The organism is Pseudomonas viridiflava, from assembly GCF_003702045.1.
Lineage (GTDB): Bacteria > Pseudomonadota > Gammaproteobacteria > Pseudomonadales > Pseudomonadaceae > Aquipseudomonas > Aquipseudomonas viridiflava_C.
Window position 1 is genome coordinate 1 of sequence record NZ_RBTP01000031.1, and the last position, 229,916, is coordinate 229,916.

The 229,916-nt window shown below is 59.0% G+C and carries 212 protein-coding genes, 4 pseudogenes and 1 riboswitch (1 of these 217 running past the window's edge); of the genes and pseudogenes, 113 read left to right on the forward strand and 103 right to left on the reverse strand.

The window, feature by feature from the left end; all coding sequences use genetic code 11:
* Positions 1–384: pseudogene (locus ALP40_RS09910) on the forward strand (hypothetical protein); the annotation flags it as partial.
* A 28-nt stretch (positions 385–412) separates the two neighbouring features.
* On the forward strand, positions 413–1,009 hold the full coding sequence (locus tag ALP40_RS25815) for a hypothetical protein (RefSeq protein ID WP_259640694.1): 597 nt from the start codon (positions 413–415) through the stop codon (positions 1,007–1,009).
* Positions 1,010–1,124: 115 nt separating this feature from the next.
* Here ALP40_RS25815 and ALP40_RS09920 read toward each other — a convergent pair whose 3' ends face one another.
* The 3 genes and pseudogenes from ALP40_RS09920 to ALP40_RS09930 all read right to left on the reverse strand — a co-directional run.
* Positions 1,125–1,805, reverse strand: coding sequence for a hypothetical protein (locus ALP40_RS09920; protein ID WP_024643718.1), 681 nt, complete (start codon positions 1,803–1,805; stop codon positions 1,125–1,127).
* 121 nt (positions 1,806–1,926) lie between these two features.
* The gene (locus tag ALP40_RS09925; RefSeq protein WP_122208112.1) at positions 1,927–2,376 is read right to left on the reverse strand and encodes a hypothetical protein; all 450 of its coding nucleotides are present in this window, start codon (positions 2,374–2,376) and stop codon (positions 1,927–1,929) included.
* Between the two features lie 418 nt (positions 2,377–2,794).
* Positions 2,795–3,097: pseudogene (locus ALP40_RS09930) on the reverse strand (hypothetical protein); the annotation flags it as partial.
* Between ALP40_RS09930 and ALP40_RS09935 the strand changes: the two are divergent.
* Both ALP40_RS09935 and ALP40_RS09940 read left to right on the forward strand, forming a co-directional pair.
* Positions 3,095–3,208 (forward strand): annotated as a pseudogene (locus ALP40_RS09935) (transposase domain-containing protein); the annotation flags it as partial. The pseudogenes ALP40_RS09930 and ALP40_RS09935 sit on opposite strands and share 3 nt — an antisense overlap.
* Positions 3,209–3,287: 79 nt before the next feature.
* A complete protein-coding gene (locus ALP40_RS09940; RefSeq protein WP_122208308.1) occupies positions 3,288–4,010 on the forward strand; it encodes a DUF4225 domain-containing protein in 723 nt (240 codons plus the stop codon).
* 828 nt (positions 4,011–4,838) lie between these two features.
* On the opposite strand, the gene ALP40_RS09945 is transcribed toward ALP40_RS09940, so the two are convergent.
* Positions 4,839–5,870, reverse strand: a complete 1,032-nt coding sequence (locus ALP40_RS09945; RefSeq protein ID WP_409077514.1) for a methyl-accepting chemotaxis protein — start codon at positions 5,868–5,870, stop codon at positions 4,839–4,841.
* A gap of 252 nt (positions 5,871–6,122) precedes the next feature.
* Positions 6,123–6,404 (reverse strand): annotated as a pseudogene (locus tag ALP40_RS26130) (PAS domain-containing protein); the annotation flags it as partial.
* A 213-nt stretch (positions 6,405–6,617) separates the two neighbouring features.
* Here ALP40_RS26130 and ALP40_RS09950 point away from each other — a divergent pair.
* Both ALP40_RS09950 and ALP40_RS09955 read left to right on the forward strand, forming a co-directional pair.
* Positions 6,618–6,983, forward strand: coding sequence for a topoisomerase DNA-binding C4 zinc finger domain-containing protein (locus tag ALP40_RS09950; RefSeq protein WP_122208114.1), 366 nt, complete (start codon positions 6,618–6,620; stop codon positions 6,981–6,983).
* Positions 6,984–7,152: 169 nt separating this feature from the next.
* Entirely contained in the window at positions 7,153–7,737 is a 585-nt protein-coding gene (locus ALP40_RS09955; protein WP_122208115.1) for a polyribonucleotide nucleotidyltransferase, read from the forward strand.
* 26 nt (positions 7,738–7,763) lie between these two features.
* Here ALP40_RS09955 and ALP40_RS09960 read toward each other — a convergent pair whose 3' ends face one another.
* A complete protein-coding gene (locus tag ALP40_RS09960; RefSeq protein WP_122208116.1) occupies positions 7,764–8,672 on the reverse strand; it encodes a LysR family transcriptional regulator in 909 nt (302 codons plus the stop codon).
* A 110-nt stretch (positions 8,673–8,782) separates the two neighbouring features.
* On the opposite strand from ALP40_RS09960, the gene ALP40_RS09965 reads away from it, so the two are divergent.
* Together ALP40_RS09965 and ALP40_RS09970 are read left to right on the forward strand one after the other, a co-directional pair.
* Positions 8,783–9,997 carry an MFS transporter gene (locus ALP40_RS09965; protein ID WP_122208117.1) on the forward strand — a complete coding sequence of 405 codons (1,215 nt, stop codon included), beginning with the start codon at positions 8,783–8,785 and terminating at the stop codon, positions 9,995–9,997.
* Between the two features lie 253 nt (positions 9,998–10,250).
* Positions 10,251–11,327, forward strand: coding sequence for a diguanylate cyclase (locus ALP40_RS09970; protein WP_122208118.1), 1,077 nt, complete (start codon positions 10,251–10,253; stop codon positions 11,325–11,327).
* Between the two features lie 338 nt (positions 11,328–11,665).
* Here the strand turns inward: ALP40_RS09970 and ALP40_RS09980 are convergent, their stop codons facing one another.
* The 4 genes from ALP40_RS09980 to ALP40_RS09995 form a co-directional block, all read right to left on the reverse strand.
* The gene (locus tag ALP40_RS09980; RefSeq protein WP_122208120.1) at positions 11,666–12,385 is read right to left on the reverse strand and encodes a hypothetical protein; all 720 of its coding nucleotides are present in this window, start codon (positions 12,383–12,385) and stop codon (positions 11,666–11,668) included.
* A 217-nt stretch (positions 12,386–12,602) separates the two neighbouring features.
* Positions 12,603–12,857 (reverse strand): LuxR C-terminal-related transcriptional regulator, encoded by a 255-nt coding sequence (locus ALP40_RS09985; protein WP_122208121.1) that lies wholly within the window; start codon positions 12,855–12,857, stop codon positions 12,603–12,605.
* Between the two features lie 336 nt (positions 12,858–13,193).
* On the reverse strand, positions 13,194–14,510 hold the full coding sequence (locus ALP40_RS09990; RefSeq protein ID WP_122208122.1) for an MFS transporter: 1,317 nt from the start codon (positions 14,508–14,510) through the stop codon (positions 13,194–13,196).
* 279 nt (positions 14,511–14,789) lie between these two features.
* Positions 14,790–16,961, reverse strand: coding sequence for a TonB-dependent siderophore receptor (locus tag ALP40_RS09995; RefSeq protein ID WP_122208123.1), 2,172 nt, complete (start codon positions 16,959–16,961; stop codon positions 14,790–14,792).
* Positions 16,962–17,246: 285 nt separating this feature from the next.
* Here ALP40_RS09995 and ALP40_RS10000 point away from each other — a divergent pair, with 285 nt between their 5' ends.
* Entirely contained in the window at positions 17,247–17,555 is a 309-nt protein-coding gene (locus ALP40_RS10000; protein WP_122208124.1) for a PepSY domain-containing protein, read from the forward strand.
* A gap of 75 nt (positions 17,556–17,630) precedes the next feature.
* Here the strand turns inward: ALP40_RS10000 and ALP40_RS10005 are convergent, their stop codons facing one another.
* The 5 genes from ALP40_RS10005 to ALP40_RS10025 all read right to left on the reverse strand — a co-directional run bounded on the left by ALP40_RS10005 (position 17,631) and on the right by ALP40_RS10025 (position 22,778).
* The gene (locus ALP40_RS10005) at positions 17,631–18,797 is read right to left on the reverse strand and encodes a PQQ-dependent sugar dehydrogenase (RefSeq protein ID WP_122208125.1); all 1,167 of its coding nucleotides are present in this window, start codon (positions 18,795–18,797) and stop codon (positions 17,631–17,633) included.
* 62 nt (positions 18,798–18,859) lie between these two features.
* Positions 18,860–19,180, reverse strand: coding sequence for a hypothetical protein (locus ALP40_RS10010; protein WP_122208126.1), 321 nt, complete (start codon positions 19,178–19,180; stop codon positions 18,860–18,862).
* A gap of 170 nt (positions 19,181–19,350) precedes the next feature.
* Positions 19,351–20,562 (reverse strand): ATP-binding protein, encoded by a 1,212-nt coding sequence (locus ALP40_RS10015; protein ID WP_122208127.1) that lies wholly within the window; start codon positions 20,560–20,562, stop codon positions 19,351–19,353.
* A gap of 229 nt (positions 20,563–20,791) precedes the next feature.
* A complete protein-coding gene (locus tag ALP40_RS10020) occupies positions 20,792–21,967 on the reverse strand; it encodes a PAS domain-containing sensor histidine kinase (protein WP_122208128.1) in 1,176 nt (391 codons plus the stop codon).
* On the reverse strand, positions 21,957–22,778 hold the full coding sequence (locus tag ALP40_RS10025) for an alpha/beta fold hydrolase (protein WP_122208309.1): 822 nt from the start codon (positions 22,776–22,778) through the stop codon (positions 21,957–21,959). The genes ALP40_RS10020 and ALP40_RS10025 overlap by 11 nt, the downstream gene beginning before the upstream one ends.
* Before the next feature lie 147 nt (positions 22,779–22,925).
* Here ALP40_RS10025 and ALP40_RS10030 point away from each other — a divergent pair, with 147 nt between their 5' ends.
* A complete protein-coding gene (locus ALP40_RS10030; protein WP_122208129.1) occupies positions 22,926–24,005 on the forward strand; it encodes a diaminopimelate epimerase in 1,080 nt (359 codons plus the stop codon).
* Positions 24,006–24,131: 126 nt separating this feature from the next.
* Here ALP40_RS10030 and ALP40_RS10035 read toward each other — a convergent pair whose 3' ends face one another.
* The 4 genes from ALP40_RS10035 to ALP40_RS10050 all read right to left on the reverse strand — a co-directional run bounded on the left by ALP40_RS10035 (position 24,132) and on the right by ALP40_RS10050 (position 26,747).
* Positions 24,132–24,569 (reverse strand): nucleoside deaminase, encoded by a 438-nt coding sequence (locus ALP40_RS10035; RefSeq protein WP_122208310.1) that lies wholly within the window; start codon positions 24,567–24,569, stop codon positions 24,132–24,134.
* A 30-nt stretch (positions 24,570–24,599) separates the two neighbouring features.
* Complete coding sequence (locus tag ALP40_RS10040; RefSeq protein ID WP_122208130.1) at positions 24,600–25,100, reverse strand: hypothetical protein; 501 nt, start codon at positions 25,098–25,100, stop codon at positions 24,600–24,602.
* Between the two features lie 98 nt (positions 25,101–25,198).
* Complete coding sequence (locus tag ALP40_RS10045; protein ID WP_122208131.1) at positions 25,199–25,726, reverse strand: GNAT family N-acetyltransferase; 528 nt, start codon at positions 25,724–25,726, stop codon at positions 25,199–25,201.
* A gap of 7 nt (positions 25,727–25,733) precedes the next feature.
* Positions 25,734–26,747: an ABC transporter substrate-binding protein gene (locus tag ALP40_RS10050; RefSeq protein ID WP_122208132.1), complete on the reverse strand. Its 1,014-nt coding sequence runs from the start codon at positions 26,745–26,747 to the stop codon at positions 25,734–25,736.
* A gap of 155 nt (positions 26,748–26,902) precedes the next feature.
* Between ALP40_RS10050 and ALP40_RS10055 the strand changes: the two genes are divergently transcribed.
* A complete protein-coding gene (locus ALP40_RS10055; RefSeq protein WP_122208133.1) occupies positions 26,903–27,322 on the forward strand; it encodes a GNAT family N-acetyltransferase in 420 nt (139 codons plus the stop codon).
* Here ALP40_RS10055 and def read toward each other — a convergent pair whose 3' ends face one another.
* From def to ALP40_RS10070, 3 genes are all read right to left on the reverse strand, one after another.
* Positions 27,323–27,862, reverse strand: coding sequence for a peptide deformylase (gene def / locus ALP40_RS10060; protein ID WP_122208134.1), 540 nt, complete (start codon positions 27,860–27,862; stop codon positions 27,323–27,325).
* A gap of 27 nt (positions 27,863–27,889) precedes the next feature.
* On the reverse strand, positions 27,890–28,879 hold the full coding sequence (locus tag ALP40_RS10065; protein ID WP_122208135.1) for a YihY/virulence factor BrkB family protein: 990 nt from the start codon (positions 28,877–28,879) through the stop codon (positions 27,890–27,892).
* A 223-nt stretch (positions 28,880–29,102) separates the two neighbouring features.
* Positions 29,103–29,294: a CsbD family protein gene (locus tag ALP40_RS10070; RefSeq protein WP_122208136.1), complete on the reverse strand. Its 192-nt coding sequence runs from the start codon at positions 29,292–29,294 to the stop codon at positions 29,103–29,105.
* 246 nt (positions 29,295–29,540) lie between these two features.
* On the opposite strand from ALP40_RS10070, the gene ALP40_RS10075 reads away from it, so the two are divergent.
* A complete protein-coding gene (locus ALP40_RS10075) occupies positions 29,541–29,921 on the forward strand; it encodes a hypothetical protein (RefSeq protein ID WP_122208137.1) in 381 nt (126 codons plus the stop codon).
* Between the two features lie 107 nt (positions 29,922–30,028).
* Here the strand turns inward: ALP40_RS10075 and ALP40_RS10080 are convergent, their stop codons facing one another.
* A complete protein-coding gene (locus ALP40_RS10080; protein WP_122208311.1) occupies positions 30,029–30,430 on the reverse strand; it encodes a DUF2177 family protein in 402 nt (133 codons plus the stop codon).
* 154 nt (positions 30,431–30,584) lie between these two features.
* Between ALP40_RS10080 and ALP40_RS10085 the strand changes: the two genes are divergently transcribed.
* Positions 30,585–31,217, forward strand: a complete 633-nt coding sequence (locus ALP40_RS10085; RefSeq protein ID WP_122208138.1) for a DsbA family protein — start codon at positions 30,585–30,587, stop codon at positions 31,215–31,217.
* Positions 31,218–31,261: 44 nt separating this feature from the next.
* On the opposite strand, the gene ALP40_RS10090 is transcribed toward ALP40_RS10085, so the two are convergent.
* The gene (locus ALP40_RS10090) at positions 31,262–32,098 is read right to left on the reverse strand and encodes a S1 RNA-binding domain-containing protein (RefSeq protein ID WP_099226026.1); all 837 of its coding nucleotides are present in this window, start codon (positions 32,096–32,098) and stop codon (positions 31,262–31,264) included.
* Positions 32,099–32,441: 343 nt separating this feature from the next.
* Between ALP40_RS10090 and ALP40_RS10095 the strand changes: the two genes are divergently transcribed.
* The 4 genes from ALP40_RS10095 (at position 32,442) to ALP40_RS10115 (ending at position 35,146) form a co-directional block, all read left to right on the forward strand.
* Complete coding sequence (locus ALP40_RS10095; RefSeq protein WP_025994762.1) at positions 32,442–32,630, forward strand: hypothetical protein; 189 nt, start codon at positions 32,442–32,444, stop codon at positions 32,628–32,630.
* Positions 32,631–32,799: 169 nt separating this feature from the next.
* A complete protein-coding gene (locus ALP40_RS10100) occupies positions 32,800–33,312 on the forward strand; it encodes a hypothetical protein (protein ID WP_122208139.1) in 513 nt (170 codons plus the stop codon).
* 149 nt (positions 33,313–33,461) lie between these two features.
* Entirely contained in the window at positions 33,462–34,190 is a 729-nt protein-coding gene (locus ALP40_RS10110; RefSeq protein ID WP_122208140.1) for a TorF family putative porin, read from the forward strand.
* A gap of 83 nt (positions 34,191–34,273) precedes the next feature.
* Entirely contained in the window at positions 34,274–35,146 is an 873-nt protein-coding gene (locus ALP40_RS10115) for a DUF6279 family lipoprotein (RefSeq protein WP_122208141.1), read from the forward strand.
* Positions 35,147–35,204: 58 nt separating this feature from the next.
* On the opposite strand, the gene ALP40_RS10120 is transcribed toward ALP40_RS10115, so the two are convergent.
* On the reverse strand, positions 35,205–35,579 hold the full coding sequence (locus tag ALP40_RS10120) for a transcriptional regulator (protein ID WP_122208142.1): 375 nt from the start codon (positions 35,577–35,579) through the stop codon (positions 35,205–35,207).
* Positions 35,580–35,989: 410 nt separating this feature from the next.
* Positions 35,990–37,327 (reverse strand): DEAD/DEAH box helicase, encoded by a 1,338-nt coding sequence (locus tag ALP40_RS10125; RefSeq protein ID WP_122208143.1) that lies wholly within the window; start codon positions 37,325–37,327, stop codon positions 35,990–35,992.
* Positions 37,328–37,672: 345 nt separating this feature from the next.
* Between ALP40_RS10125 and ALP40_RS10135 the strand changes: the two genes are divergently transcribed.
* Complete coding sequence (locus tag ALP40_RS10135) at positions 37,673–38,320, forward strand: tetratricopeptide repeat protein (protein ID WP_122208144.1); 648 nt, start codon at positions 37,673–37,675, stop codon at positions 38,318–38,320.
* A gap of 163 nt (positions 38,321–38,483) precedes the next feature.
* Here the strand turns inward: ALP40_RS10135 and ALP40_RS10140 are convergent, their stop codons facing one another.
* Positions 38,484–39,359 (reverse strand): carboxylate/amino acid/amine transporter, encoded by an 876-nt coding sequence (locus ALP40_RS10140; RefSeq protein WP_122208145.1) that lies wholly within the window; start codon positions 39,357–39,359, stop codon positions 38,484–38,486.
* 522 nt (positions 39,360–39,881) lie between these two features.
* On the opposite strand from ALP40_RS10140, the gene ALP40_RS10145 reads away from it, so the two are divergent.
* Positions 39,882–40,235 carry a cyclophilin-like fold protein gene (locus ALP40_RS10145; protein ID WP_183136025.1) on the forward strand — a complete coding sequence of 118 codons (354 nt, stop codon included), beginning with the start codon at positions 39,882–39,884 and terminating at the stop codon, positions 40,233–40,235.
* 47 nt (positions 40,236–40,282) lie between these two features.
* On the opposite strand, the gene ALP40_RS10150 is transcribed toward ALP40_RS10145, so the two are convergent.
* Together ALP40_RS10150 and ALP40_RS10155 are read right to left on the reverse strand one after the other, a co-directional pair.
* The gene (locus tag ALP40_RS10150) at positions 40,283–41,311 is read right to left on the reverse strand and encodes an alpha/beta hydrolase (protein WP_122208147.1); all 1,029 of its coding nucleotides are present in this window, start codon (positions 41,309–41,311) and stop codon (positions 40,283–40,285) included.
* A gap of 45 nt (positions 41,312–41,356) precedes the next feature.
* A complete protein-coding gene (locus ALP40_RS10155) occupies positions 41,357–42,556 on the reverse strand; it encodes an MFS transporter (RefSeq protein ID WP_183136026.1) in 1,200 nt (399 codons plus the stop codon).
* Positions 42,557–42,714: 158 nt separating this feature from the next.
* Here ALP40_RS10155 and ALP40_RS10160 point away from each other — a divergent pair, with 158 nt between their 5' ends.
* Complete coding sequence (locus tag ALP40_RS10160) at positions 42,715–43,608, forward strand: LysR family transcriptional regulator (RefSeq protein ID WP_122208148.1); 894 nt, start codon at positions 42,715–42,717, stop codon at positions 43,606–43,608.
* 4 nt (positions 43,609–43,612) lie between these two features.
* Here the strand turns inward: ALP40_RS10160 and ALP40_RS10165 are convergent, their stop codons facing one another.
* The gene (locus ALP40_RS10165; protein ID WP_409077512.1) at positions 43,613–44,728 is read right to left on the reverse strand and encodes an XAC2610-related protein; all 1,116 of its coding nucleotides are present in this window, start codon (positions 44,726–44,728) and stop codon (positions 43,613–43,615) included.
* A 373-nt stretch (positions 44,729–45,101) separates the two neighbouring features.
* On the opposite strand from ALP40_RS10165, the gene ALP40_RS10170 reads away from it, so the two are divergent.
* From ALP40_RS10170 to ALP40_RS10180, 3 genes are all read left to right on the forward strand, one after another.
* Positions 45,102–46,364 (forward strand): mechanosensitive ion channel family protein, encoded by a 1,263-nt coding sequence (locus ALP40_RS10170; protein ID WP_122208149.1) that lies wholly within the window; start codon positions 45,102–45,104, stop codon positions 46,362–46,364.
* A gap of 110 nt (positions 46,365–46,474) precedes the next feature.
* A complete protein-coding gene (locus tag ALP40_RS10175) occupies positions 46,475–46,711 on the forward strand; it encodes a hypothetical protein (protein ID WP_122208150.1) in 237 nt (78 codons plus the stop codon).
* A 16-nt stretch (positions 46,712–46,727) separates the two neighbouring features.
* Entirely contained in the window at positions 46,728–47,042 is a 315-nt protein-coding gene (locus ALP40_RS10180; RefSeq protein ID WP_122208151.1) for a hypothetical protein, read from the forward strand.
* Positions 47,043–47,068: 26 nt separating this feature from the next.
* Here the strand turns inward: ALP40_RS10180 and ALP40_RS10185 are convergent, their stop codons facing one another.
* Positions 47,069–47,641, reverse strand: a complete 573-nt coding sequence (locus ALP40_RS10185; RefSeq protein ID WP_122208152.1) for a DUF1349 domain-containing protein — start codon at positions 47,639–47,641, stop codon at positions 47,069–47,071.
* 227 nt (positions 47,642–47,868) lie between these two features.
* Here ALP40_RS10185 and ALP40_RS10190 point away from each other — a divergent pair, with 227 nt between their 5' ends.
* Both ALP40_RS10190 and ALP40_RS10195 read left to right on the forward strand, forming a co-directional pair.
* Entirely contained in the window at positions 47,869–48,603 is a 735-nt protein-coding gene (locus ALP40_RS10190) for an SDR family NAD(P)-dependent oxidoreductase (protein WP_122208153.1), read from the forward strand.
* Positions 48,604–48,941: 338 nt separating this feature from the next.
* Positions 48,942–53,774, forward strand: coding sequence for a M10 family metallopeptidase C-terminal domain-containing protein (locus tag ALP40_RS10195; protein WP_122208154.1), 4,833 nt, complete (start codon positions 48,942–48,944; stop codon positions 53,772–53,774).
* Between the two features lie 216 nt (positions 53,775–53,990).
* Here the strand turns inward: ALP40_RS10195 and ALP40_RS10200 are convergent, their stop codons facing one another.
* Together ALP40_RS10200 and ALP40_RS10205 are read right to left on the reverse strand one after the other, a co-directional pair.
* Positions 53,991–54,590 (reverse strand): FMN-dependent NADH-azoreductase, encoded by a 600-nt coding sequence (locus ALP40_RS10200; RefSeq protein ID WP_122208155.1) that lies wholly within the window; start codon positions 54,588–54,590, stop codon positions 53,991–53,993.
* Between the two features lie 142 nt (positions 54,591–54,732).
* On the reverse strand, positions 54,733–55,047 hold the full coding sequence (locus tag ALP40_RS10205; RefSeq protein WP_122208156.1) for a 3-phosphoglycerate kinase: 315 nt from the start codon (positions 55,045–55,047) through the stop codon (positions 54,733–54,735).
* A gap of 67 nt (positions 55,048–55,114) precedes the next feature.
* Between ALP40_RS10205 and ALP40_RS10210 the strand changes: the two genes are divergently transcribed.
* The 4 genes from ALP40_RS10210 (at position 55,115) to ALP40_RS10225 (ending at position 59,452) form a co-directional block, all read left to right on the forward strand.
* A complete protein-coding gene (locus ALP40_RS10210; protein WP_122208157.1) occupies positions 55,115–56,038 on the forward strand; it encodes a LysR family transcriptional regulator in 924 nt (307 codons plus the stop codon).
* A gap of 14 nt (positions 56,039–56,052) precedes the next feature.
* A complete protein-coding gene (locus ALP40_RS10215) occupies positions 56,053–56,841 on the forward strand; it encodes an alpha/beta fold hydrolase (protein WP_122208158.1) in 789 nt (262 codons plus the stop codon).
* A gap of 115 nt (positions 56,842–56,956) precedes the next feature.
* Positions 56,957–57,520: a peptidylprolyl isomerase gene (locus tag ALP40_RS10220; protein WP_122208159.1), complete on the forward strand. Its 564-nt coding sequence runs from the start codon at positions 56,957–56,959 to the stop codon at positions 57,518–57,520.
* A 99-nt stretch (positions 57,521–57,619) separates the two neighbouring features.
* On the forward strand, positions 57,620–59,452 hold the full coding sequence (locus tag ALP40_RS10225; RefSeq protein ID WP_122208160.1) for an ABC transporter ATP-binding protein: 1,833 nt from the start codon (positions 57,620–57,622) through the stop codon (positions 59,450–59,452).
* A 188-nt stretch (positions 59,453–59,640) separates the two neighbouring features.
* On the opposite strand, the gene ALP40_RS10230 is transcribed toward ALP40_RS10225, so the two are convergent.
* The 5 genes from ALP40_RS10230 to fadD2 form a co-directional block, all read right to left on the reverse strand.
* On the reverse strand, positions 59,641–60,765 hold the full coding sequence (locus ALP40_RS10230; RefSeq protein ID WP_122208161.1) for a GNAT family N-acetyltransferase: 1,125 nt from the start codon (positions 60,763–60,765) through the stop codon (positions 59,641–59,643).
* A 146-nt stretch (positions 60,766–60,911) separates the two neighbouring features.
* Positions 60,912–62,033: a beta-ketoacyl-ACP synthase III gene (locus ALP40_RS10235; RefSeq protein WP_122208162.1), complete on the reverse strand. Its 1,122-nt coding sequence runs from the start codon at positions 62,031–62,033 to the stop codon at positions 60,912–60,914.
* A gap of 292 nt (positions 62,034–62,325) precedes the next feature.
* Positions 62,326–66,237 (reverse strand): ATP-dependent RNA helicase HrpA, encoded by a 3,912-nt coding sequence (hrpA, locus tag ALP40_RS10240; RefSeq protein WP_122208163.1) that lies wholly within the window; start codon positions 66,235–66,237, stop codon positions 62,326–62,328.
* Between the two features lie 391 nt (positions 66,238–66,628).
* Positions 66,629–68,320 (reverse strand): long-chain-fatty-acid--CoA ligase FadD1, encoded by a 1,692-nt coding sequence (fadD1, locus tag ALP40_RS10245; RefSeq protein ID WP_122208164.1) that lies wholly within the window; start codon positions 68,318–68,320, stop codon positions 66,629–66,631.
* A gap of 354 nt (positions 68,321–68,674) precedes the next feature.
* Positions 68,675–70,363 (reverse strand): long-chain-fatty-acid--CoA ligase FadD2, encoded by a 1,689-nt coding sequence (fadD2, locus tag ALP40_RS10255; RefSeq protein ID WP_122208166.1) that lies wholly within the window; start codon positions 70,361–70,363, stop codon positions 68,675–68,677.
* A gap of 204 nt (positions 70,364–70,567) precedes the next feature.
* On the opposite strand from fadD2, the gene ALP40_RS10260 reads away from it, so the two are divergent.
* The 3 genes from ALP40_RS10260 (at position 70,568) to ALP40_RS10270 (ending at position 73,887) form a co-directional block, all read left to right on the forward strand.
* Positions 70,568–71,512, forward strand: a complete 945-nt coding sequence (locus ALP40_RS10260) for an alpha/beta hydrolase (RefSeq protein WP_122208167.1) — start codon at positions 70,568–70,570, stop codon at positions 71,510–71,512.
* A gap of 42 nt (positions 71,513–71,554) precedes the next feature.
* Positions 71,555–72,025, forward strand: a complete 471-nt coding sequence (locus ALP40_RS10265) for a MaoC family dehydratase (RefSeq protein WP_122208168.1) — start codon at positions 71,555–71,557, stop codon at positions 72,023–72,025.
* 233 nt (positions 72,026–72,258) lie between these two features.
* Positions 72,259–73,887, forward strand: coding sequence for a type III helper protein HopAK1 (locus ALP40_RS10270; protein ID WP_122208169.1), 1,629 nt, complete (start codon positions 72,259–72,261; stop codon positions 73,885–73,887).
* Between the two features lie 238 nt (positions 73,888–74,125).
* Here the strand turns inward: ALP40_RS10270 and ALP40_RS10275 are convergent, their stop codons facing one another.
* Positions 74,126–74,284: a hypothetical protein gene (locus ALP40_RS10275; protein ID WP_147478313.1), complete on the reverse strand. Its 159-nt coding sequence runs from the start codon at positions 74,282–74,284 to the stop codon at positions 74,126–74,128.
* Between the two features lie 131 nt (positions 74,285–74,415).
* Positions 74,416–74,754 (reverse strand): aspartate-semialdehyde dehydrogenase, encoded by a 339-nt coding sequence (locus tag ALP40_RS10280; protein WP_122208171.1) that lies wholly within the window; start codon positions 74,752–74,754, stop codon positions 74,416–74,418.
* 234 nt (positions 74,755–74,988) lie between these two features.
* On the opposite strand from ALP40_RS10280, the gene rapA reads away from it, so the two are divergent.
* Positions 74,989–77,835: an RNA polymerase-associated protein RapA gene (gene rapA / locus ALP40_RS10285; RefSeq protein ID WP_122208172.1), complete on the forward strand. Its 2,847-nt coding sequence runs from the start codon at positions 74,989–74,991 to the stop codon at positions 77,833–77,835.
* Between the two features lie 73 nt (positions 77,836–77,908).
* Here rapA and ALP40_RS10290 read toward each other — a convergent pair whose 3' ends face one another.
* Positions 77,909–79,279: an MFS transporter gene (locus tag ALP40_RS10290; protein WP_122208173.1), complete on the reverse strand. Its 1,371-nt coding sequence runs from the start codon at positions 79,277–79,279 to the stop codon at positions 77,909–77,911.
* A gap of 232 nt (positions 79,280–79,511) precedes the next feature.
* Between ALP40_RS10290 and ALP40_RS10295 the strand changes: the two genes are divergently transcribed.
* Positions 79,512–81,827, forward strand: coding sequence for a bifunctional diguanylate cyclase/phosphodiesterase (locus tag ALP40_RS10295; protein WP_122208174.1), 2,316 nt, complete (start codon positions 79,512–79,514; stop codon positions 81,825–81,827).
* A gap of 122 nt (positions 81,828–81,949) precedes the next feature.
* Here ALP40_RS10295 and ALP40_RS10300 read toward each other — a convergent pair whose 3' ends face one another.
* On the reverse strand, positions 81,950–82,255 hold the full coding sequence (locus tag ALP40_RS10300) for a DUF2288 domain-containing protein (protein WP_122208175.1): 306 nt from the start codon (positions 82,253–82,255) through the stop codon (positions 81,950–81,952).
* A 350-nt stretch (positions 82,256–82,605) separates the two neighbouring features.
* On the opposite strand from ALP40_RS10300, the gene ALP40_RS10310 reads away from it, so the two are divergent.
* The 5 genes from ALP40_RS10310 to ALP40_RS10330 all read left to right on the forward strand — a co-directional run bounded on the left by ALP40_RS10310 (position 82,606) and on the right by ALP40_RS10330 (position 87,595).
* Positions 82,606–83,730 carry a branched-chain amino acid ABC transporter substrate-binding protein gene (locus ALP40_RS10310; protein WP_122208176.1) on the forward strand — a complete coding sequence of 375 codons (1,125 nt, stop codon included), beginning with the start codon at positions 82,606–82,608 and terminating at the stop codon, positions 83,728–83,730.
* A 213-nt stretch (positions 83,731–83,943) separates the two neighbouring features.
* A complete protein-coding gene (livH, locus tag ALP40_RS10315; protein ID WP_122208177.1) occupies positions 83,944–84,867 on the forward strand; it encodes a high-affinity branched-chain amino acid ABC transporter permease LivH in 924 nt (307 codons plus the stop codon).
* A complete protein-coding gene (locus ALP40_RS10320) occupies positions 84,864–86,129 on the forward strand; it encodes a high-affinity branched-chain amino acid ABC transporter permease LivM (RefSeq protein ID WP_122208178.1) in 1,266 nt (421 codons plus the stop codon). The genes livH and ALP40_RS10320 overlap by 4 nt, the downstream gene beginning before the upstream one ends.
* Positions 86,126–86,893 (forward strand): high-affinity branched-chain amino acid ABC transporter ATP-binding protein LivG, encoded by a 768-nt coding sequence (gene livG / locus ALP40_RS10325; protein WP_004887846.1) that lies wholly within the window; start codon positions 86,126–86,128, stop codon positions 86,891–86,893. The genes ALP40_RS10320 and livG overlap by 4 nt, the downstream gene beginning before the upstream one ends.
* Positions 86,894–87,595 carry an ABC transporter ATP-binding protein gene (locus ALP40_RS10330; RefSeq protein WP_122208179.1) on the forward strand — a complete coding sequence of 234 codons (702 nt, stop codon included), beginning with the start codon at positions 86,894–86,896 and terminating at the stop codon, positions 87,593–87,595. It begins immediately after the preceding gene.
* Between the two features lie 60 nt (positions 87,596–87,655).
* Here ALP40_RS10330 and ALP40_RS10335 read toward each other — a convergent pair whose 3' ends face one another.
* A complete protein-coding gene (locus ALP40_RS10335) occupies positions 87,656–88,567 on the reverse strand; it encodes a LysR family transcriptional regulator (protein ID WP_122208180.1) in 912 nt (303 codons plus the stop codon).
* Positions 88,568–88,671: 104 nt separating this feature from the next.
* Between ALP40_RS10335 and ALP40_RS10340 the strand changes: the two genes are divergently transcribed.
* The 3 genes from ALP40_RS10340 to ALP40_RS10350 all read left to right on the forward strand — a co-directional run bounded on the left by ALP40_RS10340 (position 88,672) and on the right by ALP40_RS10350 (position 91,769).
* Positions 88,672–89,271 (forward strand): short chain dehydrogenase, encoded by a 600-nt coding sequence (locus ALP40_RS10340; protein ID WP_122208181.1) that lies wholly within the window; start codon positions 88,672–88,674, stop codon positions 89,269–89,271.
* A gap of 51 nt (positions 89,272–89,322) precedes the next feature.
* On the forward strand, positions 89,323–90,003 hold the full coding sequence (locus ALP40_RS10345; protein ID WP_122208182.1) for a COG3650 family protein: 681 nt from the start codon (positions 89,323–89,325) through the stop codon (positions 90,001–90,003).
* Positions 90,004–90,155: 152 nt separating this feature from the next.
* Positions 90,156–91,769, forward strand: coding sequence for an NAD(P)/FAD-dependent oxidoreductase (locus ALP40_RS10350; protein ID WP_122208183.1), 1,614 nt, complete (start codon positions 90,156–90,158; stop codon positions 91,767–91,769).
* 83 nt (positions 91,770–91,852) lie between these two features.
* Here the strand turns inward: ALP40_RS10350 and ALP40_RS10355 are convergent, their stop codons facing one another.
* The 5 genes from ALP40_RS10355 to dinG all read right to left on the reverse strand — a co-directional run bounded on the left by ALP40_RS10355 (position 91,853) and on the right by dinG (position 97,948).
* A complete protein-coding gene (locus ALP40_RS10355) occupies positions 91,853–92,317 on the reverse strand; it encodes a glycine zipper 2TM domain-containing protein (RefSeq protein ID WP_122208184.1) in 465 nt (154 codons plus the stop codon).
* Positions 92,318–92,464: 147 nt separating this feature from the next.
* On the reverse strand, positions 92,465–93,112 hold the full coding sequence (gene pdxH, locus ALP40_RS10360; RefSeq protein ID WP_122208185.1) for a pyridoxamine 5'-phosphate oxidase: 648 nt from the start codon (positions 93,110–93,112) through the stop codon (positions 92,465–92,467).
* Between the two features lie 133 nt (positions 93,113–93,245).
* On the reverse strand, positions 93,246–94,382 hold the full coding sequence (locus ALP40_RS10365; RefSeq protein WP_122208186.1) for an OmpA family protein: 1,137 nt from the start codon (positions 94,380–94,382) through the stop codon (positions 93,246–93,248).
* Between the two features lie 154 nt (positions 94,383–94,536).
* Positions 94,537–95,685, reverse strand: coding sequence for a serine hydrolase domain-containing protein (locus ALP40_RS10370; protein ID WP_122208187.1), 1,149 nt, complete (start codon positions 95,683–95,685; stop codon positions 94,537–94,539).
* A gap of 118 nt (positions 95,686–95,803) precedes the next feature.
* Positions 95,804–97,948, reverse strand: coding sequence for an ATP-dependent DNA helicase DinG (gene dinG, locus ALP40_RS10375; RefSeq protein WP_122208188.1), 2,145 nt, complete (start codon positions 97,946–97,948; stop codon positions 95,804–95,806).
* 107 nt (positions 97,949–98,055) lie between these two features.
* On the opposite strand from dinG, the gene ALP40_RS10380 reads away from it, so the two are divergent.
* From ALP40_RS10380 to ALP40_RS10390, 3 genes are all read left to right on the forward strand, one after another.
* Entirely contained in the window at positions 98,056–98,520 is a 465-nt protein-coding gene (locus ALP40_RS10380) for a CopD family protein (RefSeq protein WP_122208189.1), read from the forward strand.
* 198 nt (positions 98,521–98,718) lie between these two features.
* Positions 98,719–99,678, forward strand: a complete 960-nt coding sequence (locus tag ALP40_RS10385) for a nucleoside-specific channel-forming protein Tsx (protein ID WP_375140037.1) — start codon at positions 98,719–98,721, stop codon at positions 99,676–99,678.
* Positions 99,679–99,704: 26 nt separating this feature from the next.
* Entirely contained in the window at positions 99,705–100,727 is a 1,023-nt protein-coding gene (locus ALP40_RS10390; RefSeq protein ID WP_122208190.1) for a purine nucleoside permease, read from the forward strand.
* 52 nt (positions 100,728–100,779) lie between these two features.
* Here ALP40_RS10390 and ALP40_RS10395 read toward each other — a convergent pair whose 3' ends face one another.
* The gene (locus tag ALP40_RS10395) at positions 100,780–101,538 is read right to left on the reverse strand and encodes a collagen-like protein (protein WP_122208191.1); all 759 of its coding nucleotides are present in this window, start codon (positions 101,536–101,538) and stop codon (positions 100,780–100,782) included.
* Positions 101,531–101,806 (reverse strand): DUF1145 domain-containing protein, encoded by a 276-nt coding sequence (locus ALP40_RS10400; protein WP_122208192.1) that lies wholly within the window; start codon positions 101,804–101,806, stop codon positions 101,531–101,533. The genes ALP40_RS10395 and ALP40_RS10400 overlap by 8 nt, the downstream gene beginning before the upstream one ends.
* A gap of 252 nt (positions 101,807–102,058) precedes the next feature.
* On the opposite strand from ALP40_RS10400, the gene ALP40_RS10405 reads away from it, so the two are divergent.
* Together ALP40_RS10405 and ALP40_RS10410 are read left to right on the forward strand one after the other, a co-directional pair.
* Positions 102,059–102,556, forward strand: coding sequence for a DUF6231 family protein (locus tag ALP40_RS10405; protein WP_122208193.1), 498 nt, complete (start codon positions 102,059–102,061; stop codon positions 102,554–102,556).
* Between the two features lie 3 nt (positions 102,557–102,559).
* Complete coding sequence (locus tag ALP40_RS10410) at positions 102,560–103,033, forward strand: YchJ family protein (protein WP_122208194.1); 474 nt, start codon at positions 102,560–102,562, stop codon at positions 103,031–103,033.
* 222 nt (positions 103,034–103,255) lie between these two features.
* Here the strand turns inward: ALP40_RS10410 and ALP40_RS10415 are convergent, their stop codons facing one another.
* Positions 103,256–105,694, reverse strand: a complete 2,439-nt coding sequence (locus ALP40_RS10415; protein ID WP_122208195.1) for a TonB-dependent receptor — start codon at positions 105,692–105,694, stop codon at positions 103,256–103,258.
* Positions 105,695–105,828: 134 nt separating this feature from the next.
* Entirely contained in the window at positions 105,829–106,416 is a 588-nt protein-coding gene (locus tag ALP40_RS10420) for a hypothetical protein (protein WP_122208196.1), read from the reverse strand.
* 114 nt (positions 106,417–106,530) lie between these two features.
* Between ALP40_RS10420 and ALP40_RS10425 the strand changes: the two genes are divergently transcribed.
* A complete protein-coding gene (locus ALP40_RS10425; protein ID WP_122208197.1) occupies positions 106,531–107,022 on the forward strand; it encodes an LEA type 2 family protein in 492 nt (163 codons plus the stop codon).
* An 11-nt stretch (positions 107,023–107,033) separates the two neighbouring features.
* On the opposite strand, the gene ALP40_RS10430 is transcribed toward ALP40_RS10425, so the two are convergent.
* From ALP40_RS10430 to ALP40_RS10440, 3 genes are all read right to left on the reverse strand, one after another.
* On the reverse strand, positions 107,034–107,363 hold the full coding sequence (locus tag ALP40_RS10430) for an MFS transporter (protein ID WP_122208198.1): 330 nt from the start codon (positions 107,361–107,363) through the stop codon (positions 107,034–107,036).
* A gap of 327 nt (positions 107,364–107,690) precedes the next feature.
* On the reverse strand, positions 107,691–107,942 hold the full coding sequence (locus ALP40_RS10435) for a DUF1654 domain-containing protein (protein WP_122208199.1): 252 nt from the start codon (positions 107,940–107,942) through the stop codon (positions 107,691–107,693).
* A gap of 127 nt (positions 107,943–108,069) precedes the next feature.
* On the reverse strand, positions 108,070–108,726 hold the full coding sequence (locus ALP40_RS10440) for a LexA family transcriptional regulator (protein WP_122208200.1): 657 nt from the start codon (positions 108,724–108,726) through the stop codon (positions 108,070–108,072).
* Between the two features lie 146 nt (positions 108,727–108,872).
* Here ALP40_RS10440 and ALP40_RS10445 point away from each other — a divergent pair, with 146 nt between their 5' ends.
* The 11 genes from ALP40_RS10445 (at position 108,873) to pdeM (ending at position 122,731) form a co-directional block, all read left to right on the forward strand.
* On the forward strand, positions 108,873–109,073 hold the full coding sequence (locus ALP40_RS10445; RefSeq protein ID WP_122208201.1) for an SEC-C metal-binding domain-containing protein: 201 nt from the start codon (positions 108,873–108,875) through the stop codon (positions 109,071–109,073).
* A gap of 224 nt (positions 109,074–109,297) precedes the next feature.
* The gene (locus ALP40_RS10450) at positions 109,298–111,772 is read left to right on the forward strand and encodes a penicillin acylase family protein (protein WP_122208202.1); all 2,475 of its coding nucleotides are present in this window, start codon (positions 109,298–109,300) and stop codon (positions 111,770–111,772) included.
* A 158-nt stretch (positions 111,773–111,930) separates the two neighbouring features.
* Positions 111,931–112,977, forward strand: a complete 1,047-nt coding sequence (locus ALP40_RS10455) for a ligase-associated DNA damage response exonuclease (protein WP_122208203.1) — start codon at positions 111,931–111,933, stop codon at positions 112,975–112,977.
* Positions 112,974–114,677 (forward strand): ATP-dependent DNA ligase, encoded by a 1,704-nt coding sequence (locus ALP40_RS10460; protein ID WP_122208204.1) that lies wholly within the window; start codon positions 112,974–112,976, stop codon positions 114,675–114,677. Before ALP40_RS10455 ends, ALP40_RS10460 begins: the two co-directional genes overlap by 4 nt.
* A 332-nt stretch (positions 114,678–115,009) precedes the next feature.
* On the forward strand, positions 115,010–115,792 hold the full coding sequence (locus tag ALP40_RS10465) for a transporter substrate-binding domain-containing protein (RefSeq protein WP_122208205.1): 783 nt from the start codon (positions 115,010–115,012) through the stop codon (positions 115,790–115,792).
* An 84-nt stretch (positions 115,793–115,876) separates the two neighbouring features.
* Positions 115,877–116,605, forward strand: a complete 729-nt coding sequence (locus ALP40_RS10470; protein WP_122208206.1) for an ABC transporter permease — start codon at positions 115,877–115,879, stop codon at positions 116,603–116,605.
* The gene (locus ALP40_RS10475; RefSeq protein ID WP_122208207.1) at positions 116,602–117,312 is read left to right on the forward strand and encodes an ABC transporter permease; all 711 of its coding nucleotides are present in this window, start codon (positions 116,602–116,604) and stop codon (positions 117,310–117,312) included. Before ALP40_RS10470 ends, ALP40_RS10475 begins: the two co-directional genes overlap by 4 nt.
* A 14-nt stretch (positions 117,313–117,326) precedes the next feature.
* The gene (locus tag ALP40_RS10480; protein ID WP_122208208.1) at positions 117,327–118,445 is read left to right on the forward strand and encodes a succinylglutamate desuccinylase/aspartoacylase family protein; all 1,119 of its coding nucleotides are present in this window, start codon (positions 117,327–117,329) and stop codon (positions 118,443–118,445) included.
* A gap of 9 nt (positions 118,446–118,454) precedes the next feature.
* Complete coding sequence (locus tag ALP40_RS10485; protein ID WP_122208209.1) at positions 118,455–119,219, forward strand: ABC transporter ATP-binding protein; 765 nt, start codon at positions 118,455–118,457, stop codon at positions 119,217–119,219.
* 369 nt (positions 119,220–119,588) lie between these two features.
* Positions 119,589–122,078: a ligase-associated DNA damage response DEXH box helicase gene (locus tag ALP40_RS10490; RefSeq protein ID WP_122208210.1), complete on the forward strand. Its 2,490-nt coding sequence runs from the start codon at positions 119,589–119,591 to the stop codon at positions 122,076–122,078.
* Positions 122,075–122,731 carry a ligase-associated DNA damage response endonuclease PdeM gene (gene pdeM / locus ALP40_RS10495; RefSeq protein ID WP_122208211.1) on the forward strand — a complete coding sequence of 219 codons (657 nt, stop codon included), beginning with the start codon at positions 122,075–122,077 and terminating at the stop codon, positions 122,729–122,731. Before ALP40_RS10490 ends, pdeM begins: the two co-directional genes overlap by 4 nt.
* A 62-nt stretch (positions 122,732–122,793) precedes the next feature.
* Here the strand turns inward: pdeM and ALP40_RS10500 are convergent, their stop codons facing one another.
* Positions 122,794–123,006, reverse strand: coding sequence for a hypothetical protein (locus tag ALP40_RS10500; protein ID WP_122208212.1), 213 nt, complete (start codon positions 123,004–123,006; stop codon positions 122,794–122,796).
* Between the two features lie 111 nt (positions 123,007–123,117).
* Positions 123,118–123,684, reverse strand: a complete 567-nt coding sequence (dcd, locus tag ALP40_RS10505; protein ID WP_122208213.1) for a dCTP deaminase — start codon at positions 123,682–123,684, stop codon at positions 123,118–123,120.
* Between the two features lie 319 nt (positions 123,685–124,003).
* Between dcd and ALP40_RS10510 the strand changes: the two genes are divergently transcribed.
* Positions 124,004–124,213, forward strand: a complete 210-nt coding sequence (locus ALP40_RS10510; protein WP_002554837.1) for a cold-shock protein — start codon at positions 124,004–124,006, stop codon at positions 124,211–124,213.
* Between the two features lie 130 nt (positions 124,214–124,343).
* Here ALP40_RS10510 and apbC read toward each other — a convergent pair whose 3' ends face one another.
* Positions 124,344–125,438 carry an iron-sulfur cluster carrier protein ApbC gene (gene apbC / locus ALP40_RS10515; protein WP_122208214.1) on the reverse strand — a complete coding sequence of 365 codons (1,095 nt, stop codon included), beginning with the start codon at positions 125,436–125,438 and terminating at the stop codon, positions 124,344–124,346.
* A 175-nt stretch (positions 125,439–125,613) separates the two neighbouring features.
* Here apbC and metG point away from each other — a divergent pair, with 175 nt between their 5' ends.
* The 4 genes from metG to ALP40_RS10535 all read left to right on the forward strand — a co-directional run bounded on the left by metG (position 125,614) and on the right by ALP40_RS10535 (position 129,832).
* Positions 125,614–127,656, forward strand: a complete 2,043-nt coding sequence (gene metG / locus ALP40_RS10520) for a methionine--tRNA ligase (RefSeq protein ID WP_122208215.1) — start codon at positions 125,614–125,616, stop codon at positions 127,654–127,656.
* Positions 127,657–127,770: 114 nt separating this feature from the next.
* Complete coding sequence (gene rsxB / locus ALP40_RS10525; RefSeq protein WP_122208216.1) at positions 127,771–128,817, forward strand: electron transport complex subunit RsxB; 1,047 nt, start codon at positions 127,771–127,773, stop codon at positions 128,815–128,817.
* Positions 128,818–128,904: 87 nt separating this feature from the next.
* Positions 128,905–129,543 carry an endonuclease III gene (gene nth / locus ALP40_RS10530; RefSeq protein WP_122208217.1) on the forward strand — a complete coding sequence of 213 codons (639 nt, stop codon included), beginning with the start codon at positions 128,905–128,907 and terminating at the stop codon, positions 129,541–129,543.
* A gap of 106 nt (positions 129,544–129,649) precedes the next feature.
* On the forward strand, positions 129,650–129,832 hold the full coding sequence (locus ALP40_RS10535) for a PA3496 family putative envelope integrity protein (protein ID WP_122208218.1): 183 nt from the start codon (positions 129,650–129,652) through the stop codon (positions 129,830–129,832).
* 149 nt (positions 129,833–129,981) lie between these two features.
* On the opposite strand, the gene ALP40_RS10540 is transcribed toward ALP40_RS10535, so the two are convergent.
* Positions 129,982–130,608: a response regulator transcription factor gene (locus ALP40_RS10540; protein WP_004881876.1), complete on the reverse strand. Its 627-nt coding sequence runs from the start codon at positions 130,606–130,608 to the stop codon at positions 129,982–129,984.
* Positions 130,609–131,811: 1,203 nt separating this feature from the next.
* Between ALP40_RS10540 and ALP40_RS10545 the strand changes: the two genes are divergently transcribed.
* Together ALP40_RS10545 and ALP40_RS10550 are read left to right on the forward strand one after the other, a co-directional pair.
* Positions 131,812–132,339 (forward strand): hypothetical protein, encoded by a 528-nt coding sequence (locus ALP40_RS10545; RefSeq protein WP_183136027.1) that lies wholly within the window; start codon positions 131,812–131,814, stop codon positions 132,337–132,339.
* A gap of 649 nt (positions 132,340–132,988) precedes the next feature.
* Positions 132,989–133,279, forward strand: a complete 291-nt coding sequence (locus ALP40_RS10550; protein WP_122208220.1) for a hypothetical protein — start codon at positions 132,989–132,991, stop codon at positions 133,277–133,279.
* A gap of 63 nt (positions 133,280–133,342) precedes the next feature.
* Here ALP40_RS10550 and ALP40_RS10555 read toward each other — a convergent pair whose 3' ends face one another.
* A complete protein-coding gene (locus tag ALP40_RS10555) occupies positions 133,343–134,560 on the reverse strand; it encodes an argininosuccinate synthase (protein ID WP_004881872.1) in 1,218 nt (405 codons plus the stop codon).
* A gap of 132 nt (positions 134,561–134,692) precedes the next feature.
* The gene (locus ALP40_RS10560) at positions 134,693–135,595 is read right to left on the reverse strand and encodes an OmpA family protein (RefSeq protein WP_122208221.1); all 903 of its coding nucleotides are present in this window, start codon (positions 135,593–135,595) and stop codon (positions 134,693–134,695) included.
* A gap of 146 nt (positions 135,596–135,741) precedes the next feature.
* Here ALP40_RS10560 and pyrC point away from each other — a divergent pair, with 146 nt between their 5' ends.
* The 4 genes from pyrC (at position 135,742) to bfr (ending at position 138,544) form a co-directional block, all read left to right on the forward strand.
* Entirely contained in the window at positions 135,742–136,785 is a 1,044-nt protein-coding gene (gene pyrC / locus ALP40_RS10565) for a dihydroorotase (RefSeq protein ID WP_122208222.1), read from the forward strand.
* Positions 136,782–137,459, forward strand: coding sequence for a ribonuclease T (rnt, locus tag ALP40_RS10570; protein WP_122208223.1), 678 nt, complete (start codon positions 136,782–136,784; stop codon positions 137,457–137,459). Before pyrC ends, rnt begins: the two co-directional genes overlap by 4 nt.
* Positions 137,460–137,653: 194 nt before the next feature.
* Positions 137,654–137,872, forward strand: coding sequence for a bacterioferritin-associated ferredoxin (locus ALP40_RS10575; protein WP_122208224.1), 219 nt, complete (start codon positions 137,654–137,656; stop codon positions 137,870–137,872).
* A 201-nt stretch (positions 137,873–138,073) separates the two neighbouring features.
* Positions 138,074–138,544 carry a bacterioferritin gene (gene bfr / locus ALP40_RS10580; protein WP_122208225.1) on the forward strand — a complete coding sequence of 157 codons (471 nt, stop codon included), beginning with the start codon at positions 138,074–138,076 and terminating at the stop codon, positions 138,542–138,544.
* A 112-nt stretch (positions 138,545–138,656) separates the two neighbouring features.
* On the opposite strand, the gene grxD is transcribed toward bfr, so the two are convergent.
* The 3 genes from grxD to ALP40_RS10595 form a co-directional block, all read right to left on the reverse strand.
* The gene (gene grxD, locus ALP40_RS10585) at positions 138,657–138,983 is read right to left on the reverse strand and encodes a Grx4 family monothiol glutaredoxin (RefSeq protein ID WP_122208226.1); all 327 of its coding nucleotides are present in this window, start codon (positions 138,981–138,983) and stop codon (positions 138,657–138,659) included.
* A gap of 87 nt (positions 138,984–139,070) precedes the next feature.
* The gene (locus ALP40_RS10590) at positions 139,071–141,179 is read right to left on the reverse strand and encodes a molybdopterin oxidoreductase family protein (protein ID WP_122208227.1); all 2,109 of its coding nucleotides are present in this window, start codon (positions 141,177–141,179) and stop codon (positions 139,071–139,073) included.
* Between the two features lie 133 nt (positions 141,180–141,312).
* A complete protein-coding gene (locus tag ALP40_RS10595) occupies positions 141,313–141,606 on the reverse strand; it encodes a hypothetical protein (protein WP_122208228.1) in 294 nt (97 codons plus the stop codon).
* 436 nt (positions 141,607–142,042) lie between these two features.
* Between ALP40_RS10595 and argF the strand changes: the two genes are divergently transcribed.
* Together argF and ALP40_RS10605 are read left to right on the forward strand one after the other, a co-directional pair.
* Positions 142,043–142,963 carry an ornithine carbamoyltransferase gene (gene argF / locus ALP40_RS10600; protein ID WP_122208229.1) on the forward strand — a complete coding sequence of 307 codons (921 nt, stop codon included), beginning with the start codon at positions 142,043–142,045 and terminating at the stop codon, positions 142,961–142,963.
* Positions 142,960–144,036 (forward strand): ABC transporter ATP-binding protein, encoded by a 1,077-nt coding sequence (locus ALP40_RS10605; RefSeq protein WP_122208230.1) that lies wholly within the window; start codon positions 142,960–142,962, stop codon positions 144,034–144,036. Before argF ends, ALP40_RS10605 begins: the two co-directional genes overlap by 4 nt.
* A gap of 9 nt (positions 144,037–144,045) precedes the next feature.
* Here the strand turns inward: ALP40_RS10605 and ybaK are convergent, their stop codons facing one another.
* The gene (gene ybaK / locus ALP40_RS10610) at positions 144,046–144,516 is read right to left on the reverse strand and encodes a Cys-tRNA(Pro) deacylase (protein ID WP_122208231.1); all 471 of its coding nucleotides are present in this window, start codon (positions 144,514–144,516) and stop codon (positions 144,046–144,048) included.
* A 351-nt stretch (positions 144,517–144,867) separates the two neighbouring features.
* Between ybaK and ALP40_RS10615 the strand changes: the two genes are divergently transcribed.
* The 11 genes from ALP40_RS10615 (at position 144,868) to ALP40_RS10665 (ending at position 157,503) form a co-directional block, all read left to right on the forward strand.
* The gene (locus ALP40_RS10615; RefSeq protein WP_122208232.1) at positions 144,868–145,737 is read left to right on the forward strand and encodes an MIP/aquaporin family protein; all 870 of its coding nucleotides are present in this window, start codon (positions 144,868–144,870) and stop codon (positions 145,735–145,737) included.
* Positions 145,738–145,766: 29 nt separating this feature from the next.
* The gene (gene glpK / locus ALP40_RS10620; protein ID WP_122208233.1) at positions 145,767–147,272 is read left to right on the forward strand and encodes a glycerol kinase GlpK; all 1,506 of its coding nucleotides are present in this window, start codon (positions 145,767–145,769) and stop codon (positions 147,270–147,272) included.
* Positions 147,273–147,370: 98 nt separating this feature from the next.
* Positions 147,371–148,126: a DeoR/GlpR family transcriptional regulator gene (locus ALP40_RS10625; protein WP_122208234.1), complete on the forward strand. Its 756-nt coding sequence runs from the start codon at positions 147,371–147,373 to the stop codon at positions 148,124–148,126.
* A gap of 468 nt (positions 148,127–148,594) precedes the next feature.
* A complete protein-coding gene (glpD, locus tag ALP40_RS10630; protein ID WP_122208235.1) occupies positions 148,595–150,136 on the forward strand; it encodes a glycerol-3-phosphate dehydrogenase in 1,542 nt (513 codons plus the stop codon).
* Between the two features lie 476 nt (positions 150,137–150,612).
* Positions 150,613–151,545, forward strand: coding sequence for a glutamate/aspartate ABC transporter substrate-binding protein (locus ALP40_RS10635; RefSeq protein WP_122208236.1), 933 nt, complete (start codon positions 150,613–150,615; stop codon positions 151,543–151,545).
* 113 nt (positions 151,546–151,658) lie between these two features.
* Positions 151,659–152,405: an amino acid ABC transporter permease gene (locus tag ALP40_RS10640; protein ID WP_122208237.1), complete on the forward strand. Its 747-nt coding sequence runs from the start codon at positions 151,659–151,661 to the stop codon at positions 152,403–152,405.
* A complete protein-coding gene (locus ALP40_RS10645; RefSeq protein ID WP_181115974.1) occupies positions 152,402–153,070 on the forward strand; it encodes an amino acid ABC transporter permease in 669 nt (222 codons plus the stop codon). Before ALP40_RS10640 ends, ALP40_RS10645 begins: the two co-directional genes overlap by 4 nt.
* Positions 153,067–153,801 (forward strand): amino acid ABC transporter ATP-binding protein, encoded by a 735-nt coding sequence (locus ALP40_RS10650; protein WP_122208239.1) that lies wholly within the window; start codon positions 153,067–153,069, stop codon positions 153,799–153,801. Before ALP40_RS10645 ends, ALP40_RS10650 begins: the two co-directional genes overlap by 4 nt.
* Positions 153,802–153,860: 59 nt before the next feature.
* Positions 153,861–155,777, forward strand: a complete 1,917-nt coding sequence (locus tag ALP40_RS10655) for an ATP-binding protein (RefSeq protein ID WP_122208240.1) — start codon at positions 153,861–153,863, stop codon at positions 155,775–155,777.
* A gap of 10 nt (positions 155,778–155,787) precedes the next feature.
* Entirely contained in the window at positions 155,788–157,116 is a 1,329-nt protein-coding gene (locus ALP40_RS10660; RefSeq protein WP_122208241.1) for a sigma-54 dependent transcriptional regulator, read from the forward strand.
* Positions 157,117–157,164: 48 nt separating this feature from the next.
* Positions 157,165–157,503, forward strand: coding sequence for a GlpM family protein (locus ALP40_RS10665; protein ID WP_122208242.1), 339 nt, complete (start codon positions 157,165–157,167; stop codon positions 157,501–157,503).
* 214 nt (positions 157,504–157,717) lie between these two features.
* Here the strand turns inward: ALP40_RS10665 and ALP40_RS10670 are convergent, their stop codons facing one another.
* The 3 genes from ALP40_RS10670 to ALP40_RS10680 all read right to left on the reverse strand — a co-directional run bounded on the left by ALP40_RS10670 (position 157,718) and on the right by ALP40_RS10680 (position 160,283).
* Positions 157,718–158,365 carry a DsbA family oxidoreductase gene (locus tag ALP40_RS10670; protein ID WP_122208243.1) on the reverse strand — a complete coding sequence of 216 codons (648 nt, stop codon included), beginning with the start codon at positions 158,363–158,365 and terminating at the stop codon, positions 157,718–157,720.
* An 82-nt stretch (positions 158,366–158,447) separates the two neighbouring features.
* The gene (locus ALP40_RS10675; protein ID WP_122208315.1) at positions 158,448–159,440 is read right to left on the reverse strand and encodes an alpha/beta fold hydrolase; all 993 of its coding nucleotides are present in this window, start codon (positions 159,438–159,440) and stop codon (positions 158,448–158,450) included.
* A gap of 138 nt (positions 159,441–159,578) precedes the next feature.
* Positions 159,579–160,283 (reverse strand): 5-methyltetrahydropteroyltriglutamate--homocysteine methyltransferase, encoded by a 705-nt coding sequence (locus tag ALP40_RS10680; protein ID WP_181115919.1) that lies wholly within the window; start codon positions 160,281–160,283, stop codon positions 159,579–159,581.
* Between the two features lie 106 nt (positions 160,284–160,389).
* Here ALP40_RS10680 and metR point away from each other — a divergent pair, with 106 nt between their 5' ends.
* Entirely contained in the window at positions 160,390–161,307 is a 918-nt protein-coding gene (gene metR / locus ALP40_RS10685; protein ID WP_122208244.1) for a transcriptional regulator MetR, read from the forward strand.
* 51 nt (positions 161,308–161,358) lie between these two features.
* Here the strand turns inward: metR and ALP40_RS10690 are convergent, their stop codons facing one another.
* From ALP40_RS10690 to ALP40_RS10700, 3 genes are all read right to left on the reverse strand, one after another.
* Positions 161,359–161,769, reverse strand: a complete 411-nt coding sequence (locus ALP40_RS10690; protein WP_122208245.1) for an NUDIX domain-containing protein — start codon at positions 161,767–161,769, stop codon at positions 161,359–161,361.
* Positions 161,766–162,857 (reverse strand): D-alanine--D-alanine ligase, encoded by a 1,092-nt coding sequence (gene ddlA, locus ALP40_RS10695; protein ID WP_122208246.1) that lies wholly within the window; start codon positions 162,855–162,857, stop codon positions 161,766–161,768. Before ddlA ends, ALP40_RS10690 begins: the two co-directional genes overlap by 4 nt.
* Before the next feature lie 150 nt (positions 162,858–163,007).
* Positions 163,008–163,289, reverse strand: coding sequence for a type B 50S ribosomal protein L31 (locus ALP40_RS10700; protein WP_122208247.1), 282 nt, complete (start codon positions 163,287–163,289; stop codon positions 163,008–163,010).
* A 208-nt stretch (positions 163,290–163,497) separates the two neighbouring features.
* On the opposite strand from ALP40_RS10700, the gene ALP40_RS10705 reads away from it, so the two are divergent.
* From ALP40_RS10705 to ALP40_RS10720, 4 genes are all read left to right on the forward strand, one after another.
* Positions 163,498–163,863, forward strand: a complete 366-nt coding sequence (locus ALP40_RS10705) for a hypothetical protein (protein WP_122208248.1) — start codon at positions 163,498–163,500, stop codon at positions 163,861–163,863.
* Positions 163,864–164,084: 221 nt separating this feature from the next.
* A complete protein-coding gene (locus ALP40_RS10710) occupies positions 164,085–165,698 on the forward strand; it encodes an FMN-binding glutamate synthase family protein (protein WP_122208249.1) in 1,614 nt (537 codons plus the stop codon).
* 154 nt (positions 165,699–165,852) lie between these two features.
* Positions 165,853–166,983, forward strand: a complete 1,131-nt coding sequence (locus ALP40_RS10715) for an OpgC domain-containing protein (RefSeq protein ID WP_122208250.1) — start codon at positions 165,853–165,855, stop codon at positions 166,981–166,983.
* A gap of 110 nt (positions 166,984–167,093) precedes the next feature.
* Positions 167,094–167,762 (forward strand): hypothetical protein, encoded by a 669-nt coding sequence (locus tag ALP40_RS10720; RefSeq protein ID WP_183136028.1) that lies wholly within the window; start codon positions 167,094–167,096, stop codon positions 167,760–167,762.
* 44 nt (positions 167,763–167,806) lie between these two features.
* On the opposite strand, the gene ALP40_RS10725 is transcribed toward ALP40_RS10720, so the two are convergent.
* On the reverse strand, positions 167,807–168,583 hold the full coding sequence (locus ALP40_RS10725; RefSeq protein ID WP_122208318.1) for a hypothetical protein: 777 nt from the start codon (positions 168,581–168,583) through the stop codon (positions 167,807–167,809).
* A 373-nt stretch (positions 168,584–168,956) separates the two neighbouring features.
* Here ALP40_RS10725 and ALP40_RS10730 point away from each other — a divergent pair, with 373 nt between their 5' ends.
* The 4 genes from ALP40_RS10730 to ALP40_RS10745 all read left to right on the forward strand — a co-directional run bounded on the left by ALP40_RS10730 (position 168,957) and on the right by ALP40_RS10745 (position 174,463).
* Positions 168,957–169,667 (forward strand): hypothetical protein, encoded by a 711-nt coding sequence (locus ALP40_RS10730; protein ID WP_183136029.1) that lies wholly within the window; start codon positions 168,957–168,959, stop codon positions 169,665–169,667.
* A 225-nt stretch (positions 169,668–169,892) separates the two neighbouring features.
* Entirely contained in the window at positions 169,893–173,012 is a 3,120-nt protein-coding gene (locus ALP40_RS10735; protein WP_122208252.1) for a transglycosylase domain-containing protein, read from the forward strand.
* Positions 173,013–173,099: 87 nt separating this feature from the next.
* Positions 173,100–173,681, forward strand: coding sequence for a PadR family transcriptional regulator (locus tag ALP40_RS10740; protein WP_122208253.1), 582 nt, complete (start codon positions 173,100–173,102; stop codon positions 173,679–173,681).
* Between the two features lie 11 nt (positions 173,682–173,692).
* Positions 173,693–174,463: a siderophore-interacting protein gene (locus tag ALP40_RS10745; protein ID WP_122208254.1), complete on the forward strand. Its 771-nt coding sequence runs from the start codon at positions 173,693–173,695 to the stop codon at positions 174,461–174,463.
* 43 nt (positions 174,464–174,506) lie between these two features.
* Here ALP40_RS10745 and ALP40_RS10750 read toward each other — a convergent pair whose 3' ends face one another.
* Positions 174,507–175,166 (reverse strand): Pr6Pr family membrane protein, encoded by a 660-nt coding sequence (locus ALP40_RS10750; RefSeq protein ID WP_122208255.1) that lies wholly within the window; start codon positions 175,164–175,166, stop codon positions 174,507–174,509.
* A gap of 42 nt (positions 175,167–175,208) precedes the next feature.
* Positions 175,209–175,436: a VF530 family DNA-binding protein gene (locus ALP40_RS10755; RefSeq protein ID WP_122208256.1), complete on the reverse strand. Its 228-nt coding sequence runs from the start codon at positions 175,434–175,436 to the stop codon at positions 175,209–175,211.
* 313 nt (positions 175,437–175,749) lie between these two features.
* Between ALP40_RS10755 and ALP40_RS10760 the strand changes: the two genes are divergently transcribed.
* Both ALP40_RS10760 and ALP40_RS10765 read left to right on the forward strand, forming a co-directional pair.
* Positions 175,750–177,111 (forward strand): carbohydrate porin, encoded by a 1,362-nt coding sequence (locus tag ALP40_RS10760; RefSeq protein WP_259640696.1) that lies wholly within the window; start codon positions 175,750–175,752, stop codon positions 177,109–177,111.
* A 124-nt stretch (positions 177,112–177,235) separates the two neighbouring features.
* Positions 177,236–179,662 carry a glucose/quinate/shikimate family membrane-bound PQQ-dependent dehydrogenase gene (locus ALP40_RS10765; protein ID WP_122208258.1) on the forward strand — a complete coding sequence of 809 codons (2,427 nt, stop codon included), beginning with the start codon at positions 177,236–177,238 and terminating at the stop codon, positions 179,660–179,662.
* Between the two features lie 151 nt (positions 179,663–179,813).
* Here ALP40_RS10765 and ALP40_RS10770 read toward each other — a convergent pair whose 3' ends face one another.
* The 8 genes from ALP40_RS10770 to ALP40_RS10805 all read right to left on the reverse strand — a co-directional run bounded on the left by ALP40_RS10770 (position 179,814) and on the right by ALP40_RS10805 (position 187,804).
* Positions 179,814–181,010 (reverse strand): PotD/PotF family extracellular solute-binding protein, encoded by a 1,197-nt coding sequence (locus ALP40_RS10770; protein WP_122208259.1) that lies wholly within the window; start codon positions 181,008–181,010, stop codon positions 179,814–179,816.
* Positions 181,007–182,026: a GTP-binding protein gene (locus ALP40_RS10775; RefSeq protein ID WP_122208260.1), complete on the reverse strand. Its 1,020-nt coding sequence runs from the start codon at positions 182,024–182,026 to the stop codon at positions 181,007–181,009. Before ALP40_RS10775 ends, ALP40_RS10770 begins: the two co-directional genes overlap by 4 nt.
* Positions 182,023–182,322, reverse strand: coding sequence for a hypothetical protein (locus ALP40_RS10780; RefSeq protein ID WP_122208261.1), 300 nt, complete (start codon positions 182,320–182,322; stop codon positions 182,023–182,025). Before ALP40_RS10780 ends, ALP40_RS10775 begins: the two co-directional genes overlap by 4 nt.
* A 23-nt stretch (positions 182,323–182,345) precedes the next feature.
* Complete coding sequence (locus tag ALP40_RS10785) at positions 182,346–183,095, reverse strand: SDR family NAD(P)-dependent oxidoreductase (RefSeq protein ID WP_122208262.1); 750 nt, start codon at positions 183,093–183,095, stop codon at positions 182,346–182,348.
* A 220-nt stretch (positions 183,096–183,315) separates the two neighbouring features.
* Entirely contained in the window at positions 183,316–184,077 is a 762-nt protein-coding gene (locus tag ALP40_RS10790; protein WP_122208263.1) for an SDR family NAD(P)-dependent oxidoreductase, read from the reverse strand.
* A gap of 10 nt (positions 184,078–184,087) precedes the next feature.
* Positions 184,088–185,428 carry an MFS transporter gene (locus ALP40_RS10795; protein ID WP_122208264.1) on the reverse strand — a complete coding sequence of 447 codons (1,341 nt, stop codon included), beginning with the start codon at positions 185,426–185,428 and terminating at the stop codon, positions 184,088–184,090.
* A gap of 27 nt (positions 185,429–185,455) precedes the next feature.
* Positions 185,456–186,337, reverse strand: a complete 882-nt coding sequence (locus tag ALP40_RS10800; RefSeq protein WP_122208265.1) for a polysaccharide deacetylase — start codon at positions 186,335–186,337, stop codon at positions 185,456–185,458.
* 87 nt (positions 186,338–186,424) lie between these two features.
* Positions 186,425–187,804, reverse strand: a complete 1,380-nt coding sequence (locus ALP40_RS10805; RefSeq protein ID WP_409077513.1) for an amidase — start codon at positions 187,802–187,804, stop codon at positions 186,425–186,427.
* A 344-nt stretch (positions 187,805–188,148) separates the two neighbouring features.
* On the opposite strand from ALP40_RS10805, the gene ALP40_RS10810 reads away from it, so the two are divergent.
* On the forward strand, positions 188,149–189,141 hold the full coding sequence (locus ALP40_RS10810; protein ID WP_181115944.1) for a GntR family transcriptional regulator: 993 nt from the start codon (positions 188,149–188,151) through the stop codon (positions 189,139–189,141).
* A 217-nt stretch (positions 189,142–189,358) separates the two neighbouring features.
* On the opposite strand, the gene ALP40_RS10815 is transcribed toward ALP40_RS10810, so the two are convergent.
* Genes ALP40_RS10815 through ALP40_RS10830 form a run of 4 tightly spaced genes read right to left on the reverse strand, consistent with a single transcriptional unit; the run spans position 189,359 to position 193,676 of the window.
* Positions 189,359–189,781: a group 1 truncated hemoglobin gene (locus ALP40_RS10815; RefSeq protein ID WP_122208267.1), complete on the reverse strand. Its 423-nt coding sequence runs from the start codon at positions 189,779–189,781 to the stop codon at positions 189,359–189,361.
* Positions 189,781–190,644: a DUF3034 family protein gene (locus ALP40_RS10820; protein WP_122208268.1), complete on the reverse strand. Its 864-nt coding sequence runs from the start codon at positions 190,642–190,644 to the stop codon at positions 189,781–189,783. Before ALP40_RS10820 ends, ALP40_RS10815 begins: the two co-directional genes overlap by 1 nt.
* Before the next feature lie 3 nt (positions 190,645–190,647).
* On the reverse strand, positions 190,648–193,002 hold the full coding sequence (locus tag ALP40_RS10825) for an EAL domain-containing protein (RefSeq protein WP_122208269.1): 2,355 nt from the start codon (positions 193,000–193,002) through the stop codon (positions 190,648–190,650).
* Complete coding sequence (locus ALP40_RS10830) at positions 192,999–193,676, reverse strand: methylamine utilization protein (protein WP_122208270.1); 678 nt, start codon at positions 193,674–193,676, stop codon at positions 192,999–193,001. The genes ALP40_RS10825 and ALP40_RS10830 overlap by 4 nt, the downstream gene beginning before the upstream one ends.
* Before the next feature lie 183 nt (positions 193,677–193,859).
* Here ALP40_RS10830 and lon point away from each other — a divergent pair, with 183 nt between their 5' ends.
* The 4 genes from lon to cmoB all read left to right on the forward strand — a co-directional run bounded on the left by lon (position 193,860) and on the right by cmoB (position 198,750).
* Positions 193,860–196,277, forward strand: a complete 2,418-nt coding sequence (gene lon, locus ALP40_RS10835; protein ID WP_122208271.1) for an endopeptidase La — start codon at positions 193,860–193,862, stop codon at positions 196,275–196,277.
* A 269-nt stretch (positions 196,278–196,546) separates the two neighbouring features.
* Complete coding sequence (locus ALP40_RS10840; RefSeq protein ID WP_122208272.1) at positions 196,547–196,939, forward strand: protease inhibitor I42 family protein; 393 nt, start codon at positions 196,547–196,549, stop codon at positions 196,937–196,939.
* A gap of 111 nt (positions 196,940–197,050) precedes the next feature.
* Positions 197,051–197,794 carry a carboxy-S-adenosyl-L-methionine synthase CmoA gene (gene cmoA, locus ALP40_RS10845; RefSeq protein WP_122208273.1) on the forward strand — a complete coding sequence of 248 codons (744 nt, stop codon included), beginning with the start codon at positions 197,051–197,053 and terminating at the stop codon, positions 197,792–197,794.
* Positions 197,791–198,750: a tRNA 5-methoxyuridine(34)/uridine 5-oxyacetic acid(34) synthase CmoB gene (gene cmoB / locus ALP40_RS10850; RefSeq protein ID WP_122208274.1), complete on the forward strand. Its 960-nt coding sequence runs from the start codon at positions 197,791–197,793 to the stop codon at positions 198,748–198,750. The genes cmoA and cmoB overlap by 4 nt, the downstream gene beginning before the upstream one ends.
* Before the next feature lie 357 nt (positions 198,751–199,107).
* On the opposite strand, the gene pdxJ is transcribed toward cmoB, so the two are convergent.
* From pdxJ to rpoE, 11 genes are all read right to left on the reverse strand, one after another.
* Complete coding sequence (gene pdxJ / locus ALP40_RS10855; RefSeq protein WP_122208275.1) at positions 199,108–199,848, reverse strand: pyridoxine 5'-phosphate synthase; 741 nt, start codon at positions 199,846–199,848, stop codon at positions 199,108–199,110.
* A 51-nt stretch (positions 199,849–199,899) separates the two neighbouring features.
* Positions 199,900–200,583 carry a DNA repair protein RecO gene (gene recO, locus ALP40_RS10860; protein ID WP_122208276.1) on the reverse strand — a complete coding sequence of 228 codons (684 nt, stop codon included), beginning with the start codon at positions 200,581–200,583 and terminating at the stop codon, positions 199,900–199,902.
* Between the two features lie 56 nt (positions 200,584–200,639).
* Positions 200,640–201,542: a GTPase Era gene (era, locus tag ALP40_RS10865; RefSeq protein ID WP_122208277.1), complete on the reverse strand. Its 903-nt coding sequence runs from the start codon at positions 201,540–201,542 to the stop codon at positions 200,640–200,642.
* Positions 201,535–202,224, reverse strand: coding sequence for a ribonuclease III (gene rnc / locus ALP40_RS10870; protein ID WP_122208278.1), 690 nt, complete (start codon positions 202,222–202,224; stop codon positions 201,535–201,537). Before rnc ends, era begins: the two co-directional genes overlap by 8 nt.
* Positions 202,221–202,598, reverse strand: coding sequence for a DUF4845 domain-containing protein (locus ALP40_RS10875; protein WP_122208320.1), 378 nt, complete (start codon positions 202,596–202,598; stop codon positions 202,221–202,223). The genes rnc and ALP40_RS10875 overlap by 4 nt, the downstream gene beginning before the upstream one ends.
* Before the next feature lie 118 nt (positions 202,599–202,716).
* Positions 202,717–203,571 carry a signal peptidase I gene (gene lepB / locus ALP40_RS10880; RefSeq protein WP_122208279.1) on the reverse strand — a complete coding sequence of 285 codons (855 nt, stop codon included), beginning with the start codon at positions 203,569–203,571 and terminating at the stop codon, positions 202,717–202,719.
* Between the two features lie 9 nt (positions 203,572–203,580).
* Complete coding sequence (lepA, locus tag ALP40_RS10885) at positions 203,581–205,377, reverse strand: translation elongation factor 4 (RefSeq protein ID WP_122208280.1); 1,797 nt, start codon at positions 205,375–205,377, stop codon at positions 203,581–203,583.
* Between the two features lie 171 nt (positions 205,378–205,548).
* A complete protein-coding gene (locus ALP40_RS10890) occupies positions 205,549–206,931 on the reverse strand; it encodes a DegQ family serine endoprotease (RefSeq protein WP_375140038.1) in 1,383 nt (460 codons plus the stop codon).
* Positions 206,932–207,265: 334 nt separating this feature from the next.
* Entirely contained in the window at positions 207,266–208,228 is a 963-nt protein-coding gene (locus ALP40_RS10895; RefSeq protein WP_122208282.1) for a MucB/RseB C-terminal domain-containing protein, read from the reverse strand.
* 8 nt (positions 208,229–208,236) lie between these two features.
* On the reverse strand, positions 208,237–208,827 hold the full coding sequence (locus tag ALP40_RS10900) for an anti sigma-E factor RseA C-terminal domain-containing protein (RefSeq protein ID WP_122208283.1): 591 nt from the start codon (positions 208,825–208,827) through the stop codon (positions 208,237–208,239).
* A 33-nt stretch (positions 208,828–208,860) separates the two neighbouring features.
* Positions 208,861–209,442, reverse strand: a complete 582-nt coding sequence (gene rpoE / locus ALP40_RS10905) for an RNA polymerase sigma factor RpoE (RefSeq protein ID WP_002554912.1) — start codon at positions 209,440–209,442, stop codon at positions 208,861–208,863.
* Between the two features lie 489 nt (positions 209,443–209,931).
* Between rpoE and nadB the strand changes: the two genes are divergently transcribed.
* Positions 209,932–211,548 carry an L-aspartate oxidase gene (nadB, locus tag ALP40_RS10910; RefSeq protein WP_122208284.1) on the forward strand — a complete coding sequence of 539 codons (1,617 nt, stop codon included), beginning with the start codon at positions 209,932–209,934 and terminating at the stop codon, positions 211,546–211,548.
* On the opposite strand, the gene ALP40_RS10915 is transcribed toward nadB, so the two are convergent.
* The gene (locus ALP40_RS10915) at positions 211,517–211,981 is read right to left on the reverse strand and encodes a protein YgfX (RefSeq protein ID WP_122208285.1); all 465 of its coding nucleotides are present in this window, start codon (positions 211,979–211,981) and stop codon (positions 211,517–211,519) included. The two genes, nadB and ALP40_RS10915, sit on opposite strands and share 32 nt — an antisense overlap.
* On the reverse strand, positions 211,965–212,219 hold the full coding sequence (locus ALP40_RS10920; protein ID WP_004881759.1) for a succinate dehydrogenase assembly factor 2: 255 nt from the start codon (positions 212,217–212,219) through the stop codon (positions 211,965–211,967). Before ALP40_RS10920 ends, ALP40_RS10915 begins: the two co-directional genes overlap by 17 nt.
* Positions 212,220–212,367: 148 nt before the next feature.
* Here ALP40_RS10920 and ALP40_RS10925 point away from each other — a divergent pair, with 148 nt between their 5' ends.
* Positions 212,368–213,309 carry a folate-binding protein YgfZ gene (locus ALP40_RS10925; protein ID WP_181115958.1) on the forward strand — a complete coding sequence of 314 codons (942 nt, stop codon included), beginning with the start codon at positions 212,368–212,370 and terminating at the stop codon, positions 213,307–213,309.
* Positions 213,310–213,417: 108 nt separating this feature from the next.
* Complete coding sequence (locus ALP40_RS10930) at positions 213,418–214,239, forward strand: HDOD domain-containing protein (protein ID WP_122208287.1); 822 nt, start codon at positions 213,418–213,420, stop codon at positions 214,237–214,239.
* Positions 214,240–214,242: 3 nt separating this feature from the next.
* Here ALP40_RS10930 and ALP40_RS10935 read toward each other — a convergent pair whose 3' ends face one another.
* Both ALP40_RS10935 and ALP40_RS10940 read right to left on the reverse strand, forming a co-directional pair.
* Positions 214,243–215,631, reverse strand: a complete 1,389-nt coding sequence (locus tag ALP40_RS10935) for a sensor histidine kinase (protein WP_122208288.1) — start codon at positions 215,629–215,631, stop codon at positions 214,243–214,245.
* Entirely contained in the window at positions 215,624–216,295 is a 672-nt protein-coding gene (locus ALP40_RS10940) for a response regulator (RefSeq protein ID WP_122208289.1), read from the reverse strand. Before ALP40_RS10940 ends, ALP40_RS10935 begins: the two co-directional genes overlap by 8 nt.
* Before the next feature lie 500 nt (positions 216,296–216,795).
* On the opposite strand from ALP40_RS10940, the gene ALP40_RS10945 reads away from it, so the two are divergent.
* From ALP40_RS10945 to ALP40_RS10960, 4 genes are all read left to right on the forward strand, one after another.
* A complete protein-coding gene (locus tag ALP40_RS10945) occupies positions 216,796–217,779 on the forward strand; it encodes a tripartite tricarboxylate transporter substrate binding protein (protein ID WP_181115988.1) in 984 nt (327 codons plus the stop codon).
* A 62-nt stretch (positions 217,780–217,841) separates the two neighbouring features.
* Entirely contained in the window at positions 217,842–218,300 is a 459-nt protein-coding gene (locus tag ALP40_RS10950) for a tripartite tricarboxylate transporter TctB family protein (RefSeq protein ID WP_122208291.1), read from the forward strand.
* Between the two features lie 2 nt (positions 218,301–218,302).
* Positions 218,303–219,817: a tripartite tricarboxylate transporter permease gene (locus tag ALP40_RS10955; RefSeq protein WP_122208292.1), complete on the forward strand. Its 1,515-nt coding sequence runs from the start codon at positions 218,303–218,305 to the stop codon at positions 219,815–219,817.
* Positions 219,810–220,844, forward strand: coding sequence for an AbrB family transcriptional regulator (locus ALP40_RS10960; RefSeq protein ID WP_122208293.1), 1,035 nt, complete (start codon positions 219,810–219,812; stop codon positions 220,842–220,844). Before ALP40_RS10955 ends, ALP40_RS10960 begins: the two co-directional genes overlap by 8 nt.
* A 4-nt stretch (positions 220,845–220,848) precedes the next feature.
* Here ALP40_RS10960 and ung read toward each other — a convergent pair whose 3' ends face one another.
* On the reverse strand, positions 220,849–221,541 hold the full coding sequence (gene ung / locus ALP40_RS10965; protein ID WP_122208294.1) for a uracil-DNA glycosylase: 693 nt from the start codon (positions 221,539–221,541) through the stop codon (positions 220,849–220,851).
* A 168-nt stretch (positions 221,542–221,709) separates the two neighbouring features.
* Between ung and ALP40_RS10970 the strand changes: the two genes are divergently transcribed.
* Positions 221,710–222,822 carry an enoyl-CoA hydratase/isomerase family protein gene (locus tag ALP40_RS10970; RefSeq protein WP_122208295.1) on the forward strand — a complete coding sequence of 371 codons (1,113 nt, stop codon included), beginning with the start codon at positions 221,710–221,712 and terminating at the stop codon, positions 222,820–222,822.
* A gap of 241 nt (positions 222,823–223,063) precedes the next feature.
* Here the strand turns inward: ALP40_RS10970 and ALP40_RS10975 are convergent, their stop codons facing one another.
* Positions 223,064–223,423, reverse strand: a complete 360-nt coding sequence (locus tag ALP40_RS10975; protein WP_183136031.1) for a hypothetical protein — start codon at positions 223,421–223,423, stop codon at positions 223,064–223,066.
* Between the two features lie 476 nt (positions 223,424–223,899).
* A riboswitch (guanidine-I (ykkC/yxkD leader) is annotated at positions 223,900–224,002 on the forward strand.
* Positions 224,003–224,061: 59 nt separating this feature from the next.
* On the opposite strand from ALP40_RS10975, the gene ALP40_RS10985 reads away from it, so the two are divergent.
* The 6 genes from ALP40_RS10985 to uca all read left to right on the forward strand — a co-directional run.
* On the forward strand, positions 224,062–225,135 hold the full coding sequence (locus ALP40_RS10985; protein ID WP_122208297.1) for a putative urea ABC transporter substrate-binding protein: 1,074 nt from the start codon (positions 224,062–224,064) through the stop codon (positions 225,133–225,135).
* Positions 225,136–225,162: 27 nt separating this feature from the next.
* Positions 225,163–225,978 carry an ABC transporter permease gene (locus ALP40_RS10990; RefSeq protein ID WP_122208298.1) on the forward strand — a complete coding sequence of 272 codons (816 nt, stop codon included), beginning with the start codon at positions 225,163–225,165 and terminating at the stop codon, positions 225,976–225,978.
* Positions 225,975–226,757 carry an ABC transporter ATP-binding protein gene (locus ALP40_RS10995; protein WP_122208299.1) on the forward strand — a complete coding sequence of 261 codons (783 nt, stop codon included), beginning with the start codon at positions 225,975–225,977 and terminating at the stop codon, positions 226,755–226,757. The genes ALP40_RS10990 and ALP40_RS10995 overlap by 4 nt, the downstream gene beginning before the upstream one ends.
* Positions 226,754–227,479, forward strand: a complete 726-nt coding sequence (locus tag ALP40_RS11000) for an urea amidolyase associated protein UAAP1 (RefSeq protein ID WP_122208300.1) — start codon at positions 226,754–226,756, stop codon at positions 227,477–227,479. Before ALP40_RS10995 ends, ALP40_RS11000 begins: the two co-directional genes overlap by 4 nt.
* A 12-nt stretch (positions 227,480–227,491) precedes the next feature.
* On the forward strand, positions 227,492–228,112 hold the full coding sequence (locus ALP40_RS11005) for an urea amidolyase associated protein UAAP2 (protein ID WP_122208301.1): 621 nt from the start codon (positions 227,492–227,494) through the stop codon (positions 228,110–228,112).
* A gap of 117 nt (positions 228,113–228,229) precedes the next feature.
* Positions 228,230–229,916, forward strand: the 5' end (the start) of a protein-coding gene (gene uca, locus ALP40_RS11010; RefSeq protein ID WP_122208321.1) for an urea carboxylase. The gene runs 1,943 nt beyond the window's last position; 1,687 of the gene's 3,630 nt are visible here — the first part of the coding sequence; the start codon lies at positions 228,230–228,232; its stop codon lies beyond the right edge, outside the window.

The following is a 229,916-nucleotide window of genomic DNA, read 5'->3' on the forward strand; positions in this document are numbered from 1 at the left end:
GGTATTCGCCCCGCCCCACCCCGGAACCGATTCCCCCCCTCGCCACTAAGCGGTATCAATCCCTGGGGACGCGCGATAATCAATCTCTCCAACATGGCGTCTTCATTGGCGCGGGTAGCATTCAGAGAGACGAACAAGCCAAAGCTGGATCGGGCCTTTAACGTGGCGAGCCATGTCGCTGGCAAGGTGGCGTTGCGGATGACGGACTCGTTGCTGAAACAGGCAAGCCAGCTTAGCGAGCGTCAGCGCAAAGGGCTTTCCGTGATTGTGGATGCTTTGCTTGGCAAGGAAGCGGTTAATCATGTGGAGACGCACGTCAAGGGCGGACGGTTTAACTTGGCACGGGCCGCTTTTGACGTAGCCAGCGTGGTCTGGGGAGCGTGAAGCATCAAAGCCTGAAGTGATAAGCTTTTTGAAGGCTTGTGACAGCACGGGCAAAGCGCTGTTTTCTCTGGGCAAGACCGTTGCCGATGCGCTGGCCGCACCCGGTTCCGGGCACGATAAATACAACGCGGTCGCGGCGAGCCTGCGCAATGCCTACCTCTCCAGCGGTTTGAGCCTGAGCAAGGTAATGCACAACATCGCGGAGCAAGTGTTGAACGAGCTCCATCAGTCGAGTGCCGATAGCGCACAACAACCTGAGCCACAAACGGCGCAGCGTCCGAACAACAAACCCGAAAATGCGCCACAGCAAGAAGCGCATCAGCAGACGCCTCCACCCCGTCCAGACAAGACGCCGCCTCAGCCCAATCAAAAGCCCGACACGAAGACATCCACGAATGCGTCCGCCAAAGTGAGCAGCGACCACAAAGCCGAGCCCACTGTGAAACCCCTTTATGAGCTGTTAGACATCAAGGATAAACGGAGGAGTCAGCGACACCGACTGAATTGGGAGCGTATGACTGCGCTGGCAAGGCTGTTCATCCCGTATCCGCGTGAGCTAACAATGCATCCTTATCCCATAACCCGCTTCGGCGTCAAAACCCAAGGCAGGAACCGTATGCGGTAATTCTGCACGTACGGATCTGTGCGGGGGGTGGCAGGTGGCTGCCATTCCTACCGCGACCTTTCTAAGCGCAGAGGGATTCGTTTGTATTTTTACCCAGTACTTGAACTGGTCGAAACTAGGATATGAGGGCTTCCAGCACTGAGCTGTCGCCTGATGCAAGGTTGGCTGCGTAATTAGCGGGATACTGCGCTTTTTCTATCGGTGGAAGTTCATTGTAGTGAGCCAGCATCATGAACAGTGATTGGGTACTCTTGCCGGTTTCGTTGTATTCGTCGACATAGCGCTTCGTCACGTCTCTTTTCCACGCCTGTTCAATATCGTAATTTTCTGAATAGGCCGCATTTCTTTCATTTACAGTGTAGTCACCCCTTTCGTCGTATATCACCAGGCGTAGCTGATCTTGAGACAGGCCCGCGAACGGGTTTTTTCCTGTTCCGTTTGCAAATTGAGTAGCCTGCCTGGCTCGCTCGATAAGTGCGGGATCGTCTGTGTCAGGGACCTCGGCGTCATGCAGTTTTCGGTTGGCGTAGTAGCTGGGGCCTGCAACCTTGTCGATGATATCTTTCGCCAGAGTTCCCAAGTCTTTGAAACCGAGGGTGCTATCACGCGAGTCAGCACGCGCAGCACTGTCATTCAATTGCTTCGCGAGCGTTGAAAGTGTTGCGGTGTCCGAGCGATCTGTCGTTGAGACCAGCTCTTTGACAGCAGTATTCTCGGTTGCCACGGAGGCGGTTTTAGCGACCGTCTTGATCGTATTGTTGGCAAGAAAGCTTGAGATAGAGTTGCTGTCGATCATATTTGCGTCCTGGCGGCGTGGGCCACGTCCATGGCACTGGTGTTAGAACTATCGGCGCGGAGCGAAAAGTCTTGAGTTTTTATCAGCGCGTGCGCATCGGGAAGACGCGCACGCAAGAAGCCTACTTCATCGTAAATTCGGCGGCCCAGGCATAGGTTGAAAGGTTAGTCACGCCGGAGGTTGCGGTACAGATCGCGCCACCGCTTGGCGTGGCCGTGCGCGTCCATTTAGGTACCTTGACGCCACCCGCCCCGGGGAGGTTGACGAAAGTGGTCGAAAATACGCACACCTTAGAGCCGATTGCATATCGAACGCTGGCGTAATTAGTATCTGGGGAGATGTTGCTCTGCACCGCGTAGACATCGCTCTTTCCAGCCTGGACTGACGCAGCGATTGACGGTTTTGCGTTCAGCTTTGTCGAGGCCTCATTGCTCGTGACGACCTGATATACCGCAGCCTCAGCGCTCAGATTCTTGAAAGTTACTGTGACGGGAGGACCTGCCTGAACCGTTGCAGCCGCAGTCATTGCAGCCAGCGCAAGGGAGGACAGTAAGAGTTTTGGGGATTTCATGGGTGACGCTCCTTGGGTTTGACGATCAACTTCATGTTGGGTACAGCGTGAAGACATAGAGAGCGACGGCGGTATTTTCCGACGCTGGAAAACCGGGCAGGCAGGCGCAAAGGTACTGATAAAACCGGCACGCCAACTAATCGGAAAGTCGAATCAGTGGCTCGTCGTCTGGGCAGTGTAGAGAGGGCAATGAGGGGGATATTTACGCATTCTTACTTCCATGTTATTAAAACCTGATCAAGGCCTGGCTTCAGTAAAATCCGTCGTGGCGTTTTGTATCATGTTGGATACGGTGGCGGTAGTGCATTCAGTAGTTTTTCAGAAAAATAAAATAATAAGCGGCGGCCTCGTATTGTCGTCTGATAGTGCCGTTCGTGCTGAGGTTCTGGGTGCCCTCGTCGAGCTGGCCGTGGGGCGCTCAGCCCAACGGACTAAACCCGCTCGCTTTACTGCAATAGCGTTGGCGGGCGCCTGATTCGGGGAGGCGCTTGCACTGTTCTTTGAAATACACCTTGGCGCCCTTGCGGCATTCCCGGTATTCGATCGAGCCTCTGCGCCAGTTACGGCATACGCTGGTGTCGTCAATTTGATTGCCTGCCACGCTCCATTCAGCGATATAGGTGCGCTTCCGGTCCCACTGCCACACGACGGCGGATTCAACGAATTGCGCTGTTGCGAGTCGTGGCTGTTGCGACTGCTGGTGTGCTTTGTATTGGCTCAGGAGCCCTATGCGTGGCTGCGCCACGCACTTGAACGCTTGCCAACGGCGACATCGGTAGAGGATTACGAAGCCTTGCTGCTGTGGAACTGCGAACCTCGACTTCACAGCTAAGCGCTTTACCTATCTTTAGCCAAGTGAGGTTTATGGAGCGCTTACATACCACGGGCTGTGCCTCTTGGCTTACCGAGCAATGAGCCTGCTGGACAGGCGCCAAGCGTCAGCGGGCCACGACCTGTGGCGGGTCAGCGAGGCCGCAGGTCATCTCGCCGGGCAGGCCTGTACGGTATCTGCCCGTCACATCCGCGACGGAACGCTCAGGCTGCAGTTCAATCGGGACGTAGCTTATTACGCGCAAGGGATCGTTCGGGATGTGGAGGCCAGCAGGAAGAGTGTTGATGAGGGGCTGGAGGCGATTGAGGCGGAACATGAGCGACTGATAAGACAGTCATCCGCAATTGCACAGAGAAGCATTGGTGCCGTCGCCGGAGCGTTACAACTGGTGGGTGGCGCAGGAATTTGTTACGCGTCACCTGGAACACTCTGCGTATTTTTCGGAGCGCCATTGATGCTTCATGGCGGTAACAACCTTTATGAAAATGGTAGAGGTCTGCTTGAGGACCGCTCAGATGTTGAAGGGCCGGTAAGAACGACTTACCAAGAAATTGCCAAGGCAGGCGGGCTCAGCTCCTGCGCGGGAAATATCGCCTATGGCACAGCTGATCTCGGGATGTCGTTGTATGGCGCGATCAGACTTGTTGTAAAGCCTGACGCCTGGAAACTTTTTGATTACGTGAGAGCAGATCGTGTAATGGCCTATAAAACCATGCCAGTTACAGTTCTTTCTTTGGAGGGAATGAGCGACCTGATCACAATTGGAGCAGTTTTGGGTCAGGTGGAATGTGCATGTGAATGATTTATTGAGTCACAGCGCATTCGTCGGCATAACACTATTGCTGCTCGCCCCTTCAGTTTGGGCAACATGCGTTTTCTCAGCAAAAAACTTCTCCACACCCATACGCTTACTTACATTCCCTACAACGTATTCTGCGGCCACCTGTATTTGAAATTTGCGACCTATGGAATACTGCCTTTCGATATACCGCTGAGAAGCATACCGCTGAGATGGCTAGCGCTATTCATCCCGTTAGCGTTCGCACTTCTGCTACCTACGCCACGGATAAAGACAGCCGCCGAATAGGGACAACGAAAAACTTACAACACTTCCTCTTTTCACCGGACAGCCATCGATGAATGAAATAATATACATTATATTTCTGGGTTGCGGGATAGCATTTACATTCCCGCCCTATGGACACGCTATAGATGGTCCGGATCAAATTTTACAGCTGTCAAATCAGGGATTAACACTACATACAACATCTTCTTTGGTTATCTTCACATGCGCTTTATCGAAAAGAACAGCCTCCCTTTCTATGGAGAGCAAGACAGCTCAATTCTAGGATGGTTTTCGTTGGTGATGATTGTTGCCCATGCTTGCGCTCACACTGTCACGTACGAGATCAAGCCTTGGTACTCAAAAAAGAAACGCTCTATGTTCTAGCCCACCGATACCCAGTAGTACCTGAACCACTGCATCTATGTGTAGAAGCGCTTGCTCCAGTCGGCAGATCTTTATGGCCATATCCAGCGGCTGGGCTGAGGTGATCGCGGGCAAGCGCGCTCCTACGCAACCGTTTTTGCTGCTCGACGGCGCTGTCAGCAACACAACAGCTGACACCGTTTACCGACTAAACCGCTCCGCCAGACTGTGCAGGTACTCCGCCATCTGTTCCAGTTCGCTGCTGATTTGCGAACCCTGTTGAGCCTGGCCAGCGCTTTGGTCGCAGAGTTGAGCGATGCGGGTGATCTGCTGGCTGATGTTTTCTGCGACGTGGCTCTGCTCTTCGGAGGCGGACGCCATTTGCTGGCTCATGCCGGTGATGCGGGTGACGGACTGGCTGATGCCGTCCAGTGCCTTTTGCACCGCTTCGACGCTGGCGACGCTTTCCTGAGAAATCTGCTCGCCTTTGCTGGCAGTCTGCACAGCGCGGTCGGCACCGTCGCGCAGGGAGGTGATGATCTGTTGGATCTGCTCGGTCGAGGACTGTGTGCGCGAGGCGAGCGAACGCACTTCGTCGGCGACGACGGCAAAGCCACGGCCCTGCTCGCCGGCACGGGCGGCCTCAATGGCGGCGTTAAGCGCCAGCAGGTTGGTTTGCTGGGCGATGGAAGTAATGACGTCCACGACGCTGCCGATCGATTGCGTGGCGCTGGCCAGGTCCCCCACTGCCTGGCCGATCTCAGTCACGGAGTTGGCCATGTGACGGATCGCCAGCAGGCTTTCATCTGCCAGCCCCCTGCCTTGCTGGGCGAGCTTGTCGGCTTCTTCGGCAGCGTGCGCGGTGTTCTGCACATTGTGGGTGACTTCCTGGATGGTTGCCGCCATCTGGTTGATCGCGGTGGCCGACTGATCGGCTTCGCTGCGTTGCTGGTCAAGGGATTCGGCCTGCCGGATCGACAACTGCGCCGATTGCCCGGCGTGCTGCCGGACACTTTCACCGGTATCGACCAGGCGAGTCAGGGCGGCTTGCAAGCGGGCTTCCTCGCTGAGCATCGCCAGATCCAGCTGGGCTTGCGGGCCGCGATTGTCACTGTAAGTCAGCGCCACCAACGCGCTGTTAAACGATTTGGGGTGTTCGGCAAGCGTCTTGCGCAGGCTGCTGCGATGGCGTATTTCCAGAAAACCACCCAGAGCGATCAGCGTGACCAGAATCAGGCCGAACGATGCTTCATCGCCCAGCAGATAAACACCCGTGATCAAGGCCAGCGCACACAGAATTATCGGCAATTGGCGAATGAGGTGATAGGCCGCCGTATTGGCTGGTGACACCGCTGACTTGCCGGCCCTCAGGCGAGCATAGAGCGCTTCGGCCCGACGAACCTGATCACGGGTCGGCAGCGAACGGACGGACTCGTAACCGACGATGCGACCGTTTTCATACACGGCAGTCACGTAGGCGCTAACCCAGTAATAGTCACCCTGCTTGGAGCGGTTCTTGACCACTCCCATCCACGGTTTACCCTGCTTGATGGTTTCCCACATGTGGGCAAACACCGAAGCGGGCATGTCGGGGTGGCGGACCAGATTGTGTGGCTGCCCGATCAGTTCTTCGCGCGTGAACCCGCTGAGCGCAACGAAGGCATCGTTGCAGTAGGTGATGTGGCTGTTGAGGTCGGTCGTGGAGATAAGACGCTCAGACGCGGGAAAGGTCCGCTCGGTCTGAGTAATCGGCATGTTCACACGCATTGAAAATCCACTCCCTGGCAACTTCGAAATATCCTGGGCACGCCATGAAGGTGTAGCACACCCCCGCAAAGGCACAACCGACGATCCAACGCTTCTTGTATCGTCCAACAGGCGAGGGTCTTTAATGGGGAGCGATACGGATGCGCTTTACTTCACAGTTGTGCGCTATGCACCATGCCGCCTTTGAACGATTCATCATTTACTGAGGCTCTGATGACGCGCAAGACTCAACCGCCTCTGCAAGCCTTTATTGAGGCGATCCGTAAGCCTTTAAGGGCGGCCGTGGACAGGATCATGAGGCGTCGAAAAGCGGACGCGGACCGTGATTACACTGATCTGCCTGTCATTGACGCACCTGCCAAAGCTGCACCTGCGAGAACCAGAACCAAACCGCGAAAGAAGCGATCGAAGTCCGCGCTTCCGGCAGCCGTGGTCAAGCCTGCGGTTCCTGACTGTCCGCATTGCAGGAAGCCGATGGTGATCAAGGTGGCACGTACCGGAAAGAATGCCGGGGAGTTCTGGGGGTGTGAGGCCTATCCGAAATGCCGAGGCATTCGACCGATTTTTCGCACGCCATGAGTTTAAACTGGATTCCGCGCGGTTTGACGTGCGTATAACGCTGAGCGCAAAGCATGGGCACAATCACCGCTAGAAGGTTGCCAGCGTCATGGCACTTTTTTCCATCTGCCTGCTCACATTCACTCAGGCACACTGCTGTCGATCCGTTATCAACCATCAGGGAGTTTCAATGAAGTCGTTCAGTCTCAAGGCAATCGTGATGTGCATGGCGCTGGTCGGCGTGCAAGGAATGGTCAGCGCTCAGGCCGCCACCAAAACGCAGGCAACGGCACCTGCCACGACCGCTCAGAAAGCATCGCTACTGGACGACAAGCTGGCGTTCACGCTGCCCGCAGGTTTCGTGCAGGGTGAAATGCCCGAGATCGATGACAAGGCCAAAGCGGCCGGGGTAACGGGGGCGCTTTACACGGATTCGACTCAAAAGCGCGTGGTGATCGCGACACAAACGCCGCTGCCTATGGGTGTAGAAGTCGGCGACAACGACAGCGTGGTACTCGATGGCCTAGTGACCGGCACGATGGCCCAGCAGAGCGCAGGCAAGGATTTCAAGAAACTGAGTGAAAAGACCATCCTTAAAAAGAATGGTTTGGGCATTCGTCAAGTCGACACGTCAGCGACCATGAGCGACACGAAAGTATTGAGCACCACCCTCGTCGCGGCTTCAGGTAAACGCGCCGCCGTGCTGAACGTGGTGTCCAACGCGAAAGATCCAAAGGCACACGCTGCGTTGATCAAGCAAATCATCGGTCAGTAACCCACTGTCGATCAGTACACAGGCAGTCAATCCACGCGTAAGGCCCCTGACAGCAACGTCAGCAGGCCTTGCACCTTGGGCAGTGACTCACGGCTGCGTGGCCAGGCCAGGTGCAGCGAAAGACCGTCGGTGGCCAGGTGGGGAAGAATTTCCACAAGTTCGCCACGCTGCAACTGGTCCTTGATCAACCAGGTCGCCAACTGCGCGATGCCACAGCCTGACGTCACAGCGCCGACCTGGGCTTCCCCATTACCCACCACGATGCGTGGCTCGACCGCTCGGGTTTCGGGCTGGCCCTGCGCATCGACGAACAGCCAGGGGCTGACGCTGCCATCGCCTCGACCGAACAGAATGCAGGCGTGATCCCTCAGCTCGTCGAACGTGCGAGGCATGCCATACCGTTGCAAGTAGGCAGGCGCTGCGCAAAAAATAACGCGCTCGGTCCCCAGACAACGATGGGCCACCCCAGCCGGCCAGATCGACGGGCCGCCAATGCGGACCGCAACATCAATGCCCTCCTCCAGAATATCGACGAAGCGATCCGTAAACGTGACGTGCGGGCGCAGTTTGGGATAGTTGCTGGCGAACGTCAGAATCTGCGGCAGCACATGCAATCGACCGAACGTCGCCGGCAGATCGATGCGCAGTTGTCCGGCAGGCTCGGAGCGCTGCGCCGCCAGGGCCGTCTCGGCCTCCTCCAGCTCGGCAAGCATCCGCGTGCAAACGGCGTGGTAGGCCGCACCCTCCTCGGTCAGCGCCAGGCTTCGGGTGGTACGGGCAAACAGACGCATGCCCAATCGGTGTTCCAGGCGCGCCACGCTTTTGCTGACAGCAGAATTGGTCAGACTAAGGCGCTCGGCCGCCGCCGTGAAGCTGCCCGCGTTAGCCACTGCCACAAACGTTTCGATACCTTTAAGGCGATCGGTAGAAAGCACGGCTCATTACCACTGATGAATTTATTTCCTTAATGTAAGGAATATTCGCCAACGATAGGAAATGGTTTCTGCAATATGCTGGCACACTAATTTTCTACTGGATTTGTGTCATGCCGTCTCAGGAAACATCTTCCACCGCCGCGAGCGAACGCTCGACCGGCGCAGGTCTGTCGATTGCCATTCTGGCGCTGGCAGGCTTTGTCATCGTTACGACTGAATTTCTCATCATCGGCCTGTTGCCTGCACTGGCCAGGGACTTGGGCATTTCGATTTCCAGCGCCGGGTTGCTGGTTACTCTGTTCGCCTTTACGGTGATGCTGTTCGGCCCGCCACTGACGGCGATGCTCTCGCACCTGGACCGCAAACGGACATTCATCGTCATTTTGCTGATCTTCGCCGCGTCCAATGCGCTGGCGGCCCTGTCGAGCAACATCTGGATTCTGGCGCTGGCGCGTTTCATACCCGCCCTGGCGCTGCCGGTGTTCTGGGGCACCGCCAGCGAAACAGCCGGCCTCATGGCAGGCCCCAATCAGGCAGGTAAAGCGGTAGCGCAGGTGTATCTGGGCATCTCAGCGGCCATGCTTTTTGGTATTCCGCTGGGCACTGTGTTTGCCGACGCCGTGGGCTGGCGCGGCGCGTTCTGGGCGCTGACCGTATTGTCCGCACTGATGGCGTTGCTGTTAGCCATTTCGATGCCGACGCTGGCACCCACGGCCAAGGTGGGGCTGGCTCAGCAGGCCAGAATCCTGCGCGACCCGCACTTCATCGCCAATCTGCTGCTGTCGATTCTGTTGTTCACTGCCATGTTCGGCGCTTACACCTACCTGGCCGATACCCTGGAACGCATCGCTGGCATCGAGTCCGCTCAAGTGGGCTGGTGGTTAATGGGCTTCGGCGCGGTTGGCCTGATCGGTAACGCGTTAGGCGGCCGCTTCGTTGATCGCAGCCCGCTGGGCTCGACAATGGTATTTGCACTGGTGCTGGCTCTGGGGATGACCGCCAGCGTTCCGGCCGCAGGATCCCTGCCGTTGCTGGCGGTGGTATTGGCCGTATGGGGCATTGCGCACACGGCCCTGTTTCCGGTCTGCCAGATTCGGGTCATGAAGGCCGCTCCGCAGGCTCAGGCGCTGGCGGGCACGCTGAACGTTTCAGCCGCCAACGCAGGGATCGGGTTGGGTTCGATCATTGGCGGTGTGACCATTGAGTACATGGGCCTGGAAGCAGTGGGTTACGTGGCCGCTGTCGTTGCCCTGCTGGCCATCGCGCTGGCGTGGCTGACGATGTCGCGCAAAGACCAGACCGCAGCGACAGCCGCTGCGGTCTGACCCTTCTGGCTGGTGGGGCTGTCCTGAGCATCTATCGACAGCCCCGCTGACGGGTCATACGTCTTTGGAGGCCTGCCAGGTTTTCATCCATCCAAACGTATACCTTTCACAGCACATCACTGGGCCTTACGAACAGTTCTGTATGAATAATGGCAAAATGATCTTCCCTTGGCATTTGTGACGCGCCAAACTCTTACCTTTCGGTCAAGGATGAGGGTTTCTGACCGGTTCAAGTCAGATTCCGGTAAGCGTTATGAATCGCTATCAAGGTAAAGGGTTGGCATTTGCCAAGCGCATCTACGCGCCAAGAACTGTTGGCGTCAGCGTAGGTTTAATCACCGTCGCAGTATCCCTGCTCCATGTGAACGCCCCGCTCTGGTTATGGCCCGTAGCGCTTTTCAACGCGCTGGTGTGGCCGCACGTCGCCTATCAACTGGCTAGAACGTCCAGACAGCCTTACCAGGCCGAATGGCGCAACCTGCTGACCGACTCTTTTGCCGGAGGTTTCTGGATCGGCGCGATGGGCTTCAGTGTGCTGCCCGGCATCACCGTGGTCGCGATGATGGCCATGCACAACATCGCGGCTGCTGGCCCCCGCTTGATGCTCAGAGGCTTTGTCGCGCAAGCGCTGGGCGTGATGGCGTCTGTGCTGATACTTAATCCGACCGTCAACCTGGAAAGCACCGCCCTGCAGATGTATGCCTGCCTTCCGGTTCTGGTGATCTACCCAATTTTCATCGGCTGGATGAGCCATCAGGTCACGCTCAAACTGCGCGAACACCGAAACATACTTCACCGGCTCAGCCGCACCGACAGCCTGACCGGCCTGCTCAATCACGGTGCCTGGAAAGAATTGCTCGATATCGAATTTGCAAAAAGCAGAAGTTTGAATCAGGAATGTGTGATTGCACTGATCGATATCGATTTTTTCAAAACCATCAATGACACCTACGGCCATCTGGTGGGCGATACCGTCCTGCAAAGCATTAGCCAGGCGCTGGTCGATAACCTGCGCAAAACCGACCTGACCGGGCGCTGCGGCGGTGACGAATTTTGCGTGATCCTGCCGGGTGTAACCACCGCTCAAGCCAACAGAGTGCTTGAAAAGCTACGCAGGGCCATCGACGAACTCAGCTATTCGTTGCATGAAGATCTCAAAGTCAGCCTCAGCATTGGCGTCGCGGCTTACAACCACTCATTGAGCGATACCTCTGCCTGGCTGCACGAAGCGGACAAGGCGCTGTACCTCGCCAAAAGTACCGGCCGCAATCGTGTGGTGATTGCCGACGACATCCGGGCGGACTGCTCGTCCATGCGCACCCAGACCTGAAGGATCAACGCTTATCCTTGAACCACAACGAAAACAGCGATGAAAAGCTCTTCACGCCCATCTTCTGAAAGAAAGCGTTGCGTATGTCGGCGCGCAGGGATTGGAGGGTAATTTCTTTAGGTTCGACTGCTTTCTTCGTCGGTGAGACCGTCAGCCTTTGACGCCAACTCACGACTGGATGCGTTTCTTCTGTCGAGCTGCATGATTGCCACGCGTGTAGCACTGCCTGGATGTGTGATTCGCATGAACGACTTCCTTGCTAAAAAGCGGCAGCACGACACCGCCGCGACGACAACGCGTCACAGTGTTTTTTTACCCGTTGACGTAGCGTGCGCGGATCAGTTGATAACGCGTTGGCGTCCATGCAATTGATCGAGTAGCCACTCAGGTTCACGCGTTTCAAAGATCACGCTAATGGGCAGATCAAGTTCTAACGGGCCATACAATTTTTCTTCGTGATCCAGATGCGCTTGCTGAACGCAGCGGTAGTCCAACGGATAGATGCTTTTTTCGATGGGCAGTAGACGGTCGAAATGTTCCAGCAAGCCACGGAAAACGATCCGGCGCTCCACGGTATTTTGTGTGGTGGCGATGAGTTTGGCGAAGTACTCGCTGTCGCTGCGTTTCAAGGCATCGCTTGCGGCGAAGCGTTCCACGAGGGTGTAGTGCGAAGTGTCGTCGAACAAGACGCAGCACAGTCGCTCTCGGGGCATCTTGTAAAAGGGGTTGTCCGATGGAGGCCGTCGGCAAAGCGCGCCCAGCACGAACAGCGCGGCCTGCTCGGCGAACGTCTTGCGCGTACGGTCATGAAGGTTCGCCAGGTCCTTGAGAACGGGTGCCTGCCTTCCCTGCTCCCTGACCTGTCGGGAAAGTTTCGCAAACGGGCCCGATGGGCCTAGCAGCGCGGCTTGCTGCTGGACCAGGGTCGCTCGCGAAAGCATCGACTGCCGTGCCGCCAGCTCTTGAAAATCTGTCGTCCGATTGATGTCGGCAGTGTGCGAATCCAGCCGCGAAGACTGATCGGGATGAGACTGTGGGCCGATAAGACAAACCGCCATAAGTTGCTCCTTTTATTTTTTTCGTGTGGTGGTGCAAACAATCAGGCCCAGCAAACGCCGCGCCAGATTCTGCCTCCGTCAAGGAACGCCAGCCCCTTAAAATCTGACACATCGAAGCACCGATTTAACGCTGAATCGAATAAGCCCACATCATTGAATGGCGCTAAAGAAAAAGATCACCCGACCTGTGTACAGTACAGACTACTAACTGACGCCCCTATTGTGACGAGATGATTTCGGTACACAATCCGACAGATGTAGGGGGTCGCAGTTTTATACCTGGCGACATCAGGAATGATACGCAACGAGCCATCAGTTCAGTGCGACTTTTGACCTGATTCTTTCGAAGTAACGATGACACATGATCACGCACGGTGTAGTCACTGATGCAGAGCTGGCGCGCGATCTGCTTATTGGTGTACCCCTGCAGCAATAGCCCCAAGACCTCTTGTTCTCGACTTGTTGCCCACATGAAGCGGCCTCCCTGTTATGGCTGTTCATCCATTGAAGAAGTAGGATACCTCTTACAAACCTTATTCACGACCTCAAGATTAAATCGACTTCGGCACTACTTTATTGAGGGTTATTTTATGACTAGCGAAATAAAAGAATTATCCTACGAATACACATGACGCATTCGTATGCGAGACATAGAACTCAACTACAAGCAAACGGCCAACCACTTCTAAAATTGTAAATAATCTACTGAATGGCAGACGCATACTATCAGCCATTACCTGGGCGCTCGCGCATGTGAAGGTACCCGAAACGCTCGACGTGTATGTAGAACGCTTCGGCTGCCGTTTTGCTAGCTGGCGCGCCGCAGCGCTCTGTCATCGACTTCAACGCCTCTGCGGATGCCGAACACCACAGCGGTCAGAAGGCCTATGGCGCCCATGACCAGGCCGTAAAGCACACAGACCCAGACATTCCAGGGCATTAGCGCAATCAGCAGCAACGGCGTGGTACTGGCCCAGAACGCGTAGGCAATGTTGTACGTAAACGAGATCCCCGACACGCGGATGCTGGCCGGGAACAGGCCCACCATGACCGACGGCACCACGCCCACGATGCCGCAGGCCAGGCCCGCAATGGCGTAGGCAAGGCCCATTGGCAACCATTGCTCGATCAAGCTGGCATACAGCACGCCAATGCCCAGCGGCAACAGTGCGCTGTAGAGCATAACGCCGCGCCAGGCACCGATCCGATCGACCAGCATGCCGGCCAGCACACAACCGATGTTGAGAAATACGATACCTACCGCGCTCAGGGCAAAGGTGTGGCTGGCATTGATGCCGAAGCGCTGCTGCATGACGGTCGGCGTGATCACCACCAGCACGACCACCGCCGATGTCAGTACGAAGGTCAGCAGCGCGGCTGGCAGCAACGATGCGCGATGGTCTTTGAGGACCTGTTTCAGGGGGAGCGCTTGCAGCCCTTCGCGCTGGGCATGCAGGGCCATGAACACCGGGGTTTCGCTCAGCCAGCGGCGCAACCATACGCCCACGACACCGAATATACCGCCCAGCAGGAAGGGAATGCGCCACGCCCAGTCGAGTATTTCAGCGGGGCTGAACACACGCGCCAGCCAGGTTGCAGTGAGCGCGCCCAGCAGGTAGCCAAAAGTCAGACCCGCCTGCAATACACCCAAGGCATAGCCACGATGACCGCTTGGCGCATGCTCGGCGACGAACACCCAGGCGCTTGGCACCTCGCCCCCAACGGCTGCGCCCTGAAGAATGCGCAAGGCCAGCAGCACCAAAGGTGCCCAATAACCGATCTGGGCGTAGGTGGGCATGATGCCGATCAGCAGGCACGGCAGCGCCATCATCAGGATGCTGAGGCTGAACACTCGCTTGCGCCCCAGACGATCGGCGAAATGCGCCATCAGAATTCCGCCCAGCGGCCGCGCCAGATAGCCGGTCACGAAAATGCCGAAGCTCTGGAGCAGACGCAGCCACTCAGGCATTTCAGGTGGAAAGAACAGTTGGCTGAGGGTCAGCGCGAAGAAGACGAAGATAATGAAATCGTAGATTTCCAGTGCCCCGCCCAGCGCTGCAAGACTCAGGGTCTTGTAGTCGCCACGGCTGAAAGGCTGTGCAGGTGGTCGAACGATGGCTGTCATGAAGCCCCCGATACATGGCTGAAAAGCGCGTCCCGCGCTCGCTGGGCGCGAAGAATAGCAAAGCTTGGATCCGGCTGTGGGGTTTGCAAGCGGTGTTCAAGTGCCGCGCGACGGCCGATCCCCGCCCACTGCGCTGCCCTCTGATGTGACGCGCAGCGTCACGGGATATATGTCCACGCAGAGCGTGGGCCCGATCAGCGTTAGGGAGGTCATTGATCGCTCCCCACGCTCCCGCGGGATTGCCTCTCAGGACGCTCTGCGTCCGCTTCAACGGTTGACTCAGAAATTGACCGAGGCGGAGAGCCTGGCAGTTCGCGGAGCGCCCATGAACAGGTAGTCATCGCCCAAGTACTCGCCAGCGTCACGCCAGTAGCGTTTGTCGAACAGGTTGTCGATCGTCAGGCGCAGGACGGTGTCGTAGCCTCCAAGCCTGGTGCTGTAGCGGCTGCCGATGTTGAACAGTGCGTAGTCATTGACCTGCACCGTGCCTTGCCGGTCGGCCATTTTGCTGGCGCTGTACTGCACGCCGCCGAGCAGGGCCAAACCGCGAACCGGCAGGCTGTAATCAGCTTGCAGGCTGCCACGGTATTTCGGCACGTTTAGCGCCTGATGGCCCTCGTACGCCTCGGTGCCGCTGCCTTCGACCCGCGCACGAATCGCTGCGGCGCTGGCGGACATCTGCAGACGATCGGTCACCCAGCCATTGGCACCCAACTCCAGACCGGTGTTTTTCTGTTCGCCCTGCTGCACGTAGGTGAAGGTGCCGTCATCGTTGGGCCTGGAATATTGATAAGCCTGACGCGCCTGGAACACCGCAGCCGTGAAGCTCATGCGCTGCCAGTCATACTTGACCCCGGCCTCCAGTTGGCGCGACACGGTCGGAGCCAGAATCTCGCTGGCGTTGCGGGTGAACCAAGCCGCCGTCCCGCCCAGCGAAAGCCCTTTGCTGTAGCTGGTGTAGAGCGACACATTGTCAACCGGCTTATAAATCAATGCGGCCTGGGGCAGAAACACCCAGCGCTGGGTATGGCGCGCATCGCTGCCGTCCTCGGCGTAAGCCTGCTCGTCGAGACGCACCTGCCGCCCGCCCAGCACGGTCTGCCAGTGTTTGTTGAAGCTGATGCGGTCGGTCACGAACAGCCCGTATTGACGACTGTCCAGGCGGCGCTCGGTATGCGGCAGCGGCAGGTCGGATGGGGCGACGGCTTCGGGTGACGCGTTGATGTTGCCGGAGCCGACGAACTCGTTGAAGGTGCCCCGCGTGTCCACCGTGCGGCGATAGGCGCTGGTGCCGAAGGTCAGCTCATGCCAGAGCGGGCCGGTGGTAAAGGTGCCGGACATGGCCGCCTCGACTTCATCGTTACGGCGCGTGTCGTCCGGGCTACGGAAGTCATAGATGTCGTAGTCGCCCTCGGCGCTGAAGTGATTGGGCACCGCTTCTGCCGCGCAACTGGCCGAGCCGTAGCAGCCCCACGCAAACGCGCTGTAATCGTCAATGACCACGCGGCTTCGCGACGCACTGACGCTGCCTTTCCAGCTGTCGTTGAAGCGGTATTCGAAGCGCCCGTTCATGTTCAAAGAATCAATGCCGACGGGGTTGGACCAGCGCTGATAGCCCAGTAATTTACGCGGCGAGGCATCGTGAGGCAGTGCCGTGCCGCCGAGCAACTGATAACCGGGCACGGAACGCTGCTCTTTGGTTTGATACTCGACGTCCAGTTGCAACAAGGCGCGGTCACTGATGCTCCAGTCAAACGCCAGGGAGGCGAAGTCTCGCTGACCATCGGCATGTTCGACGTAGGAACGAATGTCTTCATGGGCCAGATTGGCGCGCAGACCGAATTGTTTTTCACTGCCGAACCAGCCCCCGATATCGGTGGCGATGTAGCGTTCGCCCTGCTGGTTGGTCGACACGGTGACCGAGCGCACATCGGCCGCGCGTTTGGTCTGGTAGTTGAGGACGCCACCGGGCTCTGAAACGCCGCTTTGCAGACCTGACAGGCCCTTGAGCAGTTCGACCTGCTGTTTGTTTTCTAGCGCCACGTTCTGCTCGCCAGTGACGCTGCGGCCATTAATGCGGTAGCTGTTGGCGGCATTGAGCGAGAACCCGCGCACCACGAAGTTTTCGTAGTAACCCACCGGCGCGTAACTTTCCCCCACGGAAGCATCATTGCGCAACACTTCGCTCAGCAGCCTGGCCTGACGATCCTGAATCAACGCCTCGGTGAATACCGACACTGAAGCCGGCGTGTCGAGCAAGGAAGCTGGATCGTAACCGGTGACAAAAGCCTGCGCAGCCTTGTAGTCGCCGACGCGTTCTTCGCGACTGCCCGAAACGTTCACCGCGTCCAGAGTCAACGGTTCGACCGCCAGCACCGGCGAGGCGACAGCCATGCCCAATGGCAGCAGGCGCGATGCAAAACGCACGGCAGGTCGGTATGGCGAACTCATTTGAACGGACTCCAGAGGATCGAGCGCCCGGACAGATGCGAAGCACCTTCAGGCAGGGGGCAACCTTTTACGTTTACCCACTGTTTTTTTCAACCTCCTCGTGCGCCTCGTTGCATGGGCCAGTGGGGCAGATAACTGTGTGTTGGCAGCCCCATGCAACAAAACGACACGATCGTTAATTAAGCGTGAGTTAAGTCAGCCTGGATAATCTGAATTCAACAAAGCCGCTGAACGAATCAGCGAGCCAGCAATCCATTAGAACAGATCAATCAGAAGGAACATCTTATGAAACTTATGTCTGCCCTCTTCGCCGCTGTTGCCCTGACCGCCGCTGCCGGTGCTGCCCAAGCTGATATCGGCCCTGACGAAGTTATCCGTCTACAGAAAGCCGGCACCGTCGGTGACTTCGAGCAGTTCAACAAACAAGCGCTGGCCAAGCACTCCGGCTTCCAGATCCACGACACCGAACTTGAGAAGGACGCTGGCGGCAATTACATCTACCAGATCGAACTCAAAGATCCCAAAGGCGTGGAGTGGAACTACGACGTCAACGCCAAGACCGGTGCAGTCGTTCGTGACGAACAAGATCGTTAATGCCTAATAAAGAGCATTAATGGTGTAGGAAAAATTCCCACTTAACGTGGGAATTTTTTTGTCCTGAACACGTGTTTACTGTGCCAGCCCAACTTTCAGCAGTTGCCCTTTACTGTCGTCGGTCAGCAGATACAAATAACCATCCGGTCCTTGGCGTACATCGCGAATGCGCTGTTTCATGTCCTTGAGCAAACGCTCCTCATGGACAATCTTGTCGCCCTCGAACTGCAATCGAATCAACTCTTCAGTGGCCAGCGCACCGATGAACAGGTTGTGATCCCATGCCTTGAAACGGCCATCGTCATAAAACGCCATACCGCTGATGCCGGGTGACTGCTCCCAAACCTGAAACGGCACCTTGGTGCCTTCGACGAACTTGCCCTTGGCTTCCGGGATTGGCTCGCCGGAGTAGTTGATGCCGTGGGTTGCGAGCGGCCAGCCGTAATTCTGGCCACGCTCGATGATGTTTACTTCGTCGCCCCCTTTGGGGCCATGTTCGTTGGTCCAGAGCGTCCCCGACCAAGGGTTCAGGGCTGCACCCTGCTGATTGCGATGGCCGTAGGACCAGATTTCCGGGCGCACGTTTTTCTGGCCGACGAAGGGGTTATCTTTGGGAACGTTGCCGTCCGGGAAGATCCGCACGATCTTGCCTTGCAGCTTGTCCAGATCCTGTGCCGTTGCCCGCTCGTTGTTTTCACCCAGGGCGATGAACAGGTAGCCGTCGCGGTCGAAGACCATCCGCGAGCCGAAGTGGTTGCCCACCGACAGCTTGGGCTCCTGACGGAAAATCACCTCGAAGTCTTCCAGTTTGGTCATGTCAGCCGACAGACGTCCACGCCCTGCCGCCGTGCCTGCCGTGTCACCCTCGGCGGCGGTCTTGCCGCTACCCTCGGAATAGGTGAGGTACACCATCCGGTCTTTGGCAAAATCAGGCGAAAGCACGACGTCCAGTAAACCGCCCTGCTTTTGAGCCCAGACCTGCGGCACGCCGGAGATCGGCGCAGACAGCTTGCCGTCTGCAGACACCAGCCTCAGATTGCCCGAGCGTTCGGTGACCAGAATGCCTTTCCTGTCCGGCAGAAACGCCAGCGCCCACGGGTAGTTCAAGCCCTCGGCGACCGGCGTTACGGTCACGGTGCCGAGCTCACTCTTGTACTGCTCGGCAGGCGCAGCACCCGCAGACAGCGGCAGGCTCAGTACGGCAGTGGCACACAGCGTCGCAAACAGGGTTTTTCTGAACATGGGCGATTCCTTATGCATGGATTGGATGTCCCGCCTCAGGGCAGGAGCGTGACGTCGAGGGATCAATTGGATCGTTGCCGGTCAGGGTTCTGCGTGGAAGGACGCGAAGGTGTCTGCCGAGTGGGATAGCCATTACCAATGCCACCGTTTTCCAGCGTCGGTTTGCGCACGGGAGGTGCAATGTTGGGCACACGCGATGGCGGCACGCTCGACTCGGTGCCTTGGCGGCTATTGGGATTGGCGCGATGAATCGGGCTGTTGTAAGGGTTACTGCTGGCACCGTTGTTTTGGGTGCTATTGGGCAGATTTTGCGCTTGAACGGCACTCATGGTCGATAACACGCACAGCGCGCCCCAGACCAGCTTGCGCACAAAAGTGTTCATCACGTACCTCTCAGGATTGGCGTCGGAAACAGTGAAGACTCAGGCCTTTGATGGCGATGCGGGCTTCAGGTTCGACTTGGTGGTGGCGTTGGGCAAGTAAAGCGCCTGGAGAGTTTGTAACAAGGATGGTCAGACACGCCGTAAGCGCCAGGGCTGGCGGCGCTTAATCGTTACTGTGAACTGACCTGTGAAGGCAACTCAGCCAACACCAGCGGCATGCTGAACGTGAACGTGGTGCCCTGTTCGCGAGTGGAACAGACCTCAAGCGTACCGCCATGCGCGACGGCGATCTGGCTGGCAATGTACAAGCCAAGCCCCAGACCCGCCTGCGGTTGGTCGGTGACCGGCCGAGAGTAGGGCTGGAACAACCGGGACAGCACCGGCTCTGGAATAGGCTCGCCCTGGTTGGTCACGCTGAGCACGAACGAGCCGCCGCTGACCACCGCTTCAACATCCACCGGGCTGGCCGAGTCGCCATGACTGATCGCGTTGGATACCAGGTTGGACAACAACTGCGCGATCCGCTCGTGATCGCAACGAATGTGTTCCAGCGTGCCGACCTGGGAACGAATCTGCCGGGTGGGGTGCACGCGCTGAATCTCGGACACCACATGTTCAAGGGTTGCATCCAGTCCGGCCGCATCGTGGATGCTCAACGGAATGCCATGCCCAAGACGCCCGCGCGCGAAGTCCAGCACATCGTCGACCAGTTGCGAGGCGCGTTTGCCGGAGGTCAGGATGTGGTGGACGATCTGTTGGGATTTGTCATCCAGCGGCCGTCGCAACAGCAACTCTGCGCTGGCATTGATGGCAAACAACGGATTGCGCAGATCATGCCCCAGCACGGCGATGAACTGCTCACGCAATTCAGACACTTCGCGTTCGGCCAGCAGGTCAGCCTGCACCTGCTGCATGTCATTCTCGGCTTCCAGCTGCAACGCCAGCAGACGCGCGAACGAGTCCATCATCGCCAGAATCGGGGTGCCGGTCAGCTTTGCAGGCTTGGGGTCGAGCGCGCAGATGGTGCCGAAGAACGAACCATCGGTGAGGAAGACCGGAACGGAGATGTAGCTCTGAAAGTTGTACAGCCGCGGCGTGTGATGTGCGCAGAACTTGGCATCTTCGGCCACATGATCGATCACCACGGGCTGATGCGACGCGCTGATTTCATGGCAGATGGTGCTGGTCAACTCCAGCTCGCCGCCCGCCTTCAAGCCGAAGTCCAGCTTGTCCAAAACGGCGCAAGCCGTCCACGACGTATCGGTCACCCGCGCAACTGCCGCAAAGCCAAGACCGGTGGATTCGGACACGACTTGCAGGATGGCAGGGACCGCGCTGATGCGACTGATTGTGGCTACATCATTTGCAATGGATTGCCGCATGTCCGTCCTGTGACGAAGCTGTTGAGTGTTGTGCATGACGAGACATTTTAGACGCACAGGCTGTTTTGTATATCACCGTTTGTGAAACCCTGTCGTTTCGTTCAACGGTTACATGAAGAATCCAGACAGATTGCGACTCATTGTAAAACCAATCCACTCGTACGAATACAAACACTCTTCATTCGAGTGACACCCTGCCCAGTGGGCAACTTTTTAAGTGGCCTCACATTCACGCAGCCGGGCGCGGAAAAGTTGCCGTGAAGGTGGTTCCCTCATCAGCCGATGAGCGAACGGTAATCTCGCCCAAGTGTGCCCGCACGATCTCACGAACGATGAACAACCCCAGCCCCACCGTTCGAGTTTCATCACTGTCGCTGACCACACGTACGACAGGCTCGTACAGGCTGTCGACTTTCTCCATTGCGATCGGCTCGCCTTGGTTGTGCACCGAGAGTCTGATCAGATTCGTGTCGAAGGCCGAGGTGACGACAACCTCGCTGTCCGGGGCGCCGTACGTGATTGCGTTGCTGACCAGATGCCCCAGCAATTGCAGCAGACGGTCGGCGTCAGCAACGCACGCCCCCTCGCCTTCCACGCGATGAATCAGCGAGCGACCCACAAAAGTCAGGCGCAACTCCTCGACGCCTTTGGCGATCGTGGCGTGCAGATCGATAGGTTGGGTTGCCAGGTTGATCCCACGCCCGACGCGGGCCTGAGTGAAATCCAGCAGGTCGACGATCATACGATCGGCGCGGTCGGTTGAATGATTGATGTGGCCCAGGATTCGCTCTTGGCGAGACTCCAGGTGGGTGCGTTCAAGCAGGCCGGTCGCCATCTTGATGGCCGTCAGGGGATTGCGCAGATCATGGCTGACGATGCCGATCATCTGTTCGGCGAAAATCGCACGAATCTCCGCTTCGGCGTGTGCCAGCCGCAGGCGATTGCGCGCCGAGGTCAGCTCACTCTGAACAGACATCTGGTGTTGCAACAACTCCTCGGCCATTTTGCGGGCCGCCAACAGTTCACGCTCGTATTTGTTGCGTTCCTCAGCCAGGAACACCGCCAACTCATGCAGCACACCCGATGGCTGCTCGCGCCGTACGGCGTTGAGCATCATGGGAATACAGCGTCCGTCGGCATGAACCATCTCGACTTTGACTTCGGCAATCGAGCCTTGTGTCTGCAACAGAGGTGCCCAGTGCGTTTGCAGAAAAACCCTGCCCGCAACGTTCAGCAAGTCCTGGAAACGACGCCCCAGCACCGCGTCACGCTCCATACCCAGCCACCGGCAGAACGTCTGATTGACGCGTTCGATGTTGCCATTGGGCTGCGTCACCAGCAGGCCGCAGGGTGCCTGTTCGTAAAGCAGCTCAGTGCCGGAAAGGCTCGTGTGTTCACCGGCCATGCAGTGCGCTTCCAAAGGAATCGAAAAACTGATTCATCGCATCGATACACGCTTGCGGCGCGCTCATGTGCGGGTAGTGGCCTACGTTGTGGATCATGTGCAGTGTGCTGTCAGGAATGGCGGCATGCAGGTACTCGCCCACTTGAACCGGCACGACCAGGTCGTCACTGCTTTGCAAGATGAGCGCTTTGGCGTTGAACAGGGCCACATCTGCACGGTGGTCCGAAAGGAACGTTACACGGGCGAACTGCTTGGCCATGTCGGCGTTGGTACGGCAGAAGCTGTCCATCAGTTCTTCACCCAGCTCCGGCCGGTCGGATGCGCCCATGAGCGTCGGCGCCATTGTGCTGGACCAGCCCAGGTAATTGCTTTCCAGGGTTTCAAGCAACGAATCGACATCGGCACGGGTGAAACCGCCGTGGTAATCACCATCGTTCAGGTAGTGCGGCGAAGGGCCAACCATGACGTGGCCCAGAAAACGCCCCGGGGACTGCAGTTCGGCCAGTACGGCGATCATGCAACTGACCGAGTGCCCGACATGAATGATTGGCCCGGACCCGCCAAACTCATCGACCAGCTCAAGCAGGTCGGTCGCGTAGCCTGTGAGCGACGAATATTTGTGCGGGTAATAGGCCGAGGTATCGGATTGTCCGCTGCCGACCAGATCGAACAGCACCACCCTGAAATGCTCGGCAAAATGGGGTGACATGAAGCGCCACATGTTCTGGTCGCAACCAAAACCGTGAGCAAAAATCAGAGTGGTCGGTCCTTCGCCCATGACATTGACATTATTACGCAGTTGGACCGACATGACGGGCTCCAGAAACGGCTGCGCATCCTTCATGACGCGCATGCAGCCAAATGATGAGCGAAGATTATCACCGTTACAGGCAATCTAGTGGCACAAACCACACTTATCATGAACCGTTGATGCTACGGACAAGAAAGGCGAACCCGCATGACGCGAATTTATGATGCACGCGGCAATATTTACGCCGTCGTCACGCCGCAGGCATTGCGTGCACTTGGCGTAGACATTCCTGATACGGCGAAGTCTGCGGCCGCATCGCGCCGGTCATGGACGGAAAAGGCGGTACAGGCGTCAGGCGTATCTGGAAGCGATGTTTCAGGGGGCAACGTGGGGTACGAGGCACACGTAGTTTGCCCTTCGCGAGCGAGCTCGCGCCAACACACCCAAAACCGCTCAGCAGAACCTTCGCGGCAGGCAAGCACCGACGGCCTGCTAATAGGCCCGTTTCAGGATGCGGCCCCGTACGATCTGCTGATCGTCAATACGGATGGCACACTGGCAGAACGCAGCGGCAATGGCTTGACGATCTTTTCCCAGGCACTGACCGACTCAGGTCACGTCAGCAGGGATCAGACTTTCACGCTCATGGTGCATCATGACAAGGCTGACTCCCCCTCACCGGTCAGAACCTCGGTACAGCCGACCACGCTCAATGGCTCGGCAGGTTTCTGGCTGGATCTGGGCGCTCCGCATTTCGGTCCTGAAGCGGTCAGCGCGCGAAGCGCAGGCATGGCATGTGTGACTTTTAACGGCGCTCCAGCTTCCTGTGTCGAGCGATTGAAAGATGTCGATCCACATTGGGCGCACAGTGTCTTCGTGCGTATCGGCAATCCGCATTGCGTAACGCTGGTATCGAACGCCGAGCACCTACCCTCCTTCATCGAACTGCATGCACCGGCTCTGCACGAGCCCCTGGCACGTATCGCGTTTTCCGATGATGACGTGGGCCTCGGCGATCCCTGCCCTGCTGGGGTGAACCTGCAATGGGCGTGCGTCAGCGCACCGAACCGAATCGAAGCCCGGGTGTTCGAACGCGGAGAAGGCGTCACAGCATCTTCAGGCACCAGCGCCAGCGCCGTGGCCTGTGCCGCCTGGAGAACCCGATTGGTTCAGGCGGGTCTCGTAGAGGTGGAAATGCCGGGGGGAACTGCACCGGTCAGGCTGACCGAAGATAAACACGTGCTGAGCAACGTTGCGCTGTTCGGGGTGGCGCACCTGAAAGCATAGCCCTCACGTGGAGGGCGGCTTGCCAACAGTGGCGTCCGGTCAGGCAATCATGTTGTCTGGCGCGTTGCATTATCAGCAATGCTGCCTTCCACGGCGCGGTGTCTGCTCGAAGATGGGCTGCGCCAGTTACTCGCCGATATCCTCGTTCCACAACTCAGGCTTGTGGCCGATGAAGCGACGCATCATATGCTCGCACCCCTCATCATTGAGCACATCGACCTGCACGCCGCGCGAGCGCAGCAGTTCTTCTTCGCCCATGAACGTGCGGTTTTCACCCACGATCACTGTGCGAATGCCGTATAGCAGAATCGCACCGCTGCACATCGCGCAGGGGGATAATGTGGTGTAGAGCACGGCGTCGCGGTAGACGCTGGCGGGCTGGCGGCCGGCGTTTTCCAGTGCGTCCATTTCGCCGTGTTTGATCGCACTGCTTTCCTGAACGCGACGGTTATGACCACGGCCAATGATCTTGCCGTCATGCACGATGACCGAACCGATAGGGATACCGCCCTCTTCAAGTCCTTGCATGGCTTCGTCGATGGCTGCCTGCATGAATGAGTCGATGTCCATGATGTTGCCTCGCTTGGTTGAGTTTCACTGTTTCAAAGTATGCAGGGCGTTGTCCAGCGCTTGACTCACATAACGCTCCAACAATGCCGAAGAATTGGCTTTCATCTCGGCGCCGACCTGGACGTTTCTGGCTCTGAATGTGTTCACGACCGACGAAGATCCATCCCCTTGGCTGAGCGCACGCAGTTCTTCTGCTGTGAAGGCATGCGCATAAGCATTCGCCAGATTGCGATTCCACTCGGCCTGGTAATCCGGTTGCAGACGCTGCAATTCACGCTGCACCAGCTCCTGAGCTTTTGTCTTGCCGACCGTCTCCACGATGCTGGCAAACGCGGCCGTTCGCGATGCTTCCTGATAAACCAGCCACGCCAGCCCATCACCCAATTTACGTTCCTGCACGAAGGCCAAGGCCGTCTCATCCGTCTCATCGGCACTGACCGGTGTCGGTATTTCAAACATCACGCAGGCCATCAAGACCAGACCGGACATGAGCGCACCACGCAATACCGGCCTGCTCCCGGTCATTGATCCCTCCCCCGTCTGGAAACTCTTCAGGCTGGACGTTAACAGTTCAAGGCGCCCTTGCCACAGACCACGTCGCATACCGCACCATTTTGCCGCTTTCAGCAATGCAGGGTCTGCCACTGCGCTGACGCGAAGCGGTAGATTCGCACCCCCAGTCGGTGGTACTGGCTGTGGACATAGTCCTTGAAACCGATCTTTTGCAGCACCCTGACGGAGGCGACGTTTTCCGGCTGGACGATGGCGATGACGGACGTCAGGCGCAAGGTTTCGAAGGCATGTTTCAACGTCGCCCGTGCAGCCTCGCTGGCCAGCCCTCGTCCCCAGAACGAAGGCGCCAGCCGATAGCCGATCTCCACTTCCATCACGCCATCCACCGTTTCGCTGTTAAGCCCGCAAAATCCGATCAGTTGTCCGGTAGCAGCGTCGATGACCGCCTGCGTACCGACCCCATCGACGCTGTAGGCTTGCTTGCAGTTGCGCACAAACTCGCCTGTAGCGTGCTCGCTGAGCACGCCGCGCACCGAATAACGCATCACTTGCGGGTCACCCAGTATCGCCGCCAAGGCGGGCACATCGGCGACCTCGAAGTCGCGCAACACCAGCCGGTCCGTGTGTATCGTGGTCATGGCTGGGTCACAATGCGCTGCTGACTTTTGAAGCGACGTCCTCAGGCAGCCAGGCTTTCCAGACGTCTGGATGCTGTTTGAGGAAAGCCTGCGCGGCAACGCTCGGATCGGTACGCTTTTCACTCATGTCCGCCAGGGTCTTGTTGAGCAGATCGATGGGCAAATCGACTTTCTTGAAGAAGGTCACCAGCTCCGGATGGCTCTCACTGAACGGCGCTGACACGCCGATGGACAGTTTGGCAGCCAGCGATGCAGAGCCTTGGGGATTGGCGTTGCTGGCATCGGTCAGGGTTTTCCAGGCATCCGCGTTGAATGGCGGCTCTTGCAGCTTGATCAGCTTGTACTTGCCCAGCAATGGGGTCGGTGACCAGTAGTAGAACAACACGGGTTTGTGTCGGCGTATGGACGAATCGATTTCGGCGTCCAGCGCAGCGCCCGAGCCGGTGCGGAAGTTGACGAAGCTATCATTCAGGCCATAAGCCTTGAGCTTCTGCGTGTTGACGATTTCGGACGTCCAGCCGCTCGGGCTGTTGAGAAACCGGCCCTTGTCCGGCGATTCGGGATCTTTGAAAACCTCCTTGTAGCGCGCCAGATCCTGAACGGTCTTAAGGTCCGGGGCCAGCGGCTTGATGCCCTTGGCAGCGTCGCCCTTGATGACGTACTCAGGCACCCACCAGCCCTCGGTGGCACCTTTGACGGTATCGCCCAGCCCAAGCACTTTGCCTTCAGCCTCGGCTTTGACCCATACAGGGCTGCGCCCCGTCCATTCCTCGGCAATCACCTGAATGTCATTCTTGGCCAGCGCGGTTTCAAGGCTCACGGTGCTGCCGGGCAAGGTATCTGTCGAATAGCCATAGCCCTTCTCCACCAGAGTGCGCAGGACTTCGGTGATCAAGCTGCCGCTTTCCCAGGTCAGCGCGCCGAATTTGATGGGTTCGGCCTTGTCGGCCGCCAGCACGGACTGTCCCAGCAGCCCAAGCGCCAGCAGCGAACTGCCCACGAGTTTTGTTATGGATTTCATGATCACCTCAAAGAGTGGGCGTGGACGCCATGCCTGAAAGCTATCGACACCGTCTTGGCACGATAAGTTGTAACGGTGTTCGCAACTGTCGGGGAAGAATAGCTGCCGAGCGGTATGATGCCGACCCGCTGCTGTGCCCTTATGAGACACCTGTCATGCCTGACACCTATTTCATGCCTTTGCCTGACGAATGCCGCCCACTGCTGGGCAAATTTTATCGGCAGCATCAATCGTCGATGCGGGCGACTGGAAAAGGGCAGGCCTGGGTGGCAAAGCGACAAGAGATCATCGGCGCACTGTCCCTTACGCCGATTGCAGACGGGCACTGGTTGACGGGCTTGTTCGTGGCACCCGAACACCGGGGACAGGCGGTGGCGAAACGTTTGATCGACGCCGCCCTGCACCTGCGCAGCGGCCCGGTCTGGCTGTTCTGCCATCCCGAGTTGGCCGGTTTTTATCAGCCGATGGGTTTTGAAACGGCGCAACGGCTGCCCCAGTCGCTGGGCGAGCGCTTCATGCGTTACAGCCGCAGCAAGGCGCTGGTGGCCTTGTGTCGGGAAGACTGTCGGCCCTGATCATTCGTCAGCGTTGGGGTCCAGGTCGGGGAACATGACCTCCATGAAACCGAACTTACTGAAATCGGTAATGCGCGAAGGGTACAAACGGCCAATCAGGTGGTCACATTCATGCTGCACGACGCGTGCGTGAAAGCCGAACGCATCGCGCTGAATCGGCTGTCCGTCCGGGTCGAAGCCTTCGTAACGAATGCTTTGAAAACGATTGACCATGCCCCGCAGTCCGGGCACAGACAGACAGCCTTCCCAGCCCTCTTCCACCGCCGGGTACAACGGCGTGATAACCGGGTTGATCAGAATCGTCTGAGGCACGGCTTCTGCCTGCGGGTAGCGCTCGTTACGCTCGAAGCCAAAAATCACCAGTTGCAGGTCCACGCCAATCTGCGGCGCTGCCAGCCCAACGCCACCGACGCTTTCCATCGTCTCGAACATGTCGGCGATGAGCGTCTTCAACTCTTCGCTGCCAAACATGGCCGGCGGTACAGGCGGGGCGATACGCAACAGACGCTCGTCGCCCATCTTCAGAATTTTGTGAATCACGACGTCAGTCCTTTCAAAGGTCCAGCCCTAGCGTTGCGTGGTCATGCGGTTATCTGAATCAGGTTCATCAGCTTTGGCCAATGGCACGGAATGGTCGCGGCCAAGGCCGGAAACATGCTGTTTGCCAACGCCTTCACCACCGCCGTCACCGGCTTCCTTTTCTCCCTCTTCCTTGCCTTCTGCAGACATATGCTCGATCACCGCATTCATCTCGGCGCCCAGCAACAGAACGGCCGCGGAGATGTAGAAATACAAGAGCAGCACGATGATCGCGCCGATGCTGCCGTACATCGCGTTGTAGTCTGCGAAGGTTTTGACGTAGAAACCGAAGGCCAGGGACGCAACGATCCACACCACCACTGCCAGCACGGAACCTGGGGTGATGAAGCGAAACTCCTGCTTCACGTCAGGCATCACGTAATAAATCAACGCCACGGCGACCATCAATAGCAGGATGATGGCGGGCCAGCGCAGGATGGTCCACAGCGTCACAATGAAATCTTCCATGCCGATCTGCGCGGCAATCCAGTTCATCACCTGCGGCCCTAGCACCATGAACGCAGCGGCGGCGAGCAGCATGCCAGCGATACCGACCGTGTAGAAGATCGACAGCGGGAAGCGTTTCCAGATGGGCCGGCCTTCCACTACATCGTAGGCCGCGTTCATCGCGCTCATCATCAGCCGCACACCGGCCGAGGCGGTCCACAGCGCAATGAAGATACCGATGGACAGCAGGCCGCCCTTGGATTGCTGCAACTGGTCGATCACCGGATTGACCTGCTCCAGCGCCTGTGGTGGCAGTACCAATTCCGATTGCAGACGAAGCCAAGAGAAGAAGTCAGGCAGGTGCAGGAAGCCGATCAGGGCGATCAGAAACAGTAAAAACGGAAAAAGGGAGAACAGCATCTGATAAGCCAGTGCCGACGCATAGGTGGACATCTCGTCGTCGAGAAACTCATTGACGGTGCGTACCAGCACTTTGCCAACTGACAGTTGACGCAAATGGGGGAAAATCATGGCGTTTCCTCTCGCTCCCTTACTGGAACACCTTACATCGTCAAGATCGGACTGCGTTGCAATTATCTGCCAATTCAATGACAAACCTGCGCAACCACCGATGTCACATTGACTTGACGGGATGTAAAAGGTTTCAGCTGCGTAGAGCAGAATGCATAACGGTCATCCTGGGATGACCGTTATCTGCCTCTCGCTTTCCCGTTTCAGCACGGAAAAGGTGGGCTTACACCTTGTCGACGCCCTTCTTGATGGCGTCTTTGGCTTCGCCTTTTGCCTGCTGGCCTTCGCCCTTGATTTCCTGCGCCTTGCCTTCAGCCCTCAGCTTGGTGTTGTCAGTCGCCTTGCCAACAGCCTGCTTGACGTTACCAGCTGCTTCATTGGCCATGCCTTTGATTTTATCGCCAGTGCTGCTCATGGGTGTTTCTCCCGGGTCTGAAGACCACATTGAAATCGGATGTCGATTCTCGACATAAGGTCTGACCGTGGTTTTTCGCCGGGAGTTTCACGTATTTTGCGGGTTTCAACGCCCGTTCGTCTGCCGCTGCGCCTGTCGGCATTTTCTGCGCCGGGCGCGAGCGCAAGGCGGTGTTTGTGCGAGAATGCGCGGCACCGTTGCCAGGCGCGATCCGGCACGCTGAACAAACCGATTCACAGGAACGTTATGAAACTCGATAAAAAGCTGGCCATCGCACGCAGAAACCAGGATCTGGGCGGTGCAGTGCTCGGCGTCAACAACACCCATTTCGCCGTGCTCGACCCGAAGCGCAACATCTGGTGGTTCGATCTGCCGGTCCCGCGTCTGCAAGTCGGTCAGTACGAGTGGCTGCACCTGCTGATGTACACGCCTGAAACCGATCAGCTTCTGCACCTGAAAGTGACCACCGTATTCATGCGCGATCACATCGAAGGCCTGGAAGTACGTAACGCCGACAAGCGCAAGCCCACCGTCAGCCTGGAGCTGAGCGCCGACAAGGACTCATTCCTCAAGGACATGCGCCCCAAAGGCAGCAACCTGAGTTTTGCGGGCTTTTTGCAGGACTGATTGCGCAGCGGACACCGGCCTACCCCCAGAAAAAACCACTTCTACTCTGCGACTTACGCGTTTTTTGAAAAGAAGCGCCTTGCCGGCGATGCAGTCGGTGAGGCCTTTCAGGCGAACCGACGCGCCGCCAGATAACCCGCCGTGCCCGCCAATGCCGACACCACTGTGCCCCACGCCAGGTCCACCAACGCCAGTTGCGCAGGCCAGCCTTGCAGCGTGGCCCAGTTGGTCAGGTCGTACGTGCCGTAGGCGATCAGCCCCAGCAGGCCGCTGCACACCGTTGCGCGACCCAAGCGCTGTTCTTTGAGGGCAGGCATCACCCCAAAGATCACCACACCTGCGCCATACAGCAGATAGAACGCCACAGCTGGTCCCAGGACCGGCGTATCCAGCATCAACGACCCCAACCACTCTCGATAGGTCGGCCCCATCAGCAAGCCCAGCCAGATGCCATCGAGTATCAGAAACGCCAATAGCGTCCCCAGGTAAGCCGTGATGATCGTTTTCATGGGCACTTTCATGGGACGTCCTTGGTGGTGATCGACGGCAGAAAGCCCTCGTACGAGGGTATGACCCCTACAAATCGAAAAATGATCCTCCAAACGGCCGGACTTTTACCGAGTTACGGCAGTCAGTGTTAATTAGCGTTATGGAGTTTGGCGAATGAACACTGCGGGTCCTTTCAAAATCGATGTGTGGGGCGACTACGTCTGTCCCTTCTGTTATCTGCAACTGTCGGTGCTTGAACAGCTTCAGCAAAGCTATGGCGAGCAGCTTGAATTCAGCTGGCACGCCTTCGAACTGCGCCCTGATCCCATCGCGATGCCTGACCCCAATGCCGATTACTTGCGTGCTGCCTGGTCGCGCTCAGTGCTGCCAATGGCGGAAAAACGCCAGGTCGTGATGAAAATGCCCAAGGTGCAACCACGCAGCCGCAAGGTACTTCAGGCAGCGGCCTTCGCCAGAACCGCAGGGCGATTTTCGGACTTCCACAAAGGCGCCTTCAAAGCGTTTTTCGAGGACGGCCTGGACATCGGCGAGACGCCGACGCTGCTGGAGTTGGGCAACACCATCGGCTTGGATCGGCAGGCGCTGGAGCAGGCACTGATCGCCAGCGAGTACGAAAAAATCGTTCTGGACGATCAGGCGCTGGCGCAAAAACTGGGGTTGAGGGCAGTGCCGGTCGTGCTGCTGCGGCACAACGAGGAATCGCTGGAACAGGCAAGGGTTTTCAACGGCACGCTGCCGTTCAACCGCTTGAAGCAGGAAATCGACAAGCTGTCCGCTCGGGCCTGACTGATATCACTTTATAGGCGGTGCAGTCAGACCCGGATCAACGATCAGACCAGATCGATTCGATCGGCGTGAATGACGATTTGGCCCTGCTTGTACAGCGCACCAATGGCCTTCTTGAAATTGCCTTTGCTGACGCCGAACAGCCCGCTGATGACTTGCGGATCGCTCTTGTCGCTGACTGGCAAGGTGCCGTTGTTCTCACGCAGCTTGGCCAGAATTTTGGAGTTCAGGCTGCTTGCCGCTTCAGCGCCGACTGGTTGAAGGCTCAGGCTGATATTGCCGTCTGCACGGATTTCCTTGATGAAACCCTTCTCCTGCTTGCCAGCGCGCATGAACTTGAACACTTCGTTCTTGTGGATCAGGCCCCAGTGCTTATTGTTGATGATGGCCTTGAAGCCCATGTCGGTCGCTTCGGCCACCAACAGGTCTACTTCCTGCCCAACGCTGTAGTTGGCTGGCGTTTTGTCCAGGTATCGATCCAGACGCGCGGTGGCGGTGATGCGGCGGGTGTGCTTGTCGAGATAGACATGCACAACGCAATAGTCGCCAGCTTGCAGCGTGCGCTTCTCTTCCGAATAAGGCAGCAGCAGGTCCTTGGGCAGGCCCCAATCCAGGAACACGCCGATGCTATTGACTTCGACCACCTTGAGGCTGGCGAACTCACCCACCTGAACCTTGGGCTTTTCAGTGGTAGCAATCAGCTTGTCTTCACTGTCCAGATAAATGAAAACGTTGAGCCAGTCTTCATCTTCGCTGGGCACGTCCTTGGGGATGTATCGATTGGGCAGAAGGATTTCTCCATCCTGCGCACCGTCCAGGTACAGACCGAAATTAGTGTGCTTGACCACTTGCAAGCTGTTGTAGCGCCCGATTAAAGCCATGTGCAGTTACCCTCATTGCGTGGGGCGCATTCTACCCGACTTTGTGTCGGCATTCGCGTGGCAAGGCAGGTGTTGGGGCTGTCCAGAGCCTGGAATGAGGACCGGTTCTGCCGAATTGACTCTCCGCTCGTCAGTTGGACGCACCGAACTGGCGCACGAGACATCACAACGGCAGCCCGAGCAAGCCGAAACTAAACCATTCAAAACAGGTGCTTGGATGCCCTAGAGCCTGAATAACGGCCTTTTTGACGCACCTGTGCGCTGCAGGTGAATGCCATATTCGCCAAGCAATAATCAAGGGTTTCCTGTACGATGGCTGGCCGTATTACGTTTATGAAGGTAAATGGCAGCCATGCGTATCAAAGCATCCCACTCGAAAGCCAAACCCGCACCAGCCGTTGAAACGAGCGACTCGATCAACGCACAGATTGCGGCTTTCCTGAAATCCGGCGGCGAAATCCAACAAATCGCCAAAGGCGTGAGTGGCCAGACTTTCACACCGTCCAAGCAGATCAACCTCGGCAAGAAGTAACACCCCCCGCCTTGCTCGTCGATCTCTATGCGCCTTCGTGCCGAAGGCGCTAGATTGACCATCCTTCGCTGGATATTCCTCCTGTCACGCTGCTACTCTCTTGCTTGATATCACTATGACCACGAGCAGGATCACGCTCGGGTAGTTGTCTCATTTGCGGAATGCTCGAATGAAGAACTGGATGCTTTTCGGCGCACTTGTGTACCTGGGTGGCTGCACCTCGCATCACTGCGATAACGGCCCCAATGACAGTCAGCTCACCGACAGCCCCTGCCGGGCCGGGCACCTGCTGTATCAGAACGACATGCTGCAGGCCAAGCTGCTGATCAGTGAAGACAATCGCGAAAACTATGAACTGGCCGAAGCCATGCTACGCCGTGCCGCGCTGGATGATGCATCTGGTGAAGCCGAGTTCTACCAGGCCGTTCTGCTGATCCGCCAACAGGCCGACCATAAACGGATCGTTGACCTGCTACAGACTGCCGCCAAACACAAGCACCCGCTGGCCATCGCCCTGCTTTCTCAACAACTGAGCATCAGCGATCCGGAACTGTCCCAGCGCTATCAGAAAGAGTACGCCGAACTGGACGTCGCCAAGAGCGGCTACCCCTCTTTCGAACAGGCGCTGGTGGTGATTCGCGGGCTGGTGATTCCGCCTGCACAGGCCACCGCAGCCAATTGATACAGCGCAGATCGACGAACGGTCTGCATCGCGGCGAATTCATCGGTATCCTTGCAAGGCTCTAGCACGCGGCTTGTGTCGGGCTCCTGAGCCGTTTTTTCGATACGCCACTCCTGACCACACTCCTCTCGACACATTAGGAGTGAGCCATGCTCAGCCATCGCTTACACGCGCTGACTTTCAGCGCCTTGCTCATCAGCCAGTACGCTTCTGCCCAAATCATGGAGCGGGACCTGGGTGATTTCGACCTCAAACTGGCCACCACCCCCACGCGCAGCATGGCGCAGGGCCTGGTAACGCCCAGTGGCGGTTCAGGCTCCTTTCACGGCGGCATGGACCTGACCCACGACAGCGGTTTCTATTTCGGCCAATGGGCGCCCAACATGGGTTTCACGCCGGACAGTGCGCTGGAAGTCGACTCCTACATGGGTTTCAAGAAACCCTTCGACAACACGCTGGGCTATGAACTGGGCATGATTCGCTACAGCTATCCCGACACCAGCCAGATCGACAGCCACGAATTCTATGCCGGACTGCGAATGCTCGACAGCCGTGTAGGCGCAGCCTTCAGCAACGATGTGGGTTCACGTGACAGCACGGTGTTCATCGATCTGGGTGCCATCGAGCGGCTGGGCATAGGCGTACGCATGCAATACGCCAATCATCAGTTCGACACGCCTCAGACCTCGGACAGTGGCGGGCAGATCAGCGGATTCAATGACTGGTCACTGAATCTGTCGCGCCCCTGGCTAGGCATTGACATGAACCTGATCTACAGCGGATCGAGCCTCAGTGGCGGCGATTGCAGCGTCTACAGCGGTCACAACACACGTTGCGACGGCACGTTTACCCTCAAAGCCGTGCGTTCGTTTTTCTGACAGAACAACCCGGTTGAACCCCTGAGCGCTACACTCCTCTACTGCACAGAATTTGTGCAGGTCAGTGCCCCCGAGGAGTGTTCATGCAGTCTCTGTTCAAAGCCTTCATTACGATGTTGATGGCCGTGTCACTGCTTGCCGGGTGCAATCAGGTGGGGCTCGCCTATCGCAATCTGGACGTGATCATTCCGTGGACGCTCAGCGACTACCTGGACATGAACTCCGAACAGAAAGGCTGGCTCGACGTGCGCCTCAAGCAACACTTGAGCTGGCATTGCAGCACGCAATTGCCGCAATACCTGGCCTGGCTCGACAAACTGGAAGACATGGTGAAAACCGATCAGGTGACCTATGAGGGCCTGGAGGCGCGCACCCGTGAAGCCAAGGACGCCATCGGCAAGATCTCTCGCGAAATCACGCCGTCAGCGGTCGAGCTGCTGGCCCGCTTCGACGACAAGCAGGTCGAGGAAATGCAGAATGCGTTTGCCAAGGATCAACGCAAACGTGAGAACAAGTACATCGATCAGCCGCTGGACCGCCAGATCGCGGAACGCGCCGACCGCATGGAAAAGCGCCTGACACCGTGGATAGGCAAGCTGAATCAGCCTCAGAAAGACCGGATTCAGGCATGGTCGGCCTCATTGGGGGAACAGAACAAGGCCTGGATCGAAAACCGCACACGTTGGCAGAATCTGTTCCTCGCGACCGTGCAGCAACGTCAATCCAGCGATTTCCCACAGCGTATTGCCGCACTGTTGCAGGATCGGGAGACATTCTGGACGCCTGAATATCGCAAGGCCTACGACCAGACGGAAAAGGCGGCGATATCACTGATCGTGGACATCACTGCGCAAAGCACTCCGGAACAGCGCACCCGCTTGCTCAGCCGTATCGCGGACATGCGCAAAGACTTTACCGATCTCAATTGCCTGAAGTCGGCGGGTGCAGCCCAATAGCAATAGCGGGCGAGGCACAAACACGCGCTGCACACTGGCAGCGCGTGCAGTCAGCGAGTCAGGCGACCTGAGCCTTGGACGCCACGTCATCGAACGTGGCCGGGTCCAGTCCATCCTCTTGCCTATCCAATACCTCACGCGGATGGTCGTTGCCGGGGATACTGCTGTCTATCAGCGCCAGTAGGCTTGAACCTCGCGGCGTGAGGATGAGCTTCGAACGCCCGCCGTCTTCCTCAGGCGGGCGCGACTGAATATAGCCACGGTTGGTCAACAGCTCTTTGAGCTGTGCGGCCTCGGCTTGAAGATTTCCAGAGTCAGCCACCGTCTCACCTTCAGAAGCCTTGGCTGTGGTGTATTCCTGCGGGTCAAACGAACCGCCACTGTTCTGCACGTCATGAAGCAGACGTTCGATAAGGTCCCAGTTATAAGTCATTGTATAAACCCTCCGTCCAGCATGGATAAACGGCTCATGACATCCGGTCACAAGCATGTGTCTCAACGTTGTGACCTGCGGGGCGTGCAGCCGTTCAGCACGAGGGGGCGGGGTAGTGGTTCAGGAGCCTGGGGAGTGGCCTGGCATGATCGTGCCACGCTTTGCGTGGACTGCAACCCGGGACGCTCCGCGTCCCGATTGGCGTGATCACACAGGGAGTACGGGGACGTAGACCCGGACGCAGAGCCTCCTGAGCGGCATCCCCACGCGGAGCGTGAGGAACGATCGGTGTGAGGCTGTAATCGATCATGCCCGCGCTCTGCTTGGGCATGCAGCCCGGGACGCTCCGCATCCCATTGGGTCAGCTCACGCAGGTCTTGCGGGCGCGCAAGCCGGGACGCGCTTATGGATCACTCAGCCGCTGGTGCCGGAGTGCTGCGCTTTTTCAAAGGCGCCATGCCGTCCTGGCTGACCAGGTCGGACTTGGGACGGTTGGCGGTCTTGCGCTTGGTCGGGCCTTTGGCGGCGACTTTTTTCTTGTCGCCTTTGGCGTCGGTCTTTTTCTTTTTCACGCCAACGGCCTTGCCTGATGCCTTGACCTTTTTCGGCCCGCCGTAGGTGCCTTTGACTTCCTTGATGACGCGACGCTCAAAGCTCTGCTTGAGGTAGCGCTCGATGCTCGACATCAGGTTCCAGTCACCGTGGCAGATCAGCGAGATCGCCAGACCTTCGCTCCCGGCACGACCGGTACGACCTACACGGTGCACGTAATCGTCGCCACTGCGTGGCATGTCGAAGTTGATGACCATGTCCAGGCCTTCAACGTCCAGACCACGAGCCGCCACGTCCGTTGCGACCATGACCTTGGCACCGCCCTGCTTCAGACGGTCGATGGCCGCCTTGCGGTCCTTCTGGTCCTTGTCGCCGTGCAGCACGAACGCTTTGTACTCCAATGCAACCAGACGACCGTACAGACGGTCGGCCATCGCCTTGGTGTTGGTGAAGATGATGGCTTTCTGGTAGGTCTCGTTGGTCAACAACCAGTTCAAGACCTGCTCTTTATGCACATTGTGGTCAGCGGTGATGATCTGGTGACGCGTGCCGGAAGCCAGTTCACTGACGTTGTTCACTTGCAGATGCTGAGGATCCTTCAGCACCTTGCCGATCATTTCGCGCAGGCCCGCACCACCTGTGGTGGCGGAAAACAGCATGGTCTGCTCACGACCTGCGCACTCGCCGGCCAGACGCTCGACGTCTTCGGAGAAGCCCATATCCAGCATGCGGTCGGCTTCGTCCAGCACCAGCACCTCGACGTGCTTGAGGTCCAGGTTGCCCGCGTTCAATTGTTCCAGCAGACGGCCCGGCGTACCGATCAGGATGTCCGGCACCTTGCGCAACATGGCAGCCTGGGCCTTGAAGTCTTCACCGCCGGTGACCAGACCTGCCTTGATGAAGGTGAACTGCGAGAAACGCTCGACTTCTTTCAACGTTTGCTGAGCCAGCTCACGGGTTGGCAGCAGGATCACGGCGCGGATGTCCACGCGAACCTTGGCCGGGCCAATCATGCGGTTGAGGATTGGCAGCACGAACGCTGCTGTCTTGCCGCTACCGGTTTGCGCAGTCACCCGCAGGTCGCGCCCTTGCAATGCCAGCGGAATGGCCGCTGCCTGCACGGGCGTAGGCTCGACAAATTTAAGCTCGGCCACAGCTTTAAGCAGGCGTTCGTGCAGGGCGAATTCGGAAAACACGGGTGCTACCTCGACGAAAAACAAAAATACAGCTGCATAGCCTAACGGTTTCGAGCGCCGGGGCCGAGTTTCTTTACCACTAACGGCTGATTTTGTTTGACGCTGCAGGCGAGCAACACAGGCGCCGAGCTGCAACAAACGCTGGCGGCACGAGGCATGCGGACGGTTTCAGGGCCTATGTCCAACACTTTCCCAGTGATCGACGAACGCTGCAACGAGCTGGACGACGCGCCTCTTTGTGAGCCTGGGCAGCCTTTTGCCCACGCTGGTAGACCGCAGCCTGCGTAAACGCCTACCCTTGATTTGTCGTCTGAGCAGTACTCACCCGGAAGAGAAACAGACCTTATGAAAAAAATCGTGTTGGCGTTCGCAGGCCTGATCAGTCTGCCTGTATGGGCAGCGTTGGATGCCCCCGACCAGCGACGCCTGGACACCATCCAGCAGGACTGGCGGCGCATCCAATACGACCTGCCCGAGGAGCAGCGTGTGGCCGCCTTCGAAAAGCTCGCGACGCAATCCACCGCTTTCGTGAAGGACCGTCCAACAGCCGCCGAAGCCTGGATCTTGTCAGGGATCGTCAACAGCAGTTGGGCCAACGCTCTCGGCCCGGGCCTCGGTGCTCTTGAAAAAGCCAAACAGGCCAAGGCCGATCTGGAAAAAGCCCTGAGCATTGACCCCACCGCACAGCAAGGCTCGGCCTATACCAGCCTTGCTGTGCTATACGACCGCGTACCGGGCTGGCCGCTGGGCTTCGGCGACTCGGATAAAGCCGGTGAATTACTCAAGCAAGCGCTGAAGATCGACCCGAACGGCATCGATCCGCTCTACTTCTGGGGCGACCACCAGTACCGTCAGAGCAAGTACGCTGAAGCCCGCGACGCCCTCAACAAGGCCTTGAAGGCCCCGCCCCGTCCTGGCCAAGAACTGGCAGACACCGCTCGCAGAAAAGACATCCAGACCCTGCTGGGCAAGGTGAACAAGAAGCTGGACTGACGAAGTTGCCATGCGACCGCTGCTCATTGAAGTGCGGTCTTGGGCGCTGGGACCGCATCCATCAGGCAATCAACCGCAAGGCGCTGATGCAGTTGCTCTACGTAAGGCCGCGGGGTTAAGAGGCGACGTGGAGACGGACGGGGCCCAGAACTTTTCCAGATTGCTAATGACCTGCAACGGCCACTGAATCTCGCTTCCCGCCCAGCCGACTGATCCACAGCGACACCAGAATCAGCACCCCTCCGATCAACAACCGGCTCAGCGGCTCATGCTGATTCCAGATCAGCAGGTTGATCAACAACCCGACCGGCACATGCAAGACGTTGAACACCGCCAGCGTGGCGCCGGAAACCATACAGGCCCCCTTGTTCCACCAATACATGCCCAGCGCAGTCGAGCACAGCCCGAGGAACAGCAGCACGCTCCACTGGGTCGGGTCTTCGGGCAGACGTTGCGGGTTGCCGAAGGCCAGAAACGCAGGCAACACCACCGCCAGCGCGCCCAGATAGAAATAGCCGAAGCGGCGGTAGTGCGGCAGGTCACTGGGGTAGCGCACCACCAGACGCCGGTACAGCACTTGCCCCGCCGCGTAGGTGAAGTTGGCCAGTTGCAGCAACAGGAAACCACCCAGGAAGTCGCCGTCCAGTCCGTCGTAACGAATGACGCCGGCGCCCAGCACTGCCACCAGCGCGGCCAGCAGTGCCCACGGGTTGAAGCGTCGGTTCAGGGCGTCTTCGATCAACGTCACGTGCAGGGGCGTGAGGATGGTGAACAGCAACACTTCCGGCACGGTCAGCACCTTGAAGCTCAGGTACAGGCAGACGTACGTGATGCCGAACTGCAGCGCGCCGATCACCAGCATGCCCCGCATGAAGCCCGGCTCGACCTGACGCCAGCGGGTCAGCGGAATGAACACCAGTCCGGCCAGCACGACGCGGATCAGCACCGCGAAGTAGCTGTCGACGTGGCCAGCCAGATAGACACCGATCAGGCTGAAGGAAAATGCCTGGATCAACGTCACGAAAAGTAGATAGCCCATGCTCGCCTCTTTTTTTGAAGGGCGCGACCATAGCGGGTTGCGGACGGGGCTGTCCACAGGGAGAACGGCAGGTCGGGCCCCTGCCACGTCTATGACGTAGCGCTGTCGCGCTGCAAACCTGGTGAGAGCGGACTTGTCCGCGAAGGCAGTATTTCAACCGCTGGACATTCGTCAGAGGTACCGGTCTTTTCGCGGACAAGTCCGCTCCCATACGATCGCATTTATCCAGCAAGTCACAGGTTGTTTGATATGAGGCCGGCCGCGGGTCGATTACTGAGCAACGCTCACATCCACATGCAAGCCCAGCCAGGTAATGAACGGCAACAAGTGACCTATGCTTGGCGCCACCCCGTTGCTCGCGCCTCAGTCGCTATAGGCCTAAACCCGATGCTTCTAAAAACCCTGCTCACTCGTAGCTCTGAAAAACGGCTGACCGCCCTGCTGTGTGTCAGTGCGCTGCCTGCATTGATGTCGCTTCCGGCCCTTGCTGAAACGAACCAGAACGCCTCCCGAGAACACCCTATGCGTATCGCACTGCTCGCCAATGGCAAGACCCTGACGTTCAAACTCGAAGACAATCAGACCTCCCGAGACTTCGTCGCCCTGTTGCCGCTCGACGTGGCTCTGGAAGACTATGCCTCGACCGAAAAGATCAGCACGCTGTCACGCAAGCTGACCACCGAAGGCGCACCGTCCGGCTACACCCCAGCCGCCAAAGACTTCGCCTATTACGCGCCGTGGGGCAACATCGCGATCTTCCACAAAGGCTCCAAATACTCGCCGGGCCTCATAAAACTGGGCACGCTCGAATCGGACCTGAACCTGATCCGCCAACCCGGTCCGCTGAACGTCAGGTTCGAACTGATCAAAGATTGAGCGCAAAAAAACCCTGCTTTTGAGCAGGGCTTTCGGTCTTCGAGCCGTTACTTCAGGTTGTTTTTGAAGAACTCGGTCAACGTGTCGAACGGGATCAACTTGACCCGATCGTACAGATCGACGTGACCGGCCCCCGGCACAATCACCAGTTGCTTGGGCTCACCGGCAAGCTTGAAGGCTTCCTGGCTGAACTCGAGCGAGTGCGCTTCGGAGCCTGCGATGAACAGCATCGGACGTGGCGAGATCGTGGCAATGTCATTGAACGGGTAGAAGTTCATGAACTTGACGTTGCTGGTCAGCGTCGGGTGGGTGGTCAACTTGGGCGACTGCCCCTCAGGCGTATACTGGCCACGGGGCGTGCGGTAGAAATCGTAGAACTCGCGCTCGATCGGGTGAGACTTCTCGGTAATTTCGTGCACGGTGCCGCTGGTGTATCGGGTCTCACCGCCGGCAAACTCCACGTCACGTTGCGCGGCAGCTTCAGCGATGAGTTTCTTTCTCTGTTCCAGCGTCTGCGAATGATTGAGTGCGTCGCGATTGGCGGCCCCCATGTCGTACATGCTGACGGTCGCGATGGCCTTCATTCGCGGGTCGATCTTGGCTGCACTAATGACGAAGCTGCCGCTGCCGCAGATACCCAGAACGCCGATGCGGTTTTTATCGACGAAGGTCTGGGTGCCGAGGAAGTCCACCGCAGCACTGAAGTCTTCGGCGTAAATATCGGGCGACACCGCGTTACGGGGTCGGCCTTCGCTTTCGCCCCAGAAAGATAAGTCCAGGGACAGGGTCACGAAACCCTGCTCCGCCAGCTTCTGTGCGTAAAGATTGGCACTCTGTTCTTTTACCGCCCCCATTGGGTGACCGACGATGATGGCCGGTGCCTTGACGTCCGGGTTCCAGCCCTTGGGAATGAACAGATTACCGGCCACCCGCATCTTGTACTGGTTATTGAATGTCACCTTCTGCTGAATGAGCGTGCTGCTCTTGTAGAAGTTGTCTGCACCGTTGGACATATCTGCTCCCGTTGCCGAATATGAGCCCACTAAAAGCCCAAGCATCAATAGAAATTTCTTCATTGCGGTTTTCCTGAGTCGAGGGATAAACGAACGTTCTTTTTTGCTTCATTCATTGAATCCAACAGTGCGCATCGCAGCCCAGGCAAAGACTGCCGAACCAAGCAAGGCCACGCCGCCGAACGCAAAGGGACTCCACCAGCCCAGATGGTCGAGCAGCGCGCCACCCACACCGGCTCCCACCGTGATTGCCATCTGTATGGTCGCGACCATCAAGCCGCCACCGGCCTCGGCGTCGTCGGGCAGCGTGCGGCTGAGCCACAACCCCCAAGCCACTGGCGCAGGCGTGGCCACAAGTCCCCAGACACCGAGCACGATGGCGACGGCCACAGGCGAATGCCCGATGGCAATCAGTGCGACGGCCAGCACCGCCATCGCCAGCGGAATCGCGATCAGGTAGACGTAAAGGCGTTTTTGCAGCAGCGCGCCGATCATCCAGGTCCCGGCCAGACCGCAGAGGCCAAGCAGCAGCAACATCATCGACAAGGTGGTCACGCTCACGCCGGTGATGCTTTCCAGAAAAGGACGCAGGTAGGTGAACACCGCAAACTGGCCCATGAACAGCCACATGATCGCGAGCATGCCGATGGCCACCTGCGGGTTGCGCAGCAGCTTGAAAGGATTGGTCGCTCGGGCGTTCTGTGCACGGCTCATCGCCGGGATGCTCAGCCATTGCCAGGCGAAGGCCAGCACCGCGAGCGGGATCACCAGAAAGAAGGCACCGCGCCAGCCGATGTACTGGCCCAGAAAACTGCCCAGCGGAGCGGCGACGGTCGCGGCCAGTGCGTTACCGCCATTGATCAGCGCCAGCCCCTTGGCAACCGAGTCTTTGGGCACCAGGCGCATGACTGTTGCCGTCGACATCGACCAGAAGCCGCCAATGGCGACACCCAACAAGGCACGGCCCGCCATGAACACCACGCCGTTGGACGCGAAGGTGACCGTCACACCTGACACCAGCAATAAAAAGCTGAAACCGAGCAGCACCTTCTTGCGATCAAAGCGCCCGGTCAGCGGCGTGTTAAGCAGGCTGGTCAACACGGCAAAGAAACCGGAAATGGAAATCGCCTGGCCTGCCTGCCCCTGACTGATACCCAGATCCTGCGCGATGGGTGTCAGCAGGCTGACCGGCATGAATTCCGAGGCAATCAGCACCACTACGCACAGCGCCATCGAAAAGACCGCGCCCCATGCGGGAGGATGAGCCGCAGCCGCGTTGTGTCCTATCGTTGAATCCATTGTTTTCATGCACCACTGACCTGTCTGAACACGGTCGACAGGCGGCTGCGAGGCATGCATTTCGCCGCCAGTCTGAGGACTGTAAAAATATGAAGCACAGGTTAGGGCAAAGGGATTAGGATGATTAGACGCCGCAATTTCCATGCGATTGTGAGAGAAACTCAGTAATGAGCACACCAAAACTGAATGACCTGCAAGCCTTCCTTGCGGTGGCGCGGGATCAGAGCTTTACCAAGGCAGCCATAAAACTCGGCGTCACGGCCTCGGCGTTAAGCCATACCATTCGCGGGCTGGAAGAAAGAATGGGGGTGCGCTTACTAGCGCGAACCACGCGCAATGTCGCGCCGACCGAAGCGGGCGAAAAGCTGATGAACACCATAGGGCCGCTGCTGGACCAGATCGCCACGGAAGTCGCGGTGCTGGGCGAGATGCGCGACAAGCCTGCCGGCACGATACGCGTGACGTGCTCCGATGACGCCGCCGAGAATATCATTCGCCCCATGCTCGCGGACTTTCTGGCTCAGTACCCGGACATTCACGTCGAGGTGTGCATCGACTACGGGTTCACCAACATTGTCAGCGAGCGCTTCGATGCGGGAATACGTCTTGGGGAGTCGATCAGCAAGGACATGATCGCTGTGCGTCTGGGGCCGGACTGGCGCCTGTCGGTGGTCGGCACCCCCGAATACTTCGAAAAGCACGCCGCACCGCTGCACCCTCAAGACCTGACCCAACACACCTGCATCAACATCCGCCATTCACCGAATGGCAACTGCTATGCCTGGGAATTCGAAAAGGACGGTCGCAAGCTGAACACGCGGGTCAACGGCCAGTTCACCTCCAACAGCATGATTCACGTCATGAATGCGGTTCTGGATGGCGTCGGCCTGGCCTATGTGCCGGATTTTCTTGCCAAGCCGCACCTGGCCAACGGACGGCTCAAGGAAGTGCTTGTCGACTGGAGCCCCTACTTCGAAGGCTTTCACCTTTATTACCCCAATCGCCGCCAGGCATCCCCCGCGTTCACGGCGTTTATGGAGGCGATCAGGTATCGGGGCTGACCCATTACTCGGCGCTGGCCTGGATGGCCTGTGCCACCTTGTCGAGCGAACCCTGGGCAGGCTCGGCCATCAATTTCAGGTCGGTCGCCTTGCCGCGGGCCACCACTTGCATACTCTTGGGCGCACCCTTCGCGTCGCCCAGAATGCGATACGTGGTGTCGCCGCGCACAAAGCTCAGGGCGTGACTGGCAGCGTCGTAGTCAAACCGCTCGGTTTCAGCCTGCGGATAAAGCAGCCCGACCTGATCCTTGGCATCGACTGCCGCGTAGAACACCTGACCGCCAGCCCCTGAACGGAACAGCATCACCCGTTTGCCGGAAGGTGCCAGTTTGAACGACAGCAGAATCTCGCGCTGATCGTCCTCGTCCCATACGATGCTGGTGGTGCGTACCATCTTGCCATTCTTGTTCACGCCGACCGTTTCAGTCGGCAGGCCCGAGCCACCCGTGTGATCGATGACCGTCTCGGTCTCCAGGAACGGCTCCCCGTTACGGATGCTGTACGTGGCCATCTGGTGCCAGCAGCAACCGCTCTTGGTCATGGTGCTGATTTCGCGTTTTTTCTCATCGACCCCGAACATGCCGCAATTGGTTTGCGCCAGTTCAGTGAATGAGTCGCTGTGCTTGAAACCCGTCGCGGTGCCAAGGAAGACCTGAAAAGACGGCCCGTGATAGCAGCTGTTCTGGCCGTCCATCAAGGCCAGGTCCTTGATGCCGTCGAAGTTGAAATCCTTGTAGATCAGTACGCTCTGCTCGCCATAAGGCAGCTCTTGCACGTTGGCTTTGACCTTGCCGCTTTTCGCATCGGTATCAAGCACCAGCTCATCGGACTGCACCTTGATCAGTGGCGTGGCACTGGCCTTGCCGTAGACGCTGATGACGCCGGGCCGAAACGTCTCCTCCGTGGTCGCCACTTCCACCGTCGCACGGTATTGGTCGGAGAAGTCCTGCAGGGCGTAAGTCTTGCGGGCAGCCTTGTCGAAAGCCGCCGCGTCCATCTCGCCGTAAGTCTTCTGCGAGTCGCCAGCAATGGCCAGCGTCGACAGCATCAGCCCGGACAGCATCGCCAGCACCCGTAACGCACGCGATGAACCGGCGTGTTGAGGTTTCGATATCAGCATGAAGTGCACCCTGTTTGATAATGCCGCGAGTCTACTTCAGATCTTTTTGATGGCCAGCGTCATATCGCGGCGCGATGCTCGACAAACCGAACGCTCGTGGGGTCGGACCGGGCGGCGGTCCGTTTGTCCGCGAAAACGGCGGTAGACCCGGCGCATAGGCAGTGGCTGAAATACAGCCTTCGCGGACAAGTCCGCTCCTACGGTGCCGTGCCTGCTGCGCGACAGCGCTATATCACAGACGTGGCGGGTATCCCACAGCCTGATCATCATTCGGCTCCAGCGATTATGTTTCGCCATTTGCCATCCACTGCCCTACTCGACCCCGTTAATGCTTTAATCGCGGCCCCTCTTCGATCACGGGATCTTCAGGTGTATGGACATTGAATCACTCTGGCTCAGGACCCAGGAACTGTGGGGTATGCTCGATCAGCACCCTTGGGTGCGTACCGGTCTCGCCCTGATCCTGCTGCTTACCGCCGCGTTGGTGCTCGGCCGCGCGGCGCGCTTTTTGATTCTCTACTCAATGAAGATGCTCGGTCGTCAGCCTGCCTTGCACTGGCTCAACGACTTTCGTCATAACAAGGTCTTCCATCGTCTGGCGCAGATCGTGCCGTCGGTGGTCATCCAGTTCGGTCTGAACCTTGTGCCGGGCCTGAGCGCAACGGGCAAAGGCGTGATTGCCAACATCGCGTTGGCTTTCACTATTTTGTTCATGACCCTGACCATCGGCACGCTGCTCAACGCCCTGCTGGACATCTACGCCCGCACCGAACACGCCCGCACCCGATCCATCAAAGGCTACGTGCAACTGGCGAAAATGATCCTCTACATCTTCGCCGCCATCATCATCGTCGCCACCCTGATCGACCGCTCCCCTCTGTTGCTGCTGTCCGGTCTGGGCGCGATGTCGGCGGTCATTCTGCTGGTCTATAAAGACACGCTGCTGTCTTTCGTGGCCAGCGTGCAACTGACCAGCAACGACATGCTCCGCGTCGGCGACTGGATCGAAATGCCGCAAGTCGGGGCCGACGGCGATGTGGTCGACATCACCCTGCACACGGTCAAGGTACAGAACTTCGACAAAACCATCGTCTCCATCCCGACCTGGCGACTGATGTCCGAGTCGTTCCGCAACTGGCGCGGCATGCAGCAATCCGGCGGTCGACGCATCAAGCGCAGCCTGTTCATCGACGCCAGCGCTGTGCGCTTCGTGCGCGACGATGAAGAACAACGCCTGATGCAAGTCCACCTGCTGACCGACTACATCGGCCGTAAACAGGCCGAGCTGCGCGCCTGGAACCAGGCCCAGGGCAATGTCGCCGAACTTTCCTCCAACCGCCGCCGCATGACCAACATCGGCACCTTCCGCGCCTACGCCCTCGCCTACTTGAAAAGCCAAGCTGAGATCAATCCCGGCATGACCTGCATGGTCCGGCAACTGGAGGCCACGTCCCAGGGAATCCCGCTGGAAATCTACTGCTTCACCCGCACCACCGTGTGGGTGGATTACGAGCGGATTCAGGGGGATATTTTCGATTACCTGATCGCGGTGATGCCGGAGTTTGGCTTGAGTCTGTATCAGCAGCCGAGTGGCGCGGACATGCGGGTGGCGTTGGGTGGGGGTGGAGAGGATTAAGATGGCTAGAGGGTCGGTGGCGTAACACACATGCGGCTATCCCACTGAACTACCGGACCGACCCTCCAGTCAGGATGCTTAACCGCCCTCTCCCGTCCCGAGGTTCGAACATGCCCGACTACCTCCTTGATTACCTCTTCAATGACGAGCCCCGCAGCCACGCGCTGAAACTCGATCAGCCTGAACTGCCTGCTCACAAAGCGGCCCTTCACTTGCTTGAGCTGCATTTTGGCGATGCGGAGAACAGCCTGATGATGCCCAACGCCGATGCGACTGCGAATGAAGTTCTGGCCAAGGCTCAGTTAGTGGGATTGACGCAGATCCATGTCGTTGAAAAACCCGCCTGAGGCCTGGACACAGTGCATGAACCCGACAACCCCTGACGGACGTTACTTTGTCGTCAAAGGACAACTGTGGCGCTGCTCGAATCCCTCACTCGAGGAGGACGAACGCCAAAGGCTTGTGAACGCCCTCATGGATGCGCGGCGGGCTGTGAAAGCCGCGAAAGCGTCAGGCGATGCTGAACAGCTCGAGCAGGCCAGAGCGGAGGTCGACGCGGCCAAAGTGGCGCTTGGCGAGCGCGGACCGGTTTGGTGGGAAGATGGCGCGCCGGACTTCAACAGGCACAAGGTCGACAACACGCCCTATGCGGCGTGGTATAGGTCGACCCAGTCCTGAACGAACATGCTTGGGTCGGTTGCGCCTTACGTCAGATCATGCAACCCCTTCCCCAACGGTGGCCCCACCTGAAAGCTGGAAAACACCACCTCCAACCCGCCTCGCTCCGGACTGCAGCACATCGGACCTATTGAACACGCGCCCACTGGAAACGGCGCCAGCCGCAACAACGGCCAGCGTACGCCATCCGCTGAGTGCTGAATTCGCATCACGCCTTCGTCCACCGTGACCCGCAACCACAGGCCGGACGCTGATTCGTCGAACTGCCCGGTGGCCCAGTCCGATTGGTTTCGGGTTAGCACGCTGCCCAGCATGAGCGCGCCGTCACTGACTTCGACGCCAGTCTTCATCCAGTTGCGCTCATCAATACGGACCATGAGCCCCGCCTGATCGTAGAGCGTCTTGAAGTTGCCTTGCACATGGACCTGAGCCGTGAATGCACCGGAGACTGGCACGCCAAGGAAATGTCCGCTGTCGCGACAGAAGCCATAATGGGTTTCACGCCAGAAATCGGTGGCAGCGTCAGTGGTTACCCTCAGATTTTCATCGTTTGCATGCCACTGTTTCGGCTCGTTGTACCAATGACCTTTCTCGAACATGACAGTCTCCTTCACGGCAAAGTCAGGGTATGCGGATGACGCAACGGTAGCAGCTTTGCCGGGATGATATTGCAACCGGACTCTGATAGATCATGTTGTATAGTCGCCTGCGCCCGCTCTTCATTCTGATGGCTCATGCCCGTTATATGGACGCAGTGAGCCAAACAGCTTGGCTCATCCGGCTCATTCCAACAGCCTGAAAACATCATCCAAAAAAGGGGGTAACCATGAGCGAGAAGAAGACACTGCTACTGACAGGCGCAAGCCGGGGCATCGGTCATGCCACCGTCAAGCATTTCAACGCAGCCGGCTGGCAGGTGTTCACAGCATCGCGTCAGAACTGGGTCGCTGAATGCCCCTGGGCCGAAGGCCTGCTCAACCATATCCATCTGGATCTGGAAGACATCGACAGCGTCAGTGCCAACATGGCAGCGATCAAGGACAAGCTGGGAGGACGTCTCGACGCGTTGGTCAACAATGCCGGGGTGTCACCCAAAGGCCCGGAAGGTGCGCGCATGGGCGTACTGGAGTCCGATTACAGCACCTGGATAAAAGTGTTCAACGTCAATCTGTTCTCCACTGCCCTGCTGGCTCGCGGCCTGTTCGACGAACTCAAGGCAGCCAAAGGCAGCATCATTAACGTCACGTCGATTGCTGGCTCCAAAGTGCATCCTTTTGCCGGGGTCGCCTATTCCACGTCCAAGGCCGCACTGTCGGCGCTCACCCGAGAAATGGCCTATGACTTCGGGCCACACGGAGTGCGGGTAAACGCAATCGCGCCGGGCGAGATCGACACCTCCATCCTGTCGCCCGGTACGGCGGAAATTGTTGAACGACTGGTGCCCATGCACCGCCTGGGCAAACCTGAGGAGGTCGCTTCGCTGATTTACTTCCTCTGCACCAGTGGCGCGTCTTACGTGAATGGTGCGGAAATTCACGTCAATGGCGGGCAGCACGTCTGATTCATCGTTCAGGCCTCACGCAACAAAACCCGGCACAGTCGCTCGACGAGTGCCGGCAATGCCCCACCCGCATTAACGGGGCGCATCTCACCCTTTTCCCCTCCCGACACCTGCGATTAAAACGGATGCTGTCCGCCATCCTGTTTTTGACGCCAATCTGTCGACACTTGAAAAGTGCTCCGCCATAAATACGACGGCCACTATATTGACGTAGATAGGCCCCACTTCGACGAAAATATAGTCCATATCACGCAACTTTTTTAGAAACCAAGGTCTGATTTCTCCGGGCGCTGCAATGTTCACTTCATTTCCAAATCTTCGTCGCCTGGAGTAATCCCATGATATTCAATGCAAAAGACTATGGAGCTTTGGGCGACGGCGTCACGGACGATACAGCGGCACTGCAATCAGCCATCGATGCGGCAGCCGCCGCCGGAGGGGGCGAGGTCGTCATGGCCGCCGGGACGTATGTCGTTTCGGGCGGCGAGGAGCCTTCCGATGGCTGCCTCATGCTCAAGAGCAACATCACCCTGTCAGGGGCTGGCATGGGCGAAACCACCATCAAGCTGGCGGACGGCTCGGACACCAAGGTGACTGGTATCGTGCGCTCGGCCTATGGCGAAGAAACCCACGACTTCGGCATGAAAAACCTGACACTGGATGGCAACCGTGACGCCACCACCGGCAAGGTGGATGGCTGGTTCAACGGTTACATCCCGGGCTCGACCGGCAAAGACTCCAACGTCACGCTGGACAGCGTCGAAATCAAGGATTGCTCAGGGTACGGTTTTGACCCGCACGAGCAGACCGTGAATATGGTGATTCGCAACAGCGTGTCCCACGGCAACGGCCTGGACGGCTTCGTGGCGGACTACCTGAGCGACAGCGTGTTCGAAAATAACGTGGCCTATAACAACGATCGCCACGGCTTCAACGTGGTGACCAGCACCCATGACTTCACCCTGAGCAACAACACTGCCTACGGCAACGGCAGCACCGGCATCGTGGTGCAGCGCGGCAGCGAGAACATCCCTTCACCCGCCAACATCACCATCACCGGCGGTGAGGTGTACGGCAATGGCGCGGAAGGCGTACTGATCAAGCTGTCCACCGACGTGTCGGTCAGCGGCGTGAACATCCACGACAACGCCAGCGCAGGCGTGCGTATCTACGGCAGTTCCGGCGTGGATCTGGTCGACAATGTGCTGAGCCACAACTCGCTCGGCGCGTCGGTGCCGGAGATCATCATTCAGTCCTACGACGACACCTCAGGTGTGTCGGGCAAGTACTTCAACGGCAGCGACAACCTGATTCGCGGCAACCTGATCACCGGCAGCGACCAGTCCACCTACGGCGTCGCCGAGCGCAACGAGGACGGCACCGACCGCAACAGCGTCGTGGGCAACACCATCAGCCACACCAGCAAAGGCCTGACGCTGATCTATGGGGACGGCAGCTTTGCAGGCGATGCGTTTCCGCTGATTCCGGTGCAGGGCACTGAAGCTGGCGACGTGATCAACGGCGGCGCTGCGAACGAGTTGATGTTCGGCCTTGCGGGCAAAGACACCCTCAATGGCGCTGCGGGCGATGACATACTGGTGGGTGGCGCCGCAGCCGACAAGCTCACTGGCGGCGCAGGCGCCGACACGTTCCGCTTCGATGCCGCCACCGACAGTTACCGCACCGCCACCACCAGCGCCGTCGATCTGATCACCGATTTCGACATCAGCCAGGACCGCATCGACCTGGCGAATCTAGGTTTCAGCGGCCTGGGTAGCGGCAAGAACGGAACGCTGAACATCAGTTACAACACCGCCACTGACCGTACCTACATCAAATCGCTGGACGCTGATGCCAGCGGCAATCGGTTCGAACTGGGCCTGAGCGGAAACCTGAAGGACACGCTGAATGGCAGCCATTTCATTTTTCAGCGTGTCATCGAAGGCACTCAGGGCGGGGATACACTGACCGGTACTGGCGGCAATGATGTGATCAACGGCAATGCAGGCGCAGACCGCATCGACGGCGGCGCAGGTGTCGACCTGATCAACGGTGGGGCCGACGCCGACCTGCTGACCGGCGGTGCCGGTGCAGACGTATTCGTCTACAACTCGCGCCTGGACAGCTACCGCAACTACAATGCCAGCGGCCCCAAACAAAGCGACACCCTGACCGATTTCAACGCAGCCGAGGATCGCATCGACCTGTCCGGCATCGGCCTGCGCGGGCTGGGTGATGGCAGCGGGCATACCATTTACCTGTCGCTGAACGACGACGGCAGCAAGACCTACATCAAGACCGATGCCGTGGACACCACAGGCAACCGATTCGAGATTGCTCTGCAAGGCAACCTGATCGACACACTGAGCGCATCCAACTTCATCTTTTCCAGCGCCTCCTCCGCGAATCAGCCCCCCACGCTCAACACACCGTTGGCGGACCAGAACGTCAGCGAGCTGACCGCGTTTTCCTATGCCGTGCAGCCGGGCAGCTTCAGCGACCCGGACAGCGACACGCTGACCTACAGCGCGACCCTGGCCGATACCAGCGCCCTGCCCGACTGGCTTAAGTTCGACAGCAAGACGCTGACGTTCAGCGGCACGCCAGGCGGTACGGCGTCTGGTATTTACTCGGTGCTGCTGACCGCCAGCGACGCGACCGGCGCCTCGGTGGCCGACAGTTTTGCCATCACCGTTGGTAACGTCGCGCCTGGCATCATGACCGGCACCGAAAACGCCGAGTCGCTGTATGGCACCGAGGGCGACGACACGATCCTTGCCCTGGACGGCGATGACACGGTTCGCGGCGACACCGGTGCGGACGTCATCACTGGCGGCCTGGGCCGCGATGCACTGTACGGCGGTGAAGGTGCCGATACGTTCGTGTACAGCCGCCTCGCAGACAGCTACCGCAACTACGACGCAGGCGGGCTGACGGCCACTGACACAATCTATGACTTCACACCCGGTCAGGATCGGATCGATGTGTCTGCACTGGGCTTTCTGGGTCTGGGCAACGGCGAGAATCACACGCTGTACATGACCCTGAACGAAGCGGGTGACAAGACCTATATCAAGTCCGCAACCCCCGATGCCGAGGGCAATCGCTTCGAAATCGCCTTGAGCGGCAACCTGCTCAACAGCCTGAGCGATACCGACTTTGTCTTGAGCCAGCGCGCGCCACAGGAGATTTTGTACCTGCCGACGCTGGGTCAGTCCAACGCACGACTGATGCGCATGACCGAAGACGACAACCAGTCCGGCACCTCCGAAATGGTCAAGGACCTGACCCGGTACACCGATTACGACGTGCGCAGCCAGTTCACCGATGCCAACGGCGTCGGCATCGACCTGGCAGTCGGCGGCAGTACCGTGGTCGGCTATTCGACCGGCAGCCCGGAAGAACAGCGGGTTTCCTGGTGGCTGACGGACACCGACCAGCCGGGCCAGGCCCTGCTGCGCGCCACCGAGTTGCTGAAGACGCAAATGGCGTCGCTTTCTGCAATCGATAAGGTCACCACGGGCATCATCTGGGGCCAAGGCGAAGAAGCCGCTCAGGAAATCGGCCGCGCCACCGACAAGCAGGCCGCCGCCGAGCTGTACAAGGCGTCGACCCTGAAGGTCTTTGACTATCTGCATGCGCAGGTGGGCGACTTCACGGTGTATATGATGGAAACCGGCCATTACCAGACCGAGGCGGCCAAGGCGCGTGGCTACAGCGAAGACAAGATCAACGCCATTGTCGAAGGCACAGGCTATGTGCGTGCCGCACAGGAAGCCATCGCCAACGAGCGCGGCGATGTGAAACTGGCCGTTGACTACACCGACCTGCCCTTGCGTCATGAGGTCAACCCGCTGGTCTATCCCGACGACGTCTGGCACTTGCATGAAGAGTCCGCCGAGATCGTGGGCCAGCGGCTGGCCGACTTCATCGCTGATGACAAAGGCTTCAGGGGCGACGCCAGCGACAACAACGATCCTGCGTCCATTTTTGAAGGCGGCCAGAACGAAGGCGGCAACATTTTCGGGACGGCCGACGACGACACGCTGGTCGGCAGCGCGGGCAATGACACGATGGACGGAGATCAGGGTGCGGACGACATGGGCGGCGGCGACGGCAATGACATCTACGTGGTGGATAACGCTCTGGATACCGTCACCGAGAGCAACGACTCACCGTCACAGATCGATACGGTTGTGGCATCTGTCAGTTGGCAGTTGGGCGCCAACGTGGAAAACCTGTTGCTCACGGGCGTCTCGGCCATCAATGGCACCGGCAATGCGCTGAAGAACGTGATCACCGGCAATGCCTACGCCAACCTCCTCGACGGCGGCATGGGCGCCGACCTGCTGACCGGCGGGGACGGTTCGGACAGCTACTACGTGGATGACGTGGGCGACCGGGTGATCGAAACCAACGCCAATGCCCAAGTCGGCGGCACGGACACCGTGTACAGCGCCCTTTCAAGCTACACCCTGGGTGCGAACCTGGAAAACCTGGCGATCAGCAGCAGCGGTAGCGCCAACGCCATCGGCAATGGGCTGGATAACGTGCTGTACGCCGGTACGGGCGACAACGTACTCGATGGCCGCGACGGCAACGACACGGTGTCTTATGCATTTGCCAGCGCAGGGGTGACGGTCGCCCTGAACACCAGTGCCCAACAAGCCACCGGCGGCTCGGGACTGGACACGCTCAAGTTCACCGAAAACCTGACTGGCAGCCGGTTCGATGACGCGTTGACGGGCAACAAGGGCGCCAACATTCTGCGCGGCGGCGACGGCAACGACGCGTTGTCGGGGGGAGCAGGCAACGATGTGTTGATCGGCGGTTCAGGCACGGACACGCTGACAGGCGGCACCGGGGCCGATCGCTATGTTTTCGACAGCAGCCGCGACATGGGTCTGGATGTACTGCGCGATGTCATCAACGGCTTCAAGGCCGCCGAAGGCGACATGCTGGACTTCTCTGCCATCGACGCCCGACCGGATACCGATGCAAAGGATGCGTTCGTGTTCATCGGCAACGCCGCTTTCAGCGCCAACACCACTGGAGAGCTGCGCTTTGCCGATGGCGTGCTGTACGGCAATCTCAATGACGATGTGGCACCGGACTTCGAAATCCAGCTAACGGGCGTGCAAAGCTTGCAGGCTGCGGACGTGATTGTCTGATCGGCACGGGCATAACCCTGCGTCGCTCGCGAAAGCCATTTTTAAACCGCCACACTCGCGGCAGACAAACGGCCCTCTTCGCGGGCAAGTCCGCTCCCACAAAAGAGCAGCACGTTCTGGTGGGAGCAGACTTGTCCGCGAAAGCGATCAACGGCGCTACGCCGAAGACGTGGTGAGCCCTCTCACGCGCGCGCTTCAGCCTGCCCTAGTGATCTATCAAGCCACCTGAGCCAGTTTCGCCAGCGCCTGGTTCATGCCTTTCTCGACAAAATCGCCGCCCATGTTCAGGCCTTCCGCGTGAATGAAGGTGACGTCGTGGATGCCGATGAAGCCCAACACCTGACGCACGTAGGGCTCCTGATGATCCAGGCTGCTGCCGGTGTAGATGCCGCCGCGAGCGGTCAGCACAAAGGCGCGCTTGCCGGTCAGCAGGCCTTGCGGGCCGGTTTCGGTGTATTTGAACGTCACACCGGCACGCAGCACGTGGTCGAACCAGGCCTTGAGCGTGCTGGGAATCGCGAAGTTGTACATCGGTGCAGCCAGCACCAACACGTCGGCGGCGATCAGCTCATCGGTCAGGGTGTTGGAACGATCCAGCGCGGCCTGCTCGATATTGCTACGTTGCTCGGCAGGCTTCATCCAGCCACCCAGCAGGGTTTCATCCAGGTGCGGAACGGGATGCGTGGCCAGGTCGCGTACGGTCACTTCATCGCTCGGGTGGGCGGCCTGCCACTGGCTGAGAAACTGCTGCGTCAATTGACGCGAAACCGAATCCTGATGGCGGGCGCTGCTTTCGATGACGAGTAAGCGGGACATGGACAATGCTCCATTGAACGAAATGAGTATGTTCGATGGCGCAGAGGTTAAACGTGACGTTATCGATGAAAAAGCGCAAATACCTGCTTCAATCCATCTAATAAATTGTTTTATACAAACCAGCCCTCTACTCTCAAGCGGCTCAGGCAGGCTGGCAGTTCAGCTTGATGCGCAGCTTGATGATGCTGCGGTTGAACTTGGCCGTCACCTCCGCGCTTTTGCCTGCGGCCACTTGAACGCGCCTCGTGCGGGGCGCTTCAGGACCGTTGACGAACACGACTGAGCACTTGGCATCCACGTCACCGAAATTGTTGACCGAGATGGAACCGATGTCTTGATCGATGTCGTGGGTGACGTAATCAATCTTCACGCCTTGGTACTGTTTTTCCACTTCAATGGGGTAGGCAAAGGCGGTCAACGGCAGCATGGCCAGCAACGCACAGCACACTCGGTTCATTGGGCAGTCTCCAGAACGGGGGTGTCAGAGTAGAACAACCGACAGGAAAGAGAAGAGGAATTACAGCATGAAAGCGCCCCGCGTGACGCTCGACCAATGGCGCACCCTGCAAGCGGTGGTCGATCATGGCGGTTTTGCCCAGGCCGCCGAGGCTTTGCACCGCTCGCAGTCGTCCGTCAGCTACACCGTGGCCCGCATGCAGGATCAACTGGGCGTACCGCTATTGCGCATCGATGGGCGCAAGGCGGTGCTGACCGAGGCTGGCGGCGTGCTGTTGCGGCGCTCTCGCCAACTGGTCAAACAAGCCAGTCAACTTGAAGACCTGGCCCACCACATGGAGCAAGGCTGGGAAGCCGAGGTACGCCTGGTCATCGATGCCGCCTACCCTTCGGCACGCCTGGTGCGTGCGCTGGCCGCGTTTATTCCCCAGAGCCGGGGCTGCCGGGTGCGTTTGCGCGAAGAGGTGTTGTCAGGCGTCGAGGAAGTGCTGCTCGAAGGCGTAGCGGACCTGGCCATCAGCGGCCTGAGCATTCCCGGTTATCTGGGCGCGGAAATGAGCGCGGTGGAATTCGTGGCAGTTGCCCATCCCGAGCATGCCTTGCATCAGGCCAACCGCGAGCTGACGTTTCAGGATCTGGAAAGCCAGTTGCAGGTGGTGATTCGTGACTCAGGCCGACAGCAACCGCGCGATGTCGGCTGGCTGGGTGCGGAGCAGCGCTGGACCGTCAGCAGCCTGGCCACGGCAGCAACCTTCGTTAGCAGCGGATTAGGCTTTGCCTGGCTACCCCGACATCTGATCGAACGCGAACTCAAGGAAGGTGTACTCAAAATACTGCCGCTGGACCGGGGTGGCAGCCGCAATCCTTCGTTCTATCTTTACTCCAGCAAAGACAAACCGCTGGGCCCGGCTACGCAGATTCTGATCGACCTCATCCGCACCTTCGACACCGCGCCGCTGACTGCCGCGTTCGCAGCCCCTCAACAAGCCTGACAGGGAGTAGGCACATGGCGTTCTTCGAGCATGACGAGTGTTCACTGCACTACGAAGAGTACGGTCAGGGCGAGCAGGTCCTGCTGTTGCACGGCCTGGGGTCGAGCTGCCAGGACTGGGAATACCAGATCCCGACGCTGGCCGCGCAGTACCGCGTGATCGTGATGGACCTGCGCGGTCATGGTCGCTCGGACAAACCCCATGAGCGCTACAGCATCAAGGGCATGAGCGGCGACGTCGAAGCGCTGATCGAGCACCTTAGGCTGGGGCCGGTGCATGTGGTCGGGCTGTCGATGGGCGGGATGATCGGCTTTCAACTGGCGGTCGATCATCCGCACTTGCTCAAAAGCCTGTGCATCGTCAATAGCGCGCCACAGGTCAAGATCAAAACCCCCAGTGACGTTTGGCAGTGGGCCAGACGCTGGACGCTGTCGCGCCTGGTCAGCATGGAGGCGATGGGTAAGGCGCTGGGCAAACTGTTATTCCCCAAGCCCGAGCAAGCGGAACTGCGGCGCAAGATGGCCGAGCGCTGGGGCCGTAATGACAAGCGAGCCTACCTGGCGAGCTTCGATGCCATCGTCGGTTGGGGCGTGGAGCACAAGCTTTCGCGCATCACCTGCCCTACCCTGATCATAGCCGCCGATCACGACTACACTCCGGTGTCGCTCAAGCAAGCCTATGTCAGACACATTGCCAACGCCCGGCTGGTGGTCATCGAAGACTCGCGCCACGCCACACCGCTGGACCAGCCTGAGGACTTCAATCGCACGTTGCTGGAATTCATCGCCAGCAGCGGGGTCTGAAGCACGCGCAGGTCATTGCACACAAACTGCCCCGCTGATCACGCTGGGCAAAAAAAGCCAAACGTGGTTACCTTGCCAGCCACAGTCGATATCTCATTGAAGGACCTGTCGCTCTATGTTGAAAAAAATCGCTCTTGCCGCCTGCTCCGTGCTGTTCGCCGCCAACCTGATGGCAGCGCCGGACAAACCGACTCACGTCTTGCTCAACACCAGCTTCGGCGAAATCGAGATCGAGCTTGCAGACGCCAAGGCACCGATCAGTACCCAGAACTTCCTGGGCTATGTCGACAGCGGCTTCTACAACAACACGATTTTTCACCGTGTGATCCCGGGCTTCATGGTTCAAGGCGGCGGTTTTACGCAGCAAATGGTTCAGAAGCCGACCAAAGATCCGATCAAGAACGAAGCTCAGAACGGCCTGCATAACGTGCGCGGCACGATTTCGATGGCGCGCACATCGGACGTGAACTCGGCCACCAGTCAATTCTTCATCAACACCAATGACAATGCCATGCTCGACAACGGTGTGCGTGACTACGGCTATGCAGTGTTCGGCAAAGTGGTCAAGGGGATGGATGTGGTCGATCAGATCGTCAACGTCCAGACCGGCAACCAGAAAGGCATGCAGAACGTGCCAAACGACCCGATCCTGATCAAGTCCGCCAAGCGCGTCGACTGACAGGAACCTGGACCGCGTGAAGCCAGGGCTTCACGCGGCCCGGACGGGAGCGCTTCTATTTATCAAGGGAGAGCCCACACGATGTGGGTGTGATAGCCAATGCTTTATCGTCGTTTTGAAAAGCTGATCGATATCTTCAAAGACGCCCCCACCGCAGCCCCGCCCAACACTGTTTTCGCCTTCTACACCTACTACCTGCGTCAGGTCTGGCCGACCTTTACCGCGCTGCTGGTGGTGGGGCTGATTGGTGCACTGATCGAAGTCGCGCTGTTCAGCTATCTCAGCCGCATCATTGACTTGGCCCAGACCACCGCGCCCAAGGATTTCTTCACCCTTCACGGCCCTGAACTGATCTGGATGGTGGTAGTGACCCTGCTGCTGCGTCCAATATTCGTCGGCCTGCACGATCTGCTGGTGCACCAGACCATCAGCCCCGGCATGACCAACCTGATTCGCTGGCAGAACCACAGCTACGTGCTCAAGCAAAGCGTCAATTTCTTCCAGAACGACTTCGCCGGACGTATCGCCCAGCGCATCATGCAGACCGGCAACTCGCTACGTGACTCGGCGGTTCAATCGGTGGACGCCCTCTGGCACGTATTGATCTACGCGATCAGCGCGATGGTGCTGTTTGCCGAGGCCGACTGGCGTCTGATGATTCCGCTGGGCACCTGGATCCTGGCCTTCATACTGGCGTTGATGTACTTCGTACCCCGCGTCAAGCAACGCTCGGTGGACTCCTCCGATGCACGCTCCAGGCTGATGGGGCGCATCGTCGACGGCTACACCAACATCACCACGCTCAAGCTGTTCGCCCACACCAACTTCGAGCAGCAGTACGCGCGCGAAGCCATGCGCGATCACACCGAGAAGAGCCAGCTGGCCGGTCGCGTCGTGACGTCGATGGACACCACCATCACGACGATGAACGGCATCCTGATCGTGACCACCACCGGCCTGGCGTTATGGCTGTGGACGCACTCGCTGATTTCAGTGGGCGCCATCGCGCTGGCGACCGGTCTGGTGATTCGGATCGTCAACATGTCCGGCTGGATCATGTGGGTGGTCAACGGCATCTTCGAGAACATCGGCACCGTGCAGGACGGGCTGCAAAGTATCTCGCAGCCGGTTTCAGTCAACGACAAACCCGCCGCGCAACCGCTGAAAATTGCCAACGGCGGCGTGAAATTCGATGGCGTGGACTTCCACTACGGCAATGGCAACGGGATCATTCACAACCTCAATCTGGACATTCGGCCGGGCGAGAAGATTGGCTTGATTGGCCCTTCCGGTGCAGGCAAATCAACGCTGGTAAACCTGCTGTTGCGTATGTATGACGTACAGGGCGGCAGAATTCTGATCGACAACCAAGACATTTCCGACGTCACTCAGGAAAGTCTACGGGCGCAGATCGGCATGATCACGCAAGACACGTCGCTGCTGCACCGCTCGATTCGCGACAACCTGCTGTACGGCAATCCCGGTGCGACGGACGAGCAGTTGTGGGAAGCCATTCGCAAGGCGCGTGCTGACGAGTTCATCCCGTTGCTGTCGGACTCCGAAGGCCGCACCGGCTTCGATGCGCACGTGGGCGAACGCGGTGTCAAACTGTCCGGCGGTCAGCGCCAGCGCATCGCGATCACACGCGTACTGCTCAAAGACGCGCCGATCCTGATCATGGACGAAGCGACCTCGGCGCTGGATTCGGAAGTCGAAGCAGCGATTCAGGAAAGCCTGGAAACCCTGATGCAGGGCAAGACCGTGATCGCCATCGCCCACCGCCTTTCGACCATCGCCCGCATGGACCGACTGGTAGTGCTGGAAAAAGGCCGCATCGCAGAAACCGGCACCCACGCCGAACTGCTGGCACAGGGCGGGCTGTATGCCCGCTTATGGCAGCACCAGACGGGTGGGTTTGTGGGGGTGGATTGAAGCGCAGGAACCACCCTGTCATTGACTGAGGGTGTGCGGACACCAGCTTCTGCCCGGAGGGCGTGGGATCTCTCGGAGGTTACGACGGCAGCGATGAGCTGCGTAGCAGCCCCGGGAGCACATGATCGTTCCCACGCTCCTGCGTGGTAACGCCGCCCAGGACGCTGCGCGTCCGCTCGCAGAACCCTTCAAACCTGCCGATACGGCAACGCAGCCCGCGCTTCCTCGGCATACGCCATCACGCCCGCCCGCTCCTGCTCCAGAAACTCGCTCACGGCATCTTTCAGGCCGGGGTGCATCAGGTAGTGCCATGAATGGGTGATCTGCGGTTCGAAGCCGCGGATCAGTTTGTGTTCGCCCTGAGCACCTGCATCAAAGCGCTGCAAGCCGTGGGCAATGGCGTAATCCATGCCTTGATAGAAACAGGTTTCGAAGTGCAGACGGTCGAACTCGGCCAGACAACCCCAGTAACGGCCATAGAAGCTGTCGCCGCCGATAAGGCTGAACGCCATCGCAACCGGACGTGAGCCCTGCAGGGCCAACACCACACGAATCGATTCAGGCATGCGTTCGGCCAGCAGGCTGAAAAACTCGCGTGTCAGATAAGGCGCCTGCCCACGAATCTCGTAAGTGTTGGAATAGCAGGCGTAGACAAAATCCCACAGGATCTCGGTCATCTGCTGACCTTCAAGCCATTCGAAAGCGATGCCCTGCCCTGCCACCTGCTCGCGTTCCTTGCGCATCTGCTTGCGTTTGCGCGAGCTCAGCGCATCCAGAAAATCCTGAAAGTCCCGATAGCCACGGTTGTGCCAGTGAAACTGGCAGCCGATGCGCGACAGCCAGCCAGGCTGCCCCTCCAGCACGGCATCGGCGGCAGGATCGGTGAAATTTACGTGAGCGCTGGACAACCCCTCACTCTGTAAATAGGCCGGCAGCTCACTGACCAACTCCGATGCACCTTGCGGCGTTGCAGAGAGAATTCGCGAACCACCCACCGGACTGAACGGCACCGCCACCAACAGCTTGGGGTAATAGGCGATACCGGCGCGGCGGCAGGCATCGGCCCAAGCGTGGTCGAACACGTATTCGCCGTAGGAGTGCCACTTGCGGTAAGCCGGAAGCGCGGCAACCAGTTGCTCGTTTTCGTAATGCAGGATGTGCTCGGGACGCCACCCGGAACGCGGGCCGAGGCTGCCGCTGTCTTCCAGTGAGCTCAGAAAGGCGTGGCGCAGAAACGGCTGATTGCCGGGCACCAACGCATCCCATTGGGCGGGTGTGACGGTGCTCAGGCTGTCGACGACGTGAACCGGCATGCAGGTTCCCTCGGTGGGTAAACGTGCGACGAGTATCACTGATTGAGACGGAATGTAAACGGCCGCGAATCGACGGCCGCTCTAAGTCGAGGTTTACACCCGGCACGCCGGCACTGTGTACAGCACGGTGCCGGCGGCCAGGGCTGTCAGCGTTTGCGCAGGATCACGCTGCCAATCGAATAGCCCGCACCAAACGAACTCAGTACGCCCAGCGCACCTTTGGGCAAGTCGTCCTGATAGGTGTGGAACGCGATCACCGAGCCCGCCGAACTGGTGTTGGCGTAAGTGTCGAGAATCACCGGCGCCTCTTCGACCGTCGCGTCACGGCCCAGCAGTTTCTTGACGATCAGGTGGTTCATGCTCAGGTTCGCCTGATGCAGCCAGAAGCGTTTTACGTCACTGACGTTCAAGCCGTTGTCGTCCAGGTGCGCGCTCACCAGTTCCGCCACCATCGGGCAGACTTCACGGAACACCTTGCGCCCTTCCTGCACGAACAGCTTGTCCGGCGCGCCCTCACCCTCATCCGACGTGCGGTTCAGGAAGCCGAAGTTGTTGCGGATGTTGTTGGAGAACGTGGTCAGCAAGCGGGTGCTGACGATATCGAACTGGTAAGGCGAGGTCGCCAGATCGGCGCGCTCCACCACCACCGCCGTTGCGCCGTCGCCGAAGATGAAATGGCTATCGCGATCACGAAAGTTGAGGTGAGCGGTGCAGATTTCCGGGCTGATGACCAGAATGGCGCGAGCCTGTCCCAGTTGCACGCTGTTGCACGCGTTCTGAATGCCAAAGGTAGCCGACGAGCAGGCCACGTTCATGTCGAATCCGTAGCCTGCGATGCCCAGCGCTTCCTGGATTTCAATAGAGATGGCCGGGTAAGCACGCTGCAGGTTGGAACAGGCAACGATGACGCCATCGATATCCGCCGTGGTCTTGCCAGCACGCTCAAGCGCTTGCCGGGCCGCAGCGACGCCCATCTCACACAGGATCGACCACTGATCGTTGGTGCGTTCAGGCAGGTTCGGCTTCATGCGTTGCGGGTCGAGAATGCCCTGCTTGTCCATCACGAAGCGGCTCTTGATGCCCGACGCCTTCTCGATGAACGCGGCGCTGGACTCGCTGAGCGCTTCCATTTCGCCACGTTCGATGGCGGCTGCGTTCTCGCTGTTGAACCGGTTTACATAGGCATTGAAGGACTGCACCAGCTCTTCGTTGGAAATGCTGTCGGCCGGGGTGTACAGGCCTGTGCCGCTGATGACGACGTTGTGCACGGTCGTTCCTCTCTTATTGAAGGTCGCAGGTATTGGCCTGCCAAGGCACGGCACGTGGCAACCCACGACTGTTCTGGGACCAACGTACCAATGCGTATATGAATCATGCGTTCGTAAAACAAATGCGCGAGGCTCAGGCCACGTCTACGGCATTGTGAAGACAGACGCGGAGTGTGCCACAGCGCCCGGTTTTAGCGCCATCGGGCCAATGAGTATTGGCCCCGTAGATCCGTCTCGCCGTCGGCCGCGCATTCGAGCGCGGCCGTATTTCAGTGACGCGCAAGGCTGGAGATCAGCCTTCCACCAGACTCCACTGTTTGCTCAACCGTTTGTCAGACACCGGCATCCGGGTGCCCAACTGCTGAGCGAAGAGCGAGACGCGATACTCTTCCATCCACCAACGATAGACCGCCAGCTCCGGGTCGCGCTTGCCTTCCTGGCGGTGTTTATCGGCACGCGCCTGATACTGCGCCCACAGCCCCGCCAACTCAATGCTCCAGACCCGGTCCTTTTGCACCTGGCCGGGCAGTTTTTCCAGACGTATCTCGATGGCCTTGAGGTAGCGCGGCAGCTCCTTGAGCCATTGCGCGGGCGTTTCGCGCACAAAGCCCGGATAAACCAGCTTGCCAAGCTGCGCCTTGATGTCATTGAGCGCAACCGCCTGGGCCAGATCGATCTTGCCTTTGAAGCGCTTCTGCAAACCGTGCCATAGCTTGAGAATCTCAAGGGTCAGCTTTGCCAGACGCTCGGCATGCTCGGTCCAGTCGGCACGTTTGCGTTCGGCCAGCGACAGCAACCCGGCGCCGTCACGGGGCAGCTCGGCTTCGCTTTCCAGAACACAACTGTCGAGGCTGGCCAGCAGGATGTCTTCAATCAGTGCATCGATACGACCCAACTCGCGGTACAACAAGGCCAGCTCAGTCTGGCCCGGAAGCTTGCTTCGCAAGAACTTCGCGGGCTCGGCCAACTGTTGCAGCAACAGCCGTTGCAGAGCGCGGCGATGCTGATATTCGGCCTCGGCCTGGGTCGAGAAGCGGCCTTCCTTGACCGTGCCAGCCTCTTCCACCAGCGCGGGGTACACCGTCATCGACAGCCCGGCGATGTTCTGTTGGGTTTTCTGTGCCACCGGCGCGAACACCTTGGCCTCGACCGGCTGTTGGCTTTTCGCTGACTGCGGGACGGCGAGCGCAGCCTGGCTGGCTTCAGCAAAACGCGCCGTGAGTTCGTCCAGCTCTCGGCCTTCGCCAAGGAACTTGCCATTGCCATCGACAATTTCAAGGTTCATTTTCAAATGGTTATCGAGCTGCTGAGCCGCTTCGGCCCAGGCTTCGTCGGTGACCCGGGCACCCGTCATGCGCAACAACTCGCGGCCCAGTGCGTAGGGCAGAGAGCCCTCGCCAAAGGTGATGCGCTGCAAGGCGGCCTTGATGAAGTCAGGCACCGGCACGAAGTTTTTGCGCACTGCCTTGGGCAGGTTGCGGACCAGCGCAATGCACTTGGCCTCCAGCAGACCCGGCACCAGCCACTCCAAGCGCTCGGCGGGCAACGTCAGCAACAGCGGTGCGGGGACGCGCAGGGTCACCCCGTCGCGCGGATGATTGGGCTCGAAGTGATAGGTCAGCGACAGGCTCAGCTCACCCAGACGCAAAGTATCCGGGTACTGCGCGGCGGTGACTTCGCTGGCCTCGCGGGCCAGCACATCCTCTTCGCGCATGATCAACAGTTGCGGGTTCTTTTGGCTCTCGACCTTGTACCAGCTGTCGAAGGTCGCCGTCTGGTGAATCTCGGCCGGAATGCGCGCTTCGTAAAAGCTGTAGAGCGTGTCTTCGTCGGCCAGAATGTCGCGACGACGGGCCTTGGCTTCCAGCTCGTCGAGCTGTTCCAGCAGGCGAGTATTGGCGCTCAGGCATTTGGCACGGGACAGGATATCGCCGCGCACCAGGCCTTCGCGGATGAATAATTCACGCGACACCACAGGATCCACAGGACCGAAATGCACCGGACGGCGGCCGACCACGATCAGGCCGAACAGGGTGATCTGTTCGAAGGCCACGACCTGTCCGCGCTTCTTCTCCCAATGCGGCTCGAAATGGTTTTTCTTGATCAGGTGCCCGGCCAGCGGCTCGATCCAGTCGGCGTCGATCTTGGCAACCATGCGCGCATACAGCTTGGTGGTTTCCACCAGCTCGGCGGTCATCAGCCACTGCGGACGCTTCTTGCCCAGCCCGGAGGATGGATGTATCCAGAAACGTCGCTGCCGCGCACCGAGGTAGTCGCCTTCCTCGGCTTTCTGACCGATCTGGCTCAGCAAGCCAGACAGAATCGCCTTATGGAATTTCGGATAATCCGCCGGTTCCTTGTTGACTGTCAGTTGCAGGTCACGACAGATCAGGCTCAGTTGCCGATGGGAGTCACGCCACTCGCGCAGGCGCAGGTAATTGAGGAAGTTGCGGCGACACCAATTGCGCAGCGGACTGGCGGTCAACGTCTGGCGCTGCTCTTCGAAACCGCGCCACAGATTGACCAGCCCGGCGAAGTCCGAGTCGGCGTCCTTCCACTGGGCGTGCGCCTGATCGGCCGCCTGCTGACGCTCGGGCGGACGCTCGCGTACGTCCTGCACCGACATGGCACTGGCCACGATCAACACTTCCTGCAAACTGCCCTGCTTGGCGGCTTCCAGCAGCATGCGCCCCATGCGCGGGTCCACCGGCAAACGCGCCAACTGGCGGCCCAAGGGGGTTAACTGGTTCTCGCGATTGACCGCCGAGAGCTCCTGCAACAAGTTGAAACCGTCACTGATGGCCTTGCCATCCGGCGGTTCAATGAACGGAAAGTCGGTGATCTCGCCCAGGCGCAGGTGCAACATCTGCAGGATCACCGCCGCCAGGTTGGTGCGCAGGATCTCGGGATCGGTGAATTCAGGTCGGGCGTTGAAATCTTCTTCGCTGTAAAGCCGCACGCACAGGCCCGGCTCGACACGCCCGCAGCGACCCTTGCGCTGATTGGCACTGGCCTGGGACACAGCTTCGATCGGCAGACGCTGAACCTTGGCGCGGTAACTGTAGCGGCTGATGCGCGCCGTGCCGGTATCGATCACGTAGCGGATGCCCGGCACGGTCAGCGAGGTTTCAGCCACGTTGGTGGCCAGCACCACACGGCGCCCCGGGTGGGACTGGAAAATACGCTGCTGCTCGGCAGGCGACAGGCGGGCGTACAGCGGCAGGATTTCTGTGTGCTTGAGCTGAGCCTTGCGCAGCATTTCAGCGGCGTCACGGATCTCACGCTCGCCAGGCAGGAACACCAGCACGTCGCCCGGGCTCTTGCGTTCGCTGCGCTCGAAGGCTGCCAGTTCGTCCAGCGTGGCCAGAATCGCCTGATCGACGGTCAGGTCTTCCTCGACGCTGTTGCCCTCCTCGTCCTGCTCGCTGGTCAGCGGGCGATACCAAGTGTCGACCGGAAAGGTGCGGCCCGACACCTCGATGATGGGCGCGTCGTTGAAATGCTCGGAGAAACGCTGCAGGTCGATGGTCGCGGACGTGATGATGACTTTCAGGTCCGGGCGACGCGGCAGCAGGGTTTTCAGGTAGCCGAGCAAAAAGTCGATGTTCAGGCTGCGTTCGTGAGCCTCGTCGACGATGATGGTGTCGTAACGCTCAAGAAAGCGGTCGTGCTGGGTTTCGGCCAGCAGAATGCCGTCCGTCATCAGCTTGATCAGGGTGTTACTGTCGCTCTGATCCTCGAATCGCACTTGATAACCGACCAGCGCGCCCAATGGTGTGGCGAGTTCGTCAGCCACCCGACTGGCGACACTGCGCGCGGCGATTCGACGCGGCTGGGTGTGGCCGATCAGGCCGTGTTGCCCGCGACCGATTTCCAGGCATATCTTCGGCAACTGGGTAGTTTTACCCGAGCCGGTTTCGCCCGCGATGATCAGCACCTGATGTTTGAGCAGCGCGTCCTTGATTTCGTCCCGCTTGGCGGCGATGGGCAGGTTGTCGTCATAGCGAACCGTCGGCACGCTTTCGCGTCGCGCCGTCACCTGTGCGCAGGACGCCTGAACCCGCGCCACCCACTGCGCCAGCTTCGCCTCGTCAGGCTTCTTGCGCAGTTCGTGCAACTGACGACGCAGACGATGGCGGTCGCCGATCATCGCTTGATCGAGGTTTTTCAGGAGTTGGTCGATGTTGGGCGATTCGTCGGTCATCAGGTGCGCAGAGTCTTTTCTTGAAGGATACAGAGGCGCGATTGTCGCAGATTGCGCAAGAGAGGACGACTGTTGGGGGCGGATTGGGGCTGATCGAATCGCAGCTGCTGACCTTCAAACACTGCATGGCCATTGAAAACATTGTTTGAGGTCGTGGGAGCGGACTCGTCCGCGAAAGGGCCGACCCATTCAATCGAGACGCGGCGTGCGGAAAACAGCCTTCGTGGACAAGTCCACTCCCACGTGCAGCGTTCAACCGTAGGAGCGCGCTTGCCCGCGATCTGCCGGGCACAGGCAGCAAACCAGATGCGTGATAAACCTGTCACATGACCTGCCAAAAACGACAACGCCGTGTCAGGGGACACGGCGCTGTTTGTTACACAGATTCGGCTTACTTCTTCACGCCCAGCTTCTTCAACTCCTCGTCACGCAGTTCGCGGCGCAGGATCTTGCCGACGTTGGTGGTCGGCAGTGAATCGCGAAATTCCACGCTGCGGGGGACTTTGTAGCCGGTCAGGTTGGCGCGCATGTGCTCCATGACCTGATCCTTGGTGAGCGTCACGCCGGGCTTGGCAACCACGAACACCTTGATGGCCTCACCCGATTTTTCATCGGGGATGCCGATGGCGGCGCATTGCAGGACGCCGGGCAGCGTGACCAGCACGTCTTCCAGTTCGTTGGGGTAAACGTTGAAGCCGGAGATCAGAATCATGTCTTTCTTGCGATCGACGATGCGCAGGTAACCGTCGGGCTGGATGATCGCGATGTCGCCGGTCTTGAGCCAGCCATCCGCATCAAGCATTTCGTCGGTGGCTTCCTGACGCTGCCAGTAGCCCTTCATGACTTGCGGACCCTTGATGCACAACTCGCCTGTTTCACCCAACGCCAGTTCAGTGCCCGCATCGTCGATGACCTTGCACAAGGTGGACGGCACAGGAATGCCGATGGTGCCCATCTGGATCTTCTGAATGGGGTTCACTGTCGCGACCGGACTGGTTTCGGTCATGCCGTAACCTTCGCAGATCGGGCAGTTGGTGACCTGTTTCCAGCGCTCGGCCGCTGCCAGTTGTAGGGCCATGCCTCCGGACAACGTGACTTTCAGCGCCGAGAAATCAAGGTTGCGGAATGCCTCGCTGTTGCACAGGGCAACGAACAGGGTATTCAAACCCACGAAGCCGGAGAACTTCCATTTGGACAGTTCCTTGACCATCGCAGGCAGGTCCCGGGGGTTGCTGATCAGCACGTTATGGTTACCGATCAACATCATGGCCATACAGTGAAAGGTAAACGCATAGATGTGATAGAGCGGCAACGGCGTGATGAGAATTTCGCTGCCTTCATTGAGGTTGGAGGCCATCAGCGCGCGGCATTGAAGCATGTTGGCGATCAGGTTGCGATGGGTGAGCATCGCGCCTTTGGCCACGCCAGTGGTGCCTCCGGTGTACTGCAGCACGGCGACTTCAGCCTGGTCAGGGGACACGTCGGTGACGGGTCGGCCGTGGCCTTTTTTCAGAACATCGTTGAATTTGACGGCGTCAGGCAGGTGGTAGGCCGGGACCATCTTCTTCACGTACTTGATGACGCTATTGACCAGCAGGCGCTTGAGCGGCGGCAGCAGGTCCGCCACTTCAGTGACGATGACATGCTTGACCTGGGTCTTGGGCACGACCTTTTCCGCCAGATGCGCCATGTTGGCCAGACACACCAGCGCTTTGGCACCGGAATCATTGAACTGGTGTTCCATTTCACGGGCGGTATAAAGCGGGTTGGTGTTGACCACGATCAGGCCGGCACGAATGGCGCCGAACACGGCAACGGGGTACTGCAGGACATTGGGCAGTTGCACGGCGATACGGTCGCCGGGCACAAGGTCGGTGTGCTGTTGAATCCAGGCGGCGAAAGCGCCGGACAACGTGTACAGCTCGCCGTACGTGAGGGTCTTGCCCAGATTGCTGAATGCGGGTTTATCGGCGAAACGCTGGCAGGACTGCTTCAGGACCGCCTGGACGTTGGGATACTCATCAGGGTTGATATCGGTGGGGATACCAGACGGGTATTTATCCTTCCAGAAGTTTTCAATCATTCAGCCAGCTCCATAGCGATAGCGAATTCTTCACATCGCTTTAGGCGATGATTTTCTTGTGTTTTGGAATTGTGCAGTAGACGCCCATTCGCTTGATGACAGGTCAAAAAGCGCGCCGAGAGTAGCAGCTTTGCCAAAGGCCGACTAGGGGCAAACAGGGGCTCTACGGTCACAAAAGTGACCGATATCAGCGCTCCGGTCACAGCCTCGTTTTCAGTGCGGGAATTTTCGGATTCCCTGAAAGCGTTGAGCCAGAGCGCTTGTAGGACGGGGTTGAGCTTAGCCAAAAAATAAGGCCCCGCTTGCAGGTCAATACAAACGAGGCCGATGACGCAAAAAGAGACATTTCCTGCATCAAGCGATCTCGCGGAGCTCCCTGCGCAGGATCTTGCCCACTGGTGTCATTGGCAAGGATTCACGCAGCACGATCTGCTTGGGGACCTTGTAGCCCGTGAAGTTCTGTTTGCAGAAGTGTTTGAGTTCCTCGACCGTGAGCCCAGGCTCGCGCGCCACCACAAACAGTTTGACCGCTTCACCCGAGCGCTCATCCGGCACACCGATGCACGCGCAACTGGCGACTTTGGGGTGGGACATGACGACGTCTTCGATCTCGTTGGGGTAGACGTTGAACCCGGAAACGATGATCAGGTCCTTTTTGCGGTCCACGATGCTGACGAAACCGTCGGCACCGATCACCGCGATGTCGCCCGTCTTGAACCAGCCGTCGGCGTCCAGCGCTTCAGCCGTGGCTTCAGGTCGATTCCAATAGCCCTTCATCACTTGCGGCCCTTTGATGCACAGCTCGCCGCGTTCATCGAACGGCAGTTCCACACCCTCGTCATTAATGACTTTCATACCCGTGCCCGGAACAGGCAAGCCGACCGTACCCAGCCTTGCCAGCGCACCGTAAGGGTTGGCGCTGGCGACCGGCGACGTTTCGGTCAGCCCATACCCCTCGACAATCGTGCAGCCCGTGATCTCGGCCCAGCGTTCGGCCGTGGCCTTGACCAGCGCGGTGCCACCGGAGTTGGTGCTCTTGAGGCTGGAGAAGTCCAGCTTCTTGAAGTCGGGGTGGTTCATCAGCGCCACGAACAGGGTATTGAGTCCGATCATGGCGGTGAACTTCCACTTGCCCAGCTCTTTGATGAACCCGCCGATGTCCCTCGGATTGGTAATCAGAACATTGTGATTGCCACTGATGACCATGCACATGCAATGGGCCGTGAAGGCATAGATGTGGTAAAGCGGCAGCGGCGCGATCATCACCTCTCTGGCCTCACCGAACATCACGCCTCCCTCGGGGCATTGCTGGCGCATACAGGCGTACACCTGCTGCATGTTGGCGACCAGATTGCCGTGGGTCAGCATCGCGCCCTTGGCCGCGCCGGTGGTGCCGCCGGTGTATTGCAACACCGCCACGTCATCCAGGCAGACCGTGACAGGCTTCACCGAGCCGCCACGGCCCGTGCGCAAGGCAGTTTTGAAGCTGATGGCCTGCGGCAGCTCATAGGCCGGGACCATCTTTTTGACGTGGGCCACGATGGTGTTGATCAGCCACCCTTTGGCAGGCGACTGCAGGTCACCCATTTTCACTTCGATGAGGTAACGAAGTTCGGTGTCGGGGAATACTTCCTGCACCAACTTGCCAAACATATTCAGGTACACCAGCGCCTTGGCACCCGAGTCCTTGAACTGATGACGCATCTCGCGTGCCGTGTACAACGGATTGGTATTGACCACGATCAGGCCGGCGCGCATCGCCCCGAAGACGGCGATGGGGTATTGCAGCAGGTTGGGCATTTGCACGGCAATGCGGTCGCCGGGCACCAGATCCGTGTGGTGTTGCAGATAGCTGGCGAAGGCCGCTGAATGACGCTCCAGGTCTGCGTAGGTCAGCGTGACGCCCATATTGCTGAAAGCAGGCTTGTCCGCAAACTTCTTGCAGGCGCTTTCAAAGACCTCAACGACAGACCGATAGGTGTGCAGATCCACGTCAGAGGTCACCCCGGCAGGGCGTTTATCGTTCCAGAATTCAGGTTGCATTATTTTTATCCTCTTCCCTGCGTATGCCTGGTCGCCATTCACAATCGCGACCGCCCGACGTTAGCAGTTAAACCCTGGAAGGCAAATATGCCAGTCGGCTTCATCAACATCGTGAATCTTTCTGCTATTCAGGATGCCATTCACTTGGAGCTATACACTTAAGCCTACATCCTCAGGGCAGCCGCTCCAGATCGGGAAATCGCCATGCATCACGAAACATTCTGGCTCGACACCAACGACCATTGCCGCCTGTACGTCAACGCCTGGCTGCCTGATACCCCGCCCAAGGCCGTCATGATGCTGGTCCACGGCATGGCCGAACACAGCGGTCGTTACGGGCGGCTCGGGCTGGCGTTGAGCGCGGCAGGGATCGCGCTGTACGCACACGACCAGCGCGGCCACGGCAGAACCGCGCAGCAAGGCAGGCTCGGGCATTTCGCCAATACAGGCGGCTGGAACAATGTGGTGGACGATCTGGCAGCCGTGAGCCAGTCAATCAGCCAGCGGCATCCGGACCTGCCGCTGTTTCTGCTGGGCCACAGCATGGGCAGCTACATCGCCCAGGCCTACCTGATGCACCACGGTGCGAGTGTGCAGGGGGCGATTCTCAGTGGCTCGAACTTCCAGCCGGCGGCGTTCTATCGCGGCGCCCGCCTGGTTGCCCGGTTCGAGTGCCTGCGCCAGGGTCGCAAAGGGCGCAGCGCGCTGATCGAATGGTTGTCGTTTGGCTCGTTCAATAAAGCGTTCAAGCCGACCCGCAGTTGCTTTGACTGGCTGAGTCGTGACCCGGATGAGGTGGACAAATACGTGCAGGACCCTCTGTGCGGCTTTCGCTGCACCAATCAATTGTGGGTAGATCTGCTCGGCGGGCTGCAAAAAATCAGCACGCCTTCGAACATGGCACAGATCGACTCCAGCCTTCCTTTGCTGATTATTGGCGGCGAATGTGATCCGGTGAGTGCCGGCAAGCGTCTGAAGGATCTTGCCGATGCATTGGCAGAAGCGGGTCATCAAGTGTTACAACTTAAGGTTTACCCCCAGGCACGCCACGAAGTGCTCAATGACACGAACCGCGATGAAGTCACTCACGACCTGCTCGACTGGCTGCACAACGCCCTCGAGCAGCCAAGACCGCGCCGGGCCGAATGATTCCGTGCGTTTCAACTTCTTTATATTGTCCAGGACAGCCACATGACTCAAGTCACCAACACCCCCTACGAAGCCCTTGAAGTCGGTCAGAAAGCCAGTTACAGCAAAACTGTCCAGGAGCGCGATATCCAGCTGTTCGCTGCCATGTCCGGCGATCACAACCCGGTGCATCTGGACGCTGAATACGCTTCAAAGACCATGTTCAAGGAGCGTATCGCTCACGGGATGTTCAGCGGTGCACTGATCAGCGCAGCCGTGGCGTGCGAGTTGCCTGGGCCGGGCACGATCTACATCGGTCAACAAATGACCTTTCAGAAGCCGGTCAAGCTGGGTGACACCCTGACCGTGCGCCTTGAAATCCTCGAAAAACTGCCGAAATTCCGCGTGCGCATCGCCACCCAAGTATTCAACCAGAACGACGAGCTGGTGGTGGACGGTGAAGCGGAAATCCTCGCGCCGCGCAAACAGCAGACCGTCGATCTGACCGTACTGCCTGAAATCACCTTTGGCTGATGGGGTACGGGTGTGTTCGAAGACGCGCACCCAACATTCTAGACCCGGCCACACCTGTGTTGCCGGGGGTATGTCTCCCGCCTTACCCCTGCGCCTTTCGCCAGGCCTGTTCCTGACGCCCTGTCTGCCACTCGCTCCGCGTGGAACCGTTTTTCGTGCAACGCCCACTCAAACGTCAGGCAGCACTCTCTGGGATCACGAACGGCCTACTCCCGCAGGCGGGGACCGCACACATGAGCATCATCAACCGAAATTATTCTCCCGTTTCCGGATCGACCCTGCCGGCACTTGATTCGATGCCGGACAGCCCTGCCCGGCCTAAGGACTCTGCTGCAGTTCATAACGGTACTATGATCGACTTCGGAGCATTTGCACGCGTGTCGGCGTCGGATTCTCCATCGACCAGCCTGCATGCCGGAGCGCGAACGCCTGAGATCCAGCCATACGCCTCCAGTCCGCAAGGCGAGAACGGCGAACTGACGCTAAACAAGCTGGTGGAAGCGATTCGCGGCATCCTGGAAAAACTGTTCTCCTTGTTGCGGGGCAATCCGCAAGAGCAGCAGCCTTCCACTGCACAGCCGCAGAGTGAAAACCCAACGCGCACCGGGCCTTCGTCCACTTCGCCGACGTTCTCACCCACATCACTGTCGAAATCGCCCTCGGCCACGCAAACGCCTGACGCGCACAGCGACCCTTCCCCTGGCAAATCCGGAGCGTCTCCACGCGCAGCGACACCGCCTGTGGCCGCAGAAATGTCGAACACGCAGAGCCTTAAAACGCCGCCCCAAAAAGAAGACGTGAAACCATCGCCCGTCAGCGATCCGGAGTTACTCAAGACGGAGTTACTCAAGACAAAGCCATCGGGCGTTGATCACCGTGATGCGCAAACGCCCACACCGGAAAAAACCCAGGGCCGCGCACCTGTCGGCCAGGGTCACGACTTAGGCGCGGACATGTCAGGCATGGTGGGCTTTGCCAAGGCTGCGAAAACCACAGGCGGTAACGGCGGCGAAGTGGTTACGGTCAATACCGTGGAAGAACTGCAGAAGAGCATGGCTGACGACAAGGCCCGCACTGTACGCCTGGGCGCCGACCTGTCTGCCGACAGCAAGGTGACGGTGAAATTTGGCGCCAACAAGACCTTGCTCGGCACCGATAAGGGCAATGGTCTGCACAATATCTACATGGTCAGTGACAAGAGTGGCGGTAACGACATTTTCCAGAACCTGGACTTCACCCACGACAGCCGCTATCGCGAAAACGGCGACATGCAGATGTTCATCAGCAATGGCGAGCGCTACTGGCTGGACCACAACACCTTCACGGGCACCAAGAAGGAGAATCCCACCGGACTGGACAAACTGCTTTACGTCGGCGGGACGGCCGATAATGTCAGCCTGACCAACTCAAAATTCCAGAACAATGAATACGGCGTGATTCTCGGTCAGCCGGATGACTCGCCAACGGCCAAGGCTCAATACCAGGGCTACCCGCGCATGACCATCGCCAATAACGCGTTCAATGACCTGACGGTTCGCGCACCGGGCCTGATGCGCCACGGCGATTTCGATGTCTACAACAACTACATCGACAACTTCCATCTCGGGTTCACCGCAACGGGCGACGCCCACATTCTGTCTCAGGCGAACTACTTCGAGAAAGGCGTGGACGTGCGCAACAAGTCAAGCGCTCAAGGTGTGCTCGATGATTATGGCGATGCCCACTTCAAGGATGTTGGCAGTAACGTCAGCTTCACTCAGAAATCGCCGGTGACCGTCTGGTCCCCACAGTATCAGCGTGAGATAAAAACCGCAGAGGCCGCCAAGGCCTATGATCTGGTCAACGCTGGCGCCAACCCGTGATCTGACACCGGTTTGCGCTTGGCCGCAACGTGAAGGGCAGGCGCAAAAAAGGCGACCTGAGTCGCCGAAGTGCCTTGCGTGCCCGTCTGCCTGAGGCCCGCCCTTTAGGCAGGCTCACGCTTTGTTCGATGAGGTCAGATTAACCGTACCGTCACGGGCGTGAATTGATTCAGATCAGCGTTTGCCCCGCCAAAACAGCGACGACCGCCGATCAGGTCAAATCGTGAGCGGGAAACGGTCAGCGTTTCTTGGGTTTTTTCTTCGGCTTTTTCTTGCCACCGAGCGGCATGGCCTGCTCGAAGGCATTACGCACTTCTTTCAGGCGCTTTTCGTTCAGGTCATGAACGCGCTTGGCGCGCTCGGCACCCAGATCAATCAATTTGTCATCGTCGCTCATGGCTTGCAGCTCTCGGACACAGGAAAACATCGCCAATAATGCTCAATAGCATCGGCGATGACCAGTAAGGATCAGGCAGGCAGGCGAGAATCGAACGAGAGAGGTAACAGCCACATCCTGTGGCAGGACACTTAGATTTGAATATCGACCCACAGCCCTTGTCGCGGCTCATCGTCAATCAGCGGCACGACCGGCACCGTGTTGTCGGCGTTAAGCACATCGCCTGGCATCACCAGCCCCTGATATTCCCCAGCCTCTTCTTCCGAAGGGCGACCCTGCTGTTGCTGGCGTTGTTGCTCTTCACGCAACAGCCACGCGCTACGCTCAGCGTCTTCGTGGCGCAGGTCAATCGATGTTTCGCTCGAACTCTGCTGCACAGGCGCCACGGGCGGAATGTCCGGCACGCGTTTGGCCGGATCCAACTGTGATGTCACCGGTACAACGCTTAACGGAAGCATAGGTTGCAGCATGGTGTGTCTCCTCTTACCGGGCTTTCGGCCGTATGCGACTCAACTTGAACAGCCCCGTAATAGGCTGTAATAATTTATACGGCTTTTTTGGACCGGGTTTAATGAAATAAGTGCCATGAAAGGAAGAATTCGACGGATTCACTAGAGAATCCGGAGGTTTTTCAATGCCACCTTTGGTCTTCGGGGCATGTTCCGTTAACATAGTCGGCTTTTTCAAGTCGGGAGACAGGCAGCATGGCGCAGCAGTATCAACCGGGGCAACGCTGGATTAGCGACAGCGAAGCCGAGCTGGGTTTGGGCACCGTTCTGGCACAGGACGGCCGCTTGTTGACCGTGCTCTACCCGGCCACTGGTGAGACACGCCAATACTCACTGCGTAATGCACCGCTGACTCGCGTGCGTTTCTCTCCAGGGGATGTGATCACTCACTTCGAGAACTGGAAAATGACCGTCCGCGAAGTGGACGATGTCGACGGGCTGCTGGTCTACCACGGCCTGAATGCTCAGAACGAAGTGGTCACGCTGCCGGAAACCCAGCTGTCCAACTTCATTCAATTCCGTCTCGCGACCGACCGTCTGTTCGCAGGCCAGATCGATCAGTTGTCCTGGTTCTCGCTGCGCTACAACACCCTTGAACACACCAGCCGCCAACTGCAGTCCTCTCTCTGGGGACTGGGTGGCGTGCGTGCGCAACCTATCGCCCACCAATTGCACATCGCCCGCGAAGTCGCCGACCGTATTGCGCCGCGCGTACTGCTGGCTGACGAAGTAGGCCTGGGCAAGACTATCGAAGCCGGTCTGGTCATCCATCGCCAACTGCTGTCCGGGCGTGCGAACCGCGTGCTGATCCTGGTGCCTGAAAATCTTCAGCACCAGTGGCTGGTCGAGATGCGCCGCCGCTTCAACCTTCAGGTTGCCCTGTTCGACGCCGAGCGCTTCATGGAAAGCGATGCGGGCAATCCGTTCGAAGACACCCAACTGGCGCTGGTCGCGCTGGAGTGGCTGGTGTCGGACGAGAAGGCACAGGACGCGCTGTTCGCCGCGGGCTGGGACCTGATGGTTGTCGACGAAGCACACCATCTGGTCTGGCACGAAGACAAAGCCAGCCGCGAGTATTCGCTGGTCGAGCAATTGGCCGAAGTCATCCCCGGCGTTCTGCTGCTGACCGCAACTCCAGAGCAACTGGGGCAGGACAGTCACTTCGCCCGCCTGCGCCTGCTCGACCCGAACCGTTTCCACGACCTGAAAGCCTTCCGCGCCGAGAGCGACAACTATCGCCCGGTTGCCCAGGCGGTGCAGGAACTGCTCGACAAAGGCGTGCTCTCCGCCGAAGCGCAGAAGACCATTCATGGTTTCCTGGGGGCCGAAGGCGACACCTTGCTGGCGGCCGTCAATGCAGGCGACGAGGAAGCCAAGGCACGCCTTATCCGTGAACTGCTGGACCGCCACGGCACCGGCCGCGTGCTGTTTCGTAATACCCGCGCTGCGGTGCAGGGTTTCCCGGAGCGCAAGCTGCATCAGTATCCGCTGCCCTGCCCGGCCGAATACCTGGAATTGCCACTGGGCGATCATCCCGACCTGTATCCGGAAGTCAGCTTCCAGGCGCATTCCGACATCAGCGAAGAAGAACGCTGGTGGCGCTTCGACCCGCGCGTCGACTGGCTGATCGACACCCTCAAGATGCTCAAGCGCGTCAAAGTGCTGGTGATCTGCGCCCACGCCGAAACCGCGATGGACCTTGAAGACGCGCTGCGCGTGCGCTCCGGCATTCCTGCCACGGTCTTCCACGAAGGCATGAACATTCTTGAGCGCGACCGGGCTGCCGCTTACTTCGCCGATGAAGAGTTCGGTGCGCAGGTACTGATCTGCTCGGAAATCGGCAGTGAAGGCCGTAACTTCCAGTTCTCCCATCACCTGGTGCTGTTCGATCTGCCTTCCCACCCGGACCTGCTGGAGCAGCGTATCGGTCGTCTGGACCGCATCGGCCAGAAGCACATCATCGAGCTGCACGTGCCGTTCCTGGAAACCAGCCCGCAAGCGCGACTGTTTCAGTGGTATCACGAAGCGCTTAACGCGTTCCTCAATACCTGCCCGACCGGCAACGCACTGCAACACCAGTTCGGCCCTCGCCTGCTGCCGCTGCTGGAAAGCGGTGACGACGATGAGTGGCAAGCGCTGATCGACGAGGCTCGTACCGAGCGTGAGCGTCTGGAAAGCGAACTGCACACAGGTCGCGACCGCCTGCTGGAACTCAATTCCGGTGGCGCTGGGGAAGGCGAAGCGCTGGTTGAAGCGATTCTGGAGCAGGATGACCAGTTCAGTCTGCCGATCTACATGGAAACCCTGTTCGACGCGTTTGGCATCGACAGCGAAGACCATTCCGAGAACGCGCTGATCCTCAAGCCGAGCGAGAAGATGCTCGACGCCAGCTTCCCGCTGGGCGACGACGAAGGCGTGACCATCACTTACGACCGCAATCAGGCGCTTTCTCGCGAAGACATGCAGTTCATCACCTGGGAGCACCCGATGGTTCAAGGCGGCATGGATCTGGTGCTGTCCGGTTCGATGGGCAACACCGCCGTGGCGCTCATCAAGAACAAGGCGCTCAAGCCGGGCACTGTGCTACTGGAACTGATCTATGTGAGTGAGGTGGTCGCGCCGCGTTCGCTGCAACTGGGCCGCTACCTGCCACCGGCTGCACTGCGTTGCCTGCTCGATGCCAATGGCAATGATCTGTCGAGCCGAGTGTCGTTCAACACCCTGAACGACCAGCTCGAAAGCGTGCCACGCGCCAGCGCCAACAAGTTCATCCAGGCCCAGCGCGATGTGCTGACGCCGCGGATCAACGCAGGCGAGGAGAAGATCATGCCCAAGCACGCCGAGCGCGTGGCTGAAGCACAGCGTCGTCTGGGAGCCGATACCGAAGAAGAGCTGGCACGCCTGACCGCGCTGCAAGCGGTCAACCCGACCGTGCGCGACAGCGAACTGGTTGCCCTGCGCACCCAGCGCGAACAAGGCTTGGCGATGCTGGAGAAGGCTGCGCTGCGTCTGGAAGCGATTCGGGTGTTGGTCGCAGGATAATCGGCGTCGCTACTGACGCTGGCTGAGAGGCATTCCTACGCTTTGCGTGGGAATGCAGCCGTGACGCTCCGCGTCACACTAGCGCCGGATCTACGCCTTCTTCCGCTGGCTCCTCGGCCACCATCCTTGCTTTCATGCGCTCGGCGTCACTGCTGAAGCAGCGTGATGCCAAAAACAAAAAACCCATTGTCATCAGCAGCGCCGCCGGGATCAGGTACATGGCGTCGTGCAGGCCGATGGCCTTGAAGCTTTCGCTCATCACCTCGGCCCCCGTCAACGCCATCGCGGCATGGGCGAAATGGTCGGACAGCAAACCGACCACCACCGGCCCCGCCCCGCCGCCCAACAGGTACAGCCCTGCGAAGAACAACGCCATCGCCGTCGCGCGCAGGCGCGGCTCGACCACGTCCTGAATCGCGGTGTACACGCAGGTGTAGAAGTTATAGGCAAACAGCCAGCCCACGCTGAACACCGCCACGAACAGGCCGATCTCGATGCGCCCGGCGTGCAAGGCATAGCCGGTGGCAATCGTCGCCACCAGCATGCTGAACGCGGCGAACAACAACCGTCCGTTGGGTGAACGCTGGTGCAGCTTGTCCGCAATCCAGCCGCCCACGGTAAGACCGACCAATCCCGTAACGCCCACAATCACCCCCGTCGCGACAGCGGCGTCCTGCAACGGCAGCAAAAAATAGCGTTGCAGCATGGGCACCATGAACGAGTTGCAGGCGTAGGTGGCAAAGTTGAACGTCAAGCCACCCAGCACCAGCCAGCGAAAGGTCGGGATCGACAGCACACGGCGTATCGGTTTCTCGATTTTGACTTCGGACATGCGCACGCTTTCAGCCGCGCCGCGCTTGGGTTCCTTGATAAAGAAGATGAACACTGCCAGCAGCAGCCCCGGCACCGCTGCGATGAAGAACGGTGCCCGCCAACTGTCAAACGCCTTGACCATGGCGCCGATGGTAAAGAATGCCAGCAGCAGGCCCAGCGGCAGCCCCAGCATGAAGATGCCCATTGCGCGGGACCGTTTATGAGCCGGAAACAGATCACCGATCAGTGAGTTGGCCGCGGGCGCATAACTCGCTTCACCGATACCCACGCCCATGCGCACCAGCAGGAAGGTCCAGAAACTGCCGACCATTCCGTTGACTGCCGTCAGGCCGCTCCACACCGCCAGACCGCATCCCATCAGCTTCTTGCGCGAACCGTTATCGGCCATGCGCCCCAACGGCAGTCCGGCAATGGCGTAAACCAGCGTAAAGGCGGTGCCCAACAGCCCAAGCTGAAAATCGCTCAGGTGCCATTCCATGCGGATGGGCTCGACGATAATGGCCGGTATGGTCCGATCAAAGAAGTTGAACAGGTTGGCCAGGAACAGCAAAAAGAGAACGCGCCAGGCATTGGCGGCTTGAACAGAGGTGTCCGTGCGAAGCAGGCTCATGAGGCATTCGTCCCTTCTTATTAGTGGTATCAATCTAGAAGGCTCTAGGTGGCGTGTCTGTAAACATTCGTAAACCGCGGGAGGGTTACGCTTTTTTTATAACCAATTGTTATTGAAACCTTTCCCATTTTGTCGCCATGCGTACTGGCAAACTGACAACAGCTTCTATACTCACTCCGAATCGCCAGGCCTTTAGCCTTGGCGCCCTGGCAGTGAATGAATAGGGCTTGCTATGGAGTGGCTGGGTTTGAACATGTTCGCCGGCGTACCGGCGGACGGGAAATTGTTGATCGACTGCAGTCATAATTTGTTTCTGGTCGCCCTGGCCTACGGGGTCGCCTGCGCCGCCTGCTTCGCCACGCTGGACATTGCTGACCGAGTCATTCAGGTAGATGCGATCAAGAGTCGGCGTGTCTGGAAGGCACTTGGCGCGCTGTGCCTGGCCGGCGGTGTCTGGGCTATGCACTTCATCAGCATGCTGGCGTTCCAGGCACCGCTGACCATCACCTACGACCTGAGCATTACGCTAACTTCGCTGCTGATCGTGCTGGTGACGGCTGTGGTCGCGATCAGAGCGCTGACCATCAAGGTACTGACCCTCAAGCGCTGCCTGACCACCGCGCTGATCATGGGCATTGGCATCAGCGTTATGCACTACATGGGCATGGCCGCCATGCGCTCCGACGCGGTTCAGTATTACGAGCCACGGACGTTCGCGCTGTCCGTTCTGGTCGCCATTCTCGCCAGCCTGGCGTTGCTGACCCTGTCCAGGCATCTGCGCCAGTACAGCGGCATGTTCCACCAGATGTTTCGCTATGGCGTCAGCGTTTTTCTGGGCGCAGGCTTGCTGACCATGCACCTGATGGGCATGCGTGCGCTGCGACTGGTCATCCCGGAAGGTGCGCAACTGCACATCCCCAGCACCGCCAACAGCCAGCAACTGGGCCTGACCATCGCCGTCATTACGTTGCTGATCATTGCCGGGAGCATCAGTGCGGCGATGGCCGACAAAAAACTGCAAGGCAAAGAGCATGACTTGCAACGCGTCAACACCCTGCTCAGCCAACTGGACCAGGCACGCGTGTCCCTGCAACAGGTGGCGCATTACGACCCGCTGACCAACCTGATCAACCGGCGCGGCTTCAATCAGATCTTTGCCGAGAAACTGCTGGAACACACGATGAGCAAAGGCATGCTCGCGGTCATGTTTCTGGACATCGACCATTTCAAGCGTATCAACGACAGCCTGGGGCACGATGCGGGTGACGAGCTGCTCAAGGTGATTGCCGAGCGTATTCGAAGTGCCACGCGCGTGCAGGATGTGGTTGCACGCTTCGGTGGTGACGAGTTCTGCATCCTGCTCAGCATTCCCAACTACGAAGAAGCCCGGAACCTGGCGCATCGCGTCATGCACAAAATGAAGGAAACCATCGCATTGGCCGGCAGGCGCATGGTCATGACCACCAGCATTGGCATCGCCGTGTTCCCGCGTGACGGTTCAACCTGTGACGAGTTGCTCAAGCACGCCGATCTGGCGCTTTATCAATCCAAGGGCGCGGGTCGTAATCGAGTGAATTTTTTCAGCCCTGCGCTCAAGACCAAGGCCAGTCTGGAGCTGCATCTGGAAGAAGAACTGCGCAATGCCTTGCGAGAGGAAACCGGCCTGCAGGTCTATTACCAGCCCATTGTCGATCTGCGTACGGGTCATGTGGCAAAACTGGAAGCGCTGGTGCGCTGGAATCACCCGCAGCACGGGCTGCTGGTGCCCGACCGTTTCATCAATATTGCCGAGGCCAACGGACTGATTGCCGAACTGGACAATTGGGTCTTGCGCCGTGCATGCCGGGATCTGGGAACCTTGCGCCTGGATGGGCTGGATAAGCTGATCATCACCGTGAATTGCTCGGCGTTGAATCTGAGTCGGGAAGAACTGGTCGAGGAAGTCGAGCAAGCCTTGAGCGAATCGAATGTCGCGCCCGGCCGGCTGGAACTGGAAGTCACCGAAAACGCCTTGATGGGCAATATCAGCAACACCATCCTGATGCTCAAACACATCCGCAGCCTGGGCGTCTCGCTGTCCATCGACGACTTCGGCACGGGCTATTCATCGCTCGCTTATCTCAAGCGCCTGCCGCTGGACACCTTGAAGATCGATCGGTCTTTCATCATTGATATCCCCAAGTCGCCGCAGGACATGGAGATCGTTCAGGCAATCATCGTCATGGCCCATACCCTGCACCTCAAGGTCGTGACCGAAGGCGTGGAGACGCCCGCGCAGCTTGAGTTTCTGAGCCAGTTCGGCAGCGATTATGTGCAGGGCTACCTGTTCAGCAAGCCTCAACCGCTGGAGCGGATATTGCCGCTGGTGAAGCAGATGAACGAGCGAGAAGCGGCCAGCCTGTGGCCTGCCGCACTCATGCTCGAAACCCGCGAGCCGCAGGCCGACGAACCGAGATCACTCGACTTGTTCGACGATTTGCCCGGGGCCGAACATGCCCTGGCAAGCCGCAATCCGGCGCGTACGCAACGATCCCGCTGGACGGATTGAACGGCGTCTTTGCCAAACGATAACGCCACGGCGATCGCTGTGGCTTTTTGCTACGCCAGCGCCCGTGGGGTTACCTTCCCACCCACTACAGTGCCACTCAGCGCACCAAAAAAAGGCATCGATCAGTCCGATGCCCTGTTCTGAATCAATACCCAAGGTGCCACTACGACCGCCCAGAGCAGTGGATCGCTCTCCACAAGCTCCATTGCCTTTGATTCAGACACCTTGCCGACCGTTCCTTCGCCCAGCCACGCCGACACTTTGGCGGCGTCGTTTTCGGCCACTGCTTCGGCAACTTCGATCAGATCCAGCGGTGGCTCGACCCACAACAGGGCACCCTTGGCAAAGAATGGTTGCAATTCTGTCCAGGTAATAGAGGCGGTCTCCCCGAGCAGTTTGGCATAGAGGGTGCTAGGTTCTTGCGTCATGGGTTTCACCAGAAAGGAAATCGGCGCAATGATACCGCCGCCTTTCCCACAGACAAACCCAGAAGCAAGTGATTGATTGCAGGACAGTCCCAACGCCCGCCGCCGTCTGCCTGGTATTTCAACTGCCAGCCCGGATACCTGTTTTTGTGGGGGTGGTTGGATTCTGTAACTTTCTTTCGATTAAGCGACATGTGCGGATCTACTTCCCTGCACCCTGCTTTCCAAGCGATTCACCGGCGCTCTAAACTGTTCCGGTACAGTTGGCGGAGCGGGGGGAGATCGGTGTCGCAGCCGGTCCTGTAGCCTTGGCCAGCAGGATTATAAAAACTACAACGCAAGAGTGGAGCATCATGACTAAGGGTACCAAGAAGCTTTCCAAGCTGTTTGCCGCACTGGTTATGGCCGGGGTTGCCAGCCATTCGTTCGCAGCCGACACCATCAAGATCGGCATCGCTGGCCCAAAGACCGGGCCGGTAGCCGAATACGGCACCATGCAGTTCAACGGCGCCAAGATGGCCATCGAGCAGATCAACGCCAAGGGCGGCGTAGACGGCAAGAAGCTCGAAGCCGTCGAATACGATGATGCCTGCGATCCGAAACAGGCCGTTGCAGTGGCCAACAAGGTCGTCAATGACGGCGTCAAATACGTCGTTGGCCACCTGTGCTCCAGCTCCGCTCAACCTGCTTCCGACGTCTACGAAGACGAAGGCATCATCATGGTGACCCCGGCGGCCACCAGCCCTGACATCACCAGCCGTGGCTACAAGCTGGTGTTCCGCACCATCGGTCTGGACAGCGCACAGGGTCCTGCCGCCGGTAACTACATCGCCGACGTCGCCAAGCCGAAAATCGTTGCCGTCATCCACGACAAGCAGCAATACGGCGAAGGCATCGCTTCTGCGGTGAAAAAGACCCTGGAAGACAAAGGCGTCAAGGTTGCCCTGTTCGAAGGCATCAACGCTGGCGACAAGGACTTCTCTTCGCTGATCGCCAAGCTCAAGCAAGCCAACGTCGATTTCGTCTACTACGGCGGCTACCACCCTGAGCTGGGCCAGATCCTGCGCCAGTCCAAGGAAAAAGGCCTGAACGCCAAGTTCATGGGCCCTGAAGGCGTAGGCAACGAGTCGATCTCGCAGATCGCGGGCGAGGCGTCCGAAGGCCTGCTGGTTACCCTGCCGAAGTCCTTTGACCAAGACCCTGCCAATCAGGCACTGACCAAAGCCTTCCAGGACAAGAAGCAGGACCCGAGCGGTCCGTTCGTGTACCCGTCCTACTCTGCCGTTCAGGTGATTGCCGACGGCATCGCTGCCGCCAAGTCTGAAGACACCGACAAGGTGGCAGCCGCCATCCACGCCGGTACGTTCAAGACGCCAATGGGCGAGTTGAGCTACGACGAAAAAGGCGATCTGAAGAACTTCCAGTTCGTGGTCTACGAATGGCACTTCGGCAAGCCGAAGACCGAAGCCGCCAAGTAAGCTGCTTGCGTTGACAACCAAAGCCCACTGCACCCGCAGTGGGCTTTGCTTTACGAATCATGGCCCGCCTGCCGAGATCCGGTAGCCTGGCCCCCTGAAAATCTTAAAACCGTTACCAGCGGTTCGCTGGCAGCGTCACAGGCAACGCATCGACAGAATGCGTACCCGACGCAGGCCGGAGAAATGCAGATCAGGTTTTTAGGAGCGCGGTAAATGCCCGAGTTATTCCACTACATGCAACAGTTGGTCAATGGCCTGACCATTGGCAGCACGTATGCATTGATCGCTATTGGCTACACGATGGTTTACGGCATCATCGGAATGATCAACTTCGCCCACGGCGAGGTGTACATGATCGGTTCCTATGTTGCGTTCATGGCTCTCGCCGGCCTGGCAATGATGGGTATCGACAGCCTGCCGCTGTTGATGATTGCAGGCTTCGCCGCCTCCATCATCGTGACCAGCGCGTACGGCTACAGCATTGAGCGGGTCGCCTACCGTCCACTGCGAAACAGCAACCGTCTGATTCCACTGATTTCTGCAATCGGGATGTCGATCTTCCTGCAGAACTCGGTCCAGCTTTCCCAGGGTTCCGGCAACTTTGCCATCCCCAACCTGCTGCCCGGCAGCCTGTCCTTCGGACCGGGCGGATCGCAGGAGGTGCTGATCTCCTACATGCAGATCGTGGTGTTTGTCGTCACGCTGCTGGCCATGACCGGCCTGACCCTGTTCATCTCCCGTTCGCGGATGGGCCGCGCCTGCCGCGCCTGCGCCGAAGACATGAAGATGGCCAACCTTTTGGGGATCAACACCAACACCATCATCGCCCTGACGTTCGTGGTCGGTGCCGCACTGGCCGCCGTTGCCGCCATGTTGCTGAGCATGCAATACGGCGTGATCAACCCTAGCGCCGGTTTCCTCGTCGGCCTGAAAGCGTTCACCGCTGCGGTACTGGGCGGTATCGGATCGATTCCCGGCGCGGTGCTTGGTGGTCTGGTCCTGGGCGTCGCCGAGGCTTTCGGTGCCGACATCTTTGGTGATCAGTACAAGGACGTTGTGGCCTTCGGCCTGCTGGTTCTGGTGCTGCTGTTCCGCCCGACCGGCATTCTGGGTCGTCCGGAGGTTGAAAAAGTATGAGCAAGTCCTTCAAACAGGCGCTGTTCAGCGCGGCGCTGGTGTGGGCCGTTGCCTACCCGGTGTTCGGCCTGAAACTGGCGTTTTCCGGCGTGACCCTGCAAGTGCAGAACGCCAGCCCCATGACCCTGACCATCATCGCCGTCTGCTCGATCCTGCTGTTTCTGCGCGTGCTGTTCGCCGAGAAGATCAGTGGCCTGCGCCGGGGTGAGCGCGCTCCGCTGATCTCGCAGAAAACCAGCGACTTCATGACCCAACCAAGCACACAGCGCTGGGGACTTGCCGCCCTGATCGTGCTGGCGTTCGTCTGGCCGTTCTTCGGCTCCCGCGGAGCCGTCGATATCGCGACGCTGATCCTGATCTACGTGATGCTGGGCCTGGGCCTGAACATCGTGGTCGGCCTCGCAGGCCTGCTGGACCTGGGTTACGTCGGCTTTTACGCGGTCGGTGCCTACGGCTACGCGTTGTTGTCGCACTACTTCGGCCTGAGCTTCTGGGAGTGTCTGCCGCTGGCCGGTCTGCTGGCGGCGCTGTTCGGCTTCCTGCTGGGTTTCCCGGTCCTGCGGCTTAGGGGAGATTACCTGGCCATCGTGACGCTGGGGTTCGGTGAAATCATCCGGATCTTCCTACGCAACATGACCGAGATCACCGGCGGCCCCAACGGCATCAGCAACATCGAAAAGCCCACCCTGTTCGGCCTGAGCTTCGAACGCCGTGCGGCTGAAGGTGCGCAAACGTTCCATCAGTATTTCGGCCTGGACTACAACCCGATCAGCAAAGTGATTTTCCTTTACCTGATCGCCCTGCTGCTGGCCTTGGCGGCGCTGTTCGTCATCAACCGTCTGCTGCGCATGCCGATCGGCCGCGCCTGGGAAGCGTTGCGTGAAGACGAAATCGCCTGCCGTGCACTGGGTCTGAATCCGACTGTGATCAAGCTGTCGGCCTTTACCCTGGGCGCCGCGTTCGCCGGTTTCGCGGGCAGCTTCTTTGCCGCTCGCCAGGGTCTGGTCACGCCGGAATCGTTCACCTTCATCGAGTCGGCAATCATTCTGGCGATCGTGGTACTCGGCGGAATGGGCTCGCAATTGGGCGTGATTCTGGCGGCCATCGTGATGATCCTGCTGCCTGAGCTGATGCGTGAGTTCAGCGATTACCGCATGTTGATGTTCGGTGCCCTGATGGTGCTGATGATGATCTGGCGTCCTCAAGGTTTCCTGCCGATGCAACGACCCGTCATGAAGTTGAAAGCGGAGGCCGTCAAATGAAACAGCCTCTTCTGCAAGCCACGAATCTGAGCATGCGCTTCGGCGGTCTGCTGGCGGTCAATGGCGTGGCCCTGACCGTCCATGAAAAGCAGGTCGTGTCGATGATCGGCCCCAACGGCGCGGGCAAGACCACGGTATTCAACTGCCTGACCGGTTTCTACAAACCCAGCGGCGGCACCATCCTGCTGGACGGCGAGCCGATCCAGGGCCTGGCCGGTCACCAGATCGCCCGCAAGGGTGTGGTGCGCACGTTCCAGAACGTGCGTCTGTTCAAGGAAATGACCGCCGTCGAGAACCTGCTGGTGGCTCAACATCGGCACCTGAACACCAACTTCCTGTCCGGTCTGTTCAAGACCCCGGCTTTCCGCCGCAGCGAGCGCGAAGCGATGGACTACGCCGAGCATTGGCTGGAAGCGGTCAACCTGAAGGAGTTCGCCAATCGCCCGGCCGGTACGCTGGCCTACGGTCAACAACGCCGACTGGAAATCGCCCGCTGCATGATGACGCGCCCGCGCATCCTCATGCTGGACGAGCCGGCAGCCGGTTTGAACCCGAGAGAAACCGAAGACCTGAAAGCGCTGATCGGCGTATTGCGCAATGAGCACAACGCCACGGTGCTGCTGATCGAGCATGACATGAAGCTGGTAATGAGCATTTCCGACCACATCGTGGTGATCAATCAGGGCACGCCACTGGCCGACGGTACGCCGGAACAGATTCGTGACAATCCTGAAGTGATCAAAGCCTACCTGGGGGAAGCGTAAATGCTGCAGTTCGAAAACGTTTCTACCTTCTACGGCAAGATCCAGGCGCTGCACAGCGTCAACGTGGAAGTGCGCCAGGGCGAGATCGTCACCCTGATCGGTGCCAACGGCGCGGGCAAGTCCACCCTGCTGATGACCCTGTGCGGCTCGCCGCGCGCGCACAGCGGCAGCATCCGTTACATGGGCGAAGAGCTGGTCGGCCAGGAGTCGTCGGTGATCATGCGCAAGAGTATCGCGGTGGTGCCCGAAGGCCGTCGCGTGTTCGCACGCCTGACCGTCGAAGAAAACCTGGCGATGGGCGGCTTCTTCACCGAGAAAGGCGATTATCAGGAACAGATGGATAAGGTTCTGCACCTGTTCCCGCGCCTCAAGGAACGCTTCACCCAACGGGGTGGCACGATGTCTGGCGGCGAACAGCAAATGCTCGCCATCGGCCGCGCACTGATGAGCAAGCCCAAGCTGCTGTTGCTGGACGAACCGTCGCTGGGTCTGGCCCCGATCATCATTCAGCAGATTTTCGAGATCGTCGAACAGCTGCGGCGTGATGGCGTGACCGTGTTCCTGGTGGAGCAGAACGCCAACCAGGCCTTGAAAATCGCCGACCGTGCCTACGTACTGGAAAACGGTCGTGTGGTCATGCAGGGCACCGGTGAGGAGTTGCTGGTCGATCCGAAAGTACGGGACGTCTATTTGGGCGGCTAGCGAAGATGCGCCATGAGCATGTCCACGCGCCCGCGTGGGCATGCCTTCCACCACTTACCCTCACACCAAACGCTGCAGTGTCGAGCCGCTGCGCTCGAACCAGCCCACCAGATAATCCGCCAGCACCTGCACTCGCCTCGGCACGTTTCCTTCGAAAGGGTGAACCAGAAACATTGGCGCCGTTGCCGTCTGGTAATCCTTCAGTAGCCACTGCAAGCGCCCGTCGTCGATTTCCTTATGCACCATGTAAGACGGCAGGCGTGCGACACCCGCCCCGGCCAGCGCCGCCTTTTTCAGCAGACTGTAGTGATTGCTGGCGAACGGACCGTCAATCTGCACACGGATCAACTCGTGATGCTGATGGTAAAGCCACTGGTAACGCTCGCTATAGTGGCTGTTGATCAGGCAATGATGCCCTGCAAGGTCATCCGGGGTTTGAGGCCAGCCGTGCGCCTCCAGATAACGCGTGCCGGCGCACGTCAGTTCCTGCATGGCCAATAACGGCCTGGCCACCAGCCGTTCATCACTGGCGACCTTTGAGCGAACCGCCAGATCGAAGCCGTCGCGTCGCAAGTCGCGCACGCTGTTACTCAGTTCGAGTTCGATCTTCACGTGGGGATAGGTCTCGTAAAACTCCATCAGCACACCGTCAAAGAAGGTTTCCCCCAACGAAACCGGCGTGGTGATACGCACCTCGCCGACCATATCGTCACGCATCAACGCCACGATGCTGCGGGCCCTCTCCACGTGCAGGATCAATTCCCGGGCCTGAGGCAACAAGGCGGATCCGGCCGAGGTCAGGCTCAAGGTGCGAGTGGTTCGGTGCAATAACTGAACACTGTAGGTTTTTTCCAGCTGAGAAATACGCTTTGAAAGGCGTCCCTTGCTGCAGCCCAGACGCTCTGCGGCTGCGGTAAAACTGCCCGCTTCGATTAAAACGGCAAAGGCAGCCAGATCTTCCATCTCGCTCACTGATTGTTTCCCTATGAGAACCAAAGGTTTCCTATTGGCATCTTTATCGAAGGATATACGGCTTTCTACACTGGCGGCTCCTTTCATCCCTTTGGAGCAACGCAATGAAAATCCTGTTGATAGGCGCAAGCGGAACCGTAGGTTCGGCCATTGAACGCGAACTGGGCTCACGGCATGAGATTGTGCGTATAGGTCGCAACAGCGGCGAGGAACGCGTCGATATCAGCGACAGCGCCTCGATCCACGCAATGTTTGAACGTGTGGGCAGCTTCGACGCATTGATCTGCGCGGCGGGCAGTGTGAAATTCGTGCCGCTGGCTGACATGACCGAAACCGATTTCGTACTGGGCCTTCAGGACAAGCTCATGGGCCAAGTCAACCTGCTGCTGATCGGCAAGACGTTCGCCAACGATGGCGCGTCGTTCACCTTAACCTCGGGCATCCTGAGCCAGGAGCCGATCCTTTCCGGTATCTCGGCCAGCCTGGTCAACGGTGCCATCGACGCCTTTGTGCGCGCAGCAGCCATCGAGTTGCCACGCGGGATGCGCGTGAATTCGGTCAGCCCCACCGTACTGCTCGAATCCATGAGCAAGTACGGCGCCTACTTCAGAGGTTTCAAGCCTGTTCCAGCCGCCGATGTCGCACTGGCCTACGCCAAGAGTGTGGAAGGCCTGCACACCGGACAGACGTATCAGGTCTTGTGATGCGGCAGCAGTCTGCGTAACGTGACGGCACTTGTCTGGAGACCCGCCCCCATGTTCGCTGCTCGTTCCGTCCTCGTATTCGCCCTTCTGCCTTTGTTCGCCGGCTGCCAGATGCTCGGTGCCAAGACCGATACCCCGAAAGTCTCGACGGCAGGCATGATCCGCATGCAGGGCGACCTGACCGGGGAGAACGGGCAACTGATGTTCAAACCATGCAACGAGCAGCGTCGCTACGTGGTCAAGGACCGCAACAACACCGGCATCCTGCAGGAAGCTGCAAGCCTGGCCGACAGCAAGGGCCGCGTGTTTGCCGATCTGCGCGGCTCGTTTGTCGCCAGTAAAGCCGCTGGCAGCGACGGTCAGGTGGACCTGCACCAGGTCTACCGCGTGGAGCGTCCCGGCCAGTCCTGCGAAGACCTCAACTTCAAACGCCTGACCCTGCACGTCAATGGCAACAACCCGGCCTGGAACGTCAACGTCAGCGGTAAGGGCATGGTGCTGGAACGTGAAGGTCAGCCACCGCTGGCCGTGCCGTACGTTGAAGAGCAGTTGCCCGACGGCAGCTTCAGTGTCAGCAGTGAAGCCAACAACCAGCGCATCGAGTTGTGGGTTGCACCTCAGCGCTGCATCGACAGCGTCAACGGCTCGGTCCAGCACCTGACCGCCGAACTACGCCTCAACGGCCAGGCCCAGCGTGGCTGCGGTTATTACGGCGGTTCGCGAGACGATTGATCGGTCCTGAGGGCCAGTTTTGGCGACCGATGGCACCCCTCGTCGCCAAGACTGCACACCTCGACTCGCCGCCAACGGGGTTCAGCGCTTATAATCGCCGGTTCTTGTAGTGCTGTCGGGCTGAACCTGCGGCCCGAAAACTGGACCCTTTAATGTTACGAATCACCGAACTCAAGCTGCCGATCGATCACCCGGAAGAAGACCTGCGCCCTGCCCTTGTGCAGCGCCTGGGCATCGACAGCAGCGATCTGCTGGACTTCACCTTGTTCAAGCGTAGCTACGATGCGCGCAAGAAGTCCTCCGAACTGTGCTTCATCTACACCATCGACTTTCAGGTCAGTGACGAACAGGCGCTGCTGCGCAAGCTGGCCGACGACCGTCATGTCGGCCCGGCGCCAGACGTCAGCTACAAGGTGGTCGGCCATGCGCCAGAGGGCCTCAGCGAGCGCCCGGTGGTGGTCGGTTTCGGTCCCTGCGGGATCTTTGCAGGCCTGCTGCTGGCCCAGATGGGCTTCAAGCCGATTATTCTTGAGCGCGGCAAGGAAGTTCGCCAGCGCACCAAGGACACGTGGGGCCTGTGGCGCAAGAACGTCCTGAACCCGGAATCCAACGTTCAATTTGGTGAAGGGGGCGCGGGTACGTTTTCCGATGGCAAGCTCTACAGCCAGATCAAAGACCCGTACTTTCATGGCCGCAAGGTGCTGCACGAGTTCGTGAAAGCAGGCGCACCTGAAGAAATCCTTTACGTCAGCAAGCCGCACATCGGCACCTTCCGACTGACCGGCGTCGTTGAAAACATGCGTCATCAGATCGAGGCGCTGGGCGGCGAAGTACGCTTCCAGCAGCGCGTGACCGACGTGATGATCGAAGACGGCCAACTCAATGGCGTCGTGCTGGATGGCGGCGAGCAGATTGTCTCACGCCATGTCATTCTGGCCTTGGGCCACAGCGCCCGTGACACGTTCCGTATGCTGCACAGCCGCGGCGTCTTCATGGAGGCCAAGCCGTTCTCGGTGGGTTTCCGTATCGAGCACCCGCAATCGTTGATCGACCGTGCGCGACTGGGCAAGTACGCCGGCCACCCGAAGCTGGGGGCTGCCGACTACAAGCTGGTGCACCACGCCAGCAACGGCCGTTCGGTCTACAGCTTCTGCATGTGCCCAGGGGGAACGGTGGTTGCGGCGACGTCCGAGCCTAACCGAGTGGTCACCAATGGCATGAGCCAGTACTCGCGTAACGAGCGCAACGCCAACTCGGGCATCGTGGTTGGGATCACCCCGGAGCAAGACTTTCCGGGCAGCCCGCTGGCCGGTATCGAGCTGCAGGAGCGCCTGGAGTCTCACGCTTATCTGCTGGGTGGCAGCACCTATGAAGCACCAGCGCAATTGGTCGGTGATTTCATTGCGGGCAAGGCGTCCACGGCGCTGGGCAGCGTCGAGCCTTCGTACAAGCCGGGGGTAAAGCTGGTGGACCTGGCGGACGCCCTGCCCGCCTTTGCCATCGAAGCCATTCGTGAAGCACTGCCAGCCTTCGACAAACAGATCAAAGGCTTCTCCTTGCACGACGCCGTACTGACGGGCATCGAGACGCGCACCTCCGCCCCCCTGCGCATTACACGCGGCCCCACCCTGCAGAGCCTGAACACCAAAGGCCTGTACCCGGCGGGCGAAGGTGCGGGGTACGCGGGCGGGATTCTGTCCGCTGGTGTTGACGGCATCCGTATCGCCGAAGCGCTGGTGCGAGACATGCTGGGGATCGAGGGTTAGGCCACCGCCCCCAAGTCAACGGACTGCCTGAAACGAAAAACCCCGAGCATTTCGGCTCGGGGTTCGATTTGAATCACGACAGATCAGTGCGTGACGCGGCTCGTGCCGTTCACGGTCATGATGCGCACGCGTTCGCCGACCCGGAAAATCTCGTTTTCCTGAACCTGCTGCACATAGGCACGCATGCTGCCGTCGTCTTCACGGACAGTGATCTCGACGCCCTGGGTACGGGTGAAACCTTCTTCGGTTGCCGAACCCAGCAGGCCACCGGCTACCGCACCAATCACCGCAGCCACGACGCTGCCGCGACCGCCACCGATAGCGCTACCGCCCACACCACCGACGATTGCACCGGCACCCGCGCCGATCGGGGTCTTGGTGCCTTCGATTTTCACAGGGCGCAAGGATTCAACTGTCCCCATGCGAACGTTCTGTACGGTCCTGGCCTCGTCACGGGAGTAGGAGTCACCCGTGAGATTCGATGTACAGCCGCCCAACGTCAGCGCGAAGGCAGTGAACGAGGCGACCAGAAGAGCAGACTTGCGCATAAAAGGTATCTCCAGGGGAACTAGTGGCCATTAGACTACCCGACATCGGCGCTGTCACGACCCGCGTTCCGCAAATTTAATTCATTCAGGCGTCATACAGCGACAACCTATGTAACGCTCAGACGATCACCCCGACAAATAATTCAATCAGGGTGCCAGACGCTCACGCTCCCATTGTCCCTCTACCCAACGATAGTTCAAACGGTCATGAAGACGGCTCGAACGTCCCTGCCAGAACTCGATTCGCTCAGGCAGCAGGCGATAACCGCCCCAGTGCTCGGGGCAATGGGGCGCGGTATCGAGAAAGCGCTGTTCGGTCTGTGTGATCAAGCCTTCAAGTTCTTCACGATCCGCGATCACCCGGCTTTGCGGCGAGGCCCAGGCCCCGAGGCGGCTGCCCAACGGCCTGACCTGATAATAAGCGTCCGATTCCTGAGGCGTGACCTTCATCACGCGCCCTTCAATGCGCACTTGGCGCTCAAGCGTGGGCCAGAAAAAGGTCATGGCCGCGAAAGGCCGTGCAGCCAGTTGCTGACCTTTGGCGCTGTCGTAATTGGTGAAGAAAGTGAAACCTTGTGTGTCCAGGCCTTTGAGCAGCAGCACGCGGCAATGCGGACGCCCCTCTTCGTCAACGGTTGCCAGGGTCATGGCGTTGGCTTCAACCGGAGGCTGTTCGGTTTTCACCGCCTCGGCGAACCATTGGTGAAACAACGCAAACGGCTCGCCCGGTGACTGCGCTTCGGTCAGACCGTCGCGGGTGTAGTCACGGCGCATGTCAGCCAGGGTCTGGCTCATGGTGTCATTCCTTATGGCAAGGCTGAGTTTCTGAGGACGGACGCTTGAGCAGTACCCCAGTCAGGTCAGACGCGGCGCATCTGGAGAGGCACTCCCACGCGGCGCGTGGGAGGGGTCAGGGCCAACAACAGAATCAGTTATTGGTCTGGGCGTCGGTTTTCTTCGCGGCTGCGTCCTTGGCCGGGGTCTTGGCAGCCGGCTTTTTCGCCGCAGCGGTGGACTTGGCCGGAGCCGCTTTCTTGGCGGTCGTCGCCTTGGCCTTGGCTGGCGCTGCCTTCTTGGCCGTGTCTTTCTTGGCCGGGGCGGCTTTCTTGGCCGGTGCCGGAGCAGGCACGACAGGCTTGACGTCTTGGGTCGCGACCATCGTTGGAGCCACCGGTGGCAGTGCATAACGGCTCATCAGGGCCACCATCGTGTCTTGCGGTGTCATCAGGATTTCCACACGACGGTTCAGCGCACGACCCTGAGCGCTGTCGTTGGCAGCACGCGGCATCACTGCACCCATGCCACGCTGGCTCAAGCGCTGACGCTCAAGACCACTGAGGCGGAAAATCGCAGCAACCGACTGTGCACGCTCCTGACTGATTTTCTGATTGGCTTCTGTAGGACCCGAGGTATCCGCGTGGCCCAGAATCAGCACGGCGCTTCGCTTGTCACCTTCCACCGCTTTGGCCAGACGGGTAATCGGGCCAAGGGTGACCGGCAGCAGCATGGCCGGGCGGTCCGGGTTGAACGAGCTGTCGACGGGTGCAGTGATCGCCAGCAGGTCGTCACGACGTTCCAGCTCGAACGGTGTGTCTTTGATCGCAGCGCGAACGCGGGGCTCGTATTCGTCCAGCCAGGCCTTGGTCACCTTGGGATCAGGCATTGGCGCGGCTTTAGGCTCGTCGTTTTTGGCGCCGGCGCTTGGGAAAGGCCACCACCATTTAGTGTCGGTTTCAGTCTTTGCAACCAGCGCAGGGGCCTTCGGTTTGTCCGCAGGCTGGGTCGCAACAGCGTCAGGCTTTACGGCTGCCTTGTCGTCTGAGCCAAATGGCCAGTACCAAGGGCTGACACTCTGCGCATCGGTAGCCGACGCTGGCTTTTCAACCGCCTTGGCAACGGGTGCTGCAGGCGCCGGGGCAGGCGCCTTCACGGCGCCATCATCGGCTGCGCCAGAGCCAAACTGCCACCAATGGCCTTCGGTCGCAGAGGAATCGGATTGAGGAGTTTGAGCACAGCCGGTAACAGCGATGCACAGAGCGAGAACGAGGCTTTTATTGGACGACATGGATGACCCACAACAGTTTTGATCAGACAGAAGGAACGTTGTTACGTCCGTATAACACGCATGAAGTTACAGGTGGAAAGAGAAACCGTCGTACGGACCCGTTATACCCCGATTAACTGACAGTCGGTATTAAACAAATACTTATAGACGAAACTTACTGCAAACACTCACGTAGTACCCTGACCAATTTCTGCGCCCGTGGGTCCATGAGGATGTAAGGCCCCAGCGTGTTGGTAACGAAGCCAAACGCTACTTCATAGTCCGGATCGGCAAAGCCCACGGAGCCACCTGCACCCGGGTGACCGAACGCTTTGGGACCCAGCCCGAAGGTAGCATTGGCCACGGTAGGCTGATCGAGCATGCAGCCCAGCCCGAATCGGGTCGAGGTCAGCAGGGTCTTGTCCTGGCCGATACTGTGTTCGCGGGTCAGCTCATTGAGCATGTCGGCTTCCAGCAAGCTGCCATCCAGCAGACCGTTGTAGAAACCGGCGAGGCTGCGTGCGTTGCCATGACCGTTGGCCGCCGGTTGCTGCATGCGACGCCATTCCGGTTTGTTGGTACTCGTGAGGATCGACGGAGGATTGGTGAACGCCCTGGCGGTGATCGATGCCGGCTCACGCATTGTCGCGTGCAGCACTCGCTGGGCCGCGTCATCGCCGACATTGCCTTTGCCACGGGCGATGTGCGCCACCCGGTAGAACTGGTCATCGGCCAGCCCTACATGAAAATCCAGCCCCAGCGGGCGGGCAATGCGCGCCACGATGGATTCACCCGGGCCTCGACCGTCGGCGCGGCGCAGCATCTCGCCGATCAGCCAGCCATAGGTGATGGCGGCGTAACCGTGCCCCTGACCGGGCACCCACCACGGCTCCTCGGCCGCCAGGACTGAGGTCATGGTGTTCCAGTCATACAGCGCTTCGGCGGGCAATTGCTCGCGAATGGCGGGCAACGCGGCCTGGTGGCACAGCAACTGACGCAAGGTGATCGACGACTTGCCCGCTGCTGCGAACTCGGGCCACAGTCTGGCGACGGGCTCATCCAGGCTCAGCTTGCCCTCCTCCACCAATTGCAGAACCGCCACACTGGCAAACGTTTTGGTGCAGGAGAACAGGTTGGCGATGGTGTCGGTGTGCCAGGCTTCGGCGCCATCCTTATCAGCGGTGCCTGCCCACAGATCGACGACCGTTTGCCCGCCGACCTGGATGCACAACGCAGCGCCGCGCTCCTGAGGATCGTCAAAGAGCGCCGCAAAGGCTTCACGCACAGCTTCGAATTCAAGTTCGAAATGACCCTGGATCTGCAAAACCGCTGACTCCTGAATGTCGCTATGAAGGCCTTGAAGACGGCCAACCGAATGGGCGCATATTGTTCCAGCGATTGACCGTTTTGGGAACTGCTGCCAAATGCCGGTCGGCCTTGGTTCAGGAGATTTCCCGGTGAAACGGCGGCAGCGCGTTGAGGATCGCTTTGCCATAGCGCTGAGTCACCACGCGGCGATCCAGCAGCGTGATGGTGCCCCGGTCCTCCTCGGTGCGCAGCAAACGGCCGCACGCCTGAACCAGTCGCAGGGATGCATCCGGCACCGCAATCTCCATGAACGGATTACCGCCCCGCGCTTCGATCCATTCGGCCAGCGCCGCTTCGACCGGGTCGTCCGGCACCGCGAACGGGATTTTGGCGATCACCACATGCTCGCAATACGCACCGGGTAAATCCACACCCTCGGCAAAGCTGGCCAGCCCGAACAATACGCTGGACTCACCACTGTCGACCCGCGCCTTGTGCTTGTTCAAGGTTTCCTGCTTGGACAGGTTGCCCTGGATGAACACCTGCTTGCGCCAGTCGCGGTCCAGCCCGTCGAACACGTCCTGCATCTGCTTGCGCGATGAGAACAGCACCAGCGTGCCGCGAGAACCTTCGACCAGACCGGGCAGGTCACGAATGATTGCCGCAGTGTGAGCGACGGCGTCACGCGGATCGGCCTTGAGGTCCGGCACACGCAACACACCGGCATCGGCATGATGGAAAGGGCTGGGCACGACCGCCGTGACCGCGCCTTTCGGCAGGCCGGCACGCATGCGGTAACGGTCGAACTTGCCCAACGCGGTCAGGGTTGCCGACGTGACCAGGGCACCGTAAGCGATATTCCACAAGTTGCGGCGCAGCATTTCGGCCGCCAGGATCGGGCTGGCGTTGACTTCGATGTCGAACAGCGCCCCGCTGTCAGCCAGCGTCAACCAGCGGGCCATCGGCGGGCTGTCTTCCGGGTCCTCGGCAGTGAACGCCGTCCACAACTCCCAATTACCGTGAGCGCGGGCCAGCAGGCTGCCAAACAACGGATACCACTCTTCGGCCTGATGGCTGGCGATACCGATGTTGACCTCACCGTCCATGCCATCCTTGAGCAGGTCGGTCAGGCGGGTGAACAGGTCGTCCAGGCGGGCAAAACCTTTCTTGAGTTCGATGCCCATCTCGCGGATGTGCTCGGGAATGACGCCCCCCACGAAACGATGGCGCGGGCGCTCACGGCCCTGCATGTCTTCACCGGCGCGAAAATCCGCCAGTTGCTCGCAGGCACCGAACATGAACTGCTGGTGGCCTTTGATCTCGCGCGCCAGTTCAGGGACTTGTTCGATCAGCTTGCCCAGGTCGCCGGGCAATGGATGCTGGGCCAGCAGCTTGGCAAGGTTCTTGGCGGTCTGCTCCAGCCAGTCGGCTGTGGAGCGCAAGCGGGTGTAATGCGCGAAGTGACCGATGGCCTTGTCCGGCAGGTGATGGCCTTCGTCGAACACGTACAGCGTGTCACGCGGGTCCGGCAGCACCGCACCGCCACCCAACGCCAGGTCGGCCAGCACCATGTCGTGGTTGGTGACGATTACATCGACCTTGCCCATGCCCTCTCGTGCCTTATAGAAGGCGCATTGCTGGAAGTTCGGGCAATGGCGATTGGTGCATTGGCTGTGATCGGTGGTGAGCCGCGCCCAGTCCTGATCCGCCAGCTCCTGAGGCCAGCTGTCGCGGTCGCCGTCCCATTTATTGCCCGCCAGCTTCTGCAACATGCTGGTGAACAGTTTCTGGCTGGCTTCGTCGACCTCGATCTTGAAGCCTTCTTCCTCGAACAGCTGCGCGGTCGCATTGGTGGCGTCGCTTTCTTGCAGCAGCATATCGAGCTTGGACAGGCACATGTAGCGACCGCGCCCTTTGGCCAGGGCGAAGGTGAAATTCAGCCCGCTGTTGCGCATCAGGTCCGGCAGGTCCTTGTAGACGATCTGCTCTTGCAGCGCGACAGTCGCCGTAGCGATCACCAGACGCTTGCCCGCCGCCTTGGCGGTCGGAATCGAGGCGATGGCGTAGGCAACGGTCTTGCCTGTACCGGTGCCCGCTTCCACGGCGACCACGGCCGGGTCGCCCGAGCGCCGGCCCTCTTCATCGGTATCGATGTCCCCCAGTACCTTGGCGACTTCGGCGATCATCAATCGCTGGCCATAACGTGGCTTGAGGCTCTTGGCTTCGAGGAAACGCGAGTAGGCGCCCTGGATCTGGGATTTGAGTTCGGTACTGATCATTGGCTTCGGTTCGGGGGCACGGCAAAAAAGGCTGGATAAATTTTCAGTGGTTCTGAGTGGGCGCTATCATAGCGCGCTAAATCCATCCGCGCAGAACGGAGTACCCGATGACCGCATTTTCCCCTGTCTATACGTTGCATCTGCTGGCTGCTCTGGTCTGGGTTGGCGGGATGTTCTTCGCCTGGATGGTGTTGCGCCCAGCCGTCATTGCAGCACTGGATGGGCCGTCTCGCTTGAAAGTGTGGGTCCAGGTGTTTCCGAGGTTCTTCAGGTGGGTCTGGGCCGCCGTCGTTGTGCTGCCCATCACCGGTATCGGGATGATTCAGCTGAGCTTTACAGGCTTCGAAACGGCCCCCCGTTATGTACAGATCATGATGGGGTTGTACGTGGTGATGGTGGCGCTGTTTCTGCGTATCCATTCGTTGCAGTTGCCGGAATTGGTGCGTGCAGTGGAAACCGAGCAGTGGGCTGAAGGCGCTGCGGCCTTGGGCAAAATCCGACGACTGGTTGGCATCAATCTGCTCATCGGGCTGGCGGTGGTGGTGATCGCGGCGGCACGTCCGGGTTTTTGATCGGCTGAACACCTCGGCTGTGCGAAACGAAACATCGTGGGGCACCCAGAGTGATACCGCGCACAGCAGGCGGGCAGAATCCTGCCCGATCAGTCACGTTATTACCTGATTTTCCTTGGCTTTCAGGCGGTTGAATCCTTTGGCACGTCCTGTGCAAACGTTTGCGAATCGCTGTACGTACCATTAAAAGGAGTTTCAATCCCGATGCAGTCCTCCACGCAGTCCGTCACGCCATCCAGGCGTTTGATTCCTCTCTTGTTCGCAGCCACGTTTGCACTGCCCTGCTCGATGGTGCAGGCGCAACCTGCGACAGCCGAAGATTCCGCGCAGGGCGAGACACTGAGTCCGCCCGCCGCCCCCAAGGAAGGCAAAGGCGTCTACCTGTCGGACTGGTTCAATCAGGACCTCACGCTCATCGGCAGCAAGGACATCAGCTTCGGCCCGCAGCCGGTCGATGACGTTTATCTGGAATACGAATACTTCGGCCGCAAGGGACCCTTCGAGCTGTATGGCTACATCGACGTGCCAAAGATTCTCGACATCGGCAACCGCAACGACAAAGGCGTCTGGGATCACGGCTCGCCGGTGTTCATGGAGCATGAACCACGCATTTCCATCGATTACCTGGCAGGTCGCAGCCTGGCCGTGGGGCCGTTCAAGGAATGGTATGTCGCCTTCGACTGGATCTACGACCACGGCAGTAATTCGGCCAACCGCGCCAACACCCTGTACAGCGGCATCGGCACCGACATCGACACAAAATCACGGGTCAACCTGTCGGCCAACTTCTATGGTCGCTACCAGTGGGAAAACTACGGCGCGAGCAATGAATACTCATGGGACGGCTATCGCGCCCAGCTCAAATACATTGTGCCGATCACGAAATTCGACAACGGCGCATCGCTGACCTACATCGGCTTCACCAACTTCGATTTCGGCTCGGACCTCAAGAACGATCCGGCCCGCACCGCCAATTCGACGGTCGCCACCAATGTGCTGCTGTACGCGTTCACGCACCTGCGCTTCACTTTGGTGGGACGTTATTTCCATAACGGCGGCAATTGGCAGGACGGCAGTGAGCTGAATTTCGGCGAAGGCAACTTCCGCGCCCGCTCGGACGGCTGGGGTTACTACGCCGGCGTCGGTTACCAGTTCTGACCATGATTTTGACTACAGGAGTTCCCATGAAAAGCATCACTCGCAACGCCCTCTGCGCCTCGCTCGCCCTGCTCAGCCCGGGTATCTGGGCGGCCACCACGCCCGTCACGCCCAAAGTCATGCTGATCGCCATGTTCGCCCCCGAAGCTCAGAACTGGATCGACCGCCTGCACCTGACCAAGGAAACCAACGTGCCGGGGCTTGCCGCCGAGTACCCGACCATCCGCTGTAATGATCAGGACACCTGCCTGATGGTCACCGGCATGGGCCAGACCAACGCCGCGGCCTCGACGCTGGCGCTGGCCCTGTCGCCGCAGTTCGACCTGCGCAAGACTTACTTCATCGTCGCGGGCATCGCCGGGATCAACCCACATCACGGCAGCCTCGGCACCACGGCCTGGGCGCATTATCTGGTGGAGTTCGGCACGCAATGGGAGATTGATTCGCGCGACGTGCCCAAAGACTGGCCAACTGGCTACCTGGGCATCAACACCAAGGGGCCGAACGAAAAGCCGCCCTTGGACTACAAGACCGAAGTCTTCGAGCTCAATCCGAAACTGCAGGCCAAGGCCTTCGCCCTGTCGCAGAAAGTGGCCCTCAGCGAGAGCAAGGAGTCGGCTGCCTGGCGGGTCAAATACCCTTACGCACCGGCCAATCAGCCACCACAGGTCACCCAGTGCGACACCGTGGCGGGCAATACGTGGTTTTCGGGAACACGCTTGAGTGAACGGGCGGAAGTCTGGACACGCCTGTTGACCGACAACAAAGGCGTTTACTGCACCACTCAGCAGGAAGACAACTCCACCTACGAGGCCCTGCTGCGGGCCAGCAAGGCGGGCAAGGTCGACATCAATCGCCTTGCCGTGGTCCGCGCAGGCTCCGACTTCGATCGCCCTTATCCGGGTTACAGCGAAGTGGACAATCTGCTGAAATATGCCGACCAGGGTGCGTTCGTACCGGCGCTGGAAAACCTGTATCGCACCGGCAACCCACTGGTACAGGCGATCGTCAAGGATTGGAAGAGCTGGGAGAACGGCGTACCGCAGTAAGCGTTTCGCGTGACAGGCTGAAGACTGTTGGTCCGCAGCCTGTCAGAAACGGTTACAGGCGCTGAAGAATCAGCGCACCTGCAGGGCCAGCAACACCTGGCTGGCCCGGCTCGCCCGCTCTGCCTGCCTTGCCACCGTCGGCGCGATAGACGATGCAGCCTTTGGACGCGCCGCCTTTACCTGCCTTGCCGCCCTCGCCGCCTTTGCCCGGCGCCCCGCCTTCGACATTGACCTTGATACGCTCGGCCGCAAAGCTGTACGGCAGCTCAAGACGCACCTGTGCGCCCGCTGCGCCGTCGTGCCCGTCACCGCCGTGATCACCGTTGTAACCGCGTCCGGCCTGACCCCAGGTGCAGCCAGGCTCTTCACCCGTGCCACCGTCCAGCCCCGCATACCCAGGGCCACCCGCGCCGCCGCGTGCATCGATCGACAGTTGCTCGGCATTCAGGGCGTTCACCCGCAGCGTCAGGTTGCGGCCCGGCAATGCAGGTTTTTCGAAGGTGCCCGGTGCGCCGCGTGCGGTGATCTGGCTGCCGGTGCCGAACTCGCCGCGATCCACGACCAGCTTGAAGGTCTGCACGCCGGGCACGATTGCAATACGCGCTTCGTGGCCAAGCACCAGTTGACCGATCTTCACGTCGTCGATGCCTGCGGGAATCAGCAACGTGCCGTAGTCCGCCACTTCCAGACGCTCGACCTGCAGCACACTGCTGTTGCCGGGAAGGCGCATCAGCGAATGCGGTGCAACGATGATCGCCTGGGCCATCGCCAGCGGGCTGAACAGTGCTGCCAGTAGAACGAGATTACGCATAGGTGTGCCCCGAAGCCGGACGGCCGATGGATTGGAGATGAAAGATGCCGAACAGGACGATTTTGCCTCTGTCACGCCACGGATGCTGGCGACCGCGAAGGCTGCCGTTGAACAGGATCAATTCAAGCAGATGAGTCAGCAGCACCAGACTGCCCGCCATATCGAGCATCACGCCCAACGGGCTGGGTGCCTCTATCACCGCATTGGCCAGCACCACCAGCCAGAAACCCAGCATCAACAGCTTTCCCAATCCCCAAACCCACTTCATCGCCTGCCCCCTTGATCATGATCCTTTACGAAAGCGAATTCTTCGCACGCTTTTCGTCGCCGCACAGTAGACGTCCTGCCCACTGAATATGCCAGCAGTGAGTGAAAAAACATGCTGTCTGGACAGATATAGCCCGAAACCTGTTTCAAGGCGTCAGGTGTTTACGTCCATGCTGCTGCTCGCACAACAGGACGGACGCTTTTCAGCGCACCTGCGGCAGGCTAGTCTTGTCAGTCAATCAGAGGACTTTCGATGACCGTCGGCCATTCCACCCGCACGCCCCAGCAAGCGCTGGCAGCCCTGCTCGACCGATATGCACCGCAGCGTCTGCTGCTGATCGGCGCGCAGGCGTTTCCCGCGTTGCAAGCGTTTCAAGAGGCGCACCCGCAGACCGAAGTGTCGCTGGCCGAGCCCGGCCTGCTGCCCCCTCATCTGGCAGCGCAGCGGTTTGACCTGGCGTTGGTGGTCGATTGCCTGGAGCACTTGCCCAAGCGCACAGGACTGGAGCTGCTGGGCGGGATCCGAAACCTTAACGCCAGCCGCATCGCCGTGCTGGCTGACCTTAAAGCCTGTGGCTGGCAAGAAACCGACTTCTTCTCACTGGCCCTGCAAGCCAGTGAACGCTTTGCCCGCGACGAGCAGGTGCTGACGCTGTTTACCTACGATTTGCGTGAGTACAAACAGGTGCCGGACTGGTTGAATGCGAAATATTGGGCCAACCCTGAAAATTTTGGAAAGTATTGGTGGTGAATCATGAGTAGTGCCATTTGCCCCTGCGGCAGCGGCGATCTGTTGCTGGCCTGCTGCGGGCACTACCACGCAGGCTTGCCTGCTCCCTGCGCGGAAAAACTGATGCGCTCGCGTTACAGCGCCTATGTGCTGGGGCTGACCGATTACCTGGTGCAAACCACGCTGCCTGCGCAACAAAGCGGGCTGGACCGTGAAGCGATTGCTCAGTGGAGCGCGCAAAGCACCTGGCTGGGGCTCGAGGTGGAAAGCACCGAGGTGTTTGGCGGCAAGCCCGAGCACGCCTTCGTGACCTTCACCGCACGCTGGCACGACGGCAACGGCGAGCACAGCCACAAGGAACGCTCATCGTTCGTGCAGAATCAGGGCCTCTGGTACTTCATCGACTCGACCGTCCCGCTCAAGGCCGGACGCAACGATGCCTGTCCTTGTGGCAGTGAACAGAAGTTCAAGAAGTGCTGCTCAGCGTATATCGGCTAGCGTAGCCCGACAGAAACGGGCAAGACGCGGCCAAAACGATAATTACTGAAGGAAATGCAACCCTGTGGGAGGTGGTTGCAGCAGAACTTGTTTATAGCGGCTGATCCCGGAGTGTGGGGGACGAGCTGGCACACGCAGTCTTGATCGTGCCGATGCTCCGCGTCGGCATGCATCCCGGGACGCTCTGCGTCCCTTACGCAGATCTCGCGGGACACAGCCCCCTCAAAACTCCAGCTGCGCCGAGAACGCCACGGTCCGGGGATCGCCCAGGTAGCTGCTGTTCAGCCAGTATTCCTTGTTGGCCAGGTTGCTGACGTTGACCCGCAGCGTCAGGTCGTTCTCCGAAACACGCATGCGATAACGAGCGCCTGCATCGAAGGTGGTGAACGATGGCAGGTCGTTTTCGTTGCTCTGATCGGTGTACTGCTTGCCGGTGTAGAAGGCGCCACCGGTCATGGCCAGGCCCGGCACCTGATGGATGTCGTATTCGGCGTAAACCTTGGCCAGTTGCTTGGTAACGTTGGTCGGCGCGTTGCCTTCATCCGCAGCAACACCGGTCTTTTTGATCTTGGGGTCCAGGAGCGTGAAGCCGCCGACCAGCGTCAGTTCAGGCATGACCTTGCCGGTCACGCTGAACTCCAGGCCGTTGTTTTCCTGTCGCCCGTCCACCACGTAGATGTTCGACCCCGTCGTATAACCGTTGGGCTTTTCGATGTTGAATAGCGCCAGGGTAAGCAACGTTTCGCCCAGCGTCGCCTTGGCACCGATTTCATATTGCTCACTGACCTCGGGCGCAAACGCTTGACCCGCGTTGGTGGTGCCGCTCGGCGCAATGCCGCCGGATTGCAGCCCTTCGATATAGGTCGCGTAAGTGGTCAGCCACGGCACCGGTTTGTAGACCAGAGAGATGTTGGGTGAGGTTTTGCTCTCGTTGTACGTGGTTTCGGTTTCTGCCGAACCAAAGGCCCGTGCATAGACGAATTCGTTGGCGTAGGTCTTGATCTGGGTATTGGTCACTCCGAGGATCGCCGACCACTGTTCATTGAACGTGATGACGTCGCCGATCAGGACGTTATTGCTCTCGCTACTGTTGGCCAGCCGCTGATTGCCATGACCGATGAAATAAGCGGGCTTGCCCACCTGCGGGGTCTGGTCGAACGGGATGGTTCCCACCGGCGAGGTGTACTGCGGACCAGGCTGGGTGGGTGTGAAAGGGATATGGTCTTCGTACTGCTTCTGGCGGGACGTGTTGCCCTGATAGCCCATCGTGAGCTTGTGCCCAAGGAAGCCGGTCGCAAACTCTGCATCCAGAAACAACGAACCGGTTTTTTCTTCGGTTTCGATGGGGGCAAACGCGTAGAGCGGCTGCGAATAAAGCCCCGCGCTGCTGACTGTCGGGCCGGTGTAGGTGTTTTCGCTGGTGTACTGCTGGGCAGCGAACGCAGCGCGCAAAGTAAACGTATCGTTCAATCGCCACTTGGCTCGCACGCCCGCCTTGTCCGATTCGTAATCCGAGAACGACCATTTCTGGCTGTACAGCTTGTCGTTATCCAGCGAGGCCGCGCTCGGACGCAGCGACTGATCGCTGAAGTACCAGTAACTGGTCAGGCCACGAATCTGGGTTTTCTTGTGCGAGGCATCGAACTGCACCAGCAGGTCGTCGGAGACGTTCCAGTCCAGTGCGAGAGAGATCATTTCGCGGCGGCGCTTGTTCATGTCGACGGCGGTTTCGCCATCCTGAGTCAGCACATTGAGGCGATAGGCGAATTTACCTTCGCTGTCGATCGGACCGCCAAAGTCGCCGTGCAGGTAGTAGTTTTCGCCTCCAGCGTTGCCTAGGGTCACGCTGCTGTAGCGTTCATAGGTCGGACGCTTGATCACGTAATTGACCAAGCCACCCGGCGAGGCGGGGCCATAAAGAAAGCCGGTCAGGCCGGTGATGACTTCCAGTTGCTCCATCTCTTCCAGGTAGTTGCTGCCGTCCGCGCCGTTGGTGAAGCGCAGGCCATCGTTGGCAATGTTCAAGCTGCCCGCGCTGCTGAAACCCCGGATATTGACGGCGCTGGCATAACCGGCGCTGGTCGGGGAGTACATCTGTGTGAACGGGTTGTGCTTGATAACGTCGTCCAGCGAGGTGGCCTGGATGTTCTTCAGCAAGGCTTGCGGCGTTACGCTGATGGAGTACGGCGCATCCTGTAGCTTCATGCCGCCCAGCGCGCCGACGCTGCTGATGCTTTCACTGCGATAGCCTGCCGCCTCCGAGCCTTCGGCAGCCGACGCGCGTGCGTTGATGGTCACGTCCGAAAGACTCAGCGTGCCCTCCTCCATCGCCATCAGCGTGTAGGTCCCGGAACTGCTCTGCACCAATTGCAGGCCGCTGCCGCGCAACGCTTCACGCAATGCCCCTGCTGCGTCGAACTGGCCTTTGACCGGTGCGCTGGACTTACCGGCGGCCAACGCCGGATCCAGGCTCAGCGCCAGACCGCTCTGGCTGGCGATCTGGTTCAACGTGGTCGCCAGAGGAGCTGCGGGCAAGTCGTAGGCAAGAACGCTGGCAGCCTGTTGAGCCGCCATCGACACCGGGCTGGTCAACGGCACGCAAACAGCGATGGCCACCGCCAACAGGCTGGGGCGCAAAAGGGTGTCTAACGAACGGGACATCGGGCAACTCCTGGCTGGAACATTCTCAATGCCTGTTAGCCGAGCGAAACGCCAGAAGTGACAGGGCTTATTGAAAATTATTCCGTTTCAGGAAATGGGCATCAGCCATGACGCCCTGATTCGCCAACGTTCTGTCAGTCCAGTTTCAGGTGCGAGGTGTCGGGCGCAGTTTTGTCAGTGCCGCGAGGTGCCTGCCCCATGTCGCTGCCTACGGGCGCAACGCTCAGTCTGGACAAGTCCAACGCTGGCGGGACAGGATCAGGCTTGGGATCCTGCATATCGCTACCGGCCTCGGCCACTGAATAGTCGGGGGCATCGACGTCTGAGAAGGCGGCCATATAGGCATCCCGCGGTTTGATCTGCAGACGCCCGGGCTTGACGGAGATCTTGCGCAACCAGGTCGGCTCGTCGGGCGGACGCGCCAGTTCGACCTCTTCGACCTCATTGATATGTGCTGCCTGTGGCGCTTCCACCGCTTCAACTGCCTGAGGCGTGTTCATCTGCACGACCTCGACAATCGCTCCCGCACGTTCAAGCGTGGCGCGGTATTTTTCGGCAGTGTCCGCGTCCAGGCTGTTTTTCAGGACCAGTCGTCGTCCCGAGAACAGCAATTCCAGGCGCGACGCATCGGCCTGAAATAACTTTCCCAGGTTGGCTTTGACCTTCTCAGGCTGGGCTCCGGCGACCAGTTGGCCATCGAAGACGATTTCATAGCGACTCATGCGTTACACCCGCAGACACGTAAACCATCGAGGGCAAAGCCCGGAACCGTAAGAACAAGCAGGTTACCCCTGCTCATCGAGTTGCTAAACTCAGGCCTCACTCGGAGCAACCTCATGTTTTATCAGGCGCACATTACAAGAACCATAAGCCTTGCGCTGCTCATGTTTGGGCTGACGGGATGCTCAATCTGGAGTTTTGACCGCGTGCAGGACCCGGAAGTGCATTTGCTCAGGATTCAAGTCGTCAAAGCCAGGCTGACGCAGCAGGATTTCAAACTGCATTTCGAGATCGATAACCCCAACGACTCGCGGGTTCTGGTCAGGGCGCTTCAATATAAAATCAGCCTCAATGACATGGTGCTGGTGGATGACCGCTCAAACGACTGGTTTTTTGTCGATGCCCATAGCAGCAGGACCTTTGAAGTGCCGATCCGGACCAACCTCTGGCGGCATGCCAGATACCTTGCACAGTTATTGAAAAAGCCCCATGAAACCATTCATTACCGCCTGGAGGGCAAGCTCAAGACCGGCTTGGTGTTTCGGAACACGGTTCGCATTGGCCATTCGGGAGATGTAGCGCCTGAGGAACTGATCCACAAGCGCTGACACCGCCGCACCTAGCCCCCAAGCTTGCCCTTGACCAGCTCCATCAGAAACTTCCAGATGTCTGCTGCCCAAAGCGCGCGGTTGATGGCGGCAATCAATGATCCGCCGAACGAGCCCAGCAAGAAGCCCACGCCGGTTATGTTGCGAGGCTCATCAACCCCAAGGTAATTACTGGCGATGCCAGTCAGGAAAACCGCACAGGCAACGCCGGTGACCAAAAAAACCAGCCAGGCACGCCAATCCAGCAGCCCCGCCTTGTGCCACCATGCAGAAATGATGGCACCCACCAGGCCCGCCACCAACCATTCGAATCTGTCTACCAAGCCATTCAAGAGCTCCATGAGCCTGACTCCGTACAAAAAGATGATGAGGTTCACGCACTGTCGAGTTTCAGAACTGAAACAAAATTTAAGCATACTTAAATAAATCGTCAAGCTTGCTGAACGTAATGCGTATGGCACCCGCGTTCTGTGAACGATTTTGCGAGCCGTGATGCGCACACGCAGGACAGTCAGGTCGTCTCCACTTTCTCGGAGCATAGGTCTGACCGGCCACAATGGCGGCTACCTACGGGATCGTGGAAGGCGGCTTGCCCGCGGCGAAGTAGACGCGATGTTCAGGAAGCCGTGTCGTTTATCGCGAGCGCCTGGAAAGCGCTACGTACAGCATCAGCTATCTATATACCGTTTCCAACCAATCCACACAGAGCCGTCTTCCAGGTGATTGACCTGAATGCCTTCGGTTTCCTCGATTTCCTGAAGCACGGTGTCCCAGATTTCGGAAGGTTCGCCTTCGAGACGCGTCACCGTGATGAACTGCACTTTCTGCACATCCGGCGCAGCCACCATGCGCTGGATGCGCCTGCCGATTTGCTCGTAGGAAAAAGACGGTTTCGTTGCTGAATACAGATCGCTAGCCATGACAACCTCCTCGGCATAACTGTATTTATATACAGTATTCCAGCTGTACGAAGTCGACAAGGTGGTTGTAGGAAAAGTATTCAACCCATTTCGGAAAGAAAACGCCGCAAGCCTTGTGCTGCCTGCATCAGAGCTTGCCGGTCATCCTCACGGCCACCCCGATAATGCGACAGTCGGCACCGCACTCGATCATTCGATACGCCGGATTCAGGGGTTTGAGGTAGCGAACCCCGCCGTCCTCGACCAGCTTCTTGAAGGTCGCCTCATTGCTGGCCGGCAGCTTGGCAATGACGAGCTTGCCAGGTTGAACGTCAGCCTCGGTGTCCACCAGTATCATCATGCCTTCGGGCACGCTGACGCCGGTAGGTGCGGTCATGGAATCGCCTTTGACTTCGAGCCAGAAGGCCGGTCCCTTGGAGTCGTAATCGGAAATTTCGTAGCGGTCCGAAAATCCCTCCGGGTAAGGCTCGACGGCCTCCTCCCACGAACCGGCCGAAACCCAACTGATCACCGGGTAGCGAAAGGACATTCTGGGCTGGTCGATCAGCGCCACGTTGGCATCGTGGCCCGTGATTCGCTCTTCCCCTTCGCCAATGGCCAGCCATTCGGCACGAAAGCCCGTGGCTTTGGCCAGCGCATAAAGATTCTCAGGTCGCAAACTCTTGCTCTCGCCGCTGACCCACTGCGTGACGGCAGAGTTGGCCACGCCACACTCGGCGGCTATTTCGCCTTTTTTCTTGCCACTGACAGCAATGGCGCGGGCGATACGTTCGTGTCTGTTCATGGGCTCTGCCTCATAACGCGGGAAGGAAGAAAAGCGAACGCCTGACGCCGCGAATGTAAGCATGCTTTCCAGAGAAAAACACTTCGATACAGCTTGGCGATCATTTGCGAGATAATGCGCGTCGATTTAATTGCGGAGTAGACCCGATGAACCAGCAAGCCCATGTGCATGGCCCCGACTGTAACCACGACCATGATCATCACGACCACCAACACGGTCACGTACACGGCCCCAACTGCGGCCATGCGCACCAGGAGCCGGTGCGCAACACGTTGAAAGACGTGGGCCGCAACGATCCTTGCCCGTGCGGCAGCGAGAAGAAGTTCAAGAAGTGCCACGGCGTTTAATACACCGGGTAATCTGCCGACGGCCTGCCATGCAGGCCGTTTTCATGTGTGCAATGGCACACACCTCACGGCAAAACCCTCTTCGTCGACCGAATGAACCTGAACGCCGTCGACAGGACTCTCTTTGTAAAATCCTGAAATAAACTCGCCCTGCCTGCTTGCGTGCCAGCTGACGGCTCACTAACGTAGCGGCTTTTGTAACCATCCCCTCCAGGAGCTTGCCAATGGCCTCGCCAGCCTTTATCCGTTTTATGCCTCGATTGGGCGCTGCCGCCGCTGCGGTAAGCTTCCTGGGTCTGGCGGGTTGTCAACTGGGCGGTGGTGATAGCGACACAGTACTGCCTGTTTCCGGGACGTTCGCGCTTAAAGGTCTGGCGCAGAATGTGTCGGTACGACGCAACAGCATGGGCATGCCGCTGATTGAAAGCAGCACCTACCATGATGTGCTGTTCACGCTGGGCTACGTGCATGCAGGGGATCGCATCAGTCAGATGCTCGGCATGCGTCTGTTGGCGCAGGGCCGTCTGTCGGAAATGGCAGGGCCGGATGCGCTGGAAGTCGACCGCCTGATGCGCTCGGTCAACCTGAAGCAAAACGCCAGCGATCTGTACAACGCCTCGTCGCCACGTCTCAAGCGTTTCTTCGATGTCTATGCTCGCGGCGTGAACGCCTACCTGTTCCGCTACCGCGACAGGCTGCCAGCCGACGTGGCCAACTCCGGTTACAAGCCTGAGTACTGGAAACCGGAAGACTCGGCGCTGATTTTCAGCCTGCTCAACTTCAGCCAGTCGGTGAACCTGCAGGAAGAATTGTCCGGGCTGGTACTGGCGCAGAAAGTCGGTGCCGACAAACTCGCCTGGCTGCTGCCGACTTACCCGGATGAAGAGTTGCCGTTCGCCGAGGCTGACAAGCTCAAGGGCCTGAACCTCAACAATCAGGTCAATGGCCTGAGCGACCTGAACAAGGTCGCGCTGCAACTTTCCGACCTGAACATGCTGGGCGTTGCCGCGTCGAGCAACTGGGCCATCGCGCCGCAACGCAGCCGCAATGGCAAAAGCCTGCTGGCCAGCGACATGCAGTTACCCGGCGGCCTGAATTCAGCGTGGAGCTTCGTGCAGATCCGTTCGCCGAAATATCAGGTGTCCGGCGTTTCCATAGCAGGCCTGCCGCTGGTGCTCAGTGGGTTCAACGGCAAGCTGGCGTGGAGCATGAGTAACGTCAAAGGCGACAATCAGGACCTGTTCCTGGAGAAGATCAAGCGCGAAGGCAATCGTGTGTCCTACATGGCCGATGGCAAGTGGGTGCCCGCCACCGCCCACGACGAAACCTTTCTGGTCAAAGGCAACCGAGCCATTCGCGAAACCGTCTATGCGACCCGTCACGGCGCGCTGCTCAACGCCAGCGCCACACCGCCCGGCAACGGCCTGAGCCTGGCGCTGCAAACGCCGAGCTTCAAGGATGACAAGACGCTGGACGCCTTCTTCGACCTGTCCCGTGCGCCCAACGTCGAAAAAGCGTTCGACACCAGCCGCGAGATTCGGGCGATCACCCTGAACATGGTGTTTGCCGACGCTTCCAACATCGGCTGGCAGGTCACAGGCCGTTTCCCGAATCGCCGTGAAGGCCAGGGCCTGCTGCCGTCGCCGGGCTGGGAAGGCAAGTACGACTGGGACGGTTTCGCCGATTCGATGCTGCACCCTTACGACCAGGACCCGCGCCAGGGCTGGATCGCCACTGCCAATCAGCGCACGATTCCAAAGGGCTACGGCATGCAGCTCTCCAACTCGTGGGGCAACCCGGAGCGCGCCGAGCGAATCGCCGAGCTGGCCAACAGCGGCAAGCAGGACCTGCGCAGCACCGTCGCCATGCAGTACGACCAGACCACGACGTTTGCCGCCAAACTCAAAACCATGTTCGAAGCGCCGGGCATGAGCAAACCGTTGAAGCAGGCCATCGACGCGTTGCCCGAAGCTGACCGCAACAAGGCTCGCGAGGCTTACACCCGCCTGATGGCCTTCGACGGCAAGCTGAGCGCCACGTCCGCCGACGCCGCCCTGTACGAACTGTTCCTGCAGGAAAGCGCCAAGCAGATTTTCCTTGATGAACTGGGGCCGGAAACCAGTCCTGCGTGGCAGGCGCTGGTGGCCAACGCAGGCTCATCGTATTCCCCGCAGGCCGATCACCTGCTGGGGCGTGACGACAGCCCTTTCTGGGACGACGTCAAAACCCCGCAGAAAGAAGACAAGCCCGCCATCCTGGCTCGCAGTCTGGCAGCAGCTGTAACCAGCGGCGACAGCCTGTTGGGCAGCGATCACAAGGCCTGGCAGTGGGGCAAGCTGCACCGTGACAACTGGACCGCGTCCAATACGCTGGTCACACAAATGGGCGCTGTCGAGTACAACCGCAGCGCCACGCCAGCGGGCGGCGACCACACGACCATCAACGCGTCCGGCTACGAGTGGGGCAAAAGCTTCGATGCACGCATGGCCCCGGGCCTGCGCATGATCGTTGACTTCAGTCTGGTAGAACCGATGACAGGCCTGATCAGCACCGGACAATCCGGCAATCCGGCCAGCCCGTACTACGCCAACAGCATCGAGCCCTGGCTCAAGGCGCAATACATGTCGATGCCGCTGCAGCAGTCGAACTACGAAAAGGGTTATGGCAAGCAGCGTCTGACGTTGACGCCGGGCAAATAACGCACTCGTTACTGATCGTACGCCGGGACGCGGAGCGTCCTGGGATTCATTCCCACGCAGAGCATGCGCAACGATCGGTAGACGCGCGTCCCAAAACTCCACGAACTTCCCGCCCGGCACCGGCTCATAGCTAACAAGCCCATCCATACGGTTGTCTCATGGATCTTGTCGTCGCGCGCCCCGAAGGTTTGTATTGTCCACCCGGTGACTTCTATATCGACCCTTGGCGTCCGGTCGAGCGGGCGGTGATTACCCATGCACACGGCGACCACGCCCGTACCGGCAACGAGCGTTACCTGTCAGCCGCCAGCGGCGAAGGGATTTTGCGCTCGCGCCTGGGTCAGGACATCAACCTGCAAACCCTTGAATACGGCGAGCAAATCACACACCACGGTGTAAAACTCAGCCTGCACCCGGCCGGTCATGTACTGGGCTCAGCGCAAGTGCGGCTGGAATACGAAGGCGAAGTCTGGGTCGCCTCGGGGGATTATAAAGTCGAGCCGGACGGCACTTGCGCGGCGTTCGAACCCGTGCGTTGTCACACCTTCATCACCGAATCGACCTTCGGCCTGCCGATCTATCGATGGGCGCCGCAGTCGCAGATTTTCGAAGGCATTAACCAGTGGTGGCGCGCCAATGCCGAACAGGGCAAGGCGAGCGTGCTGTTCGCCTATTCCTTCGGCAAGGCGCAACGCATCCTGCACGGTATCGACGCCAGCATCGGCCCGATTCTGGTGCACGGCGCAGTCGAACCGTTGAACCGTGTGTATCGCGAAGGCGGTATTCGCATCCCGGAAACGCAATACGCAGGCGATTTCAAGAAAACCGACCCTGCTCTGCGTCAGGCGCTGATTCTGGCGCCGCCCTCGGCAGGCGGTAGCAGTTGGATGAAGCGCTTCGGTGAGTACAGCGATGCCTTCGCCAGCGGCTGGATGATGCTGCGCGGGACACGACGTCGGCGCGGCGTGGATAGGGGCTTCGTGCTGTCTGATCACGCCGACTGGCCCGGTTTGCTTTGGGCCATCGAACAAACCGGCGCGGAACGCGTGATGGTCACCCACGGCTCGGTCGGCGTGCTGGTGCGCTACCTGCGCGAACAGGGCCTCGATGCTCAGGGTTTCACCACCGAATACGGCGATGAAGACGACTCGAATGCAGCTGCAACCGAGGCAGAACCACAGCGCAGTGAAGAGGCCGGGTCATGAAAGCCTTTGCCGAACTCTACGCTCGCCTTGACGCGACCACTTCCAGCAACGCCAAACTGGCCGCCATGCGCGACTACTTCGAGCAGGCCCACCCGCAGGACGCCGCTTGGGCTGTGTATTTCCTGTCTGGCGGACGCCCTCGACAATTGGTGCCGACTCGCATTCTGCGCGAACAGGCAATGGCCTTGGGCAACCTGCCGGAATGGCTGTTTGAGGAAAGCTATCAGGCGGTCGGCGATCTGGCGGAAACCCTCTCCTTGCTTCTGCCACAAGCCGAGCACAGCAACGACGAAGGCCTCGCGCTGTGGATGGAAGAAAAGCTCTTGCCCCTGCGCGGCCTGCAGCCTGAAGAACTGGCCGAACGCCTGCCGGCGTTCTGGTCGCAGCTGGACCGAATCAGCCTGATGGTCTGCATCAAACTGATTACCGGCAGTTTCCGGGTCGGTGTCTCGAAACTGTTGGTCACTCGCGCACTGGCCTCGCTGGCCGACATCGACAGCAAACGTGTTGCGCAGCGGCTGGTGGGCTACACCGATCTCTCGCATCGGCCGAGCGCCGAGGGTTACCTGAAGCTGATCGCCGCCGAGTCGGAAGACGAACACGCTCAACGCGGCGGTCAGCCCTACCCGTTTTTTCTCGCCCACTCGCTGCAACAGCCCGCCGACCAGTTCGAAGCACTGCTGGGCCCCGCCGATCACTGGCAAGTGGAATGGAAGTGGGATGGCATCCGGGCGCAGCTCGTCAAACGCGATGGACGACTGTGGATCTGGTCGCGCGGCGAAGAATTGGTCACTGATCGTTTCCCCGAACTGCACAGTCTGGTTCAGTGCCTGCCCGACGGCACCGTGATCGACGGTGAAATCGTAGTCTGGAAGGCGCCGCAGGCAGCGCCCGACAGCGACGCGGAGTTCGCGCTGGACAGCGACGCACCGCAAGCCAGTCCCTCGGTGCAGCCGTTCGCCTTGCTGCAACAACGCATCGGCCGCAAGACGCTGGGCAAAAAGATCCTCGCGGACGTGCCGGTCGTGGTCCTGGCCTACGACCTGCTCGAATGGGAAGGCCACGACTGGCGCAGCCGCCCGCAACATGCGCGTCGTACCCAGCTGGAAACCCTGATCAACGAGGCACGTAACGATGTGCTTCTGCCCTCCCCGGTGTTGACCGGTAAGGACTGGCTGGACCTGGCCCGCCAGCGCGAAGCGTCGCGCAGCCTGGGCGTCGAGGGCATGATGCTCAAGGCGCGTGATTCGCTGTATGGCGTCGGTCGCACCAAAGACATGGGCGTATGGTGGAAGTGGAAAGTCGATCCGTTCAGCGTGGACGCGGTGCTGATTTACGCGCAACGCGGTCACGGGCGTCGCGCCAGCCTGTACAGCGACTACACGTTCGCGGTGTGGGACGGACCGCCCGAGTCGAGCGAACGCACCCTCGTACCGTTTGCTAAAGCCTATTCAGGACTGACCGATGAAGAGATGCGCAAGGTAGACGCCATTGTGCGCAAAACCACGGTCGAAAAATTCGGCCCGGTGAGCAGCGTAACGCCGACACTGGTGTTCGAACTGGGCTTCGAGGGCATCGCCCTGTCAAAGCGGCACAAGAGCGGCATTGCTGTGCGTTTCCCGCGCATGCTGCGCTGGCGGCAGGACAAACCGGTGGCCGAAGCTGACAGTCTGGCCACCTTGCAGGACCTGTTGAGCTGACGCACCTGAAGGGTGCGCTCGACATGCAGCGCACCAAATATGATCATTCCTACCCATTCCGTCGCCGCCTGCACGGCCGGAGCGTTACGATTCTGCTTCACCCGCCGCTCCTCACTCCATGAGCCTCATAAAAAACGGACGTGCTTAAAGGCTTCAGCTTCGGTGGGCAGGCAGAACGCCATGCTTTTATATGAAATAGCGACAACCGCTTACACTTCAAACGCACGTTCGTCTCTCTGGTTCGGAAATTGCTACTTTAGAACATCTGGCTTACGCCGGTAGCAACAAGCCTCGCGCGTTCCCAACCCCCATCAGGTTTTAAGGACTGAATAATGAAAAAAGCATGGCTGACCCTTTCCGCACTGGCTTTGTGCCTGGCCGCTGGTAACACGATGGCCAAGGAGTACAAGGAACTGCGCTTTGGCGTCGATCCTTCTTACGCACCGTTTGAATCCAAAGCCGCCGACGGCAGCCTGGTGGGCTTCGATATCGATCTGGGCAATGCCATCTGCAAAGAGTTGAAAGTGACGTGCAAATGGGTCGAAAGCGATTTCGACGGCATGATCCCGGGCCTGAAGGCTCGTAAATTCGATGGCGTCATCTCGTCCATGACCGTGACCCCGGCTCGCGAGAAAGTCATCGACTTCTCCAACGAACTGTTTTCCGGCCCAACGTCACTGGTGTTCAAGAAAGGTGCAGGCCTGACCGCTGACCCGGCCAGCCTGAAAGGTAAGACCGTGGGCTACGAGCAGGGCACCATCCAGGAAGCCTACGCAAAGGCCGTACTGGACAAGGCTGGCGTGAAAACTCAGGCCTACGCCAACCAGGATCAGGTTTACGCTGACCTGACCTCCGGCCGCCTGGATGCGTCCATCCAGGACATGCTGCAGGCCGAACTGGGCTTTTTGAAATCGCCAGCCGGTGCCGACTATGAAGTCAGCAAGCCGATCGACAGCGAACTGTTGCCAGCCAAGACCGCCGTCGGCATCGCCAAAGGCAACAAAGAGCTGAAAGCTCTGCTCGATAAAGGCATCAAAGCCATGCACGATGACGGCACCTACGCCGAAATCCAGAAGAAGCACTTCGGCGACCTGAATCTGTACAGCGGTAAATAACACCCCGACGCCCATCGATTTCGGCGATGATTCGCCGCCCTCTTCGATGGGCGTTTCTGTTCGTGACCGCTCAAGGTTTTATCCATGCTCGACTCACTGATACACACACTCGGACTTTCAGCGTTCAGCCTGAAGGGCTTCGGCCCCATATTGCTGCAAGGCACCTGGATGACCGTCAAACTTTCGGTACTGTCCCTGTTTCTGAGCATTGTGCTCGGGCTGATCGGGGCCAGCGCCAAACTGTCGAGCTCTGCGCTGCTGCGCGTGCCAGCACAGGTCTACACTACCTTGATTCGCGGCGTGCCGGATCTGGTGCTGATGCTGCTGATTTTCTACAGCCTGCAAACCTGGCTGACCAGCCTGACCGACGCGATGGAATGGGAATACATCGAGATCAACCCGTTCAGTGCGGGCGTCATCACGCTGGGCTTCATTTACGGAGCGTATTTCACCGAAACCTTCCGGGGCGCGATTTTGTCCGTGCCGCGCGGTCAGATCGAAGCGGCCACAGCCTACGGCCTCAAGCGCGGCCAGCGTTTTCGTTATGTGGTGTTTCCGCAAATGATGCGTTACGCCCTGCCGGGTATCGGCAACAACTGGCAGGTACTGCTCAAGGCCACCGCACTGGTGTCGATCATCGGCCTGGCGGATCTGGTCAAGGCTTCGCAGGACGCGGGCAAGAGCACCTATCAACTGTTCTACTTTCTGGTGCTGGCGGCACTGATCTATCTGGCCATCACCAGCGCATCGAACTTCGCTTTGCGTTGGGCTGAGCGGCATTATGCTGCTGGCAGCCGGGAGGCGCAGCGATGATCGAGTTGCTTCAGGAATACTGGAAACCCTTCCTTTATACAGACGGCGTGAACGTGACCGGCCTGGCGATGACCCTGTGGCTGCTCAGCGCTTCCATTGCCATCGGTTTCTGCCTGTCGATTCCGCTGTCCATCGCCCGCGTGTCGAAGAACCGCTGGGTCCGCTGGCCGGTGCAGTTCTACACCTACCTGTTTCGGGGCACTCCGCTCTATATACAGCTGCTGATCTGCTACACCGGCATCTACAGCATTGCGGCGGTGCGCGAGCAGCCCTTGCTGGATGCGTTCTTTCGCGACGCTATGAACTGCACCATCCTGGCGTTCACCCTGAACACCTGCGCCTACACCACCGAGATTTTCGCCGGTGCGATCCGCAGCATGGCCCACGGCGAAGTCGAGGCGGCCAAGGCGTACGGACTGACCGGCTGGAAGCTTTACACCTACGTGATCATGCCGTCGGTGTTGCGCCGTTCGCTGCCTTATTACAGCAACGAAGTGATTCTGATGCTGCACTCGACCACCGTGGCCTTTACCGCCACCGTGCCGGACATCCTGAAAGTCGCGCGGGACGCCAACTCGGCGACCTTCATGACCTTCCAGTCCTTCGGAATCGCTGCCGTCATGTACCTGACCGTTACCTTCATTCTGGTCGGGTTGTTCCGTCTTGCCGAACGTCGCTGGCTGGCCTTCCTCGGCCCCGCTCATTAATCAGGACAGCACCGATGAAACATCACACCCATGACGTGCTGTCCCCAATGCCGGGCACCGCGCGGTGCGTTCACAGCTTTCATTACGGGCCGCAAAATGGTGCAGGCAAGGTCTACATTCAGGCCTCGCTGCATGCCGACGAACTGCCTGGCATGCTGGTCGCCTGGTATTTGAAGCAGCGTCTGGCCGAACTTGAAAACGCAGGGCGCCTGAGGGGCGAAATAGTCGTCGTCCCGGTGGCCAATCCCGTCGGCCTGGAACAGGTGTTGATGGATACCCCGCTGGGCCGCTATGAGCTGGAAAGCGGGCAGAACTTCAATCGCGGCTTCGTCGACCTCGGGCAACACGTGGGCGACGAAATCGAAGCGCGTTTGACCCAGGACGCGAATCAGAACCGCACACTGGTGCGCGACACCCTGCTTGCCGCGCTCAATGCCCAGACAGCAACCACCCAGTTACACTCGCTGCGCCTGACACTTCAGCGGCTGGCCTGCAACGCCGACATGGTGCTGGACCTGCACTGCGACTTCGAGTCGGTCGAGCACCTGTACACCACGCCTGAAGCCTGGGCGAAGGTCGAGCCACTGTCGCGCTACCTCGGCGCGCAGGCGAGCCTGCTGGCCACCGACTCGGGCGGTCAGTCGTTCGATGAATGCTTCACGCTGGTCTGGTGGCAGTTGCAGCAACGTTTCGGCGAACGCTTTCCGATCCCGATGGGCAGCTTCTCGGTGACCCTTGAGCTGCGTGGGCAAGGCGACGTCAATCATTCACTGGCCAGCCGCGACTGCCAGGCGATCATCAATTACCTGATCGACTCCGGCCTGATCGACGGCGAGCGGCAAATGCCGCCAGAGCTGCTATACCCCGCCACGCCTCTGGCCGCCGTCGAACCGGTTGCGACGCCGGTCGGCGGCCTGCTGGTGTTCTGTGCCATGCCGGGCGAGCACGTCGAGGCCGGGCAACTGATTGCCGAGATCATCGACCCGATCAGCGACGCCGTGACCAGCGTTCACGCACTCAATGCCGGCCTGCTGTATGCGCGCTCTTTGCGCCGCATGGCCACCGCTGGCATGGTCATCGCGCATATCGCGGGCACGCAGGCCTATCGCAGCGGCTACCTACTTTCTCCTTGAGGACCTCTCATGTACAAACTGACCATCGATGGCCTGCATAAGCGCTATGGCGCCAACGAGGTGCTCAAAGGCGTATCGCTGAAGGCCAGCAGCGGTGATGTGATCTGCCTGATTGGCGCCAGCGGCTCGGGCAAGAGCACGTTTTTGCGCTGCATCAACTTTCTGGAACAGCCCAACGATGGGGCCATGAGCCTGGACGGCCAGCAGGTGCGCATGGTCAGCGACAAGGATGGCATGCGCGTTGCCGATCCGGACGAGCTGCAACGCATCCGTACCCGACTGGCGATGGTGTTTCAGCACTTCAACCTGTGGGCGCACATGACCGTGCTGGAAAACATCACGATGGCACCTCGCAGAGTGCTGGGCGTGCCCAAGGCCGAAGCCGAAGCCCGCGCACGCAAATACCTGGACAAGGTCGGCCTGCCCGAGCGGGTGGCGGATCAGTACCCGGCGTTCCTGTCCGGCGGCCAGCAGCAGCGTGTGGCGATTGCGCGTGCCCTGGCGATGGAACCTGAAATCATGCTGTTCGACGAACCCACCTCGGCGCTGGACCCGGAATTGGTCGGCGAGGTGTTGAAAGTGATTCAAGGCCTGGCCGATGAAGGCCGCACCATGATTCTGGTGACCCACGAAATGGGCTTCGCCCGTAAGGTCGCCAGCCAGGTGGTGTTTCTGCATCAGGGCCAGATCGAAGAATCCGGGCACCCGGATGAAGTGCTGAACAACCCGAAGAGTGAACGGTTGCAGCAATTCCTGAGCGGAAACCTGAAGTAACTGCGTAGGTGACGCAGAGCGTCACGGGCTGCAATGATTGTTCCCACGCTCTGCGCTCATCGTTATACACAAGTCGCGATGAGCATGTGGAGCAGGCACGATTTCGGCCGTGGGAGTGGACTTGTCCACGAAGGCTTTTTGGACGCGCCGTCTCGATTGAATAGGCCAGCCGCTTCGCGGACAAGCCCGCTCCCACAGCAGGCATCGTATTCCTCCAGCAGGACTTGCGTATAACGATGAGCGCTCTGCGGGGTAACGCCGCCCAGGACGCTCCGCGTCCAGCTGCGTCACGCCATATATAACCGTTTAAAACTATTACCCTTTTTCCGCTGTCTCTGAATGATCGCCCTTCAGAGCATTCTCAACCGGATGAGCAGACCCAACGATTTCGCTCAGCGATGGTTTCGGGCCAGAGGCTGGAAAGCGTTCGCGTTTCAAAAGGAAGTCTGGGCAGCGGTAAAAAAGGGCAAGTCCGGCCTGCTGCATGCCAGCACCGGCTCGGGCAAGACCTACGCGGTCTGGTTCGCAGCGCTCAACCGTTTTGCAAAACCCCGTGCTGCGATCGAAGACACACCCCGCAAGCGCAAGCCGCCCGCCGCGCCACTGAGCGTGATGTGGATCACGCCCATGCGTGCCTTGGCGGCGGACACTGCCCGCGCCCTCGAAGCACCGTTGGCCGAGCTGGGCATCCATTGGTCAATCGGCCTGAGAACCGGCGACACCAGCGGCAGCGAACGTGCCCGCCAAGGACGACGACTACCCTCCGCCCTCATCACGACGCCTGAAAGCCTGACGCTACTGCTGACCCGTGCCGATGCCGAAGCAACACTGTCCACTCTGCAAATGGTGGTGGTGGACGAATGGCACGAGCTGATCGGCAACAAGCGCGGAGTCCAATTGCAACTGGCATTGGCCCGTTTGCGCCGGTGGAATCCGCAACTCATCGTGTGGGGTATTTCTGCGACCCTGGGCAATCAGCATCACGCTCAGGAAGTGCTGATCGGCGAGGGTGGCGTCACGGTTCAAGGCAAAGTGACCAAGCAACTTCAGGTCGACACGCTACTCCCGCCATCCATTGAACGCTTTCCCTGGGCAGGCCACATGGGGCTGCGCATGCTGCCCCAAGTCGTTGCGCAAGTTGAAGCGAGCGCCAGCTGCCTGGTGTTCACCAACACCCGTGCGCAATCCGAGATCTGGTATCAGGCGCTGCTTGAGGCCAGGCCCGACTGGGCGGGCTTGATCGCTCTGCATCACGGCTCACTCGCCCGAGAGGTGCGTGACTGGGTCGAACGCGCCTTGAAAGAGGGCGCACTGAAGGCAGTGGTCTGCACCTCCAGCCTCGACCTTGGCGTGGATTTTCTGCCGGTGGAGCGCGTGTTGCAGATCGGCTCCCCCAAAGGCGTAGCTCGCCTGATGCAGCGCGCCGGACGCTCGGGCCACGCACCGGGCCGCCCTTCCCGCGTGACGCTGGTGCCTACCCACAGCCTTGAACTGGTGGAGGCTGCGGCCGCCCATGATGCGGTGGCCGCACGGATGATCGAGCCCCGCGAATCGCCGCATCAGCCGCTGGATGTGCTGGTGCAGCATTTGGTCAGCGTGGCCTTGGGCGGAGGTTTCACGCCCGATGAGCTGCTGACCGAAGTGCGTACGGCCTGGGCCTATCGCGAGCTGAGCAACGAACAATGGCAATGGGCCCTGGCCTTTGTGCGCAACGGCGGCCACTCGCTCACCGCCTACCCCGACTACCGCCGCGCCGAGCCGGACGAGGACGGCGTCTGGCGCGTGCCCGATGCGCGGCTGGCTCGTCGGCACCGGATGAGTGTGGGCACGATCGTCAGTGACGCCAGCATCAACCTCAAGTATTGGAAAAAAGGGGGCGGCGGCGGCAATCTAGGCAGTGTCGAAGAAGGTTTCATCGCCCGCCTCAAGCCCGGTGACGGTTTTCTGTTCGCGGGTCGGCTGCTGGAATTGGTACGGGTGGAAAACATGACCGCCTACGTCAAGCGCGCCACAGGCAAAAAAGCCGCTGTGCCGCGCTGGAATGGCGGGCGCATGCCATTGTCCAGTGAGCTGGCGGATGCCGTGGTCGAGAAGTTCGACGCCGCAGCGCACGGCCACTTCGACAGCCCGGAAATGCAGGCCATCAAGCCGTTGCTGGAAGTGCAGAGGCACTGGTCCGGGCTGCCGCAACGCGACACGTTACTGGCCGAAACGCTCAAATCCCGGGAAGGCTGGCACCTGTTTCTTTATCCGTTCGCCGGTCGCCACGTTCATCTTGGGCTGGCGAGCCTGCTGGCCTGGCGCCTGAGCCGACACCGCCCACTAACCTTTTCAATCGCCGTCAACGACTACGGCTTCGAACTGCTCAGCGCCAGCGAAATAGACTGGGCGCAAGCGGTGCAGGCCGAGCTTTTTTCCGAGGACGCGCTTTTGCCAGACATCATCGCCAGCCTTAATGCAGGCGAACTGGCCCTGCGACGCTTTCGCGAAATCGCTCGTATCTCGGGGCTGGTGTTTTCCGGCTATCCCGGCGCGGCCAAAAGTAACCGCCAACTGCAGGCGTCCAGCGGGCTGTTTTTCGAAGTATTCAAACAATACGACGCGGGCAACATGCTACTGACTCAGGCCGAACAGGAAGTGCTGCGCCAAGAGCTGGATCTGACGCGACTGGAGCAGACATTGCGCCAGATCAACGGCCGCAGGCTCGACATGCACGCCATCAAGCGCGCTACACCGCTGGCGTTTCCGCTGCTGGTGGAGCGTTTCCGCGAAAGCCTCAGCTCGGAAAAGCTGGCCGACCGTATTGCGCGCATGGTGCGCGACCTGGAGAAAGCGGCAGGGCCGGAGGCTGAGCGATGAAGCCCTACGTCGCTGTCACGCTGGCTGGGGAAGAACTCTGGCTACTGGCAGACAAAGCGATTTACTACCCCGCACAGCGCTCACTGCTGATTGCCGACGCCCACTTCGGCAAGGCCGCCGCCTATCGCAAGCTTGGCCAACCCGTGCCGCATGGTACGACTCAGGCCAACCTCCGGCGTCTGGATCAACTGCTCGACGACTACCGGTGCGAACGCCTTATCTTTCTTGGCGACTTCCTGCACGCGCCTGAGTCGCACGCCCAAGGCACCCTCAACGCGCTGCATGAGTGGCGAGCGGGCCGGTTCGGGCTGGACATCACCTTGATCCGTGGCAACCATGACAAACGCGCTGGCGATCCTCCTTCAACGCTGGGCATCGAGGTCGTCACCGAACCACTGGTTCTGGGTCCGTTCGCCTTGCAGCATGAACCCGACCCACACCCCACGCTTCACGTTCTGGCGGGGCACGTGCATCCGGTCTACAGGCTGCATGGGCGGGGGCGTCAGAGCTTGCGGCTGGCGTGCTTCTACCTTGGAAAACGCGTCAGTCTGCTGCCCGCGTTCGGGGAATTCACGGGCGGTTTCAATATCCAGCCTGCGGATGACACCACCCTCTATGTCACCGGTGACGGTGCTATCTGGCGGGTCGCCTGATCGTTTTGGTGCCCTGAAACGAAAACACCCGCTGCCTCGTAAGAGACAGCGGGCATTCGGAATCAGGCGACGGGCGCAGGTGGCGGCTCATCCGGCAGGGTGGGCTCACCTGGCTCGGTAGGCTCTGGATACGGAGTGTCCGGGCCCGGATCGCCCGGAATCCCCCCTCCCACCATATTCAGCTCTGTATGAGCCATCAGTGACCAGGCCAACAGCCCGATCTCGTTGAGTGGAGGAGATGCTTCCTGTTCAGAGGTTTTGAACGTTGTCTTCATAGGTCACTCCTGATCAATGGCCTTCGCCTACAACCGTAGGCGAATGCATGTGAGTCAATAGAGTGCGAAAACGAACATTAATTCCATCGCAGGAGTAAAAGCACTAACAGATCAGGTACGTGGCAAGGTGACGCCGCGCTGGCCTTGGTACTTGCCGCCACGGTCCTTGTAGGAAACCTCACACTCCTCGTCCGATTCCAGAAACAGCATCTGTGCCACACCTTCGTTGGCGTAAATCTTCGCTGGCAATGTAGTGGTGTTGGAGAACTCGAGTGTCACATGGCCTTCCCACTCAGGCTCCAGCGGTGTCACGTTGACGATAATGCCGCAGCGCGCGTAAGTGCTTTTGCCCAGGCAGATGGTCAACACGTTGCGCGGGATACGGAAATATTCAACGGTGCGCGCCAGCGCGAACGAGTTGGGCGGGATGATGCACACGTCGCTCTTGATATCGACGAAGCTTTTCTCGTCGAAGTTTTTCGGATCGACGGTGGCCGAATTGATATTGGTGAAGACCTTGAATTCGTCCGCGCAACGTACGTCGTAGCCATAGCTCGACACGCCGAAAGAGATCAACCGGTTCGCGCCCTCGCCTCGCATCTGGCGTTCGACGAAGGGCTCGATCATGCCCTGCTCTTGCGCCATGCGGCGAATCCACTTGTCCGATTTGATGCTCATGGCGATGTCCTGAGTAACGAGGTGAAAAAGGTAACGGGCATCTTACCGGGCATGCGTCGCGGGTTCAAAGGCAACATATTGAAGAAGGCTGAGACGTGTCCCGCAGTTTTGACTCGATTGGAAATAATCGTCGACAGACCATTGGCACGTCCGACAAAAAGGGTTAAGGTGGCGTCACTGTGTTGCTTGTGTCACTGAGAATCTCTACACGATGTTGAATTTCGATCCAACCATCTCCATGAATTTTCCAGCTCTTTGCACTCAGTCTCGGCCAGGGCTCTTCCTACGCCGCAGTTAACTTTGTCCAAGGAGATTTACTATGTCCAATCGCCAAACTGGTACCGTTAAGTGGTTCAACGATGAAAAAGGCTTCGGCTTCATCACTCCACAATCCGGTGACGACCTGTTCGTGCACTTCAAAGCTATCCAATCCGACGGCTTCAAAAGCCTGAAAGAAGGCCAACAGGTTTCTTTCATCGCTACCCGCGGTCAGAAAGGCATGCAAGCTGAAGAAGTTCAAGTTATCTAACTTGTACTGATTAGCTTAAAAACCCCGCCGTCAAACGCGGGGTTTTTTATTGCCTGCGATTTGAGTATTGCCTCGGTATTCACAAGGGCAGCCGGCTAAACCTGCACCACCCTTGTTAACCACCTACCTGTCAGTCATCACTGACCGAAATGGTCGGCATGGCCGGACTGGCCGCTTCCTGCAAGACAATACGCGCGCCGACATGGCGGGCCAACTCCTGATACACCATCGCAATTTGACTGTCCGGCTCGGCAATCGCCGTCGGCTTGCCTCCGTCCGCCTGCTCGCGAATCAGCATCGACAATGGCAATGAGGCCAGTAGCTCGACGTCATATTGAGACGACAGTTTCTCACCGCCGCCCTCGCCAAATAAGTGCTCGGCGTGTCCGCAATTCGAACAAATATGCACCGCCATGTTTTCAACGACACCCAAAACCGGAATATTGACCTTGCGGAACATCTCGACCCCTTTACGGGCATCCAGCAAAGCCAGGTCCTGCGGCGTGGTCACGATCACAGCACCGGCCACCGGCACTTTCTGCGCCAGTGTGAGCTGAATGTCACCGGTGCCCGGCGGCATGTCGATGATCAGGTAGTCCAGGTCATTCCACGCAGTCTGGGTGACCAACTGCAGCAAGGCCCCCGAAACCATTGGTCCACGCCAGACCATCGGCGTGTTGTCATCGGTCAGAAACGCCATCGACATCACTTCAATGCCATGCGCCTCGATGGGCACGAACCATTTCTGATCCTTGATTTTCGGCCGCGTCCCTTCGGGGATGCCAAACATCACGCCTTGGCTGGGGCCATAAATATCGGCATCGAGAATTCCCACTCGCGCACCTTCACGAGAAAGCGCCAGCGCAAGATTGGCCGCAGTGGTGGATTTGCCGACGCCGCCCTTGCCCGACGCGACCGCCACAATATTTTTCACGTTGGCCAGGCCGGGAATCTGGCTCTGGGCCTTGTGGGCGTTGATCACGGTGTTGATGTCGACTTTAGCCGCAGAAACCCCGTCGATGTTTTCGATGGCGGTCTTCAATACGTGCGCCCAGCCGTTCTTGAACAGGTCGGCGGCGTAGCCCAGTTCAAGGCGCAAGGTGACGTGCGCCCCGTCGATGTCGATGGCCCGCACGCAACCGGCGCTAAGCGGGTCCTGATTCAGATAGGGGTCGGTGTACTGGCGAAGAATCGTCTCCACCGCCGCGCGATTGACAGCGCTCATGGGCTCGCTCCGAAAAAAGACTGACTAAAACAGGCGGCTATCCTACCTGTTCTGTCGTGCGCCGACATGGTTTCACTGCACATCCGGGCGCATTCCTACGGCGGCGCGAGGTGAAAAAAAATGCTCAGACCTTTATAGTGGCCGACCTCCGTTCCAATTCAAGTAGCCGAGCCCCATGTCCGAGCCACGCAAGATTCTCGTTACCAGCGCCCTGCCCTATGCCAATGGTTCCATTCACCTTGGCCACATGCTCGAGTACATCCAGACCGACATGTGGGTGCGCTTCCAGAAGCACCGCGGCAACCAATGCACCTACGTGTGCGCAGACGACGCTCATGGCTCGGCGATCATGCTGCGCGCTGAAAAGGAAGGCATCACCCCGGAACAGCTGATCGCCAACGTGAAGGCCGAACACAGCGCCGACTTCGCCGACTTCCTGGTGGATTTCGACAACTTCCACTCGACGCACTCAGATGAAAACCGCGAGCTGTCGAGCATGATCTACACCCGCCTGCGCGATGCCGGGCATATCGCAACGCGCTCGGTCACGCAGTATTTCGACCCCGAAAAGAAGATGTTCCTGGCTGACCGCTTCATCAAGGGCACCTGCCCGAAGTGCGGCACCGAAGATCAGTACGGCGACAACTGCGAAAAGTGTGGCGCGACCTATGCCCCTACCGACCTGAAAGACCCGAAATCGGCAATTTCCGGCGCGACACCTGTGCTCAAGGATTCCAAGCACTTCTTCTTCGACCTGCCGGCCTTTGATGCCATGCTCAAAAGCTGGACGCGCAGCGGAGCCCTGCAGGAAGCCGTCGCCAACAAGATCGCCGAATGGCTGGACAGTGGCCTGCAACAGTGGGACATCTCCCGCGATGCGCCTTACTTCGGTTTCGAGATCCCTGACGAGCCGGGCAAATACTTCTACGTGTGGCTGGACGCACCTATCGGCTACATGGCCAGCTTCAAGAACCTGTGCGCACGTCGTCCGGACCTGGATTTCGACGCGTACTGGGGCAAGGACGCAACCACCGAGCTGTACCATTTCATCGGCAAGGACATCGTCAACTTCCATGCCCTGTTCTGGCCAGCCATGCTGGAAGGTGCAGGCCTGCGCAAGCCGACCGCCGTCAACGTCCACGGCTACGTGACCGTCAACGGCCAGAAGATGTCGAAATCCCGCGGCACATTCATCAAGGCGCGTACTTACCTTGAGCAACTGTCACCCGAATACCTGCGCTACTACTACGCCTCCAAACTGGGCCGTGGCGTGGACGATCTGGACCTGAACCTGGAAGACTTCGTCCAGAAGGTCAATTCGGACCTGATCGGCAAGGTCGTGAATATCGCCAGCCGCTGTGCCGGCTTTATTCATAAGGGCAACGCCGGGGTGATGGTTTCGGGCAACGCTGCGCCCGAGCTGACCGACGCATTCCTGGCCGCCGCGCCAAGCATCGCCGAGGCCTATGAAGCACGCGATTTCGCTCGCGCCATGCGTGAAACAATGGCCCTGGCCGATCGCGCCAATGCCTATATCGCTGAAAAAGCGCCTTGGGCCCTGGCCAAGCAGGAAGGCAAACAGGATGAAGTACAGGCCGTCTGCGCGCTGGGCATCAACCTGTTCCGCCAACTGATCATCTTCCTCAAACCGGTGCTGCCGAAGCTGGCGGCTGACGCCGAAGCGTTCCTCAACGTCGAGCCCCTGACGTGGGATGACCACAAGACGCTGCTGGCCGACCACACGCTCAACCCGTTCTCTGCGCTGATGACCCGCGTCGATCCGGTCAAGGTAGAAGCAATGACAGCTGCATCCAGGGAAGATCTGGCTGTAAGCGTCACCGACACCGCGCCTCAAGGCAACGGCGAACTGGCCAAGGATCCTCTGTCAGCGGAGATAGAATTCGATGCGTTCGCGGCCGTAGACCTGCGTGTCGCCCTGATCCTCAAGGCCGAACACGTGGAAGGCGCAGACAAGTTGCTGCGCCTGACGCTGGACATCGGTGACGAACAGCGCAACGTGTTCTCCGGCATCAAAAGCGCGTATCCGAACCCCAGTGAGCTGGAAGGCCGTCTGACCATGATGGTTGCGAACCTGAAGCCGCGCAAAATGCGCTTCGGCATTTCGGAAGGCATGGTGATGGCTGCAGGCCCTGGCGGCGAAGAAATCTACCTGCTCAGCCCGGACAGCGGCGCCAAGCCTGGCCAGCGCATCAAGTAAGGCACCGAAAGGCCCGGTATCCGCTCATAACGTGCGGATACCGGGCTTTTGCGTATCCAATCATTTGATTGACCTGGCCATACTGGCTAGAACCTGTTCGTTACCGGCACAAGCATGAACCTGATCCAGCACATTGACGCTCTTTTGCCGCAAACCCAATGCGGCAAATGCGGGCACCCCGGTTGCAAACCTTATGCGCAGGGCATTGCCAGCGGTGAGGCGATCAACAAATGCCCGCCTGGTGGCGATGAAACCATTGCGCAACTGGCCAGCCTGCTGGCAACCCCGGTTTTACCGCTCGATACCGAACGCGGGGCCGCACCTGCTCAAGTCGCCTTCATTCGCGAAGCCGAATGCATCGGCTGCACCAAGTGCATTCAAGCGTGCCCGGTCGACGCCATCGTCGGGGCTGCTAAATTGATGCACACCGTGATCATCGACGAATGCACAGGGTGCGATTTGTGTGTAGCGCCCTGTCCTGTCGACTGCATCGACATGCGTCCGCTGTCGCTGCCGCAGACAAGCTCGATGGCCGTCATACCCATCGTCGGGGATGTGGCTCTTGACGCGCAGCAGCAACAGCAACGTTCGCACAAACGCAATCGTGCCCGCCAACGATTCGAATCGCGCAACCTGCGACTGCAACGGGAACAGGATCGACGACACGCAGAGCGAATCGCGCGCACACAGAAAACAGCACCAGGCTCAGAGGCCTCCCGCTCCGCCCTGGCACGCGTTCAGCCTGAGAAATCGGGCACCCACGACGAGGCAATCAAGAAAGCACGCATCACGCTTGCCATGAGTCGTGCGCAATTGAACAAGTCGCTGAAAGCTTTCGGTCATCCGCCCATCGCCGAACAAGCCGCACGACTGGTGGAGTTGCAGCAGGAATATGAAGTTGCAGAACAGGCTTTGGAAGCGCTGTTGTCGCTGCCGGTGGCTGCGCGCCCCAAACCCGTAGCCAAGCCGGACGACAGCGCGGTGAAGCGTGCCAGAATCCAGCAGGCGATGGCACGCGCCGCCCTCAACAAGGGGCAGGCAGCCAATGCCACGGCGGAGCAGTTGGCGGTACTGGAAGAAGCCGTGCTACTTGCCGGTCACACGCTTGATGCAGCCGAGAAAGCGCTCGCCGTGTCCAAGCAGACATCCAGACGAAGCTGATAGCGTGCTTTCGTTTGGCAACACGAGCAGTACGGTGGCAAATTACCGAGTTGGCTCCTCAGACTACCTCAAGGAAACGCTTCGCCCATGAATGCTGCAAAACGCCTGGAAATCTTCCGCAGGCTCCACGAGGACAACCCAGAGCCCAAAACCGAGCTGGCGTACACCACGCCGTTCGAGCTGCTGATAGCGGTCATTCTCTCTGCACAGGCGACTGACGTGAGCGTCAACAAAGCGACTGCGCGGCTGTACCCCGTGGCCAACACGCCCGAGACGATTCATGCATTGGGTGTCGAAGGGCTATCGGAGTACATCAAGACCATTGGCCTGTATAACAGCAAGGCGAAGAACGTCATTGAGACCTGCCGATTGCTGGTGGAGCTTCACGGCGGTGAAGTACCCGACACCCGTGAAGCCCTCGAAGCGCTGCCCGGTGTCGGCCGCAAAACAGCAAACGTTGTGCTCAACACCGCCTTCCGTCAGATCGCGATGGCTGTCGATACGCATATTTTTCGGGTGAGCAATCGCACCGGTATCGCACCTGGCAAAAATGTCGTCGAGGTAGAAAAGCAACTGATGAAGTTTGTGCCCAGGCATTATCTGCTGGATGCCCACCACTGGCTGATCCTCCACGGCCGCTACGTCTGCCAGGCGCGCAAGCCTCGCTGCGGCAGCTGCCGGATCGAAGACCTCTGCGACTACAAATTCAAAACTTCTGACGATTGATTCAAATAGCTTCCAGAGGGACTATCGATTGAAAAAATCTTTTTTACCGGCTACGGGTTTGTCGATATAAGAACCGCCAATAGAGCGGAAGCCCGGAGTCAATGTTATGAGTACTGGCAAAGAGCAATTAGACGTCGACGATGAGTTCGTAGCGGTTGATACCGACGAGGCTGAGCCGATTGCCGTGGAGCCGGCAAAGACTAACCTGAGCAAACGGCGAACCATCGACAACCTTCTTGAAGAACGACGCTTGCAGAAGCAATTGGCAGACTACGACTTCGACCTTTGACGACTGAAGCGAGCGTCCTGCTGACGCCTTGACGCGCCAGCTTAAAAGCCCCTCGCGAGAAGAGGCTGTGTTTCGCTTTCAGGAATGTATGCTCACGATATTGCTCAATAACCTTTTGGTTGGCGCTAGACCAGCCGCCCTGCGACGCCTCAGACCAATCCGTTACGCTGTGCCAGTTCGATCAGATCGACCAGCGAATGCGCATTGAGCTTGAGCAGCAGCCGCGTTTTGTAAGTACTGACGGTCTTATTGCTCAAAAACATGCCGTCTGCAATTTCCTTGTTGGTTTTACCTCTGGCCAGTTGCTGCAACACCATCATCTCTCGCCCTGAAAGACGATCAACCATCTCCGATTCGCTGGCGTTGCCCATGCTCGAGCGAACGGTATGCAATGCCTGATTGGGGAAATAGCTGTAGCCCGACAGCACCGCCTTGATAGCGCTCAGCAATTCGGTAAGGTCCTGCTGTTTGCAGACGTACCCCGCAGCGCCCGCCTGCATGCAGCGCATGGAGAAATGGCCTGGAGCCTGGGACGTCAGAATCAGGACCTTGAAAGGCAGTGTCATGGCCGACAGGCGAGCAATGACCTCAAGACCATCGAGCTTAGGGATGCCTATATCGAGAATGACGATATCCGGCAAATGCTCACGGGCCAGTTGCAACGCGTCCACTCCGTTGTCGGTTTCCGCAATGACCTCGTAGCCATGACGCTCCATCAGCATGCGCACAGCGAGGCGAATGACAGGATGATCATCCACGATCAGCACTTTATTCATGAGCAGTCCAATTTTCGCTATTCGAATTTTCAGAGTCAGCACAATAGCTTAGTCGTTTAGTGCTTTGCATGGCGCTCCCCCCTGGGGACTAACAGCCAAAGACCATTCATACAGTTACAGCAGAATATTCCTACAAAACTCGATACGAACGAGCTCTTTTTTATCTTTTTCACAGAGCTTTCCTTTTCGGAATTCGATAACAGTATAACGACCGAGAGCAGCGGACTAGAGCATCACCAGTGCCGGTAAAATTTTACGCCGTGTCTAAACCAGGCATTGTGTTTGCCCCCTGACCAGAAAGGGCCATTAGATTAATTTGGCCTGTCATTGCAACGCTTTAGAAGAGAACGCTGAAAAAACACGAAAATAGCTTAGTGCCACTACTCAGTGGTCGGGCATTAGCACAGCGTCTGATCCAGCGATCCAGACATAAGCATCCGCGCTGAATCCCCTCCAAACTACCAGACAAGTTAAACATGCCTCACCCAACGGAGTGGGCCTTCACAAGCATTTCTTGCATTCAGAGATCAACGTACAACCCCCTTTAAAAATTACACAGAAAAACAGTTTTTAAACATATATACATACTTAAGGAATCCGAGCACAACAAAATCAGAACTTTCCTACAAGCATACGCTTGTTTGACCGACCCTAACCAAAAACAGATTGCATGCAACCTGTCTATTTATACCGTCATTCGACAATAAAGCATACAGACATATCTATCGCCTTTTCTTACTAAAGCCCAAGATCACTCTGACCTTTCACATTGAAGATGGCTCATTCGACAGGAAGCTAATACTATATCTCGCTACAAATCCATAGCCAGAGAGTCGAATAGGAAAAATACTACAAAACTCACAGACGACAGATAAGAACATGTAAGACCCTTCCAAAGCACCCAAGACCATTCATGCAACACCTGCTTTTTTCACTTGCAAATTCTATTACCACTCGCTACTTTTTTAACGACAAATCATTAATTAGACCGTTAATACGGCGTCTATTAAGGGTATGAACCACACGAGGCCATTTAATGAAACCTCATCAAATCCTCAATAAACTTTATTGATTAAAACCGATAGCACATGGACAAGATGAACATGAGCGGTCAGGCGTATCGGCTTTTGACAGTACCGGCACGGGCCTGGCCGTTCTTGTGGCGCGCTCACGTGTATCACCATGTTCACACAGGGACAGACCATGAACAAACCCTCTTCTCGCTCATCTTCAAAAGACCCTACCGACCTCGACCTGACTGCAGCAGTCGAAGTATTTGTGGCCAACGGTGGCGTGATCTCGAAGGTGGCCAACAATGAAACAGCCCCTTCATCAGCCTCTATGACCGCTCACAGTAAAGCGGTCGTGGACGCTGACGCTGAACGCATGGCTAAAGTAGAAGTCTTGAAAGGGCTGGTGGCTAAAGGCGCTGGCTTTCCTTCACTTCAATACTCATTACGGATGAATAAAAAAGACATTCGCAAGTTAGCCTCCGACCACGGCGTCAGCATAAACTGCAGCCGATCGGTTGCCCACCTCATGAAGAAAAAACGCTGCGACGCAGACGCTATAGACGACGTGGTTGCAGGCCACGCGATGCATTATTCAAGCCTCGGTTACACCGCATCGGAGATTGCACACGCTCTGGGGCTGAGTGTGAGGCAGGTGTGGGGGCTCAGCAAGGCCTACAGGTTCGACCTCAGGCAGGAACGGGACGTCGATACACCGTGAGCACAATGGACGGCCAATACGGAAACCAAATTGTCCACGCCAAGGCCACTTGAGCGCCTGCACCGCACGCCTTCACATGGCGCGTGGAAATAAAATATACATTTAATGCAAGCGCGCAAGATGATGCATGTAAAAAGCGACTGTCATACAGGTGTTGCGCGGTTTGCGTGATTGAAGCGCACACTGACGTGCATCGAAGCTGCTGCATTGAATGTGCATAACAGACGTTCAACACGAGACGAGTAATGAAGCATTTGATAGTTGTCATAGGTCTTTCGATAACTTTTCATGGCGGCAATCGCACCGAGGGCCGCTGTCACAGCGCTACGCTATTACAAAGGGCACCCCCCGAATGATTTCACCGCCTTTCCCCATCAAGCAGAAACGCTTTATTAAACTGAAGACTTGTTCAACCCACGCCAAGGTCTAAATACCCCATTTCTTCAGAACACATTAAAAGCGTGTTTAGCATCTTTGCGCTGACTCCATAGAAGAGCAATCAGCTTTATAGGTTGAGCGCACTGTCGCACGCCGTACCACCTGATAAGCAGCTACAGAGAACATACGCGCACGGCCACAGAAATTCCGCCGCACCTGCATAAAGACAGCCTGAAAGTAATTCAACACAATCTGTTATAGGGGACATACCATGTCGAAATTGAAAGAGTACCGGGCAATTGAGCAACAGCTCAATGCACACATTGAGCGACTTGAAGCACTCAGCAAAGAGGAGCGATTTTTAGACGAATTGGTATTTGAAAGAAAACTGCGAGCATTGCTCAAACGTTACAGCCTGGAGAAAAGTGACCTGATGAAATTTCTGAGTTCGCCCTTCGGGCTTTCAGAGAAACGCATCAGCGAACCACGAACTTATGATGGAAGAACGCAGCACAACAGCGAGGATCAAGAGGGAATGAGGGTTGAGCACCAACCGGGTTGAACGCTCGACCGACCTGCTCAAGTGCAGCCCTTGCAGGGCTGCACTTTTAAACCAGCAATCACATCAGAACAGCTTGCGACCCTTGTTCGCAGCAATGCGCATACGCAGAGCGTTGAGCTTGATGAAGCCTGCTGCGTCTGCCTGATCGTAAGCGCCCGCATCGTCTTCGAAGGTTGCGATATTGGCATCGAACAGCGAATCGTCGGACTTGCGACCGGTGACGATCACGTTGCCCTTGTACAGCTTCAGGCGCACAACGCCGTTCACGTGTGCTTGGGAAGCGTCGATCATCTGTTGCAGCATCAGACGCTCAGGGCTCCACCAGTAGCCGGTGTAGATCAGGCTGGCGTACTTCGCCATCAGCTCATCCTTGAGGTGAGCGACTTCGCGGTCCAGGGTGATCGATTCGATCGCACGGTGGGCGCGCAGCATGATGGTGCCGCCTGGCGTCTCGTAGCAGCCACGAGACTTCATGCCCACGTAACGGTTTTCCACGATGTCCAGACGACCGATACCGTTCTCGCCACCGATGCGGTTCAGGGTTGCCAGTACGGTCGCGGGCGTCATTTCAACGCCATCCAGCGCGACGATGTCGCCATTGCGATAGGTCAGTTCCAGATAGGTCGCGACGTTCGGCGCGTCCTCTGGAGACTTGGTCCAACGCCACATGTCTTCTTCGTGCTCGGTCCAAGTGTCTTCCAGCACGCCGCCCTCATAAGAGATGTGCAGCAGGTTGGCGTCCATCGAGTACGGAGACTTCTTCTTGCCGTGACGCTCGATTGGAATGCCATGCTTCTCGGCGTAGTCCATCAGCTTCTCACGCGACAGCAAATCCCATTCGCGCCACGGAGCGATCACTTTCACGCCCGGCTTGAGTGCATAGGCACCCAGTTCGAAACGTACCTGGTCGTTGCCTTTACCGGTTGCGCCGTGGGAAATGGCGTCAGCGCCGGTTTCGTTGGCGATTTCGATCAAACGCTTGGCAATCAGCGGGCGGGCGATGGAGGTGCCCAGCAGGTACTCGCCTTCGTAGACGGTGTTGGCGCGGAACATCGGGAATACGAAGTCGCGTACGAATTCTTCGCGCAGATCGTCGATGTAGATTTCCTTGACGCCCATCGCCTGAGCCTTGGCGCGTGCAGGCTCGACTTCTTCGCCCTGACCCAGGTCAGCGGTGAAAGTCACCACTTCGCAGTTGTACGTGTCCTGCAGCCATTTAAGGATTACCGAAGTATCCAGACCACCGGAATACGCGAGAACTACCTTGTTTACGTCCGCCATGCCATTACTCCACCGCGTTGTACGGAAAACCGACGATTCTACCGTTCAAAGCAGAAAATTTACAGGGGCGCGACAGCTTGTGACGACGAGGCGACAGGTTTTGTCAGCCTCGGGACAGAAAGGTGAGGAGTATCAGGATGTGCGCGCAGCGCTTGCGGAGGCAACCGGCACGGGCTTTTCTTCAGGCGCGACACGCTCAAGGTTTACGTTCACGCGGCGGTTGCGTGCCCGATTGGCATTATTGGTGTTGGGCGCCAACGGATACCGCTCGCCGTGGAAACGCAAGGTGATCTGCTGCTCCGGGATGCCTTGAGCCTTGAGGTAATCCATGACGGCCAGCGCGCGGCGACGTGACAGGTCACGGTTGGTCAGACGGTTTCCGCTGTTATCCGAATGGCCATCTAGCTCGATATGGTTGACCGTCGGATCTGCCTTCAAGTAGGCGACCATGTTGTCCAGACGTGCTTTGGCCGCGTTGTCCAATTCGATGCCGCCGCCAGGAAAACCGACTTCAGCCTGTTTGACCTGATCGAAATTCATCGGCAACAGCTTTGCCGTACAGGCCTGATAGTCGGCGAACGCTTTGCTGAACTTGACTGGCAGAAGGCGAACCTCCATCTGTCCGCCGTCGCGAGAGTAATGGCGAATCAGTGGCGTACGCCCTTCCATCAACCCGCTGATAAGCCGTCCCGCCTGGGCATGAGACGTGTTGAACGGTATTTCACCGTTGCTGACGCGCACTGAACCCAGGTTAATGTCGCCCCGACCCGGCTGCCAGGGCGCGGCCGCAGCTAGCAGAGTCGCAGAGCCATTGCCCAGCATGTTGTAGGACGCCTTGAGCCGGAACGTAGCCTGCTCGCCCGCGCGACGCACGAACTCACCCACACCGAAGTCGGTGATTGGCTGAGTCAATCGGCACTCGAACTGATCGCCTTCCACTTTCCACTCGATGCTTTCCAGACGCGTCTGGAAATTGATAGCCATCGCTGGAAGGCTGGCGAACACGCTGAGCAGGGCTAGATATCGCTGGCGCACGGGAGGCTCCACTTGAAATGATCGTGAAACGAAATACGGTTTCTATGTCGTGCTATCGGTAACTTCCTACAAAACTTGATAGCGAGTGCCTGAGAGAGTCTTTTCCGGTAGCATTCCCTGCGAGTTTGACCCGCCTGGAATCCCCAATGTCTGACCGCCTGACCCTTCTGCGTCCCGACGACTGGCATATCCATCTCCGTGACGGAGCTGTTTTGCCCCATACCGTCGCTGACGTAGCGCGCACCTTTGGCCGCGCCATCATCATGCCCAACCTCGTGCCGCCCGTTCGCAATGCCCAGCAAGCCGATGCCTATCGTCAGCGTATTCTCGCTGCACGCCCTGCCGGCAGCCGCTTCGAGCCGTTGATGGTGCTTTACCTCACCGACCAGACAACGCCCGAAGACATTCGCACGGCCAAGGCCAGCGGTTTTGTCCACGCCGCCAAGCTGTATCCGGCCGGCGCCACGACAAATTCCGATTCGGGTGTGACCAGCATCGACAAGATCTTCCCTGCCCTTGAAGCCATGTCCGAAGTCGGCATGCTGCTGCTGGTGCACGGCGAGGTCACCCGTGGAGAAATTGACGTCTTCGATCGCGAGAAAGTGTTCATCGATGAGCACTTGCGTCGTGTGGTCGAACGCTTCCCGACGCTGAAAGTGGTGTTCGAACACATCACCACCGGCGAGGCGGTGCAGTTCGTCAACGAGGCATCGGCCAATGTTGCCGCGACCATTACTGCGCACCACCTGCTCTACAACCGCAACCACATGCTGGTTGGCGGTATTCGCCCGCATTTCTATTGCCTGCCGATTCTCAAGCGCAATACCCATCAGACGTCCTTGCTGGACGCCGCCACCAGCGGCAATGGCAAGTTCTTTCTGGGCACCGACTCCGCTCCCCATGCCCAGCATGCCAAGGAAGCGGCGTGCGGCTGCGCCGGTTGCTACACCGCTTACGCTGCGATCGAAATGTATGCAGAAGCCTTTGAGCAACGTAATGCTCTGGACAAACTGGAGGGCTTCGCCAGCCTTCACGGTCCTGCGTTCTACGGTCTGCCTGCCAACCAGGACACCATCACGCTGGTGCGTGAGGAGTGGACTGCCCCCGCCAGCCTGCCGTTTGGCGAGTTGTCCGTAATACCGCTGCGCGCAGGTGAAAAACTGCGCTGGCGCCTGGAGGAAAACGCGTGAGTGAAGATAATTTCGACGACGAACTGGAAGGTCATGGCGGCGGTGTTGGTTCTCGTCACCCGATGGCGGCCCGCTTTCGCGGCTACCTGCCGGTCGTCATCGACGTAGAAACCGGCGGCTTCAACTCCGCAACCGACGCACTGCTGGAAATTGCAGCCGTCACCATCGGCATGGACGAAAGAGGTTTCGTGTTCCCGGAACACACTCATTTCTTCCGCGTGGAGCCTTTCGAAGGCGCGAACATCGAAGCGGCTGCGCTGGAGTTCACCGGCATCAAACTCGATCACCCACTGCGCATGGCTGTCAGCGAAGAGACCGCCATGAACGATATATTTCGTGGCGTGCGCAAGGCGTTGAAGGCCAACGGCTGCAAGCGCGCGGTGCTGGTCGGCCACAACGCCAGCTTCGACCTGGGTTTTCTCAACGCAGCCGTCGCTCGCCTGGATATGAAACGCAACCCATTTCACCCGTTCTCAAGCTTTGACACCGCAACGCTTGCAGGCCTGGCCTACGGTCAAACCGTACTGGCCAAAGCCTGTCAGGCTGCCGGTATCGACTTCGACGGCCGCGAGGCCCATTCGGCCCGCTACGACACGGAAAAGACGGCCGAGCTGTTCTGCGGCATCGTCAACCGCTGGAAGGAAATGGGCGGCTGGGAAGACTTCGACGACTGAATCGCGTCCAGCAATGAACAGACCGGCCTTGTGCCGGTTTTTTCATGCCCATGATTCATAAACGGCCACGGTCGCAAGCATGCGCTACCACTCATCGCCCTACCTGAATCGAACCCAAAACAGTTTTGACAAGCATTCTCATTACCATTAAGCTCCGGATCACCCAGCCATAAACCAGCGATGGTCCATAGCTTATGTATGTATGTCTCTGCCAAGGTGTTACTGACGGTCAAATCCGGGAAGCGATTCTGGAAGGCTGCTGCAGTTATCGTGAAGTACGCGAGACGCTGGGTGTTGCAAGTAAATGCGGAAAATGTGCCTGCCTGGCGAAGGAAGTGGTGCGTGATACGCTGACCGAGCTGCAAAGCAGTCATGCTGCGCTGGGTTACACGACAGAATTTACAGCGGCCTGAATCCCCCTCTTTCAAAGAACCGGACTTGATGTCCGGTTTTTTTATGCCTGTAATTCAATCGCTTAGCGTCAAGATGCGGAACTCAAACATTCTTATTCCTATTTAAATTCACTTATTATTCAATAACTTAGGTTTGACAGACTTCTTGGGGCAGATCACACTCGCCGCTTATATACACAAGCCATCGGCAGGACCGCGAACATGAAAGGCGACATTACAGTCATCCAGCATCTCAACAAGATCCTCGGAAACGAGCTGGTCGCTATTAACCAGTACTTTTTGCATGCGCGCATGTACGAAGACTGGGGTCTGAAAAAGCTCGGTGCGCATGAGTATCACGAGTCCATCGACGCGATGAAGCATGCTGACAAGATCATCAAGCGCGTCCTGTTTCTGGAAGGCCTGCCTAACCTGCAGGATTTGGGCAAAATCCTGATCGGCGAGCACACCCAGGAAATGCTGGCGTGTGACCTTAAGATCGAACAAAAAGGCCTGGCTGATCTGAAAGCCGCCATCGCTCACTTCGAAACCGTTGGCGACTTTGGCAGCCGTGAGCTGCTGGAAGACATCCTCGAGTCCAAGGAAGAGCACATCGACTGGCTGGAAACGCAGTTGGGTCTGATCGACAAAGTGGGTATTGAAAACTACCTGCAATCGCAGATGGGCGACTGATACGTCGATCCGCTGCAAAGAAAAAGCCCGCCTCTGTCGAGAGCGGGCTTTTTCTTGTCTGTAAAACCGTGCAAGGAATCGGCTGTTACCACCGATTCCTCACGACATCGTCTTACTCGGCCTTGGCGGCCGACGCAGTCTTGACCAGCTCTTGCAGCGAGCCGTCAGCCATCATCTCGGTGATGATGTCGCTACCGCCAACCAGTTCACCGGCCACCCACAGCTGCGGGAACGTTGGCCAGTTGGCGTACTTGGGCAGGTTGGTGCGGATTTCAGGGTTCTGCAGGATGTCAACGTAAGCGAATTTTTCGCCACACGCCATCAACGCCTGGGAAGCCTTGGCCGAAAAGCCGCATTGTGGCGCGTTAGGAGCGCCTTTCATGTAAAGCAGAATAGTGTTGTTGGCAATCTGCTCTTTGATTGTTTCGATGATATCCATGAAGCACCTCGGCTGAATTTTCCGACTCAGTTGTCGGCACGGTGGCGCATTGTAACGGAATCCCGCCCCATACGCTCTGTCTTGGGTTCAACAGGCGGCGACTTGCACCGGTACACCATTGAGCACCGCGTTGCCGGAAAGTGCATCGAGCTGACGCTCATCGGTCAGGTCATTGGCGCTGACGCCAGGCTGGTTTTGCGCAATGCCCATGCGCACACCTTTACGTGCATGGCCCCAGCCGTGTGGCAAGCTGACAACGCCCGGCATCATGTCCGCGCTGCCCAGCACCTGAACCTCGATCATGCCGACCCGCGAAGTGACGCGCACTTGCTGGCCATCGCTCAAGCCACGGCTACTCAGGTCATCAGGATGCATCAACAACTGATGGCGCGGCTTGCCCTTCACCAGGCGGTGATAGTTATGCATCCATGAATTGTTGCTGCGCACGTGCCGACGGCCGATCAAGAGTAATTCGTCCACCTGAGGCTCGGGCGACGCCTTGAAGCGTGCCAGGTCGGCCATGATGACCTCGGGTGCAGCCTGAACATGACCATTGGGGGTCTTCAGACGCGCGCTCAGGTTGGGTTGCAATGCGCCCAGATCCAGACCATGTGGATGGTCGGCAAGGGTCGTCAGCGAGAGTTTGTGCTCAGACGCGTCACCGTAGCGCCCGCTGCGCAAACCGTGATCGATCATTTGGGCAGGCGGCAAGGTCGGCTTCAATTCTTTCCCGGCCTTGGCCGCAAATGCCGTGGCCAGACCGACGAATATCTCCCAGTCGTGCAACGCGCCTTCGGGCTTGTCGAAAACGGCTCGATTGAAGCGGGTGACGTTACGCACCGCCAGGGTATTGAAAGTGGTGTCGTAATGATCGTTTTCCAATGCGGATGTGGATGGCAGGATCAGGTCGGCATAGCGTGTCGTCTCGTTGATGTACAGGTCGATGCTGACCATGAACGCCAGTCCGTCCAGCGCCCGCTCCAGCTGCCGCCCGTTGGGTGTCGACAAAACCGGGTTCCCGGCAACGGTAACTAACGCACGCACGCGCCCCTCCCCTTCATGCAGCATCTCTTCAGCCAACGCTGAAACCGGCAGCTCACCGCCATACTCAGGCAACCCCGACACTCGGCTCTGCCAGCGATTGAAATGGCCACCCGAGGTCGAGCCAACGATGTCCACAGCCGGCTGAGTACACAGCACCCCGCCGACACGGTCCAGATTGCCGGTCACCAGATTGATGAGCTGCACCAACCAATGGCATAGAGTGCCAAAGGCCTGAGTGGACACACCCATGCGGCCATAACAGACCGCCTTGTCGGCTGCGGCGAAATCCCGTGCGAGCTGGCGAATCTGCTCAGCGGCGATGCCACAGCGTGAACTCATCGCTTCGGCACTGAATCCGGCAATGGCGTCTTGCACCTGATCGAGCCCATCGACCGGCAGGTGGCTTTCGCGGGTAAGGCCCTCTTCGAACAGGGTATTAAGCAACCCGAAAAGTAACGCTGCGTCGCCGCCCGGACGTACGAACACATGTTGATCGGCAATGGCTGCGGTTTCACTGCGCCGAGGATCGACGACTACCACTTTGCCTCCACGTCCCTGAATGGCCTTCAAACGTTTTTCCACGTCGGGGACGGTCATGATGCTGCCGTTCGATGCCAGCGGGTTGCCGCCGAGAATCAGCATGAAATTGGTGTGATCAATATCCGGAATCGGCAGCAGCATGCCGTGCCCATACATCAAAAAGCTGGTCAGGTGGTGAGGCAACTGGTCCACGGACGTGGCGGAAAAGCGGTTGCGCGTCTTGAGCAGGCCGAGAAAATAGTTGCTGTGGGTCATCAAGCCGTAGTTATGAACACTGGGGTTGCCCTGATACACCGCGACCGCGTTCTGCCCCTCGCGTTGCTGAATGGCAAACAGGCGCTCGGCGACCAGATCAAAAGCCTCCTGCCAGGCAATCGGCTTCCATTGATCGCCCTCGCGCAGCATGGGCTGACGCAGGCGATCAGGATCGTTCTGGATATCTTGCAGGGCGACGGCTTTAGGGCAGATATGGCCGCGACTGAAGCTGTCGAGCGGATCACCTTTGATTGACGTGATCTTTCGCGCGGCATCAGGCTCAGTGGTCGTTTCGATGGTCAGGCCACAAATGGCCTCACACAGATGACAGGCACGGTGGTGTTCGGTCCGGGTCATCGCAGCCTCGTAGTGTTGTCATGGCAATCTCATCGATTGCGGAATCATCACTATGGTGCGCGGACGTAGGCTGCGCCACCCGGCTTCGCACTATGAATCAAGGCCCATCAGGCCGACGGATGGACACTGAGCATCAGCTGACGATCGGGGCAACCGTTTTGCGCTGCAACTGAATTTCAGTCACCGTCTCAATCTGCTCCTGCGCCAGATGCACACCGGTCAGATCACCGATCAGGCGCCAGTGTTCATCCAGTCCCGAGCTGATGGTCGCCATTCGGTCGATCATGCGTCGGCCAGCGGTGCGCGTCACTTCATCTTCGCTGCGAAGGAGCTCGAAGGACATCGAGGTCATGGAGGCTGTGAGGTGGGTCAAGGTCCGGGCTGTAAGCCCAAGCAATTCCGTTAGTTGACGCTCTTTTGAGTCCATTCCCAATCTCCCGAACAATGAAGGTGCCACCGACGCTTTATAACCTACCGCCGAGGTTAAGGAAACGGTTCTTGTTTCAACTGCGTGAAGCGCGTCGCATAAGACACGGGACTGTTACAGGATGGGTACTAATTGCCAAGCGCTGTTTGGGCAGTGTACAAATGCTGCCTTTGCAAAGGGACGCACCGGCTATTGGCCTGCCTGAGCGTAGCCGGTTTTCAACGCAACGCAGGATTATTCCTGGGCTTGGCACCCGCACCCCGTTCAATCGGCCGCTCGAAATCGAGCATGCTATTGGTAAGACGCGACATTTTTTTATACTATCGCGCCTCTCTTATTCGTCGCCTTGCGCGGCTTTCTCCGCAGCGTTCGCCCGTTTTCTCGATAAAACCCGGCTTTGAAACCCTGCGGTCTGTTGCAATAAAGGTAGTTAATCATGAACGCCAGGCACTTTCTCTCGATGATGGATTACACCCCAGACGAACTGCTGGGCCTGATCCGTCGTGGCGTAGAGCTTAAAGACCTGCGAAATCGCGGCGTGCTTTTTGAACCTCTGAAAAACCGGGTCCTCGGGATGATTTTCGAGAAATCCTCGACACGTACCCGTCTTTCCTTCGAAGCCGGCATGATCCAGCTGGGTGGACAAGCCATCTTTTTGTCCCACCGCGACACCCAGTTGGGTCGTGGCGAGCCCATTGCCGACAGCGCCAAGGTCATGTCGCGCATGCTCGACGCGGTGATGATCCGTACCTATGCCCACAGCAACCTGATCGAATTCGCCGCCAATTCGCGCGTGCCTGTCATCAACGGGCTTTCCGACGATTTGCACCCCTGCCAGTTACTGGCCGACATGCAAACGTTCCTGGAACACCGTGGCTCAATCAAAGGCAAGACCGTGGCCTGGATCGGTGACGGCAACAATATGTGCAACAGCTATATAGAAGCGGCGATCCGGTTCGACTTCAAGTTGCGTGTCGCGTGCCCGCTGGGTTACGAACCCAACCCCGAATTCATGGCCTTGGCCGGTGATCGGGTAAGCGTCGTCCGCGACCCCAAGGCGGCAGTCGAAGGCGCGCATCTGGTCAGTACCGATGTCTGGACTTCAATGGGGCAGGAAGAGGAAACCGCCAAGCGCATGGCGCTGTTCGCGCCGTTTCAGGTCACCCGTGCCCTGCTCGACCTCGCCGACAAGGACGTGCTGTTCATGCACTGCCTGCCCGCTCACCGCGGTGAAGAAATCAGTGCGGATCTGCTGGACGACGTGCGCTCCGTGGCGTGGGATCAGGCCGAGAACCGCCTGCATGCGCAAAAGGCGTTGCTGGAGTTTCTCGTGGCCCCGTCCTGTCAGCCTGCATGAGTCAGGCCTTGCTGCTAAGCCTGCGCAATCTGGCGTGCGGCTATGACAACCAGCGCGTGGTGCAGGATCTCAATCTGCACCTCAACGCGGGCGACATTGGCTGCCTGCTGGGTTCTTCAGGCTGCGGTAAGACCACGACACTGCGGGCAATCGCAGGCTTTGAACCGGTTCATGCTGGAGACATCACCCTGGCGGGCGAAGTCATCTCCCGCCCCGGCTGGACGCTGGCACCGGAAAAGCGCCGCATCGGCATGGTGTTTCAGGACTACGCCCTGTTCCCCCACCTGAGTGTTGAGGAAAACATCGCATTCGGCATTCGCAAGCATCCGCGCCTTGGGCAGGTGACACGCGAACTGCTGGAGCTGGTGAACCTCGTCGGTCTGGGCAAACGCTACCCCCATGAGCTGTCAGGCGGACAGCAACAACGCGTCGCACTCGCTCGAGCCTTGGCTCCGGAGCCGCAACTGCTGTTGCTCGATGAACCCTTCTCCAATCTGGACGGCGAGCTGCGCCGACGCCTGAGCCACGAGGTGCGCGACATCCTCAAGGCCCGAGGCACCAGCGCGATTCTAGTCACCCACGATCAGGAAGAGGCGTTTGCCGTCAGCGACCATGTTGGTGTGTTCAAGGAAGGCCGGCTGGAACAATGGGACACGCCTTACAACCTGTATCACGAACCGCAGACCCCTTTCGTCGCCAGCTTCATTGGCCAGGGTTATTTCATTCGTGGCCAGATGATCGACCCGCAATCGGTCCAGACCGAACTGGGCGTGCTACAGGGCAATCGGGCCTACCCAGGCGTCAGCGGCAGCACGGTGGACGTACTGCTGAGGCCTGACGACATCAACCATGCGCCGCAAAGCGCGTTGAAAGCGCGGGTCATTGGCCGGACATTCCAGGGCGCGGCAACGCTATATCGTCTGCAATTGCCGACTGGAAGCCAGCTTGAAGCAATCTTTCCCAGCCATGCCGATCACATGACGGGCGAGGAAGTCGGCATCACCGTCGCGGCTGAGCATCTGGTTCTTTTTCCGGCTGCCGGCAGTGTCGCCGCGCATCACGTCAGCGACTGATCCGCCGACTCACCCACGGCCGATGGACGCGAACGTAGCGTGGGTGTGCGCAGCCAATACCGCCGCTGACAACTCCACCTCCAGCCCTCTTCTCCCTGCACTGACGAAAATCGTTTCAAACGGTTGAGCGGTGCTGTCGATGAACGTGCGCAAGCGCTTTTTCTGCCCCAGCGGGCTGATACCCCCGAGCAAGTAGCCAGTGGAGCGCTGCGCTGCGGCCGGATCGGCCATCTCGGTTTTCTTGACCCCTGCCGCCTGCGCCAACCCCTTGAGGTCCAGTGTTCCGACGACCGGCACCACCGCTACCAGCAACTCGCCCTTTTCGGTACTGGCCAGCAGTGTCTTGAACACACGCTCAGGTTCCAAACCCAGCTTTTCCGCTGCCTCCAGGCCGTACGAAGCTGCTTTCGGATCGTGTTCGTAACTGTGAATGCGGTGTTCGGCGCGAACTTTTTTCAGCAAATCCAAGGCGGGGGTCATTTATCACTCCGGACAGATCATGGCGACTGCTACTTTAAGTCAAATAATCGAGACGCGCCTTGCCAGGCGGTGCGTTCAACAATGATGGCAATTTAAACCCATGCAGCCAATTCTTACGAAACACATTCAGCCACAGTGGAGAGGGATTACTGATTTCCTTCAGTGACCGTTCAGTTCCGACCTTTGACAGCGTTCTTTCTTGTCTATATTTTTTCGTTTACGAATATTAACGAACGCTCTTTTTCGGTATAACTCGCACCAGTGGTCAGAATCGTCAGGATTCTGATACGCCGAATAAAGAGCAACCGTGCCTGCATACGGTGCCGCGACAAAAACAAAAATGAGGTATTCATGACCATCGCACTAAAACAACCGACGCTGACCGGACAATGTACTGCTGAATTTCTGGGCACCGCCCTGATGATTTTTTTCGGGACCGGATGCGTTGCAGCGCTCAAGGTCGCGGGTGCTTCTTTTGGACTTTGGGAAATCTGCATCATCTGGGGTATGGCCGTCAGCATGGGTATTTACCTGAGCGCGGGCATTTCCGGTGCTCATCTCAATCCGGCTGTCAGCATCGCGCTCAGCCTTTTCGGTGGATTCGAGAAACGAAAGCTGCCCTTTTACATCGCTTCCCAGATTGCTGGTGCCTTCTGCGGCGCAGGCCTGGTGTACCTGCTGTACGTCAGCCTCTTTTTCGACTTCGAACATGCTCACCACATCATTCGCGGCAGCGAACAGAGCCTTGAGCTGGCGTCGGTGTTCTCGACCTACCCCAACCCCGCCATTTCCGTAGGCCAGGCCTTTTTGGTCGAAACCGTCATCACCACCATTCTGATGGGCGTGATCATGGCGCTGGGCGACGACAACAACGGCCTGCCACGTGGCGCACTGGCGCCGCTGCTGATTGGCCTGCTGGTGGCGGTGATCGGCAGCGCGATGGGGCCCCTGACCGGCTTCGCCATGAACCCTGCGCGCGATTTCGGCCCCAAAATGATGACGTTCATTGCTGGCTGGGGTGAGATAGCATTTACCGGCGGTCGCGACATACCTTATTTCCTGGTTCCGATTTTTGCGCCCATTTTGGGGGCGTGCCTCGGTGCTGCCGGCTACCGCGCGCTGATCGCGCGTCATCTGCCAAGCGCCGCGCCTCTAGAAACTGAAAAAGACACCCGTAAAGACACCAACGTGGTTCGTGGCAAAGCTCAGACGTCATCTTGAACTCCACCCAATAATGCAAGGCAATCGACATGACTGACACACAGAACAAGAATTACATCATTGCTCTTGACCAGGGCACCACCAGCTCGCGAGCCATCATCTTCGATCGCGATGCCAACGTGGTGAGCACTGCCCAAAGCGAGTTTGTTCAGCATTACCCGCAGGCAGGCTGGGTCGAGCATGACCCGATGGAAATTTTCGCCACCCAGACCGCGTGCATGACCAAGGCCCTGGCCCAGGCCGATCTGCATCACAATCAGATCGCCGCCATCGGTATCACCAACCAGCGTGAAACGACAGTGATCTGGGAGCGCGACACCGGCCGCCCGATCTACAACGCCATCGTCTGGCAGTGCCGCCGCAGCACCGAAATCTGCCAGCAGCTCAAACGCGACGGGCTTGAGGAATACATCAAGGACACGACCGGTCTGGTCATCGACCCCTACTTCTCCGGTTCCAAGGTCAAGTGGATTCTGGACAACGTCGAAGGCAGCCGCGAGCGCGCCCGCAAAGGCGAGCTGATGTTCGGCACCATCGATACCTGGCTGATCTGGAAATTCACTGGCGGCAAGGTTCACGTTACCGATTACACCAACGCCTCGCGCACCATGCTGTTCAACATCCATACGCTGGAATGGGATCAGCGCATGCTCGACGTGCTGGACATCCCGCGTGAGATGCTGCCGGAGGTCAAGGCGTCGTCCGAGGTCTACGGCCACAGCAAGAGCGGCATCCCGATTGCTGGCATCGCGGGCGACCAGCAGGCCGCCCTGTTTGGCCAAATGTGCGTTGAGCCGGGCCAGGCAAAAAACACCTACGGCACCGGTTGCTTCCTGCTGATGAACACCGGCAAGAAAGCTGTGAAATCGGCCCACGGCATGCTCACCACCATAGGTTGCGGCCCGCGTGGCGAAGTGGCCTATGCGCTGGAAGGTGCAGTATTCAACGGCGGCTCGACCGTGCAGTGGTTGCGTGACGAACTGAAGATCATCAACGACGCGCTGGACACCGAGTACTTCGCCAGCAAGGTCAAGGACAGCAACGGTGTGTACCTCGTCCCGGCCTTCACCGGTCTCGGCGCCCCCTATTGGGATCCGTACGCACGCGGCGCGCTGTTCGGTCTGACCCGAGGCGTGAAAGTCGATCACATCATCCGTGCGGCGCTGGAATCCATCGCTTATCAGACCCGTGACGTACTGGACGCCATGCAACAGGATTCGGGCGAGCGCCTCAAATCCCTGCGCGTGGATGGCGGCGCAGTGGCGAACAACTTCCTCATGCAGTTCCAGGCGGACATTCTCGGTACGCACGTAGAGCGTCCGCAGATGCGCGAGACCACAGCGCTGGGCGCGGCATTCCTGGCAGGCCTTGCGATCGGCTTCTGGAGCAGCCTGGATGAGCTGCGCAACAAAGCGGTGATCGAGCGTGTCTTCGAACCACTGTGCGAAGAAACGCATAAAGAGAAGCTGTATGCAGGCTGGCAGAAAGCCGTCGCCCGTACCCGTGACTGGGAACCGCACGAAAACGAGGAGTAAGCCTGCCGCTCTGGCGAGGAGCAGGATTTCCGGCTGACAGGGCCTAGGTCCCTGCGGCATGATGGGCGCCATTTGCAGTGGGCGCCCAAGGAAAAACAATGAACCTGCCTCCCCGCCAACAACAGATCCTCGAACTGGTCCGTGATCGCGGCTACGTCAGCATCGATGAAATGGCGACGCTGTTCGTCGTGACCCCACAAACCATCCGTCGAGACATCAACCAGCTTGCGGAAATGAACCTGCTGCGCCGCTACCACGGTGGCGCAGCCTATGACTCCAGCATCGAAAACACCGCCTACGCCATGCGTGCGGACCAGATGCGCGATGAAAAGCAGCGGATTGCCGAAGCCATCGCAGCGCAAATCCCCGACAACGCCTCGCTGTTCATCAATATCGGCACCACCACCGAATCCATCGCCCGCGCCCTGCTCAACCACAACAACCTTAAAATCATCACCAACAACCTGCACGTCGCCTCGATTTTGAGCGCCAAGGATGATTTCGAGGTCCTGCTGGCGGGCGGCAACGTGCGCCGTGACGGCGGCTTGGTGGGTCAGGCCAGCGTCGACTTCATCTCGCAGTTCAAGGTCGATTTCGCACTGGTGGGTATCAGCGGCATCGACGAAGACGGTAGCCTGCTGGACTTCGATTATCAGGAAGTGCGGGTGTCACAGGCGATCATTGCCAATGCGCGCAAGGTGTTGTTGGCAGCAGACTCCAGCAAGTTCGGCCGTAATGCGATGGTCAGACTGGGGCCGATTACCCTGATCGATTGCCTGGTCACCGACCAGCCACCGGTGCCTGCGCTGCAGCAGTTGCTGAACCAGCACAAGATTCGACTTGAGGTGGTTTGAAGAGCCAGTACCTGGACCGGCCGTCTTGCCTGACCTGACCGCGGGAGGCGGCTTGCCGGCGATGCCGACGACGAGTAGTTCAGAAAATTCGCATCATCGCTCATCGCTGGCAAGCCGTCTGTTGTCAAACAACCTGTAACTCATTGGAGAAACGCGGTTCTGTGGGAGCGCTACGGCGAAGACGTGGTGGGGCCCTCCACAGCCCTGTTAATGCCGCTAACCAGCACCGTGCCAGAGGTTCAGTCAAACGCTCTGCGCCGGTATTCGCAGCGATAATCTCCCGCTCTTAATTTTCTCTCATCCCGTCCTACAATGTTCATTTTTGTTCTTTTTCATCTCCTTCATCAGTAATTTCAATCAATAGTCGCTAGCGAGGGGATTTTTATTGAGCTATGATTTTCGAAAGTGAACATTAATGTTCAGATTCGCCTTTCGAGCCAGGCTCAAGCATTCATCAGGAGGCCAACAATGCCCCACACTCACGCGACAACCGCTGCCCCTCTCTCCGAGGTTTACGACATCGCCGTGATCGGTGGTGGCATTAACGGCGTCGGGATTGCAGCAGACGCATCCGGTCGTGGATTGTCGGTCTTCCTGTGTGAAAAGGACGATTTGGCCAGCCATACCTCGTCCGCCAGCAGCAAACTGATTCACGGCGGCCTTCGCTACCTTGAGCATTACGAATTCCGTCTGGTGCGTGAGGCATTGGCCGAGCGTGAAGTGTTGCTGGCCAAAGCGCCGCACATCGTCAAACCCATGCGTTTCGTTCTGCCGCATCGCCCGCATCTGCGTCCAGCCTGGATGATCCGTGCCGGCATGTTCCTTTACGATCACCTGGGCAAGCGCGAGAAGCTGCCTGCTTCGCGCACCATCCGTTTCGGTGCCGACAGCCCGCTGAATGCCAGCATCACCCGCGGGTTTGAATATTCGGACTGCTGGGTCGATGACGCCCGTCTGGTGGTGCTCAACGCGATGGCAGCCCGCGAAAACGGCGCGCACATCCACACCCAGACGCGTTGTGTCAGTGCACGTCGCATCAAAGGCATGTGGCACCTGCACCTGGAACGCAGTGATGGCAGCCTGTTTTCGATTCATGCCAAGGCGCTGGTCAACGCGGCCGGTCCTTGGGTGGCCAAGTTCATCCGTGAAGACCTCAAGCTTGAGTCGGCCTATGGCATTCGTCTGATTCAGGGCAGTCACCTGATCGTGCCGAAACTGTACGAAGGCGAACACGCATTCATCCTGCAGAACGAAGACAAGCGCATCGTGTTCACGATCCCGTACATGGATCACTTCACCATTGTCGGCACCACTGACCGCGAATATCAGGGCGACCCGAACAAGGTGGACATCACCGATGGCGAGATGGATTACGTGCTTAAAGTGGCCAACGACCACTTCAAAAAGCAACTCACTCGCGCAGATGTGCTGCACACTTATTCCGGTGTACGCCCTTTGTGCAACGACGAGTCCGATAACCCCTCGGCGATCACGCGTGACTACACATTGTCGCTGTCCGGTGGTGCCGACGAGGCTCCGATTCTGTCGGTATTCGGCGGCAAGCTGACTACTTATCGCAAGCTGGCCGAATCGGCGATGACGCAGCTGGCGCCGTTCTTCAAGCACATGAAGCCGAGCTGGACTGCCAAGTCCGCATTGCCAGGCGGCGAAGACATGACTACGCCGGAGGCCTTGGCGGGCGAGCTGACTCGTCGCTTCAACTGGCTGCCTGAACCCATTGCCAAGCGCTGGGCAATCACCTACGGCAGCCGCAGCTGGCACTTGCTTGAGGGCGTGCAGGGTCTCGAAGACATGGGGCAGCATCTGGGCGGCGGTCTGTACACCCGCGAGGTCGACTATCTGTGCGATCAGGAGTGGGCCACCAGCGTAGACGACATCCTGTGGCGTCGAACCAAACTGGGTCTGTTCACCACGCCTGAAGAACAGGCCGGTGTGAGCAGTTACCTTGAGACGGTAGCGCGCAACAAAGCCGCCATTGAGGCGGCTTGAAAACAGAGTGTCTACTGCAAGCGTCTTCTGAATGAATAAACGCTGTGTTTGCAGCACTGCACTTGCCCGCGATGGCGTCAGTCAGGTCATCAATTGACCGTCTGAAAACGCCATAGCGGGCAAGCGCGCTCCACATCCTCAGCATGCGATCTGCGGTTCCCTGCCGCGCTATCCCGAATCCTGCCTGCCAACCGCTCCGTTTATTCAACATGCCCATTCGGTTTTCCGAACATCCGATCCCCTCGGATTCGGCTTCCCGGACGAGCCACCCTGCTCCACCCCATCTAAAACAGATAAAAACCTATTGATTTCAGCACGTTGACTCAGCGGAAAAGCTTGGCACGAGTCATGCTCTACACTTGCATCGACCGCTTCGACATTAGCGTGTGTCTGGCTAGGACGCCGTTGAAGCAATCGTCAAAGAAGTGGATGCCCTCAGGGCTCCTATCATAAAAAATGAAATCGAGGATTCATCGATGCGCATCGTTCCCCACCTGCTGGGCGCAGCAATCGCTGCCGCTCTGATTAGCACTCCAGTTTTCGCGGCTGAATTGACCGGCACACTGAAGAAGATCAAAGAGTCCGGCACCATCACCCTCGGCCACCGCGACGCGTCCATCCCGTTCTCCTACATCGCTGATGCTTCTGGCGTCCCGATGGGTTACTCCCATGACATCCAGCTGAAAATCGTCGAAGGCATCAAAAAAGAACTCGACATGCCTGACCTGAAGGTCAAGTACAACCTGGTGACGTCCCAAACTCGTATCCCGCTTGTTCAGAACGGCACCGTTGACGTGGAATGCGGCTCTACCACCAACAACGTCGAGCGTCAGCAGCAGGTCGATTTCTCGGTCGGCATTTTCGAAGTCGGCACCCGCCTGCTTTCCAAGAAAGACTCCAGCTATAAGGACTTCGATGACCTGAAGGGCAAGAACGTCGTGACCACCGCTGGCACCACGTCCGAGCGCATCCTCAAGGCCATGAACGCCGACAAGCAAATGGGCATGAACGTGATCTCCGCCAAAGATCACGGCGAATCCTTCCAGATGCTGGAATCGGGTCGCGCCGTTGCCTTCATGATGGACGACGCACTGCTGGCAGGCGAAATGGCCAAGGCCAAGAAGCCGGAAGATTGGGCGGTGACGGGCACTGCGCAGTCTTACGAAATCTATGGCTGCATGGTTCGCAAAGGCGACGATCCATTCAAGAAAGCGGTGGATGACGCCATCGTCGCAACCTACAAATCCGGCGAAATCAACACCATCTACAACAAGTGGTTCCAGTCGCCGGTCCCGCCAAAAGGCCTGAATCTTGAGTTCCCGATGAGCGACAAAATCAAAGAGCTGATCAAGAACCCGACTGACCAGGCGGCCGAACCCGCTAAAGCGGCTGAAGAAAAGAAAGCCTGAGCAACCGGTTCAGCCTCGCTGAACTGACTGCACCCCGAGCGGGCTGAATCACCCGCTCGGGACCCGACACTGCGTGCATCTCGACAGCAATACAATAAGAGGGGGAGACCCTGATGAATTACAACTGGGACTGGGGCGTGTTCTTCAAGTCCACCGGCGTCGGCAGCGAAACCTATCTGGACTGGTTCATATCCGGTCTGGGCTGGACCATCGCCATCGCAGTGATCGCCTGGATCATCGCCCTGATACTGGGCTCGGTACTGGGCGTCATGCGCACCGTACCCAGCCGTCTGGTATCGGGTATCGCCACGATATACGTGGAAATCTTCCGTAATGTGCCACTGCTGGTGCAGCTGTTCATCTGGTACTTCCTGGTGCCCGATCTGCTGCCCGAGAACCTGCAGGAGTGGTACAAGCAGGACCTGAACCCGACAACCTCGGCGTTTCTGAGCGTTGTGGTCTGCCTGGGTCTGTTCACCGCCGCCCGCGTCTGTGAGCAGGTGCGTACCGGTATTCAAGCACTGCCAAAGGGCCAGGAATCGGCCGCGCGTGCAATGGGTTTCAAACTGCCACAGATCTATTGGAACGTACTGCTCCCGCAGGCGTACCGCATCATCATTCCGCCACTTACCTCCGAATTCCTGAACGTGTTCAAGAACTCCTCGGTGGCCTCGCTGATCGGCTTGATGGAGCTGCTTGCGCAAACCAAACAGACCGCCGAATTTTCAGCGAACCTGTTTGAGGCGTTCACCCTGGCAACACTCATCTACTTCACGCTGAACATGAGCCTGATGCTGCTCATGCGTTTCATCGAGAAGAAAGTCGCGGTGCCTGGCCTGATCTCCCTGGGAGGCAAATAATGGACTTCACTGGAATCATTCCTGCCCTGCCCGGCCTGTGGAACGGCATGGTCATGACCCTGAAGCTGATGGCGATGGGTGTGGTCGGCGGTCTGCTGCTCGGCACTGTGCTGGCCTTGATGCGTCTGTCTTCGAACAAGCTGCTGGCCAATGTGGCAGGCGCTTACGTGAACTACTTTCGCTCGATCCCGCTGCTGCTGGTGATCACCTGGTTCTACCTGGCGGTGCCGTTCGTGCTGCGCTGGATCACCGGTGAGGACACGCCAATCGGTGCGTTCACCTCCTGCGTCGTCGCATTCATGATGTTCGAGGCCGCCTACTTCTGCGAAATCGTGCGTGCCGGTGTGCAGTCCATTTCCAAGGGACAAATGGGCGCGGCCCAGGCGCTGGGCATGAACTACGGCCAGATGATGCGCCTGATCATCCTGCCTCAGGCGTTTCGCAAGATGACGCCCCTGCTGCTGCAACAGAGCATCATTCTGTTTCAGGACACCTCTCTGGTTTACACCGTCGGCCTTGTGGACTTCCTCAACGCCTCGCGTGCCAGCGGCGACATCATCGGTCGCGCCAACGAGTTCCTGATCATTGCCGGTCTGGTGTATTTCACGATCAGCTTTGCCGCCTCGTTGCTGGTGAAGCGTTTGCAAAAAAGGTTCGCCGTATGATTTCCATCAAGAACGTCAACAAGTGGTATGGGGACTTCCAGGTACTGACCGATTGCAGCACCGAGGTCAGCAAAGGTGAAGTGGTTGTGGTCTGCGGCCCGTCCGGCTCCGGCAAATCGACCCTGATCAAGTGTGTGAACGCACTGGAGCCGTTCCAGAAAGGCGACATCGTGGTCGACGGCACGTCGATCTCGGACCCCAAGACCAACCTGCCCAAACTGCGTTCGCGCGTGGGCATGGTGTTCCAGCATTTCGAATTGTTCCCACACCTGTCCATCGTCGAAAACCTGACCATTGCACAAATCAAAGTGCTGGGTCGCAGCAAGGCCGAAGCCACTGAGAAAGGCTTGAAACTGCTGGACCGCGTCGGTCTGTCCGAGCATGCGCACAAGCATCCCGGTCAGCTTTCCGGCGGTCAGCAGCAGCGCGTGGCGATTGCCCGTGCGCTGGCGATGGACCCGGTGGTCATGCTATTCGACGAACCCACCTCGGCGCTGGACCCGGAAATGGTCAACGAAGTGCTCGACGTGATGGTGCAACTGGCCCACGAAGGCATGACCATGATGTGCGTCACCCATGAAATGGGCTTCGCTCGCAAGGTCGCCAATCGTGTGATCTTCATGGACAAGGGGCAGATCGTCGAAGATTGCGCCAAAGAAGAGTTCTTCGGTGACGTAACCGCACGTTCCGAACGCGCCCAGCAATTCCTCGCCAAGATCCTCCAGCACTAAGCATTACGCTGCCAGCTGCCCGTCTTGCACGGGCAGCTGTTCGGCTCAGGACGACTGTGATGAAATGCGACCCCACTCTTTATCGCGCAGCGCCGCCATCACTCGCCGTGAAACCCCGCCTGATTCGACAACTGTTCCTGCCGCCACTCATCTTCATCCTGATGATCGGGCTCGGCTACGGTGCATATCTGATCAGTGAACACAACGGCATCAAGAGCCTGAGCGAAAGCGGCGAACGGCAGTTGGAACTGCATGCTCGTACGGTCGAAAGCGAGATCAGCAAATACAATTATCTGCCCAGCGTTCTGGAACTCGAATCCAGCGTTTCGCAGTTGCTCAACGAGCCCGGCCCCCAGATTCAGCAGCAGGTCAATCGCTACCTCGAAGGCCTCAACCGTCGCAGCCGCAGCCGAGCCATCTATGTGCTGGACACCACAGGACGCGTCCTGGCTACCAGCAATTGGCGCGACAGCGACAGTTATCAGGGCGAAGACCTGTCTTTCCGTGCCTACTTTCAGGACGCTGTAAGAGGAATGCCCGGGCGTTTCTACGGGATCGGCACCACCACTGGCGAGTCCGGGTATTACCTGGCCCACGGTCTTGAAGAAAAAGGCCGGATCATCGGCGTGGCCGTGATCAAGGTTGGACTCCAAGCCCTTGAAGAGCGCTGGCAGCGGGCACGTCTGGAAGCCTTCGTCAGTGACGAAAACGGCATCATCATTTTGTCCAGCGACCCGGCCCGACGCCTGAAATCAGTGCGCCCGCTGACGCCGACCATCAAGGAACGCCTGGCGCGCAGCCTGCAGTATTACTGGTGGCCGCTCAACGAGCTGGTGCCGCTGGAACGCGAGTCCTTGTCCGAAGGCGTCGAAAAGCTCACGTTCCCGGCCAATGTCACGGTCGACCGGGAGCATACGCAGGTCAGCTATCTGGCCCAGACCCGCCCGTTGAACGACACGCCCTGGCACCTGACTCTGCTCACCCCGCTCGAAGACCTGCGCCGCGAAGCGGCCAGCCAGGGCATGTTGGTGGCCGTGGCCTGTGCGCTGGTAACGTTTTTTCTGATTGCCTGGAACGAGCGTCGCAAAGTGATCGCGACCCGGCTTGCCGCACGTGAGGCGCTGGAAACGGCCAACAACGAGCTGGAACGCAAGATTGCCGAGCGCACCGAACACCTGCGGGCGAGCAACGAACGTCTCAAGGCGCAGATTCGTGAACGCAGGCAAGCCGAAGACACGCTGCGCAAGGCTCAGGATGAACTGGTGCAGGCAGGCAAACTCGCCGCCATCGGGCAGATGTCCACCAGCATCGCCCATGAATTGAACCAGCCGCTGGCCGCTTTGCGCACGCTGTCCGGCAATACCGTACGTTTTCTGGAGCGCGGTGCGCTGGAAACGGCCAGTACCAACCTGCGCACGATCAATGATTTGGTGGATCGCATGGGCCGTATCACCGCAAGCCTGCGTGCGTTCGCCCGACGCGGCGACGACAAGGGGCAGGCCCGACTGAGCAAGGCCCTGGATGCGGCGGTGCAGCTGCTTGCGGTGCGTATCGAACAATGTGCCCTGACGCTGCACCTGGATTTCGTTGACGCCACACTGGCGATCGATCAAACACGTCTGGAGCAGATTCTGGTCAACCTGATCGGCAATGCTCTGGACGCCATGCACGCTCAGCCCAAGCCCACACTTTGGATTGAAGGGGCGATTGCCGAGGGTCGCTATCGCCTGCTGATCCGTGATAACGGACATGGCATCGACACGCATGCGCGCAAACATCTGTTCGAACCCTTCTTCACCACAAAACCGGGCGAACAAGGCCTCGGCCTGGGCCTGACACTGTCGGCAAGCCTGGCAGCTGCGGCCGGTGGCAGCCTGAGCGCGGAACAGCCTGCAGACAACGGCACGACCTTCGCCCTCTGTCTGCCCTTCATCGACAACGCTCCAACCGAACCTCGCCAGGGCGAGCCGATATGAGGCAGCACCCATGAGCATCAACAGCGACCTGACGGTCCTGATCGTAGAAGATGACCCGCACGTGCTGCTGGGCTGTCAACAGGCATTGGCATTGGAAGACATCGTCAGCGAAGGCGTTGCCAGCGCCGAGGAAGCCTTGCTGCGCATCGACGACAACTTCGCCGGCATCGTCATCAGCGACATCCGGTTGCCGGGCATCGACGGTCTGGAGTTGCTGAGTCGCCTCAAGGCACGGGACAGCAGCCTGCCGGTGGTGCTGATTACCGGGCATGGCGACATTTCGATGGCCGTCAATGCCATGCGCGACGGCGCGTACGATTTCATGGAGAAGCCTTTCTCCCCCGAAAAGTTGGTCGACGTCACGCGCCGTGCGCTGGAGCAACGCGGGCTGGCGCGAGAAGTCTGGGCGCTGCGCAAGCAACTGGCCGAGCGCGACTCACTGGAAGGCAAGATCATCGGCCGCTCACCGGCCATGCAAAACCTGCGCGCCTTGATCGCCAACGTCGCAGACACCTCGGCCAACGTGCTGATCGAAGGTGAAACCGGCACAGGCAAGGAGCTGGTCGCTCGCTGCCTGCATGACTTCAGCCGTCGCAAGGCTCATCAATTCGTGGCCATCAATTGCGGTGGGCTGGCCGAAAGCCTGTTCGAATCCGAGATATTCGGTCATGAAGCCAACGCCTTCACGGGTGCAGGCAAGCGCCGGATCGGCAAAATCGAGCATGCGCACAATGGCACGCTGTTTCTCGATGAAGTGGAAAGCATGCCGATCAATTTGCAGATCAAGTTGCTACGGGTCTTGCAGGAGCGCACGCTGGAGCGCCTGGGCTCCAACCAGAGCGTGGAGGTGGATTGCCGGGTGATCGCAGCCACCAAGTCCGACCTCAATGCAATGGGCAAGACCAACCAGTTTCGCAGCGACCTGTATTACCGTCTGAATGTCGTGACGCTGGAGCTGCCGCCGCTGCGCGAGCGCCGCGAAGACATCCTGCAGCTGTTCGAACATTTCCTGCAGTTGTCTTCGCTGCGTTTCGACCGCGAACCGCCTGCGCTGGATCGCCAGACGGCGTCGAGCCTGATGGGGCATGACTGGCCTGGTAACGTTCGGGAACTGCGCAATGTTGCCGAACGTTTCTCCTTGGGCCTGCCCGCGTTCAAGCACAGCGGAACGGTGATGGAAAACCAGAGCCTGGGGTTTGCCGAGGCCGTTGAAGCCTTCGAACGCAATCTGCTCAGTGAAGCCCTGGAGCGCAGCGGCGGCAACTTGAGCCAGGCCAGTCAGGAACTGGGCATGGCCAAAACCACGTTGTTCGACAAGGTCAAGAAGTACGGACTCTAAATCGTCAACCGAAGCGCAACAACAGCGCCATTCAAGCAGGAGCACACCGTGGATCTGGTACTAAAGGCGCTGTTGGGCGGCGCGGTGGTGGTGATACTCGCGGCGCTGGCCAAAACCCGCAATTACTACATCGCAGGCCTGGTCCCGCTGTTTCCAACCTTCGCCCTGATCGCTCATTACATCGTCGGCAAAAGTCGCTCGCTGGACGACCTGAAAACCACCATCCTGTTCGGTATGTGGTCGATCATCCCCTACTTCGTCTACCTCGCGGCCCTCTACCTGTTGGTCGACCGCCTTCGCCTGGAAGCCTCACTGGCCCTGGCCGCCGTGGCCTGGCTCATAGCGGCGACACTGCTGGTAACGGTGTGGGTGCGGGTTCATGGGTGAGGGAGGATGCAGCGTCACTGCGAAAAGGTATGCGTCAGTCTCACTGATCGCTAAAGATGCATCGGTGGGAGCGAGCTTGCTCGCGAAGAGTGCCGTCCATCCGCAACAAGAGTGTCTGTTGGTAGGAGCATCGCTTTCGCGAGCAAGCTCGCACCGCCCCTGCAAATGCCTTTATCCCGTTACCTCAAGTAAGCGCCAGCGCCCTCACTTCGCCTCATTTCCCCTCGCTGACAATCTGCCGAATCGCGCTGACGAACACGTCCACCGGCTGACCGCCCGACACGGCGTACTGGTCGTTGAACACGATGGTCGGCACTGAACTGACGCCGCGTGATGTCCACAGCTGTTCGGCCTCGCGTACCTCGTTCGCGTATTCGTTATCGTCCAGAACCGCTTGGGCACGTACGCGGTCAAGGCCGACTTTCTGCGCCACATCCGCCAGTGTCTGGTGATTGGACGGATCCTTCAGGTCGCTGAAATAAGCTTCGAACAGCGCCTCTTTCAAGGCGTGCTGCTTGCCTTCAATCTCAGCCCAGTGCAGCAGGCGGTGGGCGTCGAAGGTGTTGTAGATGCGCCGCTCGCCCTGGGCAAAAACAAAGCCTTGCTCAGCGCCCCGCTCGCGAATGGTGTCGTGGATGCCCGCAATCTGCTCGGGGGTGGAGCCGTACTTTTCGGCAATGTGTTCTTTGATGTCCTGCCCTTCGGACGGCATGTTCGGGTTCAGCTCGAACGGCTGGAAATGGATCTGTGCATGAACTTCATTGCCCAGTTCAGCCAGTGCTTTATCCAGCGCTCGCAGGCCAATGACGCACCAGGGGCAGGAAACGTCGGAAACGAAATCGATCTTCAGTGCAGTGCTCATGCTGGCCCTCGCTCAATCGGCAAAAGCCACACGATACACCTCTGCCCGCCCCTTTCAACTGCGCAAGCTTTTACAGCGGCACTTACAACTGCGCCAGGTTGCGCCCGTCGTCGTGCTGCGTTTTCAGATAAGGCAGCACCGCGCCAAGCAGCGGCGCCTTGAAAGCCTCCTGGAAGCGATGCGCAAGCCCCGGAATCAGTCGCAACTGGCTGCCCTGGATGTGCGCAGCCACATGTACCCCATGCATCACAGGCAACAGCGGATCGGCCGTACCGTGCACAACCAGTACCGGCAAGCGCAGACGGTTGAGCAGCTCGACCCGGCTGGGCTCGGCCAGAATCGCCATGATCTGGCGCTTCACGCCCTCAGGGTTGAATGCGCGGTCGTAGGAAATGGCAGCCTGATGCAGCAACTGCGCACGGTCATCCTTGACCTGCGGACTGCCCAAGGCTGCCAACAGGTCGGCCTGCTGCTCAATGGCTATTTCGCGATTCGGTGCGCCACGTCGAGCCAGCAACTGCATCAAGGCTGCACTGGGCATCGGCAAACCCTGCGCGCCGGAGCTGGTCATGATCAGGGTCATGCTCTCGACCCGGGAAGGCGCCAGATCCGCCAGATGCTGAGCAATCATCCCGCCCATGCTGGCGCCCAACACATGGAACTGACGAACCTGCAAGGCATCCATCAATCCCAAGGCGTCATCGGCCATGTCAGTCAGCGAATACGGTGCGGACACCGGCAGGCCCAGCTTGTAACGCAGCACTTCATAAGTGAGGTTGGCATTGGCAGGTTGTTGCACCCAGGTCGACAAACCAACATCACGGTTGTCGTAGCGAATCACTCGGTAACCCTGCTGACACAGCGCAACGACGACCTCGTCGGGCCAGTGAATCAACTGCCCACCCAGGCCCATGACCAGCAGCAAGGCAGGATCGGACTCACTGCCGATGCTTTGGTAAGCGATTCGCACTTGCTTGAGCTGCGCAGTTTGCACAGGCACATCAACGCTGCATCGATCGGCCGCAAAAGAAGGCAAGCCGCACAAAAGCGCGGCCAGAAAAAATAAAACACGCATGAAAAACACCAAAAAACAGATCCCCAGTAGGCCGCGAGTCTGATGATGTTTTGCAAAGCGCGCTGCCACAGTTGCGTGACAGTTTGATGAAGGGCGCTCAACGGTCGTGTGAAGACCTCATTCATGCCGCCATCAGGGTCAAGCAGCGCCTGCGAGCAACAGGTTTTCGCCAAATCGGGCCCGTGCTTCTTGAACCAGATCGACCTGATCGCAAGCGCGGCCCAGAGAAAGCACTTTGTAGGTGGGCAGTCGATCGAATACCGGGGCCAGGTGCTCAGTCACGCTGACGCTGTCGATGTGCAGCCCGGTGACCGGCAGGAGCGCCGCCACGCCAAGGTTATCCTTGAGCTCGCCACGGTAAGTCGCCACCAGCTTTTTCAGCGGCGAATATTGGAGGATGTGATAAGCGCGCTCGAACGCATTTCGCCATTCCAGCGGCAGATCCAGCGTCAGGATGGGTTCGTCGATCTGCACCCACTCAATACCTCTGGCCGCCAGCCGACCGAAGATTTCGCCATAGGCTGGCAACAGGCGCTCAAGCAGATCGAGTTTGTCGACACCGCTTTCTGCCTGAGCAAACCAGAGGTACGTCAACGGCCCGACGAGAGAAGGTTTGTGGCCTTGATCGTTGGCATCATGGGCCGTTTCAAGCAACGGCTCCCAATCCGGCTGAAAACGTTGCGCGTCGGTCAGGCGTGCAATCAGTTTTGGATGCTGTTCGGCCAGCCACTCGGTCGGCGTAAGCAAAGAGGACTCATCCCGCTGCCAGCACGCCTGCAAAGCCTGCTGCAATTCACGATCAGCGCCGATGCGCAGGGTGTCAGGGGTGTGTGCCAGGGCCATGAGGCGTCCTCCATAAAAGATGGCGCTATTGTCGACAGCCGGACCAACATGAGACAAACTCATTTTTTTCGTGTTGATCACAAATACTATTCATGGAGCACTGACAGTGCTTGAGATACGCCACCTCAAAACCCTCCACGCCCTGCGTGAAGCCGACAGCCTTGTGGAAGCCGCCGAGCGGCTGCACCTGACCCAGTCGGCGCTGTCCCACCAGTTCAAAGAGCTGGAAGAGCGCATGGGCATGCCGTTGTTCGTGCGCAAGACCAAACCGGTCCGGTTCACCAGTGCCGGCCTGCGTCTGCTGCAACTGGCCGACTCGCTGTTGCCTCAATTGCGCAGCGCCGAGCGGGACATTGCACGTCTGGCGGGTGGTACTGCGGGCCGTCTGCACATGGCCATCGAATGTCACAGCTGCTTCCAGTGGCTGATGCCGACCATCGACCAGTTCCGCGATGCCTGGCCCGAAGTCGAACTGGATCTGTCCTCCGGCTTCTCATTCGCCCCGCTCCCCGCACTCGCGCGCGGCGATCTGGATCTGGTCGTGACCTCGGACCCGCTGGAGCTACCCGGGATCACCTACGTCCCGCTGTTCACCTACGAGGCGATGCTGGCGGTTGCCAATCAACACGCGTTGGCGAGCAAGCCCTACATCGTGCCGGAAGACCTGCTGCCTGAAACGTTGATCACCTACCCGGTGGAGCACGATCGGCTGGACATCTTCACGCGTTTTCTGGAGCCGGCCGACATCGAACCCGCTCAAGTGCGGACGTCGGAGTTGACCGTGATGATGATGCAACTGGTCGCCAGCGGACGTGGCGTGTGTGGCATGCCGCATTGGGCGCTGCATGAATACAGCTCAAGGGGCTACGTGAAAGCCAAGCGTCTCGGAGAGAAGGGATTGTTCGCGACGCTGTACGCCGCTATTCGTGCCGACATGCTGGACGCGCCTTACATGCGCGATTTCCTGCTGACCGCCAAAGACACGTCGTTCTCGACGCTGGACGGTGTCAGCGCAGTTCGGTGAGTTGAAGGTTCGCCCTGCCCTGATCAGACAGGACGATGCTCGAACAACTGCTCAGACCGTCTCGGCGTGCCGCTGCAGATAAAGCGGCAAGATCAGGTCGCGGGTCAGCGGAGCCAGATTCAGTCCGGCATGGCTTCGCGTGCCGACCCAAATCACCTCTTCGATCTCGGCGGCAGGCACCACGCAAGCATCCGTCTCAACCTCAAACAGCTGACAGTGAACTTCAAAGCCCGGTTCATTGGCGGCCGGTGCATTGAATTCGCCTAGAAAAACCGCCTGTTGCGGATCAATGACCAGCCCCAGTTCTTCTTCCAGTTCTCTGGCCAAGGCTGCGGATGCCGCTTCGCCCGGCTCGATCTTGCCGCCCGGCTGCATGAACGCCTGAGTGCCACGCTTGCGCACCAGCAGGGTCTTGCCATCCGGCGCGATCAGCAAGGCAGCGGCGATGGTGATGATTTTCATGCAAAGATATCCGTCTTCAACAGTCGCGACTCATCGGCGCGCTCCAGCGCCAGCGTGATCAAGCGATCAATCAACCCGGGATAGGAAAGGCCGCTGGCCTGCCACAGCTTGGGGTACATGCTGATGGAGGTGAAACCGGGGATGGTGTTGACCTCATTGATAATGATGTCGCGAGCCTCAGTCACGAAAAAGTCGACCCGCGAAAGGCCCGCGCAACCGAGCACTTTGTAAGCGGTCAGCGCCACGTTGCGGACTTCATCGCTCAGCTCATCGGCCAGATCCGCAGGAATCGCGATGCGCGCCTGATCGCCGTTAAGGTACTTGGTGTCGTAAGCGTAGAACTCGTCATTGGCGACCACTTCACCGCACACGCTGACCTGTGGATCGCGGTTGCCCAGTACGGCGCATTCCACTTCACGACCGACGATACCCTGCTCGATCAGCAGCTTGTGATCGAACTGGAAACCCAACGCCAGCGCGGCCTCGAAACCGGCTTCGTCCATGACCTTGCTGACACCCACCGACGACCCTTGGCTGGCGGGCTTTACGAACATCGGCAGTCCGAGCTGATCGGCCACCTGCGCAAATTGAACCGTCTGGCCACGGGTGAGCACCACGAACGGTGCTACGGCGATACCGGCATCGCGCAACAAACGCTTGGTCACGTCTTTGTCCATGCAGGCTGCGGAACCGAGCACGTCCGGGCCGACAAACGGAATCGCCAGCAAGCGCAGCAAACCCTGCAATGAGCCGTCTTCGCCAAACGCGCCGTGAATCAGCGGAAATACGACGTCTATACGCGCCAACCGTTCGCCAGAGTCGACCTCGACGAACTGCCCGCTCGTGCTGCCCGGCAACAGCGCCAGACGCTTGCCAGCGGTGCTCAGGCTGATCTTTGCCGGGTCGCCTGCGTTGAGCAGGTAATCGCTTTCGTCGAACCGCAACCAATTGCCGAGTTTGTCGATACCGATCAGGGTCAGCTCATAGCTTTCACGATCAATTGCGTTAATCACGTTGCGTGCCGATTGCAACGACACCTCGTGCTCGCTGGATTGCCCACCGAAAATGATGGCGACTGACTTTTTCAAAGCGGGTACTCCTGTTTTTCAGGCCGCGAAGATAAAAGCAATTCCTGTGATTAGTCCAGTGGACGAGTGGTCGCAACCCGCATTCCACGCAAAAAAAACCGGTGAAGGGCGATCCTGAGAGGACGGCCCTTCACCGGGACGACAGATGGATCACTGCGCGGGCGAAGCGTCTTTCTTGCCACCAGAACCAAAGGTGGCAAAACGCTTATTGAAACCTGCAATACGGCCTTCGCTGGTGGTCTTGCGCTGCTGACCGGTGTACATCGGGTGCGACGCGCTGGACACGTCAAGCGCGACGTACGGGTACGTGTTGCCATCGGTGTGCTGTTGCATACGCTCTGTATCAACGGTGGAGCCGATCAGAAAATAGACGTCGGCTGCCGTGTCGTGAAACAGCACGGTGCGGTACGCGGGGTGGATATCGGGTTTCATGCTGGCCTCCAAAGAGATGCGTCAAAGAAGTGTTACACAGTAACATAACGCCCTCGCCAAATGATAATGATTCCTGTCGATCATCCGTATCGCCCTGCTTGATCGGGCTGGCGCTTGACGCTAAGGTTCGCCGCGCCTCTGACACATCGGCGGCTCGGCATGGACGCGGGCACGTCGATGGGACAATAAAAAAGCCAACAGGATTTTCATGCCTGACACCCTCCGCTACGACTTGCCACTACACGCTTATGAACGCCTGATCGAAGCCCGCGACTCTTTGCGACTGCTGGACGGTTACGTCAACAAGACCGACGTCATGTGCAACCCTTCGATGCTGGTGGGCTACGTCTCGATGTTGCAGAACGCCTTGCAGGACGTCATCGCTGCCAGCAAACCTGCCGCGCCTCGTGACAGCTTCATGCGCAAGGCAGACGAACTGGGTTTCATCGCACTCAACCCCAAGGAACAAACCCTCATCGAGCACCTGCGCTGGACCAGCCAGGAAGGACGCGAAGAGGTTTACGCCACCACCGAACGCCTGCGACGACTCAAGCCTTGGGTGCTGGAAAGCTGAACGTGCGCTGCTGCGTGATCAAAAGCTTTCGTCAAGGCGCCATTTACCCCTCACGCGCATGACGGCAATCCGCTACATTTCAGGTGCGCACTGTGCTGGCTCGCGCCTGCGAACCGTTTTTGGTACAGCCAGCCCGGCAGCCTTGCGGCCCTGCATACGTTCAGACGCAGGTAGAGACGGGGCGCACAGCGAAAAAACCGCCATTAGTCCAAGGATGTCGTATGAGCCTCTCGCTACTCAGCCGTTACGCCGTTTTCGTCGGATGCGTGCTTTTCACCCTGTTAAGCCTGCCGTTCTGGCATCACGAGTGGCTATGGCCGCTCACGCTGCTGACCGCCGTACTGAGCGTGGTAGGCATCATCGACCTGTTGCAGACGCCCCACTCGGTGCGCCGCAATTATCCGATTCTGGGCAATATTCGCTACGCCGTCGAAGCCATCCGCCCGGAGATTCGCCAGTACCTGCTCGAATCCGACAGCGACGCCTTGCCCTTCTCGCGAGCCCAGCGCTCGCTGGTGTACTCACGCGCCAAGAACGAATCCGCCGACAAGCCCTTCGGCACGCTGATCGATGTCTACCAGACCGGTTTCGAATTCATCGGCCACTCCATGCGCCCTGCCCCGTTGAGCGACCCCAACAGTTTTCGCGTGCCGATTGGTGGCCCGCAGTGCATCCAGCCCTACTCCGCCTCGATCTTCAACATCTCGGCCATGAGCTTTGGTTCGCTGAGCGCCAATGCCATCCGCGCGCTGAACAAAGGTGCAAAGCTGGGCAACTTTGCCCACGACACCGGTGAAGGCAGCATCAGCCCCTATCACCGGGAACACGGTGGCGACCTGACCTGGGAGCTGGGCAGCGGCTATTTCGGCTGCCGCACAGCGGATGGTCGCTTCGATCCGGAGCGGTTTGCGGCCCAAGCCACCAACCCGCAAGTACGCATGATCGAGATCAAGATGAGTCAGGGTGCCAAGCCCGGGCATGGCGGCATCTTGCCCAAGCACAAAGTCACTCAGGAGATCGCAGACACTCGCGGGATCCCGATGGGTGAAGACTGCATCTCGCCGTCACGTCACAGTGCGTTCTCTACGCCGTTCGAGTTGATGCAGTTCATTGCCCAACTGCGCGAGCTGTCGGGCGGCAAGCCGGTGGGCTTCAAGTTCTGCCTGGGCCATCCGTGGGAATTCATGGGCATCGCCAAGGCCATGCTCGCCACCGGGATTTACCCGGACTTCATCGTCGTCGATGGTACGGAAGGCGGAACCGGTGCTGCACCTGTCGAGTTCACCGACCACATGGGCACACCGATGCGCGAGGCCCTGCTGTTCGTGCACAACACGCTGGTTGGCCTGAATCTACGCGACCATATTCGACTGGGTGCGAGCGGCAAGATTGTCAGCGCATTCGACATCGCCAGCGTCTTGGCCATCGGTGCCGACTGGGCCAACTCGGCGCGTGGCTTCATGTTCGCCATCGGTTGCATCCAGTCACAAAGCTGCCACACCAACAAATGCCCGACCGGCGTTGCGACTCAGGATGCCCTGCGTCAACGGGCACTGGTGGTGCCGGACAAAGCGGAGCGCGTCTACAACTTCCACCGCAACACGCTCAAAGGCCTGGCCGAGATGCTGGCGGCCGCAGGCCTGGATCACCCCTCGCAACTGGAAGCCAAACACCTCGTTCGGCGCATGTCTGCCACGGAAATCAAGCTGTTCTCGCAGACCCACGTATTTCTACAGCCGGGGCAGTTGCTCAATGGCGTGCAGGACGACAGCTTCTATTCACGTATGTGGCGAATGGCCCGTGCCGACAGTTTCGAGCCCGCCGACGTCGCGTGAGTCCGCCTGCCTGGAGACATTCTGTAATAGCCTGACTTTGCAATCCTTCTGATTTAACGCCACCCTGCCGCGCCGCCAGACGACACCGACTGGCGGCGCGGAACCTCGGCCTTCTGCGGCTCATCTTATTAGCAACTTTCAAGAGTCCACCGTTATGACTAACGGACGCGATCATCGAATCGACTTCTTTCGAGGCTTGGCGCTGATCTTCATTTTCTGGGATCACGTGCCGGACAACCCTCTGGCCCAGTTGACGGTGCGCAATTTCGGCTTCAGCGATGCGGCCGAGATCTTTGTGTTTCTGGCGGGGTACGCAGCCATCCTGGCGTACGGACGTATCGCCCGACGTGAAGGCATGCTGGTCGCAGGGGTGCGCATCCTGCGGCGCACCTGGGTGCTGTATGTCGTGCATATCTTCCTGCTGACACTGCTGATGGGAATCGTGTTCGTGGCCAACAACCATGTCGAAACCCGAGACATGGTCCAGCAAATGGGCCTTGAGTATTTCGTCGGCAATCCGCAACAGGCACTGGCAGACGAACTCTTGTTGCGCTTCAAACCCAACCTGACCGACCCGTTGCCGCTGTATATCGTTTTGCTGCTGACCTTGCCGTTGATCCTGCCACTCATGCTGCGCAGGCTCGAACTGGCGGTCGGGCTTTCAATAGCCCTGTACATGATGGTGCCGCTGTTTGGCTGGAACCTGCGCGCGTATGAAGGCGGCGGTGTGTGGTACTTCAACCCGGTAGCCTGGCAATTGCTGTTCGTGCTGGGTGGTGCCTGCGCATTGCGGGCTGAACGCTATGTCACGAAGGACCGCTCCCCGCCGCATCAACAACCCCTGTTCATCCTCGCCGCTTCCTATGTGCTGATCGCAGGCGTACTGACGTTTACCGAGAAATGGCCGGACCTGCACATTGCGCTGGTGTCGAACCTGCAGCTTGAAAAGTTTTACCCCATCAACAAGACCGATCTGGCACCGGCTCGCCTGCTGCATTTTCTGGCGCTGGTCTACGTGGTCGTCCATCTGCTGCCCACCACCAGCAAGTGGTTGGAAAACTGGCCCGTTCAGCAGACCTGCCGCATGGGGCGCTACTCGCTGGAAGTGTTCTGCCTGGGCGTCGTGCTGGCGCCTCTGGCCGACATGGCCAACGCGCTGGCTGGCGACACTTGGCCGATGCAGGTCACGACAGCGGTCGTGGGTCTGGGATTGATGATGCTGATGGCCAACGGACTGGAACTGAACAAACGCTTCGACAAAGCACCACGTTTGTTGCCCACCTGATAACAGCGTCACATTCAACTGCCCGCTCGGAAGTTTCCTACTGCTTTATCAGGCCAAGTTTTTCTGGAAACGGCCGTTATTTGGTATGAACTCAACGGGAGGGTTAGACCTTGAATATTGATGCGATCAAAAATCATATGGGTACACTCCGGCCTGTGGCAGTGCCCCAGAGACTGATGTCAGAGATGGGCAGCGGCGTTGCGCCAGATAAGGCCTTTAAGACTGACGCCACGGAAGCGGAAGCAAAAGCGAAACCATTTCATGAGTATCAAAAAGAACCTTGGCTCGCAGAGCCGGCATCAGAAATGTTCAATAATCACGAACACTACGTGGCCTATAAAAAGATATTCAGCGCTATGGAATTGGATCTTATGCGGATCACCTATGACGCTTACAGAAAAGAACTGGCAGATACACACCCAGAAATCGCAAGTAAAAACTTTAGCTTTACACTGGACGAGGATGCATCACTTAAGATTATCGATTACGACAACAACCTTACCGAAACCGAAAAAGCCATATTGACAGAATCCATCAACAAATTTCAAGAACTTAAAAGCATGGCACAGACAAATGCAAAAACGATCATGGACTTGGTTGACCATGATCATGACAACTTCGGCCGTCGATATAACTTAAACATTGATAATTTCCACCGCGTCATAGATTACGCCAAGCTCATAAACACCAGCGCCAAACAAATGGAGCATGAATGGGTACAGCAAATTCAAAGTAATGCCGAGACAAAGAGTTCCTTGTCTATTTCTGTATTGGCATGATAGAAGATTGACGGGGTATTTGCCCCGTCAATCTCAACCACAAATCAATTTCTCGGCGCGACCGTTTTCAACACAGTCTGATCGCAGATATGCCCAAGCTGGAGTAATTTGAAAGCTTTGGGGGTTGGATCAATGTAGAGATTTTTCACAAAGTAGTCAGCGACCTTATAGTGACTTCTCCACGTATTGAAGCCCATCTGTTTATCGACGAAATCCCTTGCCTCGAACCCTCCGTGGCAACGCCCAAGCTCTATGAGCTGTGACGCAATACCGTTGGCATCACTCATGAGATGACCTCTCATGCTTTTCTCTCCCTCACCAAAGGTCAGCCCGAAACCCGCGACACCCCCTTCCAACGCAGCACCTTTGGTATCCGTAAACCTCACCTCTAGCACAGCTTCCTTGTAGACCTGCGTGGCCAACCAATTAGGTTCGGTGTACCCACTGGGTATTCTGATGACACCCGGCTCATCAAACAAATCGTAACTTTTCAGCACGGGATAGGAGCCCAGTACAATGGCATAACCCAGCTCGTTCACACTATCCGGGTCCTTGGCGGAGATCCGAATGATGACATCAGCCCCTGGACTCAGATTGGAAAAAACCTTAGTCGCCGTCTGTTGGGCAATCCACTTACCCTGTTCGTAGTACTCAACACTCCACGCTTTGCCAACAGGATCACCACCAGGGGAATGGAGCAGAACGTCCTGCCCTCGTTGCGACACAAACCCGTAGTAATGGACGGGTGCCTGTCGGGTCAACGAGCCCACCCCGGAATTGAGCTTGTCTGGAAGTACGGTGAATGTCGGCTCAGCGGGCATCTGCTCTGCATCGGGACTGATCGCTTCTGTGCTGCCTGCAACTAACGCTTCAGCCTGATCCATCAGCGCAGGGTTTGCGCTCATAACAGAACCCGAGACAGCAAACAACACTGGCAAGAGCCAAAGACACCTGTATTTTTTACTAGGGTGTTTCATGATTATTTTCTCTTTAAATAAACAGGGCTGAATGCCACTGATAAAACCGACGTAATAGACAGCCGGCCCGGCAGTCAACCCACACCGCTTAAAACGAGAAATCTCCTACAAAAAAATATCGCTGTGAATATTTCAGAAACTTCCTACAGCATTGACAGCGCAAGTTTTTAACTCCGAGGCCGCTATCACGTTAACCTTGTCAGAAAGTGTACCTCACATGAAAATCAGCGCAGCAATGACGAATGTGCAAACCCAACCGTTTCTCATCAAAGGCATCACATCCAGCCCATTACCAACGGAGCCATTAGAGCCTCTGCCGCCAGCAGCCAGAATGCCTCGCGACCCAAATGAAGCGTTTTACCGTTTCGAGAAAACACCTTGGCGCCCCCAAAGCGCGAACAACGACAGTAATGAAGAACTTGCAACTTTTTACGGTGCATTTTTTGAACAGGACCTGCTGCTTTTTTTAAAAGATCAAACCGATATTTTCCAAGAAACCATCTGTAACATGTTCGACGCTTTTCATGGCCACAAGCAGCAGCTTTCCTATCTGAACCCTGAACTGGCAAAAAAACACTATGGATTCACACTGGGCTTTGACGAGCAGATCAAGGTCACTGACCCGGACGGCGTATTAACGCCCGCAGAGCATACGTATTTGACCGAAGAGTTAAACAAGCTTCAATCGCTAAAAGACAACTTGATGACCAACGCCAAAAGCATCATGACGTTACTGGATCACGACTCGAAGAAATTCGGCACTGAGCACACGCTCAATCTGGAGGGTTTCAGCAAGGTCATCGATTACGGCCAGGTATTCAGCCGCAATACCATTGGCAACTTTATGGATACCATCATCTACCAGATCGAACGTAATGCGCCGAAGCGTGAAGCGGCGCAAGAGCCTGCGGTTGATATATACGTTTAAACACCGAGACCACCTTCACGCCACAGTAACGGCTCGGAAATACCCTATCAGGTCACCAGGCAACGTTTTTGTCCTCAGTGCCGTTACTCAGGAAACATCATTCATTTTGCAGGAGCGTCACCGCTGCGCATGCCCGTCAAATTCTTGTGGACAATTTTCTCCTGCAGTCCCACCCAGCGTCTAAGCTTGTCTCAGGTGCGTTAACAGGGTGACGGGCCATCGACTATGGGCGTATTCAGGGATTCCGATAGCAGGCAAGATGTGATTTCCGCTGATCGTCAGGATGACCCACGCGCGCCGAAGCATGCCCCTCGTAAACGTTACGGATGGCGGGTGTTCTGGGTGGTCGTGGCATTGGGCGGTGTAGCGTTGGGCGCTGCGGTGGCGGTCGAGAGCCGCAGCTCGAAACTTCAGGCGCGTGAGTTCAGCCGTTTCGCCGCCAACCTCAGTTATTCGGTGCAGCCTGGACCGAGCACGGATGTTGTGTATCCGGGTGACGGGCCGTTTGACAAGCGTCTGGGGTATTCCTCGCTGGGCGATTTCCTGCCGCGTTTGCTTAAACGCGATTACGTAATCACTCGCCAGGCGCACTTCTCTCCCGAACTGATGCGTTACAGCCAGCGCGGCTTTTTCGTGCCGTATCAGGAAAAGATTCAGGCCGGCCTGTCGATCACCGACTGTCAGGGCGCGCCACTCTATGAGTTTCGCTACCCGCAGCAGCTCTACCCGACCTTTGCCGATATACCGCCGGTGGTGGTACACAGCCTTCTGTTCATCGAAAACCGCGACCTGCTCGACCCGCAGCAGCCGCTGGCCAACCCTGCAGTGGACTGGCCGCGCTTTGCCAAAGCGGCGTGGTCACAGGTGGCACGGCTCCTGTCGCTGCCCGGTCAGTCGGCGGGCGGCAGTACGCTGGCGACGCAACTGGAAAAGTATCGCCACTCGCCGGACGGGCTGACCCAGTCGGGTTCCGAGAAGATCCGGCAGATGATTTCTGCCAGCGTGCGGGCTTACCAGCCCGGCGCGCAAACCCTGGAGGTGCGCCAGCACGTCGTACGGGACTACCTCAACAGCGTACCGTTGTCGGCCGTGCCCGGGCATGGCGAGGTGCATGGTCTGGCCGAGGGGTTGCGAGTCTGGTTCGGTGCAGATTTTGCCCGATCCAACGAAGTGCTTGCCGCTACGCCCACTGACAAACAGAGCCTGGCCGAAAAAGCGCTCGCGCTGCGGGAGGTGCTGTCGCTGGTCATCGCCCAGCGCCGCCCTTCCCATTACCTGGCCAAGGGACGACTGGAGCTGGCAGAACTCACTGACAGCCATATCCGCTTGCTGGCGCAGGCCAATGTCATCGATCAACCTCTCGCCGATGCCGCACTGGCCGCGACGGTCACCTACCGGGACTGGGTGCAGCAGCCGACCATTCAGCCGATCGAAACCAACAAGGGCATCAGCGTTGCGCGCACCCGGCTTTCCAACCTGCTCAATCGGCCGCTGTATGACCTGGACCGCCTCGACCTGTCAGCCACCAGCACCTTGCATGGCGCGCTGCAAAAACAGGTCAGCCAATACCTGCGCGACCTGGCCAACCCGGAATTCGCCGGCAGCATCGGCCTGCTCGGGGAACGACTGCTAACGCCAGCCAGTACGGCGCAAGTGCGTTACAGCTTCACACTGTTCGAGCGCGGCGCGGACGGTTCGCGGGTCAGGGTGCAGACCGACAGCACCGACCAGCCGTTCGACATCAATGAGGGCAGTAAGCTGGAACTGGGCTCGACCGCCAAGATGCGGGTGCTCACGACCTATCTGGAAATCATCGCCGAACTGCACGCACGTTATGCCGGCATGAGCGTTGCGCAACTGAGGAAAGTGCCCGTCGAAGAGCCGGATCGGCTGACGCGCTGGTCGGTGGACTATCTGCTGCAGAACAAGGACCGTGACCTCACCAAAATGCTTGCGGCCGCTTTAGACCGCCCTTACTCCGCAAGCCCGGGAGAGGCATTCTTCACCGGCGGCGGCATGCACCGTTTCAACAACTTCAGGCATCAGGACGATGGCCGAATCCCGACCTTGCGCGAGTCCCTGCGTGAGTCCATCAACCTGCCGTTCATTCGCTTGATGCGAGACGTGGTGCGCTACAGCACCTATCAAGCGCCCAGCAACAGTGCCTCGCTGCTCAAAGACGACGACAACCCGCGCCGTCAGGAATACCTGAGTCAGTTCGCCGACCGTGAAGGCACGGTGTTCCTGCTGCGCTTCTGGAAGCGCTACAAGGACAAAACCACTCAGGAGCGCCTCGATACCTTCCTGGATGGCATGAACCCGACGGCCATTCGCCTGGCTGCCGTGCATCGCTACCTGCTGCCCGGTGCAGATCGCGATACGTTCAACGCGTTTGTACGAGCGCATCTGGACGGCACCAAGGCAACCTCGAAACTGACCGAAAAGCGCCTCGCCGATCTGTATGACAGCTATGGGCCCGGCACTTACAACCTGCCTGATCAGGGCTACGTTGCGCGGGTGCATCCGCTCGACCTCTGGCTGGTCGGCTATTTGCTCAAGCACCCGGATGCGCAATTCAAGGACGCCGTGGCGGCCAGTCGTTTCGAGCGGCAGGAAGTCTACGGCTGGCTGTTCAAAAGCCGACACAAGGGCGCACGCGATAGCCGCATTCGCACCATGATGGAAGTCGAAGCGTTTCTGGACATCGAACAGCGCTGGCAACGCGTGGGTTATCCCTTCGATCATCTGGTGCCCTCACTGGCAACCGCCATCGGCAGCTCCGGTGACCGCCCGGCCGCACTGGCCGAACTGATTGGCATCATTCAGAACGACGGCATTCGCCTGCCTGCCGTGCGCATAGACAGCCTGCATTTTGCCGCCGCCACGCCTTACGAAACAGAACTGGCGATCAACCCGGAACTGGGCCAGCGCGTACTGCCCTCCGAAGTCGCGGCGGCCATGCGTGAAGCGTTGTCGCAGGTGGTGGATGGAGGGACCGCCAAGCGTGTGCAAGGCGCATTCAAGATGCAGGACGGAAGCGTGCTGACAATGGGCGGCAAAACCGGCACGGGCGATAACCGCATCGAGAGTATTGGCGCGGGCGGACGCATCATCAGCTCACGGGCCGTCAACCGCACGGCGACCTTTGTGTTCTACATCGGCGAGAACCATTTCGGCACGTTGACGGCATTCGTTCCGGGACGCGCCGCTGAGGGATTTCGCTTCACATCGGCACTGCCGGTGCAGGTCCTCAAGGGCATGGCACCTATCCTGACGCCTTATCTGGAAAAGGATGGAAAGGCGATGTGCAACGCGCCAGGGCTCAATAAAAATACCGCGACGTGAACCTGTTACCGTTCGTCATGATCATTTGCGAGACAAATTAGATATATCTTAAGGTATATCTAACTTGTGCAAAGAGAGACGAAGACTATGCGTGATGACGCTCATCACCCCCACTCCCGCCCGCATCATGTTCGTGAAGACCGCGACGGTTTTGAGAAGCGTCCCGGCCGTGAACGCGGCGGACGAGGCCCGCGTGTTTTTGCACCAGGCGATCTGAAATTGCTGCTGCTGGCCCTGATCGCCGAGCAGCCTTCCCACGGCTACGACCTGATTCGCAAGATCGAAAGTCTGTTCGAGGGCGCGTACTGCCCCAGCCCTGGCGTGATCTATCCGACCCTGACCTTTCTGGAAGAAAGCGAGCTGATCCTGGGCGATGCCCAGGCGGGCAAGAAACTTTACACCGTGACTGAAGCCGGCCGTGCTTCTCTGGTTGAACAGGCCGTGGCCTTGGACGGCGTGCGCACCCGGATCGACGTCAGCAAGCGCTCGCTGCGTGGTCACGACCGACCGCCGGAAATTCACGAAGCGGTGCATAACCTGCGTCATGCGATGCACCTGCACGACGGCCGCTGGAGCCCGGAGGAAATCATTCGGGTCCGCGACCTGCTCAACACCACCGCCAAGGCCATCGTCGATGGGCCGCAATCAGCCTCGGAGCCGTCGCAATGACTTCAGAACATATGACTCAGGAACAATCGATCCACCGCGTCATGCACGAAATCAAACGCCGCAAACTCAAGGTACTGCGCGTGGCTCAACTGACGCCGCTGATGCGCCGCATCACCCTGCAAGGCCCGGAGCTGAGCGGCTTCATCAGCCTGGGCACTGACGATCACGTCAAACTGTTCTTTGCGCAAACGCCGCAGGAATACGAAGCGCTGGAAAGCCTGACGCCTGCCAGCGACAAAGACGCGCCACGTCCAGCGATGCGCGACTACACGCCGCGTCGCTACGACGAAGCCACGGGCGAACTGGACATCGATTTCGTGCTGCATGGCGAAGGCCCTGCTGCCACATGGGCCGCTCAGGCTGAACCGGGACAGTTTCTGCACATTGCCGGACCCAAGGGCTCAATGGTGGTGCCGGACATGTTCGACAGTTACCTGCTGATCGGCGATGAAACCGCCATTCCGGCCATTGCCCGTCGCCTGGAATCCTTGCCTGCCAACCGTGCGGCGCTGGTGGTGGTTGAAGTGGCCAACGAGCAGGAACAGCAGGTCTTCCAGAGCGCGGCGCAGGTCGATGTGATCTGGATCGTGCGTGGCGAGCAGAACCTGATCGACGTCATCCGCCGTCTGGAAATGCCCGAAGGCAAGCTGTACGCCTGGGTGGCCATCGAATCCGGTCTTTCGCGCAAACTGCGTCGCGTGTTGCTGGACGAGTTCGGGCTCGACGAAGCGTTCGTCAAGGCTGCCGGTTACTGGAAGCTGGGTGACTCCGAAGACGCGTGAGTGGTTAGCGGTCTGGCGCGCTCGATAGCGCCAGACCCCATTCTCATGGCCGACGGCGCGACGCCAAGCGGTCTATCCCCACCAGCATCAGCGCGATCACCACAAACCCCATCAAAACGCCCAGCGCATTGATAAAGGCTTTGGTGTAGCCAATCGTGCCAATGTCGATGAAGGGGTACATGTAGTCACCGATTACATCACCACGCAGCAGGATATAGCCGAAGTACACCACCGGATAAAGCGCCCATAACCCTATATGCCTCAGGCGCAACAGGCCTTTGGGCACGCACAGCCACCAGTAGCCGAGAAATGTCAGGGGCATCACATCGTGCAGCAGCTCATCGGCGATGAATTGCCAGCCTTGTGGGTGCCACAAGTGCCGCAGCAGGATGTTGTAGGCAAGGCCGACGATGGCGATGCTCACCGCAATACCGCTGCACACCACCGGATCACGAAAGAACCGATGCCCTGCCGACTGCCGCTGGCTGAGCGCACAGCTCAGCGCGACGGCGACCAGCGTATTGGTGAGCACGGTAAAGAAGCTGAAAAATCGGACCAGCCCTCCCAGCAGGCTGGCATGGTCCATCCAGCGGCCGAGCAGAATCAAATAGAGCTGAATAGCAAGCCCCGCCCAGCCAAGGCAGGCGGCGAGCAGAATAAGATGGCGCTGCCGCTGGGAACGGGGCAGGTTTTGACTGTGCATCGATGTGCTTCCTTGGGTATCAGCCTCCCTGCCACGCGTTAATTACCAGCCTTTGCTGCGATGCAGCTTCACGTACAACCCTTCCACTTTCTCCCGTGCCCACGGCGTTTTACGCAAAAACGTCAGGCTGGACTTGATGCTCGGGTCGCTCTTGAAGCAGCGGATATCGATGCGTTCGGCCAGACCCGACCACTCGTAATGCTCGACCAGAGCCTTGAGAATCTGCTCCAGCGTAACGCCGTGCAGTGGGTCGGTATTGGATGTCGTCATTGAGAACCTTGAAGCGAATAGGATGGCGCGATAAAGGAAGGTGCGCACCTTAGCCGAGCCATGAGACATCGGGAAGGGTCAGGCGTGCGCAGGCGGTGTATCACTTCTCACAATAGTGCCTTAATGCACTGTTACCAAAACCGCAATGATCCATGTCAATGAAAGCCCTTTTCGTGAACTCGTTAGCGTCCTATCATTGTCGCCTTCAAAGCTGAATCGATTCTCTGCCTCTGAAGTTTCACCGATGGCCGCCCAGACGGTCACGGAAAGCCTCGTCGTTTCTGAAAAAAACCAAAAAAGAATGCCCCTTTTCATGCCCAATTCATCAAAGCATTATCGCTTCGCCACGGTTTATCGTGCTGTCAGTCTGTGTGGTCTGACACTGCTCGGTCTGACAGGCACAGTCCACGCCGCGCCTGCTCTGTCTGCCGATTCACCCTGGATGCTGGGCGACTGGGGCGGCAAGCGCACCGATCTCTCGACGCGCGGGATCGATTTCAAACTCGACTACACCAGCGAGACCGGTGCCAACCTGCACGGCGGCTACAACCACGACAAGACGACCCGTTACAGCGACCAGATCGCCGTGGGCGCTCATCTGGATCTGCAGAAAATGCTCGGCTGGCATGACGCCGAGTTTCAGTTGACCCTGAACAACCGCAACGGCGACAACATCAGCAACGACCGGATCGGCGATCCGCGCACCGGAACGATCTCTTCTTCGCAGGAGGTTTGGGGGCGCGGCAGCGTTACCCGGCTGACACAGATGTGGTATCAGCAGAAGTTCTTCGACCAGACCTTGAGCATCAAGCTCGGCCGCTTCAACGAAGGTGAGGACTTCAACAGCATCCCCTGCGACTTTCAGAACCTGTCGCTCTGCGGATCACAGGTCGGCAATTACGTCGACACCTGGTACAACTGGCCGATCAGCCAGTGGGCTCTGCGCGTGAAGTATCAACTCACGCCTGAAATCTTCGTTCAGGTCGGTGCCTTCGAGCAGAATCCCTCCAATCTGGAAAACGACAACGCGTTCAAACTCAGCGGCAGCGGTACTGAAGGTGCAGTGTTGCCGGTCGAGTGGGTCTGGTCACCCAAGGTCAATGGCCTGCCGGGTGAATACCGCGCCGGTTATTACTACAGCACGGCGGATAGCGAAGACGTCTACAAGAACACAGACGATCAGCCTGCTGCCCTCACGGGTACGGCCTACCGGGGTGCCTCAAGCAAGCACGGCGTATGGCTCAATCTGCGCCAGCAGGTCACTCGGCACGATGGCGATGCCAGTCGCGGCCTGAGCCTGTTTGCCAATGGCACGCTGCACGACAAGAAAACCAACATGATCGATAACTATGTGTCGATCGGCATGGTTTACAAAGGCCCGTTCGACGCCCGCACTCGGGACGATATCGGGCTGGGCCTGTCGCGTATTCACGTCAATCCGGCGTACCGCAAGAACGCTGATGCACGAAATCAGGCAGCAGCGGTCTACGACTACAACGACCCCTCCTTCATGCCGTTGCAGGACACCGAATACAACGCCGAGCTCTATTACGGCGTACACGTGACCGACTGGCTGACCGTACGACCGAACCTGCAATACGTCCGTCATCCGGGCGGGCTGACTGAAGTCGACGACGCGGTGGTAGCGGGTTTGAAAATGCAACTCTCGTTCTGACCAACGGTTGAATTCAATCGTTGGTAAACCGTCTCAACAATTAGTTGGTTTCAAGGGTGACATCAAGGTCTGCGGTTTTGCAGTTCAGGGCGTCAATCATTCAATTCTCGCGGAGATTCGCATTATGAGCACTGATGGTGCTTCGGGAAGAAATCGTCTGTTACCGACACTGCTCGGTCTGGTGATTCTGTTGATGGGGCTGGCCTTGGTGGTCGGCGGCATCAGGTTGCTGCAACTGGACGGATCGCTGTATTACCTGCTGGCCGGTATCGGCTTTGCGGTAACCGGTGTGCTGCTGATGACCGGGCGCAGCGCTGCGCTGGGCCTGTATGCGCTGCTGCTGTTTGCCAGCACGGTCTGGTCTCTGTGGGAAGTGGGCCTGGACTGGTGGCAACTGGTGCCGCGCCTGGCGCTGTGGTTCGCGCTAGGTCTGGTATTGCTGCTGCCGTGGTTCCGCCGTCCGCTGCTGCGTAACGGCCCGGCCCGCATGGGCACGGGTGCATTGAGCATCGCCGTGGTGCTTGCCGGTCTGACTGCACTGGCCAGCCAGTTCACTCACCCTGGCCGCATCGAAGGCCAGCTGGACCGCGAGACTGCGGGTACGACCAACACCGCGCCGGCCATGCCTGACGGTGACTGGCAGTCCTACGGTCGCACCGCCTTTGGTGATCGCTACTCGCCGCTGGCGCAGATCACGCCAGAGAACGTGAGTAAGCTGGAGCCGGCGTGGACGTATCGCACCGGCGACATCCCTGGGCCGAACGACCCGGGCGAAACGACCGCCGAGAATACTCCGCTCAAGGTCAACGGCATGTTGTATGTCTGCACGCCGCACAGCCAGGTGATCGCGCTTGACCCGGATTCGGGCAAGGAAATCTGGCGCTTCGATCCGAAGATCAGCACCCAGAACGCCGAGAACTTCAAAGGCTGGGCGCACATGACCTGCCGCGGCGTCACGTATCACGATGACGCAGCCTATGCAGCCGCTGGCGCGCCGGCCCAAAGCCCGGCAGCGCCTGCCGCGACAGATGCTTCGGCTGCAAGCGCTTCCTGCCCGCGCCGGATCTTCCTGCCGACTGCCGACACCCGTCTGATCGCCCTGAACGCCGACACCGGCAAGATGTGCGAAGACTTCGGCAACAAGGGCTCAGTCGATCTAACAGCCAACATGGGCACCTTCGCGCCAGGTGGCTACTACTCCACTTCGCCTCCGGCGGTGACCAAAGATCTAGTGATCATTGGTGGCCACGTCACCGATAACGTTTCGATGGATGAGCCGTCCGGCGTGATCCGTGCGTACGACGTACACACCGGTCGCCTGGTCTGGAACTGGGACAGCGGCAACCCTGAAGCCACAGCGCCTATCGCTGAAGGTCAGGTCTACACCCGCAACTCGCCGAACATGTGGTCCATGTTCAGCGTCGATGAAAAGCTGGGCATGATCTACCTGCCGATGGGCAACCAGACGCCTGACCAGTGGGGCGGCGACCGTACGCCAGAGTCCGAGAAGTACAGCGCGGGCCTGGTTGCACTGGACATCGCCACCGGCAAGGTGCGTTGGGATTACCAGTTCACTCACCACGATCTGTGGGACATGGACGTGGGCGGTCAACCGACCCTCATGGACATGAAAACCGCTGACGGCATGAAACCGGCTGTACTGGCTTCGACTAAGCAGGGCAGCATCTACGTGCTTGACCGCAGCAATGGTCAGCCGATCGTGCCGATCAATGAAGTACCGGTGCCACAAGGCGCAGTCGAAGGCGACCACACGTCGCCGACTCAGCCCAAGTCTGACCTGAACTTCATGCCGCCGCCGCTCAAAGAGCGCGACATGTGGGGCGTGACCCCGTTCGACCAAATGCTGTGCCGGATCGACTTCAAGTCGCTGCGTTATGACGGGCCGTTCACCCCGCCATCGCTGCAAGGCTCGATCGTGTATCCCGGCAACTTCGGCGTGTTCGACTGGGGCGGTATTTCCATCGATCCGGTTCGCCAAATTGCGTTCGTGAACCCGAGCTACATGGCGTTCCGCTCCAAGCTGGTGCCATCGGCCGAAGTGGAAGGCGGCCCGGGTCGCAAGAGCGAAACCGAAGGCGTTCAGCCGAACAAGGGCGCACCGTATGGCGTGATCCTGGAAGCACTGCTGTCGCCAATGGGCCTGCCGTGCCAGGCGCCAGCTTGGGGCTATGTGGCAGCGGTCGATCTGACCACCCACAAAACCATCTGGATGCACAAAAACGGCACCGTGCGTGACAGCTCGCCGGTTCCGGTCCCGCTGACCATGGGCGTTCCAAGCCTGGGTGGTACATTCACCACCGCCAGCGGCCTGGCGTTCCTGAGCGGTACGCTTGACCAGTACCTGCGTGCCTATGACGTTCGTAACGGCAAGCAACTGTGGGAAGGCCGCCTGCCAGCAGGCGCGCAGACCACACCGATGACCTACACCGGCAAGGACGGCCAGCAATACGTGCTGGTCGTGGCTGGCGGTCACGGCTCGCTGGGCACCAAGCAGGGTGACTACGTGATGGCGTTCAAACTGCCGAAGTGATGATTTGCTGAGGTAAAGGAAAGGCGGCGATCGAAAGGTAGCCGCCTTTTTTGTCGCATCAATGATCGTTCCCGTGTTCCGCGTGGGAATGCCTCTAAGGCCACTCCGCGTCCGCTCTTGAGGGACGCAGAGCGATGGGCGCGATCAATGTCTAACGCGCTTTTCCACCCGTCTTGGTACCTGCGCGCAGGATGTCGCTCCAGCGGCGGACGAGGTAGTTATGCTCGTTCATCACCGAGTTCCACACGGCGATGTGGCCCATACGTTCTTCGTACGACCCGCCGTCACGTACTTCCCCGGCATCGATCAGCGGCAGGCCATCGCTGCCCAGCAGTTGCTCACGTGCGGGTAATCCTGCGTACCAGTAGTCCCATTCTGCCGCGCTCAGGTGATCGCGGCTGCGGGCCGGGTTGCCGATGTAGTAACCCTGACGCGCCATGACGGCGCCCGGCCAGCCGGACAGCCACCAGTTCAGGTACGCATACGCCGCATCGAGCACCGGGCCTTTGGCATGGCGCGACAGGGAAAGCCCGCCGAACCAGCCGCGATAACCTTCCTTGGGCACGGCAACGCGGTACTTCACACCGGCGCGATGCAACCGCACCAGGGTCGGCGACCACAAGCTTTGAATGTCGATGGTCGGGCTGAGCATCAATTCGGCCGCCTCCTCGTCGTCCGACCAAAACGCGCCAAAATGCCCCTGCTGCTGTTTGCGCACCAGCACGTGGGCGAGCAGGTCGATTTCCTCGATGCTCATGTTGCCGATGTCCTTGAATTGCGCCAGCCCCGCGCCTTCAACGGCCAGCGCTGCGTCCAGCGCACCAATGGCGGCATCGCTCTGCAAGGCAATGCGCCCGCTCCAGACCGGATCCAGCAGCCAGCCCCAGCTTTCATCGGCCGGGCTCAGGCTCTCGGGCAGACGCTCCGGGCGGTAGGCAAAACTGTCTGCGTTGTGGGTCAGCGGCAGCATGCTGATGCGCTCGGTGACCGCGCTGCCCAGGCTGCCGTCGTGTTGCACGAACAGGCGCTCGCTGGGGACGCTGCCGCTACCGGGTTGATCCGTGGGACGCAGGCGACCACGCTTGGGCAAATCGTTGATCTCGTGCCACAGCGCAATGCGCCGTGTATCGATAGGCTGAATCGCCCGCGCCGGCCAGACGAAATCGACGTTGTGAAACCACTGATCGTAGAGGTCGTAGCTGTCCGGCTGCATGACCGCGATCCGCTGCGCGGTCTGCACGTCGTGAATCTGATACACCAGCTTGATCCCAAGGTCCTGTTCGGCGCGCTCACGCAGGGATTCAAGCAACGTGACCGAAGTGCCCAGCACCCGCAGAGTGAGGGTCATGCAGCGGTCTCGCTTTGGGGGGAAGTCAACGGCGGCGCGAAGCTGCTGGAGAATACGTCGAACGAGCGACGCAGCAATTCGGGGTCGAGCCCACGCAAAATAAACACCAGCCGCGAGGTGCGATCCTCTCCCGGCCAGGCTGCAAGATGGACAGGCGCGTGCAGGCAATGCTGTACACCGTGGATCACGACAGGGGCCTGGTTGGCATTCACGTTGAGCAGTCCTTTGACACGCAGGATTCTTTCGCCGTGGCATCTTAACAGCATCGACAACCACACCCCGAATCCGATCCAGTCCAGCGGCCGCTCGAAGGTGAGGCAGCAGACCTGTGCGTCGCCATGCCGGGGCAGCGTGGATTGCGGACGGTGCAGTTGCCAGCGCGTCACTTCCTGCGCCGGCTCGGCGCTGCGCACGCCCTGCCCCAATAGCAACTGATCCCCGCTATGCACTTGTGCGGTGTCCAGCAACGGCGCAGAGAAATTGAGCGCCTGCAAATGCAGGCGCAGGGCATCGAGCGTCGTTTCATCGACCAGATCGGTCTTGCTCAGCAGCAACCTGTCAGCAGCGGCGACCTGAGCCAGCCATTCCGGGTGCAGACGCTCTTGAAGCGCGGCGTGGCAAGCGTCCACCAGGGTCACGATCAGCCCGATGTGAAAGCGCCCGCGCAATTGCGGATCGTGGCTCAGGGTGGCGAGGATCGGCGCCGGGTCGGCCAGGCCGGTGGTTTCCAGAATCACGCGACGAAACGCTGGGATTTCACCGCGACTGCGGCGCTCCAGCAGACCGAGCAGCGCGTCTTTCAACTCGCCGCGAATCGAACAACAGATACAGCCGCTGGGCAGCAGCACGGTATCCGGCGCGACTTCTTCGACCAGCAAATGATCGATGCCGACATCGCCGAACTCGTTGATCAGCAGCGCGGTGTCGCCCATGTTTTCGTCAGCCAGCAGGCGCTTGAGCAAGGTGGTTTTGCCGCTGCCCAGAAAACCGGTAATCACGTTCAACGCAAGGCTCATGATGACCTCTGCAAATGATCAAGCAGACGGGAGTCGAGCGGGTCCAGCGGTCGGCCGATCAGCAGTTCGGCCTTCTCCCAGAGCTGCTCCAGTCCGCTCGCCAGCTCCTGTTTGCCGGTAGCCCCCAGCAGCAGATAGGACACGCCCTGAAAGTCCTCGACCTTCAAGCGAAACGGCGCCACCACCTTGTTGATGGCCGCAATGCGTCGCAAGCGCTCGCGACGCCTCGGCAGTTCGCCACTCAGCGGATCGCTCCAGTGCACGTCTTCACCCAACAGTCCGCACAGTCCACACATGGGTCACTCCTCGCTCAAGTGCATCACGGCATCACGTCGCCGGAGTTCGGCCCCAGTGTCTGGCCGACGAACAGATTGCCGCCCGGCTCACTGGCGAGTAGCACAGCAACCGGCGCGACTTCCTCCGCAAGACCGAAACGGCCCAGTGGCAGTTCGGCGGCCTTGGCGGTTTTCCAGGCGCTGCTGATACCGGCCACCAACGGCGTTTCGATAGGGCCGGGCGCGATGGCGTTGACCAGCACGTTGTCTTTGGCCACTTCCAGCGCCAGGGATTTGGTGAAGCCGATTACCCCAGCCTTGGCCGCTGAGTAGTGAGTCAACTCGGCCCCGCCCTTGATGCCCAGTTGCGAGGCGACGTTGATAATCCGCCCCCAGCGCTGCGCCACCATGTGCGGCAGGGCGCGCTGGCTGGCGACGAACACGCTGGTGAGGTCGACGCGCAGCATGTCGTTCCACATGTCGATGCTCAAGTCGACGCAGCGCGCCTGGGTCAGCATGCCCGCGTTGTTGACCAGAATATCGATGCCGCCGAACTGCTCGACGCAGGCATCGACACCGGCCTGCGCGCCTTCGAGCGTGCCGACGTCGGCCACGCAGGCGTACACCTGCGCGCCGAGCTCGCGGCATTGCTCGGCGACTTTCGTCAGGTTGGTCGGATCACGGTCGCCCAGCACCAGTCGTGCGCCTTCGCCAGCATAGGCGCGCGCGATGGCCGCGCCGATTCCGCTGCCTGCGCCAGTGATCACGGCGCGTTTGTCTTTGAGTTGTTGCATGATGGGTTCCTTGTTGCGGGTCCGAAAAATGGAGCACGCACCTTCAAATCACACTGGTGGCTGGCTGAATAAACACGACGCTTGTGGGAGCGAGCTTGCTCGCGAAGGCCATTGTCCAAACACAACATCTCGATTGAACGGAACGGCCCTTTCGCGAGCAAGCTCGCTCCCACAGGTTTTGCATCCAGTCAGCAAGATCGGCGTGTAACCCGGTAGACGATCACTCCGGCCAGCGCACGGTCAGGCCGCCGTCGATCACGATGCTCTGCCCAGTCAGATAGCTGGCTTCGTCGCTGCACAGAAACCGTACCAGCGATGCCACTTCATCCGCCCGCCCGACGCGGCCCAGCGGAATCGCTCTGGCAGCCTGCTTCAGCCCTTCCGGACCCAGCGAGTTCTTGCTGTCCAGCGACTGGGGCGTTTCGATCAGGCCCGGAATCACTGCGTTGCAGCGGATGCCTTTCGGCGCCAGCTCGACCGCCAGCGAACGGCACAGTCCCGGGACACCCGCCTTGGCTGCGGCGTAATGCGAGTGGTCCTGCCAGCCATACACGCCACCGGCAATCGACGAGATCGCCACCAGCGCACCGCCCTCGCCCATGTGCCTGACAGCGGCACGGAAGGTGCGCATCACCCCGGTCAGGTCCACGTCGAGCATTTCATTCCAGCGTTCGTCGGTCATTTCCAGCAGCGGCGCACGGCGCAGCAAACCGGCGTTAGCGACTGCGTAATCGATCCGGCCAAACGCTCCCAAAGCCTGATTGGCCAGATTGTCCACCGATTCGGTACTGGCAACGTCCAGCGGCAGCATGAGGCATTCGCCGCCCGCCTCTTCCACCAGCCGACGGGTTTGATCCGGGTCGTGGGGGTCTGCCGGGTAAAAACCGCCGGTCACCGCCACACCCTGCCGGGCAAACGCCACCGCCAGGGCCTGACCGATGCCGCTAGCGGCACCGGTGACCAATGCAACTTTACGCGTCATGTGCAATTCCTCATTTAACCGTTTCAGGGCGCACGTGGCGGGCCGCGAACATCAGCGCGCCGGACAGGAAGCAAGGCAGCGCACCGAAGTACAGCGCCGAGGTCTGCCAGTCGCCGCCTGCGCTCAGCACGGACGTGGCACCGAAACCGGCCACCACCGCACCAATCGGACCCATCGCGTGGATGATCGCGCCCCCAGTGGCGCGGATGCTGGTGGGAAAGCTTTCGCTGATGAAAAACAGCGCCGCCGAATAAGGCCCGATCAGAAAAAACAGACCCAGGCTGTACAGCCCGACGACCATCGGCATGTTGCTCGGCCCGTAGAGCATGCCGGCAAATGCCAGACCGCCGAGCATCCAGCCCAGGCCGATCACATTGCGACGGCCGATCTTGTCGCCCATCCAGCCGTGGCTCAGGTAGCCGCAGTAACCCACCAGGTTGGACAGCACCAGAATGATCAGCGAATTCTCGAACGAGATGTGATGCACGCTGACGATCACCGTTGTGCCCAACACGCTGAACACCTGAATCGCCGCCCAGTTGAGCAGAATCGCCGCGCCGATCACCAGCGTTGCGCGCAACGAGGTGCCACGAAAGGCCGCGCCAATCCCCGCTTTGCTGTGTTCGTCGTAGTCCACGCCATAGGTGTGCGCCACGGCCTGCGCCTGACTGACTTCACCCTTTTTGCGCAGCTGCGTGATGCGCTGATGGATTTGAAACTGCGGGCTCTCTTTGAGCTTGCGCGCCATGATCGCAATGATGATGGCCGGAATCGCCGCGAACACGAAGCAGCCCTGCCAGCCGATGACCGGCAGCAGCACCGCCGTCAGGCCTGCGGCTATAAGTGCACCGACCGGCCAGCCGCCCTGGACCAGGCTGTAGATGAAGCCGCGGCGCTTGGCCAGACGCGGGTCATCCGACGCTGCGTAAATTTCGCTCAGATAGGTCGCATTGACCGTCTCTTCCGCATAACCCAGACCGCCCAGCGAGCGGATAAGGATCAGCGGCGACTTGCCCCACGATCCACCGATGGCCGTGAGCGCCGAACAAATCGCCGATCCGCTCACGGTAAACATGATGCCAACGCGCCGTCCCAGGCGATCCACCAGCGGGCCGATGGCCAGTGCGACCACTGCCGTACCGACCGCGACCCAGGTCGCAATTTCGGCCTGCTCCACTTCACTCCAGGAAAAGTGCCGGCCGATCTCGGGCAGCAGGGTTCCGAACAGAATGAAGTCGTATACCGCAAACACCCACGCGAAAAAGGCTATCCATGTGGCGAAGCGAACTTGCTCCGGCGTCAACTGCTCTGGCTTCCAGCCGGTCAGGTCAAGCTTGTTGTATATGGACATGAGTGATGCCTCGGACAGGGCTATGAATCAACGGTTGCGTGGGTTGCGACGCACGAAGTCGTCGGCGATCTCGTCGAAGGTGACGAACTTGACGCCCGCATGGCTCTGGATGTGCTCGATCAGACGCTCAAGCATCAGCAGCACCTGTGGGCGTCCGGAAACGTCGGGGTGAATGGTCATGGTGAACACCGCGTGCTCATGCTCGCGGTACACCCAGTCGAACTGGTCGCGCCACATTTCTTCCAGATGACGCGGGTTGACGAAGCCGTGGCTGTTGGGCGCTTTCTTGATGAACATCATCGGCGGCAGGTCGTCCAGGTACCAGTTGGCCGGGATCTCCACCAGGTCGGTTTCTTCGCCACGCACCAGCGGTTTCATCCAGGTGTCGGGGTGCTGGCTGTAATCGATCTTGGTCCACTTGTCGCCCACACGAACGTAGTACGGGTGGAAGTCGTTGTGCATCAGGCTGTGGTCGTACTTGATGCCTTTTTTGAGCAGCAGCTCATTGGTAACGTTGCTGAATTCCCACCACGGCGCGACATAACCGGTCGGGCGTTTGCCGGTGACTTGCATGATCAGGTCGATGGACTTGTCGAGCACGATCTCTTCTTGCTCGGGAGTCATCGTAATCGGGTTTTCATGGCTGTAGCCATGCACGCCGATTTCATGCCCCGCGTCGGCCACGGCCTTCATTTGCTCGGGGAACGTTTCCATAGAGTGACCCGGAATGAACCAGGTGGTGCGCAGCCCGTAACGCTCGAACAGTTTAAGCAGGCGCGGCGCGCCGATTTCACCGGCAAACAGCCCACGCGAGATATCGTCGGGCGAGTCCTCACCGCCATACGAGCCCAGCCAGCCCGCGACGGCATCCACATCCACACCAAACGCACACAGAATTTCTTTAGCCATTGTTGTTTCTCCTGCTGGTTGATCGGACCGGCTTCACCGCATCGATCACAGTCGCCGGTCAGTCGTTGAGAGGGTGTTCAAGGGGTGTCATAAAGGTTTCAGGAGCGCTTCCACCGCCAACGCAGCGCGCAACAGCCGGGCGTCCTCCCCCGCTGGCGCGCTGAGCAGCAGACCAGTGGGCAAACCGCAGACATCGACACCGCTGGGCAGCGACACACCCGGCATGTTGAGCAGGCTGCCGGGCATGGTCAGGCGCAGCGTTGCGAGGTTGGTCTGGATAAACAGTTCGTCGTCGGCCAGCAGCGGTGCAAGGGGTGGCGCAACGTGGGCGACACTGGGGGTGATGAGCAGTGCGCCGTCCAGTTCAAGGGTCAGTTGCGTTTGCAAGCGCTCGCGGGCGGCGTACAAATTGATTAGCAGGCTGGCGGGCATGTGACGAGCGGCTTCAAGACGCTTACGCACCCGCTGATCGATTTCACTGGCCGCGTCGCTGTCCAGCAACGGCTGATGCAGGGCAAACGCTTCGGCGGCGCCCAGCCAGCCGCCGTGTTGGATCAGGTGCAAGGTGGCTTGAAAGGCTTCGCAAGGACGCATCTCGACCAGCGCACCGGCAATACGCAGCGCCTCGACAGCGCGCAACAGGTTGTCGCGTACTGCAGGCTCGACACGCGCATCATCGAGCACCGCCCGATCGACGATGAATCGCTGACCAGCCAGACTGCGCGGCACGTGCGACGTCGGTTTGCTGCGTGCGCACAGCAGGTCGTCGATCACCAGTGCATCACGAACGCTGCGGGTCAGCGGCCCGACACTGTCCAGGGTAAGCGCCAACGGAAACACGCCGTCGCGACTGTAGCGGCGGCTGGTGCTGCGAAAACCCACCAAACCATTGAGCGCCGCAGGAATGCGAATCGAGCCTGCGGTGTCGGTCCCCATCGCAATCGGCACGATGCCCGCGGCGACTGCAACTCCTGAGCCTGACGAAGATCCGCCGGGAATACGCGGTGAATCATCACTTAGCGGATTGATGGGCGTGCCGAAATGCGGATTGAGACCGAGCCCGGAATAAGCGAACTCACTGAGGTTGGTCTTGCCCACACTGACCATGCCCGAACGGGCCAACAGCCCGACGCTCGGCGCATCCAGACAAGCGGCGCTGACATTTCGGCGGGTCGCGGAACCGGCGCTGGTCAGAGAACCTGCCAGATCGAACAGATCCTTCCAGGCCATCGGAATGCCGTCGAATGGCCCCAGAGGCTGGCCCTGTTTCCAGCGGGCGGCCGATGCTTCGGCTTCGCGGCGGGCGCGCTCTTCGCTCAGAGAAATGAAGACGTGATCAACCTCACGGGCTCTGCGCAGTGCCTGCTCCAGGCTTTGCACCGGGTCGTTTCGTCCCTGCGCGAAGTCGTCGGCCAGCGAGCAGGCATCGAATGTGATTCCGGAAACAGCGGTGTCCATCATCGACATAACAGACCTTTTAAAATGTACTTATTAATAAAATGTACATTTAACAAAGGCAGAATCCATGCCAATCTCGTGCTCGTGACGTGCTGAACGAGCGGCGTCAAACCTGCGAATGGCTTGAGACAGTTGAATTAGAAACCTTTCACGCACGGGACGAGCAGCGAAAGAATCGCACACAGGGCGGTGGGTCGGCTGTCACAATGAAATAATGTATCTTTTATAAAAGATACATTTTAGTGCAGATAAGTAACGGTGGCCCTATGAGCGAGCATCCGGATGTACCTCAAGGTGACAGTCACGCATCTGTGCGAGAATCGTTCGTCAGCCGCCAGAAGTGTAAGAAAACGATGTCAGATGAGGACCCGCGCACCGCATCGCGCTACGCCACGATCCGGGACGTGTTACGCAACGCCATTCTCACCGATGCGGTCGCCAATGGACTGGTGCTGCTCGAAGCACCGTTGGCGGAACTGTTCGGCACCAGCCGTGTGCCGGTGCGCAAGGCGCTGAATCTGCTGCATGACGAAGGGCTGATCAGCCGGTTCGATGGCCGGGGCTATCTGGTCAACCCTGAGGGCGGTGCAGTCGAACCGCTGCGCCTGAGCCTGAGCCACAAGCAGTTCGGGCTGGACAGCAGCGAAGAGCTGGTCGATACACGGCCGCTGGGTGAGCGTATTCATGACGAGATCGGCGCGGCGCTGTCGGCGTGTATCGCTTTCGGTCATTACCGCCTCGACGAACAGAGCGCCGCAGACCATTTCGGAGTCAGCCGGGCTGTGGTTCGTGAAGCGCTGATGCGTCTGCGCGATCGCGGGCTGGTGGAGAAGGAGCCCTACTCCCAATGGCTGGCGGGGCCGCTGACGGCGCGTGAAGTGACCGATGATTACGAGCTGCGCGCCTGCCTGGAGCCCGAAGCCTTGCGTCAGACCGGGCCGCACCTGAGACGTGAAGACCTGGAAAGTATGCTGGCCCGGGTGATCGAAGCGCAGAACGCTGAAAGCTGTAGCCTGGAGCAGATCGAACAGCTGGAGGAGGATCTGCATCAGCAATGCTTGTGTGGCCTGCAGAACCGCAAGATCGCCACCCTCATCAGCCAGGCGCAGAGCCCGATGATCATCAACCGGATCTTCTACCGCCTGCTGGACATCGGTGCCGACGAAGCCATGCTCGCCGAACATCGAATGATCCTCGAACTGCTGCTGCACGGAGCCGTCGACGCCGCCGCCTTGAACCTCAAGGAACACCTGCACCGCGCAAGACAGCGCATGCTCCAGCGTTTAAAAGTGCTGTCGGTGTTGCCCGAGCAGGAAGTGCCGGGGTATCTGACGCGGCTGAGTTGACCTGCGCCCATTCTGAACGGTGACTTGAGCCAGGCGCTTGGCTCAACTAATACGCAGCCTGTGCCATTGTTGACGCGGAGCGTCACGGGCTGCATGCCCACGTGGAGCGATGGGCACGATCCGTGTCGAGGCACAACACGCTGCGTAGATGATCGTTCACACGCTCCAGCGCGGTAATACCGCCCAAGACGCTCCGCATCCGCTCTCGAATGCGACGCTACTTGCGGATCACGTCCCCGCGCAGTGCGGCCAGCCGGGCGATGAAGCGGTTTTGCACGGGCACCGGGACTTTTTCAGTGTCCATAGCGGCAATCAGGTTTTCGACCAACGCATTGAAGTCACTCGGGCTCAGGTTCTGGCCCTTGTGGGATTCGGCCAGGCTGTCGCCGGTGTAGCGACACGGGCCATCCGCCACTTCACAAAACTTCTCGACCAGCCGGTCGCGCAGCAGGACGATGTTAACCCTTTTGAACCGCTCGACAATCCGCTCGTCCTTGGCCGCGTTCAACAGCATGCCTTCGACGATACGCTGGATACCCGCGCGCTGGCCGAGGTCCTGATAAAGGCTGTCATCCTTAACCTGCTGTTGAGCACAACCGACCATCAAGGCCAGCATCAGACCCATCACCAAACGCATCATTAAAAGCTCCCCTGAACGGAAAGGTACGTGCCGTTCTGGTTGTCCAGCGTGGCGATCTCACCCAGGCGCGCGTAGGCCAGGACGAAGGACACATGCTTGTTGGGGAAGTAACCGAGAAACACATCCGCCCAGTCGCTTTCGCCAGCGAACGACAGGTTGTCCGGCTTCTCGCGGTATTCCACGCCCATTGCCCAGCGCGGGTTGAACAGCACCGCCACCGAACCTTCCTTGAGCAGGCTTCGCGTGTCACGACGATCACCGCCAAACCCCAGTAGTCCGGTTTCATTGGCACGGCTGTAACGCACCCCGCCGTTGACCACCACGTTGTAGCCGAAGGCTGCGCCCATGAACAGGCGACTCGCGGTCAGGTAGCCTTCCACGTCGGAATCGCGCTGCGCGCCGACCAGGCTGGGGATCAGGAAATCATTCTGGTGCTTGTACTGCACGCCCAACGACACCTGCGGCAGGCTGTCGTAGATCAGGTCACCGAACAGCCGCACTTTGACGCCAAACACGTCCTGGCTGAGGTTGTCGTCCGGCAGGCTCAATTTGTGCTGCAAGGGGCTGATGTCAAAGCGTTGGTGCGCGTAAGACAACTCAACGCGGTTGCCATAGGCCAGCGCCAGGCCCGCCACGTCCAGGTTGTAGTCGGGCAGGTTGATGTGCGTGGCGAACGCCGTGGCACCCCACTCGCCCTGCTCGCTGTAGCCCGTGATCACCGCCCACGGTGTGATGCCTCCGCCAGCGCCGCCTTCGATGTTGCTGGCTCCTCCGGTAGCGATCAGGCGGCCGTTATCGGCCAGAGCCAGAGGTGCAGCCGCTCCCAACAGGCAACCCACGATCAACGCTGTTCTGTAATGCATGGATTAATTCACCATCAGGCCGGGTGACTCATGGGTTTTGACCATCCATGCCTCAAAGGCAGCAGCGTTCAGTGGTCTGCTGATCAAGTAGCCTTGCGCGGTGTCGCAGTGCCAACGACGCAGCAAATCAAGGCTGTGCTGATACTCAACCCCCTCTGCCACCACCTTGAGCCCCAGGTTGTGGCTCATTTCAATGGTCGAACGCACAATTACCGCGTCCTCACTCGTTTCGTCCAGATTGCGCACGAAGGACTGGTCGATCTTCAGTTCCTGTACCGGCAGACGCTTGAGGTGCGCCAGCGACGAGTAGCCGGTGCCGAAGTCATCAATGGACAGGCTGATGCCGCATTCACGCAGACGATGCAGCACCACCAGCGCTTTTTCCGGCTCGCTCATGACCGCACTTTCGGTTATCTCGAAGAGCAACTGCTCGGCGGGCACGCCGTACTTTTTCAGCAACTGCACCACGAACTCGACCAGATCACTGCCGAGCAGGTCGTCGGCGGAAATATTCACCGACACCTGCAGGACCAGACCACGCTTGCGCCATTCAGCCAACTGACGCATGGCCTCTTCAATAACCCAGTTGGTCAGCAGATGGATGCTGCCGGTGCGTTCGGCCAGCACAATGAATTCGGCGGGCGACACATTGCCGAACTGCGGATGACTCCAGCGCAACAGCGCTTCGGCCTGAAGCACCGTGCCTTGGCGGATATCCAGTTTGGGCTGGTAATGCAGCATCAGCTCGCCATTCTGCGGCGCTTTGCGCAGGTCGCGAATCAAGCTGATCTGGCGCTGGTGCGCCAAGTCGCTGCCGTCCTGGTAGATCTGCAAACGCCCCGGCAGGAACGCCGCGTCCTTACGGGCGATCGCCGCACGGTTAACCAGCTCCTGAGCCGAATTGCCGTTTTCCGGATAGACCGTGATGCCGACGCAGCACTCTAGGGAAATGTCGTGATTGTCGACACGCTGCGGCTCAATGAGCAGTCGCTGCAGGGAGTCCGCCGTCGCGACCGCGCCGTCACTGGTGGTGTGATCCAGCAGTATCAAAAACTCATTAGCCGACAGCCGTGCAACGGTGTCGCCTGCCCGCAGTGTGCTCTGCAAGCGCTGCCCGACCTCACGCAACAGTTGTTCTACGCCTTCCGCGCCGGAGCTTTCGTTGATCGCCGCGAGGTTCTCGATGCTCAGATACAGCAGTGCCACCGGACGTTCGGCGGAGATGGCACTGCCCAGACGCTCCATCACCAGCGCCCGATTCGGCAGGCCGGTGAGGTTGTCGTGCAGCGCGTTGTGCGCCAGTTGCCCTTCACGAACAGCGATGCCGTGCTGCATGGTATTGATCGCGTCGGCGAGCATGCCCAGCTCATCGGTACGGGCCATCTTGACCGGCGTCTCGTAATCACCATCACCGATGCGCTGAGCGGCTATCGCCAGCTCTCGCACGGGCAGGGAAACACTGCGTGCCAGGGCCAGCGTACCAATGAGCGAGGCCAGCAGCGCTGCCATTGAAATCCAGAAGATTTTTTCATCCAGCGGTGCAAAGGCCTGCAACGCTTTGTCCAGCGGGCTTTGCAGCAAGGCGATCACTTGCCCGTCGCCCGCGTTGCCCGTGTTGGCGAGCATCAGCGTCTGGCTGAGGAAATTCAGGTTCGACTGCTCAGTGACCCGCATCTGCCCACCGGAAGAGCTGCGCATCAAATCGATCAGACCGGCATGCAGGGCTTCGGGCTGGGTACTGATCAGGCTGCCTGCCTTGCCGTCTTCCACCGTTAGAAACGACACTTCCAGACCGCTGAGCGAGCGCAGCTCTTCGGCGATGTCGCTGTCGATGGTAAAGCCCATCACCACGCGACCGATGGGCAACGGCGCCAGCACGGTACTCTCGACCAGCAAGTGGGGCGTTCCGCCGCCCGGCACAATCAGCACCGATTGGCCGCTACGTTTGGCGGCACGCAACGCCTGGTCGTAAACGAACTTGCTACCTTCAGGCACTTGGGGCTCGGTACTGGCGATGACCACACCGTCCATGCCGAGCAGGAACATGTCGCTGGCGTTGATGCGCTTGCCGTGGTTCAGCAGTACCGAGCGAATCGTGGACGAATCGGAGCTGGCGACGGCATCGCGGAAACCGAAGTCGGAGGACAACAATTGCACCGCATCGCGCAGCCGTTTACCGCGCAGGTCAATCAGACGTTCGAACACCCGGCTGCCGACTTCCAGTTGCGCCTGAGCCTGCGTGCGAACGGCATCGCCGGTCGCCACTTTGACGGCTAAAGAGACCGCAAAGACTACGATCAGCAGCAGGGCAATCAAGACCCCGGCGATACGCGCCTGGAAGCTGACTTTAAGATTCATTCATGCGCTGCCTTGTGGAAGGCGTCGCCAAAGCCGCTGGTCGCCGGTTTGGCAGGCTTGTCGTCGGTCACCGCAGGCACTACCGGGAGCGTGAAACGTTGAGTGAGGCCAGCGGCCGGAATATCGAACTCGCCGCCTGAAACCGGCTGCATGTCTTCGATCTGCGGGTGCCAGAGCGTGGCTTGATAATGGCCGGCCGGCATCTGATCAAGCTTGAGCTGGCCGTTGCTGTCGGTCACGCCGAACCAGGGCTCGTCGGTGACGTAGATGTAGCCCACCATCCAGTCATGAATATTGCAGCCCAGTACCACGACGCCCGGCTTGTCGAACAGCAACGGCTCGGACGGCGTGCCCTCATAGAGACGCAGTTCAAAGCGCTTGGCCGGAGAAAAGGAATACACCTGATGACGGATGTTATCGCTGTTCGGAAACTTCACCTGCGTGTTGGTATGAACAGCCAGCACATGGGGCGCGAACTCCTGATCGCGCTGGTCCATCGCCGCCTTGAGCGGTGCTGGCGTCGCATCAGGCGGACCTTTGAGGGTCACAACGGCGTTTGCCAGGGGCTTGCCCTGCTTGTCGAGCATTTGCGCTGTGAAGGTCGCCGCCGAGGCATTGGCCGCCGACACCATCCATAGCCCGGCCATTACTGCTGAAATAAATACGTTGGTCATAACCGGATCAACCCGCAACGGCAGTGCCACAAAGAAAAAGCTGGCACTGGCGACAACTTAAAGGTTCGGCGGACCGCTGAAACAAGCGGTTTCATCGCCACTACTCACACTATCGACCAAAGCCATTGAAACCTGAGGCCCCGTGCCCCATCTAAGAGCCATGTTCAACTTCTCAGGTGCCCCATGAGCGACCAGCAGACAGACTCGCCAGATTTGCCGAATGATGCAGCCGAGCACGATGTGTCGCTGAGCTCCGATAGCACCTCGCTTGCCCTGCCCGGCCAGAACCTGCCGGACAAGGTCTACATCATCCCGATCCATAACCGTCCGTTCTTCCCGGCGCAGGTACTGCCAGTCATCGTCAATGAAGAGCCGTGGGCCGAGACACTGGAGCTGGTCAGCAAGTCTGAACACCACTCCCTCGCCCTGTTTTTCATGGACACGCCGCAGGAAGATCCGCGCCATTTCAATACTGGCGCACTGCCCGAGTATGGCACTCTGGTGAAAGTTCACCACGCCAGCCGTGAAAATGGTCGTTTGCAGTTCGTGGCGCAGGGTCTGAGCCGCGTTCGTATCCGCACCTGGCTCAAGCACCATCGCCCGCCGTACCTGGTGGAAGTCGAATACCCGCAGCAGCCCAATGAGCCCACCGATGAGGTCAAGGCCTACGGCATGGCGCTGATCAACGCGATCAAGGAACTGTTGCCGCTCAACCCGCTGTACAGCGAAGAGCTGAAAAACTATCTGAATCGCTTCAGCCCCAACGATCCGTCGCCGTTGACCGATTTTGCGGCCGCACTCACCTCCGCTACCGGCGTCGAGCTGCAACAGGTGCTCGACTGCGTGCCCATGCTTAAGCGCATGGAGAAAGTGCTGCCGATGCTGCGCAAGGAGGTCGAAGTCGCACGCTTGCAGAAAGAGATCTCCGCCGAGGTCAATCGCAAGATCGGCGAGCATCAGCGTCAGTTCTTTCTCAAGGAACAGCTCAAGGTCATTCAGCAGGAGCTGGGGCTTAGCAAGGACGATCGCAGTGCGGACATCGAGCAGTTCGAGCAACGCCTGGAAGGCAAGACCCTGACGCCTCAGGCGCGCAAGAAAATCGATGAAGAAATCGGCAAACTCAAAGTGCTGGAAACCGGCTCGCCCGAGTACGCCGTCACACGCAACTATCTGGACTGGGCAAGCTCCCTGCCGTGGGGCGTCTACGGGGCGGACAAGCTGGACCTCAAGCACGCTCGCAAGGTACTCGATCAGCACCATGCCGGGCTCGATGACATCAAGGCGCGCATTCTCGAATTTCTTGCGGTCGGTGCCTACAAAGGCGAAATCAGCGGTTCGATCGTATTGCTCGTCGGGCCGCCCGGGGTGGGCAAGACCAGTGTCGGACGCTCGATCGCCGAGTCCCTGGGTCGGCCGTTCTACCGCCTGAGCGTGGGCGGCATGCGCGACGAAGCCGAGATCAAGGGCCATCGCCGCACGTACATCGGCGCCCAGCCAGGCAAGCTGGTGCAGGCGCTCAAGGATGTGGAAGTGATGAACCCGGTCATCATGCTCGATGAAATCGACAAGATGGGCCAGAGCTACCAAGGCGACCCGGCGTCGGCGCTGCTGGAAACCCTGGACCCGGAACAGAACGTCGAATTCCTCGATCACTATCTGGACCTGCGTCTGGACCTGTCCAAAGTCCTGTTCGTCTGCACCGCCAACACCCTGGACTCCATCCCCGGCCCGTTGCTGGACCGGATGGAAGTGATTCGCCTGTCGGGCTATATCACCGAAGAAAAGCTCGCCATCGCCAAGCGCCATTTGTGGCCCAAGCAACTGGCCAAAGCAGGCGTTGCCAAGAACAAGCTGACCATCAGCGACAGCGCACTGCGCGCGGTCATCGAAGGGTATGCCCGTGAAGCTGGGGTGCGGCATCTGGAGAAACAGCTCGGCAAACTGGTGCGCAAGGCGGTCGTCAAACTGCTGGACACGCCTGACTCGGTGATCAAGATCGGCCCGAAAGACCTGGAAGCATCGCTGGGCATGCCGGTATTCCGCAGCGAACAGGTGTTGTCAGGCACCGGTGTCATCACCGGCCTGGCATGGACCAGCATGGGCGGCGCAACCCTGCCGATCGAAGCGACCCGCATCCACACCCTGAACCGCGGCTTCAAGCTGACGGGCCAGTTGGGTGACGTGATGAAGGAGTCAGCTGAGATCGCTTACAGCTACGTCAGCTCCAACCTGTCGAAATTTGGCGGTGATGCAAAGTTCTTCGACGAAGCGTTCGTGCATCTGCACGTGCCTGAAGGCGCGACGCCAAAGGACGGCCCGAGCGCGGGGGTCACAATGGCCAGCGCCCTGCTGTCCCTGGCCCGCAACCAGCCGCCGAAAAAAGGCGTGGCCATGACCGGCGAACTGACCCTGACCGGGCATGTTCTGCCGATTGGTGGCGTGCGGGAAAAGGTGATTGCAGCGCGTCGTCAGAAGATCAACGAACTGATCTTGCCAGAGCCGAACCGGGGCAACTTCGAGGAGCTGCCTGATTACCTGAAGGAAGGCCTGACCGTGCACTTTGCCAAACGCTTTGCTGACGTGGCGAAAGTGTTGTTCTGAGGTGTAACGCCTACCCGTGGGGGTGAGCTGGCACAACCAGGAGGCAGGAGCGGACTTGTCCGCGAAAGCTGAAACAACCGACAGAGATGCAGCGGTTGAAAAAAAGCTTTCGCGGACGAGTCCGCTCCTACGTTCGGCATTGCGTACATTCAGCCAAGTCTGTTTACCCCTATGGGCGCAGAACAACCCGGATCACACCCGCCACACGCTCCCCTCCAAAACCCTGATCGGTTATCCTCCAGCATCGTCTTGCAAAACCGGACATTGCCATGACCCCAGTTCGCCTCCTCGCGCCTTTGAGCCTCGCCCTGCTGAGCGCCTGCGCGCAGACACCAAAAAATATCGTCTCCGTCGACAGCCAAAGTGAGTGCCCGTTGAGCCTGACAACCGGACAGACACTGATCCTGACCCTGCCCAGCAACCCGACCACCGGCTTTCGCTGGCTGACTCAGAACCCGGCGCAGGGCATCCTGCGCAGCCTCGGGCCTGAGGTATACGCCAACGGTGCAAACAAGGAGATGATCGGCAGCGGCGGCGAGTCGGTGTGGCGTTTCAAGGCCACTGAACCGGGCACCGGTCGCCTGCTGATGGTTTATCAACAGCCTTGGGCACCGGAAGTACCGCCCGAGCAAACATTCGATTGCTCGATCAAAGTGAACTGAAGTCTTTAAGCGATGAGCGCAGCGACTCATCCGAGAAGCTGCGCTGCACCATGCATCCCGGCAACAAGTTGGCTAGAATGCCCGCCTTTCAAAGCCTTCGCCGGAATCGCCGTGAGCAAAGAACCCGACCGCCTATTCGCCCAACCGCTGGCCCAAGTGCCTGATTTCGCCTTCAACGAAGACGTGGTGCGCGTATTCCCGGACATGATCAAGCGTTCAGTGCCCGGCTACCCGACCATCGTCGAGAACCTAGGCGTGCTGGCGGCCCAGTTTGCCCAACCTGACACGGTTCTGTACGACCTGGGCAGTTCGCTGGGCGCGGTCACTCAGGCATTGCGCCGCCACGTGCGCAACGAAGGCTGCCGGGTCATCGCCATCGACAATTCAACTGCGATGGTCGAACGCTGCCGCGAATACCTGAACGCCCAGAACTCGATGTTTCAGGAGTTGCTACCAGTGGAAGTCGTCGAGGGCGACATCCTGGGTCTCAGGTTCCAGCCAGCCTCGGTGGTTGCCCTGAACTTCACCCTGCAATTCATCGCGCCCGAGCAGCGCCTTGAACTGCTTGGGCGCATTCGGCAGTCCCTGGTGCCGGGCGGGGCGCTGATCCTGTCTGAAAAGCTGCGCTTCGATGACGAGCAGGAACACGCGCTGCTGACCGATCTGCACATTGCCTTCAAACGCGCCAATGGTTACAGCGATCTGGAGATTGCTCAGAAACGCAGCGCCATCGAGAACGTCATGAAACCCGACAGCCTCGAAGACCACCGCCAACGCCTGCTTGCCGCCGGATTTTCCAAGGTGGTGCCCTGGTTCCAATGCCTTAACTTTGCCTCGTTGATAGCCCTGCCATGATTGATCTCGCTCCCCTTGCCCGCCGCCTGGCCCGTACTCCACTCGCCGACTGGGCCAACAGCCTTCAGGCCCAGCTCGACACCAAGATGGCCAAAGGGCACGGCGATCTGCAGCGCTGGCAGAGCGCACTGGACGCCTTGCCAGCCCTGACGCCGAGCCGCATTGACCTGGCCGACAGTTTCACCCTGGAAACCGAATGCGACGGTGAGACACGCACGGTGCTGCGCAAGGCCTTGATGGGCCTCTCCCCGTGGCGCAAGGGTCCGTTCGATGTGTTCGGCGTACACATCGACACCGAATGGCGTTCGGACTGGAAATGGTCGCGGGTGTCGCCGCATCTGGATCTGACAGGCAAACGCGTGCTGGATGTGGGTTGCGGCAACGGCTACTACCAGTGGCGCATGCTGGGGGCCGGCGCTGACTGCGTGGTCGGCGTCGACCCCAACTGGCTGTTCTTCTGCCAGTTCCAGGCCATGCAACGCTACCTGCCCGACCTGCCCGCTTGGCACCTGCCTTTCGCACTGGAAGACCTGCCTGCCAATCTGGAAGGGTTCGACACAGTGTTTTCAATGGGTGTGCTGTATCACCGCAAATCGCCCATCGACCACCTGTTGGCGCTGAAAGACTGCCTGGTGAAAGGCGGCGAGCTGGTGATGGAAACGCTGGTGATACCCGGTGACGTCCATCAGGTGCTGGTGCCTGAAGATCGCTACGCACAGATGCGAAACGTCTGGTTCCTGCCGTCGGTTCCTGCGCTGGAGCTGTGGATGCGCCGCGCAGGTTTCACCGATGTGCGTTGTGTGGACGTCAGCCACACGGCTGTCGAGGAACAGCGCAGCACCGAGTGGATGCGCTATCAGTCGCTGGGCGACTTCCTCGACCCCGAAGACCACAGCAAAACCGTAGAAGGCCTGCCCGCGCCGATGCGGGCCGTGATCGTGGGGCGCAAGCCTTAGGCTTTCAGCGCTGAATCAAAAATCTGTAATACCTGATGACGAAACACTTTTGTGAGAGGCGCTACCACGTCTTAGACGTAGCGCTGTCGCGCAGCAAACACCGGTTCGTGGGAGCGGACTTGTCCGCGAAAAGGCAGGGTACATCCGCCCCAGATACGGTGGCTGAAATGCTGCATTCGCGGACAAGCCCGTTCCCACAAAATCGCGTTTATTCAGTAAGTTACGGGTTGTTTAATAAGAGCGGCTTGCCGGCGATTCAGTCGACGCGGTATGTCAGGAAAACAGCGTCATCGTTTATCGCCAGCAAGCCGTCTTCCACAGTCCGATGTTGACTGCGAGACACTGCCGTTTCAGAGATTAGCGTGCTGCCGCGACGATCAGCGCTTTCATCTCGGCCACCGCCGCCTTGAAACCCACGAACAACGCATGCGCCACCAGTGCGTGACCAATGTTCAGTTCGTTGATGCCTTTGATCGCCGCAATCGCTTCAACGTTGTGATAGTGCAGGCCATGTCCGGCGTTGACGATCAGGCCTTGGGCCAGGCCAAAGGTCACACCATCGGCGACCCGCTGCAGCTCTTCTGCCACTTCAGTCGGGGTTTGTGCGTCGGCGTAGCGGCCGGTATGCAGTTCGATGGCTGGCGCACCGACGCGCTTCGAGGCTGCAATCTGGCGCTCATCGGCGTCGATGAACAGCGAGACTTCACAGCCGATCTTCGACAGCCGCTCGACCGCGGCCTTGATGCGCGCCTCCTGACCGGCGACATCCAGACCACCCTCGGTCGTCAACTCCTGACGCGTCTCCGGCACCAGACACACATGGCCCGGGCGAATCCGCTCGGCAAACGCAAGCATCTCTTCGGTGACGCCCATTTCAAAGTTCATGCGGGTCTGCAACACATCCTTGAGCAGCAACACGTCGCGCTCCTGGATATGGCGACGGTCTTCGCGCAGGTGAACCGTGATGCCGTCGGCACCCGCCTCTTCAGCGTCCAGCGCTGCCTTGACCGGATCCGGGTAACGCGTTCCGCGCGCCTGACGCAATGTGGCCACGTGATCGATGTTCACGCCAAGAAGGATGCGAGGGCTTTGAGTCACGGGAAGTCTCCAGAAATTAGATCGAAGCAGGCTGCAGAGCATAAAGCCTGATTACGGCTTGCGAAACAGTTCACGGCTGACTAATGGACGACCGCCCAGATGGACCGCCAACGCCTGACGCATCAGACGCTTGGCTGCGGACAATGCACCGGGGGCGCTCCAGTCCGCTTCGGCCATCGCCAACAGCTCCACGCCCTGAAACAGGCCGGGCTGCAGCAGGTAAACCCGCTCCAGCCCGGCGTCGACCTGTAAGCGGTACATGCCGTCTGTGGCCAGAGGATCGCCATTGATGTCGGTGTCCAGCGCAAAGCCGTAGCCGAGATCGTCCAGCAGACGCCATTCGAAAGAACGCAGCAGCGGCTCAAGCGCCCGTCCTTCGGCGAGGGCGGCCAGGGTGGCGGCGTAGTGATCGAACACGGCAGGATGCGGATCTTCAGAAGGCAGCAGGCGAATCAGCAGCTCGTTGAGGTACATGCCGCTGAATAACGCCTCGCCTGTCATCCAGGTGGCGACACCGGCGCTTTCCATTCGGCCGACGTTCTTCAGCTCGCCTCGTCCGCGAAATTCGACTTCGAGCGGCACGAAGGGCCTTGCCAGCGAACCGGCTTTGCCCTTGGCGCTGCGCAGCACCGCTCGCAACCGGCCCCGAGGCGTGAGGAAATCGACCAACGCGCTGTTTTCACGGTACGCACGGCTGTGCAGCACATAAGCAGGTTGGCCGGTTGGCGTGCTCATCGGGCGGGCTCGAAAGAGAAAGTGTTCACCCGGCCGGGGCCGGGTGAAGAGACAGCCTAGAGGTCGCCGTAGCCCAGCGAGCGCAGCGCACGCTCATCGTCGGACCAGCCGCCCTTGACCTTGACCCAGAGGTTAAGCATCACCTTGGAATCGAACAGCAGCTCCATGTCGCGACGGGCATCGCTGCCGATGCGCTTGATGCGCTCGCCCTTGTCGCCAATGATGATTTTCTTCTGGCCGTCACGCTCGACGAGGATCAAGGCATGGATATGCAGAATGCGACCCTGCTGCTTGAACTCTTCGATTTCGACCGTGATCTGGTAGGGAAGCTCGGCACCCAACTGACGCATGATCTTCTCGCGAACCAGCTCGGCGGCCAGGAAGCGGCTACTGCGGTCGGTGATCTGGTCTTCCGGGAAAAAGTGATCGTTCTCCGGCAGATGGGAGGCGATCAGGCTTTCGAGCGCTTCGAGGTTGTGCCCGTGCTGCGCGGAGATCGGCATGATGGAGGCATTCGGCAACTGACCTTGCAGCCATTCCAGATGCGGCATCAGATCGCTCTTGTCTTCGATGCGATCGGTCTTGTTGATCGCCAGAATGACCGGACCCTGAACGTATTGGACACGCTCGAGCACCATCTGGTCTTCGTCGGTCCAGCGCGTACGGTCGACCACGAAGATCACTACGTCCACGTCTTTCAACGCCGCCGATGCAGTCTTATTCATGTAGCGGTTGAGCGCTTTCTCGCCATTCTTGTGCATGCCGGGGGTATCGACGTAGATCGCCTGCACGGCGCCCTCGGTCTTGATGCCCAGCATGTTGTGACGAGTGGTCTGCGGCTTGCGCGAAGTGATCGCCAGCTTCTGACCCAGAATATGGTTGAGCAGCGTGGACTTGCCTACGTTAGGGCGGCCGACGATGGCAACATAGCCACAGCGTGTTGCAGTTGTATCAGTCATGACCGTTCTCCACGCCAAGGGCAATGAGTGCTGCAGCTGCGGCTACCTGTTCGGCAATCCGGCGGCTGACACCCTGACCTCGACTTTTTTCATTCAGTAAGGTGATCTCGCATTCGACGAAAAACGTCCGGCAATGCGGCTCACCCTGGATATCCACCACTTCGTAACGCGGCAGGTCACAAGCCCGGGACTGCAGAAACTCCTGCAATCGGGTTTTCGGGTCCTTGTTGGTGTCTACCAGCGTCAGGCTGTCGAACTCGGTCGTCAACCACGCCAGCACACGCTCACGCGCTGCGTCCATGCCTGCATCGAGGTAGATCGCACCGATCAGCGCCTCAAGGGCATCGGCCAGAATGGATTCACGACGGAAACCGCCGCTCTTCAATTCGCCTGAGCCCAGACGCAGATACTCGCCCAGATCAAAACCACGTGCCAGCAGGGCCAGGGTTTCACCCTTCACCAGACGCGCCCGCAGACGTGACAACTGGCCTTCACGCGCCTGAGGGAAGCGCTCGAACAGCGCCTCGCCGGCCACGAAGTTGAGAATGGCATCGCCGAGGAATTCCAGACGCTCATTGTTGCGACCGGCAAAACTGCGGTGAGTCAGGGCCAGGATCATCAGTTCCTGATCCTTGAAGGTGTAGCCGAGCTGACGCTCAAGGCGGCTCAAGGATACGCTCACGGTTTGCCCACGCTCAGTTGCTTGTCGAACTTCATGACCACATCAATGTTCTGGATCAGTGGCTCACGTTGCTCGTAGTTCAAATGGGCGTTGAACGAATCGTTCTCCACCGTTACTTTTAAAGCCTTGTTCAAATCTATATCCCGGATGCTGTTGAGCTGCATGCTCTTTTCGACATAACTGTAAAAATCGTTGACCGTGGTGATATCCAGTCCCTTGTTGGTCTCGACCGCCTGGATGATTTTTTTCATCTCCATGTAATCGAGATAATGGGGAACGATCTTGAGCGCCGTGCTGATCGCAAAAGCGACCAGCGCCAGCGTCAGCAACCACCCCACCCAAGACATACCTTTTTGAGAAGCAGGGAACGTCATGTTCACTGTGAACCCTCCTGGATGGACTGTCTGGCGACCTGACCCGAACGCATGGGTCAGGGGCTCGCCGAAGCGGTCCAAAATGACAAACGGCGCTGCTCAGGCAGCGCCGCATGGGTTACTTGATCAACCCTACGCGTGAAAAATTAGGGAAGTGACTCAGCTTGGGTTCGGGCCAGCTCATCCAGACAGCGAAGGCCTTGCCGACGATGTTCTTGTCAGGAACCATGCCCAGCTCATCCTTGGGAATGTTGGGGTCATCCCAGTAACGGCTGTCGTTGGAGTTGTCGCGGTTGTCGCCCATCATGAAGTAATGCGCGGCAGGCACGGTCCACTCGGTGTCGGGCGGTGCACGGTAGCGGCTCATTTCCTGACGGATCTGGTGCTCGACGGTGCCCAGCTGTTCTTCATACAGTTCGGCGCTGCCCAGGGTGCCAGGCTCGGTGCCGATCAGCTTCTTGGCGACCAGCTCGCCGTTGACGAACAGACGCTTGTCGCTGGTGTACCGAATGCGGTCACCCGGCAACCCGATCACACGCTTGATGTAGTTGACGCTCGGGTCGCTCGGGTAGCGAAATACCATCACGTCGCCGCGCTGCGGGTCACCGATCTGGATCACTTTCTGGTCAAGTACGGGCAGACGAATGCCGTAGGAGAACTTGTTGACCAGGATGAAATCACCCACGTCCAGCGTCGGCTTCATGGAGCCCGACGGTATCTGGAAGGGTTCGACCAGAAACGAGCGCAGCACCAGAACGATAAACAACACCGGAAAGAACGATTTGCCATATTCAACCAGCAAAGGTTCCTTGTTCAGTCGCTCGACGACAGCAATGTCAGGCTCTGTGACGCTGCCCTGATAATTGGCAATGGCAACCCGGCGACGAGGCGCCAGGAAGACCAGATCAATCAGTGCAAGCACGCCACAGACGAAGACAGCGATGACCAACAACAGCGGGAAATTTAGTGACATAGGACCTGACTATTCCAACCTGAGCACTGCAAGGAAAGCTTCCTGTGGAATTTCCACGTTGCCGACCTGCTTCATGCGTTTCTTACCGGCCTTCTGCTTTTCCAGCAATTTGCGTTTACGGCTTACGTCGCCACCGTAACACTTGGCCAGTACGTTCTTTCTGAGTGCCTTGACGGTTGTTCGGGCCACGATCTGACCGCCAATGGCGGCCTGAATTGCCACGTCGAACATCTGCCGCGGAATCAGCTCTTTCATCTTCTCGGTCAATGCGCGCCCTTTGTAGTGCGCATTGTCACGGTGAACGATCAGCGCCAGGGCGTCGACCTTCTCGCCGTTGATCAACACGTCGAGCTTGACCAGGTTGGCAGACTGGTAACGGTCGAAATGATAATCCAGCGATGCATAACCACGGCTGACCGACTTGAGACGGTCGAAGAAGTCCAGGACCACTTCATTCATCGGCAAATCGTAGCTGACCTGAACCTGCGTTCCGAGGAACAGCATGTCGTGCTGCACGCCGCGTTTTTCAATACACAGCGTGATGACGTTGCCCAGGTGCTCCTGAGGCACAAGAATATTTGCCCGAACGATTGGTTCGCGCATGTCTTCGATGGCTGACAGGTCAGGCAGTTTCGACGGGTTGTCGACGTAAATCGTTTCACCGGTCTTGAGCAGCAGCTCGAAGATAACCGTCGGAGCCGTGGTAATCAGGTCCAGGTTGTACTCGCGCTCCAGGCGCTCCTGGATAATCTCCATGTGGAGCATGCCCAGGAAGCCGCAGCGGAAGCCGAAGCCCAGTGCATCGGAGCTTTCGGGCAGGTATTGCAGCGAAGAGTCGTTGAGCGTCAGTTTCTGCAACGCTTCGCGGAAGTCTTCGAAATCGTCGGAACTGACCGGAAACAGACCCGCGTAAACCTGTGGCTGGATGCGTTTGAAACCCGGCAGCACGTCTACATCGGGGGTGGTGCTCAAGGTCAGGGTATCGCCGACCGGCGCACCGTGAATGTCTTTGATACCGGCAATGATGAAGCCCACTTCGCCCGCTTTCAGATCGACTGTCGCCGTGTGCTTGGGGTTGAACACGCCCACGCTGTCGACCAGATGCAGCTTGCCGGTAGATTTGACGAGAATCTTGTCGCCCTTCTTGACACGGCCGTGGCGTACGCGCACCAGGGAAACGACGCCCAGGTAGTTGTCGAACCAGGAGTCGATGATCAACGCTTGCAGCGGATCTTCGATGTTGCCGGTTGGTGCCGGAATGGTGGCGACCAGGCGCTCGAGCACTTCATCGACGCCCATGCCGCTCTTGGCGCTGCAGGCCACAGCGTCGGTGGCATCGATGCCGATGATCTTCTCGATCTCTTCCTTGACGCGGTCCGGATCGGCCTGCGGCAAGTCCATCTTGTTCAGTACCGGCATGACCTCAAGGCCCTGCTCGATAGCGGTGTAGCAGTTGGCAACCGACTGAGCTTCAACGCCCTGACCGGCATCGACAACCAGCAGCGCACCTTCGCAGGCGGCCAGCGAGCGACTGACTTCATAGGTGAAGTCCACGTGGCCCGGGGTATCAATGAAGTTCAGCTGGTAGGTAATACCGTCTTTGGCCTTGTAGTACAGGGTTACGCTGTGGGCCTTGATGGTGATCCCGCGCTCGCGCTCAAGATCCATAGAGTCAAGCACCTGCGCTTCCATTTCGCGCTCGGACAGGCCGCCGCACATTTGAATGAAGCGGTCGGCCAGCGTCGACTTGCCATGGTCAATGTGGGCGATGATGGAGAAATTGCGGATATGACTCAAATCACTCACGGATCAACACTCAAAAAGGTTGCAGGCAGATTGCCCGCCGAAAAATAGCCGGGAATTGTACCTGAAGGATGCCCGAGGCGTCACGCTTGCAGGCAGATGGATAGGCGTCAAGGCAAATTACAGGCATGAAAAAGGGCGGTCATGACCGCCCTTCTTCCTCATTGCAGCCTGTTATTCAGCCAGCTTGAAGGTAATGAACGTCGCACGACCCTGACGCAGGACGCGCATCGAAACAGAACGATCCTTGGGCAAGCTTTTCGCCACATCGGTGAACTGCTTGGCCGAAGTGATGGCCTGGTTGTTCAAGTGAGTGATCACATCACCGGCCTGCAGACCGATCAGCGAAGCAGGGCCACCGGTCACTTCCTTGATGGCAACGCCGCCTTTGATGTCCAGCGTCTTCTTCTGCTCGGCGGTCAGTTCGATCACCGAAACACCCAGACGGTTGCTGCTGCGCTCGGCACCCGCACCTGGCACGCCACCCATTTCCTGACCTTCATCCGGCAGTGCGCCGACGGTAACCGTCACGTTCTGACGCTTACCGTCACGAATCACTTCAAGCTCGGCCTTGCTGCCGTCCTTGAGGTTGCCGATCAAGTGCGGCAGGTCGGCGGACATGACGATCGGCTGGCCATTGGCGCTCAGAATCACGTCGCCTACCTGCAGACCGCCCTTGGCAGCAGGGCCATCTTCAAGCACCTGCGCAACCAGCGCACCGGCTGGCTTGTCCAGACCGAAGGATTCAGCCAGGTCCTTGTTCACTTCCTGAATCACCACACCCAACCAGCCCCGGCTGACTTTACCGCTGGCCTTGAGCTGATTGGCGACATCCATCGCGACATCGATAGGGATCGCGAACGACAGCCCCATGAAACCGCCCGAGCGGGTGAAAATTTGCGAGTTGATCCCCACGACCTCACCCGCCATGTTGAACAGCGGACCACCGGAGTTACCCGGGTTGATCGCTACGTCGGTCTGGATGAACGGCACGTAGGTATCGTTCGGAAGGCTGCGCCCCTTGGCGCTGACGATACCTTTGGTCACCGAGTGATCGAAGCCGAACGGCGAACCGATCGCCAGCACCCACTCACCGACCTTGAGCGTATTGGAATTGCCCAGTTTGGCGGTCGGAAGGTCCTTGCCTTCAATCTTCAAAACGGCCACGTCAGTACGAGGATCCGTACCGACCAGCTTGGCCTTCAGTTCGCTGCGATCAGAGAGGCGCACGAGAATTTCGTCCGCGCCGTCGATCACGTGGTTGTTGGTCAGCACATAGCCGTCTGGCGAGATAATAAAGCCCGACCCCAGCGATTGCGCTTCGCGCTGGCGATCACCCTTGCCGGGCGGACGCGTTCCTGGCGGCATGCTGCGCTCGAGAAACTCGCGCAGCATGGGAGGAAGGCCTTCAAGGTCCGGCATCTGCTGATTGGCAATAGCACGATCAGGCAACTTCTGACGGGTGCTGATATTCACGACCGCGGGCGACGCCTGCTCGACCAGCCCGGTGAAGTCCGGCAGGTTCTCGGCCTGTACGGCAGCAACCTGTCCGAGCATCAGCACGGCGGCAATGAGAGATAGATAAGATTTCATACGTGGTATCGACATACGGCTCCCGTTCACAACCAGCAAAGTTAAGCAGTACAGGTCAGCTGACTCAGAGACCCGGCACCGCGAGGTGCTTGTCTCTGACGCTTTTTACGGCCCCACAAACGACAAAGGCCAGAGCTGCGAGGCTGTGACCTATAGAAAAAAACGCATTGTTTTGCAACTTGCAAACCTCACCAAACATTTCAACACCTCAGCACAGGGCCAGGTTGACCGCAGTCTGGCGGTTCATCGAGCCCAAGATGAAATTTTTTACATCCTGGGCATTCTTCACTGTCGCACGTTACTTTTTTGCCTGGTCATCATTACCACGAATGGACAATGCGATGCGCTCGGCAGTGCCCAGTGGTATCTCACCCACCACGGTGACCATCGTGTCACCTTGAGGCGTGGTCAAGCGCCGCGACACTGCAACCGTAGGACCCAGTTGCGTGCGAATGTCTGACGAAGCGTTTCCGCTGACAGGCTCGATAAACACGGAGAAACGCGCAAGACCGTCGCCGTACATCAAACTGGTGACAGGCAAGTGAGAATCAGGATTCTTGCGAACGCCACTGCTCGTCAATTCGAAACCCGACGGCAACCAGTCCGAGTACCAGGACACGGGGCTCGTCTGAGGCTGAGGCTTGTTGCTTGCTGCACTCACGGGCTTGCAATCGGCACTGGCCTGAAGCGATTGCTCGCTGGGACCATTGACGGTGTCCAGATCGGTAAACTGAAAACGCTCCAGCAACTGACCCTTGTCGCTCAACAGCAGCGATTTGAGCGCAAGACCAGTTTCGTTATCGATATGCAGTTCCATACCGTAGCGATGCTGATCCTTGGGCGTTACCGCAACAATAGTCGTCGGACGGCCAGCAACCCTCGACTTTCCGACAACTTTCATGTCGTACCATTCAGAGAGCTTCTTGACGTCAAATGTTCGTGAGGAGGATGAACCGGAGGCGCTGGTAACGCCCGATTCGAAAGTGCCGCTAACGCACTGGGTAAGCCCGTCGACGCGTGACACTTCCTGGGCAGAGCCATCGAGCTGCAACAGACGCTCACTGATCTTGCCATCCGCTACGCGGTGCCAGATCCGATGGGTAGAAAAACTACCGTTGCGCTCGTAGACAAATGTACCTTGATAGCTTTGCTGCTGATCGACCTGCCCAAGACGTTTGAGCATGTCTTGAGCATCATCGGCATACGCTGGGAGGGCAAGCCATCCACTAAGCAATAACGGCAGTAGAGGGACGGCTCGCATGTTCCTCCTTAACGGTTTTCCAGGCTGGCAGCACGTGCATAAGGCAGCGCGCTTTCAGTACCCTTCACCGCGGCGTCCTGAGCGTGTTGACGCAAGTAGCCTGGCAGGCGCTTGTCGCCCTCACCAGCACCCTGCAACACACCATTGGCCATCGGACCAGGCGCCTGCTCAGCACTCTCGGTATAACCCGCGAGCACGGCCGGACCCTTAACTTGCGGCACAGTCAGATTGGCAGGTTGCTGAGTCTGCTGGGCCAGTTGAGCACCCGCGATGTCGTCCTGGTTGTAGAGACGAACACCCGCCAGAACGGCAACGGTCACCGAAGCAGCAACGGCCAGACGACCCAGGGAGCGCCACGGGCCGCGTGCGGCCTTCAGCGGGCTGACTTCATCGGCAATCGCGGCGGATACAGCAGCCGAGATATCCAGATGCGGCATCAGCAATTCTTTGTGCATAGCAGCGCGGGCAATTTGGTAACGCGACCATGTGGCGCGCGTTTCTGCATCGTCAATGGCATTCAATACCCGACGCAATTCCAATTCGTCCGCTTCGTTATCCATCACTGCGGACAGCGATTCCTGCAGGGCTTCACGACTCATGGCGGGTTCCTCTCTTGGGCTATCGCCGCTGTCTCAGGATTCCTGCAACAACGGCTGCAGGGCTTTATCGATGGCTTCCCGAGCGCGAAAGATGCGAGAGCGCACGGTACCAACAGGACATTGCATGACGCTCGCAATGTCTTCGTAACTCAGACCGTCGAATTCACGTAAAGTTAACGCAGTACGTAAATCTTCCGGGAGAAGCTGGATGGTCCGGTGGACAGTGCCCTCGATCTCATCCCTCAACAATGCACGTTCCGGCGACTCGATGTCCTTGAGGCCGTGATCGCCATCGTAGAACTCCGCGTCTTCAGATCTCACATCGCTATCCGGTGGTCGCCGACCTCGCGACACCAAATAGTTTTTCGCCGTGTTGATGGCGATGCGGTACAGCCACGTGTAAAACGCACTGTCGCCGCGGAAATTTCCGAGTGCGCGATAAGCCTTGATAAAGGCTTCCTGCGCAACATCCTGAGCCTCATGGGTGTCGTGCACGAATCGCACGATCAACCCGAGAATCTTGTGCTGATACTTCAGCACCAACAGATCAAATGCTCGCGTGTCCCCGCGCTGTACGCGCTCGACAAGCTGCTGATCCTCTTCCTGGGTTAGCATGAACACTCCTCATTGAGCTTAAAGGAGCGTTGCAACTGATATTGTTCAGGCTCGCAAACATAGACTCGGGCTTTTCGCAAAAGTTCTCCCCCTTCAAGCAAGTTTCCTGCAGGTAATCGTAAAGCCTGCAAGAAAAACGCAGCTCGACCCGGTCGGCTGCGTGAATAGTCTTGTCGCCAAATGCACAGTCGATGATCACTTATCTAAACCTGCGCATGCTGACGCTGTTCCTTTATAGGCAACCTGCTATTGAGCCTGGATCCCGGTAAAAAGTTCCATAAGCATAAAGGCAGGCGTGAAAGCAAACTGCACGCCCTCTCTGGATCAATGAATGTATTTCAAGGATTGAAGCAGAGTAAAACGGAGTGCATCACACCGAGGACTGGAGCACAATCATCGCCCGCTGTGGTTTCACATTGCCATGAGGCGCGGCTATTGTGCCGATCCCCAAATACTTATACTAGTGGCCGCCAAGAGCATAATTCACAGATGAGCCAACATTTTCAGCACGACGTACTGGTGATCGGCAGTGGCGCCGCAGGCTTGAGCCTTGCGCTGACCCTTCCAGCACATCTGCGCATTGCGGTTTTGAGCAAGGGCGACCTGTCCAACGGCTCCACATTCTGGGCTCAGGGTGGCGTTGCGGCGGTGCTGGATGACACCGATACGGTCGAATCTCACGTCGAAGACACCCTCAATGCCGGCGGCGGCCTGTGCGACGAAGAAGCCGTGCGTTTTACGGTTGAACACAGTCGCGAAGCCATCCAGTGGCTGATCGACCAGGGCGTGCCGTTCACCCGTGGCGACCAAGCGGACACCGAGGAAAGCGGATTCCAGTTCCACTTGACCCGTGAAGGCGGTCACAGCCATCGACGTATCATCCACGCCGCTGACGCCACCGGGGCGGCCATTTTCAAGACATTGCTGGACCAGGCCCGCAAGCGACCCAATATCGAACTGCTCGAGCAGCGTGCAGCCATTGACCTGATTACCGAGCGTCGTCTGGGTCTACAAGGCACGCGATGCCTGGGCGCTTACGTGCTCAACCGTAACAGTGGCGAGGTCGACACCTATGGCGCACGCTTTACGATCCTGGCCTCAGGCGGCGCAGCCAAGGTTTATCTCTACACCAGCAACCCCGACGGTGCCTGCGGTGATGGTATTGCGATGGCGTGGCGCGCCGGTTGTCGGGTCGCGAACCTGGAATTCAATCAGTTCCACCCCACTTGCCTGTATCACCCTCAAGCCAAAAGTTTTCTGATCACCGAGGCGCTGCGCGGCGAAGGCGCCTATCTCAAGCTGCCGAACGGTGAACGCTTTATGCCACGTTTCGACGAACGGGCAGAGCTGGCACCTCGCGACATTGTGGCCCGCGCCATCGATCACGAGATGAAGCGCCTGGGCATCGACTGCGTGTACCTGGACATCAGCCACAAGCCCGAGGACTTTATCAAGACCCACTTCCCGACGGTGTACGAACGCTGTCTGGAGTTCTCCATCGACATCACCCGCCAGCCGATCCCCGTGGTTCCCGCTGCGCATTACACCTGTGGAGGCGTGATGGTCGACAGCCAAGGGCATACGGACGTACCCGGTTTGTATGCCATCGGTGAAACCAGCTTCACGGGCTTGCACGGTGCCAATCGCATGGCCAGCAATTCGTTACTGGAATGTTTTGTCTATGCGAGGTCCGCTGCTGCCGATATCGAGAAACAACTGAATGATGTCCAACTGCCCGATAATCTGCCGGCATGGGACGCAAGCCAGGTCACCGATTCGGACGAAGATGTCATCATCGCGCACAACTGGGACGAACTACGCCGCTTCATGTGGGACTACGTAGGAATCGTGCGCACCAATAAACGTCTGCAACGAGCACAACATCGCGTGCGTTTGTTACTGGATGAAATCGATGAGTTTTACAGTAATTACAAAGTCAGCCGTGACCTGATCGAGTTGCGCAATCTGGCGCAGGTGGCTGAATTGATGATCCGCTCGGCAATGGAGCGCAAGGAAAGTCGCGGACTGCATTACACGCTGGATTACCCCGATCTTCTGCCCGAGGCGCTGGACACTATTCTGACACCCCCCACCTACGTCGACTGAACTTCAAGCGTACTCGCAGGCGTCGATGCACATCCGGCACCTGCGAGTCGAAGGGAATGCAGCAGCTTCTGACTGTCCGCTGAGGTCTGCCAGCGCTGACCAGTCGAAAGCGGAGAATCACGACCAGCGGCAGCGCCAGGCTGTCCTGACACAGCTGAACCGGCTGCCAGCCGCCCCGCTCGCTCCACACTCGCCAACCGTGTGAGTCACGCTGCAGGCCGGTGAAGGCAGTCCGACGCTTCAGCAGTATCGACCCTGGTACAACCCAGCCTGCATGAGCGACGCACAACGCGACGCCGACCGCGGCAATCAGGCCCGGGACATCCAGCCAGTACAGGCAAAATAACGCCAGCGCCTGCACGCACAGGTAAGTCGTCAGCAGCAGGCGAGACGCCTGCCAATGACACTCGAAACGATCATTTGGGCTGAACACGGTCCAGGATCATACGAACCATGCGCTGCAATTCGGGATCTTCGGACTCGGCACGCTGCATGAACCAGCCGAACATGTCCTGATCCTCGCAGGTCAGCAGGCGGCGATACAGATCGCGGTCCACGTCATTCAAATGCGGATAGACCTCACGGACAAACGGCACCAGCAGCACGTCCAGTTCGAGCATGCCGCGGCGGCTGTGCCAGTAAAGGCGGTTGAGTTCAACGTCTTCGACCATGGAGCGCTCCTCAAAGTAGGCCGCGAGTATACAGCCGTGAAGCGACTGCGCGAATCGCGCAATGGTCGCAGCAGTTTTCACGTGGCCGTATTCAGATTCATGACTGGGCACTATGATGTGCCCCAGACTTTTTCCATTTGCGATGACCATGGCCCACTCAGCTTTCTTCTGCACGCTATCCCATGAGGGCGTTCTTGCCGTTCGCGGCGTGGATGCCAGCAAGTTTCTGCAGGGACAATTGACCTGCAATTTCAATTATCTGAGCGAAGAGCGCTCAAGCCTCGGTGCGCGCTGCACCCAGAAAGGCCGTATGCAATCGAGCTTCCGGGTTCTGCTCGAAGGTGACGGTTGTCTGCTGGCAATGGCGCAGGAACTGATCGAGCCGCAACTGCTGGACCTGCGCAAATACGCCGTGTTTTCAAAGTCGAAGCTGACCGACGAAAGCGCTGGCTGGGTGCGCTTCGGCTTGCAGGACGGCGACGCTGCGTTAGTCGGTCTAGGGCTGGATCTGGCGCAGGACACCGACTCGGTCAGCCGCGCCAACGATTTGATTGCGGTCCGCGTATCCCCCCAGCGGGCAGAGCTTTGGGTACCCGCCGACCAGGCCGATAGCCTCCAGTCGCGCCTCGCTTCGCACCTTCAGAAGGGCTCACTCAACGATTGGCTGCTGGGCCAGATCCAGGCCGGCATCGGTCAGGTGTTCATCGAAACCCGCGAAGAGTTCATCCCGCAGATGATCAACCTGCAGGCTGTGGGCGGTGTCAGCTTCAAGAAAGGCTGTTACACCGGCCAGGAAATCGTGGCGCGCATGCAGTACCTGGGCAAGCTCAAACGCAGGCTTTATCGACTGTCGATGCAGGGCGACGACATCCCGACGCCCGGTGCCGCACTGTTTTCTCCGGTTCATGCCAGCGCAGTAGGTAACATTGTGATCGCGGCGCGGTCAGAGCAGGGGATCGAGTTGTTGGCAGTACTTCAGGCCGATGCCGCAGAAAGCGGCGATGTCCGTCTCGGATCTCCCGACGGCCCCTCCTTGCAACTGGGCGAGTTGCCCTACGTTCTGGACAGCAAGCTCGAGACGCAGCGATAACGCAGGCGCACACCCCGGGATCCCACTGTCAGTACAACGACCCGACATTCGGGCGCTTCCCGAGCGCCCGAGTCACTCTGGACTCTCTAAACGGCTGCGAGACGCAACATGAGCAAGATGGCTGACGAGGTGCAGAGAAACTTGATCAAGGCCATCGACCGAGATGCCTTGTTTCTCCCCACCCTGCCTGAAGTAGCACTGAAGATTCGCCTTGCGGCCGAAGACACCGAAATCAGCATCGCTGCGCTGAGCAAAGTCATCGGCAGCGATACCGCCCTGTCCGCCCGCCTCATCAAAGTGGCGAACAGTCCATTGTTACGGCCCAATTTCGAGGTCAGCGACGTCATTACGGCGATCCGCCGACTGGGCGTCAATTACACCTGCAACCTGGCCATCGGGCTGGTGGTCGAGCAGATGTTTCATGCCAAATCGGAAGTCATCGAACAGAAGATGCGGGATATCTGGAAGCAGAGCCTGCAGGTCGCTGGCATCAGCTATGCCCTGTGTCAGCGCTATACAACGTTGAAGCCGGACCAGGCCACACTGGCCGGGCTGATCCATCTGATCGGCATCCTGCCGATCCTGACCTACGCCGAAGACCATTTCGACCTGCTCGCCGACCCGATCAGCCTCAATCATGTGATCGACAACATCCATCCAGTGATCGGTGAACGCCTGCTGCGCTCCTGGGATTTCCCTGAGCCGCTGGCCTCGGTGCCGGGCAAGTTTCAGGATTTTACCCGCGTGTCGAAAAGTCCCGACTACATCGATCTGGTGCAGGTCGCGAGCGTGCATGTGCACAAGAACACGGACCATCCCTTTGCCGCGATCGAAATTGCGGACTTGCCCGCCTACAGCCAACTGAGGCTTAGCAGAGCCAACGGCATGCTCAGCGCCGAAATGGACGACGCGATGGACATGCTTTACTAAGCGTCAGGCCTGTGGAGCAGCGAAGCTGACCCGAACTTTCAAACCGCGCTCGGCGCCGTCATGCAATGAAATACGAGCAAGATGCGCGCGACAGATCTCCCCGACAATCGCCAGCCCCAACCCTGCCCCGCTGCCCTGTTGACTGCGACGGTAAAACCGTTCGAATACCCGGTCGCGCTCAGCCTGGGGAATGCCCTGCCCGTCATCTTCAACCTCCAGAACACCCGGCGCATAAACCCTCAGCACCACGTTGCCACCGGGCGGCGTATGGGCCAGCGCATTGTCGACGAGGTTACTGAGCAGTTCATTGAGCAATGTCGGTTCGCCTTTGAGCCACACCGGCTCGTCAGCTTCCAGCGCCAGCGCAACACCGCGTGAGTGCGCCAGCGGTGCCATCGCCATGCCAAGTTCGCGCGCCAACTGACTGAGATCCAGCTGCTGCGCACCGCCCTCGGCAATGGCGCGGGCACCGTTTTCAATGCGCGCCAGCGACAACAACTGATTGGCCAGATGGGTCAGGCGATCCGTCCCCAGCGCCGCAGACTCCAGCGTCGTGCGCCACTGCTGCGGATCACGCTCGCGCAGGCCAAGCTCCACACGCGCCTTAAGCGCAGCCAGCGGGGTGCGCAATTCGTGAGCGGCATCGGCGATGAACTGCGCCTGACGCTCGAATTGCAGGCGCAAACGCTCGGTGAAGTGGTTCAACGCGCCGACCAGTGGTCGCAGTTCATGCTGCACCTCCACCATCGGCAGCGACCGCAGATCATCCGGCTGGCGCTCCTCGACCGCTGTGCGCAAACGCTCCAACGGACGCAGCGCCGCACTGACCGTAAACCACACCAGCAACAACGCGCCGCCGCCCAGCATCCCCAATCGCAACAAGGTATCGGCCATCAAGCTGCGGGCCATGCCCTTGCGGGCTTCCTGGGTTTCAGCCACGCGGATTTCTGCAGTGCCATTCATGCCGGGATCGGTCACCGGTTTAAGCAGACTGACCACACGCACGTCCTGGCCCTGATACCTGCCGTTATAAAACTTGGCGAGTGCCGGATAATCGTCGGTCCGCAAGGTGCCTGGCGGTGGCGATGGCAGGTTCTCGTAGCCGGAGATCAGCTTCTGGTTAATGTCATTGACCTGGTAATAAATTCGCCCTTCGCTGTCATAGGCGAAGGTGTCCAGCGCCACATAAGGAATGTCCGCGCTCAATGTCCCGTCGCGCTGAGTCAGACCGGCAGCGATGGTTCGGGCCGACGCCAGTAGCGTGCGATCGTACGCCGTGTCGGCGACTTCGCGCCCGTTCCAGTAAGCACTCATGCCGCTGGCCAGCATCAGTACCACCAGCAACAAGGCCAGATTCCACAGCAGTCGCCAGCGCAGGCTGTCGTTAATCATCACGGCTTTCCAACAGGTAACCCAGGCCACGAAACGTCACGATGGCGACCGACTGCCCGTCGAGCTTCTTGCGCAGCCGGTGCACGTAGATTTCGATGGCGTCGGGGCTGGCTTCTTCGTCGAGCCCGAACACTTGCGCCGCAAGCTGTTCCTTGCTCATCACCCGACCGGGCCTTGCGATAAGCGCCTCAAGCACCGCCTGCTCACGAGACGTGAGGGTGAGTAATTCATCGCCCAGGGTGAAACGGCGCGTGTCCAGATCGTAGGCGAGTACGCCGCAACGCTGCTGACGCTCGCCACCCAGGACGCTGCGACGCAGCAGGGCCTTGACCCGGGCTTCCAGTTCCGAGAGTTCGAAAGGCTTGGCCAGGTAGTCATCCGCACCCAGATTGAGGCCATGAACCCGGTCTTTGACGTCACTGCGTGCGGTCAGCATCAGCACCGGCAGGTTCTTGCTGCGCGCCCGCAAACGCGCCAGCACTTCGAAGCCGTCCATGCGTGGCAAACCTACATCGAGGATCGCGACGGCGTATTCCTCACTGGTCAGGGCGAGGTCGGCGGCAACGCCATCGTGCAGGACATCGACGGTCAAGCCCGCGCTCTTGAGCGCCTGCGCGACACTTTCAGCCAATTGCAGATGATCTTCCACGAGAAGAACACGCATCGCCGTCTCCTGATTTTCGATGTTGTTATTGGGGTATGGAAGCGGAGTTTACAGGCGCGCCGCCCGCTGTGAAGCACTGAAACAACTCGCACGTTTGAGAGGCGCGATTGAAAGCTTATTGAAAGGTGGCTGAAAGGTTCGTCATTTAGGATCGGACCACGACCCGAAAAAGGGTACGTAAAAAAGGCGCCCGGACGCGTCTGAAAATAAAAACAATAAAACGGTAAATGGAGTCACATCATGTCAATGCCCTCCCCGGCTCGACAGTTCGTGCATTGCATTCAATTCTCGACCGCTCCCGGTCGGCACGCCTCAGGCTTGCCAGTTCCTGGCACTACGCTAAGTACCTGCGATCATCCAGCACTTCTCAAGAACCTCGGCACCGTTATCTGCCGCCAGGCATCTGCTTGTCGATTTCTGCCGTTACGGGAAGTAACTGACCGCCAAATGTCTTGAACAGAACAGCTTTCCACATCCAAAAACAAAAAAACCTCAGGAGACTGCACATGAAACTTTCCTTGCGTCAGCTTGCAATGACCGCCGGCTGCATGCTGGTTGCCACTCAACTGCTTGCTGAACCCAAGCGTCCCGAATGCATTGCACCGGCCTCGCCGGGCGGTGGGTTCGACCTGACTTGCAAACTGATCCAGAGCGCCCTGATCAACGAGAAAATCCTCAGCTCGCCAATGCGCGTGACCTATATGCCTGGCGGCGTCGGTGCGGTGGCGTACAACGCCGTGGTCGCGCAGCGTCCGGCCGATGCAGGCACGCTGGTCGCCTGGTCCAGCGGGTCGCTGCTCAACCTGGCGCAGGGCAAGTTCGGACGTTTCGACGAAAATGCCGTGCGCTGGCTGGCGGCCGTCGGCACCAGCTATGGCGCCATCGCGGTCAAGAGCGACTCGCCTTACAAGAACCTTGATGACCTGGTTAAGGCACTCAAGGCCGACCCAAGCAAGGTCGTGATCGGCTCGGGCGGCACCGTTGGCAGCCAGGACTGGATGCAGACCGCCTTGATCGCCAAGGCCGCTGGCATCAATCCGCGTGAACTGCGATACGTCGCGCTCGAAGGTGGCGGCGAAATCGCCACCGCCTTGCTGGGCGGCCATATCCAGGTCGGCAGTACCGACATTTCCGACTCCATGCCGCACATTCTCAGCGGCAACATGCGGCTGCTGGCGGTGTTCGCCGACAAGCGCATCGACGAGCCTGAAATGAAAGACATCCCAACCGCCAAGGAACAGGGCTACGACATCGTCTGGCCTGTGGTGCGTGGCTTCTACCTCGGGCCAAAGGTCAGCGACGAAGACTACAACTGGTGGAAAGCCTCGTTCGACAAGGTATTGGCTTCGGAAGACTTCGCCAAATTGCGTGACCAGCGCGAGCTGTTCCCGTTCGCCATGACCGGCCAAGAGCTGGACGCCTACGTCAAGAAACAGGTGGCCGACTACAAGCTGATGGCCAAGGAATTCGGCCTGATTCAGTAATTGCACCCAATTGACTGACGTTCGGTTGCGCCTGCCCGACAGGCGCACCTCAGGAGCTTTTCATGGCCATACAACGCATTTTTGCAGGCGTCCTGTTACTGGTCTGTATCGGCCTGGCCTTCATGGCCTGGCCCTATCAGGCGCCCTTTTCCTACGAACCTGTCGGCCCTCGGGCCTTTCCCTTGTTGATGATCGGTTTGATGGGTATCGCTCTGCTGTACATGCTGATTCGCCCGACCCCCATCGTACACAGCGAAGACGAGCCGCCGCTGGACCGCGAAACGCTGATCAAGATCGGCACCTGCATCGCGCTACTGCTGGTGTTCGCCGGCCTGTTCGAACCGCTGGGCTTCATTCTCAGTAGCATACTGATCGGCATTCCGATGGCACGCCTGTATGGCGGTCGCTGGTTGCCCAGTGTCGTTGTGGTGATCCTGATGAGCATCGGCCTTTACCTGCTGTTCGATAAAGCGATGGACGTTCCACTGCCTTTGGGCCTGCTCAGCGTTCTGGAGAATTAAACATGGATACTTTCGGCTATCTGGGCCAGGGCTTCGGCGTTGCGCTGACGCCTTACAACCTCATTACCGCGCTGTCGGGCACGTTGATCGGTACCATCGTCGGCCTGTTGCCGGGGCTGGGACCGATCAACGGCGTGGCGCTGCTGATTCCCATCGCCTTCGCCCTGGGACTGCCGCCAGAGTCGGCCTTGATCCTGCTGGCGGCCGTGTACCTGGGCTGCGAGTACGGCGGCCGTATCAGTTCGATCCTGCTGAACATTCCCGGTGAAGCGTCCACCGTGATGACCACCCTCGACGGCTACCCTATGGCCCGTAACGGCATGGCGGGCGTCGCGTTGTCACTGTCGGCCTGGAGTTCGTTCATCGGCGCCTTCATCGCCACCTGCGGCATGGTGCTGTTTGCACCGTTGCTGGCCAAATGGGCGATTGCTTTTGGCCCCGCGGAGTACTTTGTGTTGATGGTATTCGCCATTGTCTGCCTGGGCGGGATGGCAGGCGACAAACCGCTCAAGACTTTCATCGCTGCGCTGATCGGTCTGTTCCTGTCTGCGATCGGGATCGATGCCAACAGCGGTGTGTACCGTTTTACCGGCGACAACATCCATCTGGCGGACGGCATCCAGTTCGTGGTGTTGGTCCTGGGTCTGTTTTCCATCAGCGAGATCCTGTTGCTGCTGGAAAAAACCCACCGCGGGCAGGAAGCAGTCAAGGCCACCGGGCGCATGATGTTCAACCTCAAGGAGGCGGCGGCGGTGTTCACGGTGAACCTTCGCTGTGGCTTCATGGGCTTTATCCTGGGCGTATTGCCGGGCGCGGGTGCAACGCTGGCCAGTGCGGTTGCCTACATGACTGAAAAGCGTATCGCAGGCCCCACCGGCACGTTCGGCAAAGGTGACATGCGCGGTCTGGCGGCACCGGAAACCGCTATCGGCGCGACCGCCTGCGGCGCGCTGGTACCGATGCTGACCCTGGGCGTACCCGGTTCGGGCACCACGGCAGTCATGATCGGTGCTCTGTCGCTGTACAACATCACGCCCGGCCCGATGCTGTTTCAGCAGCAACCGGATTTGGTCTGGGGCCTGATCGCGTCGCTGTTCATCGCCAACATCATGCTGGTGATCCTGAACATCCCGATGATCCGCATTTTTACCCGCATCCTGTCCGTGCCGAACTGGGCGCTGGTGCCGGTCATCGCGATCATCACCGGGATCGGCGTCTACGCCGTCCACGCCACCACCTTCGACCTGTTCCTGATGGTCGGTATCGGTATCTTCGGCTACATCCTGCGCAAGCTTGATTTTCCGCTGTCGCCGATCCTGCTGGGGTTCATTCTTGGTGGCTTGATGGAGCAAAACCTGCGTCGTGCGTTGTCGATCTCCAACGGCGAACTGGGGATTCTCTGGGCCAGCCCGATTACCCTGGGTGTCTGGGTGCTGACCGTGTTCATGCTGCTGTTCCCGCTGATCCGTATCTGGCGCAAGCGCGCCAACCAGCGTGCCGCGATGACTAATGTCTGACTCGTCACTGCGCAACTGGTGGCCGACCCCGTTGGTCGGCCTGCTGGGCGGTTACCTTGCCAGCCAGGTCGGCTGGCCTCTGCCCTGGATGGTCGGCTCGTTGCTGGCGATCATCCTGGTGCGCTGCCTGACACCCTGGCAGATCACTCAGATTCCAGGCGGTCGCAAATGCGGCCAACTGGTCATCGGCATCGGCATCGGCCTGCACTTCACCCCGGTGGTAATCGAGCAGGTACTGGCGCACTTTGGACTGATTTTTTTCGGCGCGCTGATCACCAGTGTGTCTTGCCTGGTAGGCGTGTGGCTGATGCTGCGCACCGGCGAAGACCGACCGACGGCGTTCTTCTCCAGCATGCCGGGCGGGTCTGGCGAGATGGTCAACCTGGGCGCACGCAATGGCGCGACCCTGAGCAGCGTCGCAGCCGCGCAAAGCTTACGCGTGCTGGCGGTGGTGCTGTGCGTACCGGCGATCTTCAAATACCTGCTGGGTGACGGTGCTCCTGTGCTTCACGCCACCAGTGTCGACTGGCGCTGGCTGGCGTTCCTGCTGCCGTTCGGTGCGCTGCTCGCGTGGCTGTGGCAGCGCCTCAAACAACCCAACCCGTGGCTGTTCGGACCACTGCTGCTGAGTGCGGTGGTCAGCGTGGTCTGGGACCTGAAAATCGGCTTGCCCAACGGCGCCAGCCAACTGGGTCAACTGCTGATCGGCAGCGGACTGGGTTGTCACTTCAACCGGGAGTTTTTCCGCCGTGCGCCGTCGTTTCTCGGTCGCACGCTGCTCGGAACGGCGCTGACCATGCTGATCGCCGCCCTTGCCGCTTTCGGCCTCAGCGCGTTGACTCATCTGGATTTGCGCTCGCTGACACTCGGCATGATGCCGGGCGGCATCGCCGAAATGAGCCTCACCGCCGAGGTGCTGCAACTGTCGGTGCCGCTGGTGACGGCCATGCAGGTCATGCGACTGCTGTTCGTGCTGTTTCTGGCCGAGCCGCTGTTCCGGCGCTGGAACAGGCGACTCGCTGACTGATGTCTCAGATATTCGGCAAACGCCAGTCAATCGGCGTGATGCCATTCTGCTCCAGGTACTTGTTGGCCCGTCCGAAGTGTCCGTTACCGAGAAAGCCCTTGTAGGCCGACAACGGTGACGGGTGGACCGAGGTCAGTACCAGATGCTTGGTGGCGTCGACCAGCTTCTGCTTGCTCTGCGCATGAGCGCCCCACAACAGAAACACCAGATGCGGTTGATGCTCGCTGACCACCTGAATGATTCGGTCGGTGAAATGCTGCCAGCCCTTGCCTGCATGGGACGCCGCGTTGGCCCGCTCAACAGTAAGGGTGGTATTAAGCAACAGCACGCCCTGATCCGCCCAGTTTTGCAAGCAACCGTGATTGGGAATATCGATGTTCAGATCACGCTTCAGCTCTTTATAGATATTGACCAGCGAAGGCGGTGTCGGCACGCCGGGCTGCACCGAGAAGCACAGGCCGTGGGCCTGATTGGGACCGTGGTATGGGTCCTGACCGAGGATCACCACTTTCACGTTATCCAGCGGCGTTGAGTTCAGTGCATTGAAAATCAGCGGCCCAGGCGGATAGATCTCTTTGCCTGCGGCATGCTCCTGACGTAGAAACTCGCGCAACTGCTGCATGTAGGGTTTTTCGAACTCTTCACGCAATGCTTCTTTCCAGCTGGGTTCAAGCTTGATGCGGTCGTCGCTAGTCATGGTCACATCCGGTAAAAACATTGCGCGGACACTAGGAAAGCTGACTGCCAATGTCAAATGCACTACGTCGCTTCCGTCGTTTTCCTACACTGCAGACTTCCCCCCGAAACTTAATGACGCGATGCAAAGACCAATATTGACGTCAGCGTCTTTCCAGAGAGGGTCACGATGAACCTGCAATTCGAAGAACTTCACGCACAGGGCGGCGCCCGTATCGGGATCGCCACGCTGGATTCCGAGAAATCGCTCAATGCCTTGTCGCTGCCGATGATTCTGGCGCTTCAGGATCAGCTCGACGCCTGGGCAAGCAATCCACAAATCGTTTGCGTGCTGTTGCGCGGCAATGGTGAGAAAGCCTTTTGCGCTGGCGGCGATGTGCGCACGCTGGTCGAAACCTGCCTGAACAACCCGGGGACCGTGCCCCCACTCGCGGCCCACTTCTTCGGCGCCGAATACCGTCTGGATTACAGCCTGCACACGTACCCCAAACCTTTGATCTGCTGGGCACACGGCTATGTGCTGGGCGGCGGCATGGGGTTGCTGCAAGGCGCCAACATACGGATCGTTACCCAAAGCAGTCGATTGGCGATGCCGGAAGTCAGCATCGGCCTGTACCCCGATGTCGGCGCCAGCTGGTTCCTGTCTCGTCTGCCGGGAAAACTGGGATTGTTTCTCGGGCTGACCGGCTCGCACATCAACGGGCGTGACGCACTGGATCTGGACCTGGCCGACCGCTGCCTGCTCGATACGCAACAGCCGGACCTGATCGAAGGCCTGCTGCAACTCAATTGGCAGGACCAGACAGACATGCAGCTCAACAGCCTGCTCAAGGCGTTGCAGCATGAGGCCAACAGCCAATTGCCCGAGGCACAGTGGCTGCCACGCCGCAGGCAGATCGATGCGTTGCTGGATGTGGGCAGTCTGGTGTGTGCCTGGCAGGCGATCAGTCAATTGCAGCAGCACGACGATAGGTTGCTGGCCAAAGGCGCCAAGAACCTGGTCGAAGGCTGCCCAGTGACGGCGCACCTGGTTTGGGAGCAGATCGGTCGTGCGCGCCATCTGTCGTTGGCGCAGGTGTTTCAGATGGAATACGCCATGAGCCTCAATTGCTGCCGCCACCCGGACTTCAGCGAAGGGGTGCGGGCAAGGCTGATCGACAAAGATCACACACCACGCTGGCACTGGCCGGACGTGAGCAAAGTGCCGCCTGCGGTGATCGAGGCACACTTCGAGAAGGTCTGGGAAGGACGACACCCGCTGGCGGATTTGTCGGAGTACTGAGAGCGTATCGGCTCGAATGGACTGTCACGACGTCAATCATTTACTGAATGCACATCGTCGTGGGAGCGAGCTTGCTCGCGAAGAGGCCGGGGCAGTCCCCCAAAATGTCGGACGTCTGTAATCGGCTCTTCGCGAACAAGCTCGCTCCCACGGGTTTCTATTTATCCAATAAGACAGGGTGCTGCGCATGAAAGCAGCTCAGGACGCTCCGTGTCCCGGCTGACTCATAGGCGAACAAAGGTCAGCGATGCCCGCCGCGTCCGTCGCCGCGACCGCGGCCATCGCCTCGTCCGTGATCGCGTCCACCGCCGTGGTCGTTCCAGCCTCGGTTGCCACGGTCACCGCGGTAGTTGCCTCGATAGCCGTCATTGCCCCGGAAGCCATCATTGCGCCAGCCATAACCTGGCGGGCGACCCGGCTGGTAATAGCGTGCGCCCGGTGGCGGTCCGTAATAGCGGGGTTGGGTGTAATAGCGAGGTTGCGGTTGGTAATAGCGCGGTTGAGGCGCCACGTAAATGCGCCGCTCCTGGTAGTAGGTGGAACGGTAGCCATTGTCATAGGCGTACCCGCCCGCGACGACGGTCGTCGGTTGCGTGTACACATCGGATTCGTAGTAACCAGGGCCTCCATAACAACCAGCAAGGAAGAGGGTCAGCAAAACGATAAGCGAGGGTCTTCGATACATGGCGGCCTCCCGGACCGCGATTGGCACAAACCAGCGACGCTGGTCGGCGTCCGCCAAAGCGATTGACGGACAACAACTCAGACACCGAAAACGCGATCCAGTGCGCAATGCGACCCTCCGTCCATCGCCTCGAATGCCCGCCCTTTTCCTGCAAAGCCTTTCAAATCAAGGCCTGCAGCCCTGTAGCGCTTTCTTACAAAGATACTACAAAACATTTCAAACTAGCGCTTCATGACGGTGCGCTCACGCACCAGCACAAGGCACATATCCATGTCCGACTGCGCCTGGAAGTACCGCGAGCCTTGCCAAACGGGCCTCTTGGCAAGTTGGCACAACTCTCGCTTAGTTCATTCCGTGCAGGAGTCAACACACGGTTCGCGGCACCACAATTTGCAATAGCCGACTAGGGTTCCGGCTTGCCAGACGGCAAGTGGCTGGTCCGAGAGTTGGCGACCTCCAGTAGAGGTTACACGGCGGGACAAAAGCCCGGGAGACAGGACACCAGTGGTGTCACGTTGCTCCTGGCCGCCCTTTTCACTACTGGAGATCTCTCGATGCTCAAGTCAACGTCACGTCTCTCAGGCCTGCTGTGCGCCGGTCTTCTCGCTGCATTGAGCTTCTCGGCGAACGCCGCTCAGAAAGATCATTTCAACGTCTGCTGGACGATCTATGCAGGCTGGATGCCGTGGGAATACGCAGGCACTCAAGGCATCGTCGACAAGTGGGCGAAGAAATACGGCATCAAGATCGATGTCACCCAGCTCAATGATTACGTCGAGTCAATCAACCAGTACACCGCCGGCCAGTTCGATGGCTGCACCATGACCAACATGGACGCCTTGACCATCCCGGCTGCCGGGGGCGTGGAAAGCACCGCACTGATCGTCAGCGATTTCTCCAACGGCAATGACGGCGTGGTGCTCAAGGGCGAAGGCAAGAAGATCGCCGACCTCAAGGGCATGGACGTCAATCTGGTCGAACTCTCGGTGTCCCATTACCTGCTGGCCCGTGCGCTGGACAGCGCCAAACTCAGCGAAAAAGACCTGAAGGTGGTCAACACCTCGGACGCCGACATCGCCGCCGCCTTTAACACCGATGATGTTCAAGCCGTCACCACCTGGAATCCGATGCTGTCGGAAATCAAGGCCAAACCGGGCGTGACCGAAGTGTTCAACTCCAGCCAGATTCCCGGCGAGATCATGGACATGATGGTGGTCAACACCCAGACCCTGAAAGACAACCCTGCACTGGGCAAGGCGCTGACCGGCGCATGGTTTGAAGTGGTTGCGCTGATGAACGCCAAAAACGCTCAGAGCAAGGCCGCGCTGGAACACATGGCCAAGGCCTCGGGCACTGATCTGGCAGGTTTTCAGTCGCAACTGGACACCACCAAGCTGTTCGCCACGCCCAAGGAAGCGCTTGAGTTCGCCACTAGCAAGCAACTGCCGGAGACGATGGGCAAAGTCGCCAGCTTTTCGTTCGCGCACGGTTTGCTCGGCGAAGGTGCCAAAGACGACAAGGCGGTGGGCATGACCTTCGCCAACGACGTCACCACCGGCGACAAGGGCAATCTCAAGCTGCATTTCGACCCCAGCTACGTGCAGATGGCCGCCGACGGCACGCTGTAACTCACGTTTCGCACAAAGGTCACTGCCATGCGTTTGATAAACCGCCACCCGGATCGCGCCGGTCGCCTGATTCTGGTGATCCTGCCGTTCGCCCTGCTGCTGTTCGCCTACTTTCTGGGCTCAGCCAGCAGGCTTGCGGAAAACCCCAACGACAAACTGCTGCCCAGCGCGGTGCAGATGGCCGATGCGGTCAATCGCATGGCGTTCAAGGCTGATGTCCGCACCGGCGAATACCTGCTGTGGCAGGACACTGCGTCCAGCCTGCAGCGGCTGGCGATCGGGCTGGGCATCAGCGCCTTGCTCGGCCTGTGCCTGGGTATCGCAGCAGGCATTCTGCCGATGTTCGGCGCACCGCTGTCGCCTTTGATGACGGTGCTGTCGATGGTGCCGCCGCTGGCAATCCTGCCGATCCTGTTCATCGTGTTTGGTCTGGGCGAGCTGTCGAAAGTGATGCTGATCGTGATTGGCATCACACCCATTCTGGCCCGGGACCTGGAACAGCGGGCGCGAGAAATTCCGGTGGAACTGCTGATCAAGGCACAGACCCTGGGCGCTTCTACCTGGACGCTGATCCTGCGGGTGATCCTGCCGCAGTTGCTGCCGCGTTTGTTGATTGCCGTGCGGCTGGTGCTGGGTTCAGCCTGGCTGTTTTTGATCGCCGCCGAAGCCATCGCCTCCACTGATGGCTTGGGCTATCGGATCTTTCTGGTCCGTCGTTATCTAGCGATGGACGTGATTCTGCCTTACGTGGCGTGGATCACCCTGCTCGCGTGGCTGATGGACTGGGGCCTGAAAACCCTGACCCGCCGTGCGTTTCCCTGGTACGAAGGAGCGCGGGCATGAGCTTTATCTGTGTGCGTAACGTGTGGCAGCAATACGACGAACAGGTGGTGCTGGAAGGCTTGAATCTGGACGTTGCCGAAGGCGAATTCTGCACATTGGTGGGCGCATCGGGCTGCGGCAAGTCGACCTTTCTTCGCCTGCTGCTGGGCCAGGAAACCTCAAGCCGTGGCTCGATCACCCTCGACGGCCAGCCGCTCTCCAACGAACCGGACGCCAGTCGCGGCGTGGTTTTTCAGCGCTACTCGGTGTTCCCGCACCTGAGCGTGCTGGACAACGTGGCGCTGGGCCTTGAGCTGCCCCGCTCCCGCTGGATCGGCCGGCTGTTCGGCCAGGCCAAGCGAGAGGCACGGGAACAGGCCGCGCAATTGCTGCACAAGGTCGGCCTGGGTCATGCGCTGGACAAGTACCCCTCGCAGTTGTCCGGCGGCATGCAGCAACGACTGGCCATCGCTCAGGCGTTGATCATGAAGCCTCGCGTGCTATTGCTCGACGAACCGTTCGGGGCGCTGGACCCCGGCATCCGCAAGGATATGCACCACCTGTTGCTGGACCTGTGGCGCGAAACGCAACTGACCGTCTTCATGGTTACTCATGACCTGTCCGAGGGGTTCAATCTCGGCACGCGTCTGCTGGTCTTCGACAAGGTCCGCCACGACCCGCACGCGCCCGGAGCCTACGGCGCACGCATCACCTACGACATCCCCCTCAACAGCGAACGCCGCGCCGAGCGCGCGTCACTCGACCTGCTGAAACCGGCTTTAGAGGAACCTGCACCATGACTGACTCGACCACGCTGTACCCCGTCTTCGCCGAAGAACTGCTGCCCGGCGGCGGCCATCGCTCGTTCATTCTCAAGCGCGGCGAACTGCTGCGTCTGACCGACCTGCGCGGTAACGCCAACGTCAGCCTGACCCTGCTCAACGCACACGAGAAAACCGAGCGCCTCAATCTGCCCGACAGCCTCAAGTGCCAGCACACCGCGCGACTGAGTGCCGGTCACTGTCTGTACTCGGACATGGGTCGCGTGCTGGCGGCTATCGTGACCGACACCTGCGGCTGGAGCGACAGCATTGGCGGCGTACTCAACGCCCATGAAGCCGCCGAAAAATACGGCCAGGGCCGGTATCAGGAACTGCGCAACGGCTTCTTCCGCAACGGTGTCGACAACCTGCTGGTCGAGCTGGGCAAATGGGGCCTGGGCCTGTCGGACCTGCTGATGACCCTCAACCTGTTCAGCCGGGTCAACGTGGACGAAACCGGCGTTCTGCATTTCGTACCGGACAACTCCAAGGCGGGTGATTACATCGAACTGTATGCGCCGATGGACACGCTGGTGGTGTTGACCGCGCTGCAACATCCGATGGACCCGAACCCTGCGTATGCGCCGCAGCCGCTCAAGCTGAGCTGGATGAAAGCCGACGCCAGCGTTGCCGAGCATTGCCGGACCTCGCGCCCGGAAAACGAGCGCGGCTTCATCAACACCGACCGCCTGTTCGCCTGAGGAGACCCCGTCATGAATCTGCATACCCACGATCATCACTGTGACGCAACCATCCCGGCGGGCGAACCGTTTCTGGCCGAAGTGAAAGCCGGACAAACCGTGCGCATCCTCGACCTGGAAGGCAATCAGGCGGTGGATACGCTGTTCTTCAGCCTCGCCAACCCGCGTGAACGCTATGACGTGCAACGCACCCTGCGCCGCCAGAACAGCGTGTACCTGACCACCGGCAGCGTGCTGTTTTCCAACCTCGGCCAGCCGATGCTGACCATCGTCGATGACACCTGCGGGCGTCACGACACGCTGGGCGGTGCCTGTGCGCAGGAAAGCAACACCGTGCGCTATGCCCTGGAAAAACGCCACATGCACAGCTGCCGCGACAACTACTTGCGCGCCTGCCTGCATGACGGTCGCCTGACCAAGAGCGACATTGGCCCGAACATCAACTTCTTCATGAACGTGCCCGTGACAGCGGATGGCGGCCTGACGTTCGAAGACGGCATCTCCGCCCCCGGTAAATACGTCGAACTGCGCGCCGAGATGGACGTGATCGTGCTGATCTCCAACTGCCCGCAACTGAACAACCCCTGCAATGGCTACAACCCGACGCCCGCGCAGTTGATCGTTCGCGACTAACCACTTTCGAAATTCCCGGTCTGGGCAGCAACGGACGACCGTTGCCTTGAATACCAATTGCGGGACGGCCCGCTTCCCATCACGAAACCGATTCAGTCCGGTTTCCGGGGTCATGCCATGTTCGACAAACTGCTGATCGCCAACCGTGGCGCCATTGCCTGCCGCATCCTGCGCACCCTGCGTACCTTGAAGGTCAAGGGCGTGGCGGTGTATTCCGAAGCCGACGTCGCCAGCCTGCACCTGATGCAGGCCGACGAGGCACACAGCCTGGGAGAAGGCGGCGCGGCCGGTACTTACCTGGCGGTGGACAAGATCCTCGCCATCGCCAAAGCCAGCGGCGCAGGTGCAATTCATCCGGGCTACGGATTTCTTTCCGAGAACGCCGCGTTCGCGCAGGCCTGCGAAGACGCCGGCATCGCCTTCGTCGGTCCGACCCCTGAGCAACTGCGGGTGTTCGGTCTCAAGCACACCGCTCGTGCCTTGGCCAAACAACACGGCGTGCCGATGCTGGAAGGCACCGAGCTGCTGGACAGCGTCGACGCGGCCCTCACGGCGGCCGAAGTGATCGGCTATCCGGTGATGCTCAAGAGCACTGCGGGCGGCGGCGGCATCGGCATGCGCGTGTGCCGCAGCGCCGATGAGCTGGGCGATTCGTTCGAAGCGGTCAAGCGTCTGGGTCAGAATAACTTCAGCGACGCTGGCGTATTCATCGAGAAATACATCCAGCGTGCCCGCCATCTGGAAGTCCAGGTGTTCGGCGATGGTCAGGGTGAAGTGCTGGCGCTGGGCGTGCGCGATTGTTCGGTGCAGCGGCGCAACCAGAAAGTGCTGGAGGAAACCCCGGCGCCCAACCTGCCGGAAGGCATGGCGGATGAGCTGTGTGCAGCAGCGATCAAGCTGGCCAAGGCCGTCAACTATCGCAGCGCCGGGACCGTGGAATTCGTTTTCGACAGCCAGGACCAGCGCTTCTATTTTCTGGAAGTGAACACTCGCCTGCAGGTCGAGCATGGCGTGACCGAGCAGGTCTGGGGCGTGGACCTGGTCGGCTGGATGGTACAACTGGCGGCCGGTGATCTGCCTCCGCTTGCCGAGCTGCAAGCGACCCTGCAACCGAACGGGCACGCGATTCAGGCGCGTCTGTACGCGGAGGATCCGGGGCGCGACTTCCAGCCGTGCCCCGGCCTGCTGACGGCGGTTAGCTTTCCGCCAGCCGATGGTCAGGCGCTGCGTATCGACACTTGGGTTGAAGCGGGCTGCGAGATCCCGCCGTATTTCGACCCGATGATCGCCAAGCTCATCGCCTGGGCGCCAAGCCGCGATGAAGCCAGTGAGGCACTGGCAGAAGCGTTGGGCGAAAGCCGCTTGTACGGCGTGGAAACCAACCGCGATTACTTGCGGCAGATCATTGCCGATGCGCCATTTGCGAGCGGGCAGCCGTGGACGCGCTGCCTGGAGCATCTGATGTATCACGCCGACACCTTCGAAGTGCTCAGCGGCGGTACGCAGACCAGCGTTCAGGATTATCCGGGACGGTTGGGTTACTGGGCCGTCGGTGTTCCGCCGTCAGGTCCCATGGACAGTCGCGCATTGCGTCAGGGCAATCTGTTGCTGGGCAATGCCGAAGGTTGCGCGGCGCTGGAAATCACCATGAGCGGGCCGCTGCTGCGCTTCAATACCGATGCCGTGGTGGCGGTGACCGGTGCGCCGATTCCGCTGACGCTGGATGGCGAGTCGTGCCCGATGAACACGACGCTGCGGGTGAATGCCGGTTCGACACTGGCAATGGGCACCATCGCCGGGGCCG

Coding starts and splice junctions, on each gene's coding strand:
- ALP40_RS09920 (WP_024643718.1), bottom strand. CDS start 1,805: ATGATCGACAGCAACTCTATCTCAAGCTTTCTTGCCAACAATACGATC.
- ALP40_RS09925 (WP_122208112.1), bottom strand. CDS start 2,376: ATGAAATCCCCAAAACTCTTACTGTCCTCCCTTGCGCTGGCTGCAATG.
- ALP40_RS09940 (WP_122208308.1), top strand. CDS start 3,288: ATGAGCCTGCTGGACAGGCGCCAAGCGTCAGCGGGCCACGACCTGTGG.
- ALP40_RS09950 (WP_122208114.1), top strand. CDS start 6,618: ATGACGCGCAAGACTCAACCGCCTCTGCAAGCCTTTATTGAGGCGATC.
- ALP40_RS09955 (WP_122208115.1), top strand. CDS start 7,153: ATGAAGTCGTTCAGTCTCAAGGCAATCGTGATGTGCATGGCGCTGGTC.
- ALP40_RS09965 (WP_122208117.1), top strand. CDS start 8,783: ATGCCGTCTCAGGAAACATCTTCCACCGCCGCGAGCGAACGCTCGACC.
- ALP40_RS09970 (WP_122208118.1), top strand. CDS start 10,251: ATGAATCGCTATCAAGGTAAAGGGTTGGCATTTGCCAAGCGCATCTAC.
- ALP40_RS09980 (WP_122208120.1), bottom strand. CDS start 12,385: ATGGCGGTTTGTCTTATCGGCCCACAGTCTCATCCCGATCAGTCTTCG.
- ALP40_RS09985 (WP_122208121.1), bottom strand. CDS start 12,857: ATGTGGGCAACAAGTCGAGAACAAGAGGTCTTGGGGCTATTGCTGCAG.
- ALP40_RS09990 (WP_122208122.1), bottom strand. CDS start 14,510: ATGACAGCCATCGTTCGACCACCTGCACAGCCTTTCAGCCGTGGCGAC.
- ALP40_RS09995 (WP_122208123.1), bottom strand. CDS start 16,961: ATGAGTTCGCCATACCGACCTGCCGTGCGTTTTGCATCGCGCCTGCTG.
- ALP40_RS10000 (WP_122208124.1), top strand. CDS start 17,247: ATGAAACTTATGTCTGCCCTCTTCGCCGCTGTTGCCCTGACCGCCGCT.
- ALP40_RS10005 (WP_122208125.1), bottom strand. CDS start 18,797: ATGTTCAGAAAAACCCTGTTTGCGACGCTGTGTGCCACTGCCGTACTG.
- ALP40_RS10010 (WP_122208126.1), bottom strand. CDS start 19,180: ATGAACACTTTTGTGCGCAAGCTGGTCTGGGGCGCGCTGTGCGTGTTA.
- ALP40_RS10015 (WP_122208127.1), bottom strand. CDS start 20,562: ATGCGGCAATCCATTGCAAATGATGTAGCCACAATCAGTCGCATCAGC.
- ALP40_RS10020 (WP_122208128.1), bottom strand. CDS start 21,967: ATGGCCGGTGAACACACGAGCCTTTCCGGCACTGAGCTGCTTTACGAA.
- ALP40_RS10025 (WP_122208309.1), bottom strand. CDS start 22,778: ATGTCGGTCCAACTGCGTAATAATGTCAATGTCATGGGCGAAGGACCG.
- ALP40_RS10030 (WP_122208129.1), top strand. CDS start 22,926: ATGACGCGAATTTATGATGCACGCGGCAATATTTACGCCGTCGTCACG.
- ALP40_RS10040 (WP_122208130.1), bottom strand. CDS start 25,100: ATGACCGGGAGCAGGCCGGTATTGCGTGGTGCGCTCATGTCCGGTCTG.
- ALP40_RS10045 (WP_122208131.1), bottom strand. CDS start 25,726: ATGACCACGATACACACGGACCGGCTGGTGTTGCGCGACTTCGAGGTC.
- ALP40_RS10050 (WP_122208132.1), bottom strand. CDS start 26,747: ATGAAATCCATAACAAAACTCGTGGGCAGTTCGCTGCTGGCGCTTGGG.
- ALP40_RS10055 (WP_122208133.1), top strand. CDS start 26,903: ATGCCTGACACCTATTTCATGCCTTTGCCTGACGAATGCCGCCCACTG.
- ALP40_RS10065 (WP_122208135.1), bottom strand. CDS start 28,879: ATGATTTTCCCCCATTTGCGTCAACTGTCAGTTGGCAAAGTGCTGGTA.
- ALP40_RS10070 (WP_122208136.1), bottom strand. CDS start 29,294: ATGAGCAGCACTGGCGATAAAATCAAAGGCATGGCCAATGAAGCAGCT.
- ALP40_RS10075 (WP_122208137.1), top strand. CDS start 29,541: ATGAAACTCGATAAAAAGCTGGCCATCGCACGCAGAAACCAGGATCTG.
- ALP40_RS10080 (WP_122208311.1), bottom strand. CDS start 30,430: ATGAAAACGATCATCACGGCTTACCTGGGGACGCTATTGGCGTTTCTG.
- ALP40_RS10085 (WP_122208138.1), top strand. CDS start 30,585: ATGAACACTGCGGGTCCTTTCAAAATCGATGTGTGGGGCGACTACGTC.
- ALP40_RS10090 (WP_099226026.1), bottom strand. CDS start 32,098: ATGGCTTTAATCGGGCGCTACAACAGCTTGCAAGTGGTCAAGCACACT.
- ALP40_RS10095 (WP_025994762.1), top strand. CDS start 32,442: ATGGCAGCCATGCGTATCAAAGCATCCCACTCGAAAGCCAAACCCGCA.
- ALP40_RS10100 (WP_122208139.1), top strand. CDS start 32,800: ATGAAGAACTGGATGCTTTTCGGCGCACTTGTGTACCTGGGTGGCTGC.
- ALP40_RS10110 (WP_122208140.1), top strand. CDS start 33,462: ATGCTCAGCCATCGCTTACACGCGCTGACTTTCAGCGCCTTGCTCATC.
- ALP40_RS10115 (WP_122208141.1), top strand. CDS start 34,274: ATGCAGTCTCTGTTCAAAGCCTTCATTACGATGTTGATGGCCGTGTCA.
- ALP40_RS10120 (WP_122208142.1), bottom strand. CDS start 35,579: ATGACTTATAACTGGGACCTTATCGAACGTCTGCTTCATGACGTGCAG.
- ALP40_RS10135 (WP_122208144.1), top strand. CDS start 37,673: ATGAAAAAAATCGTGTTGGCGTTCGCAGGCCTGATCAGTCTGCCTGTA.
- ALP40_RS10140 (WP_122208145.1), bottom strand. CDS start 39,359: ATGGGCTATCTACTTTTCGTGACGTTGATCCAGGCATTTTCCTTCAGC.
- ALP40_RS10145 (WP_183136025.1), top strand. CDS start 39,882: ATGCGTATCGCACTGCTCGCCAATGGCAAGACCCTGACGTTCAAACTC.
- ALP40_RS10150 (WP_122208147.1), bottom strand. CDS start 41,311: ATGAAGAAATTTCTATTGATGCTTGGGCTTTTAGTGGGCTCATATTCG.
- ALP40_RS10155 (WP_183136026.1), bottom strand. CDS start 42,556: ATGAAAACAATGGATTCAACGATAGGACACAACGCGGCTGCGGCTCAT.
- ALP40_RS10160 (WP_122208148.1), top strand. CDS start 42,715: ATGAGCACACCAAAACTGAATGACCTGCAAGCCTTCCTTGCGGTGGCG.
- ALP40_RS10165 (WP_409077512.1), bottom strand. CDS start 44,728: ATGCTGATATCGAAACCTCAACACGCCGGTTCATCGCGTGCGTTACGG.
- ALP40_RS10170 (WP_122208149.1), top strand. CDS start 45,102: ATGGACATTGAATCACTCTGGCTCAGGACCCAGGAACTGTGGGGTATG.
- ALP40_RS10175 (WP_122208150.1), top strand. CDS start 46,475: ATGCCCGACTACCTCCTTGATTACCTCTTCAATGACGAGCCCCGCAGC.
- ALP40_RS10180 (WP_122208151.1), top strand. CDS start 46,728: ATGAACCCGACAACCCCTGACGGACGTTACTTTGTCGTCAAAGGACAA.
- ALP40_RS10185 (WP_122208152.1), bottom strand. CDS start 47,641: ATGTTCGAGAAAGGTCATTGGTACAACGAGCCGAAACAGTGGCATGCA.
- ALP40_RS10190 (WP_122208153.1), top strand. CDS start 47,869: ATGAGCGAGAAGAAGACACTGCTACTGACAGGCGCAAGCCGGGGCATC.
- ALP40_RS10195 (WP_122208154.1), top strand. CDS start 48,942: ATGATATTCAATGCAAAAGACTATGGAGCTTTGGGCGACGGCGTCACG.
- ALP40_RS10200 (WP_122208155.1), bottom strand. CDS start 54,590: ATGTCCCGCTTACTCGTCATCGAAAGCAGCGCCCGCCATCAGGATTCG.
- ALP40_RS10205 (WP_122208156.1), bottom strand. CDS start 55,047: ATGAACCGAGTGTGCTGTGCGTTGCTGGCCATGCTGCCGTTGACCGCC.
- ALP40_RS10210 (WP_122208157.1), top strand. CDS start 55,115: ATGAAAGCGCCCCGCGTGACGCTCGACCAATGGCGCACCCTGCAAGCG.
- ALP40_RS10215 (WP_122208158.1), top strand. CDS start 56,053: ATGGCGTTCTTCGAGCATGACGAGTGTTCACTGCACTACGAAGAGTAC.
- ALP40_RS10220 (WP_122208159.1), top strand. CDS start 56,957: ATGTTGAAAAAAATCGCTCTTGCCGCCTGCTCCGTGCTGTTCGCCGCC.
- ALP40_RS10225 (WP_122208160.1), top strand. CDS start 57,620: ATGCTTTATCGTCGTTTTGAAAAGCTGATCGATATCTTCAAAGACGCC.
- ALP40_RS10230 (WP_122208161.1), bottom strand. CDS start 60,765: ATGCCGGTTCACGTCGTCGACAGCCTGAGCACCGTCACACCCGCCCAA.
- hrpA (WP_122208163.1), bottom strand. CDS start 66,237: ATGACCGACGAATCGCCCAACATCGACCAACTCCTGAAAAACCTCGAT.
- fadD1 (WP_122208164.1), bottom strand. CDS start 68,320: ATGATTGAAAACTTCTGGAAGGATAAATACCCGTCTGGTATCCCCACC.
- fadD2 (WP_122208166.1), bottom strand. CDS start 70,363: ATGCAACCTGAATTCTGGAACGATAAACGCCCTGCCGGGGTGACCTCT.
- ALP40_RS10260 (WP_122208167.1), top strand. CDS start 70,568: ATGCATCACGAAACATTCTGGCTCGACACCAACGACCATTGCCGCCTG.
- ALP40_RS10265 (WP_122208168.1), top strand. CDS start 71,555: ATGACTCAAGTCACCAACACCCCCTACGAAGCCCTTGAAGTCGGTCAG.
- ALP40_RS10270 (WP_122208169.1), top strand. CDS start 72,259: ATGAGCATCATCAACCGAAATTATTCTCCCGTTTCCGGATCGACCCTG.
- ALP40_RS10275 (WP_147478313.1), bottom strand. CDS start 74,284: ATGAGCGACGATGACAAATTGATTGATCTGGGTGCCGAGCGCGCCAAG.
- ALP40_RS10280 (WP_122208171.1), bottom strand. CDS start 74,754: ATGCTGCAACCTATGCTTCCGTTAAGCGTTGTACCGGTGACATCACAG.
- rapA (WP_122208172.1), top strand. CDS start 74,989: ATGGCGCAGCAGTATCAACCGGGGCAACGCTGGATTAGCGACAGCGAA.
- ALP40_RS10290 (WP_122208173.1), bottom strand. CDS start 79,279: ATGAGCCTGCTTCGCACGGACACCTCTGTTCAAGCCGCCAATGCCTGG.
- ALP40_RS10295 (WP_122208174.1), top strand. CDS start 79,512: ATGGAGTGGCTGGGTTTGAACATGTTCGCCGGCGTACCGGCGGACGGG.
- ALP40_RS10300 (WP_122208175.1), bottom strand. CDS start 82,255: ATGACGCAAGAACCTAGCACCCTCTATGCCAAACTGCTCGGGGAGACC.
- ALP40_RS10310 (WP_122208176.1), top strand. CDS start 82,606: ATGACTAAGGGTACCAAGAAGCTTTCCAAGCTGTTTGCCGCACTGGTT.
- livH (WP_122208177.1), top strand. CDS start 83,944: ATGCCCGAGTTATTCCACTACATGCAACAGTTGGTCAATGGCCTGACC.
- ALP40_RS10320 (WP_122208178.1), top strand. CDS start 84,864: ATGAGCAAGTCCTTCAAACAGGCGCTGTTCAGCGCGGCGCTGGTGTGG.
- livG (WP_004887846.1), top strand. CDS start 86,126: ATGAAACAGCCTCTTCTGCAAGCCACGAATCTGAGCATGCGCTTCGGC.
- ALP40_RS10330 (WP_122208179.1), top strand. CDS start 86,894: ATGCTGCAGTTCGAAAACGTTTCTACCTTCTACGGCAAGATCCAGGCG.
- ALP40_RS10340 (WP_122208181.1), top strand. CDS start 88,672: ATGAAAATCCTGTTGATAGGCGCAAGCGGAACCGTAGGTTCGGCCATT.
- ALP40_RS10345 (WP_122208182.1), top strand. CDS start 89,323: ATGTTCGCTGCTCGTTCCGTCCTCGTATTCGCCCTTCTGCCTTTGTTC.
- ALP40_RS10350 (WP_122208183.1), top strand. CDS start 90,156: ATGTTACGAATCACCGAACTCAAGCTGCCGATCGATCACCCGGAAGAA.
- ALP40_RS10355 (WP_122208184.1), bottom strand. CDS start 92,317: ATGCGCAAGTCTGCTCTTCTGGTCGCCTCGTTCACTGCCTTCGCGCTG.
- pdxH (WP_122208185.1), bottom strand. CDS start 93,112: ATGAGCCAGACCCTGGCTGACATGCGCCGTGACTACACCCGCGACGGT.
- ALP40_RS10365 (WP_122208186.1), bottom strand. CDS start 94,382: ATGTCGTCCAATAAAAGCCTCGTTCTCGCTCTGTGCATCGCTGTTACC.
- dinG (WP_122208188.1), bottom strand. CDS start 97,948: ATGATCAGTACCGAACTCAAATCCCAGATCCAGGGCGCCTACTCGCGT.
- ALP40_RS10380 (WP_122208189.1), top strand. CDS start 98,056: ATGACCGCATTTTCCCCTGTCTATACGTTGCATCTGCTGGCTGCTCTG.
- ALP40_RS10390 (WP_122208190.1), top strand. CDS start 99,705: ATGAAAAGCATCACTCGCAACGCCCTCTGCGCCTCGCTCGCCCTGCTC.
- ALP40_RS10395 (WP_122208191.1), bottom strand. CDS start 101,538: ATGCGTAATCTCGTTCTACTGGCAGCACTGTTCAGCCCGCTGGCGATG.
- ALP40_RS10400 (WP_122208192.1), bottom strand. CDS start 101,806: ATGAAGTGGGTTTGGGGATTGGGAAAGCTGTTGATGCTGGGTTTCTGG.
- ALP40_RS10405 (WP_122208193.1), top strand. CDS start 102,059: ATGACCGTCGGCCATTCCACCCGCACGCCCCAGCAAGCGCTGGCAGCC.
- ALP40_RS10410 (WP_122208194.1), top strand. CDS start 102,560: ATGAGTAGTGCCATTTGCCCCTGCGGCAGCGGCGATCTGTTGCTGGCC.
- ALP40_RS10415 (WP_122208195.1), bottom strand. CDS start 105,694: ATGTCCCGTTCGTTAGACACCCTTTTGCGCCCCAGCCTGTTGGCGGTG.
- ALP40_RS10420 (WP_122208196.1), bottom strand. CDS start 106,416: ATGAGTCGCTATGAAATCGTCTTCGATGGCCAACTGGTCGCCGGAGCC.
- ALP40_RS10425 (WP_122208197.1), top strand. CDS start 106,531: ATGTTTTATCAGGCGCACATTACAAGAACCATAAGCCTTGCGCTGCTC.
- ALP40_RS10430 (WP_122208198.1), bottom strand. CDS start 107,363: ATGGAGCTCTTGAATGGCTTGGTAGACAGATTCGAATGGTTGGTGGCG.
- ALP40_RS10435 (WP_122208199.1), bottom strand. CDS start 107,942: ATGGCTAGCGATCTGTATTCAGCAACGAAACCGTCTTTTTCCTACGAG.
- ALP40_RS10440 (WP_122208200.1), bottom strand. CDS start 108,726: ATGAACAGACACGAACGTATCGCCCGCGCCATTGCTGTCAGTGGCAAG.
- ALP40_RS10445 (WP_122208201.1), top strand. CDS start 108,873: ATGAACCAGCAAGCCCATGTGCATGGCCCCGACTGTAACCACGACCAT.
- ALP40_RS10450 (WP_122208202.1), top strand. CDS start 109,298: ATGGCCTCGCCAGCCTTTATCCGTTTTATGCCTCGATTGGGCGCTGCC.
- ALP40_RS10455 (WP_122208203.1), top strand. CDS start 111,931: ATGGATCTTGTCGTCGCGCGCCCCGAAGGTTTGTATTGTCCACCCGGT.
- ALP40_RS10460 (WP_122208204.1), top strand. CDS start 112,974: ATGAAAGCCTTTGCCGAACTCTACGCTCGCCTTGACGCGACCACTTCC.
- ALP40_RS10465 (WP_122208205.1), top strand. CDS start 115,010: ATGAAAAAAGCATGGCTGACCCTTTCCGCACTGGCTTTGTGCCTGGCC.
- ALP40_RS10470 (WP_122208206.1), top strand. CDS start 115,877: ATGCTCGACTCACTGATACACACACTCGGACTTTCAGCGTTCAGCCTG.
- ALP40_RS10475 (WP_122208207.1), top strand. CDS start 116,602: ATGATCGAGTTGCTTCAGGAATACTGGAAACCCTTCCTTTATACAGAC.
- ALP40_RS10480 (WP_122208208.1), top strand. CDS start 117,327: ATGAAACATCACACCCATGACGTGCTGTCCCCAATGCCGGGCACCGCG.
- ALP40_RS10485 (WP_122208209.1), top strand. CDS start 118,455: ATGTACAAACTGACCATCGATGGCCTGCATAAGCGCTATGGCGCCAAC.
- ALP40_RS10490 (WP_122208210.1), top strand. CDS start 119,589: ATGAGCAGACCCAACGATTTCGCTCAGCGATGGTTTCGGGCCAGAGGC.
- pdeM (WP_122208211.1), top strand. CDS start 122,075: ATGAAGCCCTACGTCGCTGTCACGCTGGCTGGGGAAGAACTCTGGCTA.
- ALP40_RS10500 (WP_122208212.1), bottom strand. CDS start 123,006: ATGAAGACAACGTTCAAAACCTCTGAACAGGAAGCATCTCCTCCACTC.
- dcd (WP_122208213.1), bottom strand. CDS start 123,684: ATGAGCATCAAATCGGACAAGTGGATTCGCCGCATGGCGCAAGAGCAG.
- ALP40_RS10510 (WP_002554837.1), top strand. CDS start 124,004: ATGTCCAATCGCCAAACTGGTACCGTTAAGTGGTTCAACGATGAAAAA.
- apbC (WP_122208214.1), bottom strand. CDS start 125,438: ATGAGCGCTGTCAATCGCGCGGCGGTGGAGACGATTCTTCGCCAGTAC.
- metG (WP_122208215.1), top strand. CDS start 125,614: ATGTCCGAGCCACGCAAGATTCTCGTTACCAGCGCCCTGCCCTATGCC.
- rsxB (WP_122208216.1), top strand. CDS start 127,771: ATGAACCTGATCCAGCACATTGACGCTCTTTTGCCGCAAACCCAATGC.
- nth (WP_122208217.1), top strand. CDS start 128,905: ATGAATGCTGCAAAACGCCTGGAAATCTTCCGCAGGCTCCACGAGGAC.
- ALP40_RS10535 (WP_122208218.1), top strand. CDS start 129,650: ATGAGTACTGGCAAAGAGCAATTAGACGTCGACGATGAGTTCGTAGCG.
- ALP40_RS10540 (WP_004881876.1), bottom strand. CDS start 130,608: ATGAATAAAGTGCTGATCGTGGATGATCATCCTGTCATTCGCCTCGCT.
- ALP40_RS10545 (WP_183136027.1), top strand. CDS start 131,812: ATGAACAAACCCTCTTCTCGCTCATCTTCAAAAGACCCTACCGACCTC.
- ALP40_RS10550 (WP_122208220.1), top strand. CDS start 132,989: ATGTCGAAATTGAAAGAGTACCGGGCAATTGAGCAACAGCTCAATGCA.
- ALP40_RS10555 (WP_004881872.1), bottom strand. CDS start 134,560: ATGGCGGACGTAAACAAGGTAGTTCTCGCGTATTCCGGTGGTCTGGAT.
- pyrC (WP_122208222.1), top strand. CDS start 135,742: ATGTCTGACCGCCTGACCCTTCTGCGTCCCGACGACTGGCATATCCAT.
- ALP40_RS10575 (WP_122208224.1), top strand. CDS start 137,654: ATGTATGTATGTCTCTGCCAAGGTGTTACTGACGGTCAAATCCGGGAA.
- bfr (WP_122208225.1), top strand. CDS start 138,074: ATGAAAGGCGACATTACAGTCATCCAGCATCTCAACAAGATCCTCGGA.
- grxD (WP_122208226.1), bottom strand. CDS start 138,983: ATGGATATCATCGAAACAATCAAAGAGCAGATTGCCAACAACACTATT.
- ALP40_RS10590 (WP_122208227.1), bottom strand. CDS start 141,179: ATGACCCGGACCGAACACCACCGTGCCTGTCATCTGTGTGAGGCCATT.
- ALP40_RS10595 (WP_122208228.1), bottom strand. CDS start 141,606: ATGGACTCAAAAGAGCGTCAACTAACGGAATTGCTTGGGCTTACAGCC.
- argF (WP_122208229.1), top strand. CDS start 142,043: ATGAACGCCAGGCACTTTCTCTCGATGATGGATTACACCCCAGACGAA.
- ALP40_RS10605 (WP_122208230.1), top strand. CDS start 142,960: ATGAGTCAGGCCTTGCTGCTAAGCCTGCGCAATCTGGCGTGCGGCTAT.
- ybaK (WP_122208231.1), bottom strand. CDS start 144,516: ATGACCCCCGCCTTGGATTTGCTGAAAAAAGTTCGCGCCGAACACCGC.
- ALP40_RS10615 (WP_122208232.1), top strand. CDS start 144,868: ATGACCATCGCACTAAAACAACCGACGCTGACCGGACAATGTACTGCT.
- glpK (WP_122208233.1), top strand. CDS start 145,767: ATGACTGACACACAGAACAAGAATTACATCATTGCTCTTGACCAGGGC.
- ALP40_RS10625 (WP_122208234.1), top strand. CDS start 147,371: ATGAACCTGCCTCCCCGCCAACAACAGATCCTCGAACTGGTCCGTGAT.
- glpD (WP_122208235.1), top strand. CDS start 148,595: ATGCCCCACACTCACGCGACAACCGCTGCCCCTCTCTCCGAGGTTTAC.
- ALP40_RS10635 (WP_122208236.1), top strand. CDS start 150,613: ATGCGCATCGTTCCCCACCTGCTGGGCGCAGCAATCGCTGCCGCTCTG.
- ALP40_RS10640 (WP_122208237.1), top strand. CDS start 151,659: ATGAATTACAACTGGGACTGGGGCGTGTTCTTCAAGTCCACCGGCGTC.
- ALP40_RS10650 (WP_122208239.1), top strand. CDS start 153,067: ATGATTTCCATCAAGAACGTCAACAAGTGGTATGGGGACTTCCAGGTA.
- ALP40_RS10655 (WP_122208240.1), top strand. CDS start 153,861: ATGAAATGCGACCCCACTCTTTATCGCGCAGCGCCGCCATCACTCGCC.
- ALP40_RS10660 (WP_122208241.1), top strand. CDS start 155,788: ATGAGCATCAACAGCGACCTGACGGTCCTGATCGTAGAAGATGACCCG.
- ALP40_RS10670 (WP_122208243.1), bottom strand. CDS start 158,365: ATGAGCACTGCACTGAAGATCGATTTCGTTTCCGACGTTTCCTGCCCC.
- ALP40_RS10675 (WP_122208315.1), bottom strand. CDS start 159,440: ATGCGTGTTTTATTTTTTCTGGCCGCGCTTTTGTGCGGCTTGCCTTCT.
- ALP40_RS10680 (WP_181115919.1), bottom strand. CDS start 160,283: ATGGCCCTGGCACACACCCCTGACACCCTGCGCATCGGCGCTGATCGT.
- ALP40_RS10690 (WP_122208245.1), bottom strand. CDS start 161,769: ATGAAAATCATCACCATCGCCGCTGCCTTGCTGATCGCGCCGGATGGC.
- ALP40_RS10700 (WP_122208247.1), bottom strand. CDS start 163,289: ATGAAACCCGATATCCACCCCGCGTACCGCACCGTGCTGTTTCACGAC.
- ALP40_RS10705 (WP_122208248.1), top strand. CDS start 163,498: ATGCCTGACACCCTCCGCTACGACTTGCCACTACACGCTTATGAACGC.
- ALP40_RS10710 (WP_122208249.1), top strand. CDS start 164,085: ATGAGCCTCTCGCTACTCAGCCGTTACGCCGTTTTCGTCGGATGCGTG.
- ALP40_RS10715 (WP_122208250.1), top strand. CDS start 165,853: ATGACTAACGGACGCGATCATCGAATCGACTTCTTTCGAGGCTTGGCG.
- ALP40_RS10725 (WP_122208318.1), bottom strand. CDS start 168,583: ATGCCCGCTGAGCCGACATTCACCGTACTTCCAGACAAGCTCAATTCC.
- ALP40_RS10730 (WP_183136029.1), top strand. CDS start 168,957: ATGAAAATCAGCGCAGCAATGACGAATGTGCAAACCCAACCGTTTCTC.
- ALP40_RS10735 (WP_122208252.1), top strand. CDS start 169,893: ATGGGCGTATTCAGGGATTCCGATAGCAGGCAAGATGTGATTTCCGCT.
- ALP40_RS10740 (WP_122208253.1), top strand. CDS start 173,100: ATGCGTGATGACGCTCATCACCCCCACTCCCGCCCGCATCATGTTCGT.
- ALP40_RS10745 (WP_122208254.1), top strand. CDS start 173,693: ATGACTCAGGAACAATCGATCCACCGCGTCATGCACGAAATCAAACGC.
- ALP40_RS10750 (WP_122208255.1), bottom strand. CDS start 175,166: ATGCACAGTCAAAACCTGCCCCGTTCCCAGCGGCAGCGCCATCTTATT.
- ALP40_RS10755 (WP_122208256.1), bottom strand. CDS start 175,436: ATGACGACATCCAATACCGACCCACTGCACGGCGTTACGCTGGAGCAG.
- ALP40_RS10760 (WP_259640696.1), top strand. CDS start 175,750: ATGCCCAATTCATCAAAGCATTATCGCTTCGCCACGGTTTATCGTGCT.
- ALP40_RS10765 (WP_122208258.1), top strand. CDS start 177,236: ATGAGCACTGATGGTGCTTCGGGAAGAAATCGTCTGTTACCGACACTG.
- ALP40_RS10770 (WP_122208259.1), bottom strand. CDS start 181,010: ATGACCCTCACTCTGCGGGTGCTGGGCACTTCGGTCACGTTGCTTGAA.
- ALP40_RS10775 (WP_122208260.1), bottom strand. CDS start 182,026: ATGAGCCTTGCGTTGAACGTGATTACCGGTTTTCTGGGCAGCGGCAAA.
- ALP40_RS10780 (WP_122208261.1), bottom strand. CDS start 182,322: ATGTGTGGACTGTGCGGACTGTTGGGTGAAGACGTGCACTGGAGCGAT.
- ALP40_RS10785 (WP_122208262.1), bottom strand. CDS start 183,095: ATGCAACAACTCAAAGACAAACGCGCCGTGATCACTGGCGCAGGCAGC.
- ALP40_RS10790 (WP_122208263.1), bottom strand. CDS start 184,077: ATGACGCGTAAAGTTGCATTGGTCACCGGTGCCGCTAGCGGCATCGGT.
- ALP40_RS10795 (WP_122208264.1), bottom strand. CDS start 185,428: ATGTCCATATACAACAAGCTTGACCTGACCGGCTGGAAGCCAGAGCAG.
- ALP40_RS10800 (WP_122208265.1), bottom strand. CDS start 186,337: ATGGCTAAAGAAATTCTGTGTGCGTTTGGTGTGGATGTGGATGCCGTC.
- ALP40_RS10805 (WP_409077513.1), bottom strand. CDS start 187,804: ATGTCGATGATGGACACCGCTGTTTCCGGAATCACATTCGATGCCTGC.
- ALP40_RS10810 (WP_181115944.1), top strand. CDS start 188,149: ATGTCAGATGAGGACCCGCGCACCGCATCGCGCTACGCCACGATCCGG.
- ALP40_RS10815 (WP_122208267.1), bottom strand. CDS start 189,781: ATGATGCGTTTGGTGATGGGTCTGATGCTGGCCTTGATGGTCGGTTGT.
- ALP40_RS10820 (WP_122208268.1), bottom strand. CDS start 190,644: ATGCATTACAGAACAGCGTTGATCGTGGGTTGCCTGTTGGGAGCGGCT.
- ALP40_RS10825 (WP_122208269.1), bottom strand. CDS start 193,002: ATGAATCTTAAAGTCAGCTTCCAGGCGCGTATCGCCGGGGTCTTGATT.
- ALP40_RS10830 (WP_122208270.1), bottom strand. CDS start 193,676: ATGACCAACGTATTTATTTCAGCAGTAATGGCCGGGCTATGGATGGTG.
- lon (WP_122208271.1), top strand. CDS start 193,860: ATGAGCGACCAGCAGACAGACTCGCCAGATTTGCCGAATGATGCAGCC.
- ALP40_RS10840 (WP_122208272.1), top strand. CDS start 196,547: ATGACCCCAGTTCGCCTCCTCGCGCCTTTGAGCCTCGCCCTGCTGAGC.
- cmoB (WP_122208274.1), top strand. CDS start 197,791: ATGATTGATCTCGCTCCCCTTGCCCGCCGCCTGGCCCGTACTCCACTC.
- recO (WP_122208276.1), bottom strand. CDS start 200,583: ATGAGCACGCCAACCGGCCAACCTGCTTATGTGCTGCACAGCCGTGCG.
- era (WP_122208277.1), bottom strand. CDS start 201,542: ATGACTGATACAACTGCAACACGCTGTGGCTATGTTGCCATCGTCGGC.
- ALP40_RS10875 (WP_122208320.1), bottom strand. CDS start 202,598: ATGACGTTCCCTGCTTCTCAAAAAGGTATGTCTTGGGTGGGGTGGTTG.
- lepB (WP_122208279.1), bottom strand. CDS start 203,571: ATGTCACTAAATTTCCCGCTGTTGTTGGTCATCGCTGTCTTCGTCTGT.
- ALP40_RS10890 (WP_375140038.1), bottom strand. CDS start 206,931: ATGCTCGGACAGGTTGCTGCCGTACAGGCCGAGAACCTGCCGGACTTC.
- ALP40_RS10895 (WP_122208282.1), bottom strand. CDS start 208,228: ATGCGAGCCGTCCCTCTACTGCCGTTATTGCTTAGTGGATGGCTTGCC.
- ALP40_RS10900 (WP_122208283.1), bottom strand. CDS start 208,827: ATGAGTCGTGAAGCCCTGCAGGAATCGCTGTCCGCAGTGATGGATAAC.
- rpoE (WP_002554912.1), bottom strand. CDS start 209,442: ATGCTAACCCAGGAAGAGGATCAGCAGCTTGTCGAGCGCGTACAGCGC.
- nadB (WP_122208284.1), top strand. CDS start 209,932: ATGAGCCAACATTTTCAGCACGACGTACTGGTGATCGGCAGTGGCGCC.
- ALP40_RS10920 (WP_004881759.1), bottom strand. CDS start 212,219: ATGGTCGAAGACGTTGAACTCAACCGCCTTTACTGGCACAGCCGCCGC.
- ALP40_RS10925 (WP_181115958.1), top strand. CDS start 212,368: ATGGCCCACTCAGCTTTCTTCTGCACGCTATCCCATGAGGGCGTTCTT.
- ALP40_RS10930 (WP_122208287.1), top strand. CDS start 213,418: ATGAGCAAGATGGCTGACGAGGTGCAGAGAAACTTGATCAAGGCCATC.
- ALP40_RS10935 (WP_122208288.1), bottom strand. CDS start 215,631: ATGATTAACGACAGCCTGCGCTGGCGACTGCTGTGGAATCTGGCCTTG.
- ALP40_RS10940 (WP_122208289.1), bottom strand. CDS start 216,295: ATGCGTGTTCTTCTCGTGGAAGATCATCTGCAATTGGCTGAAAGTGTC.
- ALP40_RS10950 (WP_122208291.1), top strand. CDS start 217,842: ATGGCCATACAACGCATTTTTGCAGGCGTCCTGTTACTGGTCTGTATC.
- ALP40_RS10955 (WP_122208292.1), top strand. CDS start 218,303: ATGGATACTTTCGGCTATCTGGGCCAGGGCTTCGGCGTTGCGCTGACG.
- ALP40_RS10960 (WP_122208293.1), top strand. CDS start 219,810: ATGTCTGACTCGTCACTGCGCAACTGGTGGCCGACCCCGTTGGTCGGC.
- ung (WP_122208294.1), bottom strand. CDS start 221,541: ATGACTAGCGACGACCGCATCAAGCTTGAACCCAGCTGGAAAGAAGCA.
- ALP40_RS10970 (WP_122208295.1), top strand. CDS start 221,710: ATGAACCTGCAATTCGAAGAACTTCACGCACAGGGCGGCGCCCGTATC.
- ALP40_RS10985 (WP_122208297.1), top strand. CDS start 224,062: ATGCTCAAGTCAACGTCACGTCTCTCAGGCCTGCTGTGCGCCGGTCTT.
- ALP40_RS10990 (WP_122208298.1), top strand. CDS start 225,163: ATGCGTTTGATAAACCGCCACCCGGATCGCGCCGGTCGCCTGATTCTG.
- ALP40_RS10995 (WP_122208299.1), top strand. CDS start 225,975: ATGAGCTTTATCTGTGTGCGTAACGTGTGGCAGCAATACGACGAACAG.
- ALP40_RS11000 (WP_122208300.1), top strand. CDS start 226,754: ATGACTGACTCGACCACGCTGTACCCCGTCTTCGCCGAAGAACTGCTG.
- ALP40_RS11005 (WP_122208301.1), top strand. CDS start 227,492: ATGAATCTGCATACCCACGATCATCACTGTGACGCAACCATCCCGGCG.